We start from the raw sequence: 213,291 nt of genomic DNA on the forward strand, positions 1-213,291 counted from the left end.
TGTTCCCGGGGAGTTAACCTGAAAAAAGAGACTGCCTGCCGCTTGGGGGAGATGGCCCGGGAGAACGGAATAGCTCTAAGTATCCACGGCCCTTATTATATAAATCTTGCTACACCGGACCCGGAAAAGCGGGAAAGGACAAAAGGGCACCTGATGAAATCTTTATGGGCTGCCAAGTGGATGGGGGCCACGAAGGTAGTGTTTCACCCGGGAAGTACTTCGGGCATGGACAGAAAGGAGGCCATGAAGCGGGCAAAGGAGTTGCTGTTCGAAGTAGTTAGCGAGGCAAAAAAGGAGGGCCTGGGGGAAATAAAGCTGGCGCCTGAGACCATGGGGAAGGCGACCCAGCTGGGAAGTCTGGAGGAAGTCATCGAGTTGTGTGAAGTAGGCCCGCCTGTTGTTCCTACAATTGATTTCGCACACCTGCATGCCGTTAGGGGTGGGGGGCTGGTGACCAAAGAAGATTTTGCTAAAATATTAGACATTATAGCAGAGGGAATTTCAAAAGAGGCTGTTCGTAACCTGCACATTCATTTTAGTCCCGTTGAATTTACTGGGGCAGGGGAGAAAAAGCACCGTACCTTGCTTGATGAGGGGTTCGGCCCGTTATTTGAGCCGCTGGCGGAATTAATTGTGGAAAGGGGCTTAAGCCCTACCATAATTTGTGAATCCGATGGCAGGCAGGCTGAGGATGCCCTGGCTTATAAAAATATATATTTGCAAGTTAAAAATAGGTAAATAAGGACGCCCCGCAAGGCGTCCTTATACTAATTAATGTACTTCTACGTCTTGGGCCCCTTCGCGGCGTAAAATTTCCGCCGCATTATTAACCCTTTGTTCATCTGCTCTTACTGAAACCAGTACGTTACCCTGCTTTACCTTTTCCTCGTAATATTCGCCGCGCTCTCTGGGAATTCCCCAGTCGATGAGGCCCCCTGCTATTCCGCCGGCAGCAGCCCCGGAGAGAAGTCCTGCTATTGGCCCGGCAGCAATAATGGGACCCAAGCCGGGAATGGCCAGTGCCCCGGCGCCTATGGCCAATCCTGCCAGGCCGCCCAGAACACCGCCGGTGGATGTGCCGTCAGTGAGTGTATCGGGCTGTGCGTCACCGGTGCCCCGGTTTTGCTGTTCATTATCCCGGGCTATGATGGAAATTTCGTTGTTATATCCTTGCCTGCGCAACTCATTTACAGCCTTTTCTGCAGCTTCACGGGAAGGAAAAGTACTTAATACGGTTTTGGACATGGCTTGTACCTCCTCAGACTTATTTGTCGTACATTTTGTATAATGTCTTAGGTGGAGGGTAATTATTCATATTTGATTAAATTTTTACTTGTGAAGTAAGCCAATCCTATTTATTTTTGTTTTAGGTTTGATATAATATTGTTTGTTGTGTGGCTAAAATAGATTAAAGGGGGAATTCATATGTTGCCTACCCCAAAGAAGTTTTTTCTTACGGCTGCCGCAGCTGAGGGACGTAACCATTTAACAGCCTTCGATAATGCCCTTTTAAAAGGCGGAATTGGAAACATTAATCTTATTCGGGTTAGCAGTATATTGCCGCCCAGTGCAGAATATGACCCGAATCTTATTATTCCCCCGGGTTCGTTGGTTCCCACCGCATACGGCTACATTATAAGTGATAAGCCGGGCGACTTGATTGCGGCGGCTGTGGGAGTTGGATTTTCTCCGGATTCTTTTGGTGTTATTATGGAATATTCCGGCCGGTGCAGTAAAAAAGAGGCCGAGAAAAAAGTGGAAGCCATGATTAAGGAAGCCTTCGCTTCCCGAAAAATGGAATTGGTGGAAATTAAGCTGGAAGCCGCTGAGCACGTAGTGGAGCGTATTGGATGTGCCTTAGCTGCTGTGCCTTTATGGTATTAATATTTAGGAGGGAAGTTGGGTGGAAGTTTGGTTCTCAGAAGATCAAACCAAGGATTTGCGGATTAGTTTGAGGGTTAAAGAGATTTTATACAATGAGACATCAGGTTTTCAAAGGATAATGGTTTTGGATACCTTTGAATACGGGCGTGTTCTTACCTTGGACAATGTCATTCAAGCCAGTGAACGAGATGAGTTTATTTATCACGAGATGATTACCCATGTGGGACTGGTGACCCACCCCAATCCCCGCCGGGTTTTGGTAATCGGCGGAGGCGATGGCGGATCTATACGGGAAATAATGAAGCACAAAAAAGTTGAAAAGGCGGTACACGTAGAGATAGATGAAAAGGTCATCGAGGCGTCTAAGAAATGTTTACCCACCTTTTCCAGCGGTTTTAAAGATCCGAGGGTGGAAATTCGTGTAGGAGACGGCATAAAACATGTGGCAGAACATAAAAATACATATGATGTGATTATAATTGACTCTACAGACCCGGTTGGGCCAGCTGTGGGGTTATTTAATGAAGATTTTTACCGTAATGTTTATGATGCCCTAAAAGAGGACGGGCTTTTAATTGCCCAAACCGAATCTCCGTTTTTTAATCAAGATCTGGTTAAAAAAGTACAAACGGCGCTGGCAGGCATATTCCCCATTGCCCGTCTTTATACCTGTACAATTCCCTCTTATCCGGGTGGATTCTGGTGTTTTTCACTGGGTTCAAAAAAATATGATCCTTTGAAAGTTAAGCCGGAGAATATACCGGATCTGGATACCAAATGGTATAACCCTGCTATTCACCATAGTTCATTTATATTACCTCCCTTTATAAAAGAATATCTCGAAAAATAATTTAAAAACCCCTGCCTGAGGACGGCAGGGGTTTTTAATTACTTAGTTTTGAAAGGGAAAATCACGGCGGCGGAGAATAATATGCAGGTTAATATCACGGTCTATTTCGTCGTTTTCTTCTTCTAAAAAGTGTTGTTCTATAACAACACCGTTTTCAGTGTCGAAGAAGCGAACGGTAGTTTTTCCTGAAAAAGTTTTAGCTACTTCGATATCAAAATTACAAACATCAGTTCCCTGGTTTTCCAAATGGGTGCGTAAATGTTCCAATACCTCAAGCGAAATTGGAATCCTATTTAGGTTCATAGAGTTCCCCTCCTTAAGGAAATAAATTTGGGGGTGCCGAGGCCAATATTAAACTCTTCTACGCAATGAACTACTTTTCCTTGTGTTTTTGTATTCCATTTTAGGACTTATTATACTTGAAGTGTTCAGGAGGGATTATAAATGTTGCAAGATTTAACAGAAAGGTTAGGCCGCTTTATGGGATCTTCTGAGAATTATAAGAATTGTTCCCTTGTAATTATTGGTGCACCCATGGATTTTACCGTTAGTTTTCGCCCCGGCACAAGGAATGGCCCGGCGGAAATCAGGAATGTATCAGAGGGGTTAGAGGAATTTAGCTTTGATTTGGGGCTGGACCTGTCGAACCGGTATTTTTTTGATGCAGGGGATATCTTGTTACCTTTAGGCAGCGTGGAAAAGAGCTTGGATTGTATAAAAAATGCGGTGAATATCATTTTAAAAGACGGAAAAAAGCCTTTGGTTTTGGGTGGGGAACATTTGGTAAGTTTGCCGGTGGTGGAGCAAGTTGCCAGGGTATATCCGGAGGTAATAGTGCTTCATTTTGACGCCCATGCCGACCTGCGGGATGAGTATCTTGGAGAAAAACTTTCCCACGCCACCGTAATGAGGCGGATTGCCGAGGTGTTGGGGAGAGAGAGGATTTTTCAATTGGGTATTAGGTCCGGTACCCGTGAGGAATTTCAATGGGGAAGTGAAAACACCCGTATGTACCCGGGCAAGATTTTGGAGCCGTTACGCGATATAATTAACGAAATAAAAAAAGTGCCGGTTTACATTACTTTGGATATCGATGTGGTGGACCCGGCCTTTGCTCCCGGCACAGGTACTCCGGAACCCGGTGGCTGTAGTTCATCGGAGATATTAAGAGCCCTTCATTTGCTTAAGGGTTTAAATGTGGTAGGCATGGACCTGGTTGAAGTGTGTCCGGTGCTAGATAAATCCCAGATAACCGCTTTGCTGGCCGCAAAACTGGTAAGAGATGCCATTTTATTGTTTGGATAAAATGAAAAAAGTTATACTTTGTTGTAAAATACCAATTGACATTTCCCTATAGATTTTGTATACTTAAGATTGTCAGCGATGAGGCTAACGCTGCTGGCGCTGGAAAGCTAGGTCTGGAGCTGTGGTGTAGTCGGTTAACATACCGGCCTGTCAAGCCGGAGATCGCGGGTTCAAGTCCCGTCAGCTCCGCCAATTTGCCACGGTAGCTCAGTTGGTAGAGCAGAGGACTGAAAATCCTCGTGTCGGCGGTTCGATTCCGTCCCGTGGCACCATCTAAAATAAAATATTATAAATTAAGAAATTTGCGGAAGTAGCTCAGTGGTAGAGCATCGCCTTGCCAAGGCGAGGGCCGCGGGTTCGAATCCCGTCTTCCGCTCCATTTTATCTATGGCGACTTAGCCAAGTGGTAAGGCAGAGGACTGCAAATCCTCCATTCGCCGGTTCAAATCCGGCAGTCGCCTCCAGTTTTTTAAATTAAGGGCCTGCAGCTCTTTTAAGGGTTGGAGACCCTTAATTTTTATTTTGTGATAATTTTGCAGTTGCAAACACAAAAGGTTGAATTACTTGCCTGAAGCCAATAAATCCCATACTCTTTGATCTTCCAGGCCCAGTCGCCAGACCCCAATTCCGGGTATCCCATACCTGCGGGTAAGGTTAAGTTTAGCTGCAAAACTGCGGGCATTTTCAAACCAAACAATATGCTGAACGCCATTGACTTGATAGGTGTATGTCGGTTCCTCGGCCGCCTCATCATACCGGATGACGGCCCCGTAACGCTGGGCCCGGGCGATGGCCTGTTCATATGATAGTGTTTCCGGTCTCGTTGCGCCTTCGGCCCAATCGTAACCATATACCGGTACTCCCAGGCGGATTTTTTTTCGCGGGATAACGGAAAGGGCATAAGCCATAACTCTTTGGACAAAACCGATAGAAGCTATGGGGCCGGGCATTGAAAAATGTTCGTCATATGCTAATACATACAATTGATCACTTACCCGGGCCAGGTCCGGGTAACTAAAGGCGCCTGAAAACGGGTGGCGCGGGTTATCTTCGAGCTGGGCCGGTACGGAGATGGTAGTCAAAAACCCATAAGGCTTCAGGGCTTGGTAAAGTTCAGTTATAAACCGGGTCAGGAACGGGCGGTCTTCAGGCGGAATAAACTCGAAGTCAATATTTACCCCGATAAATCTTTTTTGTAAGAGCAAGTTCAGGATACTCTTCACTAAGGTGGAGCGCAATTGATCATTGGTTAATAATCTATGAATTAGGGGACCATATTGAGGGCTGGCGAAATTGTGTACAATGGCTATCATAGGTAAGTTGAATTGTCGTACCACAGCAAAGGTTTCGGGATCGGATTGATCTTCTAATGTGCCTTTGCTGGTTACTCCGAACCAAAAGGGAATTAAGTACGTTATTTGCCCGCCGTGAACCCGCAAGGTATCAAAACCGAGCGGGTCTGTAACATAATACCAGTTATTTTCAAACTGTGTCATAAGTTAAATCCTCCCGTTAAAATTTAATACAGCAAAAAAGTTATTATATATTATGGTATATTTAACCTTTAAGTGACTATTTGCCGGGAAAAGATTAAAAAGGTAACAAGCTTATTCGATTTGGGTAATTGTATAATAAAAAAGTCCAGGACTATAAAAAAGTCCTGGACTTTTTATTACCTGCTCGTGGACTGTGTTAGCTCCTGCACGGTTTTACAACACATTCCATAACCGAGTTCAATAACTCTTGGAACTTTTTTTGCGCCTCAAAGAACTCCTTTATTTTGGGGTGTTCTGACATCTTTAGTTCAGCCTGTTCCATGGCTTTAACATCTTCCGGGCTTAGTTTCTCGCCTTTTTCCTGCTTTTCCTTATACTCCTTTTTCAGGGTGTCATATCGTTTTAATAGTTCCAATGCGGTGGGGTCTCTAAACATTGCTGTCTGTTTCTCTTTGACTTCATTAAATTCTTTTGTTTGCGTTATTAAATTTCCCAATTCGGTGGCCTTTTCCATTACAGCTTGAGACAACGGTTTTTACCTCCCGGAACAAAAAAATTGGCTATATTTGCTAAAAATTTTAATTATGTTAAAAATATTATAACATGTGGAGTCAAATAATAATATGCTTTATTAAAATAAAACTTATTTATTTTATATAAACACTTAGGGGGGGTAGAAATTCCCCCCCTAAATGTTTTAGTGCCCGCCGGAACCCAGTATACCTGAAGCAGCTAGAACGAGAACTATAATTTCAGTGATAACGATGGCAGTATAGGCGTAATCTTTTTTCCTAATGTAGGCCGGTAGTAAAAGTGCCAAATAGCCGATAACGGTTAGAGCTGCTAAAAGGGCAATCCCTATGTAATTAATAAAGTCGCCCTTTTCCAGCATTCCAAGCCATTCCCAGCCTCCTTGCAGGCCGGCTGCGTGTAAAAAGTCCGATGATCTCATACCCCAATACTGCGGCATTTGTGCAGGTTCAATATAAGGGACTAAAATGCCCGTTATATACAAGAAGAAAGTTATTATTAGGATAGCAATGCCTAGCCACGAGCCATAAAGGAGTAGATTTGCGTATTTAATTTGCTCCTGGGGAACTTCCACTTTCCCAATTGTACTTTTGGCATTCTTATCTTTACCCATTGTTTTACCCCCATCCAAACCTTCTAAAATCCGAGGCCCTCTAAAAGGGACCTGATGCCGGCAAATAGCAGCATGGCGATTACCAAGTACCTGACGGCCTTGGGTTTTGCAATGGCTAGAAGTTTTACACCCACCAGGGAACCCAGCATAATCCCCAGAACGGAAGGAACTGCAATAATGGGTAGTACTGCCCCTTGATTAAGGTAAATCCAGGCGGCTGATGTATCGGTAATTGAAAGCAAGAACTTACTGGAGCCCACAGCAACCTTGAGGGGTGCTCCCATAAGAAGGTTTAATACCGGCACGTTTGCCCAGCCGGCACCAAGGCCGAACATCCCTGCTATCAAACCGATGAAGATAAATATTAAAAAGCCTTGGGGTGCTCTCCAAACGGTCCAATCAATCTTTTTATTCAAGGAAGGCTCCCAGTAGGAGCCGGAAATGTCCAGCTTCCTGGTTAAAGCATCCCTTTCCCCTATTTGCGGATATTCACTGTTTTTAGAAAAGATAAACAGTATGGCGATTAAAGTGATAGTAAGACCCAGGCAAATTTTTAATATATTGGTGGGCAGTGCTAAACCTAAAAAGGCACCTATTATACTAAAAGTCGATGCTATAAGGGCCACCGGTAGTGCCAGCCGCAGGTTTGCCAGGTTGGCCTTTAATAAACCGGGCCCCGCGGCAAGGGCACCGGAAAGGGCGACAATTAGGCCCGCGCCCCTTACAAAGTCCAGGTGGAACGGGAAAAAGCTGCCTACAATGGGAACAAATAAAACCCCGCCGCCTACTCCGGCCAATACAGCTGCTATGCCCAAAACAAAGGTGGTTACAAAGAGAAGCAACGGCCATATCCACCAATCAAGGCCTGAATTGCCCGCAGCCGCACTTACGGCTGCACCTGCATCGCCGGCACTTGATGAGACCGTTATGCTTAACTTGGTAAAAAGCTGGCTTACGTTTTGTATTAATTCTAGTATCATTCCTTCCCCTCCCTTAAGAACAAAGCAACAAACCAAAATTCTATTGCCCGGCCCTAATTGCCGTTTGCGAAGCGCCTTTAAATTTTTTTAGACGGCCTCCCCCTCTCCTGTGATTGTTTTTTATATATTTGTGAAAACGAGTATTATCTCTACCTCCGTACAATGCATTTTACATGCCAAAGATGAGTTTAAAACTGGAGATGCTTCTTTTAAGCAAGTAATACCAATGACCATTTTAAAATTTTAAAAGCATCTTTGAGCAGTATGATATGTGAAAAATGGTTCTTTTATTGTAGAATTTCAAACAGTAGTGTTTGGAAATAAACAGTTTTAGTAAGGGCGAGTTGAACCACTTTGAAAGAGCCCGCCCTAAAAGATGAAATAGGGCGGGCTCTTTGGGTTAAAGCTGAATAGCTTACTGCGGCTTGGGCGGATAAGGTGAGATGTAGGGGGCTGACTTTTAAGGTAAATACTGTATACAATTTAAGGATCTAAAAAAGTATTATGTATACTTATCGTAAAAGCATTGACGTGCAGATGGTTAGGCGAATATCCTAGTAAAAAAAGAAATATCTATTTAAAAAAATTATGGTTGGTGGGCTTATTTTTTTTGTAGGAGTGTATTAAGCCAATAGATTTCCCTTTTTAGGGCTATTTATTGGATTTTTATTGTGTTGGAGCTCTTTTCAGGAGGTGAAACTTTTTATGAAATCACTGGTAGGAATTTTAGTGGGAGATAGCTCAGACCGGGAAACTTTGAAGCCGGCTCAAGAAGTTTTAAATGAATTAAATATACCAACTGATATAACTGTTCTATCTGATTACCCGGATCCTCTGGAAAAATTATACCTTTATATGCTTACTGCTGGACTGAAGGGCCTTGAAGTTATTATTGTGGGAGGCGGCAACATACCCTGTCCTGTTTCAGCTTTAAGTTCTATAACCCCGGTACTCATCATTTACGTTCCTAAATCAGTTTCAGACAATGAAGAAACTACTTTCTTGCCAAATATTGCAGATCGCGGAAAAATCCATTCCATTTTGATTACCGACCCGGGAGATGCTTACTCGGCGGGGCTATGGGCGGCCCAAACATTGGCAGCCAAGCACGAGTCAATTTATCACTCTCTTCAAAGTGTAAAGGTAATTTAGTCGAGATAAACATTACTGGAAACTATACCACCAGAAAAGGGCTTTAATATTTGGAGGTGATGAGGGTTAAAAATGTCATTCCCAAAAGTGCTTATAGCTAACCGAGGTGAAATCGCCGTAAGAATTATCCGGGCATGCAAGGAATTAGGGATTAAAGCAGTAACTGTTTTTTCTGAGGCCGATTTTTACTCCCGGCATGTGAGTGAGGCCGATGAAGCTTATTGTATAGGAGCAGCACCGCCTGCCGATAGCTACCTGAGTATTAATAATATTTTAGCCGTAGCTAAAGAAGCTCAAGTGGATGCTGTTCATCCTGGATATGGTTTTTTAGCGGAAAATCCCGAGTTTGCGACAGCTTGTGAGGAAAATGGGTTTGTATTTATCGGGCCCCGGCCCTCTGCCATGGAAATGATGAGTAATAAGGTGGATGCCAGGGAAACTGCCACCCGATTGGGCGTTCCGGTAGTACCGGGAAATTCTAAGCCTATTCGTACCAGGAAGGAGGCACTTCGTATAGCCCGGAAAGTAGGCTACCCGGTGCTGGTTAAACCTTCGGCCGGCGGAGGGGGTCGGGGTTTACGGGTGGCCCAAAATGAACATGAATTGATAGAGTGTTTGGCGTTATCTGAGAGAGAAGCCAGTTTGTCTTTTGCAAATGCCGGGATTTTTATAGAAAAGTATGTGGAAGGGGCACGCCACGTCGAGGTTCAGATTCTGGCGGACAATTACGGAAACATGGTTCACCTGGGAGAGCGGGACTGTACCATTCAACGCCGGCATCAAAAACTAATTGAAGAAAGTCCTTCCCCCGTAGTAAACCAGGAACTGCGGCAAAAGATAGTAGCAGCGGCCCTTAAGTTGGCTGCGGGAATTAATTATAATAATGCCGGCACAGTAGAGTTTATTTTAGACCGGGATGGCAATTTTTACTTTATTGAGATGAATACCCGCATTCAGGTGGAGCATCCTGTTACGGAAATGGTTACCGGGATTGACCTGGTTAAAGAACAAATCCGAATTGCCGCAGGAGAAAAGTTGAATATTTGCCAGGACGATATTACTATAAAGGGTTGGGCACTGGAATGTCGCATTAATGCAGAAGATCCTGAACGAAATTTCTTTCCCAGTCCCGGTTTGATCACCATTTATGAAAAACCAACAGGAGAAGGAATTCGCGTTGACGATTACGTTTATAGCGGGTATACCCTTCCTTACTTTTATGACTCATTAATGGGAAAAGTTATTACCTGGGGTGAAACCCGTGACGAAGCTATCAATCGTATGAAAAAGGCCCTTAGTGAGTTTCGTATCGGGGGAATTAAGACCACCCTACCTTTCCATCAATGGATATTAAATCACCCTTCCTTTATCCGCGGGGAAGTGTATACCACCTTCGTCCAAGAGTTGTTAAATAACTGTGAACCCTTTAAGGACTTGGCAGCAAGATAAGGGAGAGGTTTAATAAATATATAGAGAGAGGCCTTGAAGGAAAATTTTGGGACAAAAAAGTAAAAGGCCTCTCTCAAAAATAGAACTTAAAAACAAAACCTTTTTATTGCAATTAAATGAGATTTTTGTTATACTTTATACGTGTCAACACGACATGTGATGGTTGTTGCCATTAGGTATAAGTTGAAATGTAGATGGTTTTAGAAGTTGTTAAATATAATATTAGAACAAGCCGGAGTGGCGGAACTGGCAGACGCACGGGACTTAAAATCCCGGGGGCCGCGAGGCCCGTACCGGTTCGATTCCGGTCTCCGGCACCAGTAAAATCAAGGGTTTCAGGGTTTTGGGTCACCAGCACAAAGGTGGCCAATTTACTTTTTGGGTGCCCATTTGGTGCCCAAATTTTTTTATGACTGTATCGTGCTGTATGGTCCTGTTTTGAATCTTGGTCGAGCGGTGCGGGTTTATTTATAACAGTTACTTGTATAACCAAGGCAGCTTTTCTGGGCCAGCAGTTTTGCATATGTTTGGCTATCTTTAACAATATGTAAAATCCAGCTTTTCCATTATTTTTTATTTCATAGGATAAAAGTCCTATATAATTAGGCAAAAAGTAATAAAACTATGAAGGATATTTCAGATAGTTGTCGAACGAATCAAAAAAATATAAAAAATAACAATGAAATATGTAAAAATTTGGAAGTTTGTTTCAGGTTGTTAAGAATATATTACATGATCCGTACCTGCAGCAGTACTACCAAAATAACAATAAAGATTAAATAAATGCACTTCCTGCCAAGTGGAAGGTTCAAGATGAAAAAATTGGAGAAGTAGTCAGGCTCCATAAAACAATTGAAGAACTGGAACTTTACACTGTCCTGGGGGGAGGAGGTTATTATCATTTTTAAGGTAGTATTTGCAAATAAAGCGGTTAAGGGCATGGAGCATTTGGTCAATAAATACCTTTTAAATATTGAGGAAAGATTTGAAAACAATCAATACTTGGATATGTTAGTTGTGATAGCTGGATTATTATTATGGGCGGGGGTTTGCTTTTACGCCGGGCTGCAGTATTAATGGTGAAATTCCTGTCCACAAAATTATTCACAACTTATCAACAACCTGGTGATAAGTGTCGTATATTTAAGGCTTTTGTTTTTCAGGTAGGTCGTATTAGGAAAACATTTTGACGTGAGGGTTTAAAGTTTCCCGTTTGTTCCAGGGCAGGTAACAAAAAACGCCCCATGCGGGGCGTTATCCAAAATAAATGCACAGGTCAAGAACCATAACCAGGGGTTGAGCTTGCAGCTGCTTGGCGTCACATTTTTGTTGTGTGTGGCTTTTTTCGTTTTATGTAAAACAAAACGCCCCATTACGGGGCGTTTTGTCTGAAGGAAATAGGAGTGTATATTGGGGCATTGCCGGGATAACAACGGCAAGTTTGCACATGCTTTATTTATTCGACACTGCAATATCCGAAGAAGGGGAACATACCAAACACCAGCAGGATCAGAATCAGAAATAGAATGAAGCTTCCTTTAGATCCACTACCAACGCCTCCGCCATAACCCATTTACACATTCCTCCTTAGTTAAAGTTTTTTGTCTGGCTAATTTATAGTATTCGGCTGAAGAGGAAAGTGTTACTAATTGTTGAATTTTTGCCCAAGGGTTGCTTAAAATCCCGGGGGCTGCGAGGCCCGTACCGGTTCGATTCCGGTCCCCGGTATCAGTCATCCGACTACTACGAATTCCCGTGGCTGGCGATTGGCCGTAAAATTATAAAAGTTGTCACTTTTATTGTGCAAAAGTGCCGGGTAGAAAAGTGGCAATTTGCGGGAAAGCTATCAGTATTACCAAACAGACTATCAGTGCTGCCAGGAAAGGCCATATGCCCTTGAAAATTACTTCCAGGGGTATATCCGGGGCCACCCCCTTGATGATATATACGTTCATACCTACCGGCGGCGTAATTACGCCCATGGCCACTACCATAACAATTATTACCCCGAACCATATGGGGTCGTAGCCGAGGGCTGTGACCACTACGGGGAAAAAGATGGGTATGGTAAGTAGAATCAGTGCCAGTGCATCAATAAAACAGCCAAGTATTAAATATATAAGCAACACAATTCCTACTACAGCAAAGGGCGGCAGGGACAGGGCCCCGGCCCAATTGGCGAATGCAAAGGGGACCTTGCTCACGGCCATAAAGCGGCCGAAGATAATTGCCCCGGCAACCATAAGCATAATCATTGCCGTGGTCCGGGTAGCATCTAAAAGGGAGTTTTTAAACCCCTCCCAATTAAGGCGCCTTCCCAGAAGGGCCACTCCTAAAACGCCGGCCGCACCTACGGCACCAGCTTCCGTAGGGGTAAACCATCCAGCAAAAAGGCCGCCTATGGATATGGAGAATACAACCAACACTTCTCCCAGCCCTCCACGGAGCGCACTGATCCTCTCTTTCCAGCCGGCCCTGGGCCCGGCAGGGGCCAGGGCGGGATTACGGGAAGCAAGGATAAAAATGGCCCCCATATAAAGCAACATAAGAAGAATTCCCGGCACAATGCCGGCCATAAAGAGCTTACCCACCGATTGCTCCGTAGTCATGCCGTAAACGATCATAATTACGCTGGGCGGAATTAAGACACCTAGCACTCCACCAGCGGCAATACTGGCCGTGGCCAGGGAGGCATCATATTTGTATTTTTTCATTTCCGGCAGGGCAATAGCGCCCATAGTTGCTGCCGTAGCCGTGTTGGAGCCACAAATAGCCCCAAAGATGGCGCACGCTGCCTGCGTCGCTATGGCCAGTCCTCCGGGTAAATGTCCAATTAGCTTATAAGCAAAAACATATAGTTTGGAGCCAATTCCGGAATAAAAGGCAAGAAACCCCATCCAAACAAACATGGCGATAACGCTCAGCGAGTGAGAAGAAAATGTAGAAAAGATTTCTTTGGCCACCATGCTAAAGGCCGCGGACGGTGAAACCAGGTAGCTGAACCCCGCAAAGCCTACCAAAGCCATAGCGTAGGCAATGGGCATCCGTAAAATCAAAAGGGCAAAAAAAGCTGCTATGCCAATTATGCCAACAACGAACTCGCTCATCTATTGACTGCCGTCCTTTTTATGGATTCTATCAATCTGACGAACAATACCAGGCTGAGTACGAACAGGCCGAAGGAAACGAGATATACAAAGGGATAGAACGGTATCTGGGTCGTCGGCGCCACCACGCCACTGTCCGTCATGCTGCGGCCGTACTTCCAAATATGCCAGGCAGACAGGCCCCAGAAGCACAGAGCGGCGGCGTTCATAATCACATCAACAGCCGCCTGTATTCTGGGCGGAAAACGGTCTGCCACAAAACTTATGGCAATATGGCCGTTTTGAACGGCGCAGTAAGCTAAAGCCAGGCCAATTACCACTGCCGTTAAAAAGCCCACGTATTCGTAGGTACCCAAAATAGGGCGGTTTAGAAAAGCACGTAATATAATATTGGATATAACCAGTAACATTATGGCCACCATGCATAACCCGGCTATTTTATCCAGTACCCGGCTTAGTCCTGTAACTAAGCCCGCCAATTGTTCCGTGCCGGCCCGCGCCCGCGGCACATATGAGATTTCATAACCGGCCTGCTTTTCTGCGAATTGTTTCATGCCAGTTCATTACCCCCAGCAAGCTTATTTATATTCTTTATTGTATTTGTCGGCCAGTTCCTTAACTGTGTCCAAAATTTCTTGTCCCGGGAGTCCTTTTTCACTCATTTTGGCCACGAACTCGTCCTGAATAGGACTGACGAGGCTAATCCACTTTTTCGCTTCTTCCTCCGGGAGGGTAATGACTTCCATGCCGGCTTCTTCAACTGCCCACTTCAATGCAGCCTCGTTCTGTTTGTCCCACAAGCCCATTGCCACTTCTTTAAAATACTTCTCGTTGACCTCTTCGATAGCCTTTTGAACACCGGGCGGTAAAGAATTCCACTTATCAAGATTCATGGTAATAAAGAACAGAGTGTTATAGAGAAATGGTGTTTTAGTCAAGTAATCGGTAACTTCAGCATGCTTCCAGCCTTTTAAGACTTCAACAGGAGAAAGGTTCCCTTTAACAACTCCTTTGGACAAAGCTTCATAGGCCTCGGACTGGGGCATTGCCACTGGAGTGGCTCCCAGTGTCTCCAGGGTTTTAGCGCTGAGCCCGGTAGCCCTTATCGACAGTCCTTGCAGGTCGCTGAGACTCCGGACTGGAACTTTTGTAAACAAATCTCCTGGCCCGGTGGCGAATACCATCATAAGCTTGGTATCTTGTACTTCTTCTGGGTTAAGGCGTTTGATTCCCTCCCAGGCAACTTTGCTGGCTACCTTGGAGTTAATATAAGTGATACCCGGCAGCTCGAAGGCCTCCATTACCGGGAAACGGCCCCGGGTATAAGCAAAACAAGAAAGACCGATATCAGTAATGCCGTTAACAACCCCGTCATAAATGGTGTCCGCCTTAAGCAAAGTTTGACCGGGATAACTGGTGATTTTTACCTGCCCGTTGGTAGCTTCCTCAATAGCTTTTGCCCAGGGCTGAAGTAAATCTGTCTCAACCGGGTGGGTAGCGGGAAAGAAATGCGCCAGTTTAAGTTCAATTGTTCCCTGTTTACCTTGTTCCTCCGGTGAAGTTTTCGATGAACAGCCGGTTAAAGCAGCCAGCACCATCACCACCAGCAATAACAGGACTTTCCTACTTTTCAACGTTTTTCCCTCCTTAAATTGTTTTTAGCAATAAAAAAAACTCCCGTAGGAGTTTAGAGAGCAGCGGTTAAGCCCCTTTATTCATGAGGGAATAATATATGCAGGCTCATTACCCGTAACATTCATTCCCAAAGTCCATTTTAATTATTATCGTGGTTAAATGGACTCGAGAATTCCATGGGGCAGATTTCCGGTTCCCAGGAAAATACCGCATTCCCTTTTCCTACCGTCTTACCGTCCTACCCTTTTTAAAATTTTACCAGCCGTACTTCAATTTTGAAAGTCTCAGCCATACTGTATAATATTACAATCTATTCGGTGTCATTAAAAGAATTCCTGCATGTCGATAATTTTTTTACTCGATTTTAGAGCTTCCCATTACACTGTATTTTCTTTATTTTTTCTTATTAGGAAGGATGTTTTCAAGATATGGCGAATTACGTTGGTGGGAAGGCTTTACGAAAAACTTTTGGGGATTATGAAAAAGTCCTCAGCCTTGGGGTTGAGGACTATTTTTTTAAAAGGTAGGGTTAAGCAGGAGGTGTTTTTTTGAAGTTATTTTTACTGGCACTTCAATTTCTTACCAGGGTACCTGTTAAAGTGCGCGGAACAGTTGAAGTGGAAGATATGGCCCGGTCTATGGCCTTTTTCCCGCTGATTGGATTATTTCTCGGAGGGGCAGCGGCAGCCCTATATACTTTAATGTCGCATTTTCTGGCTTTTCATGTATGCGACCTTTTAGTCCTGGCATTTTTAATAATAATTACCGGAAACATGCATCTTGATGGATTAATGGATACTGCTGACGGGCTATTCAGCGGAAAATCGCGGGAACGGATATTGGAAATTATGAAAGATAGCCGGGTTGGCTCGCATGGTGTTATCGCAGGAAGCATGATTTTACTTTTAAAATTTGTACTCTTGGGACAGATTCCCCCGGGGATGAGGGCTATTTCCCTGGTGGTTATGCCGGTTTTAGGACGGTGGTCACAAGTATATGGAGCAAAAGTATACCCTTATGCCAGGGTTGGTGGGGGAACGGGAGTTTTTACTGATTATGTGGGGAATTTACAGTTATTATGGGCAACGTTAAGTACCATATTAACAGTTTTACTAATTGTTGGTTATAAAGGCATCTTTTTATTGGGAGTGGTTTTATTAGGGACGGCTTTGTTAGGGTGGTACATATATAAGAAAATTGGCGGGATGACCGGGGATACCTTAGGTGCTGTTACCGAATGTGTTGAGGTTTTGGTTTTATTTACATTACAGTTTTTGTTCTAAGATGTAAATACAGAGTGGAGCGGGTCAGCAAAAATTATCAAATATGGGGACTGGTTCCCCTTCGAGAATGAAGCTTGAAAATTTAAAACATTCAGGAGGGTTCCGGGGCGTTTATATCGAATACCGTCTTGAATTTTGCCACATTCCAGAGCAAAATGTTTCCTGAATTAATTAAGGAATTATTAAGGGAGAGTGGATTTTAGATGAATAACGTGGCGGCCCTTTCGGAGATCAGGGTTCTTGATTTATCCAGGTTGCTGCCCGGGCCCTATTGTTCCATGATGTTAGCGGATTTAGGGGCGGAGGTTATAAAAATTGAAGAGCCCGGCCGGGGCGATTATTTAAGGGAATTTCCTCCTAGAGTTAATAAGGAAAGTGCCATGTATCTGGCCGTAAACCGAAATAAAAAAAGTATGACTTTAAATCTTAAGAGTGAACGGGGCAAGGAAATTTTTTTGAAACTTGTTAAAAGCGCTGACGTTATTTTGGAGGGCTTTCGCCCGGGAGTTATGGACAGGTTGGGCCTGGGTTATCGGGATTTGGAAAAGATAAATCCCGGTATTATTTACTGTTCCATATCGGGTTACGGGCAGGAAGGGCCCTTTGCAAACAAGGCGGGTCATGACATAAATTATTTAGCTCTTGCAGGTATTTTAAGCATCACCGGAACCAGAGAAGAGGTTCCGGCTATACCCGGTGTGCAGATTGCCGATATTGGTGGCGGGGCCATGCTGGCGGCTTTCTGCATCCTTGCGGCGCTTTTTGCCCGAGAAAGGAGCGGGGAAGGCCAGTATATTGATGTTGCCATGATGGACGGGGCGTTATCCTGGCTAAGCATGTATGCCGGCAAATACTTTGCCGACGGGATAGACCCCGGTATGGGTAAGACCATGTTAAACGGCGGTATTCCCTGCTATAACTTATACCGTACAAAAGACGGGCGTTATATGGCCCTCGGTGCGCTGGAACCCCGGTTTTGGGCCGCCTTTTGCAATGCTATTGGACGGGAAGACCTGCTCAATGAGCAGTTTGCTTCCGGTGAGAAGGGCAGGGAAGTAATAGGGGAGTTGGAAAGGATTTTTGCAGAAAAAACTAAGGACGAATGGCTGGAGTTTTTAAAAGGTGTGGACTGTTGCTGCGAACCGGTGAATAATTTTAAAGAGGCCTTTGGGCATCCCCAGGTTAAGTATCGTAATATGGTTAAGGAAATGGAGCATCCCACCGAAGGTAAAATTCAGCTGCTCAATTTTCCGGCCAAACTTTCCAAAACACCGGCGGACATTCGAATGCCGCCTCCTTCGCTGGGTGAGCATACCTTTGAAATTCTTACCGAGCTTGGTTTTAATGAAAATGAAATAAAAAAGCTGGCAGAAGATAAGGTGATTTAAATGGCTGCGCAATAATTACAAGGAAACGAGACTTGACTTTTAACTTTAAAATGCTATAATATATTTTGCTACAACTGAAAAGTGCGGGTGTAGCTCAATGGTAGAGCATCAGCTTCCCAAGCTGAGGGCTGAGGGTTCGATCCCCTTCACCCGCTCCAGTAAAATCAAGGGTTCCGGGGTATTGCAGTAAAGTGTAATACCCCAATTTACTGCAATCTTACTGCAATAAAAAAGCAACTAGTAAAAACTAGTTGCCGTTAAAAACAGTTTCCAATTTGCTTATGGCTTGCTTCTTCATTTCAATACTATCATGTACGTATAGGTCCAGAGTGGTGCTGACTTTGGCGTGGCCCAGTATCTCCTGGACCGTTTTTATGTTTTCTCCCGCCTCTATTAACATGGTAGCCACTGTATGCCTTAAATCATGGACACGCACGTGCCGCAGGCCGGCCTTTTTCAGTATCTCCGTGTGCTTTCTGTGGAAGTTCCGGGGTTCCATCGGGGTTCCGGTGGGAGTGCAGAATACCAGGTTATTATCCTGGTAAGCCTGGCCTAACAGCAGTTTTTCTTCCGCCTGCCGGGCCCGGTGATTTTTAAGTTCCTTTACCACCCAGGGGAGTAAGGGAATAGTCCGTTTACCCTTCTCGGTTTTGGGCTCCGAGAATACCAGAGCGGTTCCGCCTTCCACCGGGGCCCGGGCCAGTGTCCGTTTAACCGTTAGCAATCCGTTTTTCAAATCTATGTCCTCCCATGTAAGGGCCAGCAGCTCCCCCCTCCGCAAACCCGTGGTTAACTCCACCAGGAAAGCTGCATATAGCCTGTCGTCTTTGGCGGCATCCAGGTATTGTTTTACTTCATTTGGCTTTAAAGGAGACATTTCCTTATATTTGAGCTTAGGCAGGGTTGTTGCCTCTGCCGGGTTATAGGCAATTAGCCTCTGTTTTTGAGCTTGTTTAAGGGCCCCATTTACGACCTGGTGAATCATGTGCACTATTCTGGATGAAAGCCCGCCTTTGCCATCCAACCTACCGTTTGTGTATTTTTGATTATAAAATTCCTGTATTATGTCCGTGGTTAATTGTTGCAAAGGGATATTCCCAATACAGGGGATTATGTGTGTCCGGGCCAGGTGTTCATAGTTGGCATAAGACGTGGGTTTAATATTAGGTTTTTTGTAAACTTCCAGCCACCGGGTAAGCCATTCACCAAAGAGGGTTTTTGACGGCTCCGTATACGTCCCGCTTTGTAGTTCCGCCTTAAATTTATCTATCTTTTCCTGCACTTCTTTGCGGGTTTTCCCATAAAAAGTTTTACGCTTCAGTTTGCCGGTAACGGGGTCCCGGCCAATGGGTACCTGAGCTGTCCACCTGCCGTCCTTTCTTTTATAAATTGTCCCCTCACCATGCCCGCGTTTACCCATGCCTTACTCCTCCTTTAATTCCTCCATTAGCTTTTTAAGTTCCGCCGCACTTTCGCTGCCGTCATCCTTCCAGGAAATGCTTAAAATTTGCTCTTTGGTATATTTCCCCTCTTTCAGCAGTTTCCTCAACTTCGCCGCCGGGTTCTTGCCCAGGTAGGCCACATCCCGGGGGGTGGGCTTACCGTTCTTCCGCTGTGTGGTCCGCAGCACCGCGTAGCGGTTCTTTTTGCCCTTCATGGGCCGCCAGTAGATATACATTTTATTGCCCCCGCTGTATGCTTTAAGTTTATTTTATTGTAGAGTGATACTAATGTCAAGAATAATTACCAGGTAAGCCTATTTTCTTCCTTAACCTTTCAACATTCAACGAAATTGCTTCAGCCTTACGGTCACAAGGGTTATAACCGTTGAAAGCCAACTCAACACATTTCAACGAAATTCAACGAAAAAAAAGGAGTGCGTTCTACACACCCCCTCTTTTATTCCACTGTACCGGCCAGCATCCGGGCTTCCCTTTCATGCCGGGCCAGGGCCCGCTCAGCCGCTTCAATCGCCTCCTGCAGTGACTTCTCATCTTCTCCCACCTTCCGAGGGACGTGCAGCGTGACCTTCCCGGTTTCCAAGTCCAGGGAAAGCCTTCGTTCCGGGAAATCTTCTCCCATTACCACAATTGCATGTATGCGCCCCTTCTTCGTGCGCCAGACAAATGCGTCAGCCATGCTATTACCTCCTTGTTGGTTACTCTATCGGGTTTAGAAAGGGGAGGGGCCGGGGCCCCGTCCCCTTGTTAGGCCACCAGGTTAAAACTTATATTTGCTCCGTAGTACCTGTACCGCTTGCCGGCCTTCAGCAACTTGTGAAAATTCACAAGTTCGTTTTATGTCGTGTAGTACCTGTACCGCATGTATTAATCCCTCCCCTTCTCTTTATTTTGCAGAGTAGTCTATGCAAAGTATAGCATGTATTCTACATCATATCAATACCTCTTTGCATAACCTATCCGACATATTGTAGGAATCTTTTTGTATAATGCAGGAAATATGCTATAATTAAGCTGGAGGTGGGTTAATAATGCCAGAGATACGTTGTCGTTTAAGCACTCTTATGGGTGCAAAACGGTTAAAAATATCAGATATACACAACCAGACAGGTATAGCCAGGGATACTATTAGTACTCTTTACCATGAAAAGGCGAAGGGGATAACTTTTGCCGTGTTAGCACGGCTATGCCAGGCTTTGGATTGCCAGCCTGGTGACATCCTTGAATATGTCCCGAACACGGGGGAGGAGGAATCCACCAATGGCTAATAATAAGGATCTGGTTAACATGCTCCGCTCCGTTATCCAGGAAGAGTTACAACCTGTACGGCAGGAGTTTCGGGAGTTTCGGAAGGAAGTACGGCAGGAGTTTCGGGAGTTTCGGAAGAAAGTACGGCAGGAGTTTCAGGAAATGAGGCAGGACATAAGAAGGCTGCAACAAGACGTTGCCACCATCAAGCGGGATGTTAAGGCCATTTGGGAGGACATACTCAAGCTGGATAACCGCTTAACTGAACAGGAGAGAAGGACTGCCGCAAAATAGCCCGGCTTATTGCCGGGCTTTATTATGCCCGGGCCGGGCAATCTCCCGTTACCGTGTTACCGTTACGGTCGCTACCGTTACGGTTGTTACGTCCGCCCGGTCTATGTCCACGGGCTGGTAAGGATTTGCCCGCCCCTTCCAGTGCGCGCATCTTTGCGCACCTGCGCAGTTTTGCACAGTTCGCGTTCGTTATTCTTCATGGGGTGATTTTGATAAATAGACCCCTGCAAAACGAACAGCCGGGGCCCTTATAGCTTACCCCTTAAATTACCTTTAAACCCAGTAATCACAAGGCTTTCAGCCATTCCGGTACTCGTTGCGGTACCGGCTTTTTATTACGTTTCGCTCCACTTATTCCGGAACATAGCGCAAATTGCGACGCATTTTCCGAAACGAAGCGAAACATTTTTGCCCCTTTTCGCTCTTTTTAGTGCGTAAAAATGCGTGTTTTTCGCTACCGCTTCTTTTTCCAGGGCGGCATTACCGCACCCCGGGAAACTTCCACTGCCGCGTCAAAGGGCACGGTAATTGGCCCCACGGTTAGCCCCTGAATGGTAAATTCTCGCGGGCACCACGGGCAAACAATAATGGCTGTACCATCCTCCAGCCAGCCATCGAAATACAACTCCAGTTCCCCGCAATACGGACAAACCAGGGCCAGGGCTTCGATATCATAATCATGCTCAACGGCCTTTCCAGGAGTAGGTACCGGTTCCAGCTTCTTTGGGGCCCCGTCCCTTGTTTCCATGTGCCGCCTGTGGCGGCTCAGGGCCGCCTTTGATACACCGTAGCGGTCGGCTATACTTTGCAGTGTCTCCCCGGCTACCAGGGCCTGGTCAATGGCTTCTGCATCCTTATGAGCACATACACTGCAGCGCCTTGGCATATTCTCACCACCCTTCAAACTTAAAACAGCCGCCACCTTTCGCTTGGCAGCGGGGCCCGCGGCTTTTTGTTCCGCCTTCTGCGGTTTTTATTCCCACCACCCCGGGTAATGGCCCCGGGCCTTGGTATCACGGGTTCCTTTTCCCGGAAATCGGGGGGGTTGGTTTGCCCACCACTGCCAGAATTTCTCGTCTGTAGGCCACAAGCAAACCAAACCCCTTTCATTTTGCTTTCCCGTGCCGCCGGGACCTAGCCCTCTGGATGTACTTGCCCCTTTTAATTGCTTCCCGCCAAAGTTCTGGATCCCGGGCCAGAAGGCTCTGCAGCTCCTGTTCAGTTAAAAACAGCCTGTACTTGGTAAGTTTTATTTCCACAAGTTTTGCCTTGGTAGGGCCCCCCGCCCTGTATGGTGCCCGTTCTTCCGAAGAAATCACTCCCCAACGCGGCCGTTTCCCCTGTTTTTTGGGAAGGAAATCAGAAAAATTTTTTCCCGTACCTGGCCGAATTTCGGGGCTCGCAGCACCCGCAACTCCCCCGTTTTTCGGAAGGACCCGCACCGGTAAAAACATGTTCGGTTGTGCCGACGAATTTCGTCGGCTTCAGCCGTCCGGCCGTTCCGGTAAACTCTTTCGGGCATACCGCGGGCACTGGAGCACAACTCCCACCGGCTGTTTGCACCTATTCTCGTTTTTACAGCTATCGCAAAGGCTTTTCTCTTTCCGCTTACCCATGCCTTTACTCATTGATACCACTCCCGCTTTTAATGCAACATAATGCTACATTACCCCCATTTACCATAAAAAGGGAATTTTGCGTGCAAAAGGGTGGGCGCTCGGTCTATAGGTCGCGCTTTCCAAAAAAAGGAGCCCCCCTACCCCTTTACATTTTTAGGATATCGCATCCGGTTCGCAATATAGCGCATTCGGTCCCGCTCCGCGGGCCGCTTTGCCTGCAATAGCCTGGCGCATGCAGAGAAATAGCACGCATCCGCAAATAGCTTGTTGCGTTCCCACCCAGGGGTTGCCTTGGGCCATGCTCTATTTGCCGTCCGGAACAACTTCTGCCACTTCCGCTGGTCCCGGCTTTCCGGGGGCCCGTATATGTCTTTAAGATATACCCCCGGGGCAGGTACAGAAGGGCGGGGCTTGTCCCAAAAGGCAGGCTTAGGGGGTGGGAGTGTTTTTACAGGTTGGTCATCTTTGGAAAGGATGTAATCCAGTTTTTTGCTTAGACTGTTTTTCATATTCACATACCTACTCAGCACTCAGCAGGTTTGCTTCATCCCTTGTGGTCCAAGGGTTATACCCGCTTTTTTCTTAGTCAGCAGGTTTTCAGCAGGTTTTTTTATTAATCTCTGCAAGCCTTGCGGCTCAAGGGTTTTACCTGCTGGGACTTACTCAGCAAGTTTCTGCATTTACTCAGCAGGTTTTTTAGATAGCCAACCAGTGATTTAAAACCTGCTGAGTTAATATGTAAAAGTTACTCAGCAGGTATAACCCGCGCCATATCTGGGCTGAGCTTAATTTTTCAAAAAACGTGCTGAGTGCTTTTTCTGCGGGTATAACCCGCATCACGCCTGGGCTGAGCTCAATTTGCTGAGTGCTGAGTAACTGCAAGAATGAAAACTTGTTTTTTAGGTCCGCGGGTACCGGATTTTTCTTTGAAGTATCCCATGCCGCGCTTGGCCATAACTTTTAAAAGCTCTTTAGCCTTTTCAGCGTTCTTGCAAACCTGGGCAGTATATAGCTCCCTGGCAGTAATGCTTTGCTTCTTATGCTTCTTGGCCCACTCCAATACCCGTCTAATTTGCCTGTCTTCCGGGTCCTCCTGTAATTGGGCATACACCTTACGTGTATGGCTCTTAAAATATTCCACCAAACGCCAGGCCATTGCCATGCTTATTTTATCCACCGGGCCGCTGGTAGTTTCGTTATTTACCCGGCGGGTTAAGTGGATTATAAGGGCCAGTCTTGCGGCCTGGGAAGGGAATTTACTCCAGGGGCCCCGTAAGTTATCAGGCACCTTGGTATTCCTTTCTAGCATGGTTTCATTATAGGCTTCCACCCACAAAGCTTTAGCTTCCGGGGTAAGGGTTATCAAGGTAGGGCTCCCATCGCGGTTGGGTTCCAATGCCCATAATTTTTGAAAAGTTTGTTCGTATGCTTCCAGGGTTGCCTCGCTAATTTCGTCTTCTGTCCACCTTTGAAGGACGGGCTCCGGATATGCAAACAGTATCCGGTGTATAAACCCGTCTTCTCCTTGGCTCCGCTCATCTACCAGGGTTTTAAGCACTCCCGGGGGCATTGCCCCGGTAACAGATACAAACGGGTTCTCTAATATCGTTGGGAGTTTTCTAACCCGGTTTATTTTCGCCAGGGCCCCGCTCCAAAAGGAAAGATACGCTTCCCGGTCCGCTCCTTTCCCGCCTTTGTACTGATTAAGGCCGTTAATCCAGGCGGTAAGTTCGTCCAGGGCCAGCAACACACCCCTGGGGTTGTTTCTCAAGGTTTCCGCCAGGGCCTCCGTTGTGGTGTCCGTGGTATAAACCTCACCCATGACAGGAGGTTCTGGCTTCTTACCCCTGGCCTCCTTATTCCTTTTGGCATCCTCCCACTGCTGCAGTTCTTCCTCGTAAATTTCCTTTTCGCGCTCGTATTTTGCGGCCAGTTCCTTTTGCAGTTTCTTAACCGGCCTTAAAGCCACTTGCTGGGAGGGGCTTTTGGCGCTGCCCGGCTCTGCAATAACGCAAGTGTAAATATTTGCCTTAAAGTTCCAACCTTTTTTAACTTGCAAAACGTGGCTATTGCCGATTGCAGTTCCTAAGACAGTTATTGCGGGTATAGCTATAAACTCTGCAGGGCATTGGTTTGCCCGCATCCCTTTTTCCACCAGCTTGCGCAATACCTTGGGGAGGGCCTCCAAAGGGAATGGTTCTGCCTGTAATGCTTCCATCCCGAAGGCCGGGGGTAACCCCAGCACCAGAGGGGCGGTCACATTTTCCTTACAATCCTGGCACCAGGTCCCGAAATTTTCGCGAATGTATTCGCAAGTATGCGGGCCCGTGTCTGCCAGCGCGTGGTTTATTTTTTTATCGGTTTCCTCTGGGCTATAGCGGGGATAAGGTTCACTCAATTTATGGCATATTTCCCGCCCATTCTCTGCCCGGGCCAGGTTGGTAATCATGGCATACCATTCGGGTTCTGAAAGGTCTTTTGCATCGTCCCTGCAGTGCCGGATAAAGGCGCAGCGCGTCAGGATAGCCTCAGCATCCGGGGCCGGGCCCTCATCTTCCGGGGGTTTCTCCCGGCCTTTTTCCCGGGGCCCACTCGGGGCAGGGACTTTAGCTTCAAGTTCGGCAATTGCCTCTTCCAGGTCGGTTATGCTATATCGCCGGTTTGGTCGGGCATGTACCACCTTTACGGGCACCGGCTTGGAGTTTTTTCGGTTTAATGTGCCCGGCACTCGCAACACCCGGGCCAGATCGGAAGTATTGTCCACCCGCCACCCCTGGGGCCGGGCCAAACTAATGAATGCCCGCTGGAATCTTTTAACCAGGGCGGCTGCCTTCTGCTGCTCTTCTTTGCTTTGAAATACCCATAACTGGTCAAACAGCCAGTAAACATGGTACCCACCGCCGGAGTGTACCAGGACAGAGGGAGGGCAGGCAAATTCAGCTATCAACTTCCGGGCTTCTTCCTCTGTCGGGAGACTTTGGTTTTTGTGTGCCCCGCCCTGGCAGTCTATGTCCAGCCAAAGGCCAGGAATAGCCAGGACCCCCTCGGCTGTACCCCGGCCAGTGGTTTTCTCCCGCTGAAGGGCTAGGCCGAAATAGACATTTTGAGACTTACTTAATTCCAGCGCCTTTCTCGCGGCTTCCTCCGGATTGGCCGGGTTCTGCCAACAAGTTTGCTTCCCCGGGGATGTCCACAAGACAAGCACTCCCGGGGGATTCTTTCCATAGGCCGTGTAAAATTTCAGTAGGCACCAGAAGGAAATCAACCTCCTAGAAATAGAAATGAGACCTCACCCCAAAAACACTCCAACGGAAATTAAAGGAGGGCGAGGTCTCATGTTAAATATTCGCCACATAGTGGGGGCAGTCCTTCTATTCGGTTCTGGCCTAACTAAATTAATTGGCGAGTGCAAAGACTTTTATGAGCTTGAAAAAGGCATCCATGAGCTGTGCCAGGCAGTCTGCAACCAAATTTTCACCTGGGCCCTGGAACAGATCGATACCCGCCTGATGAATGAACGTGACCGGAGCACCTGGGAAGTGGTCGGCTTTCGGGCTAAAACAGCAGTAAGCACCTTTGGGGAATTTCTCTTCAAAAGGCGCCTGTACAGGAACAAAAAAACCGGGGAAACCAAATTCTTTTTAGACGAGCTGCTGGGCTGGCCAGCCCGGGCCAAGATCACCCCCCGTTTAAAAGAACTGGCCGTCAAACTAAGCACCGAACTTTCCTTTGCCCGTGCCGCCGAGATCTTAAACCACCTTGTTTCCGGCCTAAGTCCCATGACCGTCTGGCAGGCTACCCAAGAAGTGGGAGAAGTCTTGCAGCAAGAAGGAGAAGAAAAAAGGGCAGCGGTTTTTGAAAAGGGCGAAGCTCCCGGCGGGAAAGAGGTAACCCCGGAGCTGTGTATCGAAGCCGACGGAGTGATAATCCGCCTGCAGAAGACAAAAGAGAAAAGAGGAGAAATTAAGCATATGGTCGTCTACGAAGGGAAGGAACAAATTGGCCAAGGTCGCTTCGCCCTGAAAAACAAGCTTGTTTTAAGCAGCCTAAATGACGGTAAGGCAGCCTGGGAAGAAAACTATGCCGTAGCCGGGGGAAAATGGGACCTGAGCCAAACCGAAAGGATCTTCATCGGCGGCGACGGGGCAGACTGGTCCAAGCAGGGAATTGATTACTTTCCCGGCGCTGTGTATCGCTTAGACCCATACCACCTGAGCAGGCATTTAACCGAGGCCCTCTGGTACGACGAAGAAACCTACCGGAAGGTGGCCCTGGCCATTTCCCAGGGTAACTGGGAGGAGACCCAAAGAGTTCTTACGGAAGCAGCAAAAAACACCAGGGGCAACCGGAAGAAGAGGATCACCAAACTTCTGCATTATCTTGAGGAAAACTGGGCGGGGATCGCTGCCTCGCCGGGAGCAAAACGTTTGGGCACCATTGAAGGGCAGATTCAACACAACGTGGCCCGGCGGATGAAACGCCTGGGAGCCAGGTGGACAATCCCTGGAGGAGACCGGATGGCCCGTGTTTTGGCCGCTAAGGCAAACGGGGAGCTTGGCAATTATACTTTGCGCTGGCCGGTGAAACACCGGAAATTGAGAGAAATTGCGCAGTTAAAGCCAGTCGAAAAACAAAAAACAGAGGATGTGGAAAAATGGCTGCAGGCGTCTGTTCCGGCTTTAAAGGGTCCTTTTGCTGACCGGCTGTGGATTAAGTATGTTTTACGTGAACTTAGCCGTCCCAGCTTTTCTGCTCTTTTGTAAAAGCATGTTCCTTGGAGAGCCTTTGAGGTTTTCAGGCGGCGCCGGAGGGTAGCCTTGACAGCCGGGGTCCCCGCATGTGATAAAATGTACAAGCCGGCGGGGTATGCTAAAGTATGCAGCATGTTCCCCGGAGCCGCCCCGTCGGTACTGAAACTATATCACATGCGGGGTGGCTGTCAAGGCCGCCGCCGTAAAACTAATGTTTTAAGCGGTGAGGTCTCATGTTAAAAGATACCTACTGAATCTTGACACGGACTAGTAAGTTACCCCTCCCTTGTGTGATACTCAGGTTTCTGCTACAATAACAGTAAACCTATTTGCATGGTATGTATATCTAACCAGAGATAAAAAGGACTATCAGTTAATTATGCAATTTCCCAAAAAGATTTCAGTTTGCTCCAGCTCGCATTTTCCCGGGCATCAGCTAGTCATGTAATTTACCAAAAGCAAAGCAAAGGCATAGTCATGCACCGTATGGCAAAGGTTGTGCACTGCATGTAATTTACCCAAAGCCTAACTAAGGGGTATGGGCCGCAAGGCCCCGGGAATAAGCCCCGTATGCGAGCCAACGGAGGGGGAATGGCCCTCGGGCCGGAAGTTAATGCCCCCTGTGCGAGCCAACGAGAGGGAATGGCCTTCGGGTCGGAAACTAATGCCCTCTATGCGAGCCGTGATAGTCATGAGGCCCGATAAAAAGTGCGAGCTTTGATAGTATGAGGCCCAAGAAAAAATGCGAGCCTTGATAGTCATGTGGCCCGGCAAAAAGTGCGAGCCAATTAATAAATCCACAGCCGCCAAGTATGGCGGCTTTCTTTACTGCAATAAACCCCGCAAAGCCCTGGTATGTCTGGCCTGCGGGGTTTTGATTTTGACTGCAATCTTGACTGCAATCAGGATAAAAAAACATAAAAATAACGGGTATTGGATAAGAATACCAATACCCGCGAACCCGCATAGATAGTGCGTTTTGGGATTAGGTAAAAATGACTGGAATATATCTCCTGAAATTCCCAAGCTGAGGGCTGAGGGTTCGATCCCCTTCACCCGCTCCATTAAAGCAGCTGGCTTCCCCAGTTGCTTTTTTATTTGAAAAGTCCTGGCAAAAACTTATTTAATCGTTTTTTTTTGTATTAATTTAGCCTGATTAAGGAAAGCTATATGTCAAAATAAGTTTTTTTAGCAAATTTTAAAGGGGAAAGGTGGAGGTAATGGCTCCGCCGGTATTCAGCAGGCTTCCGAAACATATAGGGGTTATACCCGACGGAAATAGAAGATGGGCTGTACGGCAAGGGTTACCTAAAGAAAAGGGTTACTCATACGGGTTAAGGCCCGGGATAAGGTTATATGAGCTTTGCCTGGAGTTCGGCATTAAGGAACTGACATTTTACGGTTTTACCCAGGATAACACTAAGCGCCCGACGGCTCAAACCATGGCCTTTCGGAAGGCGTGTGTTGACGCGGTTAAAATGCTTTCCAGCAGGGATGCTTCTTTACTTGTCATAGGGGATACTTCTTCGCCTCAATTTCCCCCGGAACTTCTGCCGTATACAAAAAGGCAAACTTTTGGGCGCGGCACTATCCGCATAAACTTCCTGGTCAATTACGGGTGGAAATGGGATTTAAGTAATTTGCAAAAATATGCGGGTACTAAGGGCAAGATTTCTCAAAAAAATTTTTTGAACGCCATAGCCTCGGCAGAGCTTTCCCGTATAGACCTCGTTATCAGGTGGGGTGGACGCATGAGGCTCAGCGGGTTTTTGCCCGTTCAAACCATCTATTCGGATTTTTATGTCATAGATGATTTATGGCCAGATTTCAGGGATGAGCATTTTTATAACGCTTTATATTGGTATCAGGAACAGGATATTACTTTAGGGGGATAAACCGACCCCCGTTTTTATTTTCCTTAAACATCTTTGTTTTAAAGAAAATTCCGGTAAATCAGCGCTGTGTTAAGAATTTGTAAAGAATGCGTAAATATATTAATGCTTTCTAGATTATTTGTTAAAATGTCGCTTGGGAATTATCAATCTTGGAGGTAGGTCCATGGAATTCTCTGTTAAGGATATCCTTTTTCACTTTTTAGGTGGACTGGCATTATTTTTATTCGGTATAAAGTATATGTCCGAGGGTTTACAATCTGCCGCTGGAAAACGCCTGCGAAATTTCCTTGAGAAGGGTACCAAGACCCCGATCCGGGGTGTTATAACCGGGGCGACGGTGACTGCCTTGATACAAAGCAGCAGCGGTACTACCGTCTTAACAGTGGGATTGGTTAATGCCGGCTTGTTAAACTTGAAACAGGCTATAGGAATAATAATGGGAGCCAATATTGGAACTACTTTAACTGCTTATTTGATTGGTTTTGAATTAAAACAGTATGCTTTGCCAATTATGACCTTGGGAGCATTGCTTTTGTTTTTCATAAAGCATGAAAAGGTTAAGTTAATAGGCCAGGTTCTTTTTGGTTTCGGCATGCTTTTTTACGGCATGGAAGTAATGGGTGCCGGTTTGAAGCCGCTGAGGGAATGGGACTTTTTCATTGATTTGATGGTTGACGTTCAGGAGAATCCACTTCTGGGTGTAGCTATAGGTACTATATTTACGATGCTGGTTCAAAGCAGCAGTGCAACCATAGGCGTTTTGCAGGAATTGGCAAGCCAGGGGGCAGTAACTTACTTGCAAGCTGTTCCCATATTATTCGGTGACAACATCGGTACTACCATTACGGCGCTTTTGGCCGCTATAGGTGCATCGGTGGCCGCCCGTAGAGCTGCCCTGACTCATTTGCTTTTCAACCTTAGCGGTACAGCCATATTCTTACCTTTAACCATTACTGGGGTGTTTCCGGAAATAGTCGGGTTATTTACTGATTATATCTATGTTCTTCTGCCCGGCTTTGAAGGTTCCTGGGAAACTTTAAATATTCGAATGCAAATTGCCCAGACCCATGGAGTTTTTAATATAACCAATACTTTGATACAACTGCCCTTTGTTACGTACCTGGCATGGGCCGTTACCCGCTTGATTCCCGAGAGGGCGGAAGAGGAGTTTAAGCATTCAAAGTTTTTGGAGCCGCGTGTTCTTAGCAACCCGGATGTGGCCCTTGGACAGGCAATGCGCGAAACGTTACGTATGGGCCGCCTGGCCAGGGAACTTTTTCACGGTGCCATGGATTACTTTTTTGGCATTAAGCCTGTGGATAAAGGAGCTGCCCTCAAAGCTATCGAAAGCCAGTTAAACCAGCTGGATAGGGAAATTACCGATTACCTTGTAAAATTATCATACAACCGCATGACGGAGGAACAATCCAATAAAGTTTCATTACTACAACAGGTCGTAACAGACCTGGAGAGAATAGGGGACCATGCTGAAAATATCCTTGAGTTGGCCTGGTATGCAGAAGAACACCAAGTGGAGTTTTCGGAGGAAGCTTCAAATGAGCTGGAATCTATGGTTGACCTTACTGACTTAACCTTACAACAGGCCATGAATGCTTTGGAAACCAACGATCATGGTTTGGCCAGACAGGTGCTGCAAAATGAAATTGTTATAGATAAAATGGAAAGGGATTATAGAAAGTCGCACCTTAAGCGGTTGAATGAACGTATTTGTAGTGCGGAGGCGGGAGCAGTTTTTCTGGATATTCTGAGTAATCTTGAGAGAATAGGGGATCATTCTGTAAATATTGCTGAATATGTTCTTGGTGAATCCGGAATCGAGCAAAGGTATATAGTACGTTATGAAGTGAGTAACAAGTAGGGGTGTAATAAAAAATATAATATATACTTAAAATTGATAGACAAAGTTTTTGGCAGGCTGCTTTAATTAGAGAAGATTGGATGCATGGTTAACTTGACTAATCCCGTAGCTCCATATACAATTAATTACTGACATTAGGTTTTTATGTTGGTATGGTGGTACTTTTTAGAAATGTTTATTTGTTGTGGTATGGGGGTTTAATTTGGCAATAGGCGCAAAAAGGACGGGGATTAAGGTAAAGCATGGTTAAAACTGGTGGAGGTGAGTATTAAATGCCGTTTGTGGAGGTTAATGGCCAGCAGATCGAAGTGGATGAGGACGGTTTCATCGTAAATCCCGAGCTTTGGGATGAAGAAGTGGCCAAGGCATTTGCTAAAGATGAGGGCATTGAAGAGCTTACTGAAGAACACTGGAAGGTAATTAACTATCTGCGTGATTATTATCAGCAGTTCCAGGTTGCTCCCATGATTAGGAAGCTTTGCAAGGAAACTGGCTTTAATCTTAAGAAAATTTATGAACTGTTTCCCAGTGGCCCGGCAAAGGGTGCTTGTAAGTTAGCTGGTTTACCGAAGCCAACCGGCTGCGTATAATTTCGTATAATTTAGATATCACAAAAAAGATAATTTTAAATTAACCTGCCGAACGACCCTGCTCGTTAAGGGCGGGGGTAGGCGGCCAGGTTGGGAACTGTTCGAGTTTTACCTGTGGAGGCAGGTCCGTTAAGGGCCGCCAATGAAGCAGGAAGCCTATTACCATTCGTAAAATGAAGGAATGGGTAGTTCAATAAGGCGGGGTTTAACTTTGTGCCTGTTGCCTTATGATTGGTTTTACAGAAAAAGTAGTTTATTTTTAATATGCCCCCCCTTTGAAACCCGCCAGTGGCGGGTTTCTTTGTGAAATTAATAAAAAGTAAAATCAAGAAGTCCTGCTGGACTTCTTTTTTTATAAAGTTTTAGTTGACATATGTTCTTTTAATAAATACACTGTTAATTGGATGTTAAAATGAGAGATAATTTAAAAGAGGAGGCTCAAATGGGGAATGAGAGTTGCTTTGCCAGTAGATAATGGAAATGTAAATCAACATTTTGGCAGAAGTAATGAATTTGCTGTTATAGAAATAGAAGGTACCGATATAAAAGATAGCAAAATTATTTCTGCAGCTAATTTAGCCCATAATCATGAAGGATTGGCTGGTTTGCTCAAAAATGAAAAAGTGGAAGTAGTGATCGTAGGGGGCATCGGGCCCAGAGCCCAAACAGCGTTAGAGGAGTGCGGCATAAAAGTAATAACGGGGGCTGAAGGGCCTGTAAACGATGTTGTTAAGTTATATGCCCGTGGACAACTTGTTTCGCGCCCTGTAAGTTGTGGACATGGGCATGGTCATGGATGCAGTCATCATTTCCACGGCTGCAGACATTGAGTTAATCAGCCCGTTGCCAGTTTAAGAAGTCAGGCTCCACAAGGCGGTAAGCATTCCTAAAAGTACCAGGAGGAGCCCTGCCAACGTAAATTTGATACACTTGCTAAACCAGGCCGTTTTTAACAATTGCAGGTTAAGTGGCTTTTCTTGATTGTTAAGGAATTTAATGGTAAAAGTGATTAAAGAGATGCATAAAACTATAATACCTGAAATCATTAAGAGGAGGCTTAAAGTTAACACCTAAGTCACCGGCTTTACATTAAAAAATAAGTTTAAACAAGGTCTTGGCTTTTGTCCAGGGCCTTATTTTTATTCGGTTTAAAAAAGCGTACGTTTTTTAGCAGGATTTTAAAGGGTTTATGTATAATTATCAAAGTTGAGCATGTCAAGAAGAGTGAGCAGCAATATATGTTGGAAGGGAATGATGCATCAATGCTAGCAGTATCTAAGTTGTACCCTACCTTAAGTTACGCGGAGAATCAAGGACTTTTTAAGGAGCTTGAAAAGATTTACAAGAAATTGCCCGAGACAACTTGTAACAGGTGTACAACTTGTTGTACGGTGCCGCCTCCAGGCTATTTAATCGAATTTTTGAATCTCTATAAATTTGTACGGGATAACTTGCAACATTTGCACAAAGAAATATTAAAAAAAGTTATATCCTACTTTTTCCTTGAGTTGGTAGATATAAACATTAAATGCCCTTTTTTGGATTCCAATGATTGTTTAGTTTACCCTGTACGGCCTTTAAGTTGCCGCGTGTTTGGTCTTTTAAGTGAAAAAGATTTCAATGTGGGCTCAAAGCGGCAGTTAAATGAAGTGGCCAAAAAATACCGGGAAAAATATGGCATTGAACTTCCCCGGGAAGTTATAGATTTTAATCTGCCTTACTGTGACCAGGTCCGCCTTCCCAATGGAAAAAGGAAAGAGGTTTCGATAGATTTAATTCAGGATATGGCTTCGAATATTGAAAGCTTAGAGGCCAAGATAATGCCGCAACAAGTGATCGAGGAGCAATATACCTTTGTGCCTATGGCTACTCACCTTGCTCTGTCTGTTCTGCCCGAAGGAGTTAGGATAAGGCGTCCCAAGGTCATGAAGGAGTATCTGGATAATGGGAACAGTGAAATGCTTAATAAGTATTTAAATAAGTTCAGTGACTTTGAATTTTAATAAAAAAGGTCCTTTCTCGCTTTTGTACGAGAGAAAGGACCTAAAAGTAATAATTTACTTTGTACATAATGGTGCTTGTCAGAACGGAAATTTCATGCTATATTTGTATTAGTTAGCTAAGCAGTAGATAATTGCCGGTGAATGGTAAAAATTAAGGTTTGAAGTGTCAAACTTTGCAGGGCATTTTAATTTTATTTCTCAAGTTCTTATCTTCACAAAATAAATAAAAAATACTTTTACATTTCAGAAGGTGTTTTTGGAATAACGTAGAATAATTATTTAAAGCATCTCTGATTAAGCTTAAACTAGTGCCAGGCTTCACAATTGATAAGTGGCAAATAGTGTAATGAGGAATTGAGAGGCCCGGAGTTATGCTTGGAGCTGCTCGTTCCTCAAGACACAATTTAGATTTAGGAGGGGAAACTTTTATGGCACTACCAAAACCGCATGGTCCCGAAGGGAAACTAAAGCCACTGCTGCTCTACGGTGAGGAAAGGGAAGCTGAAATCAAAAAAGCTGAAGGGCTGCCGAAAGTGTACATGACCTCCCGTGAAACATCTGACGTTCTCATGCTGGGTATCGGGGCTTTTACACCTCTGGACGGCTTTATGAAGAAAGATGACTATAATGGGTGTGTCCATGACCTTAAACTTACCGACGGTACGATGTGGCCCATGCCTGTTACCCTGTCCATCACCAAAGAAGAAAAAGAAGCTATTGGCCTTAAAGAAGGCATGGAAGTTGCTCTTTATGACAGGGATTCCAACGAGCTTTATGCTACCATGAAGGTAGAAGAAATCTACACTTATGATAAAGAAACTGAGTGCCGTGAAGTTTTTAAAACATTAGATGCCGAGGGGCACCCTGGTGTAGCCAAGGTAATGCAGCAAGGCGAATTTAACTTGGGCGGCCCCATCAAAGTTGTAAATGAAGGTATATACCCGAAAAAATATCCCGATCGCTATCTTTACCCCGATCAGGCACGCAAGCTTTTTGAAGAAAAAGGTTGGTCTAATGTAGTTGCCTTCCAAACCCGTAACCCAATGCACCGTTCCCACGAGTATCTTTGCAAGTTCGCGCTGGAAAGCGGCCTGGTAGACGGTTGCTTTATCCATGCCATTGTGGGTGCGTTGAAGCCTGGCGACATTCCGGGCGAGGTAAGGGTTAAGTGCTATGACGTGCTGGTTAAGAATTATTTCCCGCAAGATAAGATTGCCGTAGGCGTATATCCCATGGAAATGCGTTATGGCGGTCCCAGGGAAGCCTTGTTGCACGCCGTTTTCCGTCAAAACTGGGGTTGCAGCTACTTGATTGTCGGTAGGGACCATGCCGGTGTGGGTGATTATTACGGTCCTTTCGATGCCCAGAAGATTTTTGACGAGCTCTGGGAAGGCGCCATTGAACTGAAGCCCATGAAAATTGCCTGGACATTCTACTGCCATAAGTGCGAAAGTATGGCCAGCCTGCGTACCTGCCCGCACCCTGCTGAGGATCGTGTTGTGGTAAGTGGTACTAAGTTCCGCCGCATCATGCAGGAGGGCGGAGAGATCGATCCGAAGTTTAGTCGCCCCGAGGTTCTTGAAATTCTCCGCGAGTATTACAAGACTGCAGAGAAGGTGGAGATTAAGAAAGGCGCTTATGAGGATATTCCTGATAGCTTAAAGTAAAGTAAGTAAAAGTAAATAATTAAAAGTTAATTGCTGGTTGTAATACTGGATGCCCCTTATACGGGGTGCATCCAGTAATAATAAAATTTTTTTAACCAAGAAGGATTCGGCTTAGTTATGTCGAAGGTATATTTCAGAGATTGTGACAGTCAATACAAGTTACTTGTAGCTTGTTGGGCTTAATGACAGTAATTTTACCTCCCTGATAAGTCCTCTGGCCTTTATGCTACTTGACTTTTTGAAATTGTTTAATTGCAGTTCGAATGAAATATTAACAAACACAGCGAGCTAAAAAATATCAGCTAGACGACAATTAAGGAAGTAAATATAAAGAAAAATAATTCCAAAAATTTCGGCTCTAATCTTCCGGAATGTTAGCCTAGGGCCACTGGGGGAGGTGGTTACCAGGATTGGTGAGGGCTTGATTCACCAATGTGATTACTGATTGACCATTTAAAATTTTATTAAAAAATAAGGAATAGGAGGTTAGTAATTTATGCCAACTTTTGTAATGGCTGAAAAGTGCGATGGCTGCAAGGGTCAGGACAAGACTGCTTGCATGTATGCATGCCCCAACGATTTGATGGTGTTGGACAAAGAAAAAATGAAGGCTTACAACCGTGACCCTCAAATGTGCTGGGAGTGCCTCTGCTGTGCCAAGGCTTGCCCGCAGCAGGCAATGGATGTCCGCGGTTATGCTGACTTTGTTCCCATGGGTGCCCAGGTAGTGCCTATGAGGGGTTCCGACAGCATTATGTGGACGATCAGGTTCAGGAACGGAATGGTTAAGCGGTTCAAGTTCCCCATCCGGACCACTGAAGAAGGTTCCGCTGACCCGTCTGGTGGCTTCCCCACTGATCAAACTGACATCAACAGCCCGGCATTATTCACTGAACCTCATTCTCTCGGCCTGGATGCTGTTCCTACCGTTAAGAAGTAGTTGTTTGAAAGGTTAGCGTAAAAAAAGATTACGGAGGAGGTTAAATAAATGCCAGTACCTAATTTTGAGACTGTAGAAGTCACTACTGACCTTTTGATTTTGGGCGGCGGTATGTCTGCTTGTGGTGCTGCTGTTGAAGCATCTCACTGGGCTAAGCAACATGGCTTGAAGGTAACCCTGGTTGACAAGGCTTCCATGGACCGCAGTGGTGCGGTGGCAATGGGACTGTCCGCTATCAACCAGTACATCGGCATTGCCAAAGGCGATAACACCCCCGAGCAATACGTTGAGTATGTTAAGAATGACCTGATGGGTATTGCCCGGGACGACCTGGTTTACAACATCGCCCGTCACGTTGACAGTACCGTTCACCTGTTTGAGAAGTGGGGCCTTCCCATCTGGAAAGATAAAGAAGGCAACTACGTACATGAAGGCCGCTGGCAAATAATGATTCACGGTGAATCCTATAAGGTCATCGTAGCTGAAGCAGCTAAGAATGCACTTGGAATGGACAACATTTACGAGCGGGTATTCATTATCGAACCTTTGTTGGACGGCGACAGAATTGCCGGTGCCGTAGGTTTCAGCGTGCGGGAAGAGAAGTTCTATGTATTTAAGGCCAAGGCTATTCTCACCTGCATGGGCGGTGCAGTCGGCGTATTCAAGCCTCGCTCCACCGGTGAAGGTCTCGGCCGTTCCTGGTATCCTCCCTTCAGCACCGGTTCCAGCGCCTACTTCACCATGAAGGCTGGTGCCGAGATGACCTGCCAGGAAGTAAGGTTCATCCCGGTACGCTTCAAGGATGCATATGGTCCTGTCGGTGCCTGGTTCCTGCTCTTCAAGTCCAGGGCAACCAACGCATTTGGCGGCGAGTACATGGTGGAGCGCAGGGACGAGCTTGAAAAGTGGGGCCCCTACGGCAAAGTTAAGCCCATTCCCGCTAACCTGCGTAACTGGCTCGGAATGCTGGACGAGTTCGAGGGTAAAGGACCTCTGTACATGAGAACGGAGGAAGCTATCGCCAAGCTGGCCGAAGCGTACAAGGATGATCCCAAGGCCTTCAAGAAGAAGATGAAGGAACTGGAAAGCGAAGCTTGGGAAGACTTCCTCGACATGACCATTGCCCAGGCTCTGTTGTGGGCTGCCACCAACGTTGAGCCTGAAAAGACCCCGTCTGAAATCGCAGCTGCTGAGCCGTACTTCATCGGTTCGCACTCCGGTGCTTCCGGTGCTTGGGTAAGCGGTCCCGAAGATATCGCTCCGGAAGAGTATCAGTGGGGTTACTGCAACATGACCACCGTTAAAGGCCTGTTTGCAGCTGGTGACGCTTCCGGTGCATCTCCGCATAAGTTCTCTTCCGGTTCCTGCACCGAGGGCAGGATTGCAGCTAAGTCTGCTATCCGGTTCATTCTGGAAAACAACGAGCAGCCCAATGTAGACATGGCCGAGGTGGAGAAGCTCAAGGAGCTTACCTACAAGCCATTGAAGACCTTTGAAGAGCACAAGGACTTCACCACCGATCCTGAAGTCAACCCGAACTACATCTTCCCGAAACAATTCATGTTCAGGATCCAGAAGTGCATGGACGAGTATGTGGGTGGCGTGTCCTCCAACTTCACTACCAATAAGGCCAAGCTGGAAAGGGCACTGCAGCTGCTCCAGTGGCTTAAGGAAGACTCCGAGAAACTGGCTGCCAGGAACCTGCACGAGCTTATGAGGTGCTGGGAGAACATCCACAGGCTGTGGCAGGCTGAAGCTCATACTCGTGCTGTTTTGGCCCGTGAAGAAACCAGGTGGCCTGGTTATTACTTCAGGGCTGACTTCCCCAGCATTGATGAAGAAAACTGGAAGAAGTTCATCAACCTCAAGTGGCACCGCGACACTGGCGAGTGGGAAATCATCGAGCGGCCCGTCATTGACCTGCTGAAGTAGTATTGGTTTGGTGATACAGCGAAATAGGGGCCCGTGGCCGTCAAGGCCACGGGTCCGTGTTTACCCTGGGTGTGTTGAACCTTAAGGAATTGTTTGGTAATAGTAATAACTATACTAAAAGAGCTGGAAATGTGGGTGATAGAATTGGCAAATAAAAGCATATTGGTTGTCGGTGGGGGAATTAGTGGGCTTACTGCTGCCGTAGAAGCTGCTGAAGCTGGCTGTGAAGTTTTTCTCGTTGAGAAGAACCCCTATTTAGGCGGTAGGGTTACCCAGTTAAATGAATATTTCCCCAAGCTGTGTCCTCCAAATTGTGGCTTGGAAATCAACTTCCAAAGGATCAAGAAAAATCCAAAAATTAGGGTTATTACTGATTCCACAGTTGAAAGTATTTCCGGTGCGGAGGGAAACTTTGAAGTTACTGTAAAAACTAATCCGCGATATGTAAATGATAATTGTACCGGCTGTAATAAATGTGTGGAAGCATGCCCCGCCGAAAGGGAAAATTCCTTTAATTATGGCATGAATAAAACCAAGGCCATTTATTTGCCGCATATATTTGCCTTCCCCATGAAATATGTAATTGATGCCAATGCCTGCCAGGGAAGTGAGTGCGGAAAGTGCGCGGAAGTCTGCCCGTACGATGCCATTGACCTTAATATGGAAGCAAAAACTACAAAATTAAACGTTGGTGCTATCATCTGGGCTACTGGCTGGGAACCTTATGATGCTAAGAAAATTAACTATTATGGTTTTGGCCGGTATGAAAATGTAATCACCAACGTAATGATGGAGAGAATGGCATCCTTTAATGGTCCCACTCAGGGCAAGATTATACGTCCCTCAGACGGAAAAGAAATTAAAAGCATCGCTTTTATCCAGTGTGCCGGCTCAAGGGATGAAAACCACTTGCATTGCTGTTCCTCTGTATGCTGCCTTGCCACGTTAAAACAGGCAACCTATGTTCGGGAGCAGTATCCCGATGCCAAGATTGCCATTTATTATATTGACATAAGGGCTCGTGGTAAGTTTGAAGATTTCTTTACCCGGGTGGAGAAGGAAGTTGGCTTAAACCTGATTAAAGGTAAGGCCGGTGAAATTAAAGAAGACCCGGAAACCAAACAATTGATAGTGCATGCAGAAGATCAAATTGCCCAGAAAATTACCGATCAAAAATACGACTTGGTTGTTTTGGCTACCGGTATGGCTCCGTCAACCAGGGATGATAAAGTTCCCGCTGCGGTGTCATATGATGAAGATGGATTTATTGCCTCTGACCCTCAAGTGCCCGGAATATATGCTGCCGGTTGCGTAAAGCGTCCCATGGACGTTGCCGCCTGCGTGCAAGATGCAACGGCAGCTGTGCTTAAAGCAATTCAATCTACGGTGAGGGGGCAGAATAATGGATAAGAAGATTGGACTTTATATCTGCACCGGTTGCGGAATTGGTGAAGCTCTGGACATTGATGCCCTTGCCGGCGCAGACGAGGATAAATTGGCTGCGGTCTGCAAGAATCATGCTTTTTTGTGCGGCAAAGAGGGCACCGAGTTGATTAAAAAGGATATTGAATCCGGTGAAGTTAATGCAGTGGCCATTGCCGGCTGTTCTTCCCGGGTAAATTACGATGTTTTTGACTTTGGTCCAGAGATTCTCGTAGAAAGGATAAATTTGAGGGAGCAAGTTATCTGGACGCAGCCGCCCAATAATGAAGATACTCAAATGATGGCCGAAGACTATATACGTATGGGCCTTGCTAAGCTGTACAGGATGGAACTGCCTGTGCCTTATTCACCTGAAGGTGAAGAACTGGTTAAAACCGTTATGGTGGTAGGCGGCGGCCTCACCGGCTTAACGGCTGCTCTGGAATCCGCCAGGGCCGGTTATAAAACCTTATTGATTGAAAAAGAAAAGTCTTTGGGTGGCTGGGCAGCTAAATTGTATAAAATGGCTCCTACCAAGGAACCGTTTACGGAGCTTGTGGATAATTGCGTTCCTGAACTGATTAAAGAGGTGGAAAATAATCCCAACATTACCGTATATACGGCTGCCAGGATTGAAAAAACGGCGGGCGGCCCGGGTATGTTTGACGTTACTATTAAACAAGATGGTAATGAAATTAAGGAAAGAGTGGGTGCCATTGTTTTGGCCACCGGTGCCAAGCCTTATGACCCGAAAAACCTTGAACACCTCGGTTTTGGCAAATCTGATAAAGTTATTACCCATGCGATATTTGAAGAGATGGCTGCCGGCGGGCAACTCAGTGGTATAAATAAAATTGGATTCATTCAATGTGCCGGTTCCAGGGATGAGAACCACCTGCCCTATTGTTCGGCAGCATGTTGTGTTGAATCCATAAAGCAGGCTATCGCCTTTAAGGAAATAAATCCTGACGGTATTGTATATATCTTTTATAAAGATATCCGTTCCACCGGCCAGTACGAGCACCTTTATAAAACTGCGCAAATGAAAGGAGTAATATTTGTAAAATACGCAGAAATTCATGAGGTAGCAGAAAAGGATGGAAAGCTGGCCATTACTTTAGATGACGTGTTAATTGGTGAAAAGACCGAGGCAGATGAATTTGACCTGGTGGTTCTGGCCAATGGAATGGTATCCACTGCCTCCATGGGAGAAGAACTGGAAGAAGAGTCTTCCGAAGAAAGTGAAGCTGCTGCGGTATCCGATGAGGAGGAAAAGGTTGAACAGGCGCCGATTATTAAGGCGAACTTGTTAAACCTGGAGTACCGGCAGGGTCCCGAAATTCCCATATTGAAACACGGATTCCCCGATTCGAACTATATCTGTTTCCCGTACGAAACGCGCAGGACGGGGATCTATGCCGCGGGAAGCGTAAGGGCCCCCATGGATCTTGTTACTACCATAGAGGACGCCACTGGAGCAGCCTTGAAAGCTATTCAGTGCGTTGAATCCACTGCTGAAGGAAAGGCTGTTCACCCAAGGGCAGGGGATATGTCCTACCCGGAATTTTACATGAACCGTTGCACCCAGTGTAAGCGTTGCACGGAGGAATGTCCCTTCGGGGCAATTAATGAGGATGAAAAGGCCAACCCGCTGCCCAATCCCACCAGGTGCAGAAGGTGCGGAACATGCATGGGAGCCTGTCCGGAAAGGATTATCTCCTTCAAGAATTATTCGGTACCTATGATTGGCAATATGATTAAAGCCATTGAAGTACCTGAGGAAGATGAGGAGAAACCGAGAATCTTAGTATTCGCATGTGAAAACGATGCCATCCCGGCACTGGATATGGTGGGTATCAACCGCCTTAACTATAATGCCTGGGTAAGGATTATTCCCCTGAGGTGCCTTGGATCCATGAACCTTATATGGATTAACGATGCCATGTCCAAGGGCTTTGACGGGGTATTCCTGCTGGGATGCAAGCACGGAGAAGATTACCAGTGCCACTTCATGAAGGGTAGTGAGCTGGCTGAGTATCGTTTGAGCAAGGTCTCCGAAACCCTTGACAGGCTGGGCCTGGAGTCCGAGCGGGTGCGTATGGCCCAGGTAACCATTATGGATTACGATAAGATTCCAAAGATGTTGGATGAATTTGCCGAGGAACTTGATGAACTGGGTCCGAACCCAATGAAAGATTTCCAATAATTTATTAAGATTTGTCTGGAGCTTTTTGAGAGATGATGGGCTTGTTTTAAACATCGCCCATCACCTCTCAATTATTGATTTTATAAAAAAGGGACGGCAGGCAGCCGTCCTGAGTTTCAAGTGTATTTATTTGTAAAAGCCTCCCATAAATAGTTATTTCTGTGAGTTCATTTTTAAAAGTGATTTTTATTTATTTTGAAATTGAAAGGAGGCAAAAGATGGCTATACGATTGGACCCCAATCTTAAAAATGAAGTAAAAAAATACGGCATTAAAGATGCTGACAGGTGTTACCAGTGCGGACTTTGTACGGGAGTTTGTCCCCTGTCCACAGATGGCGAGTCTTTCCCCCGAAAAATGGTAAGATATGTCCAGTTGGGCCTGAAGGATAAACTACTTGCAAGTCCGGAACCCTGGTTATGTTATTACTGTGGTGAGTGCTCCGATTTCTGCCCCAGGGGGGCTAATCCGGGAGAAACCATGATGGGACTTCGCCGGTATCTTACGGCCCAGTATGACTGGACTGGTTTTTCCAAGAGGTTTTATACCTCCAAGACCTTTGAAATCGCTTCCATTGTAGGTTTTGCGCTTTTAATTGGATTGGGATTCCTGCTTTTCGCCAATACGAATCCTGACCTGGAGAAAGCCAGATTAAGCAGTTTTGTTAGTACTCATGTTATTGAATTCCTTGACCTGGCAATGGCCGCCATACTGGCAAGTCTCCTCTTAAGTAATGTTTACAGGATGGCCAAGTTCCAAATGGGGGACCTGTTGCAAAAAATACCGCTGAGTATGTACCTTTCTGAAATAAAGGAACTGATCGTTCATTTTATTACCCAGAAAAGATTTTCCAAGTGTCATGACCAAAGGCAATGGTTTATCCACCTTTTAATCATGACTTCCTACTGTTCCATATTCTTCCTGGTAGTAGTACTCCTCAGCGGAATAGGTGGCCTGCTGCCTGCTTTCCAGACCGATGAAGTCCGGCCGATTTACCATCCCTATAACCTGATAGGTTATTATGCAACCTTTGGTCTCCTTTACGGAACAACTTACGCCATAATTGGGCGGCTACGGAAAGACAGGGCGCCATACAAGCACACCCATTCAACGGACTGGGTCTTCCTGATTCTGTTATGGCTGACGGCCTTTACAGGTATTCTTATTCATCTTTTCAGGTCTATCGGAGCTACTGGTCTCCCTACATTAACATATGTAGTGTACGCACTTCATATAATGGTTGCCGTTCCCATGTTAGTTTTCGAAGTTCCCTTTGCCAAGTGGTCCCACCTGGCTTACAGGCCTGTTACTATTGTGCTGGCTAATGTAAAGAAGAAGTATGAAGAAAGCCTGAGACTGGGCATGCCGGTAGCGAGAAGAGCGGAAAGCAAATCCGTTCAGAGCGGAAGTTAAGTAAACTGAATATATTGGTGTTCGGCTTTGCGAGCGGCCAGCAATTTAAATGCTGGCCGCTATTTTTTACCTGGGGAACTTTAAGTAAAAACAAACTATTCCGAAAAAACTTCCTTAATACTATACCAAGCAATTATAATGCCATAAATAAAAAATTAAGTTAATTTTTATTAGCTTTTATTTTCATGGATTAGCAATAAATCTGAAAAATAATTGAAAGTTATTGCGTGTATAAAGTTGACAAATAATATATATAGTGTATCGTAAGTAAGCACATTATCCATTTTCTTCAAAAATATTCAACTTATTAAAAGAAAACCCTGGGAGCAATATTTTAATTCGTAAGTCCGGTGCTCATGAGAAATGCAAGGAGTTATTTGGATGCTGCTTTTAAAGCAAGAAATACCGATAATTGTTGCATATCATACAATAAGTTCTGCAATTTAAAAGTAAAAATCCAGGCATTACGCCCTTTCTGGCATTGGCACGAAATTTGCTGCATTTTATTATATAGTTGAAGGCTGTAATTGATGAATTGATGGATATCAATAATTTATATATAAAGCAGGCTTTAAAAGTTTGAAAACAAAAGGTGAGTGATAATGGAAAAAAAGCACGGGATATAATGAGACCGTTGGAACAATTTCCACGAGTTGCCCTTCAGTACGATATGCTTAAGGTAGTCCGGCTAATGTTTGCTTTCAATAAAGAAGGGAAGCAGTACAATGTTGCCGTTGTGGAGGATCATGAAAAGCCAGTTGGCCTGATCACCATGCGTAATATATTTGAGGTCTTGGAACCAGAATCCTTTCATATTAGTTCATGGTCAGTGCCGGTGTTTTGGGAGGGTCTATGGACACAACAAGTTCGCAATTTAAAAGAAAAAAGGGTATATAACGTTTTTACTCCTAGTGAGATGATTAATGTGCAGGTAGATTACAATTTAATGCGAGTAATGCATTTTTTAAACAGAAGTAAGATGCCCGCAGTGGCGGTGCTGGATGGTCAAACTATGGTTGGTGTAATTGAAGCCGTACAAGTATTCAGGGAAGTTTTGCAGGAAGCTGAGGAAATAGATTAGAGGAAATTCACTTTAAAAAATTAAAAATATTTTAACTATTGCTGAAATCAGACAAGGTAATAAAAACCAGGGGGGATATTATGTTCCGTGAAAAACGGGTGCGGGACATTATGAAAGATCCATCGTTGATGGAGTTGAGTCCGGATAATACCATAAAGGAACTGGTAGCTGCCTTTGTGCAGGCTTCAAAGGATGGGAAGGCAGATACCATGCTACTGGTTAAAGAGAGGGATACCATAATAGGAATTGTAAGCTGGACCGACCTGCTAGATCTTCTCGAACCACCGTACACCAAAGGCGACATAAAAATGGAAATTTTCTGGGAAGGGCTTTTTACTGACCGGTGGCGTGGTATAGCCAGGCGTAAGATTAAGGAACTGATGCGGCCGCCGGTGGTGGTGGGCCCGGATGATACTTTAATGAAGGTCTCCCATACTCTCAATGAACGTGAGGTGGAGACGGCACTGGTGGTGGAACAAGGGCAGCTGTTGGGAATAGTATCTATTGGTGATTTATTTAGCGAACTGCTTCGACAGCCGGCATAGGCTTAACTTTATAAAAAGTTAATTTTAATTAAAAAAAATTAAAAAAATTTTATTTAATTTCTATTTTTTAGCAAGATACCCTTAATTTTATTAACGGGGGTATGCTTTTTATTTTTAAGCAGGAATATAAAAATTTCAACGCGAATTAAGTAAACAATTTTTTAAAATACTTGAATGCTGCGTTTGACACCGGTTACCCAGGAACCGTCCTAATATTACATAATAAGGAAGGGATTAAATGATATTTATGGGAAAAAGAAGCCTGCGGTTTCAACTTTTAGCCATTTTATTAGTGGTTCTCGTGGTGCCGGTACTTGTAATGCTTTACGACCTTTTATATGCAAGTAAAAGCGATGAAGTTGTTTTGGAAAGTAAGGAGGAACATTTAACTGAAATTGTAGTCGAACTATCATCTAAATTGAAAAAATATGCCGTGCCGGCGGATGAAGAAAAATTGATAGCTACTTTTACTGAGACAGCAAAACCACTGGCTGCTGAAAATAAAGGTGTGCGTCTTGGTTTGTACCTGGTGGAAAGCGATAAAATGTTTATTGAAGGATTTTTACACCAGTATCGTGAACTTTCACCGGAAGAACAGGCGCGGCGGGAACGGCGTGTGGCCAGGGAGGTTTCCGCCGGGATACGGTCTGCCCTTGCCACACAGGACCTTATAGTCAGGGTTGGGCGAACGTGGGACGATGAATTTTTAGAATGTTTACTTCCGGTAATGGTTAACGGGAAACCAGTTGCCGTGGTATGGGCAGAGGAAAGATTACATCCCATATTTGCGAAAAGTTATCATTTTCGTCTTATAACACGTTATGCCACCCTAATTATATTCTGTCTCAGCGCAGCCGGGCTTTCCCTGGTAATACTTAACCTGACCCATAACATAGAAAAGATAAAAAAAGGTTTGGAAACTTTGGAGCATGATATCAATTTTCGCCTGGCGCCCATGCCAGGGGAAATGGGACAGATTACAAAGGCCATCAATAAAATGGCTGAGGGTTTGGCGGAACGGCAGCAGTTAAAAGAACAGTTGCGGCGGGCTGATTTCCTGGCTGCATTGGGCCGGTTGGTGACAGGAATTGCCCATGAATTACGCAACCCGCTCGGAGTGTTAAAGGCTACCGTGGAAGTAATGGAAGATGATTTGAAGGAATGCCCGGGAATCACCAATTATATAGATAGAATTAAAAAACAAATAGACCGCCAAATCAAAACCGTTAATGAACTGCTCGATTTTGGGCGCCCCGATGATGGAGTATTAGAGACTTTAAATATTAATGACCTGGTACTCAATGTGGTGGATTTTTCACATCCTTTACTGCGCCAGCGAAATGTGGAGGTGGATGTTCAGCTGGCAGACAATTTGCCCCTGGTGGTCGGGAGCTCTGAGAAGCTGAAGCAGGTTTTCCTGAATCTCATAGTTAACGCCGTGCAGGCCATGCCGCAGGGCGGGCCTTTAACGATTGTCACCCGGCATGCCGGGGAATGGATTTTAATAAGCATTAAAGATGCCGGTAGTGGTATCGCCGAAGAGGACCTGCCCCATATTTTTGAACCTTTTTACACTACCAAGGACGGCGGTAGCGGCCTGGGGCTGGCGATTTGCCAGCAGGTAGTGGGAGTGCACGGGGGGAAAATTACTGCCAGCAGTACACCCGGTAAAGGAACGGAAATGACGGTATCCTTACCGGTGAAAGGAGGAAATCAGCAAAATGATGAAACCCAAAATTTTAATTATTGATGATGAACCAGACATGTGCTGGGCTATTGAAAAGGCTATGCAAAGGGAGGGCTTTGCAACAATTTCGGCCGGCGGGGGGATAGAGGGATTGGAATTGTTTTTCAGCGAAAAGCCGGCGGCGGTGTTGGTGGACTGGAAAATGCCGGATATGGATGGGATGGAGGTGATCAAAAAGATAAGGGAGGTTGACCCGGATGTGCCGGTTATCCTGATTACAGGTCACGGAAGCATGGATGTGGCTTATGAAGCTTTATCCAAAGATGCAACAGGATATATTATCAAGCCCTTCAGCATGTCTGATTTGCGGGCAACGGTTAGAAGAATGGTATGTGAAGAAGAAGATAATTAGAGGTTGACCTTGATACAGTGCAAAAGAAAATTTCAAAAATTATGAATTTAATCCGGAGCCAAAAATAGCCTTGACATTATTAAGGGGTTTTGCTAGCTTGAAGTAAATAAAAAAGGGAAAGGGGAGGGAAAACCTTCTTGTGAATGTAAGCACTATCACAGAAAATTGGTAAGAGGTAAAATTAAGAAGGTGTCAGGAGCAAGCAGCCTTTTGAAGAGGGGTGGCATTGTGAATGAAAAGGGGGTCTATAGTTTAACGAACCGGGAGAAGAAACTGATATTATTTCTACGCGAAATGGGTTGGGGTGAAGTAAAATTAAGAGTGGAAAATGGCCAGCCGGTGATGATTTACGAGGCCATCCGTACCGTTCGATTGGAAGAAAAGCTCAATGGTAGTGGTAAGAGAAGCGGCAGGAAGGATGGCGGGGGAAACATAAAGTCATTGGCTGAAGTGGTGGAAATTTGCTTGGGCTAAAAATTAAATAAGTTTGGCCGAATCGAACTACGATAGGCTGTTATTCCTTATTGTTATAAGGGAGTAACGGCCTTTTTTATAGAGCGCCGGAGTATGGTTATAAATGGAGCCAGTACATAAAGAAATCGGTAAGGGGGGTTTTAAAAATTTTTAATAAAGTTTTAGTTGCCGTTGATGGTTCGGAATGTTCCATGCGGGCTGCAGAAGTCGCCGCCGAACTGGCTGAAATTAATCCGAAGGCCAGGGTTGTTGTTTTTACTGTAGACCGCGTACCTTTGAGATTTTTAGAGAGAGACCTGCAGTGGATGGCTTCCAACGCCAGCGAACAAGTTAAACATATCAAAGAGGTTTTTGCCGAAGTACGGGAACAGATATTAAAAGAAGCGACATCCGTATTCAGGAAAAAAGGTTTGGATGTTTACTACGATCATAGTTTTGGGAATCCCGCTGAAGAAATTGTTGCCTACGCTCGCAAAAATAGTGTTGACCTGATTGTAATGGGAACCCGCGGTTTGAGTGTCATGCAGGAAATATTCCTGGGCAGTGTCAGCCACAAGGTGCTGCAGTTGTCCCCATGCCCGGTGCTTCTGGTTAAATAAAAAGAAAAGATGGTAATTCTCAAATTTGGAATAAGCGGTAATTCAATCAATGGTAGAGATAACTGATCCACGGGGCGGCTTCAAGGTTTTCACAGGCTTATCCTGCCAGGCAGAAAGGTGGTGAACAGGGCAGAAAACGGCTGTATGCCCGAATTAACATGAAGATGAAAATAAGAACCAAGCTTGTGCTGGGTATTATAGTATTAGTAGCTTTGACGGCAATGATAATAGGTTACCAGTCATACAACAAGTCCCGCTCCATGCTGGTGGCCTATACCCGGGAAAGACTTTTGACCGACGCCAAAATCTACTCCGACATGATTGACAAGTATATTTACGAGCGCAGCAGGGATGTTGTAATTATGGCCAAGCACCCCAAATTGACCAGTATGGACGTGCCTGCCGCGGAAAAATCAGCCGTTCTCAAAAGCTTCAAGCAGGACTACGGCTGTTACGATTCCATCTCCCTTACGGATGCCAGGGGTCTGCAAATAGCCGACAGCGACGGTCACGTGGGGGTGATGAAAGACGACAAAGAATGGTTTAAAGTAGCTATTGCAGGGGACCTGTACATTTCCGACGTGCGCATGAGCGTCGACCTGCAAAAGCCCGTTCTGAGCTTTGCCTGCCCGGTACGGGACAGCAGCGGAAACATTATCGGGGTTATTACCAGCCGCCTGCTTCTGGAAGACACCATCTGGGCCATGGTGGACGAATTTGCCGCCTTCCAGCAGGAGGCCGGCAAGAGCGGGTATGCCTACCTGGTTAACGAAAAGGGAGTACTTATGGCCCATCCCGACCGGGAAATGGTGCTGCGGGACAACATACTGGAAATGGGCATTGACGCCCTTAAGGCCGCCGGGGAGAAAATGATACGCGGTGAAAGCGGTTTTGCCCGCTACACCTTTGAAGGGGAGGATAAATACGTTGCCTATGTGCCGCTGGACGGCTGGGGCAAGTACGGAGGGAAGGGCTGGTCCATTGCCCTCACTTCACCGGTAGACGACTTTCTCGCCCCTGTGGAGGCCCTGCGCAAATTCACCCTGATGTGGGGAATGGTGGCGGTACTGATCGGGCTCGCCCTCTCCCTGCTCCTGGCCCGGCAGCTGGCCGGGCCCCTGGGGGAAGTTCTGGCGAACGTGAGGGAGGTAGCCGGGGGAGACCTGACCAAAAGCGTAAAAATACGCACTTCCGATGAGATTGGCGAGCTGGCTGCTGCCTTTAACCAGATGGTGGCCAGCCTGCGGGATATTGTAACCAGGGTGAAGGACAGTTCCGAGAAAGTATCGTCCCACAGCCAGGCGCTGGCCGCTTCCGGTCAAGAAGTAAGCGCCACGGTGGAAGAAATGGCCGGCACCGCCGGGGAAGTGGCCGCCACCTCCTCCCGGAGCGCTGAAAGCGCCCGCTCGGCGGAAGGGGACTCGGCCCGCATGCAGGAAGTGGCGGAAGAGGGCAGCCGTGCCGTGCAGCAGGCCCTGGAAAAAATCAACGCCATAGCGGAAAACAGCCGGGCAATTTCCCGGGCGGTGCACCAGCTGGGTGAGCAATCGGGCCGGATAGGGCAAATCATCAGTAGCATAACCGATATTGCCGACCAGACCAACCTTCTGGCCCTCAACGCGGCCATAGAGGCGGCCAGGGCCGGGGAACACGGTCGGGGATTTGCCGTGGTGGCCGAGGAGGTGCGCAAGCTGGCCGAGCAGTCCGGGCAGGCGGCCAGCGAAATTACCGGATTAATCCAAAAAATTCAATCGGGTGTAAGCGAGGCGGTAGCGGCCGTGGAAAGGGGCCTGTCCGAAGTGGATGAAGGGGTCCGGCTGGCCGGCGGTGCGGGAGGCGCCCTGGGAGAAATAATAGAGGCGGTGCGGAATAACACTGAAACAATTAAGGGCTTGGCGGCCGGGGCCGAACAGGTAAACGAAGGTACGCAGCAGCTGTCGGCGGCCAGCCAGCAGATTTCCTCCACTGTTCAGGAAGTGGCCGGCGCCGCCCAGCAGCTGGCCGGCATTGCGGAAGAGCTGCAGCAGGCGGCGGCAAGGTTTAAAGTGGAATCGTAAAGTGGTTTTCAGTGGCCCTGCTGGCGGGCAGCCCGGCATAAAAAGTTCCAGGTTTGTGAAAAAAATTATAAAAAAGTCCTTGACATCATTACAGGGTTTTGTTACATTCAAAGCGACAGAAGAATAAAACCAGCGGGCTGAATCGAACAGCGATAGGCCGTTATTCCTCCGGTTTAGTACTGGCGGAGGAGTAACGGCCTTTTCATTTAAGGGAGTGTGAAAAGGGCAATGCTGGATATTGAGTTAACTAACAGGGAAAAACAGCTTCTGGAGTTTCTCCGGCGGGTAAAATCGGGAGAGATAAAAATCAGGATAGAAAGCGGTCAACCGGTGGTTATTTATGAAGTTATCAATTCCAAGAAACTGGAGGATGTTGAGGTTTCACAAAGCCGTGCCGCCGGCAGCAACCGTTGAGATGTATCCGGTTCTGGTTTGGCGGGATTAGGAATTGGCCGGCATACCTTCCCGGTAGTACTTTTTGCGCGGGGAAGGTTCCGGGCTGGGGTATGCCGGTCTTATTTTAAAAAGCTGGCGAGCAAAATTTACCGGGAGATTTGGGAAAAATCAACTTTAAAGTTGATTTACGGGAATGGGGCTCGGTTATATGAAACTAAAAAAGATATTGATCTCCCTGCTGGTATTAACCATAACCGGTTTTGCCGCCTACAAGGCGAAAGTAGAATGGGTGGACCTGTATAAGCACCGGCAAACAGTTAACTTGTGGTTGCTATGTCTCCAGCTGGAGGATTGGGATAAGGCAAACAAGCTGGTTAGTGAAGATTTGTTTAAGGGTGAAGGTTTTCACAGCTATGATATCCTTAAGTTGTATTACAGCCGGGGGTATTTTGACAATGCTTTCATTACCGGGATGTATTTCGATGCTAATGGTTTTCCCACGGCCAGGGTTAGACTTCCTGGGGACCCCGGGTCACGGGACATGCTGGTTCAAGTCAGGCAGGAAAAGGGGAAGTTTCGTATCGAGGACGTAAGATTTGTAGCTGCGAAAGAAGGCAGTATGTTCAGCAACATTCTTAATAGTATTTCTTTACTGCACTGCCTTGGCGCAAAGGAAGGGGGATAACGTGAAAAAAAAGAGGGGTAATTCCAGGCAGGTTAGTTCCAAAAAGCACGAGGGCAGTCCTCTGGTAAAAAAGATTAAAAAGGTGGTTGTATTTATAACACTGGTTCTGGCATCCATATTCTTTTATCAGGCTTATTTCGGATCTTAGAGGGCTATTGGTAAAAATTAAGATTTTCAAGGCCGAATCGATAAACCGATAGGCCGGTGCCGCTTAAAAAAGCTGGTACCGGCTTTTTATATCTGAGTTTATACGGGGGAAAGGGGATGCTAAAGGATGGAATTTAAGGAAATAACACCTCAAGAGAAAAAATTGGTGGAATTTATACGTCACGTGGGATGGGGAGAAGTTAAGCTCCGGGTGTACGAGGGGCAGCCGGTGCTTATTTACGAGGCCATAAGAACCCACAAGCTGGTGCAGCCGAAGATCAAAAAGAAAGTTCAACGCCAGTTCCAGAAAACAAGGGTTTGGAGGGCGCAGTAGATACCCCGGGCAACGACAGGGCCGGTTTCTTAATAACTGGGAGACCTGTCTTGCATAATCAAAAAATGGTTTGGGGGTGATACCAGCCAGCGATGACAGCAATAAGAGGGCAAATGGACTTATAGTTTAAAGTTCATTTTATTGAGTTGGGGGTGTCCAAATGACAAATCCGCAAACCACTGCCACTGTTCCGGAATCTACAGCGAGATCCTGGCTAGATGAAGTGACGAAGTGGTCCTGGTGGGTTGGTGTGCCCGGACAGCGGCCCATCATCATTCTGGCGCTGGCAATTTTCTTCATAGCCATGGTATTGGCGCCCGTGCCGGACAGCATGCTGAGCTTGATGACGGAAAAGGACCCTCTGGGAGCTTCCCTTAAAGCGGGGACACATACTTTTGTGGATTCGTATAATAAGTTAATGGGTTCCAGCCTTACACCAATGGAAGTTGCCAGGCAGGCCAAAGTGTGCGTGGCGCTACTTTTTACGGCGGCACTCTGCTGGGGTACCGAGTGTATCCCGCTGGGAGCTACCAACGTTTTGGTTGGTGTTATTCTTTACCTTTTTCATATTTTGCCCATTAATGAAATCGGTAAAGCATACCTGAAAGACGCTGTATGGTTTATCGCCGGCGTGCTGGCAGTGGCTGCCGGGGTTTCCGTCACCGGGCTGGACCGCCGGATTGGTTACCTGCTTTTAGGGCGCATTAAGGGCTTGGGCGGGTTTGTAACCATATTCTTCGTGCTGCTGGCGGTGGTAGCCGGGTTTTTCTCGGAACATGCCCTGGTGGCCCTGTTGTGCCCGGTGCTGCTGCTGGTTTACAAAGCCGGCTGTGAAAAAATGGGAGTCAAGCACAGCAAGCACCTGGCCGTGCTGCTTTTCATCGGTATCTGCTTCGCCGCCAACGTGGGGGGCTCGGGTTCCCCGGCTGTGGGCGGCCGCGCTGCCATCATGGTTGGTTACTTCAGCGGTTATAACATGCCCATCAGTTTCGGGCAGTGGATGATGTACGGCTTGCCCGTGGTTCCCGTGCTGGCGCTGGCCATGGGCGGTTACCTCTACTTTGTTGTGCGGCGCAAGATTCCTGTCAACATCAATATCGCCGAGATCATGAAAAAGAACGTGGAAGACATCGGTCCCCTGCGGGGCAGGGAGCTGCGCATGGCCATACTGTTCGGCTTGCTGGTGATACTGTGGATTTTCTTCAGCGACGATTACGGCCTGGGCGGCACCACGGCCATGGTTGCGCTGCTTATGTTACTCACCCGGGTGATGACGTGGAAGGAAATGCAGGACCGCGTGCCCATTGACGTGGTATTGCTTTACGCGGCGGCCTGCGCCATGGGGGTGGCCCTGAAAAGCACGGGCGGCGCCCTTTGGCTGGCCCGGTCCTTCCTGGACCTGATGCCCGAGGCCATAACCCATGGAAGCGGCATTGTTATCGCCGTCAGCATTCTCACCACCATCATCACTAACTTCATGAGCGACGGCGCTACGGTAGGGGCGATTGGTCCCGTAATTCTTCCCATGGCTGCTATTGCGGGAGTTCACCTCTGGAAGGTGGGGCTGGCGTGCTCCTTTAGTTCCTCTTTTGCCCACGCCATGATCGTCGGTACCGTGAACAACGCCATTGCTTACAGCATGGCCCGCGATCCCGAAACGGGCGAACCCTTATTATCGGTGACCGATTTCATTGTGCACGGTATACCGGCCGTAATAATATCACTGCTGCTGATGTGGGCCGTTGCTTTCTTCGGTTACTGGAACTTCCTTCCCTGGCCCTCTTAAAATTATTTTCCTCTCTCCCTCCCCGGGGTCCCTTTTATAAAAAGGGGCCCTTAATCTTTTTTGACGGCAGTATTAAAGAGCCGCGACTTATTGATGGGTGTTGCAAATGGATTTTGGCAGGGTCCAAAAATATAATAATTGGAACAGGTAAAAGAAGTTATGGACAGCGTTTGTGAAAAAAATTATAAAAAAGTCCTTGACATCATTATAGGGTTTTGTTACATTCAAAGCGACAGAAGAATAAAACCAGCGGGCTGAATCGAACAACGATAGGCCGTTATTCCTCCGGTTTATACCGGTGGAGGGGTAACGGCCTTTTCATTTAAGGGAGTGTGAAAAGGGCAATGCTGGATATTGAGTTAACTAACAGGGAAAAACAGCTTCTGGAGTTTCTCCGGCGGGTAAAATCGGGAGAGATAAAAATCAGGATAGAAAACGGTCAACCGGTGGTCATTTATGAAGTTATCAATTCCAAGAAACTGGAGGATGTTGAGGTTTCACAAAGCCGTGCCGCCGGCAGCAGCCGTTGAGGTGTATCCGGTTCCGGCTTGGTCGGGATTGGGAATTGGCCGGCATACCTTCCCGGTAGTACTTTTTGCGCGGGGAAGGTTCCGGGCTGGGGTATGCCGGTCTTATTTTTTTAAAGTGCGGAGGATTGTGAATGTTAATTTAGTCACTAAGTGAAAAGACTTATAAATCCTGGTTTCAGCCGAATCGAACAACAATAGGCTGGTGTGCATAAATAGGCCGGTTTGCATTCCTGCAGGGCAATACTTTCACTTAAGTACCGGATTCGGCTGCGGGAGGTGCTGCCGGCCTTTTAAATTTTGGGGAGGGATTTTAACCGTGCGAACAGGTGGTGCGCGGGGTTTTAAAAATATTATACCTGTTGATATGAAAATGAAAATAAGAACCAAGCTTGTGCTGGGTATTATAGTATTAATAGCTTTGACGGCAATAATAATAGGTTACCAGTCATACAACAAGTCCCGCTCCATGCTGGTGGCCTATACCCGGGAAAGACTTTTGACCGACGCCAAAATCTACTCCGACATGATTGACAAGTATATTTACGAGCGCAGCAGGGATGTTGTAATTATGGCCAAGCACCCCAAATTGACCAGTATGGACGTGCCTGCCGCGGAAAAATCAGCCGTTCTCAAAAGCTTCAAGCAGGACTACGGCTGTTACGATTCCATCTCCCTTACGGATGCCAGGGGTCTGCAAATAGCCGACAGCGACGGTCACGTGGGGGTGATGAAAGACGACAAAGAATGGTTTAAAGTAGCTGTTGCAGGGGACCTGTACATTTCCGACGTGCGCATGAGCGTCGACCTGCAAAAGCCCGTTCTGGGCTTTGCCTGCCCGGTACGGGACAGCAGCGGAAACATTATCGGGGTTATTACCAGCCGCCTGCTTCTGGAAGACACCATCTGGGCCATGGTGGACGAATTTGCCGCCTTCCAGCAGGAGGCCGGCAAGAGCGGGTATGCCTACCTGGTTAACGAAAAGGGAGTACTTATGGCCCATCCCGACCGGGAAATGGTGCTGCGGGACAACATACTGGAAATGGGCATTGACGCCCTTAAGGCCGCCGGGGAGAAAATGATACGCGGTGAAAGCGGTTTTGCCCGCTACACCTTTGAAGGGGAGGATAAATACGTTGCCTATGTGCCGCTGGACGGCTGGGGCAAGTACGGAGGGAAGGGCTGGTCCATTGCCCTCACTTCACCGGTAGACGACTTTCTCGCCCCTGTGGAGGCCCTGCGCAAATTCACCCTGATGTGGGGAATGGTGGCGGTACTGATCGGGCTCGCCCTCTCCCTGCTCCTGGCCCGGCAGCTGGCCGGGCCCCTGGGGGAAGTTCTGGCGAACGTGAGGGAGGTAGCCGGGGGAGACCTGACCAAAAGCGTAAAAATACGCACTTCCGATGAGATTGGCGAGCTGGCTGCTGCCTTTAACCAGATGGTGGCCAGCCTGCGGGATATTGTAACCAGGGTGAAGGACAGTTCCGAGAAAGTATCGTCCCACAGCCAGGCGCTGGCCGCTTCCGGTCAAGAAGTAAGCGCCACGGTGGAAGAAATGGCCGGCACCGCCGGGGAAGTGGCCGCCACCTCCTCCCGGAGCGCTGAAAGCGCCCGCTCGGCGGAAGGGGACTCGGCCCGCATGCAGGAAGTGGCGGAAGAGGGCAGCCGTGCCGTGCAGCAGGCCCTGGAAAAAATCAACGCCATAGCGGAAAACAGCCGGGCAATTTCCCGGGCGGTGCACCAGCTGGGTGAGCAATCGGGCCGGATAGGGCAAATCATCAGTAGCATAACCGATATTGCCGACCAGACCAACCTTCTGGCCCTCAACGCGGCCATAGAGGCGGCCAGGGCCGGGGAACACGGCCGGGGATTTGCCGTGGTGGCCGAGGAGGTGCGCAAGCTGGCCGAGCAGTCCGGGCAGGCGGCCAGCGAAATTACCGGATTAATCCAAAAAATTCAATCGGGTGTAAGCGAGGCGGTAGCGGCCGTGGAAAGGGGCCTGTCCGAAGTGGATGAAGGGGTCCGGCTGGCCGGCGGTGCGGGAGGCGCCCTGGGAGAAATAATAGAGGCGGTGCGGAATAACACTGAAACAATTAAGGGCTTGGCGGCCGGGGCCGAACAGGTAAACGAAGGTACGCAGCAGCTGTCGGCGGCCAGCCAGCAGATTTCCTCCACTGTTCAGGAAGTGGCCGGTGCCGCCCAGCAGCTGGCCGGCATTGCGGAAGAGCTGCAGCAGGCGGCGGCAAAGTTTAAAGTGGAATCGTAAAGTGGTTTTCAGTACAACAATAAAACCAGCGAGCCAAATCGAACAGCGATAGGCCGTTATTCCTCCGGTTTAGTACTGGCGGAGGAGTAACGGCTTTTTATTAAGCGTGAAATATTAAACCATTTGGGGCTGGAAATGCGGGGGTGGTATTTTTGCCTGCGCGCTGGGACAGGAAACTGTTTTTAATCTTTGCGGCCGTTCTGACAGGCACCCTGGGCATGGCCGGGCTCGTTGCCTACTGGTTGTGGCAGTTGAGCGGCAATGCAGTACTGGTTTCAAGGCAAATAAAAAAGGTTTCCCACATAGGGCAAGTTAAAGAGAATATCCTGCAGCAGTCTCACTTAATGAACAGTTATATCATTACCGGAGACCCCGGGTACCTGGAACGCTTCAGGCAGGTGGCCCGGAACAGCCGGCAGCTGGAAGACCGGCTCATTGACGTTGTGAAGGAATCCAGGAAACCGCTGGCCGTAAGAATCAGGGATTTAAACCAGAGGTATGATGAATTTTGTGAAAGGGAAATTATTCCCCGGGTACAAGATGGGCAGTCCTTGCCGGTGCATTTGAGGGATAACCTTTTCTGGCTGGGCGAGGAACTGCTGCAATCAGCGGCAGTAATTCAGAATATGCGCCTGGAGGATACCCTGGCTGTAACAGGGGCTGTTGTTAAGGCCAGCAGGAATATTTTCCGGCTGGGCATTACCTTTACCATATTGGGGCTCGTTACCGGCATCTCGGCCAGTTTGTTCACCCTGCGCAAATTTGCCGGTGAACATGCTTTGTACCGGGAAATTGTTAGAACTACCAGAAACGCCGTAATCACCATGGACAGCCGCGGCAAAATTAATTCCTTTAACAGGGTCGCCGAGGAAATCTTTGAAATTGACCGGGAAAAAGTACTGGGCCGGCATTTTGAAAATGTTTTTACCGGTAAAAGAACGGAAACAACGGTGAATTTCACTTATCCCTTTTTCGAAGAAGTACTTGCTGGCGGCAGGGGCAGGTGCAACCAGGAAATTTTCCTCACTGCTTCCGACGGGTGGGAAATGGTGCTAAACGTGGATTGCCTGCCCCTTGGCGCCACGAAACCGGCCGGCGTATTATTTATTGCCAGGGAGATTACGGCCCGCAAGGCAATGGAACAAAGACTTTACCAGCTGACGATGCGGGACGGGCTGACTAAATTGTATAACCACGGGTACCTGTTTAAAGCCCTTAAAGCGGAACTGAAGAAAAGCAGCGAGCAAGACAAGCCCCTGGCTTTTATCCTCCTGGACATAGATAATTTTAAATACTATAACGACAGGTTCGGCCACCCTGCTGGTGATAAATTATTAAAAGAATTTGCCCGGGTGCTGCTTAAAAATACCCGGGCCGGGGACACAGTGGGGCGGTACGGGGGAGATGAATTCGGTATAATTCTCCCGGACACCGGCCCGGAGGTGGCTGAAGAAATCGGGGAGAGATTGCGCCGTCAAATTGCGGAGCACCCGTTTCCCAAGAGGGAAGAGTTGCCCGGGGGGTGCCTGACTGCCAGCATTGGCATTGCCGCTTTCCCGTCTCACGGTTCCAACGTCAACGACCTTATCAGGATGGCGGATGAGGCCATGTATCATGCCAAGCGCAATGCCAAAAACCAGGTGCAGCTGTATTTTTCCATGATAAGGGAATTTCAAAAGGAATTGTGTAATTCTGATAGCGAATTGAAGACGTTTTTAAACACCCTTTTGACCGTGATTAATGAAAAGGACCGGTATACCTATGTCCATTCGGAAAAGGTGGCGGAATATGCCGTCATTATTGCCGGTGAACTGCAACTTCAGCCGGAACAGGTAAAGGAAATAAAAATGGCTGCCTTTCTGCACGATATCGGCAAGCTGGAAATTCCCAAACAGATACTTGCAAAACCCGGGCTGTTGAGTGACGAGGAATGGCAATTAGTCAGGCAGCACCCTGTTCTGGGGGTACAAATCCTCAAGTCATTCCCGCAGTTGAGGGGGATTATACCCTGCATTCTGTACCACCATGAAAGGTACGACGGCAGGGGATACCCGTACGGCCTGGCGGGGGAGGAAATTCCCCTGTGCGCGCGCATTATTGCCGTAGCTGATAGTTTTGACGCCATGATATCGGAAAGACCTTACAAAAAAAGTCTTACGCTGGAAGAAGCAGTGCTGGAACTGGAAAAAAATATGGGCAAGCAGTTTGATCCTGTTCTGGCAAAAATATTTGTTTATAAACTTAAAGAGCGAGGGGAAAAATTTTTGAACGCACATGCCGGTTATTAAAAAATAAAAAAAGTTCTTGACATCATTGCGGGGTTTTGGTAGCTTTAACTTAAGTCAGGGGGAGTTTTAATATTCAGGCATTTACTTGGCATAATAGAGAGGATGGGCCGAATCGAACAACGATAGGCCGCTGTTCTCAACCGGTGATCGGTGGGGGAATGGTGGTCTTTTTTAATTTCATGGCACTGTGATAATTCGTACAACAACATAGAATTTAAGAAGCTGCGGCTGAATCAAACAATGATAGGCCGGCATCCTTCATCCGGGGAGGGTGCCGGTTTTTGCCTTATAGCTGGTACTGTTCGGGTGTTTGAATAATTCGGGTAAGGGAGGATGAGGGATGATGGGTGCTTAGTATGGTTCCAAGAAGCTCTGTTTGGCAAAAGGGGGAATACTGGCAAGGAGGTATGAAATAATGAATGAAAAGCGGGTGCGGGATATTATAAGTTTTTCTTCGCTGGTTGAAGTAAAACCGGAAAGCAGCATCAAAGAAGTGGTAGCTGCTTCCCTGCCGGCCTTAAAGGCGGGGTATAGCCCTACCATAGTTGTGAAAGACGGAGATAATATAATAGGAATGGCATGCTGGAACGATGTACTGGGTGCACTGGTTCCGGCATACGCTAAGGGTAAAATCAAAATGGAAATTTTCTGGGAAGGACTTTTTACTGAACAATGGCGCGCCATTGCCGGTGAGAAGATCAAGAAGTTAATGCGCCCGCCAATATTTGTGGATCTTGACGACACGCTGATGAAAGTCGCCTACAAACTTGTCAATGATAAAATAAATTCCGTGCTGGTAAAGGATCAGGGAAAATTGGTAGGGGTAATCAGTACCGGTGACTTATTTAACGAGTTGCTTCAGTGTTCAGCTTAAATCCCCGGCTGTAATTAACTTTATTTTCCGTGTTGCCAGAGTTAGATATTTTTTCGATAAAAGTATTGACAATATTGAATTGCTCTGGTAGTGTGAAGTTAGTAATAGATATCACATATTGTAAAATATAAAATGGTCCGGGCTGAATCGAACAACGATAGGCCGGCATTCTCCCTTTAAAGGGGAGGTGTCGGCCTTTTTCTTTGAAATGTTTTTTGATCACAAATACATAATTTGTCTCTTGAGCCGAATTGAACAACGATAGGCTGGTGTACATCGATAGGCCGGTGTGCATCCCTGTAAGTGTGCTTTGGGGATAGAAAAAGCCAATTTGGCTCAGGGGATGCTACCGGCCTTAAATTTTAAAGGGGGGGGTGGGGCACTGACAAAATGTTTGTTACTTAACTAACAAGCCAGGGGTTAATTTTAGTTGGGAGGTATGTTCCGTGCGCAAGCTATATGACATGTTTATGGCGGCTTCTGTTGCACATGCCCGTTGGGATTACGAAACTTCACTCAACATCCTCAGGAACCGCAAAAAGCTTTTGTTATTACTGATTTTGGCACTTCCTGTAATTGCCGTACCCATTTACGGGTATGCAGCCGACCTGCCGGCAATTTTGGGCGGGAAAAGTGCTTATGCTCCGGCCTTTTATGATCCTAAAATTTTTCTGGTATCAATTGTAGTTGGGCTGTGTGCCGGCTTGATTACCGGTTGTATTGGGGCCGGAGGGGGCTTTATCATTACCCCGGCTTTGATGAGTGCGGGAGTTCGAGGTATACTGGCCGTAGGCACCGACTTGTTTCATATTTTTGCTAAAGCCATCATGGGTACAACGGTTCATAAAAAGCTGGGAAACGTTTCGGTGGGACTAGCGGTTGCCTTTGTTCTCGGGTCTTTTATCGGGGTTTCGGGCGGCGGTATTTTAAACCGGGCGTTATACGAAAGTAACCCTGTGCTCAGTGATCTCTTTATCAGTGTTGTTTACGTTGTTCTGCTTGGATTCCTCGGCTTTTACGCGCTATTTGATTTTCTCCGGCAGCGCAGGCAGAGTGGCATGGTCGATCCCGTTGCTGAGGCTGAAACCGCTGCAACAGCTGTTACTGCCGGTTCTCTTCCCGGTCTTCCCGGCAAGTTGCAGGCAGTTAATATCCCGCCTACCATTAGTTTTGACCATGATATCGTACCGGGCGGCCGTAAAATTCCCGCTGTGTTTGTTATGGGCTGCGGCGGCATTGTGGGGTTTGTGGCTGCAATTATGGGTGTTGGCGGCGGGTTCCTGACTTTTCCCATGTTTGTTTACGGGCTCGGAGTGTCTTCTTTCACTACGGTAGGTACCGATATTTTTCAAATTATCTTGACTGCCGGTTACGCCTCCATTTCGCAATATGCTATATACGGGTATATCTTTTATACTCTGGCCATAGGCATGCTATTGGGTTCATTGCTGGGCGTCCAGGTGGGCGCCCTCACCACCAAGGTTGTGAAAGGTATTTACATCCGCGGGTTTTACGCCACAGCCATTATTGCCGGTTTCCTGAATCGCGCGTTTGTGCTGCCGTCTAAGCTTTCCAAGCTGGGAGTAATACACGTTAACCCGGCACTGGGGAAAGCCCTGTCTGTAGTGGGAAATTGGCTCTTCTTTATTGTTATCGGTATTTTCGCAGTTTGGGTAATAGGTACTTTCATGAGAAATCTACCCGCGCTAAGGGAGGATATTAGTACATGATCCAAAACGGCAGAAGTTTTGCGGTTGGAATAATTTTAACCCTCTCGTTTTTCGCGGTCCTGGTGCTGATATGTTCACCGCTTTTCAACGGAAAAAACGGTTTGGAATTTGCAGACGATCTTTTTAATTCCATAGCCAAGGGGTCAACTTACTTCATTCCCGAGGTTAAAGAAGAGGTAGGGAAATTTAAAGGTCAGAACATAAACGCTACTATTGAGCTTGAAAGCGCCAGTGAGGCGGAAAAGGTGGCTGTTCTTTATGAAAAAGCGGGTGCCCAAGTGAAAACCGATGGCGCCCGGGTGAGTATTAACGGGGACCTGGGTGCCATTGTGGCGGCTGTTATTAGTGATGCCGACGCAATGTTTAATAATGAGGGGGATATACTTACGGAAAAATACGGATATCACAAAAAGAATGCCATGTATCACTGGTGGCTGAGTTTACAAGAGCTTGATAAAGCATTAAAAAAGCAAGGGGCATTTAAACAGGCTGCATTTGTGGATAAAGCAGTAAAGAAAGCGGTTGAACCGGCCTATAACTTTTACGGTATAAAACCCAAAAGTGCTGCAGACTATGCCGGAACGGTTACAGGAATGCTGGTGTTCTACATCATTTACACTTTGTGGTGGGGCTTTGCCATTTATTTCCTTTTTGAGGGGCTGGGTTTCTCCATGAGCAAGGGAGCCAAGAAGGCAGAGGTATAACCAGACGGCATTCACTTTCTTTTATTGCCGGGGGGCGGGAGCAAAATCCGCTCCCCCGGTCCAAAAGGGTTTGGTTGTATCGGCAATTGAATAGCGAATCTAATAATGAAGGTGGGGAGCCGGGCCCCCGGGTGAATCAAAAAGTTAAGAGGAGATGGTGATTATGGTGGAAGAACTGCGGGTCAGAGATGTTATGGAAAAGCCGGAAATTCTATTTTGTACTCTCACCAGCAGCCTGGGAGATATCGTCAAAAGATTGGTCAAGATGGAAGATATGGGAATTAACGTTGATGTTATAGTCGTTAAGAGCGATACAGGGACTGCAGGTATTATGATGCCTATAGATATATTTAACGCCTTACAACCTCCTTACCTCAGGATTAACAAGGGATACGGAACTTACGAAGTTTTCTGGAGCGGCCTGTTTACCCAGCGGTGCAAGTCCCTGGCTGCCCAGCAGGTGGATGAATTTATGAAAGCTCCGGAAGGGCTAAAACCCGAGGACACCTTAATGAAGGCGGCGAACTTTTTTGTTAAAAAGCAAACTTCTATAGCTCCGGTATTTAGCGAGGGGGAGCTTATAGGGCTGGTTCGCAGTAAAACTTTGTTCAGGTTAATGCCGCCTTCGGTTGCCTGATTTTTAGCAGTGGATTTATTGGCAGCTTAACTGGTGTACTTTTTCCTGTATTTTTTCACTTTTGTTGCAAAATACACGCTGTAAACCCCGGGCAATAAAGTTAGCAATATTTGCAACTCTATAAAGCCGGGTGGAATAAAGTTTTTGGAAATCATTCACAATACCGGTTATACAAATGTCACCTGTGGGTGGAAGCGTTTTATTGACGCCATTGCCCGGCTTTAGTGCCCCTGGGGAAATTATTACCGTTCCTACGTCTTCAGAATAACCCAGGGCGGCATCAATGGCGATAATAAGCGGGCGGCTGTACCTGGTTTGGATTTCTTTTAAATAGTATTTGAGATTAAGGGCATGTACAGGTTCCCTGAGGGTGCCGTAAACTTTACAATTTCTTAATTTTCCTTCTTCTTCCAAAAGGCTTCCGGTTAAAGGTCCCAGGCAGTCACCTGTACACCGGTCGCTGCCGATGCAAAGAAGTATTATGGGACGGTCCTGGCCGTTAAGTTTTTGTTGCAAACAATGCTGGAGTGCATTTACGAATCTGTAGGCGGCAAGAGGGTCATCAATATTAATATGTGTGCCGTTGTCATTTTTATAACGCTTTCCGGCAGCGGTATCGATATCGGGAAACCGGCGCTGCCACAGTGAAAGCTTACGACAAAATTCATTTAGCACCAGGAAAGCAAGAAAGGTGATTCCCCCGGTATCCGCCGCGCCTATATCCATTTTATATCCCTCCTGTTTCAATGCCTTTGTTTGATTATAACATTTTTTACAGGAGAAATTACTTGCTGGCTTAAAATTGAGCAGAATTGTGCAAATTTTCAAACTGGTTTTGCTTGTTCTCTAAAGATACCATATGAAAAGGCCGGATTATCCTCCCGGCTTCAGAGGAAATCCGACCTATCAATGTTAGATTCGGCTGTTAAACTTTACTCCAAGGTTATAAGCGTAACTTGTTCAGTTTTTATTTTTATTAACATAATGAAGAATTGTAATTTTGTCAAGCATTCTCCTTTATTTTGTTATGTTCAACATATTTAACACTTTGCTCGGCTAAGCGCCTGTTAAAGATGCTTAGAATGCCGGCCACAATCAGCGCTACAATCAGAGTGCTGACAAGAGCTACCGTAGTATGCAGGTAGAACCATAGCCACAGGTACAGGTTGGAAATAACGATGGACATAATCATTAATGGAAATGCTATTTTAAAGAAATTCATAAAGGTAATCTTGGCCCCGCGCTTTTCCGCCATTCCGATAACCACCACGTTTGCGGAGGCCCCGATTATGGTACCGTTGCCGCCCAGGCATGCCCCCAGGGAGAGGGACCACCAGAGGAAGTTTTGCAGGGCATTAATGTCGGCGTTGCTTGCGGCCATGCTTTTGATGAGGGGAATCATGGTGGCAACGAAGGGTATGTTATCGACAAAGGCTGATGCCAGTGCCGATACCCACAGAATCAAAATACCCGTTGGAAAGACCACGCCGCCGGTGATTTCCAGTGCATAGTGGGCCAGCGCTTCAATAATTCCCACCTCTTCCAGGGCGCCGACGATTACAAAGAGACCGATGAAGAAAAAGATAACGGGCCATTCAACGGTGTGCAGCGGGTGTTCCGGGTCTGAATTGGTAATTAATAATAGTAAGGATGCTCCCGTAAGGGCTATTACGCTGGACTCCAGGTGTAAAAATTGGTGCAGGAAAAAGCCCGTTATAGTCAAACCAAGAACGAAAAGGCACTTTTTCATTAACGGGATGTCTTTCAGTTCCTGGTTTTCGTCTATTTCGTAAATCCGCTGCTGTATTTCCGGGGTAACGATCATTTTACGCTTGTAAATCAACTGGCAAAGGAAGACTGTTACCACATGGATTAAAATAACTATGGGAGTAAGATTGATTACGAAATCCAGAAAGCCCAGGTGGGTGGCGCTACCGATCATGATGTTGGGCGGGTCTCCTATAAGGGTGGCTGTTCCGCCGATATTGGACGAGAGAATTTCTACGATTAAAAATGGAATTGGGCTCAATTCCAGCTTGCGGGCGATAGCGAAGGTAACCGGCACAATTAAAAGTACGGTGGTAACATTGTCCAGCAGTGCCGACAACACTGCCGTAACTGCCGCCAGGGAGGCCATTATGGCCAGAGGGCGCCCGTGGGCCATTTTGGCAGCCTTGATGGCCAGGAATTCAAAAATGCCGGTTTCGCGGGTTATACCCACTATAATCATCATTCCCACCAGCAGCCCGATGGTGTTCCAATCCACGTAGTGAACGGCCAGCTCCGGTGTCAGGATGCCTGTTACGAGCAGGACGGCGGCTCCTACAAAAGCAATCACGGCACGGTGGATTTTCTCGGATACGATTATGGCGTAAGTAATTAGAAATACTGCTGCGGCAAAAGCTACCTGCATGTGTTCCGGGACGGTTAGAATTGAGTGGTGTTCCATTATTCTTTCTATCCCTCCTCAAAAAAAAATTTATATTTTTAATAAGATCATTAGCAATTTGCAAAACATCACATAAAATTCGACATTAAATTTATTAATTCCTTCTTACTTGTTTATTTGGTGTTTAAATTAATCTGAATCAGCAACCAGACCGGCAATTTCCAGGAAAACTTCATGGAGGCGCAAAACTCCTGTTACTTTATTATCCTTTAATACCGGGAGAAGGCCTGCATGGTAGCGAACCATAAGGTGTACCGCTTTGATAATTGGATCATCTGCTTCCACGGTCAACGAGTTAATGGGCCGCATAATTTCTTTTACTTTCTTTTTAGCTTCTTCCTTGCATTTATTAGTAAAGAAGCCGTTCCAAAAAACCGGCAGGGCCCACCGGTCGGTAATTACGAATTTTGGTTCCAGGGTTCCAAGTAACACTCGCCTGCTGAGAAGACCAACTGGCTGCCCACTGTCATTTATAACCAGAACAGATTGATGTCCTGATACTGCTCCTTTTTTCAGCAGCGTGACGGCATGCTGCACCGTATCGTCGGGGGATACCGTAGGGCAGTCGTTCAGCGGCAGCATAAGGTCTTTTACGGATTTATCGTGGGGCATGGGAGAAAGTTCACCTTCCGATAAATCTGCTGAAAAATCACTATTTTAATAGTGGCGGGAGGGAACACCCCTCCCGCCAGCCAGGGTGCTGCTACCAGATGCCCAGTATTTTCCACCAGGCCCCTACAATTAAAAGCAGCAGGAAGGCCAGGGAAATTAAAAACAATACCGAACCTGCTTTAAGGTAATCACTGGCCTTAAGATATCCCGGCCCGTAAACGATGGCATTGGCAGGTGTACCGATAATCAGCAGGTAAGCGTAGGCCGATGCCAGAGAGGTTGCGATACCGAGAGCTGCAAGCGAAGTGCCGGAAAGTTCGGCAGCCTTCAGGAAAATAGGTCCCAGTACGGCTACGGTGGGGCCATCGGCCATCATATTAGTGGTAATAGATGTGATAGTGCTGGTAATGGCAATAAGCGGCAGCCCCTTGGTAATTCCAAAGTAACCGGCGCCGGCCAGGAGTTTTTGTGCCAGCCATAGTGCAGCTCCCGTTTTTTCGAGCATGGCGCCCATGGAAATGGCCCCGGCGTATAGTATCACTACGCCCCATTGAGTCTGTTTTTCGATAAATTTCCAGTCCACGAGCCCGAGAATTAAGGCTGCGATGGCACCCATAACCGCAATGTTGCCAAGTCCGATATGATGGCTTTGCGTAATCCACAGGAAAAGCACGGCTATGAAAAGAGCCAGGGCCATTTTCCCTTGCGTGGTCAGGCCGCCCTCTTTGGCCATGTCGGCCTTGATTTTTTCCACAGCTTCTTTCAGGTCTTTAATCTCCGGCTTAAACAATTTATTAAGCCAAAAGACAACAATGGGGATCATAATCAAGGTGAAAGGAAAAGCCATTATAATCCATTCCCCGTACGAAATGGTAATACCGTACTGCTGAAGAAAGCCAATCATTAGGGCGTTGCGGGCGCCGCCGGAGGGAGAGGCCAAACCGCCGATTACGCAGCCATAAGCGATACTCAACATTAACATTTTGCCCAGGCGCGGCACCTTTTCGATACCGCCGCTAAGGGCTACAATGCCCATACCTACCGGCAACATGATTGTTGCGGTAGCGTGTTCTGAAACAAAGCCCGCGCAGAGAGCACAGAAAGTAACAATGCCGAAGGTGACCCGCGTTACGTTGGTGCCCGATAGACGCAGGATAAAAAGGGCAATACGATTATGAATGCCGTGTTTTACCAGTACGGCACCGATCATCAAGGCCCCCATGATAAAAGCTACGGCATCTGCCATGAAGGTCTTGGGTACTTCCCGAAACCCGGTGATACCCATAAGCACCTGGTACGATCCGATGACGAGGGCCACAGCCGGCAGCGGGATAGCTTCGGTAAAGAAGCAAATAACTACAAAACTTAACAGGGCCAGGGCGTATTTACCTTCTACTGAAAGACCTTCGGGCGTAGGTAGTAAACAGATAATCGTGGCGGCGGCTGCCGCCAGCAAAAACCACTTGCGTTCCTTGATAAAAGTCCCGAAACTGAAGCGCGGGGAAGGTTCCGGGCTGACCGAAGGTTGCATGCCGGTAGCACTCCTTTCGTGTGAAAACAATCAGGAATACACGTAGTGACAGGTTAACTAAAAAATCCATTGTAATAATTATGCAATGGTGATATAATAAGTCTGATTATATGTCTGTCTTAACTTAGTAACGTGATGACAAAACTTAACCATTGAGATTTTTGGAGACCAGCTTTTTAATTATAAGGCCAAGTAGATGGATTAAAGCTTGACCGGTAATATAGTCTTTAGAGTATTGAAATTTGTTATAGGGATAAATAACGGGAACCTTTATAAGGTCATTTATAAACTGCAAAGACTTTTTAAGTGCTTCGTATTGGTGAAATGTAGTGACAATGTCCAGGGCCGGTAAGCCCCGGAGGGTGGTCTCCAACACTTGTGTGCGCTGTATAGTTTTTACTTTATTGATCACCTCCTCTTTGCGAGAATATTGAATTTCCTGCTTTTCAAGGTTTAAGCGGAAGTCAAAATAATCTTGACATCCGTACCTTTCCAGTATTTTTGCAATCTTATTTAAAATAGTTTTTTCACGGCGTAACCTTCGTTGTTTAACTAATGATTGAATTTTGCCTAATTCATTGGCTGCCTGGCTTAAATTTTGCTCGAGGGCCTGGTCGGAAGCAGCATTCGGACGCAGGTCGTGGCAGATAATATACCGTTTTGAGGGTTTAGTTATATTCTTCACCCACAGGGTGCTGTTGACGGTAAAAGCGTCCTTGTCTTGCCAGAGGTCCTTGGTGGATACCGGAATAGACGCGAATTCCCTGGGTGAAAGGGATTTTATGAAGAAAACGTCCGGCTTCGATAATGTCGAATCTAAGCCGCTTTTTTTATCAATGACCAGGCATGTTCTGGTGTTCATGCTTTTTTCAATATCCTGTTGAAATGCTATGATTTCGCCTGCTGATACATTTTTGTCATATACACTGCAGCCAAGCGGGATGCCTGGCGGGAAAATTGCGATTAGTAAGTTCAAGGGCAAGCGGTATGAGTGAATTTGGTAGGCCGTACCGGCAGCGTTGGTATCGCATTTATTTCCCGCGTATTCACTATGCAGTTGAGAAATATACAGCAAGGAAGGTTTTTCCAGGAGGCGGGTTAATATATTAAACAAATGGGCCTCCAATTGTTTCTTGATACCTGCCAGAGCAGCAGCGGCCCGGTAAAAGTCAGTGCCCGGAATTTCACAGCCTTCAAGTTCAGGTAATTTTAAAGCAGGGTAACTTACAGCAATGGGGCGGTGCTCGGAAGGGAAGAGCAACCTTTGAAAAACCATTGCTTTTATTAACCAGGGAAATTTGCCCGCACATTTCGGGGGCTGTGCCCGGCACAGAAAGTCGGACAGGTTGAGTTTATTCCAGGTATGATGCAGTTCATCGATTTGGAAATATGGCTCACCATGTTCCTGTGGAGGTAATTCTCCCATAATAATGCTGGGATCAGTAAGTTTATTCAAGCTGGAAATCAAGGCATTTACCTTTTCCGGATTAAGATTATTAATGTTTCCCAGGTTGGCAATGACCCGTTGTTTGATCTTGCCGTTTTCGCGATAGGTTTCAATTAGTTTGAGGTAAACGTATTTTTTACCATTGCGTTTGGTGACAACCCGGCGAAAGAACATGTGATTCACCGCTTAACTAAAAATTAACAGTAAAAAGGATATAAAAACCCCCACAACAATACCGGTAACAGTGACAACCTTTCGTATCGACACCCGGAAGTGCCCCCATATCTTAACGGGTGTCGATAGAGATTTTTTATACCTGGGACCTCATCTTGCCAGTCGGGCATAATAAATAATTAAGATTAAAACATGACAATGTAATGACAAACTACTTAATCTTTAAAGTTACTGCTAGCTGCATTGCCCACTTTGGCTCAAAAATCTTATAAGTATTGTGTAAGTATTGTGGCGAGAGTGTTGTAGTGACAACATTTGTGAACTCTATCACTTTCCACCAGCATACTATCACACTGTTTTAATAACGTCAATAGATTTTGTCAAAGTTTTTTAATTGTTACCGGGTGAAGCCGAGTCTTTTGGCGGCTTCACTGAGCCCGTAGCGGTAATCGGGGTGAGCGATGGAGATTAAAGCCTCGGCCCGCTCCCGTACAGTTTTACCCTTGAGCCTGGCGACACCGTATTCGGTGGCGATATAATCCACGTCATTACGACTTATTGTTACTACAGCTCCTTTTTCCAGTTGGGGGACGATGTTGGATTGTTTTTTGTCGTTTACAGAACGCAGTGCCATAAAGAATTTGCCGTTCCGGGCCAGTGCCGTACCGCGGGCAAAGTCGACTTGCCCTCCGGTGCCGCAAAGTTGTTTGGGCCCGATGGGTTCTGCTGTACATTGTCCCAGTAGATCAACCTTGCTGGCACTGCTAACCGCCACCATATTTTCATTTTTGGCGATAATATAAGGATTGTTGGTGTAGGAGACAGGGCGCATTTCAATCATTGGATTGTCGTCCATGAAACTGTAAAGTTTTTTTGTTCCAAGGGCGGAGGTACATACAATTTTACCCGGGTGCAGCGTTTTATTCTGATTGGTAACTACCCCCATCTCAACTAACTTAACGACGGCATCGGTAAGGATTTCAGTATGAATTCCCAAGCCTTTTTTGCACTTTAGGGCGTAGGGGAGAGTTTGGGGGATAGTACCGATGCCCAGGGCAAGGGTGGACCCGTCATCAATGTAAGCGGCGATATTTTCAGCAATTTTGAGGTCGATTTCACTGGGCGGTTCAAGGGTTACTTCAGGTAAAGGAGAATTGTCTTCGACAATTAAGTCGGCCTGGCAGATATGGATGTGACCATTACCATGAATGCGCGGCATATTGGGGTTAACTGCCAGTATAACGGTCTGGGCTTTTTGGGCTGCGGCCATGGTGTAGTTTACGGAGACGCCGAAGCTAAAAAAACCGTGCTGGTCCATGGGAGATACCGTACCCATAAATACATTAACCGTTAAGTTTTCGGTGAAAAAGCGCGGGTACTCGTACAGGTATCCCATCATGATACCGGCCTGGCCGGTCTTCACGCCCGGCCGGGTAAGGGCACTGTTGAACCAGGAAACATGGCGAAAATGACGTTCCATGCCTTTTTTCATGTATTGAGGCGTAGTGAGCGGCAGCATTTGGTGAATACGCACATCACGCAGTTCGCTTTTGCGCTCTACCATGGCATCGAGAAGTACCGTGGGTTCTCCGGCTCCCATGGATAAGACTACATTATCCCCCGAGCAAATGCATCCTACGGCCTCTTGAGGGGTAACCAGCTTTTCCCGGTATAAATTCTGCAATCTTTCTTTATTGCCGAAAAATGGTCCGGTTTGAAGCCAAACCATCCAAACAACTCCTTTTTATTTTCTATTTATTTTCCTTTCATAATGACAAAAGTATTTATCATGTACTGAACGAATTAAGGAATGTGATATAACTCGCAATTAGCATAGTATACTTCTTTGGCAGAAGTCAATAAGATAATTTGGCAGATCAAAGTTTTATTTACAACGTAATCGTTATTAAACGGCAAAGACAGATAATTTTTTTAAAAGTAAAAATATGTTGACCCAATTAACTAAGTATGGTAGTATGCTGATGAAAGTGATATAGTTCACAAGCGTTGCCACTACAAAATTAGTAAGACTTTGGTTAATGCAGTTACCGATAACTTTGCTGGAGATGCATTAATGCATTTATAATTGTCACTACGTTATTTCGTTAACTTACCAATAATAATATATATATTGTCGGTTAAAGTGAAGTTATAAAGATAAAAAAATCCCCTCACTGCCGGCACCTTTGTTTGACATTCGTCCTGGTGTAGGGGCACTTCTGGGTGTCAACAAAGGGAAGGTCGTCACTGTTACCGACATTGTTGTGAGGGGTTATTATATCCTTTTGCTGTTAGCTTTTGGTAAGCGGTGAATAAAAAATATGCTCGCTTAGTCAGTACAAAGGAAAAGAAAGGAGGGATTTATAAAGTGACTGTAGCATCTCCCCTTAAAAGCAAACTGGAAAATATGCTGGAGAAGCCGTTTTTTGAGGCGGAAATGGCACGGGCAGAGATGATGAAAGCTCACCCGGGTAAGGCTAGCATGGTTCCCGTAGCTTTATTAGCGATTTACGGCACTGTTTTTACGGTCTCTTGCGGCTACTGGGCTGTAAAATATATTTTTTAAAAGATTTTATAGTTTATTTTTTATGGGGTGCTGTGCCGGCAGCACCCAAATTTTTTACTTGTTTTAAATTACGCCCAGTTCTGCAAGGTACGGTCTCGTGGTTGTAATAAAATTAGCCAGCTGTCTTGCTACATAACGAACATTACCTTTGTAATAAAGGTCACTGGGCATCATTAATTTTAACCGGTACTGGCCCATAGCTTCTACCTTCGGTGATTCCCTTACCAGTGTGATTCCCAGTTTTTTCTCAATGTTTTCTCTTCTTTTTAGCAGTGGTACGAAAACTTGTCTTTTGCAGCCATCCATCACCAGGTCCACTACCAGAAATTCCTGTCCTTTAAGCGGTCCCTTGCGCGGCTTTGTTTTACCAATACGATAGTAAACGGACTTGTTATTAGAAATTTGTATACATTTCCACGATTCAGTAATACCAAGTTTTTTACCGAGGGAAACGCAGGTTACTTTAATGCCCTCTTCCTGCAAGATTTTGGTAGCTCTATCTAAAACCTCCTCTAAAAAATCGTTGAAGGATTGTTCCAAGTTAATCCCTCCACCAAACTACAATAAGTGTCAGTTTTAAAACATATAGTTTAAAGATAGTTTTTTTTATGATATAATTTTGTCGGGTTGTGAAATCAGTAACTACGCTTAACTGCACTATATCATACATTCACTCAAAGTACTTGTTGCTTTCATTATTATTATATTATACCTTATCTTAAAAAGTCCAGTATGATCTACTCTTCACCAAAGCAATTTCTATGCCAGTCAATCAATTGGTCAAGTAATGAGGCATAAAGCATATTTTATCAGGGGTTGTGGAATGCATCCCTGGTTATTTTAACTTAATGAGGTGTATGATAACGAACATTTTTCGAAGCAAATAGTTTGATATTAGACAGGAGAGAAATATTTATGCACGGATTTTTTGCAAAGTTAGATACCCAGCGCATAAGTTCACAATTTTTAATAATGGTTATTTTTCTTTTGTTTATTCCGTTGTTGGTAATGCTTTATGACCTTTATTTTGCCAGTAGAAGTGAGGAAGCTATTTTAAAGGACTATGAAGAAAAATTACAATCCACCGTCGATTCCGTCATTATTCCCCAGATGAAGGATTACCTCGCTAATCGTCTGCCGGTAAAAAATATAAACAGCCTTCCAGTTAGCCTGAAAACCATATATCTTGAAAAAGCATTTAATAATACTGTTTCCCCCTCGATTCTTAGCAGCAATCCCGGGGTGAGATTGGGGCTTTATATTCCGGAAAATGAAAAAATTTTTATTAAGGGGTTTCTGCACCAATATAGAGACTTAACTTCTGAAGAGCAAAAAAAACGGGAAAAGAGGGTTTTGAACGAGGCCAAAATCGGTTTGACGGCCGTGGCTGCAAGTGGTAAACCTTTATCCAAATTAACCCGTAGTCTTGACGATGAAACTTACGAGTATCTAGCTCCCCTTTATTACGACGGTGAACTGGTAGCGGTTGTTTGGGCAGACAAGCGGCTGAATCCCATTTTGGCCCAGAGCCGGAATTTTCTCACCCTGATAAAGTATGTGGCAGTTTTCGGCTTGTTTTTGGGGACTTTAGGTTCTCTGTTTATTATCCGCAACCTGACTGGAAATGTGGAGATTATCAAATACGGACTCAAAAGCATGCAAAAGGATATTCACCAGCAAATCCCTGAAATGAATGGAGAAATTGGGGAAATTGCCAAAGCTATTAATCAGATGGCCCGGTCACTGGCTGAAAAGGAAAAATTAGAAGAGGAACTACGGCGTTCGGAACGTCTTGCTGCGCTGGGGCGTCTGGTTGCCGGTGTGGCCCATGAATTGCGCAATCCTATTGGAATAGTTAAAACCACCACCCAATTAATGGAACAGGAACTGCGTGATGAAGCTCCTTCTGTTCTTGAGTTTACAAAGGTAATTAAGGAACAGGTGGAACGTCAGAACCGGATTATCAAGGAACTTCTCGACTTTGGAAGACCAAATAAGCCCGTGATAGAAACGGTTTCAGTCAATTCTCTTATACAAAAAGTGTTAACATTTACTGCTGCAATGATTCGACAACATAAGATAACCTTGAAGTTATCCCTTATGGATGAACTCCCGACAGTTCGAGCAGATGGCGAACAAATAAAACAAGTTTTTGTAAATCTTATCCTTAATGCCGTTCAGGCCATGCCCGGGGGAGGAGAGCTCACCATCAGCACTTTTGTTGAGGGTGGTTATGTTTGTATAGCCTTTGCAGATAACGGCGAGGGGATTCCGCCCAGGGAGCTTAATAACATTTTCGATCCCTTTTACACTACTAAAGACACCGGTACAGGTTTGGGCCTGTCTATCAGCCACAGGATAGTTAGCTTAAACAATGGCAGCATAGATGTGAAAAGTAGTAGTGAAGGAACCACTTTTATTGTTAAATTACCAGTACCCGATGAGGAGCGGGGTGAATTAACTTGATTCCCACAATCCTAATTATCGATGATGAGGAACATATGTGCTGGGCCCTGGAACGGGCCATGCGCCAGGAAGGATACCAGACACGGGTGGCTTATAGAGGGCCGGAGGGGCTAAAAATTATTCAAGAGGAAGACCCGTCTTTGGTTATACTTGACCTGAAAATGCCCGAAATGGACGGGTTGGAGGTATTAAAGCATGCCCGGGAGATCAATCCCAGGCTTCCGGTTGTAATACTTACTGCTCACGGTACAATTGAAACCGCCATTGAAGCCATGAAAATGGGCGCAGTTGACTACATTACAAAGCCTTTTGACCTGGACGAATTGAAGCTGGTAATCAAACAAAATCTCGTAGTGTGCCAATTGGAGACTGAGGTATCTTTTCTCCGCTCACAATTGACCAAAGAATACAGTAATATGGTTGGTAAAAGCCAGGCTTTCCAGGAAGTTCTTCACTTAATCGAGCGGGTATCCCAGACAAATGCTAATGTTTTGATAACCGGAGAAAGCGGTACAGGCAAGGAAGTGGTGGCAGTGGCCATTCACCGGAACAGTCCCCGCAAAAACGGCCCTTTTGTGCCGGTTAATTGTGCTGCCCTGCCGGAACAACTCCTGGAGAGCGAACTTTTCGGCCATGAAAAAGGAGCTTTTACCGGTGCCTATTCCAGGAAAATAGGGCGTTTTGAATTGGCCGATAAAGGAACTATTTTCCTTGATGAAATCGGGGAATTACCCCTTAACATGCAGGCTAAGCTCTTAAGAGTGCTTCAGGAAAAGTCCTTTGAGCGGGTAGGGGGAACGAAAACCCTGATGGTGGACGTGCGGGTAATCGCCGCTACCAATCGCCAGCTGGAAAAGGCCATACGGGATGGTCAATTTCGCGAAGATCTTTATTACAGGTTGAATGTTATGCCCATAAACATACCCCCTTTACGGGAGCGACGTGAGGATATTCCCCTACTGGTAGATCATATTTTAAAAAAGCTCAAACCCACTTACGGTACGAAACGTATTTCGCCCGCAGTGCTTGAATTGTTTCAACGTTATGACTGGCCGGGAAACATTCGTGAGTTGCAAAATGTCATTGAACGTGCTGCCATAATAAGTCGAGGGAACGAAATATTGCCGGAACATCTCCCTGAAGAGATACGTGGCTCCCGGGCAAAATCCGACAAAGGATTAATTATTCATTTTCCTGATGAGGGAATTTCCTTAGAGGAGGTAGAAAAACAATTACTTATAAAAGCTTTGGAAAAAAGCAAAGGTAACCAGAGCAAAGCAGCGGAACTTCTGGGAATTACAAGATCCACATTTATTTACCGCTGTCAGAAGTATGGCATCCAAAAAAATAATAGTGGCAAATAAGGTATACAGATAAGTGTGGACATGTCTTGCATCTTGGTTTAGGATATTAAGAAAGAATATAAATTTTTGTGGGAAAGTTATTGGTTTATGTGAAGGAAAGGATTGGAAAATAACTTTTGGGGAGGGCAATAAGTTGGTTTTGGAAAAAATTCTGGTTCCCACCGACGGTTCTGATTATTCCATGCGCGCAGCCAAATTTGCCGCGGAACTGGTTAAGCTTAACCCTAAAGCCAAAGTAACGGTGTTCACTGTTAATTCTGTTCCCCGCAGGTTCGTGGAGAGACACCTGTATTGGGTGGCTGCCGACATGGGCAAACAGGCTGAGAACATTATGGATTTATTTGCCGAGGAGCGCGATCATATTTTGGAGAAAACGGCGGAGGTTTTTAAAGAGAAAGGTATTGAGGTTCATACGGATTACAGCGCCGGCAATCCTGCGGAGGAAATCTGTGAATATGCCCGCAAGCACGATATCGACCTTATTATAATGGGTACCCGGGGCAAGAGCGGATGGCAGGAGGTAGTAATGGGCAGTGTCAGTCATAAAGTACTGCATCTTTCCCGGTGCCCGGTGCTTCTGGTCAAGTAAAGGAGAAATCTTCCTAGCAATGATTTTTAGAAGGGAGCGGGCAAAATGGAAAGCAAAAGGAAATCTATTATATTTATCGGCTTAATAGCTTTTCTTGCCGGCATAATGTTTATGGGCGGCTGTTTGCTGGTTGGTGATTTAACCGGCAAACAGGTACCCGGTGTACCGGGTGGAAATGCCAGTGCCGAGCAAGTGAGGCCCGGTTTGGGGCCCGACTCAATAGCTAATGTAGTTGATTCTGCCGGCCCGGCGGTTGTTAAAATAAGCACTACCAAAATTAGCAGGGCCCCTGATCCATTTTTTGATGATCCCTTTTTCAGGTACTTTTTCGGTGACCAGCTTTTGCCCAGGACGCAAAAAGAAACAGGACTTGGTTCCGGTTTTATAATTTCCGAGGACGGCCTGGTTATTACTAATGAACATGTTATTTCCGGGGCTACGGATATCAAAGTTACCATAGGCGGCAAGGGAAAAGAATATCCAGCTAAGGTAGTGGGTGCCGATTATGACCTGGACTTGGCCGTGCTTAAAATACAAGGCGCCAAGAATCTGTCCTGCTTGAAAATGGGTGATTCCGATAAAGTTAAGGTAGGTAATTGGGTTATAGCCATTGGAAACCCCTTTGGGTTTGACCACACTGTTACAGTGGGGGTTATCAGTGCCAAGGGGCGCCCTGTAACGGTTGAAAACCGGCACTATAAAAACTTATTACAAACCGATGCTGCTATTAATCCTGGAAACAGTGGCGGTCCCTTGTTAAACTTGAAAGGTGAAGTGATAGGAATTAACACTGCCGTGGCACAGGCACAGGGCATTGGTTTTGCCATACCTGCCAATACCGTTAAGGAGGTATTGGACGAACTACTGACCCAGGGGAAGGTATCTCACCCGTGGCTGGGAATACAAATGAGCGATTTAAGTTCCGATTTAGCCCGCTATTTTGGGCTGCAAAGCACTGACGGCGTAGTAGTTGTCGGTGTAATTCCGGGAAGTCCGGCGGAAAAGGCCGGATTACAGCAGATGGATGTCATTTTGGAGTTGGACGGAAAGAACATTAAAAATTCCGAAGAAATGGCCAGGGCCATAAAAGATATGAAAATTGGCCAAAGGGCAAATTTACTGGTATATAGAAAGGGCCGCCTTATGAATATAAGTTTTACCGTTGGTGAAAAACCAGCACAATTAAGATAAACAAAGAAAGATAAAGAACCCAGGGTTTTTTATAAGGCCCTGGGTTCTTTATCAATAAGAAGGGCTTGCGGTATATACAGTTTTTATTTCCCGCGTGTGGCCCATTTCTGTATTTCCTTGCGCATAAGCTTTCCTGATGTAGTTTTCGGTAAGCTATCTACAAAGCGAATGTAACGGGGAATTTTGTATTTAGCCAGCTTATTTTGGCAATATTCCTGAAGTTCGGATATTTTCAATTTTTCGTTTTTCCGCAGCATTACAAAGGCCATGATTTCCTCGCCCATTACGGCATCAGGAACCCCCACCACAGCTGCGTCAAATACAGCCGGGTGGGTGGAAAGAACTTCTTCAACTTCCCGGGGATTTACATTTACTCCACCGCGAATGATTAGATCCTTTTTCCTGTCGACGATAAATAAATATCCGTCCTGGTCCATGTAAGCCAGGTCGCCGGTGTGAAACCAGCCGTCGCGCATGGCCCAACGGGTTTCATCTTTTCTGTTGAAGTATCCTGCCATTACATTGGGGCCCCGCACCACTATTTCTCCAACTTGTCCTAAAGGAACTTCCCGGCCCTCGTAATCAAAAATTTTTACTTCCACTCCGGGAATAGGCTTCCCTATGGAACCTACTTTTTTAGGACCGTCGATGGGGTTGGAGGTTACCAGCGGAGATGTTTCGGACAGACCGTAGCCCTCAGTAATTTCAATGCCGTATTTTTCAGCAAAGCCTTTGAATATTTCTTGAGATAGCGGGGACCCTCCGGAGTAGGCAATGCGTAAAGAACTGGTATCATACTTATCGGCATCGGGGTAGCCAACTAAAAAATGATACATTGTGGGAGGGCCGAAAAAGAAAGAAATTCTTTCTTTGTCAATGGAATCCAGTATGGGTTCAGGTCCTGCCCACCCGTCATGAATTACTATGGTTGAGCCGGAAACAATAGCGTTGTTCATAACACAGGTTTGAGCTGCCATATGATAGACCGGAGCTACCAAAAGGGCCCTGTCCTGCGGGGTCATTTTACACATCTGGGCAAAGGTAATTGCGTTGCTATAAAGATTATGGTGAGTAAGTACGGCTCCCCTGGGATGTCCGGCAGCGTCGGATGTATAAATAATTACAGCCGGTTCATCTCTACCATAGGAACTGGATGGAAAAGTAACTTTTTTATTTGATTTTAATTCATTATAAGAAACTGCTTCACCTGATGGGGATTCCCCGCGGGTGACAACAATACCCTTGGTGATTTTAACGTCTTGTTCTAACTGCCGGAAAACTGGAACCATATCACTGGTGGTGATTACTGCCGCGGGAAGGCAATCTTTAATTATGGTACCTATTTCATTTCTGGTAAATGCAGGGTTAATAGGAACCACAATACCCTTTAAGCGAAGTATTGCGTAGTAGGAAACAATAAATTCCGGACAGTTACTTAAAGCGATAAGTATCCGATCTTTTGGCTTTATACCCAGTTGCTGCAATCCGTTAGCCAGTTGATTAACCTCGGCTTTGAGCTGGCCGTAGGTTATCCTCTGCCGGTGGTAAATTATTGCCTCATGGGATGGATTTGCCCGACCGATTTCAGCAAGCCTTGACGGCAAATTCATAAAAGGGACCTCCTTATATCTGAACCGCAAAAAATGAGAGGAAATCGTTTATTAAGTAATTCTATCTACCAGATAGAAATCCTTCTTTGGTCTAAGGCAGGAAAACTTTTTACTAAAATCCCTGCCAGAATGCCCCCGATTTTAACCGGGGGATGAATGGCAGTTTGGTTTTCCTTTCCTAATGATATAATAGCAAAAAATAAAGTTAAGGGGGAGTAAATTTATGCAATTTGAGCAGGGGCCCATAAGACCTCCCAGTGAGGCTACCAGCCTTCTGATAAGGGCGACAAGAAACTGTCCCTGGAATAAATGTGGTTTTTGTAAAACCTATAAGGGTAAGAAATTCAGCCGCCGGTCGGTGGAGGAAATTAAAGAAGATGTATTGACAATTAAAAATATGTGCGAAGAAATAAAGGAATTATCCTGGCGTTGGGGAAGTGGGGGGCGTATAACTTCCAGGGTTATTGAACGGCTGCGTGAAAGCTACGGAAGCCAGTACTTGCACGTGGCTGTCTGGATGTATTACGGGGGAAAAACTGTATTTTTACAGGACGCCAATTCATTGATTATGAAGACAGGTGAATTGTTGGAAGTTTTAAAGGTTATTAAAGAAGTATTTCCCGGGGTGGAAAGGATAACCACTTATGCCCGGGCCAAAACCGCCCGGCGTAAAACTCTTGCTGAATTAAAGGAATTATACAGGGCAGGCCTTACCAGGATCCATATGGGGTTAGAATCCGGCAGTGATAAAGTGCTCCAGTTGATTAATAAGGGGGCAAATGCTGTGGACATGATAGAAGGAGGGAGGAAAGTCAAGGAGGCTGGTATTTCCCTTTGTTACTATGTAATCTTGGGATTGGGGGGGAAAGAATATTCCCGTGAACATGCCTTGGAAACTGCCCGGGTATTAAATGCCGTAAATCCCAACCATATTCGTTTTCGAACCCTTTCGGTGATACCGGGTACCCCGTTGGCTGAAAAGGTAAGTAACGGAATTTTTACGCCCCTTTCGGAAGATAGTATAGTTCAGGAGGAAAGATTATTAATTGAAAACCTGGAAGGTATCGATAGCATGGTAGTGAGTGATCACGTTTTGAATTTGCTGGAAGAAGTACGGGGAAAATTACCCCAGGAAAAGGATTACTTGCTGGGGGTAATAGACCGTTATCTACAGATGCCCGAGAGGGAGAGAGTGAACTTCCGGCTGGGCAGGCGGGCCGGTGTTTACCGTTTCTTAGATGATATGAATGACCGGTACAGATACGAGTATGTTGCCAGGGGAGTACGTTACCTGGAAAGGGAGGGCACCCTGGAGGAAACCATAAATTATTTAAAGCAGAGGTTCATATAGGTTGCGGTGGGTACTTGCAGAGTCAGGTATTCAGCAAAATTGGTATAAATCTTTTAGACAGGCGGGTGAATATATGAAAGATAAAAACCAACGCCATGAGGGGCCGAAAAAGATTCAGCTGGGAAGATTGCACATAGATCCTATATTTTTCCTGTTATTGCTGTTTTCTGTTTTTTCCGTATTTTTATTAGGCCTGTTTTTATGGCTGGCCAGTTAAAAGGGAAGATATTATTTCCACCGGGTGTATTACCTTTATTCCGGTGCCCCAAAGTCCTCGCTGCAATTGCAGTATGCACGCCGGGCAGTTGGTGACAATGTTTTTTGCGCCGGTCTTTTTTAAGGCAGTTGTTTTGGGTTGCAGGATGAGGGAACTGATACCGGGCTTCAGAAACATAAAAATCCCGCCGCCACCACAGCAGGTTGCTTCCATTTCCCAGGGGATAATTTCCACCCGGGGTAGTTTTTCCAGTAGATATTTCAGGGCTGCAGGGGATGAATGACAGGGCTGGTGATATGTCACCTGCCGGTAAGGCCCTTTGGCTGCATTAATTTTTATATCCCTTTCAGCCAAAAATTCTGTAATTTCCTTAACGGGGGTAGAACGATTTTGGGCCCCCGGCGAATTTTTTATAGCCAAAGCGCAGGAAGGGCAGGAAGTTATAATTATATCCGGATTCGTTTTCTGCAATACGGTATAGTTTTCCTCTTGCAGTTTTACTGCCTTTTTACTTCCCGCCGCCTCGTGAGGAAACCCGCAGCAAGTAAGGTTTTGCGGTACAATTACATTCCAGCCCAGGTGGGAAAGCACTGTTATGCAGGCTTTTGCTATCCCAGGAAATATGTGGGCGGCAACACAGCCGGGGTAGTATGTAATGGTGCCTTTGGAGGTCCCCCGGGAAGGGGTAAATTCAGGCAGGTCCTTTTGTACTACCGATATATTTTTTACCCAGGGTGGTAACATTCCTAAATTTATGGCCAGTTTTTTCAAGCCGCAATGTTCCGCCAGCTGAAATAAACGAGCTGCCTGTGTTCTTGCCGGTGCAGACGCCAGGAGATGGTCATAAAGCAAGTGCTGCCAGGGCCTTGACAGCAACTTCCTGGCCTCGCTAATTATATGGTGCACCGGAACACCTGATGGGCATTGGGCTGAACAGCGGCGGCACTGAAGGCACAGGGAAAAATAATGATTGGCCTCGCCGGGGCGGGCCAGTTCGCCAGAAAAAAGGAGGGATGCAATAAATACTTTCCCCCGAGGGGCGGCACCTTCTTCTCCGAGAACTTCGAAAACAGGACAGACGGAGCGGCATTGGCCGCAGCGAACGCACTTGTTAAGATAAGTTTTTAGTTGAGCGTCATTCATTACAAAAACTCTCCCTGTACATCTGACTATTGCAAAGGGAGCCAGCTTCGTTTATTTGACGGGTACAATTTGTAAAACTTATGGCCAAATTTTCCCCGGGTTCATTATGTTTCCGGGGTCCAGCGCTTTTTTAACTTTTTTCATGGCATCCAGGGCCTTCCCGTGTTCCAATTCTGCATAATCGGCGCGGACCAACCCAACGCCATGCTCCCCCGTGGTGGACCCCTTAAGCTTTACGGCCAAGCGGTGAATGGCATCCACAAGGGCGTCTGCCCGCTCAATTTCTTCCTGGGAATCAATATTAATGACGGGGGCGGTATGAATATTTCCGTCCCCTATATGCCCGAAGGTTATAACGGTTATGCCGAATTCCCTTCCCAGTTTGTGAATTTCCCGCAGGGCTTTCGCCACTTTATTTAAGGGAACGCTGATATCTTCCCCGGCAAAAATCCTGGTACCGTCCGGGCGGATGCGTGCCGCTGCCGCGGCAACCAGGCTCCGTCCTTGCCACAATTCGGCCATTCGCTTTGGGTGCGTGGACCATTCGGCATTTCCCCCCGCCTGCCTGACAATGCGGGTGATTTTTTCTCCTTCCCATTCCACCCCCGGCGGAGAGCCGTCAACTTCAAATAATAAAATGGCTTCTACTTCGGACAAATTGGTTTCCGGCCTGTACATGTTTACGGTCCGTATGGCCGGGCCATCTAAAATCTCCACTCCCGAAGGCATAATTCCCGCCCGGTAAACTTCTTCTACAACCGGGGGCGCGTCTTCAAGCCGCGGGAATGTGGCCATGACCAGGCCTCTTGCGGCCGGCTTGGGCCAGAGCTTTAAGCGGGCCCGGGTAATAACGCCGAGAGTTCCTTCCGAGCCCACAAAAAGCTTGGTGAGATTGAGCCCGGAAACATTTTTTACAGCCCGGGATTCTTTACCTCCCGTTATGATTATCTCTCCGTCCGGCAACACCACTTCCAGGCCCAGGACATAATTTTCGGTGGTGCCGTACTTTACCGCCCTAAGGCCACTGGAATTATTGGCAATCATGCCCCCCAGGGTGCACATCTGGCTGCTGCCCGGGTCCGGCGGAAAGAAAAGGCCGTAAGTGGATAAATGTTTATTAAAACGGGCATGTACCACTCCCGGCCGGACCAGGGACTGCATATTGGATGCGTCTACTTCATCCACCGTATTCCACGGTGAAAGGTCCAGCACCAGGCCGCCCCTGGTAGCCAGGCAGCCGCAGGTTTCTCCGGTGCCCGCCCCCCGGGGGATCACCGGTATTCCACGGCTGGATGCGTATTTCAATATTGCAGATACTTGTTCCGTTGACCTGGGGAAAAGCACTGCATCAGGAATAAATGAGCTCCTCCGGGCAAGAAAAGAACTGTCATAGGAGTAAAGGCGGCGGTCCAGTTCCCCCGTGCGCACCTGGCTCCGGTCCAGTATTTTTAAAAGGTCCTTTTCAAGGGAATTGGTAGCCAATTCAGGTCCTCGCTTGTCATTTATTTAATTAAATTATATCACGGGAAGCGTTGCCTGGCATTTGCCCGGCAACATTTTTTAATGGATTTTTAACTTGATCTTTGTACAGCCAATAAATATACTTCTTTATCGGCACCGTTATTTATTTCTTTTTCGGCTTGTTTTAGCTTTTCCAATTGTGCTTCGTTTAGTTCGGCTGCTTGCATGCCCTTTGTATCGATTTGGGTCATAAATCAAGACCTCCCGGTATAAAATTTAATTTTTTATATCTTCCCCCTGTAATTAAATTTTGATACATAATTAGATTTTTATTGACCAAAGGCATAGACTTATCTATAATCATAAATGAGAACGGTTATCTTTTTCAGGTTACTGATAATGATTATCATTAATTAAGAAGCAAATTTTTCAGGAGGTAGTCATGACGCTGGATAAGGCTAAAAAGGGACAGGTTATAAGAATTACATCCATAGAAAACCAAAATATTAAAGCCCAGGCCATTCGCCTGGGGATTAGCGAAGGAGAGGTTGTTACCTGCGGGGAAGTAATTCCTGCCGGCCCGGTGGTTATATGCAAGTGTAAGCAGGAGGTGGCCATTGGGCGTCAACTTGCCCGGAAAATAGGTGTAGAGCCGGTTACTTTCCCCTTGGAGACGTACCGGCTGTGATTTGTAAAAAATGAAGCGAGCGGAGTCGGTAAATAAACATTAAAGGAAACATGCGGTGGTGGACCGGTTATAACATAAATGCGACCCGGCCAAAGCAGCCGGGCCAATTTTTTGTTTTTACGCGGGAATTATTTTCCCAGTACAATGTCATCATTTTTAATTTTGCCTGTAGTGTGATAAGATAGTCAGTGTTTCTGTACCGTACTTTAAACATCTATCAGGTGGGAATTATGGGAGCTGCCAGGACATTGTCAATCATTCCGTTTTTCCTGCTCATTTTAGCTTTTAACAATATTGCCCTGGCCGCACCTCCTTATTTGGAGGGAAGGGCCGGGCTTGTAATGGATGCTAAAAACGGCCAGGTTTTATACCAGAAAAACGGTGATTTAAGATTATATCCCGCCAGTACAACCAAGATTTTAACAGGCATCATCGCCCTGGAAAGAGCGGAGCCGGATGACGTGGTTACTGTTTCCAAAAATGCAGTGGGTGTGGACGGTACGGCTATAGGTTTGCAGGCCGGCGAAAAAATAAAAATGGAAAGCCTTTTGCATGCCCTTTTGTTAAATTCTGCCAATGATGCCGCAGTGGCCGTGGCGGAGCACGTGGGAGGATCGGTTGCAAATTTTGCCCGGCTAATGAACGAAAAAGCCGAAGAGCTGGGGGCTGCAAATTCAAATTTCGTTAACCCCCATGGCTTACCCGACCCGCGACATAAAACCACTGCCCGGGATTTGGCCATTATTGCCCGTTACGCCATGGAAAATGAGCGGTTCAGAGAAATTGTAGCTACTGTAAATAAAAAAATTGAGCGGGGTGTTCCGGAGGAAAAAAAACCTCAAACCTGGCTGTATAACCACAATAAGCTTCTCTGGAAATATGAGGGCGCCGTTGGCATAAAGACCGGTTATACCAACGCGGCCAAGTACTGTATAGTCGGTGCTGCCAGGCGAGGTGACAGGGAACTTATAGCCGTGGTTTTAGGTAGCCCTACACAAAATGCCCTGTATTCCGATGTAATGTCCCTTTTGGATTACGGGTTTGAACAATTTAAGCCGAAATTAGTGGTTGAGGAGGGTAAAATAATTACCCGGCTTAAGGTACCCCACGGTACAAAGGGAGTACTGGTGGAAGCGCGGGATTCTTTTACATTTAATCTTCCAGTAGAGGCTTATGACGAAGCGGAGCAAAAAATTGAACTAAGGGTTGAGCCCCTTTCCGGTTTGGAGGCGCCTGTAAAAAAGGGGGATGTAGTGGGTAAGCTGGTAGTGAAATACAGGGGCAAACAAGTGGGTCAGGTTGACCTGCTGGCACTGGAAGACGTCCCCCGAAAGTTTACCCATTCCTGGTGGTTTTGGCCGCTGGTGGCAGCAGTTATCCTTTTAGCTTTTCGTAGTTGGATAAGTATTCGCCGGCGGAGAAGAAGATTCGTGTTTGCCAAAAGGCGCCGGTGGTAGGGCTGACGGCGTTATCCCAGCCTTCGTTTCGCGGGGTTAGCGGAATGCGTCATAAAATCCTGCTTCAATCATGGGATGCTCAACGTTTAAACTTTTTTTCACCGGGTACAAGAATTTCCATCAGGCTTGCGAAAGGGCCAATAAACGGAAAGGCAATTGCACTGCTTATAATGTTAAAGAGGGTATGAGCGTTTGCTATTTGTCGGGGCAAGCTGTCGGCCGTCATAGTAACCAGGGATGCGAAGGCAGGCAGTAAAGGAAGGAATATCACCACCCCGGCCACATTAAGCACCACGTGAGCCAGGGCCACCCTTTTCCCTGCCGCTGAACTGCTTAGGCTGGCCAGTACCGCCGTAAAACAGGTGCCTATATTATTACCCATTACTATTGCTATGGCAGTGGTCAGGGGTAGTAATTTTTGACCCGATAACAACATTACAATTCCCGTTGCGGCGGCGCTGCTATGAAGTAACGCCGATGCTATTGTACCTGCTGCCACGGCGAGAACGGGACTACTACTTAAAGAACATAGAAAATCTAAAAACCAGCGGGCGTGCTGCAGGGGGGTAAAGGAGAGGGACATCAGTTTTAATCCTGTAAAAATAATTCCAAAGCCAGTTAATGCCCGGCCCATATTTATGATGGTGGCATTTTTGCCGAACAGAAGAATAATTAACCCGAGGAATCCGGTAAATATGGCAAAGCGGGTTAGATTAAAAGAAATAATTTGTACCGTGGCACAGGTGCCCACGTTTGCACCGAGTAATATGCCGATGGCCTGGGTAAGTTTCATTACCCCGGCGTTTACCAATCCCACTGACAATACCGATGTGGCCGTACTGCTTTGGACAAGCATAGTGGAAATCAGCCCTGTGAGACATGCTTTCAGCGGGGTGCCTGCAAGTCTCTCAAGCGTCCTTTGTAACTTATCCCGGGCCGCATTTTCCAGGCCTTCTTTCATTAAATTCATACCAAAGAGTAACATCCAAAGTCCAGCAGCACCTAAAAGAATTAGCAAAGAACGGATCACCTGTCCCCTTCGAGCTTGTTAAACAATTCACATTGACATGGTGCTTTTTGTTATTTATACTACCAATAAAGACTTATGCCCGGTGGTGTTTAAAATGAAAAAAATTATTGGTGATGTGGAAGAAAAGTTGCGGGCCAAGGAATACAAGCTTACTCCCAAAAGGGAACATATATTGCGCGTATTATTGGAACATAAGGATGAACATTTAAGTGCGGAAGAGGTTTATAATTTGGTTAAAGAAAGGGTACCGGATGTCGGGCTGGCAACTGTTTACCGTACCCTGGAGCTTTTTTCGAATTTTGATATAATCCACAGCATGGATTTCGGGGATGGCCGCAAGCGTTTTGAATTTGGCTCTGCCTCGGAAGGACACCGTCACCATCACCTTATTTGCACTCAGTGCGGTAAAATCATAGAAGTTGCCGAAGATTTATTGGAGGAATTAGAAGATAGGGTCAGTAAAAAATATAAGTTTGAAATTTTTGACCATGAACTCAAAATTTTTGGAAGATGTGAGGAATGTATAAAAGATAAAAAGAATGATGATTGATTTTTGTTATCACCCTTTTGAAAGCCCGCCCATATAATAGCTTAAATAAAGGTGTTAAGGCGGGTGTTTTGTTTTGGCAAGGGGACCCAGTGTAGGCCTGGCCCTGGGAGGGGGTTTTCTCCGGGGCGTGGCCCATGTAGGGGTACTGAAGGTGCTGGTAGAGGAAGGAATCCCCATACATGTTGTAGCCGGGAGTAGTGCCGGCAGCCTGGTGGCAGCACTTTTTGCAGCCGGACTTACTCCTGCTCAGATGAAGGAAAAGGCCCTTGCTTTAAAGCCATCCGACCTTTTCGATGGTACCGGGGCCGTGCTAAGACTGCTCTTATTGGCCGGCAAGAAAATAGCTGGTATGTTGAATATTCCTTTTCCTTTTAGAGAACCCATGGGGTTAATGAAGGGTAAAAGGCTGGAGCGCACGGTGGAGCGGCTGGTAGGGAAACAATTGAAATTTTATGAGCTGAAAAATACCTGCCTGGTTGTAACCGCCGTAGATGTGACGAATGGTGCCATGGTTTTATTTATGCCCAGAAAATATGAAATGCGTTACGTTGCCAAGACCACAACCATTATTCCCCCCGAGGATATGGTGGTAATGCATAATGTGACGGTGGCGGCAGCTGTGCGGGCCAGCAGTTCCGTACCCGGCCTTTATGATCCCAAGTTAATTGGGGGCCGTCTTTTAGTGGACGGGGGAGTGCGTGAAAATATCCCGGCAGAGATTCTAAAAAAATTGGGGTTGGACGTTGTGCTGGCAGTGGATGTAGGGTATGATGGCCAGAGTTCTTATAAAGTAAATTCCATAATTCAGGTATTGTCCCAGAGCCTGGATATACTGGGTTCGGAAAGTATATTAATGAAGTTGGAGAGGTATGCCGATGTTGTCATCAGGCCGGAAATAAGGAATATGTCTGCATGGGATTTTGATAGGATGGAGTACTGTATTAAGCAGGGAGAGATAAAAGCCCGGGAAATGCTTCCTGAAATACGGAGAGCTATAGGCCATAATTAGGCCGTCAATTGAAGCCGGTGGGACCTTTAATCGTAATAAAATTGCGGGATTAAGGGAAAGCCTGAATCATCCCCCGTGCACGCTTTTGACATGCGGGGCCGGGCGGGGTATAATTACCGTGTTGCACGCCGTATGTGCCGCAGAATGGACGGCGTGTTATTATTTTTATATTATAAAGGGGGTTCGGTAATGACTTTTAAACCAGGGGGTATGGCTACCGGCATAGGCAGTATGCCGTTTATCAAGCCTGAGGATGCACTTCCTCTCATATTTGAGAACTTATCCCGGGCACCTCACTGGCCGCAGCTTCCCAGGCGGGGAGGAGCCGAGGGTTTTGTATACCAGTTTTTAAGTCCGCTGGAGGAAATGGGTTTGCTGGTTCAAGAAGGGGATAAGGTATATTTTAATACCCTGGATGATGGCTGGGCCGACAGTATGACGGAGTTTTACAGTACATATTTGGCGGCCGAGGAGGGAGACCCGGGCGCTTTGGCCCGGTTTGCATTCCCACCCAGTTCGGCAGTGGGATATTATGCATTTGTTAATGAGTTGAAAGAAAAAGGTACAGGCCCGGCACGATATCTCAAAGGACACGAGGCAGGCCCCCTTACCATAGGTTTTCAATTAAAGGATGCGCAGGGGCGGCTGGCTTACTATGAGCCCCAATTGAGGGATATTATTGTCAAAACACTGGCCATGCACGCCCGCTGGCAGACCAAAACCCTGGCTGAGTTCGGCCTGCCGGTTATATTTTTCGTGGACGAGCCCGGTATCAGCGTGTACGGTAAAAGTACCCATATAACCATTACCCGGGAAATGATTATAGAAGATTTGAACACCATTGCCGCTGCGGTGCATGCCGCCGGAGGCATTCCGGGGGTGCATTCCTGCGATGCCATTGACTGGTCCTTACTTTATGAATCAAAAATGGAAATTGTAAATTTAGACGTATATAATTTCGGTAATTCTTTAATACCCACCGCCAGAGAATTAAAGCAATTTCTGGAGCGGGGCGGGGTCATGGCCTGGGGCATGGCGCCTACTACGGAAAAATCCTTTGAAGAAACCGCCGATTCATTGCTGGCCCGCCTCGATGAATTGTGGCATGAACTGGAGCAGCGGGGTATAAACAGGGAACTTTTAAAACAGCAGAGCCTCATAACCCCGGCGTGCGGCACCGGGCTGTTGGAGCCGGAACTGGCGAAGCGGATTTACAGGCTAACCAGAGAAATATCAGAAAAATTGATGGGCCATGGTTGTTGATTTCCACTTGCACACCAGCCGCTGCGGCCACGCCCGGGGAACAACGGAAGAATACATCCGGGCCGCCAGGGCACGGGGTTTAAAAGTAATCGGCTTTGCCGATCACATACCCATGTACTGGTTGCCTGAAAAACAAAGAGATCCGCAACTGGCCATGGGCCTTGATGAGTTAACTGGTTATATTGAGGAAATTCGTTTTTTTCAGAAAAAGTATCCGGATATGACCATCCGCTTGGGGATTGAGGCCGACTATATACCGGGACATGAGGAAAAATTAAAAGAATTGATTTCCCGCTATCCCTTTGATTACGTTCTGGGTTCCGTTCATTATGTAGACGGGTGGGGATTTGATAACCCGGCTTATATATCAAGGTACCAGGAGTGGGACATCGATGAACTTTACCGCCGTTATTTCAAGCTGCTGCAGCGGGCGGCCCTGTCCGGGTTATTCGACGTTATCGCCCACCCGGACCTGATAAAGAAATTTGGTTATCGCCCCAAAAATGATTTATTGCCCCTTTACCAGGAGACCGCGAAAATTTTCAAAGATGCGGGAATATATGTGGAAATCAATACTGCCGGCCTCAGAGCGCCCGCAGGCGAAATTTATCCCCACCCCGACTTTCTCAAGGAGTGCTTGAGGCAGGGGCTGAAGTTCACCCTGGGTTCCGACGCTCACGCCCCGGAGCAGGTGGGGGAAGGGTTAGAGCAGGCCCGGTTAATGGTGGGTTCCGGTCAAATTGTGCAGTTTTAGAAAAAGAGGTTACTAAATGGTTTTAAAATTGCCATTTCGGCCAATAAAGGCCGGGTGTACCAGAAAAGTACATCCGGCCTTTATTTTGTTTTGTTTTCATTCCAGTTATTTTTTTGCAATGGATAAAGGAGGATTTTAAAAATCACCATAGAATACTAAGTGGTACAAAGTGGGGTAATGTGGTGTAAAAGGGAATAACAGTGGGGTGCCGGTGATGTTTCTTGGAGAGCACCATCATACCATAGATGCCAAGGGAAGGATTATCATCCCGTCCCGCTTCCGCGAGGGCCTGGGCGAAAAGTTTGTTCTTACCAAGGGCTTGGACACTTGCCTGTTTGCCTATCCTTTACAGGAATGGTCAATTTTGGAGCAAAAAATGCGATCCCTTCCCATGACCAGGTCTGATGCCCGGGCCTTCGTCAGGTTTTTCTTTTCCGGTGCCTCCGAGTGTGAGACAGATAAACAAGGCAGGATACTCATTCCTGCCAATTTGAGGGAGTATGCCGGCTTGAAAAAGGAAGTTGTGGTAATTGGCGTTTCCTCCCGGGTGGAAATATGGGCCAGGGACCGCTGGGAGGCCTACAGCGCCGAATCTGCTTCATCGGTGGAGGAAATTGCGGAAAAAATGGAAGACCTGGATTTGGGAATATAAAAGAATGGCAGTGTGGTAAAATGCTTTGCCGGTTAAACTAAGGAAGAAAATAATCGCGGGAGGATTTTTGTTTGGAAAGTGATTTTTTATCCCCGAAATCAGGAGCAGAAAATTCAGACAATTTAATGCAATTTTTACATATACCAGTTATGCTGGAAGAAGTGATGGACGGCTTGAAACTTCGTCCCGGCGGGATTTATGTGGATTGTACCGCCGGCGGAGGGGGACATAGTGAGGAAATACTTAAACGGACTTCTCCGGACGGAAAACTTTTGGCCCTGGACAGGGACCCCGATGCCCTGGAGGCGGTATTCCGGCGGCTGAGCAGCTACGGGGACAGGTTTTGGCTGGAAAGGGCCAATTTTATCCATTTGCCCCGGGTGCTTGACCGGCTGGGCATAGACCGGGTGGACGGAATATTGTTTGATTTGGGGGTAAGCTCCTATCAATTGGATAATCCCCGGAGGGGATTTTCCTACCTTCAGGACGCACCCCTGGATATGCGCATGGACCCGGATCAGCCGGAAACCGCGGCCCGTTTGGTGCAGAAGGCGTCAAAAGAAGAGCTCGCTGAAATTATCAAAAAGTACGGTGAGGAAAAGTGGGCCTCCCGCATAGCGGATTTTATAGTGAGGGCGAGGCGGAACCGGCCTATCGAAACCACGGGACAATTGGTGGAGATTATTAAGGCTGCGATTCCCGCCGGTGCCCGGCGAAAAGGCCCTCACCCGGCAAAGCGAACATTTCAGGCACTACGAATTGCAGTAAACAGGGAGTTGGAGGTTTTGGAAGATGCCCTGCGGGGGGCAGTGGAAGTTTTGTGTCCCGGCGGGCGCATTTGCGTTATAAGTTTCCATTCATTGGAGGATAGGGTGGTAAAGGATACCTTTCGGGAGCTGTCCAGCCCCTGCGCGTGCCCGCCCGATTTTCCCCAGTGTGTTTGCGGCCGGAAACCTGTTCTAAAGCTGATAACCCGGCGCCCCTTGACACCTGCAAAAAAAGAATTGGAAACAAACCCGCGCTCCCGCAGCGCCAAACTGCGGGTTGCTGAGAAATTACAAACAGGGTAACTTCTAAAATGCCAGGCAGGTGAATAAGCTTTGATAGTAGCTAGGGAGCAAGCCCATCATGATTACGGAATTTACCGGAAAGGAAAACAAAAAAGGCAAGTCCCCAGGCGAGGCCGGCACCTTTCAAGGCATCACCGCCTGTTATTTACAGGTATGGTAGCGCTGGCTTTTTTTACCGGGGTGGTCATAAGTTTTTACTATGCACAGGTATTTGTCACCAGTTACCGGATTTACAACCTGCAGAATCAGCTGATCGAATTGCAAAAGGAAACTGATGACCTGTATGGCGAAATTGCCAGGCTTACATCCCTGGAAAGGATAGAAAAAGTAGCCACAAGCAAGTTAGGTATGGTGAAACCCGGTGATACTGATGTGATAAAGGTTACAGCCAGCAAGGATGCAAATAATTCCGCTGCTGTGCGGAATAGCCTGGAACGACAAGCCAGGCCTTCGGGAAATGAAAGCGGACAGGGAGTCAAGAAAAATTGGATTATAGAGGCGTTTGCTGACCTGGTGGAACAAGTAAAGGGCGGGGTTCCCTTACGCTAGCGTTCAAACCGTGGGAGGTTAGGCATGCGCGGGATAAATATAGTAATTCGCAAAAGGCTGACCTTGATATTTTTTTTGGCCGGCCTGGTTTTTATTATGCTGGCCGGACGCCTGGCCTGGATTCAATTTGTACAGGGTGAAGAGCTAAAAAATAAGGCCGATGAAGTCCGTATGCGAGATATCCCGGTGGAAGCCCGCCGCGGCTCTATTTTGGACCGCAACGGTAATGAACTGGTTGTCAGTATCAGTGTAGATTCTATTTATGCCATTCCCAAACACGTGGAAAGTCCCCGGAAAGTTGCCAGAGAATTAAGTGCTATACTGGATATGGATGAGAATAAATTATATAAGAAGTTAACTAAAAACACTTCCTTTGTATGGATTAAGCGTAAGGTTGATTTTGATGTTTCCCAAAAGGTTAAAAACTTAAAGATAAAAGGAATCAAAACCGTCGAGGAGAACAAGCGCTTTTACCCGAACGGAACCTTCGCCTCCCATGTGCTGGGATTTGCGGGGATTGATAACCAGGGGCTGCTGGGATTGGAAAAAAGTTATGACGAATGGCTGCGCGGGAAACCCGGGCGGATAGTGGTGGAACACGATGCCATGGGACGGGAAATACCCGAGGCCCTGCATGATTACATGGATCCCTTGCCCGGGCATAATTTGGTTCTTACCCTGGATGAAACCATACAATATTTCGTGGAGCGGGAACTGGATAAAGCGGTTTCCACCTATGACCCCAAGCTGGCGGTGGCAATAGTAATGGATCCCAGGTCCGGGGAAATACTGGCCATGGGAAGCCGTCCCACCTTTGATCCCAACAACTGGACCGAGGCCCCGAAAGAAGTTTGGGATCGTAACCCGGCTATATGGTATAACTACGAGCCGGGTTCAACATTTAAAATTATTACAGCAGCAGCAGCGCTGGAAGTGGGGGCCGTGCGGCCGGAAGATGAATTTTTTGATCCCGGCTATATAAAGGTGGCTGACCGTACCATTCGTTGTTGGAAAGCCGGCGGCCACGGCAGCCAAACCTTTGAAGAAGTTGTGCAAAATTCTTGCAACCCGGGATTTGTCGAAGTGGGGCTGAATCTCGGCAAGGATCGCTTTTATAAATATATTAAAGCTTTCGGCTTCGGTGAGCCAACGGGTATAGACCTGCCCGGAGAGGCCCGGGGAATAATTATTCCGGAAAAGCAGGCTACCAGTTTAAATATTGCCACCATGGCCATCGGCCAATCCATCGCCGTTACCCCCATTCAGTTAATTACTGCGGTTTCGGCGGCGGCAAACGGGGGCAAATTAATAAAGCCTTACCTGGTAAAGGAAATTACCGGTGCAGACGGAAAAATGGTCAAAAGATTTGAGCCTGAGATAGAGCGCCAGGTTATTTCTGAAAAGACATCCCGGGAGTTAAAACAACTGCTGGAAAAAGTAGTATCAAAAGGCACCGGAAGAAACGCCTTTGTGGAAGGCTACCGGGTGGCCGGTAAAACCGGGACGGCCCAGGTGGTGGGAAAAGGGGGATACGTAAAGGGGAAATATGTAGCTTCTTTTGCAGGGTTTGCCCCTGCCAATGACCCGCAGGTAGCCATATTGGTTATGATTGCCGAGCCAAAGGGAGGTATGTATTACGGTGGATTGGTTGCAGCACCGGTATTCCAGGCCATAGCCAGGGATACCCTCAGATACCTGCGTATACCTGAGACTCCCGGGCTGGAAAAACCAAGAGAGCCTTGGGAGGTGGAACAGCCCAAGGTTGAGGTCGAGGTTCCCAATGTTATAAATTATCCCGTAGAAGAAGCAGAAAGGGTGTTAAAGTCTGCCGGGTTAAAGGTTCAGACTTCCGGTGAAGGCAATATTGTTTACGGCCAGACTCCCCGGGCTGGGGCCAGGGTAAAAAGCGGAACTACCGTAATTCTGGAGCTCCAGCAGGCATTCCACACCGATAGTGCTAAGAAAGTCACCGTTCCTGATTTAACCGGGCTTACAATAAAGGAAGCAGCAAATCTATTGGAAGACCTGGGTTTGTACCTGGTTCCAACGGGCACCGGGCTGGCTGCGAGTCAAAGTGTCAAGCCCGGGGCAAAAGTAGTTAAGGGAACCAGGGTAAAAGTTGAATTCCGGCCGCCGGAGTTCCGCCCCAATAAACCCCGGGTGCCGGAGGATAATGATACTCATTTGGAGAATCCTTATTCCCATTAGATTTCTTTATGCAGGCCGGTGGTTATTTAGCCGGCCTGCTAAAGTGTTTAAAGAGTGCTTTTAGTTTAAAATGGATAAGTTGTGTAATAATGGTTTAAAGGGTGATTTGTGAAGGGGGGGAACTTCTTGTTTTTTAACGAATTGCTCGCTGGACAGCAAATAAAAGCGGGTGAGGGAAACCGCTCAATACCTCTTAAGGGAATTACTTATGATTCTAGGCAGGTGGAGCCTGGTTTTTTGTTTGTGGCCATTGAGGGATTTAAGACAGACGGGCATAATTTTATTGAAGATGCCGTAGCAAAGGGGGCAGCTGCGGTAGTCGTACAAAAACAGGTACCTATCCCCAATAGGGTACCCTGGGTCCAAATTTCTGATACCCGCAGGGGCCTGGCATTGATGGCTGCCCGGTTTTACGGTTTTCCTTGCAAGAAAATAAAGGTGATTGGGGTTACGGGTACCAATGGTAAAACAACTACTACTCACATGGTCCGGATGATCTATGAGGCTGCTGGAAAGAAGACGGGATTAATCGGAACCATACATAATATGATAGGAAAGCGGGTTTTGCCTGTAAAGCACACCACTCCGGAATCGGTGGATCTGCAAAAAATTATGGCCGAAATGGTTGAAGAAAGGGTAGAGGTAGTGGCGATGGAGGTTAGTTCCCATGCCCTGGCCCTTCATAGAGTGGAAGGTTGTCAATTTGATATAGCCGTCTTTACCAATATAACTCAGGATCACCTGGATTTTCACCGGAATATGAATGATTACCTGGCGGCCAAGAAGAAATTATTTGCCGGGGCTGAAATATCGGTTGTAAATGCTGATGACCGGTATGCCCAGCAGATTATAGAAGGAAGCGGCGGAAGAGTAATAACTTACGGGGTTGAAAAAAATGCAGACATTATCGCCCGGGATATAAACGTAGTTCCTACGGGAGCTTCCTTCACGGCAATAGGGCCCCGGGGGAGTGCCCGTATTAATTTGCAGTTAACCGGCTTGTTTAACGTATACAATGCTCTGGCTGCCTTTGCCGTGGGTACCGCGGCAGGGCTGAAGCCCGGAGGAATAAAAGGCGCCCTGGAAAAGCTGGAAGGTGTTCCGGGCCGGTTTGAATTAATAAATAAAGGGCAGGACTTTGCGGTAATTGTGGATTATGCCCATACTCCCGACGGCCTTAAAAATATACTTTCCACTGCCAGGGAATTTACCGGCGGGCGGCTCATTACGGTATTTGGGTGCGGGGGCGACCGCGACCGCAGTAAACGTCCCCTTATGGGCAAAATTGGCGTTGAAATGAGTGACGTGGCGGTGATTACCTCCGATAATCCAAGAACTGAAGATCCCGAAAAAATAATAGAAGACATTTTAGAAGGGGTAAAAGAAGTAGAAGATGCAGAATATACCGTCATTCCTGACCGCCGTTCGGCCATCCGCTACGCCATAGAGTTGGCCCGGGCCGGAGATGTGGTGATCATTGCCGGTAAAGGGCATGAAACCTACCAGGAGATTAACGGGGAACGTTTCCACTTTGATGACCGGGAGGAAGCAGGTATAATATTAAAGAAATTGGGCGGTGCAAAGTCGTGAAAACAATGACCCTGGCTGAAATATCCAGGGCGGTCAACGGTATTCTTATCCAGGGAGATAGCGAAAAGAAAATAAATTCTATTTCCACCGATACACGTACCTTAAAGCGCGGCGATCTTTTTATTGCCCTTCGCGGTGAACGCCATGATGCCCATAATTACCTGGAGCGGGCAATTGAGGCCGGGGCCAGTGCCTTAATCGTTGAAAGATATGAAGGCAGCAGGCAGGTTCCCGTAATTAAGGTAGCAGATACATTGAAGGCATTGCAGGAATTGGCCCGCTATAACCGCCTGCAGTTTGAGGTGCCGGTGATAGGAATTACGGGGAGCAGCGGCAAGACCACAACCAAGGATATGGTCGCCTCGGTGCTGGCACAAAAATATAATGTCCTGAAGACGGCAGGTAACTTTAATAATGAAGTGGGGCTTCCCTTAACATTATTGCGCATGGACGAAACGCACCAGGCGGTGGTGGTGGAAATGGCCATGCGCGGGCCCGGGGAAATTGACTTTTTGTGCCGCATTTCATCACCTACGGGGGCGGTGATCACCAGCGTGGGTGAGGCCCATTTGGAAAGGTTGGGTTCCATCAGGAACATTGCCCGGGCCAAGGCGGAAATTCTGGACCATATACCCGGAAACGGCTTCGCAGCACTGCACGGGGAAAGCCCTTACCTTCCCGGGGAAGCGTCCCGCTGTCGGGGAAAGGTTATATTTTTCGGCGGGCCCGGTTCAGAAGTACAGGCCCGGAATGTTCGTAGGGATGGTTCCGGCAATAGATTTAACGTGGTTTATAATGGGGAAGAGGCTGAAATGTTTGTTCCCCTTGCCGGGCTGCACAATGTGCAAAACGCTCTGGCCGCTGTAATAGTGGGGAGACAACTGGGACTGACTTACCCGGAGATTGCCCGCGGGCTGACCGGGGCCAGCTTTTCTGCCATGCGTATGGAAATAAAAGAGGTGGGCGGTATTACTATCATAAACGATGCTTACAATGCCAACCCCAGTTCCACCAAAGCCGCCCTGCAGGCCCTTGAGGAGATGGCCGGAAGCCGAAGGCCGGTGGCGGTATTGGGCAACATGTTAGAACTGGGCCCCGGAAGCAAGGACGGGCATATTGCAGTGGGTAAGGCGGCTGTTTCCCGCGGTGTGCAATACCTGGTTACCGTTGGTGACCTGGCAAAAGACATTGCCCGGGGGGCAGAGGAAGCAGGCATGTCCAAGGAAAGCATCAGCTGTTGTGCAAATAACCGGGCGGCCCTGGCAGTGTTACGCGAAGTGTTGCAAATGGGGGATGTCGTCCTGGTCAAGGGGTCCCGGGGCATGCACATGGAGGAAATAGTTGAAGGATTAATTGAAGCATCTGAGCGCAGCGGAAAGCACCGGCCTGTTATTGATTGAAGGAGCGGTTCCAGTGGAACAGCAGGCAATAGACTTGATATGGAAATCATTTATAATTTCATTAATTATCACTTTAATACTGGGCCCGTTTACCATACCCCTTTTACGACGACTAAAATTTGGGCAAAATATACGTGATGACGGTCCTGCCCGCCACATGCAAAAGGCCGGAACACCCACCATGGGCGGCATTATGTTTTTGGCGGGGATAATTACGGCTACCCTGTGGCTGACCAGGCAAGTTGAAGCATTATTGGTATTAGCTGCTATCGCAGGCTTCGGATTAATTGGCTTGTTGGATGATTTTCTTAAGGTGGCTTTTAAAAGGTCCCTGGGATTACGGGCCCGGGAAAAACTGTTCGGACAAATTGCCCTGTCGGGGCTGGTGGCATCTGTGGCTGTAACTTACCTGGGACGGGGTACTGCCGTCAGCGTTCCTTTTTCCGGCCTGTTTAGTGCCGGTGGATTGTACCTGGAATTAGGCCTGTGGCTTTACCTGGCCTTTAGCATCCTGGTCATAGTCGGAACGGCCAATGCCATAAATCTTACTGACGGCTTGGACGGGTTGGCCGCAGGGGTAACCACGGCTGTGGCTGCCGCCTTTGTGGTTATAGGGCTTTTAGCGGGAAAAGCCGGTGTATCCGCGGTTATGGCTGCCATGGTAGGGGGGTGCCTGGGATTTCTGGCTTATAACCGTCACCCGGCCAGGGTTTTTATGGGAGATACCGGTTCCCTGGCCCTGGGTGGAGGTTTGGGAGCAGCGGCGGTTGTTACCGGCAGTGAGCTTTTTTTACTCATAATTGGTGGTATTTATGTTATAGAGGCCTTGTCGGTAATAATCCAGGTGTTTAGTTTCCAGGTATTTGGCAGGCGCGTCTTTCGCATGAGCCCCTTGCACCATCATTTCGAATTGGGGGGCTGGAGCGAAAATAAGGTTGTAATTACCTTCTGGGCCGTCTCGGTGTTCCTGGTTCTTATAGGACTTGCAGGCTTACAAGGAATTACCTGGGGATGAGCCGGTTAATCAATAAAGAAGGTTAGCGGGAAGGAATGAATTTAATTGAATCTGAAAGGCATGTCAGTATTGGTGGTAGGTGCCGGAAAAAGCGGTACTGCTGCGGCACGCTTTCTGGCGGGCAAAGGTGCCCGCCCCGTACTTACTGATAATAAGCCGGCGGGGAATTTTAACGGCTCGCTGGATTACCTGCGGGAACAAGGGGTAAAAATGGTTCTCGGGTCTTATCCCGAAGTTACACCCGGGCGCTACGATATAGTGGTGGTAAGTCCGGGGGTGCCCCTTACGGTACCGCCTGTGGTCCAGGCCAAAGAGGCGGGGATTCCCGTCATTGGCGAATTGGAACTGGCCTGGCGATTTACCAGGTCTCCGGTGGTAGCTGTCACCGGCACTAACGGTAAAACCACCACCACTGCCCTTGTGGGGGAAATATTCCAAAAGGCCGGCTACCGAACACTGGTTGCAGGTAATATCGGTGTTCCGCTGGCGGACATGGTGGAGAACTACGGCCCGGGGGATATGATTGTGGCTGAAGTTTCCAGTTTTCAACTGGAAACTACAACGTCTTTTCGCCCCCGGGTGGGCGCAATATTAAATTTAGCCCCCGACCATCTGGACAGGCACGGCTCCATGGAAGAGTATGCCCGGGCCAAGACAAAAATATTTGCCTATCAAGGGCCTGAAGACAGGGCCGTACTTAACTATGACGACCCCTCAGTAAAGAAGTTATCGCCCCTGGTCCCGGGGCAGGTCATATTTTTCAGCCGCAGGCATAGTTTAGAGAAGGGAGTTTTTGTCCATAAAGGAAGAATTGTTTTTAAGTTGGCTAATGAAGGTCCCGTAGATATTCTGCCTGCGTCGGAAGTGGCCATCCCGGGGGCACATAACCTGGAAAATGCTCTTGCTGCCGCCGCCTGCGGGCTGGCGATGGGTGTCAGTCCCGAAACAATTGCCCTCGCGCTGCGGACCTTCCAGGGAGTGCCGCACCGCTTGGAATTTGTAGGGGAAATAAACGGTGTACGTTACATAAACGATTCCAAGGGTACCAACCCCGAGGCCAGTATTAAGGCCCTGGAGGCTTATAACGATCCCATAATTTTGATAGCCGGCGGTCGTAACAAGGGAAGTAATTTTTCCCGTTTAGCTCAAAAAATGAAAGAGAAGGCAAGAGTAGTAATTGTTTTAGGTGAATGTGCCGAAGAATTGGCTGCTAAAGCCAGGGAAGCCGGCTGCACCCGGGTTTTAAAGGCTGAAGGTTTTCGTGACGCGGTGTTGATGGCCCATAAAGAAGCAAGGCCCGGAGAGATTGTTTTATTGTCCCCTGCCTGTGCCAGTTGGGATATGTTTAAAAATTACGAGGAGCGCGGTGATTGTTTCAAGAAGATAGTGCACGATTTGGGGGGGTAAAACTTTATGCGTGTCAGGAAGAGGGCTCCCGATTTTGTTCTTTTTTTAGCTGTTTTAATGCTCTTAGGGCTGGGACTGGTTATGGTTTTCAGCTCCAGTGTCTATTATGCCGGAGATCCCGAGGGCCCCTTCCGCGATCCCTTCCATTTTTTTAAACGTCAATTTATTTGGGCTATTTTGGGCCTGAGTTTTATGTTTATAATGATGAATTATGATTACTGGCGGCTTAAGAGATACGTAGGAATGCTGCTAATTGGCGCATTTATACTTTTAATTTTGGTTTTAATCCCCGGGGTGGGTGCTTCTTACCTGGGGGCCAGAAGATGGCTCAACCTCGGCCCCTTGAGCTTTCAGCCTTCCGAATTTGTAAAGCTTTGTATAACTATCTTTACCGCTTACGGCCTGGCTCTAAATAGGGAGCATATTCACCGGTTTAAAAAAGGAGTTTTGCCCTTTGTAGCGGTGGGTGGCCTTGCTGCAGCCCTTATATTGGCGCAGCCCGACCTGGGGACGGCTGCCACCCTCATGGGAACCATAGTAATCATGTGTTTTATTGCCGGTGCCCGCCCTGCACAGCTGGGATGGCTTTGCGGCTCGGGGCTGGTACTGGTGGCAGCTGCCATATGGCTTGAGCCGTACAGGCTGCGAAGGTTTTTAGCTTTCCTTGACCCGGAGGCCGATGTCACCGGGGCGGGATGGCACATTATAAATTCTTTGATGTCGCTGGGTTCCGGGGGTTTAATGGGAACAGGCCTGGGACAGGGGCGGCATTCCAAGTTTCTTTTTTTACCGGAAAGGCATACGGATTTTATTTTTGCTGCCATAGGAGAGGAACTGGGCTTTATAGGTGGTTCACTGGTAATATTGCTTTTTTTACTTCTGTTGTGGCGCGGGTTTAAAATTGCCGTTACTTGTCCGGATACTTTTGGAAGTCTTTTGGCTGCCGGTATTGTGTCAGGGATTACTCTTCAGGCTATAGTGAACATCGGGGTGGTAACCGGTTCACTGCCCATAACGGGCATCACTCTTCCTTTTGTAAGTTTTGGCGGTACATCCCTGGTATTTACGCTAATGGCAGTGGGGATACTGTTAAATATATCCAGGCATACTTTATCCAGATGACTTGGGTCAAAGTGCGGTGGGGAGTGGAATGATGCGTTTCGTGGTAGCCGGCGGGGGTACCGGGGGGCATATCTATCCGGCGCTGGCCATAGCCCGGGGTTTGCAAGAAAAGTATCCCGGTGCCGAAATCCTCTATATAGGAACTGAAAATGGCCTGGAAGCTGAAATTGTTCCCCGGGCTGGTTTTCCGTTCCGGTCTATTCGCCTGTCAGGGCTACGTCGCAGCTTGACTGTAAAAAATTTATTTATTCTTTGGCGGGCCGGGGCGGGTATTATAGAAGCCCAAAGGATTATCAGGAATTTTAAGCCTTCGGCAGTGATTGGAACCGGGGGATATGTTTGTGGGCCGGTGGTTATGGCTGCCAGTTCCCTTCGTATTCCTACGTTAATCCATGAACAAAATGCCTTGCCCGGCATTACTAACCGGCTGTTGTCTTTTTTTGCTACCCGGGTGGCAGTAACCTTTGAGGATTCAATCATGCGGTTTCCCCGCCGGGCAAAGGTAAAACTTACGGGGCTTCCGGTCCGGCCGGAAGTGGTAGACGCTGATAGGTGCCAGGCCAGGCAAAATTTCGGCGTACAGCCGGATCAGATGCTGGTACTTTCCTTTGGGGGAAGCCAGGGGGCCCGGAGTATAAACAGGGCCATGGCAAAGGTTTTAAAAGAATTCCAAAAGGAAAGGCAGGTTAGTTTTTTACACGTAACCGGCCAGGCACAGTACCAGGAGTTTTTAACTTACTGCCGCCGGGAAAGTCTTTCTGATTTAAGCGGGGATAACATGCGGATAGTTCCTTACCTGCATGAAATGCCCGAGGCCCTGGCAGCGGCAGATTTAGTGATTTGCCGGGCAGGTGCGGCCACTTTGGCCGAGATAACGGTGCGAGGTATTCCTTCCATACTAATTCCCTATCCTTACGCTACGGGCAATCACCAACAGTACAACGCCCGGGCCCTTGTTGATAGGGGTGCTGCTGAAATGATTTTGGACAAAGAGCTTACCGGCTCCCTCCTGGCCGGCAAGATAAGGACTATGTTTCAAAACCGCGAAAAGTTAAAAGATATGGCCGAAGCCAGCCTTTCCCTGGGACGTCCGGAAGCTTTAAAGGATATTTTGGATTGTATTGAGGAATTTATTACCTGATGCCGGGCTTTCCTCCAAATAGACAAGCCCCCTGGAATGTTCGATTACTGGTGATAAAAGCACCAGGCAATAAATTAAAAAATCCAACCACCAATCACCAACCACTGTTGCGGTAACACCTTTGTGCGGGATAACATAATATAATTATATCTTTTTTTGGGGGCATTTTTCCACGGAAGCATTATTTTGAATAAGTAAAACTTAACCTGGAAAATTTCTCCCCAAATATTTGGGAATTTTTCCACGAAAATATTACTTTGAATAAGTGAAATTAAACTTGGAAAATTTCCCCCAAATTCGCACCCGGCAGTTCCGTTTAGTGAAGGAGTTGATGATTAGCCGTGCAAGCAATACCGGATAATATTCATTTTATAGGAATAGGGGGCACCGGCATGAGCGGCCTGGCCCGGATACTACTGGAACTGGGCCATAAGGTGAGCGGCTCAGACTTATGCCGCACTCCTGTAACGGAAAGATTGGAGTCCCTGGGGGCCGTTTGCTATAAAGGACACCGTGCGGAAAATATAAGAGAACCGGGCCTGGTTGTAATTTCTTCTGCCATTCCGGATGATAATCCGGAACTGCTGGAAGCGGTGAAAAGAGGTATTCCAGTTATCCACCGCGGAAACCTGCTGGCTCTGCTGATGAAAAGCCGGAAGGGAATTGCCATTTGCGGGGCCCACGGTAAGACTACCACCACCTCCATGATTGCCACCATACTGGAAAAAAACGGCCTGGATCCCACTATAGTAATCGGAGGTGAGTTGACTGAAATCGGCGGGAATGCCAAATTGGGCCGCGGTGAATATATGGTGGCTGAAGCCGATGAAAGTGACGGGTCCTTTTTGAAATTATCCCCTGAAGTGGTAGTAGTGACAAATATCGAGGATGATCACCTGGATTATTACGGAAGCATATCGGAAATTAAGGCCGCCTTTAAGCGGTTTTTAAATAAAGTTCCTGAAAAGGGGCTGGCTGTAGTTTGTACTGATGATCCGAATGTTTGCCAGGTAATTAATGGTTATGATAAGCCAATGATTACTTATGGCGTAATGCGCCGGGATGCTGATTATACGGTACGGGATATAAGCCTGAACGGTGCAGGTGCGTTCGGGGATGTTTATTTCCGGGGAAGACGTCTGGGACATTTAAAATTGGCCGTTCCCGGAAGGCATAACCTGGCCAATTCCCTTGCCGCAGTGGCTGTGGGCCGTTACCTGGGGCTTTCCTTTTCCCAAATAGCTGCTGTGTTGCAGTCTTTTAGGGGTGCCGGCCGTAGATTTCAGCTTTTGGGCGAGGTGGGAGGAGTTAAAGTTATTGATGATTATGCCCACCATCCCAGCGAAATCCGTGCCACCCTGCAGGCTGCCAAACAACTTAAGCCCGGCAGGCTAATAGGAGTTTTTCAGCCCCACCGGTATACCAGGACCTTCTTCTTATACGAGCGCTTCGGTGAGGTTTTCGGTGATGTTGATGAAGTTATAGTTAATGAAATTTACAGTGCCGGGGAAAAGCCCATAAAAGGGGTTGATGCCGGTTTGATAGTCAATTCCATAAAGAAAAACGGTGTAAAAAATGTAAAATATTTTAGTACCTGTGGCGAAATAGTGGATTATCTCGCCCGTTCTGTTAAGCCCGGTGATACTGTATTAACCATGGGGGCGGGTAATATTTGGACTGTTGGAGTGGAACTGGTTAAAAGACTAAGGGAGAATAACAAATGAATTGTTACCGAGCGAGTGAGGAATTACGCCGGATCCTCGCCGGGACGGTTAAAGTTTTGGAGCCTATGAAAAATCATACCACGTGGCGAATAGGCGGGCCCGCGGAAATCTTTGTCAGGCCTGCCGGCCTTAAAGATTTGCAAAAAGTGCTGGCCTATGCACGAGAAAAAGGTTTGGATATAACTGTAATCGGAAACGGAAGCAATTTGCTGGTTTCCGACAAGGGTATAAGAGGAATTGTCGTGCAAATCGGGCGGGGAATGGACCATATCAAAGTAAATCACAATCTTATCACCGCTGGAGCAGGGGTAAAGCTGGCCCGGCTGGCTGCAATTGCCCGGGAGCATGAACTGGGCGGGCTGGAATTCGCTGCGGGAATACCGGGAACCGTGGGAGGGGCCCTGGTGATGAATGCCGGAGCAAACGGTTCTTGTACGGCGGACCTGGTGCGGGAAGTTGTTACCGTTGATTATCACGGAAATATGAAGAGCTTTCCCGCTGAAAAATTGGATTTTGGCTATCGGAGAAGCTGCCTGCGCGGGATGCCGGTAATAGTGGTGGAAGCCGCCTTTGAAGGGTTCAAAAGCAAAAGGGGGCTTATAGATAAGATAACCCAAGATTACCTGGCCAAAAGAAAAAAGAGTCAACCCCTTAATTATCCCAGCGCCGGGAGCGTATTTAAAAACCCGCCGGGGGATTCGGCAGGACGTCTTATAGAGATGGCCGGCGGTAAGGGCTTAAGGGTTGGAGATGCCCAGGTTTCACACAAACACGCCAATTTTTTTATCAACCGGGGCGGGGCCACCGCCAAGGATATGTTAACGTTAATAGGTATAGTAAGGAGCCTGGTTTTTGAAAAATACGGTATAGAACTTTCCCTGGAGGTGCAATTGGTGGGTGAGCTGTGAAATGGAGGTGACAGCAATTGTACAGGTTTATGGTGGTGGGGGGGAACCCCCTTAAAGGGACCATTAGGGTGAGCGGTTCCAAGAATGCCACCTTACCCATTCTGGCTGCCTGTCTGCTGGTGGAGGATGAATGTTGTATCAAGGAAGTGCCCAGGTTGAGGGACGTGGAGGTGATGAAAGAGGTTTTAACTTACTTGGGCGCTAAAGTCAGCTGGGAAAAGAATGAAATAAAAGTAAATGCGAAAAGTGTTCAGGATTATGAAGTTACCGAAGAATTGATGAGAAAAATGCGGGCATCCAACCTGGTTTTAGGTCCCCTTGTAGGCCGTTTCCGGCAGGCCAAAATCAGTTACCCGGGGGGGTGTAATATTGGTTCTCGCCCCATGAATTTGCATGTAAAGGGTTTACGCGCCATGGGAGTGGAGATAAGCGAAAAGTACGGCTATATAACCGCTAAGGCCAGGGAACTGCACGGGGCGGATATTCACCTGGACCTTCCCAGCGTAGGGGCCACAGAAAATATAATGATGGCGGCCGTACTGGCAAAGGGCACCACCTTTATTCGCAATGCCGCCAAGGAACCGGAAATCGTGGACCTGCAAAATTTTCTCAACCGTATGGGAGCCAAAATAAAGGGTGCCGGAACGGATACTGTAAAAGTTGAAGGGGTGAAAAAACTTTACGGTAACGAGTATACCGTTATCCCCGACCGGATTGAGGCTGGAACGCATATGGTGGCCGGGGCCATTACCCAGGGAGATGTCACGGTAACGAACGTAATTCCGGAGCACCTGGAACCCCTGACAGCTAAGTTAAAAGAGGCAGGAATCGGCCTGGAAGTTGGGGATGATTGGGTGAGGGTGATTGGCTGCGGCAGGCCAAAGGCGGTGGATGTGAAAACCATGCCTTATCCCGGTTTTCCCACCGACATGCAGCCACAGTTGATGGCCTTGCTTACCCTTGCGGAAGGTACCAGTGTAATAACGGAAACAGTATTTGAAAACCGGTATAAACATGTGATGGAACTAAGACGTATGGGTGCCGATATAAGGGTAGAGGGGCAAACGGCCATAATAAGGGGAGTACCCCGCTTAAGCGGTGCTTGTGTTGAAGTTACCGATCTGCGGGCCGGGGCAGCCCTTGTACTGGCGGCCATGGCAGCGGAAGACGGCTCCGTTGTGGAAAGGGTTGAACATATTGACCGCGGGTACGAGAGGCTGGAAAATAAATATAATGCCCTGGGGGCGCGGATTATCAGAGTGCACAATTAGTTTGTGGACTCTTTTTTAGTTTTATAGGGGACAAGATATAATGGATGTTAAGCCAGTCATATGTTCAACAAATATTTTATAATGGTATTAATGACAAAGAGCAGGGATTTATTGATATAATATTCCAGGATCGGCCTAATTTCATTATGTCAAGGTCGGTTCTTTTCTTTAGACGGGCAAAAAATTTTTATTTATCCGGAGGCATGTCATGGTTAAACCTACTGTGCCCGGTGGCAAAAGAGCGGGGCTATGGCAAAGTATATTACTGGTATTTTTATTTGCCCTGGCTATATTCGTTCTTTTTAAGTCCCCTGTATTTGATGTGAAAAAGATTGAGGTTCGGGGGAACTGGCAACTGAGTGAAGAGAAAATTATCAACACATCGGGGCTCCATACCGGGGTCAATATTTTTAAAATTAATTTAAAGGAGGCACGTTTCAATCTTAGTACCTTGCCCATTTTAAAGAATATTCGTCTCGAGAGGGATCTTCCTGATAAAATAATTATTACCGTTGAGGAAAGAAATCCAGTGGCCCTTTTGCCCACGGAGAACGGTTTTATTGAGGTCGACAGGGAACAGGTGTATATACGAAAAAGCCAGGCGGTAAAGGAAGATTTGCCTGTTATTACCGGTGTTAATATTGCTCCTGCCGGGCCCGGTGAGGTGGTTAAAGGAAAAGGTCTTAAAATTGCACTTCAGGTAATTGAGGGACTTCCGGAGGAGCTGGTTTCCCGCTTATCGGAAGTGCATTATCAGGATGACGGCTCTCTTGTTCTTTATACGTTGGAGGGTGTACAGTGCCGGATGGGGAGCCCAAAAGAGGTGGCTTCCAAGGGTAACGTATTTTTTCAGATATTGCGAGAACTTGAAGAAAAAAACAAAGAAATTGAGTATATTGACCTATCTTTTATTGGTTCACCGGTGGTAAAATATAAAGAATAGGGATTCATAAAGGCGCTTTCCGGAGGGTAACTATGCGTTTAAAATCAGCCTACCTGGCGGTGTCAGCGGTATGCGTTGTTCTAGGCTTTATCCTTGTCATGCAGTTTAAAGTGAATCAGAACATTGAGCAAAGCCAGAGGCTGCTTAATTTGGACAGGCCCCGAATGTTGGCGGCAAAAATTGAAGCGGCCAAGGAGAAGAACGAAGAGTTGCAGAGGGAGGTTGAAAGGCTGCGCAAAGAATTGGATGAAGCAGCCGCAGATCCCCAGCTTGCCGATTTGAAAAACAAATTGGATAGAATTCGCTCCTTTGCCGGTTTGACGGAACTGGAAGGCCCGGGGGTTAAAGTTACCTTAAATGATAGCCAGGAAGTTATAAAGCCGGGAGATAATCCCAATTTATATGTTTTACACGATGAGGATTTAATACGGGTATTAAATGAACTTAAAGCTGCCGGGGCAGAGGCCTTGTCCATGAACGGCCATAGAATTATAGCTACCACTGAAATACGCTGTATCGGTCCCACAGTCCTAATAAACAAAAGTGTTCGTCTCAGTCCTCCCTTTGAAATAAAAGCCATCGGAAATCCGGACACCCTCTTCAGTGCCCTCAAAATGAAGGGCGGAGTGGTTGATTCCTTAAAATTTTGGGGGATTGAAATTAAAGTTGAAAAAGTTCCTAATATGGTAATCCCCCCTTACGAAGGAGGCATTAGCTTTAATTTTGCCAGGCCTGAACAATAAGGAATTTTTCTTTTTTCAGGTAATATTTTGGGGGAAGTTTTCCAGGTAAAGTTCTACTTTATAAAAGATAATGTTTCCGTGGGAGAATTCCCCTAAAACGGGGTGATATTCCTTGTCCAGGCTGACGGTTCATATTTCCATATTTCTGGTCGCTGTTGTGCTGGGGCTTTTGTTAGCTGTCCAGTTTAGGGTAACCAATCCCTACGGTATCCCGCTGGAAAGAACTCAGGAATTGGCCAGTGAACTACGGCAGTTAACAAATGAAAGTGAAAGATTGCAAAAGGAAATATTGGACCTAAACATTAAATTGAAACAAGTCAATACCGGTCAAAGACAAGCTATAGAGGCCTTAAAGAGTGAGCTCGATAAGGCGCGTATGGCTGCGGGCCAGATAACGGTTACCGGCCCGGGCATTGAAGTGATTCTGGATAATCCCGAGGGCCTTGGGGAGGAAGTGCCGGCCGAACTCTTTATTATTCGAGATGAAGATCTTCTAAAGGTAGTTAATGAACTTCGCAGTGCCGGGGCGGAAGCTATTTCCTTGAACGGCAATCGAATTATAGCCACTAGTGAAATAAGATTTGCCGGGTCGTTTATTAATGTAAACACGAACCGGATAGTGCCTCCATACCAAATTTTAGCGATCGGTGACCCTGATATACTGGAAAAAGCACTGGCTTTACCCGGGGGGCTTTCCGATTACCTGGGTGACCTGGGCATAAAAGTAAAAATAGTAAAGCATGACCAGTTAACGGTGCCGGCTTACTCCGGAGAGATGAAGTTTGAATATGCAAAGCAACCGCAAGGAGGGTAATAATTATGTGGGTCGGCGTTATTCTTGCCCTGTTGGGAATAGCAACGGGAGTTTTTATTGGTTTAAAAATGCCCCTTATTCTGCCCCAGAGCTATGCTACATATACTTCCGTGGCGGCACTGGCTGCACTGGATTCTGTTTTGGGAGGTATTCGTACTGCCATGGAAGATAAATTCGATCACGTTATCTTTACCACCGGTTTTTTTAGCAATGCCCTCTTAGCTGCCGGCCTTGTTTTTGTAGGTGAAAGGTTAGGAATTGATTTATACCTGGCTGCAGTGGTGGCTTTTGGTGTGCGGTTATTTCAAAATGTATCCTTAATTAGGCGCCACCTGTTAAAAAAATAAATTTTTACCTTTGTACAAAAGGGAAAATGCCCCTTACGTTGAATTTTACAATTTAAGTAAATTCTCGAGAGGGGTAATATCTTGGCCCGGAAAGGAAAGAATGTCGCTGTGCTATTGGATATTGGTACTGCACGGGTTTCCCTTGTTATGGCCGTATTTGGCCCCGGAAGATCCTTTGAGGTAGTGGCCCAGGATGAATCCCCTTCTGTAGGTGTTCGTAAGGGAGTTATTACAGATATTCAATCTGTTGCCGGAATTATTGGCAACTTGCTCAAGAATGTCCGGGAACGAGTGAAAATAAATCCTTTCTTTGTTTGTGCCGGCTTTTCAGGGATCAGTGTTAAGGTATTAGATTTTTATTCTCGTATATCCCTCGGCTCTCGCCGCCGGGTAAAATCCGGGGATTTGTCGGCATTGATGGAAAATGCCAGGATAAACGGTGTTCCGGAGGGATATGTGGATTTACATATACTACCGGTTCAATATCGCTTGGACGGGCAGGCTGTATTCTCCCCGGTTAACAGTAGCGGTATGGAGTTGGAGGCGGACATGCGCCTGATTGTGGCCGAGAAAAAGTTTATACAGGCCATTTATGATGTTGTCCGGCTTGCCGGAATACAGCTAAATAAAGTAATATTTACTCCCTTGGCCGAAGCACCCTTGTTGATGAATGGGGCTGAAATGGAATTGGGCTGTGTTTTGGTAGATTTGGGTGCGGGAACTACTACGGTAGCTGCTTTTAAATACGGAATGTTAATGGATGCTGTGGTTCTACCTGTAGGAGTGGAGCATGTGGTAGGGGATTTAGCGGTGGGACTGCGCACCACCATAGCTTCTGCCGGGAAATTACTTCGCTCGATTTCCCTAGTAGGCAGGGAGGATTTTCCTGAGACAGTTGAAGTTACGGGAACTAACGGGAAGACCCATGGATACGATAAGGCGCAGGCTTTATCCATTATTGATGCCCGTTTGCAAGAGATTTGTGAATTGGTTAAACAATCAATCCATTCCATGAGTTTGACGGGGTTTATTCCCGGTGGAATAAAATTGACGGGAGGGGGTTCACTGCTTCCCGGACTGGCGGAGCTCTTCTCCCGTTATGTGGAAATGGATGTCAAGAAGCCCCTTGCTGTTGTTTCTGTCCCTGGCGGAAATGAATGTCGTGTGTCCCTTGCCGGGTTGCTAAATTTTTGCTCCGTAAACGAAATTACCCCGGTGTTTGAGTCAAGCGGGGGGCTCGATAACATTTTTAACAGGTTACAAAGTTTTATTTCTACAGGCAATAATTTCCTTCGCCGTCGGGGCGGCTGGGGATAAACTACGAAGGAGGATTGGCATACATGCTTGATTTTGAACTGGAGCTGGACCAATTTGCCAATATAAAGGTTATTGGGGTCGGGGGCGGCGGAAATAATGCCGTAAATCGCATGATAAATGCAGGCCTTAAAGGTGTTGAATTTATTGCGGTAAATACCGATGCCCAAGCATTACAAATGGCTCTTGCCAATAATAAAATACAAATTGGAGCAAAACTTACAAAAGGATTGGGAGCGGGCGCCAACCCGGAAATCGGGCAAAAGGCGGCGGAGGAAAGTCGTGACGAGATTGAGCAGGTGTTAAGGGGAGCGGATATGGTATTTGTTACTGCCGGTATGGGCGGTGGTACCGGTACGGGGGCTGCCCCTGTGGTAGCTGAGGTGGCCAAAGAACTGGGAGCCCTTACCGTAGGGGTGGTGACAAAGCCCTTTACCTTTGAAGGACGCAAGCGGATGAACCAGGCGGAAAAGGGTATAGAAGAATTAAAGAGCAAGGTGGATACCTTAATAACCATTCCCAACGACCGGCTGCTGCAAGTTGTGGAAAAACACACTTCCATTGTTGAGGCCTTCAGAATTGCCGATGATGTTCTGCGTCAGGGAGTGCAGGGCATATCCGACCTTATTGCCGTTCCCGGCCTTATAAACCTCGATTTTGCCGATGTTAAGACCATAATGAAGGAAACCGGGTCCGCCCTTATGGGCATTGGGTCTGCCAGCGGTGATAACCGGGCAGTGGAGGCGGCCAGGCTGGCTATTTCCAGCCCCTTGCTGGAAACGTCTATAGAAGGGGCCCGGGGTGTTTTGCTAAATATTACCGGAGGAAGTTCCCTGAGCTTGTTTGAGGTGAATGAAGCCGCGGAGATTATATCCCAGGCTGCAGATCCCGAAGCCAATATTATCTTTGGTGCTGTAATTGATGAACAAATGGAGGAAGAAGTAAGGGTAACGGTTATTGCTACCGGATTTGAGCAAAAATCCAGGGAAAAAAGAGCCAGGGAAAAAGGTGATTTGGAAATTAAGCCCTTTGCCAACAACGATGACTTGGATATACCGGCCTTCTTGCGCCGGCGAAATTAAAACAAAAACCCCTCCCGTACAAGGCGTATCCGGGAGGGGTTTTTATTTTATAAACGGGAAGGTTAAGGGGAAGATAATAACCGGGAGGTGTAAGATTAATGAAAAACGAAGAAGGTAAACCTGGTTTGAAGAAAAACCGCAAAGAGAACCTTAACAGGGTTAGAGGTACACAGGAGATTGTGGATCCGGAACGGGGCCCTGCAAATAAAGAGTAAGGGTATCCGGGAATTCTGTAATGTGTTCCATTAATCTGTCGAGGAAAAGTGCTCCTCTAGATCCAATTAATGACACTTTTTCCAGTCTTGGTGTTATATAATAAAGTCCAGACTGGATTTATTTTTTCATAATCATAAAAACCCAGCCATACAATGGTAACAAGGTTTCCTTGTTTTGTTATAACGGGGGTGCCGGGAATTGTCCACCCACGTGGTTTATGCTGACCAGGTAATTCTAGGAAGTATAATAATGAATTATGTCATCCTCTGGGCAGTAGGAAAAATAAGTGGGGTGGATAAGGGCAGGTGGCGCTTGGTAATGGCGGCGGTACTGGGTGGAGTTTACTCCATAACGGCCTTTATCCCCGCCTTTTCTCTATTTCTGACAATTTGGTTTAAAGTTTTAGTTTCCGTAGTTATGGTTATCATTGCCTTTGCGCCACAATCTCCGCTTCGACTGGCGGCCAGCCTGGCATTTTTTTATCTTACTTCCTTTGCCCTTGGGGGAAGTGTACTGGGCATTATGTATTTTTTAGAGTCCAGGGGGGGGGCTCATTCGGTTCCCGAAGGTTTTCCATGGGTTGTAGACCGTTATTTTGGGCAGGCAGTAATCCTTGCTCTGGCCAGTTTTTGGGTAGCAGGGCGGGGTATGTCGTTATTGCTTAAAAGGCGTTACAGCCAAAATTTATTTAAAATACCGCTGGCTATAAAAGTGCACGGTAAGGAAATTTGGACGGAGGGATTTTTAGATTCAGGAAATCAATTAACGGATCCCCTCACTGGCAATCCCGTTATTGTTGCCGAGTATGAAGTTATTAAAGAGTTTCTTCCCGGGGAATTAATTAAATACTTTGAAAAGGGTGAAAAATTCGATCCAGCAGAAGCTTTGGTTCTTTTTAAAGACAGCCCCTTAAGTTCCAGGTTCAGGCTTATACCTTTTCAGTCCCTGGGTGCGGATTCCGGAATGCTGTTGGGGTTTAAACCTGATAAGGTGGTTTTCTGGCAGGGAGATAAGGTGATACGCTCTGAAGATGTCACAATAGCAATTTCCCATAAAAGGTTAAGTCCTGATTCGGCTTATCACGTGCTTGTGCATCCCGCTTTATTGATACAGCCATTTGGGGGAAATTTTCCAAGTTAAGTTCTACTTATTAAAGATAATGTTTCCGTGGAAAAATTTCTCAAATCTATGATTGGCCAGTTAGATAGTAAAGGTATGGGGTTAAGTATTTTTAAGGGGAGGGAATATTTTTGCTAAAGCTGTGGAAATTAAGGCTTTTTATTCGCATTTATTTGGTGCGAATAATGCAGCGGCTTGGCAGTGAAAGGGAAGTTCATTATGTGGGTAGTACCGAGGCCCTGCCCCCTCCCCTCAGCACGGACGAAGAATCTTATCTTATCAGCCGCTTAAAATCCGGGGATGGGGAGGTTAAAAGTGAACTTATTGAGCGAAATTTGCGCCTGGTAGTTTACATTGCCCGTAAGTTTGAGAATACCGGGGTAGGAATTGAAGACCTGGTTTCCATTGGAACAATTGGCTTAATTAAAGCAGTAAACACCTTTGATCCCTGCAAAAAGATAAAATTGGCCACTTATGCTTCACGGTGCATAGAAAACGAGATATTAATGTACCTGCGTCGAAATAATAAGACCAAATCCGAAGTGTCCTTTGATGAGCCTTTAAATATTGACTGGGACGGTAATGAGTTGTTATTGTCCGATGTCTTGGGAACTGATAATGATATAATTTACAAGTATATTGAGGAAGAAGTGGAAAAAAAGTTGTTGTACTTGGCATTGCAGCGTTTAAGCGGCAGGGAGAGAAAGATTATGGAATTGAGGTTCGGCTTGAACAGCAGCGAAGAAAAAACACAGAAAGAAGTGGCGGATATGCTGGGAATATCCCAATCATATATTTCCAGACTGGAGAAGCGAATAATAAAAAGGTTAAAGAGGGAAATAAGCAAGATGGAGTAGTACAAATGTATATTTAGGTTTTAGCAAGGTAATAATGAGAAAAGCCATGAAAATATGCCGGAAAAAGGGGTGGCAGCACCTTGCTGGTTAACAAGGTGGAAATATGCGGTGTTAATACATCAAAATTACCTGTATTGACCGGAGCTCAGATGCGGGAACTGTTTGAGGCAATGCAGAATGGGGACCGCTCCGCCCGCAACCGGCTCATAAGCGGTAATCTCAGGCTTGTTCTGAGCGTGATCCAGCGCTTTACAAATCGTGGTGAGTACGTGGACGACCTGTTCCAGGTAGGATGCATCGGCTTGATGAAAGCCATAGATAACTTTGACCTGTCCCAAAACGTAAAATTCTCGACGTATGCCGTTCCCATGATTATAGGCGAAATTAAAAGGTATTTAAGGGATAATAATCCCATCAGGGTTAGCAGGTCCCTGCGGGATGTAGCTTATAAGGCTTTACAGGTAAGGGATTCTCTTGTTAACAAGTATTCCCGGGAGCCATCGGTCAACGAAATTGCCGGAGAGTTAAAAATACCCAGAGAAGAAGTCGTTTTTGCCCTGGATGCCATCCAGGAGCCCATTTCCCTTTTCGAGCCCATCTATCATGATGGCGGAGATCCTATTTTTGTCATGGATCAAATTAGTGATGAAAAAAATCAGGATGCCAATTGGCTGGAGGGCATAGTCCTGCGTGATGCCCTGAGCAAACTTTCAGAGCGCGAGAAACATATTCTTACTCTGAGATTTTATGAAGGAAAGACACAGATGGAGGTCGCTGAAGAAATAGGTATATCCCAGGCGCAAGTATCGCGCTTGGAAAAAGCTGCCCTGGGGCACATGCGAAAATTTATACAATTTTAAAGGCCTTCCCTCAGCAAGTGGTTTAACAAACCGGCATTTAGGGAATACTGGTACCAGAGGTGGCAATGAGGTGAAGGTCTTGAATAAGAAACTTAAATATACCGTAGTACTGACAGGTATTACGGTTGTAGGCCTGTGGGCCGGCCTGCAGATGGAGAGGGACCGGGCCGTATTAGCCTATAACCAGCATAACTTAATTAGGTTTCATGTTATAGCAAACAGCAACAGCGTGGAAGACCAGGTTTTAAAATATCATGTCCGGGATGCTATTATTAAGACAATGGCCCGCCGGTTTAAAGGTGTGCAAAATATTTCCGAAGCCAGATATATTGTAAAAAACAGCCTGGATGATATTGGGGAATTGGCCTTGTCCGAAATCAAAGCCAGGGGCTTTAATTACCCGGTAAGGGTATCTTGGGGGGATTACTCTTTCCCAACCAAAACATATGATCTTGGCCGGACTGAAGGGAAAACAGATGCCTTGACTCTGCCCGCAGGTACATATGAAGCTGTGCGGGTGGTTATTGGTGAGGGAAATGGAGCCAACTGGTGGTGTATACTCTTCCCTCCCCTTTGTTTTATAGATATGAGTGAATCTAATGAATCTAAGGTTTCCGAATCCCTTCCAGTTGCTTCCATGGCCAAGAATAGTGATGATTCAGTCCGGCCAGGGTTTTCAATAACGGAGTCCCAAAGGGATAATAATGGCGGAAGCGTGGATGCAGAAGAAAGGGCTATTCATACCTTTAAGTTGGCTGCACCCCAATTAGCCAATACTAAAAGTAAACATATTGAAATCAGGCTTAAATTTTTAGAGTTATATAATGATACCGTAACGTGGTTTTCAAAGACACTGGGTAATGGTAAAGTGAAGGAAAAAGCTTTATCTTGCACAAAAACGGCTGTATTTTGACAGCCGTTTTTATTTTAAATATTTTTGCCAGTTAAGATTAATGATATATGCTCATATAAATAAAGAAAAGGAGGTACAAAAAATGGTTAAAATCTCCGATTTGCGGATGAGAGAGGTAATTAACGTTGTTGACGGGAGGCGTTTGGGCCCAATAAAAGATATAGATATTAACGTGCAAGAAGGGAAAATAAGTTCAATCATCTTACCGGGACAACAACAAAGATTTATGGGGTTTTTGGGCAGAGAAGAAGAAATAATTATACCCTGGGAAAAAATAGTCAAAATAGGTATTGATGTTATATTAGTTAATTTGTCGTTTAATGAATCACCTTCCCGGGAATTGTGTGAGGAAACTTCCGGGAATCGGGGAGAGCGCTTCTGGTAGTTTATTTCCGGTGTCTTTTTCAGACATCAATTCCTTGACTGTTATTTCCACTGCCTGTCCCAAATATTAATATGCCTGTCCGTTATAGATCTTTTATTTTGGACAAGCCCGGGTTAGCCGGCTTTTTTTGTGAAAAACTAAAATAACGTGAGCAGTTTTTTAAAAATAAAAAGTTTCTAAGTCCGCGGTACAGTTTTCCGATTTGGCAGGTAACATCAGGATTTAGTATAATGAATCTACCCCTAACACAATATATGCTACGTGGGGCGGTGAGGGGCGTGAAGTGCCCTTATTGTGGTTTTGGGGAAAGCAGGGTGTTGGATTCCCGCTCAGCGGAGAACGGGGAGGCCATCAGGCGGCGCCGGGAGTGCGGTAGATGTGAGCGGCGTTTTACCACTTATGAAAGGGTGGACGAGCCTCCCTTGATGGTTATTAAAAAAGATGGAACCAGAGAGCCCTTTAACCGGGTTAAGTTACTTTCCGGCTTAACCAAGGCCTGTGAAAAGCGCAAGATCCCTATTTCCCGGCTGGAAGAAGTGGTAACTGAAATTGAGCGGGAATTGAGAAGTTCTCCTGACCTTGAAGCCACCAGCAAGGATGTGGGGGAAATGGTATTAAAGCGCCTCAGGGAAATAGATGAGGTGGCCTATGTCCGTTTTGCTTCGGTATACCGCGAATTTCATGATGTTCGCAGCTTTATGGAAGAGATAAAGAAATTAATTAACAGACATCAATCTTAGAGGAGGCATATATCGGTGTTTAAGGTAATTAAAAAGCGGGACGGGCGAGAAGTTCCCTTTGACGAGAGTAAAATTACCGATGCCATATTTAAGGCTGCCCGGGCTGTGGGCGGTGAAGACCGCCAGCTGGCCATGGAACTTACTATCCAGGTTCTTAAAATGTTAAAGCAGAAATATAACGGCCAGATATTTGGTGTCGAAGACGTGCAGGACGTGGTGGAAAAGGTACTAATAGAAAACGGTCACGCCCGCACGGCCAAGGCTTACATACTTTACAGGGACAAGCGCACGCGCATGAGGGAAGCAAAGAGCGAACTCATGGATGCGGTGGAAGAGATCCTTGAAGAAACCAGCCGGGAAAATGCAAACATAAGCAATTCCCCCTCTGCAAAAATGCTGCAGATAGCCAGCGCTTCCAGTAAAAAGTATTATCTCAGCAGGTTAATCCCCGAGGAAATGTCTTTAGCCCACCAGCGGGGTGACATTCACATTCACGATCTGGAGTTCTACGGAAAAACCTTAACTTGTATACAAATTCCTTTAGGAAGGCTTTTAGCAGAAGGTTTTGATACCGGCCACGGCTACATAAGGCCTCCGCGGCGGCCTGCCTCGGCTACGGCCTTGGCGGCCATTATCCTGCAGAGTTCCCAGAATGATATGCACGGGGGCCAGTCCTTTGCCTTTTTCGACCGGGATATTGCCCCTTACGTGGAGGGTGCTGACGAAAATGAGACTTACCAGGCCATGGAGGCGCTGGTTTACAACCTCAATTCAATGCACAGCCGCGCCGGGGCCCAAGTTCCGTTTTCTTCCATAAATGTGGGCACCGAAACTTCGGAGGCAGGCCGTAAGGTGGTACGCAATTTGCTCCTGGCTTATGAGGCCGGGCTGGGACGGGGAGAGAACCCCATATTTCCTAATATCATTTTCCGGCTGAAAAAGGGGGTTAATATGGACCCCGGCGACCCCAATTACGACCTTTTCCAACTAGCCATACGAGTAGCCAGCAAGCGTCTCAACCCAACCTTTAGCTTTATGGATTCCAGCTTTAACCGCCAGTGGGGCGACCAGGTTAGTTACATGGGCTGCCGCACCAGGGTAATGGCTAACCGCCGGGGCCCGGAAGTGACTGACGGTCGGGGTAATCTTTCCTTTACTACCATAAACCTGCCCCGGATAGCCATAATGGCCGAAAGAGACATGAAAAAATTTTATCACCTCCTGGACGAAGTAATGGACCTGGCCATAAGGCAGTTATACCACCGGTTTACAGTGCAGGCCAAGCTCAAGGTCAAGGATATGCCCTTTATTATGGGGCAGGGACTGTATTTGAATTCACAGGACCTGCAGGAATGCGATCCCATTGAAAGTGCCATAGTTAACGGGACCCTGTCGGTAGGTTTTATTGGCCTGGCTGAAACGCTTACCGCCCTTACCGGAAAACATCACGGGCAAGACAAAGAGGCGCAGGAACTGGGCTTGCAAATCGTTTCCTACATGCGCCGCAGGATTGACGAGGCCTGTGAAGAATATAACTTAAATTACACTTTACTGGCCACACCTGCAGAGGGGCTGTCCGGCAGGTTTGTGGCGCTGGACCGCAAGGAATACGGCATCATACCGGGAGTGACCAACAAAGAATATTATACTAATTCGTTCCATATACCGGTAAGTTTCCCCATAAGCGCTTTTGAAAAAATTGCCCTGGAAGGGCCTTATCATAAATATTGTAATGCCGGCCATATCAGTTACGTGGAACTGGAATCTCCGCCCGTACACAACCCGGAAGCCGTGGAAGCCGTTATCAGGCACATGGCGGAAAGTGATATGGGATATGCCGGCATAAACTTCCCGGTAGACTTTTGTAACGGATGCAGCCTCCTGGGCGTAATTAATGAAGATAGTTGCCCCCGGTGCGGCTCTACTTCTATCCGCAGGGTGCGGCGGATAACCGGCTACCTGAGTACTGTTGACCGGTTTAACGACAGCAAGGTGGCGGAACTAAATGACCGGGTTGTTCACGGTTTAAAGTGAAACGGTTTTTAAACCGCCCCTGTTTATAAATATAAAGGGGAGAACGTGAAGAGATTGAAAGGCGAGAAGCATGAAGCATTGCCGTATAAAAGAAACGGTAATACAGGAGCAGCTGGTGACATTTGCGAGAGTATTGCGGGGCCTCGGGGTCAGGGTCAGTACCGCTGAGGTTCTGGATGCTGCTACGGCCCTGACCTTTGTGGATATAACCCGGCGGGAGCAGTTTAAAACCGCCCTGGGGTCTGTGTTGGTTAAAAGTAAGGCTGACAGGAAGCTGTTTGAGCTGGCCTTTGAACACTTTTTTGTTCCCCCGGAAAAAAAGGAAGAGTTGCGCCGGCAGGAAAAAGAGCGGCGGGAAGAACAGGCCAGGGCCAGGGAAGATGCTGAAAGGGAATTTACCGAGAGTGTGAAGGAAAGCGGCGGCCGTTGGGCCGGAGGGGCACACCGGCACCTGCAGCTGACCCCGGAGCAAAAAGAAACCCTGGCCAGTATGCCGGCCAGGGAAAGGAGAAGACTACAGCAAATAATTGAGAGTTTCGAAGGGAATCCGGTTAACGATCCTTCCCACTTAATAATGGATGTGGTGGAAGCTTCCCTTAATTACTGGCGTTATTATATGATGAAAAAAGAGGGAGAACACCGCGGGAAGCGGGGAAGGGCTTTAAAGGTGGAGTACACCGGTGAACAAGAGATTGATGAAGTCCTTCGTTCTGTAGCCGAAGAATATGGTAAGGGTGCCGGGGAGTCGGTACTATACAGGGATATGCAAAGTATTGCCGAGGAGGATCTTCCCCGTATCACTGCTTTAATAGCCCGTTTATCCCGTAACTTGGCAAACCGCATTTCCCGCCGCTACCGGCGGAGTAACCTCAAAAATAAATTGGATATTCGCAGAACGATACGTAATAACATAGCTTACGGGGGTGTACCTTTAAGGTTGGCCTACCGGAGCAGGAGGGTAAGCAGGCCCAGGCTGGTTGTCCTTTGTGATGTTTCGGCCTCTATGGTACGCTACGCGCGGTTTATTATTCAGTTTATTTACGGGCTGGCCCATGTGGTTAAGGACGTAGAAACTTTTGTTTTTTCGGAAGACCTGGAACGAATCACTCCCTTTTTTAAGGGGGGAGGCGGATTTGCACAGACCATGTCGGCGGTTATGGAGCAAAGCATTCAGTGGGGGAAAACTACCAATTTAAACAGGGCCCTGATCAGCCTGGAGAATAAATACAAGCATATTTTATTGCCGGATACCTGTGTTTTTATTGTAAGTGATACCAAAACCCAGCAAGCCAATGAGGCTGCCAGGCGGGTGGGTAAAACAAGGGAGAAGGTAAAAGATTTAATTTGGCTTAATACATTGCCCCGCGAGGAATGGGAAAAAACCTTCACGGTGGCAATTTTCCGGGAGCAGTCCAGAATGTTTGAGTGCGGTACGATAGCTCAGCTGGACGAAGTGCTGCGCAAATATTTAATATAGGTGATATTAATGTCCAAAATACGGGTTGCTAAAATAATAAAAGAAAGTGTGGTGGACGGGCCCGGTTTTCGCGTGGTGGTTTTTACCCAGGGCTGTCCGAGGCATTGTAAGGGCTGTCACAATCCGGAGCTTTTGACCGCAGAAGGCGGAACAGAGATGACTGCGGGTGAGCTGGTTAATGAAATAGAGGCAGGGCTTACCAAGCTCACCCGCGGGGTGACCTTTAGCGGAGGAGACCCCCTTATGCAGCCGGATTCATTGTATGAGGTTATAAAACTTTTAAAGTCCCGCAACCCGCAATTAGATATTTGGGTTTATACCGGGTATCTTTATGAGGAAGTTAAAGATTTGCCGGTAATGGAATTAATAGACGTACTGGTGGACGGCCCCTTCGTGGAGGAGTTACGGGATATTTCCCTACCTTTTAAAGGCTCCAGTAATCAGCGTCTCATTGATATTCCGGCCACCAGGAAGGCCGGAGAAGTGGTAGAGTGGAAGCGCATAAAATAAACCCCGCATCAGCGGGGTTTGTTTTTGAGCACTGCTTTTTAAGGCCGGTGCTCCCCAGCAAGCTTTAGTCCTGTCGGCGCGCAGCACCTGAGCGCCGCGGGGAGCACCGGCCGACATTTTTACTAAAACTCCGCCAACTATTCAAGACCTGTCTGAAGTATGGGAATGTTTCCCGCTACAACCGCAAAGTCCAGGGCTGGTTTAAATGCATCAGGTGCAGCTACCAGTCCGATGCGGACAGGGTTGGAGCTTTGAACATCGCCGCCGGAGCGCTTGATGCTCTCGGGGCATGACCCTGGGAGAGAGGGGAGTGTGAGGCTCTTTAAGGCCAAGGTGATGATTCGGGCCATCCGGGATGCTCCTGAATTTATTCGGGGGAGGATGTCACCGCCAGAATCTTATGCTGAGCACCACCAAAACCGTATAAAGTTCGAGGCGGCCGAGAAGCATTAAAAAGGACAACAGCAGCTTTCCGGCAATGGGAAGGGACGTGTAAGTGGAAGTGGGCCCCACTATACCCAATCCCGGGCCCACATTTCCCAGGGTAGCAATTACGGCCGAAAAGGCGCTCACCAGGTCTATCCCCATGGAAGTCAGTATTATTACAGAAACGGCATGTATTCCTAAAAAAATAAAAAAGAAAGTTTGTACGCTTTCTACTATGGAATCGTTTATAATGTGTTTGCCGACGCGGACTGGAACTACGGCCTGGGGATGTATGAGCTTGATTATCTGCCGGGATACGCTTTTGCTTAATATATAAAGCCGGGCTTGTTTCATGCCGCCCGCGGTGGATCCCGCACACCCGCCGATAAACATCAGGCCCACCAAAACGGCCTTGCTGAAAGCCGGCCACTGGTCAAAATCTGCGGTGGCAAAACCGGTGGTGGTCATAATGGAAACCACCTGGAAAGCTGACTGCCGGAGAGCGGTGCCGGCGCTATAATCCATACTGGCAATCAAATTTAAACTTATTAATGTAATAGCAATTATTGCCGTTCCAGCATAGAGCCTGGTTTCCCTGTCTTGGCGGAGGGGCTGGAAATTCCTCCTGAATGAATGGTAATGTAGTGCAAAGTTAATACCTGCAATAAACATAAAAAATATGATTATTACTTCCACCAACGGGCTGTCATAACTTCCGATGCTTGCATTTTGATTGGAAAACCCACCGGTGGCAACGGTAGCAAAGGTATGGATAAAGGAATCAAACCACGAAAGCCCCGCTGCCTTTAAAAGCAATACTTCCGCAACGGAAATGAGCAAGTAAAGCTTGTATAATTGCCGGGATGTTTGAATTACCCCTGGCAACACTTTATCCTTGGTAGGACCGGGAACTTCTGCCTTAAACAATTTCATGCCTGCAATTTTCAGAGAGGGAATCAGAGCCAGGGTAAGGACGATGATGCCCATGCCGCCCAGCCACTGGGTCAGGTTGCGCCAAAAAAGAATGCCGTGGGAAAGGCTTTCCACGTCCGCAATGACCGAGGCCCCTGTAGTGGTAAATCCAGACATGGTTTCGAAAAAGGCATCAACATAATTGGGCACCGCCCCCGAAAGAATAAAGGGGACGGCGCCAAACAACGCTAAAAGCAGCCAGCTGAAGGTGGCTATGGCAAATCCTTCCCTGTAACCCACGTCCTTGCTTTCCATGGGTCTTCTTACCAGTATTAATCCCAGGGAGGTTATTAAGACGATACTGGTTAAAAATGCAATATAATCTTGCTCACCAAAATACAGGGATATAAGAAGTGAAGGGACCATGGCTCCGGCTTCACAGAGAAGTACCAGCCCCAAAGTTTTCAGAATTAAATCTTTGTTCAAGGGGCAATCCCTCCAGGCCACAAAGGTTTTCAATCGCCTTTAAATTTTGGTCCATAGTAAATATTACCAGGCGGTCTCCTTCTAAAATTATATCATCACCCTGAGGAATAATAGTTTTGCCATTTCGAATAATGGCTCCAACCAGGGTTCTCCTGGGCAGGTTGGATTTTTTAAGATACCTGCCGGCAATTTTACTCCCCGGCTGAACCATCAGTTCTACTACCTCGGCCTGTTCATTGAGAAGGAGAACCAGGGAGAGTAATCTGCCTCCCCGAATAAACCGTAAGATTTCTCCAACGGTAATTAATCTTGGGCTGATGGCAGAGTCAACGCCCAGGCGCTCAACCAGCGGGGCATAGCCGGGACGGCTTACCTTGGCGATTACCCGCTTTGCACCCATTTGCTTTGCCAGCAGGGATAATAGTAGATTTTCTTCATCCAGGCCGGTTACGGTTACAAAGGCATCGGTTTCCTTGATTCCTTCTTTTTTCAACAGTTCCAGGTCAGAACCGTCTCCCTGGATGACAAGCGCGGCGGGCAGGCGCTCAGCCAGTTCCCGGCACTTATCAGCGTCCTGCTCAATTATTTTGACCTTCATACTCCTGGAACATAGCCTGTCGGCAAGGTAATAACCTATACGCCCGCCCCCTAAAATTATTACTTTGTGTATTCTTTGTCTTTTCTTTTTACCTTTTTTACATATGTTATTTATGCTTTCGGGGAGTCCCAGGAAATAAAGGGTATCACCGGGATATATAATGTCCTGGCCCCCGGGAATGATCATGTTGCCGTTGCGGGATATGGCTATTACCAGGCAAGACGGGGGTAATTCCAGTTTGCTCAATTGTTTATTGGCAAAATCCTTTAAGTTTTCATCTATTGTGAAGTCCACCAGTTGTACTTTACCCCGGGCAAGGGGCTCCACGTGTACCGGGAGGGCGATGCTCAAAAGCCTGTCAATTTCTTCTGCAGCCGCCCGTTCAGGATTAATAACCAGGTCTATTCCAAGATCTTCTTGTGATATTACCAGCTCCCGGTGATATTCCGGGTCCCTGATACGGGCAATGGTACGGGGAATACCAATACGCTTGGCCGTCATGCAAGCTATCATGTTGACTTCATCACTATCGGTAACGGCTACCAGTAATTGGCTATCAGAGACAGCAGGTGATTTAAGAACTAAGGAAGATGGGCCGTTTCCTTTTATGGTTAAACAGTCGTATTTTTCCTCTATTTTGATTAAGCGTGATTCATTACGGTCGATGATTACTATTTCGTGGCCTTCTTCACTTAGCCGACCGGCAATTTCTGATCCCACTTTTCCGGCTCCTATTATTGTTACCTTCATGAAATCACCCCCTAGGGTGTTGCAACTATTGGTTAATTCCCAAAAAGTATACGCTACTTACATGTCGATTGCAATACAATAAACCATAAATTTTTCGGGGAGGAAATGCTTTCCTCCCCGATTATTTTGCTAGTGTCCGCAACTGCTGCAGCTTGACGATGTACAGGTACCACATCCAGAGCCGGTTTTACCCTCTGTACCTTTGGCACTGAAGGCAGACATTATCCGGTTGGGATTAGCGGTGTGGCATTTCGGGCAGTTTAGGTTTTTTCCATCTTCACCCATGACGCATAGCTTTTCAAAACGATGCCCGCATTTGGGGCAGCGGAATTCATATATAGGCACGGGGAATCACTCCTTCGGTTTTGGGGGAAATTTTCCAAGTTAAGTCTTACTTATTAAAGATAGTGTTTTGGGGGAATTTTCCCTAGCCAAGTTCTACTTATTAAAAGATAATGTTTTCGTGGGAAAATTCCCCCCAAATTTCGTGGGAAAATTCCCCCAAATTTTGGGGGGAAATTTTCCAAGTTAAGTTTTACTTGTTTAAAGATAGTGTTCCCGTGGAAAAGCTCCCCCAAATTTTTGGGGGAAATTTTCCAAGTTAAGTCTTACTTATTAAAGATAGTGTTTTCGTGGAAAAATTCCCCCAAACTATAGATTATTGGCTGGGGTGTATTGCTGTCAAGGGATAAAACTTACTTTTTAGTTATTTCAGAAGGGAAATGCACTAAAGGGAGGGAATTATGGGTGCAAGGGATTTAAAATAAATGCTTTTGGGAGGACATAATTATGAAGTTAATGTTTTTAGGGGCGGCCCAGACCGTTACCGGCTCCTGTCATCTTCTGGAGGTAGGCGGTACGCGAATTATGATTGACTGTGGCATGTTTCAGGGGCCACGGGCAATAAGGGAGCGCAACTATCATAACTTTCCCGTTGAGCCCGCCAGCGTTGACTTCTTGCTTTTGACCCATGCCCATATTGATCATAGCGGTCTCATCCCTAAATTTTTTAAGCACGGTTTCCGCGGCCGGGTACTGGCAACGGCGGCTACTGTTGATTTGTGTGAAGTTATGCTGCCGGATAGCGGGCACATACAGGAAATGGAAGTTGAGCGAAAAAACCGTAAGGCCAGGAGGGCCGGCCGAAAAACCATAGAGCCCATTTATACTGCGGAAGATGCCCACCGCTGTGTGAAAGAGTTCCAGCGGGTTTCTTATAATGAAACGATAGAAATAAATTCCCGGGTTAGTGCGCGCTTTTTAGACGCCGGACACATATTGGGCTCTTCCATGATAGAATTGATAATAAATGAAAATGGTAAAGAAACTAAGATAATTTTTACGGGCGACCTTGGCGGGGCCGGCAAACCATATGTTAACGACCCCACTATAATAACAGAAGCGGATTATGTGGTTATGGAATGTACTTACGGTAACAGGTTGCACCGGGATAAGGAAGATAGGATAAGCAAGTTAAAGGCGGTTATTGAAGAGACCTATGACAAGGGAGGTAATCTTATCATACCGGCTTTTGCCGTCGAACGCACTCAGGACTTACTTTATGATATTAACGCCCTTTATATCGCAGGGGAAATTCCGCCCATGGACGTTTATATTGACAGCCCCATGGCGGTAGCTGCCACAGAGGTATTCAAGCGTCACCCGGAGTGTTTCGACAAAGAAACTACGGAACTGGTTGCAGCAGGGAAAGATCCTCTCACCATGCCGGCCCTGCGCTTCTCCCGCACTACCGAAGAATCCATGGCCCTAAATAACATTAAAGGCGGGGCGATAATTTTATCTGCCAGCGGCATGTGTGATGCGGGGAGAATAAAGCATCACTTAAAGCATAATTTGTGGAGGCCCGAGTGTACCATTCTTTTTGTCGGGTACCAGGCGCCGGGGACAAAGGGGCAGCGCCTTTTGGACGGTGTTTCTTCCATTCGCATTCACGGGGAAGAGATTGCCGTAAGGGCGGATATCAGGAATATAGACGGGTATTCTTCCCATGCCGACCGGGAAGCCCTTTTGCAGTGGCTGGGCCAATTTGAGAAAGGACCCCAAAAGGTTTTTCTGGTTCACGGGGCCCCGGAAGCGCTGGCCGAAATGGAAAAGCAAATTTCTGTGCGCCTGGGTTACGAGGCATATGCTCCCGGCTGGCAGGAGACAGTAGCTTTGACTCCCGAAGTGGAAGTGGGAGCGGGAGAGATTATGGAATCCTATGCGGCATTGTCCGCCAAGCTGCAGAAGTTTTTCCACATTACTCCTGACAGAAATCTGCGGGCAAAGGTGTTGCAGCACTTAAAAGGGCTGGAATCAGTGCTGGATGAGGCCTTAAGCAGCAGCATGGCATCCCGGGGGTAAAGATTAAAAGAAGGTTTTATGATATTATAAAAGTAAAGGGGCCGTTTGTTTGATGCCTGCATATGAGCTTGTGAAGAGCGGCGACTTGCTGTTTTTAACCTTTCCAATTTTTACGGATACAAACCTGGTGGTTCATGGTTTCAGTACCCGGTGGGGTGGGGTGAGTCCCGAGCCCTATGACAGCCTGAACCTGGGCCTGCACGTGGGAGACAGGCCGGAATATGTATTGGAAAACAGGGCCCGGATATCCCGGGCCCTGGGAATAGATCCCGGCTACCTGGTTTCCGGGGCCCAGGTCCACGGCAGCCGGGTGAAGGTGATCAGGGAGGAACACCTGGGCCGCGGGGCTAAATCCCAAAAGGATACCCTGCCCGGAGTAGATGCCCTGGTAACTGACCAGCCCGGCGTTCCCCTGGCCAGTTATTACGCAGACTGTGTTCCGGTATTTTTAATGGACCCGGTGAGAAAGGTAGTTGCCCTGGCCCATGCAGGGTGGAAGGGCACAGTTCTACACATTGCCCGGAAAACAGTGGAAAAAATGGCTTCCACTTTTAATTGCCATCCTGGAGATTGCCTGGCGGTTATTGGACCTTCCATCGGGCAGTGCTGTTATGAGGTGGATATTAAGGTTGTTGATAAATTGCAATCGGGCTTTGATAACTGGCAACAATTTGTGGAGCCTTTGGGAAAAGGACGCTGGAAGTTAAACCTGGCTGCCGTTAACAGGGATGAACTGTTGAATTCAGGGCTCAGGCCGCAAAACGTGATGACGGTGGATTTATGTACTGCCTGCCACAATCACCTGTTTTTTTCCCATCGTTTCTCGGGGGGCAAAACGGGAAGAATGGGAGCGATAATGATGTTAAAATAGAATAAAAAGGACATTTGCTTTGGAAGAAAGGGGGAAGCCCCATGGTTAAGATATTGGTGGTAGACGATGAGAAATCCATTGTAGAATTAATAAAATTTAATCTCGAGCGGGAAGGCTTTAAAGTGATTACGGCCTTTAACGGCTATGAAGCGCTGGAAAAAGCCCGAAATGAAAAGCCGGAGTTAATTATACTGGATGTTATGCTGCCGGGAATTGACGGAATTGAAGTTTGCCGCTCTTTGTCCAGTGATTCCAATACCCGCCAAATTCCCATTATTATGCTCAGTGCGAGAACCGAAGAGGTTGATAAAGTTTTGGGCCTGGAGATGGGGGCCGATGATTATATAACCAAGCCTTTCAGCCCCCGGGAATTGATAGCACGGGTGAAGGCCAGGATACGCCGTACGCAGTCCATGCAAAGTGATATTGCTTCAAGGGATGCGAAACTTGTTATCGGTGAGCTGGTTATTGATTGTGACCGCTTTGAAGTTACGGTGAACGGCAAAAAGGTTGATTTAACCCCCAAGGAATTTGAATTGCTGCGTTTTTTGGCCGAAGAGCCCGGAAAGGTATTGTCCAGGGAATACTTGCTGGAGAAGATATGGGGCTATGATTTTATAGGAGATTCCCGTACCGTTGATGTTCACATCCGACACATAAGACAAAAATTGGAAAAGGTGCCGGGTTCACCAAATTTTATTGAAACCGTTCGAGGAGTGGGGTATCGCTTAAAGGAGGCTCCTCAATGAAGTGGCGTAATATATTTATGAGTATTAGCTGGCGCCCGGTGGCCAGTTATTTCTTTTTGCTCATCTTGTTTTTAGTTATTTTAGAGCTTTATGCGGTAAATAAAATTACCGTTGCCGGAGCCGCGGCCCTGGCGGTTCCCTTTGCCGTAGGGCTGGCCTGGGTGCTGTATAAGCGGGTGATAAGCCCGCTGAACGAGATTACGAAAGCTGCGGAAGACATTGCCCGGGGTAATCTGGAAAGGGAGCTTAAGATAGATTCTCATGATGAAATAGGCAACCTGGCCCGAAGTATAAATCACATGGCTAAAAGGCTGAAAGGAACTATTGCTGAAATTTCCAGGGAAAGAAACCGGGTCAGGGCTATTTTAGACAGCATGGCCGATGGTGTGATTGCAGTTGATAAAACAGGCAGGGTTTTACTGGTGAACCCGGTTGTGGAGGAAATTTTGCAAACCAATAAGGAATCCATCCAGGGCAAAGGAATATTGGAAGTAATTCGTAATTATGATCTGGTAAATGTTTTTACTACCGCCCTTGAAACCCGGCGGCCCATTTCCAAGGAGGTGCAGTTGTTATACCCCGAGGCGCGCACTCTCAAGGTTTATGCCACTGCCCTGGAAGGAGCGGGCCGGGAAGAGGACGGTGCTGTGGCCATATTACGGGATATTACTGAGCGCAAAAAGTTGGAACAAATGCGCAGTGACTTTGTAGCCAATGTTTCCCACGAATTACGCACCCCCTTAACTTCCATTCACGGTTTTCTGGAAACATTGTTGGATGGGGCCATGGAGGACAAGGAAACAACAAAATACTTTCTGGAAATAATGAGCATGGAAACCAAGCGGCTTACAAAATTAATAAACGATTTGATGGACCTTTCCAAAATAGAGGGGCAGAAGGGGGTGCATCACTGGCAAAAGGTATCCGTGCCCGGTGTTATAGAGAGGGTTATCACTATTTTCCGTAACCAGGCGGAAGAAAAAAACCTGGTTTTATTTGATGATATTGTGGATGATTTACCTATGATTCAAGGTGATGCGGATATGCTTGCCCAGGTGTTAATGAACCTGGTGGACAACGCCATAAAATTTACTCCCCCCGGGGGAAGGGTTACCGTGCGCGCCAGCTCCGCAGGGGACAAGGTTAGAATTGATGTCATGGATACCGGTCCGGGAATTCCCAAGGAGAGCCTGGGTCGCATTTTCGAGCGCTTTTACCGGGTGGATAAGTCCCGTTCCCGGGAGTTGGGGGGAATGGGATTGGGCCTGGCCATAGTGAAGCATTTGGTTAAGTCCTTGGGCGGGAGTATTGAGGTTAAAAGTGAAGTGGGTAAGGGAAGTGTTTTTAGCTTATATTTTCCCATAGGCCGCTCGTAAGTGATATTATTTTTAACATAAACCACCAAAATTATCCTGCAGGGAAGGAATTCCGTTATTTTGGAGGTAATTAAATTAATGAAAAACTTAAAAAGTCCCTGGATGGTGAAATAAATTTGGGTGAACTGGCCGGAAATAAGCAAGAGGTGCCGCTTAGAAAAAAGAAACATTCGGTTCCTGTGATTTTGGGAACAGTATTTTTGACCGGCGTTCTTTGGTTTTTCGGAAATAATATATGGCAGATGGTTTCCATCCGGCTGGTGGATATCAGGTCATTTGAGGAAGATGTACTGGTTAAAAAAATACCTGCCGTGGCTGTTTTGTTAAAAAATGAAATTCCCGTGAGGGCTCCGCTCACCGGAAATATAGAGATGCTGGCCAGAGACGGTGAGCGGGTTAGGCCGGGGTCTCCCATTGCCCGAATAAAAGGGATAAATAACAGTATTACCGTATATAGCCCCCGGGCAGGATTGCTTTGCACTCACGTGGATGGACTGGAGGGGGTTCTTAAACCAGAAAACACCGGCATGCTGGACATGAAAACAATTGAAAAAATAGAAACATCGAGCAAGCAACAGGTAGAGATGACGAAGAAAGCAGAAAAGGGCGTTCCTTTTTGTAAATTGGTGGACAACCTGGAGCCTTTGACAATGTACCTGAGATTAGAAGGGGAAAAAAACACTGATGTTGAACGGTTAGGGCGGCGGGAAAAGTTAAACCTGTTGTGGGAAGGAGAAAGGATTTCCGGCAGATTGATAGAACCACGTAATGGAGAATTGCTGCTGGAAGTTTCTCGCTATCCGGATAAAATTTTGCATTTCAGGCAGGTAAATATCCACGTCATTATTGAAGAAATAAAAGGGTATCCCGTACCCCAGGAAGCCCTGGTATTTAAAGAAAATCAAGCAGGCATGTATGTTGTGAAAAAACAGTTTGTAGATTGGGTCCCTGTAACCATACGGGGATATATAGGAGGGAAAATAGTCATACAGGGAGACGGGATAATAACCCAGAATATGCGTTACATAGCAAATCCCGGTCGGGTAAAACAAGGCGACAGGGTGGAGTGGTAGAAAATGGATGGAGAGCTAATAGCTAATTTGGCGGAAGTACGACGCCGTATCCAGGAAGCTGCCAAAAGGGCCGGGCGCAGTGCGGGGGAAATACAATTGGTAGCTGTCACCAAGACCGTTGAGGTGGATAAAATTAGACAGATAATAGGCCAGGGAGTAAAGGTTTTGGGTGAAAACAGAGTTCAGGAAATGCTCCCCAAAATGTCCCAATTACCGGGGGACATTCAGTGGCATATGATAGGCCACTTGCAAAGGAATAAGGTTAAATATATTGTAGGGAGAGTCAGTATGATTCAATCCCTGGACCGGTGGTCTCTGGCTGAAGAAATTCAAAAGCGGGCGGAGAAAAAGGATGTGGCTGTTCCCGTTTTGGTTCAGGTTAACCTGGCCGGTGAGGATACTAAATTCGGGCTGGCAGGCAATGAAGTTTTAGATTTTTTAACGGATGTAGCCCGGCTGGGTAAAATCCGGGTAAAGGGTTTGATGACCATAGCGCCCTATGTGCAGGATCCTGAAGAAGTTCGCCCGGTATTCAGGGAAATGCGGCATCTGGCCGATAATTTAAGGGGTAAAATTCCGGGCGTATCAATGGATTATCTTTCCATGGGAATGACTAATGATTTCGAGGTGGCCATAGAAGAGGGCGCCAATATGGTACGCATAGGTTCTGCATTATTCGGGCCTCGTATATATTGAGGGGGGTTGGCCGTGGCGAAGAAATTGATGGATAAGGTAATGGGCTTTATAGGTTTTGATGAAGTTGCCGACGATGAAGAAATGGTCCAGAATAACGCTTTGCGGGAAGAGGAAGAATCGCGCTATAGTTCCTTCCATAGAAAAGGACAGGTAGTTAAATTACATTCTCAGCGGCAGGTCAAAGTAGTGGTGGCGGAGCCAAAAGTTTTTGAAGAAGTTCAGGGTATTGCGGATAATTTGAAAAACAGGTGTCCTGTAATAATTAACCTGGAGCAGGCTGATGCCGAATTGGCCAGGCGAGTGGTGGATTTTGTCAGCGGCGCGGCGTACGCGCTGAACGGGAGTATGCAAAAAGTGGGGAGCGGCATATTTCTTTTTGTCCCCAGCAATATGGATATATCAAATGAATTGAGAGACCAGTTGAGGGAAAAGGGCATGTTTTCCTGGATGAAGCAATAGCCGGGAGGGAAATTTATGTCTTTAACTGAAAAAATGGGCTTTGTGGGCGGCGGGGCTATGGCCGAGGCCCTGTTGACCGGGGTTATTAAGAACCGGCTTATACCGGCGGACAAGCTTTATGTAAGTGACGTGCAACCGGAAAGATTGGCACACCTGCGGGATAAGCTGGGTATTAATACCGTAACGGATAATGTTGAGCTGGTGCAGCGGGCAGACATTGTGATACTGGCTGTTAAGCCTTTTATTTTACCTGAAGTTTTAGGGGAAGTAGGGAAAGAAATACGTTCCGAGCAGCTGGTAATCTCCATTGCCGCGGGAATTACCACTCAATTTATTGAGGGGTTTTTGGCGGATAACGTACCGGTTGTGCGGGTGATGCCCAATACTCCTTGCTTGCTCGGGGAAGGAGCTATTGCCGTGGCGGGGGGTAAAAATGCCTCGCCCGGGCATATAAAAAAAGTAGAGGAAATCTGTGCCTCAGTGGGGTTGGTTGTTTCCGTTGCAGAGCACCTTATGGATGTGGTTACCGGCCTTAGCGGCAGCGGTCCGGCGTATATGTACCTGATTGCCGAGGCTCTGGCCGATGCGGGTGTAAGGATGGGCTTGCCCAGGGATATTGCCTTGAAGCTCAGCGCCAAGACCATGCTGGGTGCCGCCCGGATGATTTTAGAAACCGGAGAACACCCGGCACGGCTCAAGGACATGGTTACTACTCCCGGAGGAACAACCGTAGAAGGTCTTTTTGCCCTTGAAGATGCAGGGATAAGGGCGGCTTTTATGGAGGCGGTGGAGGCAGCCTGCTTGCGTTCCAAGGAGCTTTCCGGCGGGCTTAAATAAAGTGTGGGGTGACTTATGGAAATTAGCACGGGAATTAACATAATTGATTTTGTTAAAGTAGCTTTTAGAGTATATTGGTTTTTAATAATTATACGTATTATTCTTTCTTGGGTTCAACTTCCTTATAATCCTGCCGTAAGGTTTATTTACGAAGTTACGGAACCCTTTTTAAAGGTATTTCGGCAGCTAATTCCGCCTATCGGAATGATGGACATATCGCCTATTCTTGCTTTATTTGCTTTACGTTTTCTGGAGATGCTGGTAGTGGAGTTATTGCGTTATATAATTTAATGTGCTGGGTGGTGTGCCATTGTTAGACCGGGACAAACTTTTGGCCCAAGTCAATGATCCCAGGGACAAAGAAGTGGTGGCCAGGGGCCTGGACCTGGCAGAAGGGGTGCTTCGCTTTTACAAACCACAGTTAAGCGATTTTTATGATCCTTTTCATACTGCCCTTTTAATTTCTGTTTTAAAGATGATTCCGGACATAGCAGTAGCGTCTGACGGCGGCTATGCCGGTGCGGAAAGAAAGAGATTAATTGTTTGCCCCGATTACCTGGACCCGCTGGATGAAGATCCTGGTTTGGCTTTCCTGGCCATCGAGGGTAATTTTAATTTTTCCCGGGCGAGCCACCGTGATTTTTTGGGCTCTCTCCTGGGATTGGGTTTGCGCCGGGAAAAGATAGGCGATATCATAGTGGACGACTCCCAGGCCCGGCTGGTGGTGGCCCGGGAAGTGACTGATTTCATCCGTATGAATCTTAGCAGGGTAGGCCGGACCAGGGTTAAGGTAAGGGAGATAACAAGGGAAGGGTTGTCTCCCCCGCCACCAAAGTTTAAGGAGATAAGGTCTACGGTGCCTTCTCTGCGGCTGGACGTGGTGGCTGCCAGCGCTTTTAATATATCCCGCAGCAAAATGGCCAGAGAGGTTAATGTTCAAAGGGTGGCCCTGAATTGGAGGCTTTGCACCAATCAATCGGCCCCTGTTAAGGAGGGGGATGTAATTTCAGTGCGGGGAAGAGGCAGGGCGGAAGTGGTTGAGGTGATGGGGCGTACTAAGAAAGGAAGAATAGCGGTATTACTGAAAAGATATGTGTAAATAGGAGAATTTTGGCGTGATGGAAGGAGTAGGGCGTATGCGGGTAGAAAATTTCAAAAAAGTGAATTAAAGAGGTGACTCCCGTGTTAACGCCTTTAGATATTCAAAATAAGGAATTCCGCCGTTCTTTTCGGGGATATAACGAGGAGGAAGTGGATGAGTTTTTGGACCAGTTGGCCCAGGATTACGAGTGGCTATACCTGGAAAACCAGCGATTAAAAGAAAAACTTGAGGATATCAAAGCGGGGGTGGCCCGTTACCAGGAGATGGAGCAAACCATTAAAGATACCCTGGTGATGGCCCAGAAGAATGCTGAAGAACTGCGGGAAAATACTAAGCGAGAAGCGGAAATACTGCTCAATGAAGCCAGACAAAAGGCGAAGGAAGTGGTAAAACAGGCCGAAGAAGAGGCCGACAGGCTTGTAAGCATGGCGGAAGAAAGGGCCCAAGAAATTACCGCCCAGGCCGAGGAAAGGGTTCGGGCTATTCTCCAAGAGTACCAGTGGCTGGAAAAGCAATCCAGGTTATTTCGCGTAAAATTCCGCTCCTTTTTACAGGCCCAGCTTGACCTTCTGGATAAACAGGAAAAGGAAACAATAGCGCCGCTGGAAGAGGTCGCCGCTGCCTGTTTGGAGGAGGCTTCGGTTGAAGGGAAAATAAACGAGGCCGGTGCGGCTGAAACAATAGAAGTGGACAAGCAAGATCCGGCAGGAGCTGCCGATCAGAATAAGGGGGAAAATGCGAAACAGGGAGAAGAACAGGAAGGTTTCGGTACATAGTGGGAGTGAAAACAATGTGGGACATCAGGGAAGATGAAAAGGGGGTCATTTTCAAGATTAGGGTCCAGCCCCGGGCGGCTAAAAACCAGGTGGCCGGACTTTTCGGGGATGCACTTAAGTTACGGCTTACCGCGCCCCCGGTGGAGGGAGAGGCCAATGAGGCCTGCAGGGTCTTTTTGGCAAAAATTTTTAAAGTGCCCAAAAGACAGGTTGAATTGGTATCCGGACAAGCAAGCCGCAACAAGTTTGTTCGGGTATACGGAATAGATAAGAAGCTGGTTCTTAGGGCTTTGAAGTTATAAATCTTTTCGTTGTTGACGTGGATAGGGCTTTTGAATATAATTATTGATGTTAAAAATAGAAAAAGGTTGAAAATTGCCGGTGAACGGGGCGAGTACATTGGTTAACCTTCACAGAGAGCCCGGGGAAGGTGGGAACCGGGTAAGGGAGCCATTGGAAAATCACCCGGGAGGTGTCGGCTGAAAAAAGGAGTAGGTCGACCGGTGGCCGCCGTTAAAGGCAAAGAGGGGGTAGAATGATTTACATTCTACCTACGAGGGTGGTACCGCGGGAAAATTGGCCCGTCCCTTGTGGGGCGGGCTTTTAATATTTTTAATATTTCATTCTTTAAAAAATTGTAATAAGAGGTGTGGGAAATATGGATTACGCAAAAACGCTTAATCTACCTCGAACAGATTTTCCCATGAGAGCAAACTTATCTAAAAGGGAGCCCGAAATCATTAAATTTTGGGATGAATTGGATATTTACCGGAAGGTGCAGGAGAAAAATTCCGGGAAGCCCAAGTTTATCCTGCATGACGGGCCCCCCTATGCCAACGGCCACATACACCTCGGTCATACTTTAAACAAAGTGCTTAAGGATATTGTTGTTAAATTTCATTCCATGACCGGTTATGATGCTCCGTATGTTCCGGGGTGGGATACCCACGGCCTGCCTATCGAGCAGCAGGCAATTAAAGAATTAGGTATTAACCGGCATGAAATAGATGCTGTTGAGTTTCGCCGCCGCTGCAAGGAATATGCTCTCAAATTTGTTAATATTCAACGGGAAGAGTTTAAGCGCCTTGGGGTGAGGGGTGATTGGGATAATCCTTATTTAACCTTGATGCCGCATTATGAGGCAAGGCAAATAGGCGTTTTCGGGGAAATGGCCAAGCGAGGTTATATCTATAAGGGCCTTAAACCGGTTTACTGGTGCACCACTTGTGAAACGGCCCTGGCCGATGCAGAAGTGGAATACGGAGAGAAAAAGTCCCCGTCCATATATGTGAAATTTGCGGTTAAAAACGGTAAAGGACTTTTACCAGAGGATAGTACCTTTGTCATTATTTGGACCACCACGCCCTGGACCCTGGTGGCCAACCTGGCTATTACCGTGCACCCCGAATTTGTATACGTGCTGGCGGAGGTTGACGGGGAAAAATATGTGGTGGCCAAGGAACTCCTGGAAAATTTCATTAAGGATGCCGAAATTTCCGAGTCCAGGATAATTAAGGAGTTCAGGGGCCAGGAAATGGAAGGTATCATATGCCGGCATCCCTTTGTAGAGCGGGATTCTATATTGATATTGGGTGACCACGTTACTTTAGAGGCCGGTACCGGTTGTGTTCATACTGCGCCGGGTCATGGTCATGAAGACTATTTGGTGGGCTTAAAGTATAACCTGGATGTTTATTCGCCGGTGAACGGTAAGGGTAAATTTACCGAAGAAGCCGGGGAGTTTGCCGGACAGTTCTATTCTGACGCCAACGAAGGTATTGTTAAAACCTTGAGGGAACAAAATTCTCTGGTCAAAAAGGGCGTTATCAGCCACCAATATCCCCATTGCTGGCGCTGCAAGAACCCTGTCTTATTCCGGGCCACAGAACAGTGGTTTGCTTCTATAGAAGGATTTCGGAAGCAGGCACTGGAAGCCATTCGGGGTGTTCGCTGGATACCGGCATGGGGTGAAGAAAGAATTCATAACATGGTTGCCAGCCGGGGTGACTGGTGCATTTCCAGGCAGCGTACCTGGGGCGTGCCCATACCCATTTTCTACTGTGCCCAGTGCGGCAAGGAGATCATCAACGATACCACCATCAAGCACTTACAAAACATATTCAGGAAACACGGTTCCGATGCCTGGTTTGCATGGAAGGTAGAAGACCTGGTTCCGGCGGATTTATCCTGCCCGGAATGCGGGTTCAGGAAATTTACCAAGGAAACGGATATTATGGATGTTTGGTTCGACAGTGGCACCAGTCACATGGGGGTTCTGGATGAAAAAGAAAAATGGCCCGATTTACGCTGGCCGGCAGATTTATACCTGGAAGGGAGCGACCAGCACCGCGGGTGGTTTAACTCTTCGTTAAGTACTTCGGTAGCAGTAACAGGTAAGGCCCCTTACAGGGCCGTTCTAACCCATGGATTTGTTGTAGATGAAAAAGGCCGTAAAATGAGTAAATCCCTGGGAAACGTAGTTGATCCCCTCAAGGTAATCAAGCAAATGGGGGCGGATATACTCCGCTTGTGGGTAACTTCAGCCGATTACAGGGGAGATTTGGCAGTATCACAAAATATATTAAAGCAGATTACTGAATCCTACCGGAAAATAAGAAATACCGCCCGGTTTATACTGGGGAACTTAAGCGACTTTGATCCTGCCAAGGATCAAGTTTCCCGGGAGGAGCTCAGGGAAATAGACCGGTGGGCCCTTCTGGAATTAAATAAGCTTATCAAACGGGTAATAAAGGCCTACAGGGAGTATGAGTTCCATACCGTTTACCATGCCATCCATAATTTTTGCACTGTAGAAATGAGTGCCCGGTACCTGGACATTGTCAAGGATACCCTTTACTGCCAACCTGCGGCTTCACTGGAGAGGCGGGCTGTGCAGACCGTATTATATAAGACTTTGCATGTACTGGTGCGCCTGCTTGCTCCGGTACTGGCCTTTACCAGCGAGGAAATTTGGCAGCACATGCCTAAAGTAGAAGGAGAACCAGTAAGTGTCCAGCTGACCGATATGCCTGAAATTGATGAAAGTTACCTGGATCCGGAATTGGAGAGCAAGTGGGAACGCTTGCTGCGGGTACGGTCGGCAGTGAACAGGGCCCTGGAAACAGCCCGCAAGGAAAAAATGATTGGCAATTCCCTGGAAGCAGCTGTAACTCTTTACGTGAATGATGATTTTTATGAGTTCCTCAGCCCCGTGAAAAATGACCTGCCCGGTTTGTTTATAGTATCGACGGTACATCTTCTAAAGGACGGTGTGCCTGAAAATGCTTTAACCTTTGAAGAACTACCCGAAGCGGGGGTAGTCGTCCGTAAGGCTGAAGGAAGAAAGTGCGAGCGCTGCTGGAATTATCACGTAGATGTAGGTAAGGACGAGGACTATCCGGAAGTTTGCCCGCGCTGTGCCACGGTACTTAAAGAAATGAGTTTTGAAAGAGAATTGAAAGAATAAAAAAAAATGCAGTTTCCGTTAATTATGGAAACTGCATTTTTTTATACCATGCCTTCCTTTTTCAGCCGCCCGGCTACTTTACCGCCTATACGGCCTGCTTCCGTTGCATTCAAAGCTCCCCAACCTTCGCTGAGGATTTTATCCAGAAGACCTAATTCTTCGGCAACTTCCAGTTTTATTTTTTCTATATATAAATCTTTTTTATTTTTTCTGTTAGCCAATTTTTTTCTCCTTTACAAATATAAGTAATAGGAAACCCTTCTCTAAGGAAAGAGAAGGGTTTCTTAGAGCCCGTAATGACCTGCGCTACGACCATTACGAATCCCTGCTTGATTCCCGACAGCCTTTCGACTATCGAGGATCATTACGAAACCCGTAATGATCTTCGCTCGACTAATACAGATACCTTAAGAGCCAATAGCAGTTTCTCGACTGCTAAAGACCTTATTCTTGGGGGAACCCAGGAAAGACGGAACCTGTATTAATCTTAGCTCGATTGGTAAATATCCCTTACGACCCTGCAAATGATCCTTCAGACCATTGCAAGGGCTCCAGGAACAGTTACCAATCTTCCCGCCGACTAATACCGAGCCCTTATGACCCGGTATTAATCTTTGGCCGACTGTCACAGAGCCTTTTTTAGACCCTGTGACAATCTGGGCTCGGCCATTACGGACCCTTGTTAATTACTATTCTATACAGAGGGGTTAAAAATATTCAGGAACATTTTACTAAAAACCTTGCTTTGAGCATGGAGGGGCCTGGAGCGGCCTTAAGTCAATTTCCTGGTTTAAACAGTTGGATGGGCCCGCCAGCGGTCTGTATTTCGGAAGCCGCTTATCCCACTTAGGCAAAAAATTTGCGCGTTGGCCCCTTTTTACTGGCCTATTCCATTATTTATTCATACACTTAGAACACTAAATCTTTATAAATAAGGGGTGTGGCTTGTGGAGAACTTCCAGGCCGGCAAGGTGGCAATCAGTAATTTTTTATCCCAGGTGGAGACAGAATGCAAATCCAGGGATTCAAGAGTTTTCCGCCTGCGCGGGGTACCTGCTGCAAGGGAAAACGGGCCGATTTACATCGAGGTGGGAGTTAAGCTGCGGGAGGGAGCAGAGGTTAAATTACCCTTGGCGGTGTCTTACAGCCGTGTGCTGGAAGGGGATGTGCCAACAATAGTGAGCAGCATCCTCATGACGGTTGACCGTTATAGCTGGGGGCTGACGTAAAAAGGGAGGCATTTTGTGTATGCCTCCTTAATTCTGTAGCCCGTTACCTGCAATCCTTTAAAAAATCGCAAGTTTGTTCACCCCATTCATTTGTCCTCTGTTGCTTGCTAATAAACTGATCGCAGGGACGGGCAGACGGTTCAATTTGCTTGTGAAACTTTTCGCACATCGCTACAGAAAGGGGCCGCCACTGTTTGAAAAAACAGCAATCCTTGCACCACATAAAGTAGTCACCCCTCGGGGAGATATTTTTTTATCCATTATATATAAAAATAGCTTATTTCTAAAGTATATTAACTATAAATAAATAAAAAATAGGGCTTTATTTCTAGCCCCATTATAAGGAGAATACAACTGAAAAATAACATATCAATTTTGAGGAGGCATATGGTAACTGTCCTAAACTCATGTTACAGTATAGGTTTAGGTTTTTCAATAGTTTAATACGGGAAATCACCCGTTGTATAATTCTGGATTCAACAGGATAAACAGGATATAGAAATATTGAATTGCAATAGCTGACAAAATATGAAACAACGAAATCCAGGGTAGCGGGGAAATTAATCCAACCGGCTGGAGGCATCTGCCAGCATCCGGCGTATGGGCAGATTATAGGGGCACTTATCTTCACACTCGCCGCATTCGACACACGAGTCCGCTTTTGAGGGTAAAGCCCGGTAGCGTTCCCTGGCCCACTTTTTTAAATCATACCTGGTAAAGTAGCCGTCCAGCAAGAATACCATGGGTATATCAATTCCTTGCGGGCAAGGCTGGCAATACTCGCAGCGCCTGCAAAAAACATTGCCAAGCCTTTCGGCCTTTTCTTCCAGCTTTTTTCGTTCTTCCGGGGTCAAAGGAGCCGGGTTTTTTCCCACCAAAGTATTCTCATCCACCTGTCCCGGCGTATCCATTCCGGGGATTACAGTGGAGACGGGGTATTCCAGGATAAAACGCAGGGCTAGATTTGCATCCTTTAAGGCTCCCCCGGCCAGGGGTTTCATTATTATAATACCGGCATTCATTTCCCCGGCCAGGGAGAATAATTCCCGGGAACCTTCCAATTCCACTGCGTTAAAGGGAAACTGAACGGTTTCTATCTCTCCTGTTTTAAGGGCCTCACAAAGAATATTCTTTATATGGCCTGTAATGCCAATATGTTTAATCAAGCCATTCTTTTTTGCTTCCTTTAAGGCGGAAAGGGCGCCCTGGGGGCTTAAAATTTGTTCCAGGGTATCTTTATCCTTAACATTGTGGAGCTGGTAAAGGTCAATATAGTCCACCCCAAGGGCGGCTAAACTTTTTTCAATATCCCGGGCCATGTCTCTCTTGGTTCTGGCCATGGATTTGGTTGCAATTACCGCTTCTTTTCTCCTGTTTTTCAAAACCGCCCCCAGTTTTGCCTCGCTGTCGGTATATCCCCGGGCTGTATCAAAAAAATTTATTCCTTGGTCCAGGGCTCTGTTTATTGTTGCGGAGGCTTCTGCAGTAGAAACCCGTTGAATGGGAATGCCCCCGAAACCTATAACGGATACCTTAAGGCCAGTTTTGCCGAGAATTCTGTACTCCATGAATGCTTCCTCCACTTTTTTATTGAGCATGATTTATCGGTGCCGGGCTGGTTACCTCGGCTTGGCTTAAGCTGTTAAGTGCACTGCGCAAGTTACTTGTCAGGGGGAACCCGGACACATTTTTTTCAAACTCTACTCCTGCTTCTGCAAGAAAATACCTGCCAGCACCAGGGCCCCGCCTATTCCCTGCCAGGCGGAAATACTTTCCTGTAAAAACCACATGCCTAAAATAGCCGTTGATACCGGCTCAAAGGTGCTTATAATGGCTGCCCGGGATGCTCCTATCCTTTTGACTCCTTGAAAGAGGGCAGCCAGGGCCACCACCGTACATACAATTCCCAGAACAAGCAGAGCTCCCCAGGCTTTGGGGGAAAAGTCAAATTTCAGTTGCCCCGTTGTTATTCCCAGTGCGGAAAAAAATATGGCAATTATACCCGTCATGTACGTGTTATATACCGGCACTTCAATGTGACTTATTAACTTAGTGCTGCCAACCAGGAAAATGGCATTCATTACCGCTGCTCCGGTGGATAATCCCACACCCCGCATGTCCAGCCCGTTAAGAGGTTGGCCCAGTATTATGGCGCACCCGCTTAAAGTTAGAAAAAGGGCCGTTATCTTACGCCAGTTCAAAGACTCCTTTAAAAATGTATAGGCTAAAAAAGTTACAATGGTAGGATAAAGATAAAGAAAAAGAATGGCCAGGGCCGCTGGTATGTAGCGGAAGGAATTAAATAGCAACAGCACGGTGGTGGATTGCGCGCCAATGGCCAGGACCGCTATTCGGGCAATGTCTGCGTTAGGAAGCATGAAGGATTTTTTCCACAATAAAAGGCCGGCGCCAAAAAAGACGGCAGCAATTATATAGCGCACGGCCAGGGCGGAAATTACATTTACCCCGCCGGAATAAGCTATTTTTGCGGCCACCGCTTCGGTGCTAAGGCTTATGGTGGCGATAAGCACCAGTATTATTCCTATAGTTTGTTCTTTTTTACTCTGTTTCGCCGGCATTTTGTTTCAACTTTTCCCTTCGCTGGGCTAAGTTTAAATTTATACCATTAATATTATAAGTCTAATCCTTTAATCATGAAAGTGTATAAAAGTACATAGCCGGCACCGGCTCATATCAAATTCCCGGCGGGCTTATTACCCAAAGGCCCTCTGCCTCTTCTGTACCCGTATTAATAATACTTGTAGGATTTTTAAAAATAAAATAAGCGGCATCTCCTTCTTCAAGTACATATCTATTGTTTCCGGAAATTATTTCCACTCTGCCTTTTAACAGGAAAATAAAATCTTCCCGTTCCTGGTGGAAAAAATCCATTTCAGTATTTTTACCGCCGGGCTTTATTTTAAAAACGATTGGCTGCATTTTTTTATCCCTGGAACCCAGAAAAGTGAGCAATTCTAAAGAAAGTTGGGGATTATCCGTTACCAGGCGGCGACGGCGGTTCTTTCGAATAATGATCCATTCTTCCGGCAATTCTTCTTCCACCAGCAAACTGAGACTGGTATTAAGGTGGGTGGCAATACTTTTTAAGGTGGAAAAGGACGGCGATACTTTATTTTGCTCCAGCTGATAAATATAGCTGGCTGTAACGCCTACCTTTTCCGCCAGCTCTCGGACACTGAGATTATTGTTTAAGCGCAACTTTTTTATTCTGGCTCCAAGATCCACGTTATCCTCTCCGAATAATCACTGGTGGTAATAATTTTAAACTGCAGTATTTATTATACCAGCTAAACCATGCCAGGGTAGCATTCTGTTGCACATTTATTAAAAATATGCCCGGCTATGCAAATATAACCGTAAGTACAAGGCCGGCCACAGCTAAAAAAGTCCCCATTGCCCACGAGACTGTGCGATCAATTCTTTGGGCAAGGTTGTCAAGGCGCTTATTTACCGCCAGATAGTCTTCGTGTCGGCTTTTAGTTATACCCATAATATTAGTTACTGCCTGGTCTATTTTCCCTTCCATCGTTTTTTCCAATTGTTGCAATTTTTCCCTGATTTCTACCATATCCCGCTTTAACTTCTCTTCGAATCTGCCTTCCATCCCTTGTATTTGTTCCCGCAATTCCCTAATATCCATTTCTAATTTCTCAAAATATTTTTCTTTCCAGTCCATTGTACCACCTTTTCTTTCTAGAGGTAAAAATTTGCCAAAATTGACCTGTTATATAATATGTAAGATGTTTACAAAAGGACCAAAGGGACAGTAACAATTTTATTTATTGCCCGTATTTTTATTTATTGCCGTATAAAGTATTTGGATGATACAATTCCGGAAGGGAGGGAAAAAATGTGAAGAAGTTTCTTATTATTTTTATATTAGCGGGAGGGCTGCTAACGGGTTCGGGCTGTACCGGCCTGGAAACGGTACAATTTTGGAAACAAGATGAAAAAGAATCCCGGCAGGCTCTAACAGAAAATACGAAGTCTAAAATGAAAAAGAATTTTAATATCATAACAGCGGACCAAATTAACGGGCAGGAAAAATTAAGCTTCTATAATTCGCAGGATTACGTGGAAATTGCCAGCTTTATACAGAAGAGTACCCTTGATAATTTTATTTCCGGGATATTGCAAGGGGAGAAGACCAAGACCGGTGATAATCCGTATCTTGTGGGTGAAAATACCAAAGAAGAATTGGAGCAGCTTGAAGAAAAAATAATTCAGGTTAATCCTGTAGATTGGAAGATTATAAAAATTATCCCGGTAAAAGATGAAGTGATGCTGGTGGCGGTGGAATACCGTTTGCCCGACGGCAGGACAGTAATTTCAGACAAATTTATGGTTAAATTTAAGGCTGAAAACTGGTTTATAGATTTTAAGTCTTTTGACCATTCATTTACCAAGGTGGCCCAATTTGCTGCTGCCGGGCGGGGCCCTTCTTAACAGTTTTCTATGGTACGGCAGAGAATGCACAGGGGCGAAAGGATGGAGAAATCCCCCGTGAAAACAGTTTATTTTCAAGGCATAGAAAAGGATTTTAACTTTTCAAGGTTGAACAATTAAATTAAGGGGGTTAGGAGATGGGGTTTCGAGATTTGCCCGGTCCGGCCAGGGTTTTCCTGGCCATGTTCGCATGGGGAGTAATATTGTGGCTATTTACTTTGGGTAATCCTTCCTTTGTTCCTGTGGCAAAATTTCTGTTTATTGTACTGGTTATACCTAATGGAATGGTAGAATGGTTAAGGGATAAGAATATTATAAAAGACTCCTTTAGCTTGTATGTACGGATAGCTTTTATAATCGCGGGAGGAATCATATGGTACTTCTATTACAGATAAACAGGAAGGTGGTAAATAATGGTAGAGAAAAATATTGTACCGGACGGGAAACATACGGAAAAATTGATATCCACCGTGAAAAAGGATTTGTTGTGGCTGCTGGTTAGCCTGGCGGTGGCAGTGGGTGCAGCGTTTGTAGCAAATATGTTTATAACCATATAAAAAGGGGGTGCGAGAGCGCAGCCCCTTTTTACGGCCATTTAACGGGTACCGTTACTTTTATCAATTCAGAACCGTTATCAGGGTCCCTTCCATATACCTCCACTCGTCCTTTATCTCCCTTCGGAGGGTCAAATTTGATACTCATTTCGAAGTCTCCGCGTTCAGGAGCACTTTTAGTGGCTGTGATGTGTTTTTGAGCCAGAATTTTGTTATTGCTGTCTACCAGTTGAACACTGATCTTACCTTCCCATACCCGGGCACTACCTTTTACCAGCATGGGTACTCCCACCACTTGATCCTGTTGCGGGTGTATTACCCAGATAGCCGGTTCATATACTTTAGATATATCCCGCTTAAACGGTTGATCATAAAGGCCAACATGCCCCCACCAGTCCCGGGCCCTACCGTCAACCTTTCCTTCCACCTGAAAGGAAACTTTTTCCACATCCGGAAATTCCGTAAGAGTATTAACAATGCTTTGGATACCGAGAATTTCTCCTTCGGAGCCGGCGTTGGTATTTAGAACTTCCTCGGAAAAGTTCACAATTGCCGTTGCATTTTCCACCTTTACGTCCAGCACCCGGGTATCGTGAGGTATGATGTTAATAGCCCCTTCTGTTTCAGGTTTGGCCTTTATCAGTTCCTCCACTGCTGCCCGAAGCGGTTCGTCCGTGTAGGGAATAGTGTGAACTTCTCTCACCAGGTAAGCGTCATCCGGTGTGTATTTTACATAATATACGGCAATGTTCATATTTTCTTTTTTTATTTCATCTTTGACTTGTACGTTTTGGCTATTTTTACTTTGCCGCTTTTCATTAAGACAACCGGAAATTAATGTAACGCCTGTAATAAGAATTAAGATAACCAATACTAATTTGGTGTTTAAGAGTCTCGTAGGTGAGTGCATGAATATCTTTACTCCTCTCAGTTATTTAAAAACCTTATTTTGTGATATTATACTGGTAAAGCAAAAAAGTTCTTCTGAAAAAAAATTTCCCAAAAAGGGAAAATTTTAATCAAAAGGATCATATTTATGATGTTCCGTTACATGCCCGCTGGCATAATGCTCCACTTTTTCCAGGGCCTGGTTTATTTTCTTAGAAAATACGGCCGATATAACTCCTATTGCTGCAACGATAGCTAATCCATCCCAGAAAATATTCCAGTTCCCCAAATTTCATTACCCCCTTGTGGTTCTCGGGTCTCGCCCCGCACCTGTATCTATACCTTATAGACTGAAAAAATCAAATAAGGCTTAAGAATTTTAATATTTTTCCCATTAGTATATCATATAACTACATGCAAAACAATAAAGTTAAAACCCAAAGTCCGTGTCAAGATTCAGTAGGTATCTTTTAACATGAGACCTCACCGCTTAAAACATTAGTTTTACGGCGGCGGCCTTGACAGCCACCCCGCATGTGATATAGTTTCAGTACCGACGGGGCGGCTCCGGGGAACATGCTGCATACTTTAGCATACCCCGCCGGCTTGTACATTTTATCACATGCGGGGACCCCGGCTGTCAAGGCTACCCTCCGGCGCCGCCTGAAAACCTCAAAGGCTCTCCAAGGAACATGCTTTTACAAAAGAGCAGAAAAGCTGGGACGGCTAAGTTCACGTAAAACATACTTAATCCACAGCCGGTCAGCAAAAGGACCCTTTAAAGCCGGAACAGACGCCTGCAGCCATTTTTCCACATCCTCTGTTTTTTGTTTTTCGACTGGCTTTAACTGCGCAATTTCTCTCAATTTCCGGTGTTTCACCGGCCAGCGCAAAGTATAATTGCCAAGCTCCCCGTTTGCCTTAGCGGCCAAAACACGGGCCATCCGGTCTCCTCCAGGGATTGTCCACCTGGCTCCCAGGCGTTTCATCCGCCGGGCCACGTTGTGTTGAATCTGCCCTTCAATGGTGCCCAAACGTTTTGCTCCCGGCGAGGCAGCGATCCCCGCCCAGTTTTCCTCAAGATAATGCAGAAGTTTGGTGATCCTCTTCTTCCGGTTGCCCCTGGTGTTTTTTGCTGCTTCCGTAAGAACTCTTTGGGTCTCCTCCCAGTTACCCTGGGAAATGGCCAGGGCCACCTTCCGGTAGGTTTCTTCGTCGTACCAGAGGGCCTCGGTTAAATGCCTGCTCAGGTGGTATGGGTCTAAGCGATACACAGCGCCGGGAAAGTAATCAATTCCCTGCTTGGACCAGTCTGCCCCGTCGCCGCCGATGAAGATCCTTTCGGTTTGGCTCAGGTCCCATTTTCCCCCGGCTACGGCATAGTTTTCTTCCCAGGCTGCCTTACCGTCATTTAGGCTGCTTAAAACAAGCTTGTTTTTCAGGGCGAAGCGACCTTGGCCAATTTGTTCCTTCCCTTCGTAGACGACCATATGCTTAATTTCTCCTCTTTTCTCTTTTGTCTTCTGCAGGCGGATTATCACTCCGTCGGCTTCGATACACAGCTCCGGGGTTACCTCTTTCCCGCCGGGAGCTTCGCCCTTTTCAAAAACCGCTGCCCTTTTTTCTTCTCCTTCTTGCTGCAAGACTTCTCCCACTTCTTGGGTAGCCTGCCAGACGGTCATGGGACTTAGGCCGGAAACAAGGTGGTTTAAGATCTCGGCGGCACGGGCAAAGGAAAGTTCGGTGCTTAGTTTGACGGCCAGTTCTTTTAAACGGGGGGTGATCTTGGCCCGGGCTGGCCAGCCCAGCAGCTCGTCTAAAAAGAATTTGGTTTCCCCGGTTTTTTTGTTCCTGTACAGGCGCCTTTTGAAGAGAAATTCCCCAAAGGTGCTTACTGCTGTTTTAGCCCGAAAGCCGACCACTTCCCAGGTGCTCCGGTCACGTTCATTCATCAGGCGGGTATCGATCTGTTCCAGGGCCCAGGTGAAAATTTGGTTGCAGACTGCCTGGCACAGCTCATGGATGCCTTTTTCAAGCTCATAAAAGTCTTTGCACTCGCCAATTAATTTAGTTAGGCCAGAACCGAATAGAAGGACTGCCCCCACTATGTGGCGAATATTTAACATGAGACCTCGCCCTCCTTTAATTTCCGTTGGAGTGTTTTTGGGGTGAGGTCTCATTTCTATTTCTAGGAGGTTGATTTCCTTCTGGTGCCTACTGAAATTTTACACGGCCAAACCCAAAACTACTGGACTTTGGGCCTTTTTCTTTAATAACGGGTTACCTTTTATTGCTTTAATTATAAGATTTTGGAAGGAAAATATATTTACTTGACAGAGCCGGCTTTTTAAGGTTACAATTTTTACGTAAAGTTACCAATAAGTGACGGTTGATTAATCTTTATGAATACTGTATAATGTAACCTTGCCACCGGCAAGTTCAAAAGTACGGTGGGTAGTCGCTGCTTGCCTTATCAGGGCAGGTAGAGGAAAGTCGAGACACGCACACTGTTCGGGCCCTTGGTTCCGGGCAGTGTTAAAACGGTGCCCGGCGCAAGCCGGGGCAGGGCGACCTGACGACGGCGAAAGAAACCCTCCGGGTTTCAAGTAGCCATAAAGTGCCACAGAAACTAGGTCTCCTGGCAACAGGGGAGTGGAACTGGTAAACTCCACCGGCGTGCAACCCAAATAGGCGGCCTTTGAGCCGCGGGTAGGGGCACCCCCGAGAGGGGGAGGGGAAACCGGCTTAACGGCTTCCCCTAGATAGATGACTACCCTCGACAGAATCTCGCTTATAGCCGTGCTTTTGAACGGGTGGCAGCGGAAAATTTGTCCTGCCGTGTGCGATAACTTGCCTGTTTTTCAACCACATGTGAAAGCAGGGAGCTTAGGTTCGCTGGCAGATGGCAAGCCGCCTGAGAGCGGAAGTCAGAAGCCAGTGACCGGGCACCCACCTGGAAGAGGTGGGTTTGAGAAAACGGCAAGTAACGGCACAGCGGGGAAACAGTGAGACAGCAGGAAAGTCTCCGGTCAGCCGGACCGGAGGCTTTTTATTTTTTTGCCCGGTAGGGCAAAATGCCCGTGCCGCTTTGGCGGTACTGGTAGGGAGCGGAGGTTAACTTGTCCCAGAGCTAAAGTTATTTTTCAGAGCAGGAAATCAAAGGAGTTTGTTGAAGAATGTAAAAAACAACGGGGTAAAATATACAAAGTCTATTTAACCAGGAGGGTTAGGGTATGAAGACCTATTATTACGATCCAGAAGAAGGCAAGCTTGTCAGTGACACTGAAAAATTAGCCAAAGAATTAATTATGTTGATACCTAATTTTTTAAAGTTAGTTTATCGTTTAATGCGTGATTCCCGTGTACCTGTGCAGAATAAAGTTCTCTTAGGGGCTGCTGTGGCTTATATTTTATCACCCATAGATATTGTGCCCGACTTTATTCCACTGCTGGGCCAGGTGGATGATATATTGGCCGTGGCTCTTGTTTTAAAGGGACTGTTTGAAGCTGCCGGCGAAGAAGTTGTTTTGGAGCACTGGGACGGGCCGGAAGGATTGCTTGATATAATTAATTCCATTTTAAATGTGGCAGTTCAGATTTTACCCAAAAAGGCCTATGAGCGGGTAAATAAAAAGTTTTAGCCGTTTTTTTAAGGGTGAGTATTTTGCTTTTAGATAGTAACCTTTATGAATTATTGCAAAAAGCTAACGGGAGGCTTAAAGGGCGCACTTATAAAAATACAGCCAAGGAGATTCGCCGACAATTGGAACAATTTGTCGGGTTTTTTTTAACGCTTAAGCCATTAGCACCTGAAGAGATAAATTCCCTTTCCGGAAAAAGGCCTGTTGTTGCTGTAGATGGCTCGGTGAATTCCGCCGGCGCGTCTTTCCCTCATGTTCTCTACCTGTTCCAGGCTTACGCCAAATCTTCTTCGGGTGGCGGTACGGTACTTTCCGATATATTGTGCCCCCTTTTACCTGAACATTACAAGCGGCTGTCAAAGTTTACCAAAGGTGAAAATCTGTCCGAGGAATATATGTTGGTCCAGGCCAAGAACCATATTTTAACTGCCCTGGAACTGCAGGCGGCCGTGGAAGCGGTAAAAAAGTACCGCCCGTGGTTGGTACTCTTTGACGGGGGTTTTATGCGTTTTACCCGCCATGCTCCGGCGGAATGGGAAAATTATTGCCTCCTTGCCCGGTCATCGGGGATACTTTCAGTAGGTATTATAGAAGAGGCCGAGTCCTTCGGTCTTTCCCGGGCTCTGGGAATAACAGGGGGTGAAGAAACGCCGGTTTATGACCGGGAGTTGCTTTTCGGCATCATGGAGCCCGGTGAATGTTTTCTGGCCGACCCGGAGCTGGAAATCAAGTCTGAATTTTACACGGTATTTGCCCGCCTGTCCCGGAGCCCGCAGGCGACGGCCTATGACTTTATTCCGGAAAATGCGGATGATGTGGTTAATGTTATGCGCTACCTTTATACCATAACCCCTTCTGGTTCCAGGGGGGTTCCGCTGTTTCTCGATATGGTTGATGCAGAGGTGCGCATTACCCGGCGGGACATGGAGTTACTTTTGTCGGCTTACCTGGATGCCGGGGTTAGGGAAAAATTTTTCGTTCCTCACCGGCAGAGGAGGGATTATTGATTCAAATGCAAGTGGTTGGGGCTACTACCCAACAAGAGGTTTGGGTGGCTTCCCGGGAGCGAAAGTTTATCATAAATGAAATACTCTTAATTGAAGATCCGGCAAGAGGCAATCCCCGGGGCGAGGTGGTTGAGACCCAGAGTTTCAACCGCTATATACCCCTGGCGACGGAGGCCAACGGCCTGATCGATGAGCGGGTGCTGGCCGGCTTAAAGGCGGTAGGTTATAGTGTGGAGGACGAAGAGATTAATATTGCCAGGCTGCGCATTATAGGTGAAATTTCCACGCCCGTGGCGGTAGGGTGCCGGGTACGCCTGCCAAGATTTTATGAAGTTGAGGATTTATTGGTGCGCAAGCGCCCGGATGCCGGCTTAACCCTGGGAACCATAAGGGGAACCGGCAATCTCCTGCCGGATCTCCCCCATAATCTTTCCGATATTTTATCTTTATACGAGCGAGATGCCGGAATACGGGCCCAAGACGGGGTGCCCTTTATTTTTGACTATAAGTCAATGAACGAGTATCCCCATATAGGTATTTTCGGAGGGTCGGGTTCCGGAAAGTCCTTTGGCCTGCGGGTGCTGTTGGAAGAATTCATGCTTAAAAGGGTTCCGGCAGTGGTGCTCGACCCTCACTGGGAAATGGATTTTTCCACTCCCTTTGCAGGGCTTCCGGACAAGCACAGGCTGGATTTTACCGGGCGTTACCAGTTATTTGTGGTCGGGGTGGATGTGGGGGTGGATTTTACCGATTTGAAGGCCTCGGAATTGGTAAGCCTGTTGGGCTCCGGTGAACCCCTCAGTGAGGCCATGGCCAACGCGGTATATACCCTGCACGACTCCAGGGACTCTTATGCCTCTTTTTCCGCCAAGCTCCACGGCTTGATTGCCGTAATGGAAGACGAATCCCTTGCCAGGCAGGACCCAACTACTATAGATGATCCCGCTGAAGGGGAAAGGCTGGAGCACTTGCAGCAGCTGTACAGAAAGTATAAGGACCGGGTTGGACACTTATCTTCTTTGAAAGGGATTGCCTGGAGGCTTAACGGGCTCGAGCGAGAAGGAATTTTTACCGCGGGCACGGCTCCTGTGGAGGAGGCGGTGTTAAGGGGCAAGCTGGCGGTGGTAAGGGGGCCGGTTAAACTGTTGCAGGTCTACGGGGCCTACCTTTTTGAGCGCCTTTACCGCAAGCGGAGGGATTACCAGGACGCGCGCCAGAAGGGCGAGCAGGCTGAATGGTTCCCGCCGTTTTTGCTGGTTACCGATGAAGCCCATAATTTTGCCATGAAAGGTGACCGTGATTCGTACAGCAAGAGGGTGATGCGGGGTATCGCCCAGGAAGGACGCAAATACGGGGTTAATCTATGTGTGGCCACTCAGCGGCCGGCCCTTTTGGATGATACTGTAACGGCACAATTAAACACAAAAATTATCTTTCGTACCGTCAGGGCTACTGATATCAACGTCATAAAGGAGGAAACGGATATCGGGGCGGAAGAGGCCCGGCGCCTTCCTTATCTTAATTCCGGGAATGCATTTATTTCTTCCGCCATAACCGGGAGGACGGTTCCTGTTCGCTTTCGCTGTGCTGCCACGGCGAGTCCCCATACCAAAAATCCCTTTGACGAGCTAGAAGAAAAATATAATACTGATGAAGATAATTTCTGGAAAGTAATTAAGGATAAATTACCCTTTGCTACCCATGAGGTGCACTTGTTGCTGGATACCATTTCCAAGGAGCTGGGCAGGCCGCTGGAAGCCAATCAATTGGTGGAACGAATGCGGGAACTGGTGGCGGCAGGCAAAGTGGTGGCAGAAGAAACACCCTTTGGGACCAAATTTTATGCCAGGTAGGTACTGGTGCCAGTTAAGGGGGAACCAAAATTGAAGTTACTCTTTTTTACCGATACTCACATTAGGGGTAACAGCCCCCGGGGGCGCAAGGACAATTTCCCGGAAACAGTGGCCGAAAAACTAAAAGAAGTGGCAGCCTTGGCCGAAGAGTACGGGGTTCATGCCGTGCTTCACGGCGGGGACCTTTTTGATACTCCGGGGCCTTCCCTGGCCGTATCCCGGGAATTTTTGGGTGTTTTCAGGCAAATGCCGGCCCCGGTTTACATAATTGCCGGGAACCATGATCTGTTCGGGCAGAATCCTGCCACAATGCACCGTACCATATTGGGCCTTGCCGCCGAATTGGGCCTGTTCCGGGTATTGCAGCCGGGGGTGCCGGAATATCTCAGTGACGGGAATGTTACCGTGCAACTTACCGGCCAACATTTTCACTATGAAATAGACAGGCGGGACCCTGTTTTGGACTACACGGTGAAGGCAGTTAATTGCGATGCGGCGGTGCACATGGTGCACGGAATGCTTCTCAAGCGCCCTGCTTACCCGGGTGCGGCCTATACTTTAATAGAAAAAATAGCTGATAAAACCGAGGCCCTGTTTACTCTTGCCGGCCATGCCCACCTGGGTTTTCAGGATACGGAATGGAAAGGTAAGTTTTTTCTGAACCCGGGGGCACTGGTGCGCATTTCGGCGCTGGAACGGGAAATTAAAAGGAGACCATCGGTATTATTGCTGGATTTTTCCGCCTGCCCGCCGAAATACAAAAAAATTCCCTTGCGGTCCGCGTTGCCGGGGGAAGAAGTACTTGACCGCAGTCACATCGAGCGGGAGGAATTTCAAAAGGAAAGACTATCCATGTTTGTCCAGGGAATACGGGCCGCTGGAGACTACCGCATGACCCGCCTGGAAGAAATAATTGAAACCATTGCAGTCCGGGACGGTCTTTCCGGAGAAGTTAAGGAAGAAGCCCTGAAAAGGCTGGCCAAAGTACAGGAGGAATTGGGGGACTAGATCCCCACAGCTCGGCTTGGGCGTTACGGCGTGGGATGTCTAAGCGCAGCGGGGGCGCACCGGCCCCAAGGAAAGTACTACTTTTAGGGCGGGTCTTTTAAAGTATTAACTACCAGCTGGTACTCGTATCTACCCTGCTGCTCGAACCGGTCTGCGGGCAACTGGTAGACGATAAAGAAATAATTTTCCCCTCTTGGCACTACTTTACACAGCATGGTCAAGTTACCCTTGGAAATCCACAATTCGTATTCCGATTCTAATAAAATTTTAGCTTGGGGAAATTCTTCCTTGATTTTTTCAAAATTTGATTTAGCGGCCTTTGGGGCCTCGCCGGTATCAAGCCCGCTAATTTTTTCAACAACCAGGGCCCTGTCCCCGGGCCCGGAAAAGCTGGTCGTATATTCATCCTCTCTGTATACGGTTAAACTACCCGGCAGTATAAAGCTAAAGCCGGCTTTATCGTGTTTGTATGAGTTCATGGTGATATTTATGGTGCGATTTGCGCCATTCCACTGGATTTGGGCGCCCATTGTATCACTGACAAATCTAAGGGGGATAAAAATCGTTTCTGCTTTAATTAGAGCAGGGGCCTCTAGTTTTACCTGGTAGTTATTTACTGTGGCATGTGACATGCCGGGCGAAATTTTGATATGCTGGTCTTCCAGGCGTATGTGGGCGGTTTTTGTGGCTTGGTTCCATTCAACACCGGCTGAAAATGCGGTACTGATAAAGCGAAGTGGCACCAGGGTTCTGCCGCCAGCGATAAAGGGAGGGGTTTTAAGAAACCGTACTTCCCCGTTGACAGTGGCCAGCTTACTATCTACGGCCAGCATAACCCGCCGCTGCTCGGTGGTTGCGCCCACAGGTTGAACCGAGAGCAATAAAATTATAACTGTCAGGGGAAATATATAAATTCTTTTCACCGGCTGCACTCTCCTTACAAGGGCTATCCCTACTATATATTACAGCCTGGTTTTTGATATTCCTTCCCCAGTGGGAATTTAAAGTGTGGGGGCGATAACTTGTATATATCCAAGGTTATCATTGAAAATTTCCAATCCCACGAATTAACGGAATTTGAGCTTTCCCGGGGACTAACCGTTTTGGTTGGGGAGTCAGACCGAGGTAAATCTGCAGTAATAAGAGCGCTGAGATGGCTTTTTGAGAATGAGCCCCGGGGCACCGGGTTCATTCGCAGTGGTGCCAGCACTGCCAGGGTTACTGTGATTATGGAAGATGGAACCAGGATTACCAGAGAACGTACTTCCAGTAAAAACAGGTACGTCATCCAAAGGCCGGGCGGGAGAGAGGAAGTATTTGAAAAATTCGGTACCGAAGTGCCGGCTGAAATAAGTGCTTTGCATGGAGTTGCCAAGGTAAAATTGGACGAAGATTTACATGTATCTCTCAACCTTTCCCTGCAGCTTGACGGTCCTTTTTTATTATCCAGCCCCGGCTCTTTGAAGGCCAAGGCCATTGGGCGCCTGCACTCGGTACATCTTATTGATGCCGCCGCCCGGGATGTGCAGCAGGAAATGCTATCCTTACGGAAGAAAGACGATGAGCTGGCGGGATATATAGCCGAACTGGATGAATCACTTAAAGAATATGCCGATCTGCCCGAAATGGAGCGGTGTTTGGAAAAATGCCGGCAACTGGTAGAACGCCTGGAAGTAAAAAATGAAAATTTGTCCCGACTGTTCACCTTGAGGGCTGAACTTTCCAGCGTGAGGGTAAATTTAAATAGCGTAAAGACAGCATTGAAAAAACTTTCAAAGTTGGATAATCTACGTGGGGAGTTAACCTCGGCGGAAAACAAAATTCATTGCTGGAAAAACTCCCTTGAGCTCCGGCGGCGTCTACATACGGTGCGGGAAAATTTAAACAGGGCAGTCCGGATATCTAAAAAGACCCGTGGAATTCCCGGCGGGCTTGGCCTGATGAGGAAATTGGAAGGTTTTAGTGGGCAGTACCGGGAGCTTTCCGGGGTTAATCAAAAACTCAGGGCGATCAGGCGGGAGAAATATTTCCTGGAAAATGTACTGCAAAGGGTGAGCGGGGCGCCCAGGGGGATGTACCATTGGCAAAGAGCCAAAGACCTTTCTGAGAAGCGGGATACCATGGTGAAACTGGCTGCTTCCCTGAAAGGTATCAGGGAAAGTTTAAATTTATGCCGGCAAATGTTACAGGCTGTGGGCAATGTGGAAGAGGGGGCCGGCCGGTTATCTTCTTTAAACGAAAAGATGGCTCTTGTAAGTCAGCTCCTCCCCTTAAGACGACGCTTATGCCGGCTGCTTGAGGATATGGCAAGAATAGGGGAATTGCTGAAGAGGACGGATAAAGTTCCCGGGGCGGTGGAGGAAGTGGAAACGTTAACCCGGATGTCCCAGACACTAGCCCTTCTAAAGGATTACCGGGTACGGCTTATGGATACCAGGCAGCGAATAAGAATGGGGCGAGAGTATCTAGGTGAAAAGGAAAAGGAACTGGAGGAACTGGTTTTTCGGTACGGCAGCTTGTTAAAATCCCTGGGCCGGTGCCCCACCTGTTTTAATGTGGTGGACCGGGAGACCCTGGAAAAAATAGTGTTGCAATTGAAGAAAAGGAGTGGTTAAGGGCAATGGATAAAAAAGGCTTTGTACAGGAAGGGGATTATATCGCGAAGCTTCAAAAATTAAAAGAGGGCTTGGACCGTGCCAATAATTTGCGCATTCAGGCAGAGACAAGACTTGAAGAATTATCGAAACAAGAGAAGGATTTGGTGGAGCAGATTAGGGCCTACGGGGTGGAGCCCGACCAGTTGGATGAATATATAGAAAAATTACAGCGGGAAATTGAGTTATTAATTGATAAAATAGAACAATTGATTCCGTGGGATTTAATAAAATCTTCGGCCCCCCTGCCGGAGGGGGAGGAATAGAACGTGCAAGAGCGGAGAAAGGGCAGGGCGGAAGAAGTTGTCAGGTTGCGCTCGGTTTTGAGTGCCTTTGAATCTTATTATTACAGGCGCAAGGGCCGGGCCGAGGAATTGCGCCGGCAAAAAAAGGAAGCACTGAAGCGGAGGGAGGAAGTTCGCCGGCGGCTTGAACTGTTGCAGCAAGTAAAAATATTGTTTCAGGAATCTTCAGCCTACGCGCGGGAACAGGCCCGCCAGCAAATACAACACATGGTTACCCAGGCCCTGCAGTACACCTTCGGGTCCGATATTGCCTTTGAAGTAGAGTTGCTTGAGCGGCGGGGACAGCCGGAGGCAGAGTTTTATGTTGTTTCTACCTACGGCGGAGTGAAAGTGAGAACCAGGCCGGAGGATGCCCGGGGCGGGGGAGTGGTAGATGTAATTTCCTTGGCCCTGCGTATGGCCCTGCTGGAAACCTCGGTACCTTCCCTTCCCGGGCCGCTGCTGTTGGATGAGCCTGGCAAACATGTTTCCCAGGAATTTGCTCCAAATCTTGCCCGGTTTATAAAAAGCCTTTCCGATGCCTTTGGAAGACAGGTGCTGATGGTTACCCATAACAGGCACTTTGCCGAGACTGCGGACCGGGTTTACGTTGTTGACCTGGTTGAGGGAAAAAGTCAACTGCGTCCGGGGGACTAACCGGGTGGCTTGGAGGTACATATGGGGATAAAAGGATTTTTAAATGATGTGATATTAAGGGGCGGGGCTAAAAATGTATTTCTGGAAGTACTGGAATATCTGGATGACCTGCCGGCCCTGCAAAAAAAAATGGAATCATTTTTCCGTGGCACTGAACTGCTGCTGCACCTGCAAAGGGATAATGATGTGGTTGATTTGTTCGCCAGCAGGATTACCATATCACAATTCACAATTACCCGTTTTTTGGAGCGTATTTTAGAGGGGAATAAACAGATAAAATGTATCGCGGTTATGGTGAAGGATGGTTATATTATTTGCACCCTGGACATTGATAAGGGGCCGGTTAGATTTCAAGTATCAGTAAAATTAGGAAATATAAGAGTAATACTTCAGCGGGGAAAGCGGGAGGTTACAGGGGATATTTTGGAGTTTCCGCGGGTGACTCCCCAAAATCCCCTGCTAGGTATTATTTGTTCAGCCGGTATAAGTATTTTAAGAAAAATTGCCGGTGAAGAACATATTTACCGCCGGGTGGTAAAGAAAATACCGGGGCTTGCTGTAAAAGGTAATACTTTGCGGCTGGATTTGATGCAGGTTCCTGCCCTTGAGGACGTGCTTTCCCGCAAGATGCTGGGCATACCGGTAGTGGAAGTTTTTCATATAGACCGGGTGGAATTGAAAAATGGTAAAGTTCGAATATACGGGGGCCCCCGCATTCCGGAAAGGCTGATCCATTAATAAATCATTTCTCCGTTAATAAACTGGCGGGTGCGCCTGTCTTCCGGTGCGGAAAAAATTTTTTCCGTGGAGGCTTTTTCCACCAGCTGCCCGCCATGAAGAAAAATTACCTCATCGGCAATGCGTTGGGCCTGGAAAATATTGTGGGTGACCATAATTACAGTAAGTTTTCGCTCCCTGTTAAGCTGCTTTATCAGCTGCTCAATTATGGCTATATTTCCGGGATCAAGGTTGGCCGTAGGTTCGTCCAATAAAAGCACTTCGATATCAAGGACTATTGCCCTGGCCAGGGCTACCCGCTGGCTTTCACCGCCGGAAAGGGAAAGGGCGCTGCGTCCTGCCATGTGTTCAAGGCCGACACGCTTCAGTGCTGCATTAACCTTTTTAGCTATATCTCCGCGTCCTGTCCCTCTAATTTTCAAGCCGTAGGCCACATTTTCCCTTACCGTGGCATTAAAAAGAACGGGTTTTTGGAAAACCATGGTCATTTTGCGTTGAATGTCAAGCCTGTCTTTGGACTTAAGCGCATAAATGTCCTGCCCGCGGTAATATATCTTTCCCCGGGTGGGGGGGGTCAGAAGGTTTAAAATACGCAACAACGTGCTTTTACCTGCCCCGCTGGGCCCCATAATGCCATAAATTTTTCCGGCCTCCAGGGAAAGCCTGTCTATGTTTAAAACTTCTTTATTTGCGTATTGCTGGGATAAGGATATTATTTCAAATAATGTTTCATTACCGCTCATAAGCATTTCCCCTGTTTTGTATCCAGTATAGGAGCGAATTAATCAAAAAAGCAAGGGTTAAGAGCACCAGCCCGAGGCCGATGGCCAATTCAAAATTTCCCTTGCGGGTTTCTAGAACAATGGCCGTTGTCATCACCCTTGTATGTCCTTCAATGTTTCCCCCTACCATCATAACCGCTCCCACCTCGGCGATTACCCGGCCGAAGCCCGCCACTACCGCTCCCATAATGGAAAACCGGGCCTCTCTTACCACCGCGGCAGCCACTTGCAGTGGGGTTGCACCCAGGGATACCGCGGTATCCCTGAGCTCCATGTTCCTTTCCCTGATTCCCACCATGGAAAGGCCGGTAATGATGGGGAATGCCAAAAGGGCCTGTACGAAAATCATGGCTGCCGGGGAGAAAAGCAGGTCCAGGGCCCCAAAGGGACCGCTGGAAGAAAGCAGCAAATAAACCACCAGGCCGGCCACGACGGGCGGAAAGCCCATGAAGGTATATATTATTCTAATTTGCCACTTTGCCCCGGCGGCCTGCCGGAGTCCCAGGTAGGCTCCGTATGGTATGCCCAGTGCCGCGGCAATTATTACCGCCGAGCCCGATACCTTAAGGGAAAGAAATATTATTTCCATCATTGTGGGGTCGAGACTGACAACCAGTTTTGCGGCCTGTATAATACCTGCCAGGAGTGTCATTTCTACTCTCCCGCTGAATTAAAAAATTGTCTTTTGGCCGTCACTTCCTGCTTTTTATGTGCGGGAAGTGACGGCCCTCTGGTTTTACTTGGCATTGGGCACAAAAAGTTGTTCCCCGTACTTGGTAAAATTGCCAATCATCTGCTGGCCCTTCTCTGATACCATGAAGTTTATGAGGGCCATGGCCCCCTCGTAATTAACGCCGGGGTGCTTTTCCGGGTTGGTGGCCATAATGCCGTACTGGTTAAACAGTATGGGGTCGCCTTCCACCAGAATTTTCAGGTCCAGCTTGTCCTTCACGGAAAGGTAAGTACCCCTGTCGGTGAAGGTATAGGCCTTTTTTTCGCTGGCTATACGCAGGGTATCTCCCATTCCCTGGCCAACGGCCAGGTACCATTCCCCGGAAGGTTCAATTCCCGCCTGGGACCAAATACTTTTTTCTTTAATGTTTGTACCCGATTCATCTCCCCGGGAAATAAAGGTGGATTTTGTTTCTGCAATCCTGGAAAAGGCATCCTCAGCTTTTTCCATGCCTTTAATACCGGCGGGATCATTTGGGGGACCTACGATAACAAAGTCATTATACATTACATCCTTGCGGTTAACAAAATATCCTTCCTTAACCAACTGCAGCTCCCGGTTCTTGGCGTGCACCAGGAGCACGTCGGCATCGCCCCGCTTGCCCAGTTCCAGGGCAGCTCCGGTTCCTTTGGAAAGTATGTGTACTTCATAGCCGGTTTCCCTTTCAAAAGCCGGAATAATTTCATCTAACAGGCCGGAGTCGTAGGTACTGGTTGTTGTGGCCAGGGTGACTTTGGGGTTGTCCGGTGCCGCCTTGTTTTCTGCCTTTTGGTCGTTGGTTCCTTGGCCCGCACACCCCGTTGCGATAATTGTAAGGAATAATACTAATAAAAAGCTTAGCATTAACGGAAAAGCCTTTTTAGGTCTGTGCATGCTGTTTTCTCCTTTCTTAAATGATTTAAGATAACGTGTTAGATTTTTCTTTATGCTGTTCTCTGGCCTCCCCCCCTTTCCGCTTAGTCGTTTCAAATATGGAAGAAAGGGGCGGGGATTAAATAAAAGAAAAGGGCCCAAAAAGAAAACCGGGCCCATGGCACGGAAAACAGGACCCGGTTATCGTTTAACCGACCGATTAATCCCGCTCCTTTCCACCATGGGGGGCGAACCGGTTTCCCGGCTGCCGTTTGCCAGGTGCAAGGGCACCCGGCGCGGCTGAGCACCATAGAATAATCTTCCGTAGGTGGCATCAGCTCGGAGCTTATAAAACTTTCATTTTATGTATTTCTACATAATTTAAAAAGATCCTTCTTCATTATAAAAACCGGGCATATCACCCGGCGGTAAAAAGTTAATATACTCTTCTTCTTGACTTGGATGCGCGGCCGGCCCAAAAGATCAGCGGTATGGCCATCAAATGCCAGCCTATCCAGCCCGGTTGTAAAAAGCTAAAGGTTCCGGCATCTACTTTAGGTGAAGTTTCCCATACACTGCGCCGAAATATCCCCATTTAAAAACCTCCTTTTGCTTGATAGTATGTACTAATTTTTTACCTGCATTGCAGCAAATTTAATGAAATTTAACTTTATTGCGGCAATATTTGAATTAAGTATCATTTCCGGTGTCAAACTAAAACGGAGGTGATGCCAATGGAAATAGATATGGATTGGCACCAGTGGAAGAAAACCTTGGGCAGGGCCGTTCACGCCGCGGAATGGGTAGGTATGTCGGGGGAGCGAATAAATGATATTGCCTATCGCCTGGGTGAATTTTTTGCCAATAACTTTGACCCGGGTAACCGGGAACAACGCCTGTTAAAGGAACTATGGGATGTGGGCAGCGAGGAAGAGCGTAAAACCCTCGCTTCCATGGTGGCGAGGGTGGTTGCAAAAGCATAAAATCAATCAGGTTTTTAATTAAGATGGCTTGGCAAAGCTGTCTTTTTTTATCCCGGCTGCCATATTACTTCTATTTTTTGGTTGTTTTCTTCCCTTTCCCGGGAATCTTCTTCCACCAATTCCTTTATCCTGTAATCACTGAGTAATATCTTCCAACTCCTGGCCACGGCATCAATAAAATCCTGTCTCAAAGGTATTTTGTTGGTAATCAGTGGGCAGCTGTATGGCAGCGGAATGGTTTCATATATTAGAAGCAGCTTATTTTCCCGGGCAAGATGGGGGGCTAAGGGGAAAAAGCGACACGCCAGGGGCCTTGAATGCCTGGGGCAACGCTTTATACACTTTACAAAATATACTGTTTGCGGCCATGATAAAGGGAAAAATTGCTCATCGCGGTCATGTTTCTCCCAAACCAGCCAGTTTTCTTTTTCCAACATACTTTCCTCTCCGGGGAAAAGGTAAATTCCCAAAGAGTTTTTATCATCCGGGCAGCAGCAAATGCTGTTGCACAAAAGGCCGCAATCGCTTTCCAAAGGGGTAATTTCTGCGGTAATCTTATAAAGGTAAGAGTAATCTTCCGCTGTAATCATAATTAAACCTCCACGTGGAACATCCTATCATGTAGGAGTTGAGCTGGTGCTTCCCCTGCCAGCTCTGAGGGATTATTACCTTTCCCAGTGGTCATGGCGGCACAAAATGATTAGAATAAGCCCCTCTTGATAACAAGTTTTCCATATATAACTTTCTATTCCATTCGTTAATTTGGGATCCCTTCAAATTCATATAGTATTACCTTATATAAAAGAGGAAAAACACTCTTGCCCATAGTATTTTATAATAAAATTCTTTAATTAAGGGGCGATAAAGTGCTTCGTCTGGTAAACGTTACGGAACATCTTCTTTTCGATATGCTGGATGATATTTTAAAAGGAATTAAAGGTTTTTGCGGGTGTAAGCGGTGCAGGATGGATGTGGTTGCTATTGCCCTGAATAATTTACCCACTAATTACGTCGTCACCGATGAGGGCGAGGTTAAAAAAAGAGCGGCCATCTTGGAAATGCAAATGCGCATAGATATTACCCAGGCTGTTATCAAAGCCGCGGAAATAGTATCTATGCGCCCGCATCATTCCCGGGTAGATTAAAGAAAAAGGTTGGCTGAAGAATAAGTTCTAATATGGTGCACCGGATTCGGAGCCACCAATTGTGCCCCCTTTATTCAGAAATAATTTTTCAGGCTACTTTAAAAAGGTGTTTTCATTTTTTTCTTATTATAGTAAAATAGGCATAAGCAATTTAATATTACCGGGGAGCTCATGTTATGGGCTGAGAAAGGGCTAGTGAGCACCTGACCCGTTGAACCTGATCGGGGTAATGCCCGCGCAGGGAGCATTTGAGTCAAAAGCACACCTGTCCTGCGGGTGTGCTTTAAATTTTAAATGAAAGGGATGAAGGCAAAATGTATTTGGAAGACATCAAAATTTCCAAGGCCATCATTGACACCTACAGGAATGAGCTGGTGGATGCTTTACAGTCGGACGTGGTCATTGTGGGCGGGGGCCCGTCGGGCCTGGTGGCGGCCAGTTACCTGGCCAGGGCCGGCGTCAAGGCCACCGTTTTAGAGCGTAAGCTCAGTGTGGGCGGAGGTATGTGGGGCGGCGGCATGATGATGAATCAAGTGGTTTTCCAGGAAGATGCCAGGGAAATATTTGATGAATTTAACATCCACTATACGGAATACGAAAAAGGGTATTATACTGCCAATTCTGTAGAGTGTGTAGCCGCCCTTACTCTGGGGGCCGTACGGTCCGGGGCCAGGGTATTAAACTTAATATCCGTGGAAGATGTTATGGTGAAAGAGGACCGCCTGGCAGGGCTGGTAATTAACTGGACGGCTGTGGAAATGACAGGCTTGCACGTGGACCCTATGATGATGGAAGCCAAATATGTATTAGATGCCACGGGCCACGATGCAGCGGTAGTCAATAAATTAGTAAACCGAATGGGAAATGTATTATTTACTCCCAGCGGCGCATTGGAAGGAGAAAAACCCATGTGGGCCCACCGGGGGGAAGAGCAAGTAGTCGCCAATACCCGTGAGGCTTATCCCGGCCTTTATGTTTGCGGCATGGCGGCCAATGCCACCTTCGGCGGGCAGCGTATGGGCCCGATTTTTGGCGGCATGCTTCTTTCCGGGCGCAAGGCAGCCAATCAGCTGTTGGAAAAATTGAAATAAAACAGGAGGGAATTTATATTGACCCAACTGGAAGCGGCGCGGCAGGGGAAGATAACGGAAGCCATGCAAAGAGTGGCGGAAGAGGAAAAGCAGGATCCCGTATTTATCAGGCGGGGGGTAGAGGAAGGGACCATTGTCATACCGTACAATAAAAATCACGCCGGGCGGAAGCCCTTGGGAGTGGGGGCAGGCCTGCGAACCAAGGTAAATGCCAATATCGGCACTTCCACTGCCTATCCTCACCTTGACGATGAATTGGTAAAACTTAAGGCCGCCCTTGAGGCCGGTGCCGACAGCATCATGGATTTAAGTACAGGGGGCAATTTGGATGAAAATCGCCGGGCCATAGTGGATAATTGCCCGGTAATGGTAGGCACCGTGCCCCTTTACCAGGCCATGGTTGAAGCTCAGGAAAAATATGGTGCCATGGTGCACATGACCGCGGATGACCTTTTTAAAGTTATAGAAAAGCACGTCAAGGACGGCGTGGATTTTTTAACCGTGCACTGTGGTGTAACCTGGGAAGTTATACAAACCCTCAAGCGGCAGGGGCGGGTGACAGATATAGTAAGCCGGGGAGGGTCTTTTCTGACCGGCTGGATGCTTCATCACCAGAAGGAAAATCCCCTCTACCAGGAATATGACCGCTTGCTGGAAATTTGCCGGGAATATGATGTAACATTGAGCCTGGGAGATGGCTTGCGCCCGGGCTGTCTAAGTGATGCCACCGACCGGGCCCAAATTGCCGAGCTGATAGTACTGGGTGAATTGGTGGAGAGGGCCCGCAGAGCCGGGGTGCAGGTGATGGTGGAGGGGCCCGGCCACGTACCCCTGGACCAGGTGGCGGCAAACGTGCAGTTACAAAAAAGTCTCTGCAAGGGGGCGCCCTTCTATGTCCTCGGGCCCCTGGTAACCGACATCGCTCCGGGCTACGACCATATAACTGCGGCCATCGGCGGTGCGGTGGCTGCCATGGCAGGGGCTGACTTTTTATGTTACGTTACCCCCGCCGAACACCTGGGCCTGCCCACGGAAAATGATGTGCGGGAAGGCGTTATGGCCTGCCGCCTGGCCGGGCATGCTGCAGATATTGTAAAAGGAGTGCCTGGGGCCAAAGAGTGGGATTATGCCATGTCCGTGGCCCGGAAGGCCCTGGACTGGAACCGCCAGAAGGAACTGGCGCTGGACCCGGAGAAATTCAGCCGCTACCGCCGGACCCGGAACCCGGAGGATACTGAAGCCTGTACAATGTGCGGCGATTACTGCGCCATGCAAATTGTTGAGCGCCATCTTGGTAAGACAGGTTCTTGCTAAAGGAGAAGTCAAATATGGTTTATCGAATTTTGGACGCCAACTTTAACCGCTTGCGCGAGGGCCTGAGGGTTATCGAGGATGCCGCCAGGTTTCTGCTGGATGACGGGAAGACCTTTGCTGTAATCAAAGAAATGCGCCACCGTTTACTTGTAATGGTGGAGAATGTTCCCGGGGGGCTCAATGCCCTGGTGGATGCGCGGGACAGCGCCGGTGATGTGGGGGCCCGGTCCCAATTACCTTCTGAGATGACCCGGAAAGACTGCTCGCAGGTAGTCATAGCCAACATAAAGCGGGTGCAGGAAGCTGCCAGGGTTTTGGAAGAGTATGGAAAACTCGTTAACCAGGAACTGGGAGCCGGGGCCAAGGCGTTGCGCTTTCAGGCTTATGAGCTGGAAAGGATACTTTTGCCCCGGCTAAATCCGGCTTCCGCGGGGCATAAGAAGAAATTGGATGTCAGTTTATATGTTATTACCGGTGATAAGTTTTCCCGGGGTAGGCCGGTAACCCAGGTGGTGCGCGGGGCCATCAAAGGCGGGGCAACGGTAATTCAATTGCGGGAAAAGGAATTTACCGCCCGCCGCCTGGTTGAGGTTGGGCGCGAAATCCGGAAGATAACCCTGGAACATAATGTTACTTTTATTGTAAATGACCGGGTAGACGTGGCGGCTGCAGTGGATGCAGACGGCGTACACCTGGGCCAGGATGACTTGCCGGTTAGCGTTGCCAGAAAGATATTAGGGCCCGGAAAGCTGGTAGGTATTTCCACGCATAGTGTAGAGCAGGCGTTGCAGGCGGAAAAGGACGGCGCGGACTATATTGGAGTGGGCCCGGTATTTGAAACCAATACCAAGGAAGATGTTTGCGCCCCGGTGGGACTGGAGCTGGTCAGGAAGGTTTCCCGGCTGGTGAGGATTCCCAAGGTGGCCATAGGGGGAATTAAAGCATACAATGCCGCGGATGCCATGGCTGCCGGGGCCGACGGAATAGCGGTAATTACCGCGGTGGTGGCTGCCCCGGACGTAGAGAAGGCGGCCAGGGAACTCAGAGAAGTAATTCAAAGCAAGAATGGCTCTTGATTTAAAGTTTGCACCCTTTTAAGGGCCCGTGCATATTTATTTAATACCACGTAAATATCTTCCTTCCCCATAATACGGCGCCCGCAGGTTGTTTTGCCGCCTGCGGGCCATATCTTTTTCCGGTATTATTTAGCGGTTTGAAATATGAAAGGAAGTCTCTTAGCTGCCACTTACTGGTTTTTGGCTTTTGCACCGGCAACTTCTACTTTTGCCTCGCTGGCCAGCTTTTTTATCTTTTCAATGGTACCGGTTTCAGCAGAAAATTCATATTTCTCCTTGATTTCACCGGCAAGTTTGTCAATTTCATAAAGGTAATTTTCAACATTATTTAGTTTCTCCTCAACCTCCTGATTTTTCAATAAACCACCTCCGAAGGGAAAAATATGCTTTGCTCATTTATAATCATTTCGCAGAAAAGACTTGGATATACAATATCATGCAAAATATTATTAGGCTTTGCTTTTTCTGCCCGATATCAGATAAATTGACAGGGCGAGTATACCTGAAACAGAGGCTATGGCGTACATATGGGCGTAACCGACGGCCTGGGATAATAAGCCCCAAAGCACTGATCCTGCTCCTATTCCCAGGTCAAAGGAGGAGAAAAAGGTACCGTTTGCAGCACCCCTGCGGCTTGGTTCAATGTTCCTCACCGTGAGGGCCTGCATACTGGGTTGAACCGAGCCAAAGCCTAAACCATAAACAACTGCGGCGGCGAGAAACATCCATAAGGTATCGGCAGCTGCCAGAATGAGCATGGCTGCCGCCAGTAGCATAAGCCCGGGCATTACCACTATGTCATAGTCCTTTTTGTCAACCAGAATTCCTGAAACGGGGCGGGATATGAACATTATTACGGCAAAAGCGGTAAAAAAGGGGCTAATGTTAGTTATACCCCTTTCCATGGCGTACAAAACTAAAAAGGAGACGATGGATCCAAAGGTAGTGGTAACAAAAAAAATTACCAGGGAAGGCCGGATGGCACTTTTTTCATAAAGGACCGGCTTGGGGGCATTGGGATCCTGTTCCACTTTTCGGTAATGAATTCCCGAGGAGAACATGAAGGCTAAAAAGGCTAGAAATGCGGATATGAAAAAAAGATGGGTAAAGGAAAAGTTATTTATCACATAAATACCTGCTGCAGGAGCCACCGCCATGGACAGGGCGGTGGCAAGGCCAAAATATCCCATGCCTTCACCCATTCGCGGGCCGGGAATAATATCCGCGGCAACCGTGCCTGCGGCGGTGGTACATGCCCCCCATCCCAGGCCGTGTAAAAATCGTGTTAATAGCAAAAGGGTAATTCCTGTGCTCCAATTGTACGCCATGGCGGAGGCAATAAAAATGACCAATCCCCCCAATAAAATTCCCCGCCTGCCCTTGGTATCCAGAAAAAATCCCGCCCACGGCCTTACCAGCATGGCGGAAACGGTGAAAATACCTATTACCAGCCCTACGTGGAAGTCTTCGCCGCCCAAGTAATCCACGAAAACAGGCAGGGCTGGCAGTAAGATTTGCAATCCCAGAAACATGGCCAGGTTAGCGAGGCTGATTAAGATAAAGTCCTTTGTCCAAAGCGGTTGGGATTGAGAACCGGCCTGTAACGTTGCTGGTTTTTGCAATTTGGTCCTTCCCTTCGTTGCATTTTCATAATATTAAGCGCCCGTCCGGGCGCTTTTTAGTTGGCCTGGGCCTGTCTTTCACCGAATACCTGAAGATATTGTTCCCAGGTCATGAGCACCTGCCGGGGCTTGCTTCCCTCGTACCTGCCTACAATGCCCCGGCGTTCCATAATATCCATCAAACGGGCCGCCCGGGTATAACCAATGTGCAGGCGGCGCTGGAGCATGGATATGGATGCGGTGCCGCTTTCAATGAAAATTTGCGCGGCCTGGGGTAATAAATCGTCCCAGTCTTCATTGTTTTCACGGGCTGTTTCCTCAGGTTGTTCCGCCAGTACTTCCTCGTTATAAGTGGGACGGGCCTGTTCTTTCAGAAATTCTACCACCGATTCCACTTCATCATCGGTAAGAAAAGCTCCTTGAATCCGTAAGGGCTTGGGTGCTCCCACAGGATAAAAAAGCATGTCTCCTTTGCCCAGAAGTTTTTCAGCCCCGGCCATATCCAATATAGTACGGGAGTCGGTTTGACTGGAAACGGCAAAGGAAATGCGGGAGGGAATATTTGCCTTTATCAGTCCAGTTATAACATCTACAGATGGCCTTTGGGTGGCAATAACAAGATGTATGCCGCAAGCCCGGGCCATCTGAGCCAAACGGCAAATAGCGTCTTCCACGTCGCCAGGTGCAACCATCATTAAATCAGCCAGCTCGTCAATAACAATTACAATATAGGGAAGGGGCGTAAGGGAATGGTTATTGTTTTCCTGCTGTTTGTCCGGTTTGGTATTTGTAGTATCCGTCTCACTTTTTTCTCCGGCCTTAACGCCGATTTTGGTATGTGCCAATTTGTCAGTGCCGGTAGTTTCATTATCCCGTGTAACATTTTTGTTGTCGGGCGTTAGGATACTTTTCAATCTTTGTAGCCCGAGACTTTGTTTTTCCTCCAGGCAAATTTGGTTATATCGTTTAATATCCCGGACCCCTGCAGCGGCAAAAAGTTCGTACCGCTGTTCCATTTCCCTTACGGCCCATCGCAAGGCCCCGGCAGCTTTTTTGGGGTCCGTAACCACCGGGCTGACCAGATGTGGAATCCCGTTATAATTAGCCAGTTCAACCATTTTAGGATCCACCATGAGGAATTTAACTTCTTCTGGGGTGGCCTTGAAAAGTATGCTGCAGATGATCGTATTTACGCATACACTTTTACCTGCCCCCGTTGCCCCTGCAATAAGCAGGTGGGGCATACGGCCCAGGTCGGCCACCACCGGATTGCCGGCAATATCTTTGCCCAGGGCTACCGACAGCTTAGAGGTACTGCTGATAAATTCCTTGCTTTCCAATAATTCCCTTAATTGTACGGTATCTATTTGCGGGTTGGGAACTTCTATTCCCACTGCGGCTTTTCCGGGGATCGGCGCTTCTATTCTCACTCCTGAAGTGGCCATTCCCAGGGCAATATCGTCCGCCAGGCCTGCAATGCGGCTTACTTTAATTCCCGGCGGAGGCTGTATTTCGTACCGCGTTATTGCGGGGCCCACGGAAACATTTATTACTTTGGCCCTTATTCCAAAGTTTGCCAAAATCTGCTCAAGCAGCTGGCTGTGCTCCTGAATGTCATACTTGGCTTTTTTACCCTTTTTGTTTAAGGGCCTTAGCATAGCCGGCGAAGGTAAACAAAAGGAATTTTGGCGGCCTGAAGATGAAATTCCAGCGGAAAATTCCCCGTTAGCTGTTTCCTTTTCTGCTGGGCTTTCTTCATTTACTTGGGCTTCACTTACTTTAACTGGCAAAGTATTATTCGGGTAAAAGGATTCCGGTTGGTTGTAACTTATTTCATTTGTTTCATTTTCGGATTTACGTTTTTTTACCCTTTTTTTGCGGGATTTTTTCTTTTTCTCATTGAGGGAATTGCTTGCCTGCGGGGCGATTTCTTCTTCAGGGAACACATAGTTGATAAGCTGCTGCCAACAAAATGCTGCTCCGGAAGATAGCTTTGAAATAACGGCCCGGGTAAGGTCGACAATGGATGAGCCGGTAACCAGAGTTATCCCGATCAATAAAAGAGTTGCCAAGATTATGTATGTGCCTGTGGTGCCGAAAAACGGCAATAGAATATAGGCCGGCAGCGCTCCCAAAAATCCGCCCCCCATACCTTGCCTTGCCGCGCTAAATAACTGTTCCGGGGCGAAACCGGTATGCAGGTATATTAAAACGGTTAAAAGAAGAATAATTAAGCCCGCACCCCGAAGGGACGGCTTAAAGCTGCGCCTTACCAGAAGGTGCAGTCCCCCAAAGGCAAAATAAACCGGTATAAGGAACCGGCCCTGTCCGGCGGCAATTTTCGCTGCCGTTGAAATGAAATGGCCAATTTTGCCTACCCCCGGGGTAATAAAACTTGCCAGCGTCAAAAAGGACAGGGCAAGCAGTGCCAGCCCCGATATTTCATATTTTACCTTCTCTTTTATCTTCTCGTTTTTTACGGCTTTAGCCATAAAATAAGTCATCCTTCCGGAAAATTTCATATTTCTGCATATTTTTCAGCTTACCATAAAATGGACATGGAAGCAAGTTGGGCCGGAAACGCAAGGTAGTGCATGTTGAAACTGTGGATAAATGTGTATAACTTGTGAAAAAAAATACCCCATGGAGGGGAAAGTTAGGAGGCAAACAGGAATCTAATGGTGATTATTGCCATTATTATAACAGAAATGACAGAGATTGTCAGCTATTTTTCCCCAATTTGTGTATAACTTTTCACATTATCTGTTTATTACTGTGAATATATCCTATATTTAAACTCTTACGCCTTGCTGTTATTAGTTTTTTTGTGGTGTTATTTTGTGGATTTTTTTTCCACAGCAAAGGAATTTATTCAGTTTTAAATAAATATGTCGGCTTTAGCTGGTGGTTATTGGTAAACATGGATGAATAAGTAAAAAGAGCCAGAATAATACCGGAAAGGGTAACTGCGGCAGTAAGGACAAATAGGATGAGCAATTGATAGCGTACTGCCTGTACCGGGCTGGTTCCTCCTATGATTAGCCCCGTCATCATTCCCGGCAGTTGTACCAATCCCACTGTTTTAAGGCTGTCTATTACGGGTATGGTACTGGCCCTGATCGCGCTGCGCAAAGCGACATCCGCAGCTTGTCTTGATGTTGCGCCCAGTGACAGGGCTACCTGGATTTCATCCCGGTGGTTATGTATTTCACTCCGCAACCTGTTTAGCAGTAGCCCGCAGGCTACCATGGAGTTGCCTACGACCATGCCGCTTAAGGGGATTATAAAGCGCGGGGTGGCTTCAACTACGTGCAATCCCAATAAAATCACCATGGCTACAACTTCAGCCGCGCCGATGGAAATCAGTATTTTAAAAAATATTCCGTCCAGACCCGGGCCGCGCTTAGCGGCGTTTTGTGAGGCAACTATCATCATTAAAAGAATCATTAAAAAGAGATATGGCCAGTCTTCCAGATTAAAAACAACTTGTAGAATATATCCTACCGCCGTCAATTGAACTGTTGCCCTTATTGTTCCCACCAAAAGGTCTTTTTCCAGGCCGAGACGCTGCCAAAGGGACAAGAACGTGGCCAGGGCCACGAAAATGAGGGTGATGAGTAGGGCCGAAACAGACATTTTAGGCCTCCTTGAAAAAATTTTGAAACTAGCGGTTAAATATTACCTCAATTTTACCGTTTTGCAGCAGCCAGGTATAATTGCTTACCCGCCGGGCCTGTTCCCTGTCGTGGGTTACCCAGAGGCAAGTGTATCCCCGCTCCCTGTTAAGGCGGATAATTAATTTTTCCACGGCTGCGGTGGATTTCGGGTCCAGGGATGCGGTTATCTCATCAAGTAACAGTATGCGTGGGCCGTTGGCCAGGGTTCGGGCCAGGGCAACCCTTTGTTGCTGCCCCCCGGAAAGATTTTGGGCGTTCCGATTTAAAAGTTCCGTATCCAGGCCAACCATTTCCATTAATTCGGCAGGGGTCATTTCCGGTTGTTTACCACGGATGCTTGGGCCGTATAACAGGTTATCCAGTACAGTTCCCGGGAGCATTACCGGGCGCTGAAATACCAATCCCACCTGGCGGCGTAACTCCAGCACGTCCCATTCCCTTAATTCCTTTCCCCGGTAAAATATTTTGCCGTCGTCCACATCTTCCAGGCGGTTAAATAAAGAAAGCAGGGTGCTTTTCCCCGCGCCGGACGGTCCTATAATAGTTATTAAGCTTCCTTTATCAACTTGGGCGAACACGTTTTGTAAAACTGCCACTCTGCTGGCGGCCGAAACTTGGCGGTATTTTGTTACCCTTTCTAATTTAAAGAGGGTCGTGGTGCTACCCCTCTTCCCGTGCATTTTTTGCGAAGTTATCATAAATAACCCCTTCCATTAAGGGCTCTCGTTTAGCAAAAGTCAATATTATTATACTAAAGCAATTAATAAATTAAAAAATAATATACGGAAAAAATAGGGAAGGGTTAATATAAGGTTTGCTTCAGGCGAGGGTATTAAAGGGGTTGATTTGCTTAAGGTTATTAGAATTTTATATCTTGAGGGATGCAAAGCTTGGAGAGTTCAATGAAAGTTTACCCTTATTATTAAAAATTATTAAAAAAAACTCCCGCCTTAGCGGGGAGTTTTTAGGCTTAAGCTTTTGGTTTAAAGGTATGGCAGCAAGTGTTTTCGGACATGCCTACGGTTTTGTCAGCGGTGCTGGAACGTATTTCAATGCTGTCAGCAAAGCATTGTTGGTTTTGATTGTGTACACATTCTTCAATAATACACTTCCCTACTTTGGACATTTGCTCACCTCCTTATCTTTAATTATTATCAGCCGGTAGAATTTTATACAAAATTAATAACCCGCTCCTTAAAGGCGCGGGTTTCCTTTTGAGGTTTCCAAAAAATCCAGAAGTTGCTGCCAGTTATCGATTATGGCATTGGGTTCTTCCCTTTCCAGTTGTTTCCGGGAAGAAATGCCCCAGGTTACTCCCACCGTTTGGACACCGGCTTTTTTTCCGCAGCGAATGTCGAAGGGGCTGTCCCCGACATATACTGCGTGCGGTGGTTCAACTTCCAGCGCTTCAAGGGCCTTTAATACCGGCTCGGCCTCGGGTTTGGCCCGGGGGGCGTCTTCCAGGGCCACCAGCACTTCAATGATTTTATCCAGGCCGGTCAGCTTAATCCCCCTTTCCGCCATTACCCGGCGCTTGGAAGTAACTATTCCCAGGCGGAAACTGCGGTTTTTTATATTAACAAGCGCCTCCATTGTTCCCGGGTATTCTTTTAAGTACGAATCATGAATTTTATCTTGGTATTCCAGGTAACAGTTAAGTAATTCTTGCCCCCTGTCACCGGCGAAGCGAACGCAAATATCCCGTAAGGGTAAGCCCACGGTTTTTAATATTTCTTCATCACTAAAGGATAAATTCACCTGTTTTAATGCAGCCCGGAAAGATTTCAGAATTAGCGGCAGGGAGTCCACCAGGGTACCGTCCAGGTCAAATAATACCGCTTTAAAATTCAATATTCATCAGCTCCTTTTATTACTTCCCGGAATATTGTACCATTAATTGCTGAGTAAAAATACCCATCAATCCCAGCTCTGGGCAAATTACTGCTCCTTGCCGAGAACATTTAGTGCCGAAGGATGGAGTGATAATGAATGATACTGAAGGAGCAGATTCCGGCCTGATGATTTTTCCGATTAGGGGGTACGCGGCGAGGGCGCTGGCAGCCGCGGGTTTTGCTAAGGATAAATTGAAATTTTTAAAGAAAGATAAAGCCCGGCTGCAGGTATATGAGAATGGGGAATTGCATTACCGGACGGTAGCGGAGTTGGCCGGGTATGGTTCTTAAACTACAATTGGTTGCTTACAAGACTATAAATGTGAATAAGATAGTCATATTTTTTGGCACAATAAAGTAGAATTTGAAGTCATGGAGGTTAATCATATGTTTTTTTTCCGCACTGTTTCCGTAATCCCCCCTATCCCGGAGCGAATCAAACGGCTAAGGGAAATTGCCAAAAATCTCTGGTTTAGCTGGAACCCGCGGGCCCAGGATTTGTTTTGCTATATTAATGGGAATTTATGGCGGGAGGTGCATCACAATCCGGTAAAATTTCTCATATACATAGGTTCCGATGAATTAGAGCGTGTTGCCCGGGATCCTCACTTTCTGGCTGAATATGACCGGGCAGTGGCCGAATTCGATAATTATATGGCGGAACAAAAGTGGTTTGAACAGATTTATCCCCAGCATAAAGACCGGGTAATTGCTTATTTTTCTGCCGAGTTTGGGTTTCACGAATCCTTACCCATTTATTCCGGCGGGCTAGGGGTGCTTGCCGGGGATCATGCCAAGGCGGCCAGCGATCTAGGCCTCCCCTTTGTAGGTGTGGGGCTGCTGTATAAACATGGATATTTTACCCAGCGAATTAATCGAGAGGGCTGGCAAGAAGCCTATTATCCATACCTTAATTTCCGTGAAATGCCCTTATCTCCGGTAACCCGTGACGATGGCAGCGACTTGGTGATAGAGGTGGGTTTTCGCCATAAGACGATTTTTGCTAAGGTCTGGAAAGTGCAGGTAGGCCGAGTAAAGGTGTATTTGCTTGATACCGATATTACCAGAAATAGTGAAGAAGACCGCAAGCTGACGGCGCAACTTTACGGAGGTGATGAGGAAAATCGCATAAAACAGGAAATTATTTTAGGGATAGGTGGGGTAAAGGCCCTCCGGGCCATGGACATAAAACCTTTTGCCTGGCATATGAATGAAGGTCATGCCGCCTTTTCCGTGGTAGAAAGATTACGGGAGTTGGTTCAGCTTGGAATTCCGGTTGCCACTGCAAAGGAAGCTGTAAAATCGAATACTTTATTTACAACCCATACACCGGTACCGGCCGGGCATGACGTTTTCCCTTTTGAACTGGTGGATACCTACTTAGGACATATTTACGGCCAGTTGGGAATGAGCCGTGAGGCCTTTCTGGACCTGGGCCGGGATAAGGAAAACGATGAGTTTAATATGACTTTGCTGGCGCTTCGCCTTTCCGGGTACTGCAACGGGGTAAGTAAAATTCACGGGGAGGTTAGCCGAAAAATGTTCCACCGGATTTATCCCCATCTTTCGGTGGACGAGGTGCCCATAACTTCGCTAACAAACGGTATCCACCTGGAAACCTGGTTATCCCGTGAAATGAGGGACCTTCTTACCATGTATTTAGGACCGGATTGGGTTAAGAATATATGCGACAGTAAAATGTGGGAAAATGTCCGCTCAATTCCTGATAACCAGCTTTGGGATGTACACCAATCCCAAAAAATGCGTACAATACGGTTTATAAGAGATACTTTGCGGAAAAAATACCGCCGCAACGGGGAAGAGGAGTATCGCATTCGAGAGGTGGAAAACCTTTTAGACCCGGACATTCTAACCATTGGGTTTGCCCGCAGGTCTACCTCCTATAAACGTTTTACCCTTATATTCCGGGATAAGGAACGGCTGGCCAGGTTGGTAAATGATCCGGAAAAACCGGTGCAGATTGTATTTGCGGGAAAGGCACACCCCCGGGATAATGAGGGTAAACGTCTAATAAAGGAGATTTACGATATTTCAAAGGAGGAACCTTTTCGGGGCAAAATTGTATTTCTCGAGGATTACGATATGAATACGGCCCGCCATTTGGTGCAGGGGGTTGATGTATGGCTTAATACCCCCCGCCGGCCCTTGGAGGCCAGTGGAACCAGCGGTATGAAAGCTGCCGCCAACGGGGTATTGCACTGCAGTGTCCTCGACGGGTGGTGGCCCGAAGCCTATAACGGCAAAAACGGTTTTGCCATTGGTGGGATTGAATCCGGCATTATTGATGATTATGAAAAGCAGGATTTAAGCGATGCCGGGCACCTTTATGATTTGCTGGAGAACGTAATTATCCCGGCTTATTATAAGCGGGATAACGGTATTCCCCGGGAATGGATAAAACTGATGAAGAATTCATTGAGTACCATTCCGGTACAATTTAACACCACTCGCATGGTACGGGAATATACTGACCGCTTTTATAGTAACCTTATAGACCGGGGTATTAAATTCTCTGAAAATAATTTCGAAGTAGCAGGCAAGGTTAAAAATTACAAGCAATATATAGAAGAGAACTGGCACCAGGTATCAATTAACGCCGTTCGTTGCAACGGATGTGCCGATATGCAGCGGGGTGACCATTTGGATATAGAAGCTAAGGTAAAGTTGGGTCCCATAAATTATAATGATATTACGGCTGAAATTGCTTACGGTGTTGAGGGCAGGGAAGGACTCAGAAATGTAGTTACGGTGCCTTTGCAAATAGACGGGCAAACAGGAGAAGGTGAGTATCTTTTTATAGGCAGATTACCCCTTGAGCACCAGGGTACCATTGGATATACGGTTCGGGTACGCCCGTCCAATACATATTTTGCCCATCAGCATGAGTTGCCTCTGGTTACCTGGGCACGGGATTTCTAATGATAAAGGTCCTCCTTTTCACGAGGAGGGCTTTTTTCATGCAGAAAGGCAGGAATATGTAGAGTTTTGACGAATATTTCCAAAAGACACGGCTTAACCTGTGGTTCTGTGGGAGGAATATATTAATCCATAATATGGTTTTGACAGGGGGGGGGGACGTATTGTCGGCATTTTTATTGTTAGCCTTAGGCGTGCTGGTGGGAATTTTAGCCAGTTTTACCGGCTTGGGCGGGGGTTTTATAGTGGTTCCCCTTTTAATTATGCTTGGTTACGAATCATATAAGGCTGTAGGCACCTCATTTTTAACAATATTTGTCATTTCCGTGTCGGCCCTGGTTGCCCATTTAAGCTTGCAACACGTGGATGTGCGTTTGGGAATTTTGCTGGGAATAGGGGGAGTTCTCGGGGCCCAGTTGGGTTCACGATTGGTGGAATATGTGCCAACTCATATTTTTAATAAGATTTTTGCATTAATTTTAATTGGCCTCGCCATTCGTATGTTTTTGTCCAAGGGATAATTAATTTGAGGAGATGCCAGAAACTTTCCCAAATATCCAGTGACCTTTCCCGATTATATTAATATTAGACTTACCCTTTTATATTCTTTGCGGGAGAGTGTCCTTTTATGTTAAATTCCTTGATTTTATTAAATGTGCCTCCCCGTCTTTAATATATACTTCGTGCATGCACAATAAGTGTTTTACTTTACCTTCTCCGGGCTCGGCTTCAAAAAATTTTCCACAGTGCGGGCAGCGGTATCTTTTCCAGGGAATCTTTTTTTCCTTGTATTTAAATATGAAAAATAAAATCGTGAGAATTACGGGCCCTCCGTAAAACAGTGCCGGAGCTAAAACGGCCAGCGGCTTTATATAAAAGGCCGCAAGTCCAATGAAGGGTAAAATTAAGGTTGCCAGGGCAATTTTAATTCCCCTAAGCCTGAATTCTTCCCGGGTCATGAGGAAACCACCTTTATTATTCCCCTTTTAGCAGGGTGTTTTTAACCTTGTCCATTACCTTAAGGTCGTCCTTTTGTTTTTTCCCGGCCTTCGGCCCGTATCCCAATGCGGCGGCCATATCGGTCAAAATCAGCCGCAGTGCCTTCATGCGCCTCTTGTAAAATTCTTCATGCCCCACATCGTCCGGAGGTATGTCCAGTTTTGAGCGAAGAATGTCGGGAGCGTAGAGGAAAGGTATCACCATCTTTACGGCGGGCCCGGAAAGCCACTTCCGGGTATTTAGGGTATTGGCTGCATAGTCGATGAGTTCCAGGTGAATATCTGAAAGCTCGTAGTATTTGTAGGCGTTGGAGTCCTCCAACCATTCCCGAACTGTCCACGTTTTGTCAGAATTATATCCCAGGCAGGAATCCACTGGGGTAATCATAAAAATTTTTTCCTGGCATTCCTTTTTATTACCTTTAATGTGAAAGCGAACAGCCCGGGCAATAGGTGCAGTCCGGCAATTCCTCGGCCGCACGGGGTAAACGGAACATTTTCCGTCTGCCAATCTAAAAGCGCAAGGGCCTTCAGCCACGTGTTTTAATTGAATACAAGGCCATCCCAATTCTTCATCCATGTCGAGGATGCAATAGGTTTTAACAAACTCCTGGCCGGATAGGTTAAGGTGCCTGGCCATGGTTTCCACGTCCCACGGGTCCAGGAAAATATCTATGTCGCTACAACAGTTTCCCATGCATTCATCGGTACATTCAAAATTGAAGGTGTCTTCAGGGCTCAATTCTTTTAAGGTACCGTTTTTTAGCCGTTGGATTATTTCCTGGCACAGGTCACTTGTCATTTTTATTTTTCCTCCCGGTTTTTTTCTTTAACATAGAATTTCGTCAAATGTGGTTTTTTACCTTCTGAATTTGTTTACTAAATCTATGCCGAGAGGAAATAAAAAAGCGCCCTTTAATAAGGGCTTTTGGCGGGGATTAAGGCAAGCAATTTTTATAGGATGTAATTATTTTAACATAAAACTATACGTAACATTGTCAACCAATTGACATGCCGGTCAAACAGTTCGTGTTGTCGGGGGGTAAATATTACTGTATAATCATGGTAAAATTAGTTTTAGAAAGGGTTTAATCATGGAATTATTTCCGGACAATGATATTATATTTGCTCTGGATATAGGCACCCGCACTGTAATCGGTCTTGTGGCCTCGGTAAAGGAAAACAAACTTGTTATTCTTGCCGAAGAAGTGCGGGAACACCCCGGCCGGGCAATGTTTGACGGTCAGATTCACGATATCCCGCAGGTGGCCTCCGTGGTATCCGAGATAAAGAATGCATTGGAAAAAAAAGTGGCTCGTCCTTTGGATAAGGTGGCCGTTGCCGCGGCGGGGCGTTCCCTGTATACGGTTAAGGTGTCGGTGGAGCATGAAGTTGATGAAAATATGGAAATAGACAGCGCCATGGTGCGGGGGCTGGAAATGGATGCCCTCCGGGAAGCCCACCGCAGGCTGGATGAACAGTCGGAAGTGCGTAACCGCTATTATTGCGTAGGGCATACCGCCCTGGGTTACAGTCTTGACGGCTATCCCCTGGCCAATCTTATAGGTCACCGGGGACGCGTTATCGGGTGTGAGGTAATAGCCACTTTTTTACCGGTATCGGTAGTGAACGGGCTTTATGCGGTACTGGAAAGATCCGGTATGGAACCGGTAAATCTTACTTTGGAGCCTATAGCAGCAATTGATGTTGCCATTCCCGAAAATTTTCGTCTTTTAAATTTGGCCCTGGTGGACATGGGTGCCGGTACTTCCGACCTGGCAATATCCAGGGACGGTACCATAGTGGCATACGGCATGGTTCCGGTGGCAGGTGACGAGATAACCGAGGCTCTGGTCAACGGATGTTTGGTGGACTTCGATACTGCCGAGGGCATAAAGAGACAAATTAAAGAAGGTGCAGATATAAATTTTACCGATGTAGTAGGGATTGAACATGCCCTTAATTATGAAGAAATAATGGAAATAATTAACCCGGTTTTGGACAAGGTGGCAGGAGAAATAGCTGATAATCTTCTGAAACTAAATGGCGGCCAGCCTCCGCGTTCAGTCTTTTGTGTGGGAGGAGGTTCGAGGATACCCACTTTTACAGAAAGATTGGCCCGGCGACTAGGCCTGCCGCCCCAGCGGGTGGTCTTGCGGGACCGCAGCAATCTGAAAAATGTAATTTTCAACCAGGGGGAAAGTTCGCCTGTTACCGGTCCCGAAGGTGTTACTGTAGTTGGCATTGCTTCAGTGGCAATGAAGCGAATGGGCTTTGATTTTATGTCCATTGTTATAAACGGCAGGGAATATCGTCTTTTCAATACCAGGGAGTTAACTGTTTCTGACGCCCTGGGCTTGGTACATTTTAACCCCCGGGATCTCATAGGTAAAAATGGCAGGGACCTGTATTTTTATCTTAACGGAAAGCGGCAGGTAGTATTTGGCGGGCTGGCCCGGCCGGCGCAAATTCAGGTTAACGGGCATCCGGCCACCCTTCAAACTGCCGTTAAGGATGGAGATGAGATTTTTGTGATAAAGGCTGAAAACGGCCGGGATGCCAAAGCAAAGGTTGCCGATTATCTTCCCGGAAAAGGGGAATTGAGGATCGTATTAAACGGTGAAAAAGAAGTTTTGCATCCCATCTGCCTGGTAAATGGAAAACGTGTCCGGCCTGAAAAGGAAATATTCCCGGGCGACAACGTCGTGATAAAACCCATTGGTACCGTAGCTGATCTTATCGAAGCCAGGGGGCTGGATCCCCGTAATGTTTCTGTGCGGGTCAACGGAAGCCCGGCCGGGGCTACGTATCCTTTATCTGACGGTGACCGGGTGGAATTGCTGATTCCTGAAAATGGTAGCAAAGGGGACGGCGCCAGTTCGGAGTGCATAAAAAGCGGGGCGAAAAAAGTGCCTTCTGAAGAGGGAGTTCCGGTAACAGGCATACGGGTACGGGTTAACGGGGAAGAAATTTTATTAACAAAGCCAGAGCCCATTTTTACAGATATTTTTGAGCACGTGGAAATTGATTGCAGCCAGGCCAGGGGAATCCTGGTTCTCAAGTTGAACGGTAACAGGGCAAAATATACGGATCCCCTTTCCGAAGGAGATGAGATCGAAATTTACTGGGAAGGGGAAAAGGGCTAAACAAAGGTCGGGCTTTTAGCCCGACCTTTGTAATTTGGGTTTAGTCGAAGCGTTTTTTCAAGGCTATATTAATACAAATGAATGCACCGCCCCACGTTACGAGCAAACCGAATACCATCATGGCGATTGCGCCACCTGTCATTTTAAGCTACCTCCTAATCATATTAGCGGTAAGAAGAATCCCTCAGCAGTTCGCCTTTACCCCTGCTGGCGGCAAGAATAAAGGAAATTATCACAATGCCAACTACCACGAGCCAGCCGAGACCTGCCAGTTCAGCAACGGAATAGCCCCCATAAGGCTCCTTAATATCACCAATCAGGTTACTTATGGCCATGTAGCCCAGTACTATGGGGGTAATTACTTGCAGGCAGAATTTCCACCAGCCCCCCACGGCAAAATCGGAAATAGAATTAATATGTTCCTTAATGCTATTAATGTTAAACAACCAGCTGAGGAAAATAACCTCTACCAGCCCGGCGAATACAATTCCGAAGTTGTTGATAAAGTGATCCACAATATCCAGGGCTGCCAGCCCGCTTCCGGGCCTGACGAAGATAAGGCTGACCAAAAGGCCCACCAGGCAGAATACGGTGGTCACTTGTTTACGGCTCCAGCCGTATTTGTCAATTAAGGCTGATACACAGGCCTCGTTAATTGAAATTTCCGATGAAAGCCCCGCAAAGGTGAGGGAAAGGAAGAACAGTATTCCGAAAAATGTTGCCGCAGGTAACAGGTTTATTGCCTGTGGGAAGGTAATGAATGCCAGCCCCACGCCGGCACCGGCAACTTCCTGAACAGAGGTTCCCTGCTGGGCGGCCATGTATCCGAGAATACCGAAAACTGCAATACCGGCCAGCATACTGAAACCACAGTTAATAAAAGCTGTCATAAAACCGTTGTTGGCGATATCGGATTTTTTGGGCAGGTAACTGGCATAAGTAATCATGATTGCAAAGGCAATACTAAGACTGAAAAATATTTGCCCGTAGGCATCTGCCCAAGCCCTGTAATCCCAGATTGCGCTGAAATCGGGCCGGAACAGCCACTGGAGGCCATTGGCAGCACCAGGTAGTGTTACGGCACGAGCTACCATAATGATAACCATGATAAATAGAATAGGCATCAAGATTTTGTTGGCAATTTCGATGCCCCGCTTTATTCCGCTGTAAAGTACCAGCCAGTTGATAAACCAGACAATAATTACACCGATAAAAATAGGCCACTGTAATCCTACGGTGGTGTAAGCAGTGGCTCCTTCTCCCGCAGAACCTATAAATTGGCCGAAGAAACTGCCGGGATCGGAGCCCCAGGCCAGGGAAAATGAATAATACAGGTAGTTAAGCGCCCAGCTGATGACTACAATGTAATATACTGAAATTACAAATGAAACCAGAACCTGCCACCACCCCAGCCATTCCCACCTTTTGGAAATCCTCGCAAAGGTTGCCGGAGCCGCACCAGCATATTTGTGTCCTACGGCAAATTCCAGCACGATAATAGGGATGCCGGCGGTCAGCAGTGCAAAGAAATACGGGATTAAAAATGCACCGCCGCCGTTTTCGTAGGCCATATAAGGAAAGCGCCAGATGTTACCAAGACCAATGGCAGATCCTACTGCGGCCAGAATAAAACCGGCTCTCGTACCCCACTGTTCCCTTTCTGCAGACACTTCTTCAACCTCCTTTAAAAAATTTTTGAAAAATTAAATTAAAAAAGGACACACTAGGATTCTTCAATTAAGGACAAAATCCTTTTATTTATTGCGAAAAGTTTTATTAACTTTTTACCCGGCTATATCTTTGGGCGAGGGCTATAGTTCCGATTATAATTAGAATAATACTTACCAATTGGGCTACCCGGAAAGGTCCCAGCATAAGACTGTCCGTGCGTATGGCTTCAATGAAGAAGCGGCCAATTGAGTACAAGACCAAGTATAAAAATGCTATTTCTCCCTGGAATTTTTTGCGGGGCCAGCGAATAATAAGTACCAAAAAGACAAGAAAATCCCAAAGGGATTCGTAAAGAAAAGCGGGGTGGTAATACTGGCCGTTTATATACATCTGTTTTTGAATGAAAGTGGGGAAGTGACTTATAAAACTTTCTGAAACGGGCCCCCCGTGGGCTTCCTGGTTAATAAAATTACCCCACCGCCCTATGGCTTGCCCCAGGATCAGGCTGGGAGCCATGATATCCGCCATTTTCCACAATGGCAGCCGGTATATTTTTACATAGGCCAGTCCGGCAAGAATTCCCCCTATAATTCCCCCGTGGATAGCCAGCCCACCATGCCAGATTGCTATCATTTTATAAAAGTTTCCTGCATAATTTTCCCATTCAAAAATTATGTAGTAAATTCTGGCCCCGATAATGGCCGAGGGAATAATTAAGGTTACCATATTTAAAACATGATTGGGGTCTATACCATTGGCTGCCGCCCGGTAATAAGCCAGGATAATACCTATTAAAAAGGCTGCAGCCATGATAATACCGTACCAGCGTACCGTTAATGGGCCAATTTCGAATGCTACGGGGTCAATCATTTTAAAATCCTCCCTAAAATGGAAATTTGTCTTTATATTTTATCATACTCTTTCCTGCCGGCGGCTATTTTAAACCGTAAAAAGGTGATAAAACTTTGGGCATAAAAAACCGGGGCAGCTTGCCCCGACTTTAAATGTAAAATAATAGTTATTTTTCCCCGAATATTACCTGGCGCCCGCCGATTTCTTCCCAGCGCAGGTTGATAAATCCCGCTTCCTTTAACCAGGAGCTGTACTGTTCCCATGTCCAGGTTCCCCCGTTTTCGGTGTTAACCAGCATATTGACTGCGAATACATCGGCAAACTCTCCGGTTCCCCTGATAAAGTCACATATTGCTATTCTTCCTCCGGGGCTTAATACTTTATTCACCCGTTTAAAAAGCAGGCGGTTTGCGGCCTTACCGTATATGTGGGTGATATTGCCCAGGTAGGCCAGGTCAAAAGGGCCTTCCGGGAGTCCTTCATTAAAGTCCCCTTTTACCATTGTTATCCTTTCATCCTTCTTTACTTCAGGTTCCATAATTTCTACCACATCCGGAAGGTCCAGTACCGTTACCTTTGCACCCTTATCGGCAAAGGCCCGAGCGTGGCTAAGGGGGCCGCCTCCAATGTCAAGTACCGTTGAGCCCTTTGGCAGGCCTTCCAGGCAGCGGGCGGCTATGGTAGAAGCACTTTTAAGGGCATTATATTTCATTGCTTCCAGAAAGTGTTTCAATTGTTTAGTGTTCCGCGAACGGGGTACCGGTTTTCCGCTTTTAATAACTTCCGGCAACCGGATCCATCTTTCCATGAGGTTATAGCCATGCATAAAGGAAAACCCGGTATAATTTACGCTATCAGATTCATAAAACATGGAGTTTGCCGTTTTTGAAATTTTATAAGTTTTTTCTTGCCGGTCAATGTAGCCCAGGGCCACCAGTGCTTCCATAACGGTCCATACGGCCCGGGTATCTGCCTCTGTTTTGCGGGCAATTTGTTCGGCAGTAAGTGCTCCTTCTTTGTGCAGGATGTCGAAAAGACCCGTGCGGGCTGCTGCACCGACTATTAGAAATTCCCTGGGAAGTTGAAGTTTGTTTAAATCAGGCATGAAAATCCCCCTTTAAAATCCGCCCCCGAAAATATATTGAGCTGCAATTCCGGCTATTGGCGGTACGGTAAAAACCGTAATAAGCCGTACGGCCATGAATCGCGGCCCAATGAGGGCTAATTCAAACGGCAGCTGTCCCACTCCCAACAATGCCCACCCGGTAATGATTGATACTGCCGTTCCGATACTGGCACCGGCATGATAAATTGCGGCAATGATAGGGAGGGAAACGTAAGGGCCCCCGGGTATAAGGGCACCTGCCACAGTACCAATTAAAATCCCTCGCAGCCCCGCTTCTTCACCCAACCAGGAACGAATAATTTCCGGGGGTATTGCTACCTGGATAAGGCCGGCGATCATAAAGGCCATAAGAAGAAGGGGAATTAAGCTGGTGAACATTTTTTTGCCGGCTTTTAGCCCGCGAATGTGGGAGCCGTCCTTCCGCCGGTAAGCAACGGTAAAAAGGGTAGCGGCCATAACTAATAATACAATAAGGGGAATAATCAAAAAATATCACCTCAGGCTTTAAATCAGTTGTTTAATTTATTAAGTATCTTCCGTTTTTTGCAGTTCTTTTATTCCAATACGAATTTTTTCTGTAAATTTTGAGAAGAAAATGTTTGCAACCAACCCAAGGACAATAGGAAATATAAAGGTTATAGTATAACGAATAAAAGTTATTTGGGGCCCCATAAGGGCTACTTCTATGGGTAGACGGCTCAGCGTCCATAAATTTTTGGCGGTAACAAAGGTGACAGCTGTGCCGATTTCCGCACCGGAAACCAGAAAGGTGGCGGTCAGGGGAAAGAAAACATAAGGTCCTCCCGGTACGAGGGCTCCGGCCAGGCCCCCCAGCAGCAGACCTTTGAATCCCGCTTCCCGTCCCAGCCAGCGGGAAACCGTTTCCTTGGAAACCAGTACGGAAATTAGTCCTGCAGTTGCAAAAGCCAGCAATAACAATGGCGCTACCTGAATAAGCATTTTCCCACTGAGCAGTAGACCGCCGGCCAGATCTTCCCATCCTCCCTGTATCAGGGCCATTATGCCCAGTACCAATGCTGCTACCCCCATACCAATGGTGGTCTTTTGCAAATAGAATTCCTCCAATCGCGGTAAATAAATGTATGAATAGTTTATATTTTTAACATTGTAGCCGAGAAGGAATTTTGGTGTCCAGTTTGCTAGAATAACATTTATTTAAGTAATTTTATTTAAAATTGATAATAGATCTTTATAATTTTAAAGAAAGAAGGGAGGTGTAGCTCCATTGACCAAGAACCTGATAGAAGAGATTCTGCAAAGCATAGGCCTGGAAAAAATTGATTGTAATGCTGGAGAAAGTGAAAAACATCGGAATGAAAACGGAGAACCGAAAAGTAAAAAATAAAAAGGAGGTATTTCTTTTGACCGGCGTACCAGGGAAAGCGAGGGTAGGTATTGCAAGGCAACCTACCCTCGCTTTTATTTAATATGTACTTTAGCTACGGTTACATCATTATCCAACCAGAGTTTCTGGATTACTTTTTTAACTTTTTCAGGTTGTCCGCTGGTATAAAAGATTTCTATGCCGGGTTTTTGGTCAGGTGTATTAAGATCATTCTCTTTTAGTACCTGAATTACCCGCCGGGCCACTGCTTCGCCTGTATCAATTACCTGTATTCTGTTCCCCAGCATAGACTCTATTATAGGACGAAGAAAAGGATAATGGGTACAGCCGAGTACAACGGTATCCACTCCTTCTTTAATTAAGGGGTCTAGATAGAGTTTTAACATTTCCTCTGTCCTGGCACCGTTTATTTCCCCGGCTTCAACCAATTCCACGAGGCCGGGACAAGGCTGAGATATTATGTCAATACCGTTTCCGTATCGTTTTACCAGGGAACCGAACCGCTCTCCTGAAATGGTTGCCCCGGTGGCCAGTATTCCTATTTTCTTATTCCGGGTAATTGCAGCTGCCGGCTTTAAGGCGGGTTCCATGCCAACAATAGGTATTGGGTATAATTTTCTTAATTCGTTCAAACTGGCGCTGGAGGCGGTATTACATGCCACCACTACCAGTTTAACTCCCCGGGATATCAGGAATTGACAAAGGGCTATGGCTCTTTTGCGGGTTATTTCCGGGGGGCGGGTACCGTACGGGCAATAGGCGGAATCAGCAAAATAAATCATGTCTTCGTATGGCAGCACGGCACGCATTATACGCATTACGGACAGTCCCCCGACTCCGGAGTCAAATACGCCAATGGGGGCCGGGTCAGGCATTATCTCCACCTCTTTTATATATAAAAACCTTTTTATATTTGTATCGCTTATATATTACTTCATTACTCAACTTTACAATACATGAGGGGTAGGAGAAGCTTTTGGAACATCCTACCCCTGACTTCCGTCTGCGGCGGGGGTGCAGCGGAAGCAATTTTTAAAATTCTACACCGGCAAAAAAATGTCCTGCCTTCCTAAAATGGTTTTATGCTTGGCTGATATTATTTAAAACCGTTATTGCTTTATCATGGTTAAGGCCTATATACTTTTGATGGTAGCTAAAAAGGGCGGCAGGGGTGTTGGTATTGTTTCCGGTAAAGTCCTTTATAGTCGCTTTTATAGCTTTGGTGATTATAATATCCGGCAGTATATTGGCTTATATGACAATAGAGGGCTGGTCTTTTTTGGAATCACTGTGGGTGGCGGTGGTAAGTATTACTACCGTGGGTTATGGTGATATGGTCCCCGCCACTCATAAGGGCAGAATTATTACATTACTTTTGATCATAAGCGGGGTCGGTCTTTATACATATGTACTTAGCAATATATTACTGGCACTGGTGGAAGGGCAGTTTTTTAACGTTTGGGGGAAAAAGAAAATGATGAATAAGATAGAAAAACTTCACAACCATATAATCGTTTGTGGCGTAGGCCGTGTAGGAAGCGAAGTAATTAACCAGTTGAAGCATGAAAAATTTGATTTTGTGGTTATAGAAAAAAATCCCGAGCGGGAAGAGTACTTGCATAATGAAGGTGCATTATATATTATTGGCGATGCCACCGAAGATAAGGTATTGGTCAGTGCCGGTATATACAGGGCCCGCAGCGTTATTACCACATTGCCGGATGATGCCGGGAACCTTTTTATAACCATTACCAGCAAGGATTTGAATCCCAAGGTAAGGGTTGTGGCCCGGGTAAACCGTCCGGAGGGCATACAGCGCATGCGCAGGGGTGGAGCGGACAGTGTGGTAGCCCCCTCCTTAATTGCAGGGAACCGCATGGCCCTTTCAGCTATAAAGCCTGCCAGTGTGAATTTTGTACAAACGCTTATAGAAAAGCATGATCTTAACTTTGAATTGGAAGAACTGCAGATAGGGAAGGTATCGCTCCTGGCTGAGCAGAAATTAAAAGATTCCGGATTGCGGGAGAATTTTAATACCCAGGTGTTGGCCATTCAGCGGAATGGGGAGGTAATTGTAAATCCGTCCCCCTCGGAGGTTCTACTCCCGGGAGATGTACTGATTTTATTCGGGCCGGAGGACCAGCTCGGGCGATTGGAAAAAATATTATCCGGAGAATAAAATAACCGGGGAATATCCCCCGGCTGTTTTATTCTCCGGCAGGTAATTTAGCTAAAGGTGTTATAGATACTTTAAGGGATTTCGGGGTACCCCGTTGATGAGCACCTCAAAATGGAGGTGGGGGCCCGTAGCATTACCCGACGCACCTACCCGGCCAATAAATTGGCCGCGGTTAACTGTTTGACCCTTCTGTACGCTAATGGAGGAAAGATGGGCGTAACGGGTAATTACTCCGCTGCCGTGGCTAATTTCTACTTCACGGCCGTAGCCGCCGTTCCACCCGGCACGTATGACCCTCCCCGGGCCTGCCGCCCAAACCGGGTTGCCGTACCCTGATGCGATGTCAATACCGCTGTGCATTTTCCCCCAACGCATTCCAAACGGCGAGGATAATCTCCCTGTAGTGGGCCAGATTAGCCCTCCGCCCCTGGAAGAAAGTACAAACTTTGTTCCTTTTTTAATTATCCTTGGTTCAGGCTCCCTAACAATTTCTTCATTTATAACGGTTTTTTCTGTTACCTTTCCGTTTTTAGCTAAAATACGGTAAGTTACTTTTTTTAAACCTTCCTGACCTTGCTGAACGGTTTTTATAGTACCCATAGGGAGGGAAGAATCATTTCTGTATTCTGTCTTAAAGGGTATTGTTTTTTCTTCCGTTATTTTGTAATTGGCTATTACCGTCAGTAAAGGTGCAGAGCCGGATACTTTAATTTTTTGTCCTATTTGCAAATTCTCGGTTATTCCCGGGTTTAATTTTTCTAGCTGTTCAACGGTGGTGTTATTGGCCAGGGCCAGGTCCCAAAGGGTATCATTTTTTTGTACAACATGTATGCGCGCTTCGCTCCTTCCCTTTTCTGCGAGCTGCAAGGCACTTTCAATACTATCTAGTTTATTAATATTTACTTCTTGGTCAACAATTTCCACTTTTTCGGCAAAACTTATCTTACAGTCGTAACCGGTGCGATATTTATCTTTTAACTGGTTAAAAAATTCCTCTGCCGTATTACGATTTTTAAATCGCAACTGGGGTTTGCCGTCAATCTTAACAAGAACACCGCTGGTTACAAAATTTATTTTTTCATCCAAAACTTTAACTAATTCCTGATTTTCTAAAGGAGTTTTGGAACTTTTTACTGTCCTTAGCTCCAGGTCTGAACCAACGGTTACTTTTTGGCCCAATTCTTTTGATTTTTTTGCAGTAAGTCTTTGGATGGTATTTTGAACGGCTTTTTCGCTTTCTGCATAAGCTATTACTTTTCCGTCAACTATTATAGTACACACCTTGCCCCAGTGAAGCCCGACGACAAGGGCGAGCCCTGCTATAATGGGAACAACAGCCCCCAGCACCTTAAAGCGATGTATCCGGGCCCTGTTTAAGTGATGTGTCATTTTCAACCTCCCTTGTTGCTAGTTGTCTTGTCCATGTGAATATGGGAATACATTAACTGACAAAAGTCTAGCACGATTGAGTAACTTAAGCAAACCAGGAATTGTAAATAGCATATTTCCAAAAAATTCTGCGGCGCGAAATACTGAATAATTTGCCGCAGGAAGTTACAAATTAATTAAAAAATCCTTGTGAGGTGATTTAAATGGCATTAATTCCCTATGAGCCTTTCAGGCAAATTGACTATTGGCGAAATGAAATGAACAGATTTTTTAATGAAATGTTTCCTGCTACCTTTACCCAGGGGTTTGTCGGTCCCAGAATCGATGTATACGAAACGGAGGACGAAGTTATAGCCAGCTGTGAAGTACCGGGCTTGGAAAGCAAAGATGACATTAAAATTGATGTGAATGAGAATATGCTTACCATAAGCGGGAGAATAAACAGGGCCAATGAAATCAGAGAGGAACAAATACACAGAAGGGAAAGATATATGGGTGTTTTTCAGCGCTCGGTTGCCCTGCCCAGTAAAGTTCAGGCAGAGGGAACCAGGGCTACCTATAGAAACGGCATTCTGGAAGTACACATGCCCAAGGCAAAAACCGATGCAAAAAGGCGGATTGAGGTGGAGTTTCACTAGTAACATTGGGGGTATTTACTTTGATAGGTAAATATCCCCAGTGCTAAATATCCATTGAAAACAGCTGCTTGATACTTATTTTTTTTTGTTATAATACAATTAGTTTGTCTATTGGTTGTAATCTGACCTACAGGGAGTGAAGGCTTGATGGACAGGGAGTTAGCCTTGGAGTTTGTTCGCGTTACGGAAGCAGCCGCGCTGGCATCAGCCCGCTGGATGGGCAGGGGGCGAAAACACGAGGCAGATGAAGCGGCAACCAATGGAATGCGGGCCATGTTCGATACCGTTGCCATAAACGGAACGGTGGTTATTGGCGAGGGAGAGATGGATGAGGCTCCCATGCTTTATATTGGAGAAAAGGTGGGCTGTGCCCAAAGTCCTGAAGTGGATGTGGCCGTAGATCCCCTGGAGGGTACCAATATTTTAGCCAAGGGGCTTCCAAATGCTATGTCGGTGGTGGCTGTTGCCGACAGGGGCAATCTTTTACATGCTCCGGATATGTATATGGAGAAATTGGCTGTTGGCCCCTGGGCAGCCGGAAAGATCAGTCTGGATGAGCCCATTGAAAAAACCCTGGAAATTGTAGCCAGGGCAAAAAATAAAAAAGTCGAAGATTGCACTGTAATGATTTTAGACCGGCCCAGGCATGAAAATTTGATAAAAGCTGTTCGCCGTGCCGGGGCCAGAGTGCGCCTGATTGGGGACGGCGATGTTGGGGCTGCTATTGCAACTGCTTTTGAACACACGGGCATTGATATTTACGCTGGGATTGGTGGCGCTCCGGAAGGTGTAATTGCCGCTGCAGCACTCAAGTGCATGGGGGGCGAAATGCAGGCACGACTTTGGCCTGAAGATGATGAGGACCGACAACGATGCAAAGAAATGGGAATAAGCGATATTAACCGTATTCTTACCATGGATGACATGGTAAAGGGTGGTGATGCCATATTTGCCGCCACAGGTGTCACTGACGGTGAATTGTTAAAAGGGGTTCGGATGTTTGGCGGTAATTTAGCTGAAACCTATTCCCTGGTAATGCGTGCGAAAACCGGTACCATTCGCTATATAAGAACGATGCATAACCTTTCCCGCAAACCGGCTCTGATATTTGACAGCGGAAAGTAGGGAACTTCCGGCGGGTTAATCAAAATTCTTCGGGGGTGGGGGGTATTCAAGGCATACTGCAGAGAATACCAGGCACCTGGTTAAAGAGATTCGCCGGCTGGGCTATTCCGGTAAGGTTGTGCAAGGAGTTTCAAATCCCGCAGCGGTATCATTTTATTCCTGTAATACTGAATGCCGGGCATTATAAATGGATAACAGGTTTAATTGAAACTTGAGACAGGCAAAATAAAAACCGCCAGGGGCGGTTCTTATTTTGCCCGCTCTTCGTTTACCTGCATAGCCGGCCGGAACATGTCCAAAATACCCAGCAGTATCCAGGCAAGTCCGAAACCCAGGATGCCTGCACCCCATAAACCGGTCATATACCACCCTATCAACGATAGTACAACGCCGATTCCTACTACAACCCAGCTTGCTGTTGTTGCGTTCATAATACACCTCCATTAAGGATGATTCTTAAAAATAATTTTTTCTTTTCATGTTTTATTTTAGAATACCCAAAAAAATAAAAATTTAACCTGTTTATCTAAAGAGTTGTGGTTACTGGCTAATGGAATATCTTGATTAAAATAAAGAAATATTGTAGAAAAATTTATAATATGTTACCATTGGTAAAAACATTTGATTAAACTTACCCCGGGGGAATTTTTTGTTATGTAACATGCGTAATGACCCTAGCATATACTTAAAAACAATTAAGCTGGATAATAACCAAGGGCTTAAAGAAGCGGGGCGGCCCGCGGGATTTCATCTAAAACTGAAGATGAGCCCGCGGGCTTTATCTTATTAGCTGGCCGGGTCCCGCGGGAGGATGGAAATGGATAAGAAGACCAGGGTAGCAAAATTATCAGTTATATCCAACTCTATACTTACAGCAGGAAAATTAGTTATTGGCTTCAGTATGGGCTCCGTGGGGGTAATTTCCGAAGGATTCCATTCCGGTATAGATCTCTTGGCTGCAATTATTGCTTTTTTTTCAATAAATAAGGCGGCAAAGCCTGCTGATGCCAGTTATCAGTTCGGTTACGGTAAGTATGAAAATGTAGCCAGTATAATAGAGGCTTTACTTATCGTAGCGGCTGCCGGCCTTATTATTAGGGAGGCTTTTCCCAGGTTATTCAATCCTACTCCTGTCAACTCGCTGGGGCTGGGTATAATGGTAATGACTATAAGTGCCGGGGTTAATTTGTTTATTTCCCGAATACTCCTTAAAACCGCCCGGGAAACCGATTCCCCTGCCCTTGCCGCGGACGGCTGGCACCTGTTAACCGACGTATATACTTCCGTGGGAGTATTGATTGGAGTGGTAATAATAAAGATTACGGGCTGGTATATTGTGGACCCCCTTATCGCCCTGGCCGTATCTTTGCTCATTATAAAGGCTGCCTATGATTTAATAAAGGATTCAATGAAAAGCATATTGGATGTAAGCTTGCCGGAAGAAGAAAAAAAACTGATAAAAGAAATTTTAAAAGAATATGCCCATAAATATGTTGAATTTCATGCCCTGAGAACGCGCAAGGCTGGGTCTGAAAGGCATATTGACCTGCATCTCGTTACTGCTCACCATCTTTCCGTGGGCCAGGTCCACCAGGTTTGTGACGAAATTGAAAACCGAATTAAGCAGGTTTTCCCCGGGTGTAAGGTGTTAATTCATACCGAGCCCTGTGACGGGAGCTGTGAAAACTGTATCAGGGAAAGGGAGCATTCCACTTGTGCTTACGGTGAAAAAAATTCCGGCTGAAAGATATGGATATGAATAAAGCTTGAAGCTTAACAGTAAGGTTTTAATGTTTTCCGGGCCAGACGTAAGCCTTGCCAAAAACATTTCAGGTTAGTTTTAGCTGCTGTGGGTGTAAAGTTATCCCGAATGGCTTCCTCGAAGTGGTGTATTTCAACTATGCCGGTGAGTCCTACCAGAGTTCCAAGGGCTACCAGGGTGATGCCCTTAGGGTTTTCCAGGCGCCGGGTCTCCTTATCGAAGGGAAATCCGAAGGCACCCGAAATGCACTCGTGTTGTTTTTCCGTGCTTATTAAAAAAGGAGCATTAATAAGTCTATTTTTTTCGGCCGTTTGCGCAGCCTCGGTATCGTAAAGGAGCAGCCCTCCCCTGCGGTACAAATCTTTGTGCCGGCTATATGCTTCGGGAGTCAGTGCTACTACGGTATCGGGTGTTTCTACAAGGGGATAGACTATTTCTTCGGGGCTGATAATTATTTCTGTGCTGCTAAAGCCACCCCGGGCCTGTGCTCCATAACTCTGGCTTTGGGCTGCATTTAGCCCGCCGGCCACGGCAGCTTCTGCCAGTATTTTTCCCCCCAGCCCCAGGCCCTGGCCGCCCGAGCCTTCCAGAATAATTTGACGGGTATCAGGCACGGTGGTCCATCCCCCTTTCTTGTTTCCAGTAACGGGTATAAAGGTCTGGCTTGTTCCTTTCCACCAACTTGCCCCTCCAAAAGTATTTTTCTTGTTCCTCCGGGGGCATTTCCCTATATTTCTTTAAGCTAACGGTTTTGTTTTTAATCCATTCCAGCATTTCAGGGGCACTTCCGAGACGATTATAGCGACCGTAATAGGTGGGGCACGGAGTAATTATTTCCACCAGGGAAAATCCTTTTTTTTCAATTGCTTCTTTAATTAATTTAAGCATTTCAGTTGCGTGGTAAGTGGTTGTTCGGGCCACGTAATTAGCTCCTGAAACGGCTGCTAAATGACAAAGGTCCATATCGGGCTCGGCCTTGCCCGAGCGGGAAGTGCTGGTAAGACTTTCTCCGGGTGTAAGGGGAGAAAACTGGCCGCCGGTCATACCGTAATTTAGGTTATTGGGGACAATTGCTGTCAGGTCCACGTTGCGCCGGGCGGCATGGATAAGGTGTCCGATGCCGATGGCACTGCAATCGCCGTCTCCCATAAAGCATATGACCTTTACTTCGGGACGGGCCATTTTGATACCGGTGGCAAAGGCCAGCGTGCGGCCGTGGGTGCCCTGGAAACGGTGGAAGTTAACGTAGTCGCCTGCCCTGCCCGAGCAGCCAATACCACAGGCCAAAAGAGCCTTTTCCCTTGGAATTTTCAGCTCGGCCATGGATATTAAAATTCCTTTTAGAATAATCCCGTGACCACATCCCGGGCACCAGAGGTGGGGAAGTCTATTTTGAGCCAAGTATTTTTTGTAATCCGTATTCAACGGGTCAACACTCCCTTAATTGCGTCCAGTATTTCACCGGGTGTAATAACTGCCGTGTCGGCCCGGTTGATACCGAAAACTTTTTCCCGCGGGACGCCGCAAGCTCTGACTTCCCTGCATAATTGCCCGCTGTTCATTTCTACAACCAGAGCGGCCCGGGCTTTGGAGCAGGCTTCCCGAACTGTTTCTTCCGGGAAGGGCCATATGGTGGCAAGTTGTATAAGACATGCCTTTATACCTTGCCTGTTGGCCCGGTTAACGGCTTCCCGGGCGGAGCGGGCGGAAATTCCAAAGGAAATAACCATTATTTCCGGGTTATCGGTGCCGAAAAACCGGGGCTGCGGCATTAAGCCGGCAGCGTTTTCTATTTTTTCCTGGAGCCTGCGTACCAATTTTCCCGCAATAGAGGGATTGGCTGTTGAATAGCCGTTTTCATCGTGTACCAGGCCGGTTACCCGCAAGATATTGTTATCGCCAAAATCGGGCATTACCGGGACACCGTCAGGCCCGGGAGCATAGGGATGGTATTTCTCAGATACCTCAGGGGGCTTTTTTCTGGATTTAATATTTAATTCTTTTTCTTTCCGGGTAATAACTTTTTCCCTTAAATGGGCCAGGATGGCATCGGTCAGTAATATTACCGGTGTCCGCAATGTTTCGGCCAGGTTGAAGGCCTCCACCGTTAGATCATAACATTCCTGAACCGAGGTGGGGGCCAGTACAACAATGCTGTGGTCCCCGTGAGTACCCCAGCGGGCGGCCATCACGTCTGCCTGGCCTGGCTGGGTGGCCACCCCGGTGCTGGGTCCGAATCGTTGAACATTAATAATCACACAGGGCACTTCTGCCATCGCGGCAAAACCTATGTTTTCTTGCATTAAGGAAAGACCCGGGCCGCTGGTGGCGGTAAATGCTTTCATGCCGCCCAGGGAAGCACCGATTACGGCGGCTATACTGGCTATTTCATCTTCCATTTGCAAGTAAATTCCTCCCTGTTGCGGAAGAAGTAAGGAACATAGTTCAGCTATTTCAGAGGCAGGGCTGATAGGATAACCGGCAAAAAACCGGGCCCCCGCAGTTATACCGGCCAGGGTACAGGCCTCATTTCCCTGAAGGAAGCGGATATTATTATTGTTTTTCATTTTGGATCACCTCCAGGGCGAAATCAGGACAGCGAAGGAAGCACATAAGACATCCTTTGCATTTTTCCGGCTGGTTGACTGCCGGATAACCCTTGAAATCTAACTCCAAAACTCCGTTAGGGCAAAAGTAAATACAGATACCACACTTTTTACACAAATCCTTACGGACGTAAGGTTGGAATTTTACTTTGGCGGCAGTTGCCACGATGGAAACTCCTTTCTTATTTGAAGATTGGTACTTTAAACAATTTGTCTGTATATTTTGATTTTCTAGATATATCAAGGTAGTCCTGCGAAAATGGTTAAGAAACTTTTACAACCGGAGAAATAAATAAACCCGAATTTCTCGGGTTTTATAGCCCGGATTTCGGGTTTAAATGATTACCACAGTTTCCACCAGGGGCGTTTTGGGGGTTGGCTTTCCAACCATTGACGGCGGCGTTCTTCCATTCTTTTTGCTACTATGGCAAATCGCTCTTCTATTGTCCTATCCCTTTCCCGGAGATCACGAGAATTACAGGGATTTGAGATATTAAGAGCACCCGGGTGGGTTGCGGTTTCAGGGAGCGAGGGTACAAGGGTACCGTTCGCTTTTACTTTTTCTGATGGTATTAAGGCTCCATTGGAGGATTCTTTGTCGTTACCGGCCGCAACCTCATCTTTAGCGTTAAGATATTCATTCAGGTCCAGGTCAGGTGGAATAACTTCGGGGGTAATGGGCTTATTATTCTTTTTTTGTTTTTTTATTTTACCGCGTTTGCTGGCGCGCCTGCCGGGACGGGTAGCCCGGGCCAGGTCAAAATAAAGTTTTTGAATTTCGGCTCGCAGGCGTTCACATTCTTCCACAGTTTCACGGTTTGAGGATTTAATTTTAAAGCGAAGGGTTTGAATTTCCCTGTCCAGGGGTAATACGTTACCTTTTTTTTTCATTGTCTAACCCCCTTTCACTGTTATAATACTTCTTTTTTTATGGCGTTTCTCCCTTCGGGAAATAGGTCAAATAAAGCGGATTTTCAAAGAATGTGAAGACAAAATTCTCCACGGATTCAAGAATTTTAGAAATACCGTCGTATAATGCTCGAAGCGCGGGGAAATCTAGAAATATCCTGAATTACAATAAGGGTGATACCTGTGCCGGGTTTTTTAATGGTATTGATAGTGGCGATTTTTTGTACTTGCTTTCCTTCTTGGGCCCTACCGGCCATTAACTGGAAGGGTAACGAAGCGGAGCACGTAGTAGGGTGTACCTTCAAAATTACCGACGAAAAGGGTAATTTAATAACCATGACTGCCCGCAAGGTGGAAATAGGGGATGAAATTATAACTTCCACCGGTAAACATTACCAGGTGATTTTTATTGCGGGGAACAAGGCGGAGGCAAGGCTTCTGGGAAAGGATGAAGATTATCTGGCCTGGGTGGATTATTTTGAAAACTTCTCTGCCGTTCCTGTTGTCACAATGGAATGGCGCAACAGGCCTGTGGGAATCTATCACACCCATTCGGATGAATCATATGTTCCCACGGACGGTAAGTCCTCCATACCCTTTCGGGGTGGAATTTATCAGGTGGGGAGCTGCTTTGCAAAAGTATTAAGGGATAATAAAGTGAAGGTTATTTATTATAAAACCCCTCACGACCCCCATGATGCCAACGCTTATGTCCGTTCCCGGCGCACGGCTATGGGACTTTTGAAAAATAATCCCATTGCCCTGTTCGATATTCACCGGGACGGAATTCCAGATGCGGAATTTTTTGAAAAAAAAATAGGTGGAAAAAATATTGCCCAGCTAAGAATAGTGGTGGGCCGGCAAAACCCTAAGATGAAGGCCAATATGGACTTTGCGCGGCGTATTATGTCTTATGCCAATAAAAAGTACCCTGGAATTGTAAAGGAGATATACAAGGCCTACGGTAACTACAACCAGGATCTTTTATCAACCTCCCTTTTATTGGAGGCAGGTACTTATACGAACAGCAAGGAATGGGCGGAAAGGGGGATAGAGCTCCTGGCCCATTCCGTGCCCGTGGTGCTGGGAGTAGATAATCCCGGTGGAGGTGTTACAAGCAAGGAAGCCGGGAGGATGGGCTGGAATGTTGCCCTTTGGCTCATATTAATTACCCTGGGAGCAGGAGTGGCTTTTATTTTAATCAATTTCGGGTGGCAAGGGACCGTTGAGCGAATAAGGGAGTGGGGCCAGCGCTTGGCTGATTATTTACGCTTAAGCTGGCAGAGAATAAAGGAAATATCGAGGAGTAAAACAAAAATATAAAATATAAATATAGAAACAGGTAATATCACCGGGTGTAAGCACAATCTGCCCGGTGAAATTTTTTTAATCTGTTCGATTATGCCCCGGTTGGTACTAGTCCCAAGTGCCGTAATATTTTTCAGGTTCGGAAGGAAATCTTGAGTCCTTGGGGTATTGGTTAACGTAAAAATTAATATGTAAAAATACTGGTTGGGAGGAATTACAGTGCAATTCGACGGAAAAGTGGTTGTGGTTACCGGAGCAGCTGCAGGTATTGGGCGGGCTACGGCCCTGGCTTTTGCCAAATTGGGTGCCGCCGTTGCTGTTGTGGATGTTGATTCGGGTGGAAAAGATGTGGCAGAAACTATTCGACAAAAAGGGAGGCAAGCAATTTTTTCCAAAACAGATGTATCCCGCGATGGTGCGGTAAGACAAATGGTAGAAAAGGTTAATCAGCAACTGGGTGGTGTTGACGTACTGGTAAATAATGCAGCTATAGTAAGGGAAGGAAGTATCCTGGATGTTTCTGTGGATGATTGGTGCCAAGTATTAAATGTAAATTTAACTGGTGCCTTTTTATGTGCTAAATACTGTGTACCGGAAATGAGCAAAAGGGGAGGCGGTGCTATTATAAATGTTGCTTCGGTTCAGGGCCTGGCAGCCGGGCAAGGAAATGCTGCTTATTCAGCTTCAAAAGGTGGCTTGATTGCCCTGACGAAGAGTATGGCCTTGGATTTAGCTCCTATGAATATAAGGGTCAATTGTGTTTGTCCCGGGGCAATTGAAACCGAAAAGGTGAAGCAGGCTATATCGGAATACCCTGATTCCGATGCGGCCTACCGGGAATGGAGTGAGCTGCATGCCTTGAAAAGAATGGGGAAACCTGAAGAGGTAGCTAATGTTATAACCTTTTTAGCATCTGAGTTGTCGTCCTTTATTACAGGGACCTCCATTTTGGTAGATGGGGGAATGCTGGCCTCCTTTGGTACTGCCGGCAAGCAGGTATAGTTTTTATTTGTCAAACTTTGCCATGGTGGGCCAGGTATTTTTCTACCGCGTTTGATATTGAACCGTGGTAACCTTCAATAACTTTTATCTTATTTTGTGAAAATTTTTCATAAGCACGCCGCCCAATCCTGTTAACCAGGGCCACTTTAACTCCTTGTTTGCGCAGGGCAAGGGCTGTATCTTGATAGTTTTTGCCCGCGCTTATATCAAGGATGTGAGTAAAACGTAAAGAACCTTCTTGTACCTTGAAAATGCTATATTTGGTAAACTGGTTAAGTTGAGGGCTTATAAAGCCTTTTTTATTGGGAACGGCGATTTTCATGGTGCCTTCCCCTTTCAATTTTGCCCAATTTATTATCAACTTAACTGTATCAAAATAATGAACATATGTCAACAATATTGCTTATTGCGTATTGTTTTTTTCTTGTTTTAATTTATTATTTTCCGGTCCCAACTGTTCCCCTGACGAATTTAGGTTGACTAAATTTTTTTGCCTTAATTGTTGACACTCTTCTCTTAAACGGGCATTTTGTTGGGTAAGTTGGCGTATCTGCCATATCAACTGGATTTGTTTGCCGGTGCCCATAAAAAGCACTGCTAAGGCCCCTACGGCGGCGGCCCCGAGAATAACAAGAACTTGCGATATTCTTTTTATTTCCCAAAAAAGAAACTTGATATGTACCGGGGTTGAATTTTGAATGGCAAAAATGGCCACCAGTACGGCAAAAACAAGTGCCACTACGAAGTAAATTTGCATAACAGATCCTCTCCTAGAAATAAATGTACTTATAATAACTTCTTTTTATTTTATTGGAATTCCTTTTACTGATATCTTTTAAGGATTAAAAAATATGCAAAAAATAAATGAACTTTGATGAAGTATAATAAATAAAAATTAATTGACTGGGTAAATTGCTGCATGGTAAATTAAGGTAGGCATATATCTAATACGTTACGGAGACAATACGTTCCTTGCGTTGCCGGGTAGGAATGGCCGAATTGGAGGGATTCCCGGTGATACTGGTTACTGGAGGGACCGGTTTTGTGGGGCATCACCTGGTACGAGAATTGGTCATGCAAGGATATCCTGTGCGTGTCCTGGTACGGAATTTTTCGGTGGCAAGGAGCATTTTTCCAAAGGAAGTAGAGCTGGTTAAAGGCGATGTTACTGACCGCTCTTCTATCTTAAAAGCCTGTGCTGGTATTAATAGTATAATTCACCTGGTTGCCATAATCCGGGAAACAAAAAATAATACATTTGAAAAAGTAAACGTTGAAGGTACTTTGAATACGGTTATTGCCGCTGAACACCAGAGGGTTAAGCGTTTTATTCATTTAAGTGCGCTAGGCGCGCATAACAATCCCCTTTACAGGTATACATATTCCAAGTGGCTGGGTGAGGAGGCAGTACGCCAAAGTGGCTTAAATTGGACAATATTACGGCCGTCAATTATTTACGGTGAGGGGTTTAACTTTTTTGACCGCCTGCTCCAGGCGATAAAAATGTTCCCTGCTCCTTTTGTTCCGGTACCCGGCAGGGGTAAGACCCTGTTCCAGCCCATAGCAGTGGAGGATGTTGTGAGGTGTATTATGATCGCTTTAAAGGCCCCTGCAATGTCCGGCCGGGTGTACGAGATTGGAGGACCGGAACATTTAAGCTATTGTCAAATGCTGGATGCGCTTTTAACTGTTAAAAATATTAAGCGGATCAAAATAAATATTCCCATGTTTTTAATGAATATGGTAGTTCCTTTGTTGGCAAAAGTATTGAGAGATCCTCCGGTTACCCGGGAGGAACTAAAGCAACTGAATAATGACAATATTACGGAACTTGAGTCGGTACAAAAGCATTTTGGGTTTAAGCCCAGGCCCCTTCTTCAGGGCTTGAAGTATCTGGCCCCGGTTAAAAGTTAGTGTCGGGGTTTTTTTAATCAAAGGTAAGTAAGGAAGGGAGATTATCTGTGATACTGGTGAGCGCATGCCTTTTGGGATATAATTGCAAGTATACGGGTGGAAACAATTTAAGGGCCGAGGTTGCCAGAATGAAAAAGTCTGACCTTCTAATTCCGATTTGCCCCGAGGAACTGGGAGGGTTACCTACCCCCAGGCCGCCGGCCCAGTTTGACAAGGCCGGCGGCTATGCAGTATTGAAAGGTCTTGCTAAGGTTATTGATTCTAACGGCAGGGATGTAACTAAAAACTTTTTATTGGGGGCTTATAAAACGCTGGAAATTGCAAAAAAGAACGGGGTTTATATGGCAATTTTAAAGGAATGCAGCCCTTCTTGCGGGACTTTCAGGGTATATGTAACAGAAAAGGGAAGCCACCCGGTGGCAGGTATGGGAGTTACTGCTGCTCTATTACAAGAGCACGGCATCAAGGTGTATTCTGATGAACAGATCAGGAAGTTTTCGGAAAGTAGAAGATAAAGAGCTTATATTGCTTTTCGGGATTGTTCTTCCCACCTATATCCCTGCTGTTCCCAGCTTTGAAAGTTATTAAAATAATCTTTTGCGGTACAAATACCGTAAGTGGGATCTACCAAGATAACTTTACCGTTTACGGTTAACTCTATCCACGCGTGGGGCCCCGAGTCCGTGGGATTCTTGGCTTTACCTGTTACCACTGTAGCCTTGATACCGGCGTATTTTGCCAGAACAGCATACAGGTTTACAAAATTGGTACAGGTTCCGGTACCTGTAGCAAGGGTATATTCCAGGCTGGTAGGGGGGAAGCCGGAAAGTCCTTCCCGGTAGTCCCAGTCATATACGAAGTTAAAGACCAGGAAGTTATAAATGGCCTTCGCCCTTTCTTCCAGACTTGAATATTTTTCTTTATACCATTGTCCCAGATTGATCATCTTAGCGTGTGCCGAATTGTTATCACACGTAATAATATTGGGAGTGGCTACCAGTGCCGGCGGCTCGGCAATGAAATTTTCCCGCTGGGACAAATCTAAATCTAGAAGCCGCCTTGCCAGGGTACAGGCTTCTGCGCGGGTAACCGGATTCTTTAGGCGCAAACTCCCGTCGCTGTATCCTCTAATTATATTTTCTTCGACCAGTAAAGCTATATTATTTAGATTACTAAAGAATTGGGCCGCGTATTTTAAGAACTGCTTTTTATCCGGGTCGTCTTCAAAATACCGGGGAGACTTGCGGTATATTTTTTCCAAATTCGCATATTCTTTAAACTCGCTCATTTTATTCCAAGTCTCCGGTTGAGGAGCCGGAAGAAGGATGTTGAATTGGCCGTCAATCAGTTGATAATTGTCATCCTGTATTAGCCTGGCGTACAGCAAGAGTATTGCCACATCGCGGCGGGTGGCCGGCTTTAAGGGCTTAAATAAACCGTCGGTGTATCCGGGCAGGAGACGGGTGGCAGCTTTCAAATACGGGCTGCTCCAGCGTTCATAAATGTCCGGATAATCCGGTTTATTTATATTTTCTTGAAGTAGTTTATCCATGGTACCGGGAAATAAAGTGAAAGTTATCTTGGCCAGTTCTTCGCGGGTCACGTAGTTGTTGGGGCGAACTGTACCATCTCCGTATCCCCCAATGACACCTTTTTCAGCCAGGGTAATTATATCGTTGTAAGCCCAGTGGTTTGCGGGGAGATCTTTGAATGCAGGTTCGGCGTGTGCGTGGGAAGAACCAAAGGTTAAGTAAAATAGGATAATAATCAGCAAAACAATCTTTTTATACATTTCAAGTCCTCCGGATTATGTTTGAGATTAGTGTTTTTAACCAACTAAGGCAAATGTCCCAAACTTGGCGGTGGTGGGTTTCAAACTGGTGGTCGTCCCCGTCTATGTAAATCAATTCCTTTGGCTCTCCAGCAGCTGTATAAATAAGCCTGGCATCTTCGGGGGAAACCACGTCGTCCTTTGTTCCGTGGATTATTAAAAGGGAACGCGGGGTTATTTGGGAGGCCAATTGGGGAACGTCATATTTTTCAATATCGTTCAAGAAGGTTTTTTTCATGTGCAGGATTCCCTCTTCCCCGGCCAGAATGACTTTATTCGGGTCATCCGGGTCTTCATCCATGAAGCCGGTAAAAAGTTCAACCAGGCGGGCCGGTGCAGCCCATGTACATACCCCGGCCACCCTTTCGTCTTTGGCGGCGTGACAAATTACCGTGGTACCGCCGAAACTCCGGCCCAGGGTTATTATGGTGCCTGCTCCCTGCTTTTTACACCAGTCCACGGCACATTTGAGGTCATCAATTTGGCCGGACAGGGTTAGATCTTCAAAGTTACCTTCACTTTCACCGTTCCCGGCAAAATCAAATAGCAGTGTATCGAAACCGGCCCCGGCAAAATATTCAGCCATGCGGCGGGCCTTACCCCCGCCTTCTTTACTGCCGGTAAAGCCATGGCAAACAATCAAGGCCGGTGCTCCTTTCAGGCCGGCGGTATGAAAGAGGCCGGCCAGCTGTTGATTCCTGGAATTCTTTAGAAATACTTTTTTCCACCGGTAATTTTTCATCTGTTAAACACCTTCCTTGTCTATTTGGTTTATACAATAATTTATGGTCATTGTACCAATTCAGCCAAGATTTTTGTAGTATGGAGGGTAATTTTGGTTTTAAAGTCTGGCGGCGGGAATTAAGTAATGTTAAAAAAAGTTAAAAGGTATTATGTAAAAGCTAATTCGAGGAACAGATTTATAATTTGGAGGTGAATTTTTTGGTTACTACCGATACCTTTAAAAGGGGTTTATATAAAGGAATAACTACCCTCTGGGAATTGACCAAAGTGGTGGTGCCGGTATATACTGTTATCACATTTTTAAGATATACTCCCGTACTTGACTGGATTGCTGGAATTAGCGCGCCGCTCATGAAGTATTTAGGCCTTCCCGGTGAGGCTTCGCTGGTGCTGGTTTTGGGGAAGTTAATTAACCTTTATGCTGCCGTGGGAGCCATATCTTCCCTGGAATTGGGTTCCCGGGAGATAACCATTATTGCAGTAATGCTTCTCTTATCCCACAGCCTTCCCGTAGAATCGGCAGTTTCCCAAAGGGCCGGTGGTTCCGGGATATTTATGACTGGCTTGCGCCTGGGGCTTGCCATAGTTGCCGGCCTGTTAATGAATTTAATTATTTAAATACGGGCAGAGATTAATTAATTTGGTATATGTCTGGGGGTAAAATATAAATTGGACTGGCATGGATTTATAAATGAAGTTTTAAAAGGTTGTTGGAATAATGTATCTTTGATGGCCATGATTATTATCCCGATGATGGTTGTACTGGAAATTGCGCGGGACTTAAAGATTCTGGAGCGCATAGGGGAATGGCTTGCGCCGGCCTTAAAGGTTTTGGGCCTGTCAAGGGAAGCGGCTTCCCCCTTGATGGCGGGATTGGGGTTTGGAATTGCTTACGGGGCCGGTGTGATTATTGAAGCTGCCCGCAGTGGACGGCTTGCCTGGAAGGATTTATTCCTGTTAAATTTATTTTTATCCATCTGTCATTCGGTGTTTGAAGACACTGCCATTTTTATGGCTGTGGGGGCGAACGGGCTGGCCATACTCGGCGGGCGGTTTATCTTGGCGGTAATTGTTACTTATTTTATAGCCCGCTCGGGGTGGCTGGCCCGGCAGGTCGAACTACATTCAGTTCAAGAAACGGCCTGTAACATGGGACATGGACACAGGCACAAGTGCTATTAATAAAAGCCCTGCTTACAAAAACAAGCAGGGCTTTAATGTTTCTTTCCGCAGGAAGGTAAGGACATTATTAATCCTATATTGTACTCAGGTTGAGGTCTTTAAGCATTTGCAGGTCGTCTTGTAATGTTTCACCGGTTGTGGTCAAATAATTGCCCACCATGAGCCCGTTTGCCCCGGCCAGGAAGGCCAGGGGCTGCAGGCGGCGCAGGCCTTCTTTCCTTCCGCCGCACAAGCGCAGTATCGCCCGGGGTAACACCAGGCGGAAGACAGCTATGGCCCGGAATAATTGCAAGGGGGGCAAGCCGGGCTGGTTTTCTAAGCGGGTACCGGCAATGGGATTTAAAAAGTTTAAGGGCACGGAATCTATATCCAGCCTTCTTAATTCCAGGGCAAGTTCCACCTGCTGCTCCGGGGATTCACCCAGGCCCAGGATTCCCCCGGCGCATACTCGTAAACCGGCCTTTTGGGCGACCTTAATGGTTTCCACCCTCTCCCGGTAAGTATGGGTGGTACAAATGTTTTCAAAATAACCGGGGGCTGTTTCCAGGTTGTGGTGATAGGTTGTTAGTCCTGCTTCCGCGAGCATAGCGGCCTGTTTTTCGTTGATAATACCAAGGGAGGCGCATAGCTGGAGGTTTGTTTCCCGGCGCAAGAGGTGGAGGGTTTCCAGTACTGTTTCCAGGTCGCGGCCTGTAATACCCCTGCCGCTGGTGACAATGGCAAATCGCTTTACGCCGGATTCTTCTGTTTTAATGGCCTGGCGGAGGATTTCCTTCGGCTGTAACATGGGGTAGGTATTTATGTTAGTATTGTAATGGGCTGATTGGGCGCAAAAGGCGCAGTCTTCACTGCAGTGGCCCGACCGGGCGTTAATTATGGCGCACAGTTCTACCTTGTCTCCGGCAAAGAGGCGGGTAACCCGGTTGGCGAGGGCCAACAGCTCATATATTTCCGTGCCTTTCATTTCTATAAGGCTTAATGCTTCTTCCCTGGTAACAGGCCGGCCTTCGGTAATTTTTCTTTCGAGATTACTCAGCATAGGTATTTCTCCTCGGTTACCTTTTTGATAGCCGCGTAAGTGATATCGAGAACTACTTGTAATTCGGGCAGGCTCATGGAAAGAATGGGCATGAGTACGATAACATTGCCCAGGGGCCGGATAATCAGGCCGTTTTTTTTGGCCTCCAGTATAACCCGGTGGGGGATATTGGCCTCCACGGGGAAGGGTTCTTTGGTTTCTTTATTTTCCACTAGTTCAATTCCCACCATCATGCCTTTCTGTCTTACGTCACCCACGTGGTTAAGTGTTTTAAATTTCTTCAGGCCTTCACTCAAGAAAGAAATCTTTTCTTGCAGGGCATCAAGCAAATTTTCTTTTTCAAAGAGCTCCAGGTTGGCCAGGGCAGCGGCACAGCCCAGGGGATTGCCTGTATAGGTGTGACCGTGGAAGAAAGTCTTAAATTCCTCAATTCTTCCCAAAAAAGCATTATAAATTTCGTCTGTGGTTAAAGTCGCTGCTAGCGGTAAATAGCCACCGGTTATACCCTTGGCCAGGCACATTATATCCGGTTTTACATCCTCGTGTTCACAGGCAAACATTTTTCCCGTGCGGCCAAAGCCTACGGCTACTTCATCTGCAATCAACAAAACATTATACCTGGTACAAAGTTTCCGCACCCTTGTCAGGTAGCCTTCCGGCGCCACAATCATGCCTGCCGCGCCCTGTACCAAAGGTTCAATAACTACTCCCGCTATTTCCTCCTGGTGAGCAGCCAGGATGGATTCCAGGTGACCGGCACACTGCATGGAACAGTTTTCAGCGGTTAAATTCAGCGGGCAGCGATAGCAGTGGGGGGCAGGGGCGCTTATGGTTTCAAAAAGCAGGGGGGCGAATATTTTATGGAACAGGTCTATGCCGCCCACGCTAACCGAGCCGATGGTATCCCCGTGGTAGGCATTTGCCAGAGATATGAATTTGCGCTTGGATTTATATTTCCCCCCGTCTTTTTGCTGCCAGTACTGGTAAGCTATTTTCAGGGCGATTTCCACCGCGGTGGAGCCACTTTCAGAGTAGAAAACCTTATTCAGGCCTTCGGGAGTTATTTCTACCAATTTTTGGGCCAGGAATATTGAGGGGATATTGGCCAGGCCCAGCAGAGTGCTGTGAGCTACTTTATCCAGTTGTTTTTTAATGGCCCGGTTTATCTCTTCTTTTCCGTGACCGTGCACCGTTACCCATAGGGAGGAGATGCCGTCCAGGTATTTATTGCCCTCCACGTCAAAAAGATAGCTTCCTTCCCCCCGCTCAATAATTAAAGGCTTTTCCTTCCGGTATTCGCTCATTTGCGTAAAGGGGTGCCATATATATTCCTTATCCCATAGTTCCAGTCGTCCCGGTTTTATGTTTTCCACTTGTATTTCCTCCTTTGATTAATCAATAAATCTTTTTAATTAATAAGCTAGCATTATGCCCGCCAAAACCAAGGGAGTTGGACATAACCAAGTTTAACCTGCTTTTTCTGGCCCGGTTGGGCACAAAATCTAAGTCGCAATCCGGGTCCGGGGTTTCATAATTTACGGTAGGAGGGATCAAGTTGTTTTGCATGGCCAGAAGGCAGGCTATAAATTCCACGGCCCCGGCTGCACCCAAAAGATGTCCGGTCATGGATTTGGTTGAGCTCACCGGAAGGGAATAGGCATGAGTTCCGAAAACCTGCTTAATGCTCAAAGTTTCACACCGGTCATTCAAGACGGTGGAAGTACCGTGGGCATTTAAGTAATCGACTTCTGCCGGTGAGACTTTGCCTTCGGACAGGGCAAGATTCATAGCCCTGGCCATTCCCCCGCCGCTCGGGTCGGGGGCGGTAATATGATAGGCATCACAGGTTAGCCCGTACCCGATAATTTCACCGTATATTTTTGCATTACGGTTTAAAGCGTGGTCCAGCGTTTCCAGTATCACTGCCCCCGCCCCTTCCCCCATCACATAACCGTCCCGGTTTTTGTCAAAAGGACGGCAGGCTTTTTGCGGTTTTTCGTTGAGAGTTGACATAGCCCTGGAAGCGCAGGCGCCGGCAAAAGCTAACGGGGAAAGGGGGGCTTCGGTTCCGCCGGCAATAATAACGTCGGCGTCTCCTTTCTGCAGGGTGCGAAAGGCATTACCGATGGCTATGCTGCTGGAGGTACAGGCGGCCATAACGGTGCCGGCCGGTCCCTGGGCGCCTGCCATGCCGGCTACAAGGGAGGTTGCGGCGTTGGGAAAACAATATGGGAAAAAAAGTCCGTTCGGAGAATTAGAACCGTTGTTTTGTAATGGTTCAAGTTGTTCCAGGACCGGTATACCGCCCCTGCTGGTCCCCATGAACACGCCTACCCTCTTACGGCTTTCCTCTTCCATTTTTAATCCAGCATCGGAAATGGCCTGAGCTGCAGCAATCAGGGCAAATTGGCAGAACCTTGGTATTTGTTTTGCCAGTTCCGGTTCCATAAAGTTCTGGGGCTTAAAATTTTTAACTTCAGCTGCTATCCTGGTGGGGTATTCCGAGGCATCAAACAGGGTAATTCTGTCAATTCCCACCGCCCCGCTTTTAAGGGCTGCCCAGAAATCATCTTTTCCGATGCCTACGGGGGATATCACACCTACTCCGGTTACTACTACCCGGTTTTGCATAATTAATTTTACACCACCCGGCAATCCACGTGGAAGACTTGGCCAGTAATATAATTCGCTTCATCGGAGGCAAGATAAGTTACCATACCGGCCACATCTTCCGGGCTGCAGGGGCGGCATAAGGGTATTTGCTCCATAATTTTATTCCTGGCCCTGGCAGGTATTTGCATGGTCATGTCCGTTTCAGTAAAACCGGGAATTATAACGTTAACGTTTATATTCCAGCGTGCCAGTTCGAGGGCCAGGGATTTGCTAAAAGCAATGACACCGGCCTTGGCCGCGGCATAATTGGACTGCCCTACCTGTCCCCTCAGCCCCACTACGGAAGATATATTGATTATGCGCCCCCGGCGCTGTTTCTGCATTATTTTCAGAACAGCCTTGCTGCAATTAAAAACTCCTTTTAAATTGGTATTTATAACCTGGTCCCAGTCTTCCTCGGTCATCCTGGCAAGCAGGGCGTCCCGGGTAATACCCGCGTTATTTACGAGGACCTCTATACGCCTAAATTTTTCCTGAACTTGGCGTACCATTTCAGTAACTTGACTAAAAAGGGAAACGTCGGCCTGAACGGGTAAAGCTTCTACTTTAAATTGGGAACTGACTGCTTGGGCCAAGTCGGCGGCGACCTGGCCGCTGTTTTTGTAATTTATAGCCACATTAAACCCGCCGGCAGCCAATTTTCGAACAATGGCAGCCCCTATACCCCGGGAGCCGCCGGTTACCAGTGCTACTTTAGAGGGATTTTCCACGAAGTGTCACCTCATATTTTTTAAGTTAGGGCAAATAAAATTTCAGCCTTTGCCACTACTGTATCTCCCACCAGTGCCCGGCATTTTCTCCGGCCTATTTCCCCTTTAAGCTGCGTGATTTCGGCCTCCAGGCGGAGTACATCCCCGAGCATTACATCTTTCAAAAAACAAGCTTTATCTATTCCGGCCAGCAGGGTGCTTTTATTGCAGTATTGGGGACAGCTTAAAACGGCCACTGCCCCTACCTGGCCCATGGCTTCCAGAATAAGTACCGGAGGCATTAAATGTTTGCCATCAGGTCCGGTCTGTAAAAAAAAATCATTAATAGAAACTTTTTTTTGGCCGACGGCCCGCTTGCCCGGGACCAGTTCCGTTATTTTGTCTATGAAGAGAAAAGGGTAACGATGGGGGATGATGGCCTCAATTTCCTTGATATTCACCGGCCGCCCCCCTTATGTTGGGCAGGGAAATCATCTCCCACTTGATTCCAGTTTTAACCAATTGGGTAATCCGGCCCGGTTTACCCGTATCCGTATCTATACCGGCATCGTAAGGTATAATCCCAATCACAGGAACTCCTGATAATTCGGCAATCAGCCCGGGATTTGTTTTCTCCGCTGTGCCGGCTTCTTTTTCATTTAGCCCGTTAATAATTATGCCGGCAACGTGGATCCCGCTGGATTTTGCGTATTCAACGGTTAACAAGGTGTGATTTACTGTACCCAGGCCGGGCCTTGCCACGATGAGGGCGGGGAGATCAAAGGCTTTAATCAGGTCGGCCATTAAAAACCGGCCTGTTATAGGTACCATGATTCCGCCGGCCCCTTCCACCAGCATAAAATCATGCCGCTTGCATAATTCCCGGTAGGCTCGGTTTATTTTTACCAGGTCAATGGTGGTACCGGTAAGTTCGGCGGCTATTCGTGGAGCCAGGGGTGGTTTAAGGCGGTACGGGCTTACCAGTTCCATTTCGTCCACAATTCCCGCCACCCTTAAAGAAAACAGGGCGTCCGGTGATACCAGGCCCTGGCTGGTTGTTATGCTTCCCGTCTGAACGGGTTTCATTATCCCTACGTTTATTCCCCTTTGTTTCAGGTTTGCTGCCAGACCGGCTGTGACAACTGTTTTTCCCACACCGGTGTCGGTGCCGGTGATAAAGTAACCTTGCATTTTATTTCGCTCCTTGTTTCAGATAATTCCCAATTCTCTGCCGGCCTGCATAAAGGCCGCAAGTGCCCCGTCCAGGTCTTCCCGGGTATGAGTGGCCATCACCGTGACCCTGATCCTGCTGGTGCCGGGCGGTACCGTAGGCGGTCTGATACCTGGGGCAAACACCCCCAAGATAAATAATTTTTCGGCCATTTTCATGGTTTTATGGGCATTACCGATAAATATAGGAATAATAGGAGATTCCTCGGTCATGATGGAAAAACCCATTTGCTTAAGCCCGGATCTTAGGTAACGGGCGTTGGCCCAAAGATTTTTCCGTATTTGCGGGTTCTTTTCAATAACCGTGAAAGCTGCCGTGGCAGAGGTAATTACAGCCGGGGGGAGGGCAGTGGAGAAAATAAAACTGCGGGCCTTGTTTCTCAGGTAATCAATCAGCTTTCGGGAGCCGGCAATGTAGCCCCCGGCACTGCCCACCGCCTTACTCAAAGTCCCCATTTGAATATGGACTTTACCTTCGAGGTTGAAATGATCTGCCGTACCTGCTCCCCGGCGGCCCAGTACTCCGGTAGCGTGGGCATCGTCCACCATTAACAGGGCATGGTATTTTTCGGCAAGCTCCACCAGCCGGGGTAGCGGGGCCAGGTCACCGTCCATACTGAAAACCCCGTCGGTTACAATGAGGCGCCGGCGATACCCTTGAGCTTGTTGTAATAGCTTTTCCAGGGTCCGGGTATCTTTGTGGGGGAAAATTTTAATTTTTGCCCGGCTCAGCCGGCACCCGTCGATTATACTGGCGTGATTCAGCTCGTCACTCAAGATTAAATCGTCTTTTCCTGCCAGGGCGGTTATTGCCCCCAAGTTGGCCATGTAACCGGTATTGAAAACAATGGCCGCCTCAGTTTTTTTAAAGCGGGCAATGGTATTTTCCAGTTCTTCGTGAAGCCTTAAGTTGCCGGTAGTTAAACGTGAACCTCCTGCACCGGTGCCCCACCGGGTTACGGCTTCCCGGGCCGCTGCTTTCACCTCGGGGTGCTCGGTAAGTCCCAGGTAGTTATTGGAAGAAAGCAAAAGGCATTGTTTCCCGTTAACTACCGTCCTGGTAGCCTGGGAATCGTCTATCCTGTTAAACCGGCGGTAAAGGTGATGCTCCTGTAGATAAGCCAATTCCTCTTCTAAAAATTTCATTGGCTAATGCTCCTTTAATCTCTTTCTGAATTCATCAAAGGTCATTTCACTGTAAATGGGACCCAGCTTTGAAATAATGTAAGGTTTTTGTTCCAATATTTTAATAGTTTCTTCCGGGTTTCCCACGGTGGGATCAATGAAAAATATCCTGCCGCCACGGTGGCTGTCCTTTTCTTTTAAGTGGTTAAAGCGAATATAGCCGAGGTTTTTCGATGCAACATAACCGGCTGTGTAGCCGGGGTCGTCGGACCAGCATAATTCTGCGACTATTCCCGGCACATGGGCCACCTTGGTGGCCAGGCACAAAGCTTCCCGGACGTGGACGTTGTTTAAGCCAAATTTCTGAAGCTTTTGGGATAAAATTTTTTCCAGGCTGGGGTCATAGTCCATGCGCGATGCCCTTATGCCGCGGTTCGGGTCGGGTTCCAGCCGGCATCCCGTTTTAACATCCATCAGGATGGCCCCTCGCATATTGGTATCACGGCCGGAACACCCCTCAAGAAGATAATTAAACCCCCTTTCAATCAGCCGGCGTTCGATTCCCGCCAGTTCCAGAACCTTCCGGGCCAGTTTCCTGCCTTCCAGGTAATCTCGACACCGTATGGTATAAACGGGGAGGGAAGTTACTTTTTGAATGTTTTTGAGAGAAATAAGTTCAATACTTATATTGATAAAATCGGGACGGCCCAGTCTGTGTTTCCAGGCCCGGAAGAAGAGCTTTTCCAAAGTGCCCGGAATTTTTTCCTCTGGGATAATTCTTTCCGCCCCTGAAATATGCCGGCCGCCGTTTTCATGGGGGCCGCCCTGGGCTGCACGCATTCTAATGCTGTATAAATCTTGCTGCATAGGTACTCTCTCCGGTTATTGTTAACTATATTTAAAATTATAGTTAACTATAGGTGAAAAAATTTACTCTTGATTAATGATTTTAACAGAATCATGATGAATTGTAAACCTAAAAAACTAAGCCAGTTAACAATTAAGAATCTTAAATGCACCTGAATTGCCAGGTGCATTTGGGGGATTTTCCCTGAGCGGTTATCTGGGTTTCAACATTATTCTTCCATCGAGGGCCATTGCCCCGTCTTCGTTAACCAACATGGGATTGATGTCCATTTCCATTATTTCAGGATGGTTGTTCATCAGGGTGCCCAACCTTACCAGGCTGTCCACAAGGGAGTCGATATTTGCAGCTTTTTTCCCGCGAATACCCTGCAAAATCTTATAAGAACGGGTTTCTTCAATCATACTGCGGGCTTCTTCTGCTGAAATGGGGGCTACTCGGAAAGAGACATCCCGCCATAGTTCGGTATAAATACCACCTGCGCCGTAAACCAGTACCGGCCCGAACTGCGGATCCCGTTTAGCTCCTAGAATTACTTCCGTACCCTTTGTACGGTATTGTTGAATAAGCACTCCCAGCATTTTGGCACCAGGAACCTTTGAAACCGCTTCCTTTATTTCATCCCAAGCCTTGTATGCTTCTTTTTCATTTACAATGTTCAATTTTACCCCGCCGATATCGGATTTATGGGTAATTTGGGGGCTGATTACTTTCATAACCACCGGATAACCCAATTTTTTGGCTTTTTGGGCCGCTTCCTCTTTGGTAGTGGCTACCCCCGATTTTATTACGGGTATTCCATAAGCATGTAGAATATCCAGGGTTTGTTCGTTTAGAGTAGTCGCCCCGGCTTTCAAATTTGATTCGATGATTCCTGCCACCAAGTTACTTTGAATATTCTCCGGTACTGAAATTAGATGTCTTTCCGCTAGGCGCGGGCCATTGAGATAATCATGTAAACGGGAAAGGGCTTTTATTGCCCTGTGGGCGGTGGGATAAGTAACGACGTGGCCTTTATCTCTGAATATGGCAGCGTAACTTTTGCGGTGTGGGCCGAAAACCCAGGCGGCTGTAGGTTTTTCCGGGTGGCCGGCTGCAACTTCGTCTACCAGGTCTATTATATTTAGCGGGTCCTTCTCCGGGGCGGTGTATGCCGGAGTGATTAAAAGCAAAGCGTCTACTCCGGGGTCCGACAAAATGGTTTCCATGGATAATTTTAAGACTTTATGATAGCCCCTGGACATTCCGGCCGGCCAGATGTCGGCAGGATTTCCCGGGTGCATCCAATCAGGAAAAATCTTTTTTAAGGTGGCCATGGTTTTATCACTAAAACGAGCTACTTCCAGGCCGTTATCGCTTACGGCGTCCACCGCAATAATGCCTGCCCCGCCGCTGATGGTTATTATAGCTATCCGGTTACCCGGCATTGATTTGTAAGTAAGAAAGGTTTCGGTAAGGTCATTCATCTCGTCAACGTCTGAGACGCGGATTGCTCCTGACTGGCGGAAGGCGGCACTATAAATATGATCTTCCCCCGCAAGGGATCCACTATGAGAACTGGCCGCCTTTGCTCCGGCCTCGCTGGTACCGGTTTTTAGGACCAGGACGGGTTTTTTGGCGCTTACCTTGCGGGTAACATTTAAAAAGCGCCTGCCGTCACGTAGGCCTTCGATGTGGAGGTTAATTACTTTAATGCGGTCATCTTCTCCCATATATTCCAATATATCATTACAATCCAGATCAGCAGTGTTGCCGGTGTCAATACCTATTCCTATCCCTCCGCTAAAGTCCCCTGATGCTGCCATGAAAATTCCTGATTGGCATATAACTCCTACATTTCGGCAGGGTGAGTCAAAGGGAACAAAAGAAGTATTAAAGCGGTTAAAATTGTTTATTATGCCAAGGGTATTGGGGCCTATAATTCTTGTTGGCGAGCCGGAAATTGCATCTAAAATTTCCCGGTGCATGCGCTGCCCGTCTTCATCATCGGCGTCCGTAAAGCCCTGGGTGATTATAACTACACCCTTTATCCCCCGGGATGCGCACTGGCGCACGATGTCCGGTACTGCCGTGCGGGGGGTGGTAATTACGGCTAAATCCGGTGTCTCGGGTATTTCCATAACAGAAGTATAGGTTTTAATGCCCAGAATTTTCCCGCCCTTGGGGTTCACCGGGTAAATATGGCCCTGGTAACCATAATTAAGCAATTCTTCCAGGACATTAAATGTACCCGGGCCGGTGCGGGTGGATACTCCTATAAGAGCCACGGATTTAGGCTCTATAAATGGCTTAACTGCTTCAATTACTTGATTAGACAAGATAAAAACCTCCCGCATCCAAATGTTAAAATTCCAAATATTTAGAAAGCCATATTCATATTAACATATTTTTCAACTGTTTTAACTGATTAATTTTTTGTTAAAAATTAAAAGTATCAATATATAACAATCAGGGCGTTCCCGCGTCCTGATTATTTACTTACTGCTGCATTTTATATACGCTATCTGCGGTTGTTCTGTTTGAATCTTTAGGAACGAATGTCTTATAACAGGTTTTCCATACAGGTTTGGATCAGGAGTGGGAGCGATTTATTTTGCCTGTGCTGCATCAGGTTGTTCGGCTCTGAAGGTATCGGTTTAAAATTTTGGGAGCAAAATTAAAAAATGCAAAAAAAATAGATAATTGAGCAAAAAAGTAGTTGATTTAGTTTGTAAAGCATGTTATAATTAAGCTCGCCTCAACTGGAATTAACATAAAACGTAAAAATTATGTAATATTGCTGTGGGAACAAAAGAAACAAAAATTACCACTTGATTAAAGAAGAAGATTTTGATAAATTATATTACTGCCGGCGGCAAGCCGGCAGGGGAGGGAAAAGGTCTTTGAAAACTGAACAGTGACCCTGGTTTTGATAGAGCCCTTGGAGGTAAGAGATTAAACTTTCCGGATAAATAAATGGAGAGTTTGATCCTGGCTCAGGACGAACGCTGGCGGCATGCCTAACACATGCAAGTCGAACGGGGCAGCCTTTGGAAGTCCTTCGGGACGGACGGGGGAGTGCCTAGTGGCGGACGGGTGAGTAACGCGTGGATAACCTACCCGGAAGACCGGGATAACACCGGGAAACCGGTGCTAATACCGGATGAGCTTTTACTGTTGCATGGCAGTAGAAGGAAAGGTGCGGGAGCGCCGCTTCTGGATGGGTCCGCGTCCCATTAGCTAGTTGGTGTGGTAAAGGCGCACCAAGGCGACGATGGGTAGCCGGCCTGAGAGGGTGACCGGCCACACTGGGACTGAGACACGGCCCAGACTCCTACGGGAGGCAGCAGTGGGGGATTTTCCGCAATGGGCGAAAGCCTGACGGAGCGATGCCGCGTGAGCGAAGAAGGCCTTCGGGTCGTAAAGCTCTGTCCAGGGGGAAGAAGAGGTGACGGTACCCCTGGAGGAAGCCCCGGCTAACTACGTGCCAGCAGCCGCGGTAACACGTAGGGGGCGAGCGTTGTCCGGAATTACTGGGCGTAAAGCGCGCGTAGGCGGCCGAGCAAGTCAGGGGTGAAAGCCGGCGGCTCAACCGCAGGAGTGTTCTTGAAACTGCTCGGCTTGAGGGCAGGAGAGGGGAGTGGAATTCCCAGTGTAGCGGTGAAATGCGTAGATATTGGGAGGAACACCAGTGGCGAAGGCGGCTCTCTGGCCTGGACCTGACGCTGAGGCGCGAAAGCGTGGGGAGCGAACAGGATTAGATACCCTGGTAGTCCACGCTGTAAACGATGGGTGCTAGGTGTTGGTGTCGCTGAGGCATCAGTGCCGTAGTTAACGCGATAAGCACCCCGCCTGGGGAGTACGGTCGCAAGACTGAAACTCAAAGGAATTGACGGGGGCCCGCACAAGCGGTGGAGCATGTGGTTTAATTCGACGCAACCCGAAGAACCTTACCAGGGCTTGACATCCCGCGACAGCCGTAGAGATACGGTTTTCCATAGTGATACTATGGGCGCGGAGACAGGTGGTGCATGGTTGTCGTCAGCTCGTGTCGTGAGATGTTGGGTTAAGTCCCGCAACGAGCGCAACCCCTACCTCTAGTTGCCAGCACGGGAGGGTGGGCACTCTAGAGGGACTGCCGTTGACAAGACGGAGGAAGGTGGGGATGACGTCAAATCATCATGCCCCTTATGTCCTGGGCTACACACGTGCTACAATGGCCGGTACAGAGGGCAGCGAAGCCGCGAGGCGGAGCGAATCCCAAAAAGCCGGTCTCAGTTCGGATTGCAGGCTGCAACTCGCCTGCATGAAGGCGGAATCGCTAGTAATCGCAGGTCAGCAAACTGCGGTGAATACGTTCCCGGG

General features: G+C 46.9%; 210 protein-coding genes, 6 tRNA genes, 1 rRNA gene, 2 other RNA genes, 2 riboswitches and 1 other annotated feature (2 of these 222 running past the window's edge). Of the genes, 138 read left to right on the plus strand and 81 right to left on the minus strand.

What is annotated here, in order from left to right:
- Window positions 1-738 carry the 3' portion of a TIM barrel protein gene (locus ACX4JR_RS04960; protein WP_476059925.1) on the plus strand. Its footprint begins 120 nt before the window's first position, so only the last 738 of its 858 coding nucleotides appear in the window; the start codon falls outside the window, past its left edge; the stop codon is at window positions 736-738.
- A 33-nt stretch (window positions 739-771) separates the two neighbouring features.
- Here ACX4JR_RS04960 and ACX4JR_RS04965 read toward each other — a convergent pair whose 3' ends face one another.
- Complete coding sequence (locus ACX4JR_RS04965) at window positions 772-1,245, minus strand: general stress protein (RefSeq protein ID WP_476059926.1); 474 nt, start codon at window positions 1,243-1,245, stop codon at window positions 772-774.
- 180 nt (window positions 1,246-1,425) lie between these two features.
- On the opposite strand from ACX4JR_RS04965, the gene ACX4JR_RS04970 reads away from it, so the two are divergent.
- Both ACX4JR_RS04970 and speE read left to right on the plus strand, forming a co-directional pair.
- Window positions 1,426-1,884 carry a pyruvoyl-dependent arginine decarboxylase gene (locus ACX4JR_RS04970; protein WP_476059927.1) on the plus strand — a complete coding sequence of 153 codons (459 nt, stop codon included), beginning with the start codon at window positions 1,426-1,428 and terminating at the stop codon, window positions 1,882-1,884.
- A gap of 19 nt (window positions 1,885-1,903) precedes the next feature.
- Window positions 1,904-2,734, plus strand: a complete 831-nt coding sequence (speE, locus tag ACX4JR_RS04975) for a polyamine aminopropyltransferase (protein ID WP_476059928.1) — start codon at window positions 1,904-1,906, stop codon at window positions 2,732-2,734.
- A gap of 42 nt (window positions 2,735-2,776) precedes the next feature.
- Here the strand turns inward: speE and ACX4JR_RS04980 are convergent, their stop codons facing one another.
- Entirely contained in the window at window positions 2,777-3,037 is a 261-nt protein-coding gene (locus tag ACX4JR_RS04980) for a hypothetical protein (protein ID WP_476059929.1), read from the minus strand.
- 144 nt (window positions 3,038-3,181) lie between these two features.
- Between ACX4JR_RS04980 and speB the strand changes: the two genes are divergently transcribed.
- The 5 genes from speB (at window position 3,182) to ACX4JR_RS05005 (ending at window position 4,503) form a co-directional block, all read left to right on the plus strand.
- Entirely contained in the window at window positions 3,182-4,039 is an 858-nt protein-coding gene (gene speB / locus ACX4JR_RS04985; RefSeq protein WP_476060475.1) for an agmatinase, read from the plus strand.
- A 115-nt stretch (window positions 4,040-4,154) separates the two neighbouring features.
- Window positions 4,155-4,231: transfer RNA gene (locus ACX4JR_RS04990), tRNA-Asp, on the plus strand.
- Between the two features lie 4 nt (window positions 4,232-4,235).
- Window positions 4,236-4,311: transfer RNA gene (locus ACX4JR_RS04995), tRNA-Phe, on the plus strand.
- A 32-nt stretch (window positions 4,312-4,343) separates the two neighbouring features.
- Window positions 4,344-4,418, plus strand: a tRNA-Gly gene (locus ACX4JR_RS05000).
- Window positions 4,419-4,428: 10 nt separating this feature from the next.
- Window positions 4,429-4,503 (plus strand) — tRNA-Cys (locus ACX4JR_RS05005).
- 96 nt (window positions 4,504-4,599) lie between these two features.
- Here the strand turns inward: ACX4JR_RS05005 and ACX4JR_RS05010 are convergent.
- The 4 genes from ACX4JR_RS05010 to ACX4JR_RS05025 form a co-directional block, all read right to left on the minus strand.
- The gene (locus ACX4JR_RS05010; RefSeq protein WP_476059930.1) at window positions 4,600-5,535 is read right to left on the minus strand and encodes a glycosyl hydrolase family 18 protein; all 936 of its coding nucleotides are present in this window, start codon (window positions 5,533-5,535) and stop codon (window positions 4,600-4,602) included.
- Window positions 5,536-5,731: 196 nt separating this feature from the next.
- The gene (locus ACX4JR_RS05015) at window positions 5,732-6,064 is read right to left on the minus strand and encodes a YlbF/YmcA family competence regulator (protein WP_476059931.1); all 333 of its coding nucleotides are present in this window, start codon (window positions 6,062-6,064) and stop codon (window positions 5,732-5,734) included.
- A gap of 168 nt (window positions 6,065-6,232) precedes the next feature.
- Window positions 6,233-6,679, minus strand: coding sequence for a DUF1634 domain-containing protein (locus ACX4JR_RS05020; RefSeq protein WP_476059932.1), 447 nt, complete (start codon window positions 6,677-6,679; stop codon window positions 6,233-6,235).
- 23 nt (window positions 6,680-6,702) lie between these two features.
- Window positions 6,703-7,659 (minus strand): sulfite exporter TauE/SafE family protein, encoded by a 957-nt coding sequence (locus ACX4JR_RS05025; protein ID WP_476059933.1) that lies wholly within the window; start codon window positions 7,657-7,659, stop codon window positions 6,703-6,705.
- Between the two features lie 705 nt (window positions 7,660-8,364).
- On the opposite strand from ACX4JR_RS05025, the gene ACX4JR_RS05030 reads away from it, so the two are divergent.
- The 4 genes from ACX4JR_RS05030 (at window position 8,365) to ACX4JR_RS05045 (ending at window position 11,337) form a co-directional block, all read left to right on the plus strand.
- The gene (locus ACX4JR_RS05030) at window positions 8,365-8,811 is read left to right on the plus strand and encodes an AIR carboxylase family protein (RefSeq protein WP_476059934.1); all 447 of its coding nucleotides are present in this window, start codon (window positions 8,365-8,367) and stop codon (window positions 8,809-8,811) included.
- A 72-nt stretch (window positions 8,812-8,883) separates the two neighbouring features.
- Window positions 8,884-10,260 carry an acetyl-CoA carboxylase biotin carboxylase subunit gene (gene accC / locus ACX4JR_RS05035; protein WP_476059935.1) on the plus strand — a complete coding sequence of 459 codons (1,377 nt, stop codon included), beginning with the start codon at window positions 8,884-8,886 and terminating at the stop codon, window positions 10,258-10,260.
- Between the two features lie 231 nt (window positions 10,261-10,491).
- Window positions 10,492-10,580: transfer RNA gene (locus ACX4JR_RS05040), tRNA-Leu, on the plus strand.
- A 532-nt stretch (window positions 10,581-11,112) separates the two neighbouring features.
- Entirely contained in the window at window positions 11,113-11,337 is a 225-nt protein-coding gene (locus tag ACX4JR_RS05045; protein WP_476059936.1) for a hypothetical protein, read from the plus strand.
- A gap of 719 nt (window positions 11,338-12,056) precedes the next feature.
- Here ACX4JR_RS05045 and ACX4JR_RS05050 read toward each other — a convergent pair.
- Genes ACX4JR_RS05050 through ACX4JR_RS05060 form a run of 3 tightly spaced genes read right to left on the minus strand, consistent with a single transcriptional unit; the run spans window position 12,057 to window position 15,001 of the window.
- Entirely contained in the window at window positions 12,057-13,367 is a 1,311-nt protein-coding gene (locus ACX4JR_RS05050; RefSeq protein WP_476059937.1) for a TRAP transporter large permease, read from the minus strand.
- The gene (locus ACX4JR_RS05055; RefSeq protein ID WP_476059938.1) at window positions 13,364-13,921 is read right to left on the minus strand and encodes a TRAP transporter small permease; all 558 of its coding nucleotides are present in this window, start codon (window positions 13,919-13,921) and stop codon (window positions 13,364-13,366) included. The genes ACX4JR_RS05050 and ACX4JR_RS05055 overlap by 4 nt, the downstream gene beginning before the upstream one ends.
- A gap of 24 nt (window positions 13,922-13,945) precedes the next feature.
- Window positions 13,946-15,001: a TRAP transporter substrate-binding protein gene (locus tag ACX4JR_RS05060; protein WP_476059939.1), complete on the minus strand. Its 1,056-nt coding sequence runs from the start codon at window positions 14,999-15,001 to the stop codon at window positions 13,946-13,948.
- A gap of 549 nt (window positions 15,002-15,550) precedes the next feature.
- Between ACX4JR_RS05060 and cobS the strand changes: the two genes are divergently transcribed.
- The 3 genes from cobS to ACX4JR_RS05075 all read left to right on the plus strand — a co-directional run bounded on the left by cobS (window position 15,551) and on the right by ACX4JR_RS05075 (window position 17,831).
- Window positions 15,551-16,285, plus strand: coding sequence for an adenosylcobinamide-GDP ribazoletransferase (cobS, locus tag ACX4JR_RS05065; RefSeq protein ID WP_476059940.1), 735 nt, complete (start codon window positions 15,551-15,553; stop codon window positions 16,283-16,285).
- Between the two features lie 203 nt (window positions 16,286-16,488).
- Entirely contained in the window at window positions 16,489-17,673 is a 1,185-nt protein-coding gene (locus ACX4JR_RS05070) for a CaiB/BaiF CoA transferase family protein (RefSeq protein WP_476059941.1), read from the plus strand.
- Between the two features lie 83 nt (window positions 17,674-17,756).
- A tRNA-Gly gene (locus ACX4JR_RS05075) sits at window positions 17,757-17,831 on the plus strand.
- An 89-nt stretch (window positions 17,832-17,920) separates the two neighbouring features.
- Here the strand turns inward: ACX4JR_RS05075 and ACX4JR_RS05080 are convergent.
- From ACX4JR_RS05080 to ACX4JR_RS05090, 3 genes are all read right to left on the minus strand, one after another.
- Entirely contained in the window at window positions 17,921-19,093 is a 1,173-nt protein-coding gene (locus ACX4JR_RS05080; RefSeq protein ID WP_476059942.1) for a tyrosine-type recombinase/integrase, read from the minus strand.
- A gap of 3 nt (window positions 19,094-19,096) precedes the next feature.
- Complete coding sequence (locus ACX4JR_RS05085) at window positions 19,097-19,351, minus strand: hypothetical protein (protein ID WP_476059943.1); 255 nt, start codon at window positions 19,349-19,351, stop codon at window positions 19,097-19,099.
- Between the two features lie 221 nt (window positions 19,352-19,572).
- The gene (locus ACX4JR_RS05090) at window positions 19,573-19,812 is read right to left on the minus strand and encodes a hypothetical protein (RefSeq protein WP_476059944.1); all 240 of its coding nucleotides are present in this window, start codon (window positions 19,810-19,812) and stop codon (window positions 19,573-19,575) included.
- 352 nt (window positions 19,813-20,164) lie between these two features.
- Between ACX4JR_RS05090 and ACX4JR_RS05095 the strand changes: the two genes are divergently transcribed.
- Window positions 20,165-20,401, plus strand: coding sequence for a helix-turn-helix domain-containing protein (locus tag ACX4JR_RS05095; protein WP_476059945.1), 237 nt, complete (start codon window positions 20,165-20,167; stop codon window positions 20,399-20,401).
- Window positions 20,394-20,675: a DUF713 domain-containing protein gene (locus ACX4JR_RS05100; RefSeq protein ID WP_476059946.1), complete on the plus strand. Its 282-nt coding sequence runs from the start codon at window positions 20,394-20,396 to the stop codon at window positions 20,673-20,675. The genes ACX4JR_RS05095 and ACX4JR_RS05100 overlap by 8 nt, the downstream gene beginning before the upstream one ends.
- Before the next feature lie 454 nt (window positions 20,676-21,129).
- Here the strand turns inward: ACX4JR_RS05100 and ACX4JR_RS05105 are convergent, their stop codons facing one another.
- The 4 genes from ACX4JR_RS05105 to ACX4JR_RS05120 all read right to left on the minus strand — a co-directional run bounded on the left by ACX4JR_RS05105 (window position 21,130) and on the right by ACX4JR_RS05120 (window position 25,490).
- Window positions 21,130-21,561 (minus strand): hypothetical protein, encoded by a 432-nt coding sequence (locus ACX4JR_RS05105; RefSeq protein WP_476059947.1) that lies wholly within the window; start codon window positions 21,559-21,561, stop codon window positions 21,130-21,132.
- A gap of 220 nt (window positions 21,562-21,781) precedes the next feature.
- Window positions 21,782-22,129: a hypothetical protein gene (locus ACX4JR_RS05110; protein ID WP_476059948.1), complete on the minus strand. Its 348-nt coding sequence runs from the start codon at window positions 22,127-22,129 to the stop codon at window positions 21,782-21,784.
- Window positions 22,130-22,159: 30 nt separating this feature from the next.
- On the minus strand, window positions 22,160-22,303 hold the full coding sequence (locus ACX4JR_RS05115; protein WP_476059949.1) for a hypothetical protein: 144 nt from the start codon (window positions 22,301-22,303) through the stop codon (window positions 22,160-22,162).
- Window positions 22,304-23,147: 844 nt separating this feature from the next.
- Window positions 23,148-25,490: a DUF3987 domain-containing protein gene (locus ACX4JR_RS05120; protein ID WP_476059950.1), complete on the minus strand. Its 2,343-nt coding sequence runs from the start codon at window positions 25,488-25,490 to the stop codon at window positions 23,148-23,150.
- A 139-nt stretch (window positions 25,491-25,629) separates the two neighbouring features.
- On the opposite strand from ACX4JR_RS05120, the gene ACX4JR_RS05125 reads away from it, so the two are divergent.
- From ACX4JR_RS05125 to ACX4JR_RS05280, 32 genes are all read left to right on the plus strand, one after another.
- Window positions 25,630-27,057 (plus strand): ISLre2 family transposase, encoded by a 1,428-nt coding sequence (locus ACX4JR_RS05125; protein WP_476057840.1) that lies wholly within the window; start codon window positions 25,630-25,632, stop codon window positions 27,055-27,057.
- A 54-nt stretch (window positions 27,058-27,111) separates the two neighbouring features.
- Window positions 27,112-27,285, plus strand: coding sequence for a hypothetical protein (locus ACX4JR_RS05130; protein WP_476057841.1), 174 nt, complete (start codon window positions 27,112-27,114; stop codon window positions 27,283-27,285).
- Between the two features lie 980 nt (window positions 27,286-28,265).
- Complete coding sequence (gene uppS / locus ACX4JR_RS05135) at window positions 28,266-28,940, plus strand: polyprenyl diphosphate synthase (protein ID WP_476059951.1); 675 nt, start codon at window positions 28,266-28,268, stop codon at window positions 28,938-28,940.
- A 163-nt stretch (window positions 28,941-29,103) separates the two neighbouring features.
- Entirely contained in the window at window positions 29,104-30,819 is a 1,716-nt protein-coding gene (locus ACX4JR_RS05140; protein WP_476059952.1) for a Na/Pi cotransporter family protein, read from the plus strand.
- Between the two features lie 272 nt (window positions 30,820-31,091).
- Window positions 31,092-31,409, plus strand: a complete 318-nt coding sequence (locus ACX4JR_RS05145) for a TusE/DsrC/DsvC family sulfur relay protein (protein WP_476059953.1) — start codon at window positions 31,092-31,094, stop codon at window positions 31,407-31,409.
- 449 nt (window positions 31,410-31,858) lie between these two features.
- A complete protein-coding gene (locus ACX4JR_RS05150) occupies window positions 31,859-32,239 on the plus strand; it encodes a NifB/NifX family molybdenum-iron cluster-binding protein (RefSeq protein WP_476059954.1) in 381 nt (126 codons plus the stop codon).
- Between the two features lie 432 nt (window positions 32,240-32,671).
- Window positions 32,672-33,412 (plus strand): YkgJ family cysteine cluster protein, encoded by a 741-nt coding sequence (locus ACX4JR_RS05155; RefSeq protein WP_476059955.1) that lies wholly within the window; start codon window positions 32,672-32,674, stop codon window positions 33,410-33,412.
- Window positions 33,413-33,840: 428 nt separating this feature from the next.
- Window positions 33,841-35,079 (plus strand): sulfate adenylyltransferase, encoded by a 1,239-nt coding sequence (gene sat, locus ACX4JR_RS05160; RefSeq protein ID WP_476059956.1) that lies wholly within the window; start codon window positions 33,841-33,843, stop codon window positions 35,077-35,079.
- Between the two features lie 496 nt (window positions 35,080-35,575).
- A complete protein-coding gene (gene aprB / locus ACX4JR_RS05165) occupies window positions 35,576-36,019 on the plus strand; it encodes an adenylyl-sulfate reductase subunit beta (protein ID WP_476059957.1) in 444 nt (147 codons plus the stop codon).
- Window positions 36,020-36,067: 48 nt separating this feature from the next.
- Window positions 36,068-37,951 carry an adenylyl-sulfate reductase subunit alpha gene (gene aprA, locus ACX4JR_RS05170; RefSeq protein ID WP_476059958.1) on the plus strand — a complete coding sequence of 628 codons (1,884 nt, stop codon included), beginning with the start codon at window positions 36,068-36,070 and terminating at the stop codon, window positions 37,949-37,951.
- Between the two features lie 129 nt (window positions 37,952-38,080).
- A complete protein-coding gene (locus ACX4JR_RS05175; protein WP_476060476.1) occupies window positions 38,081-39,361 on the plus strand; it encodes an FAD-dependent oxidoreductase in 1,281 nt (426 codons plus the stop codon).
- Complete coding sequence (locus ACX4JR_RS05180; protein WP_476059959.1) at window positions 39,354-41,579, plus strand: hydrogenase iron-sulfur subunit; 2,226 nt, start codon at window positions 39,354-39,356, stop codon at window positions 41,577-41,579. The genes ACX4JR_RS05175 and ACX4JR_RS05180 overlap by 8 nt, the downstream gene beginning before the upstream one ends.
- Before the next feature lie 218 nt (window positions 41,580-41,797).
- Window positions 41,798-42,991 carry a 4Fe-4S dicluster domain-containing protein gene (locus ACX4JR_RS05185; RefSeq protein ID WP_476059960.1) on the plus strand — a complete coding sequence of 398 codons (1,194 nt, stop codon included), beginning with the start codon at window positions 41,798-41,800 and terminating at the stop codon, window positions 42,989-42,991.
- A gap of 592 nt (window positions 42,992-43,583) precedes the next feature.
- Window positions 43,584-44,072 (plus strand): CBS domain-containing protein, encoded by a 489-nt coding sequence (locus tag ACX4JR_RS05190; protein ID WP_476059961.1) that lies wholly within the window; start codon window positions 43,584-43,586, stop codon window positions 44,070-44,072.
- Window positions 44,073-44,152: 80 nt separating this feature from the next.
- Window positions 44,153-44,617: a CBS domain-containing protein gene (locus ACX4JR_RS05195; RefSeq protein WP_476059962.1), complete on the plus strand. Its 465-nt coding sequence runs from the start codon at window positions 44,153-44,155 to the stop codon at window positions 44,615-44,617.
- 238 nt (window positions 44,618-44,855) lie between these two features.
- Window positions 44,856-46,367: a sensor histidine kinase gene (locus ACX4JR_RS05200; RefSeq protein WP_476059963.1), complete on the plus strand. Its 1,512-nt coding sequence runs from the start codon at window positions 44,856-44,858 to the stop codon at window positions 46,365-46,367.
- A complete protein-coding gene (locus ACX4JR_RS05205; RefSeq protein ID WP_476059964.1) occupies window positions 46,339-46,716 on the plus strand; it encodes a response regulator in 378 nt (125 codons plus the stop codon). Before ACX4JR_RS05200 ends, ACX4JR_RS05205 begins: the two co-directional genes overlap by 29 nt.
- A gap of 228 nt (window positions 46,717-46,944) precedes the next feature.
- Window positions 46,945-47,190 (plus strand): hypothetical protein, encoded by a 246-nt coding sequence (locus ACX4JR_RS05210; protein ID WP_476059965.1) that lies wholly within the window; start codon window positions 46,945-46,947, stop codon window positions 47,188-47,190.
- 146 nt (window positions 47,191-47,336) lie between these two features.
- Window positions 47,337-47,789: a universal stress protein gene (locus ACX4JR_RS05215; RefSeq protein ID WP_476060477.1), complete on the plus strand. Its 453-nt coding sequence runs from the start codon at window positions 47,337-47,339 to the stop codon at window positions 47,787-47,789.
- A 158-nt stretch (window positions 47,790-47,947) separates the two neighbouring features.
- Complete coding sequence (locus ACX4JR_RS05220) at window positions 47,948-49,846, plus strand: methyl-accepting chemotaxis protein (protein ID WP_476059966.1); 1,899 nt, start codon at window positions 47,948-47,950, stop codon at window positions 49,844-49,846.
- A 228-nt stretch (window positions 49,847-50,074) separates the two neighbouring features.
- Window positions 50,075-50,260 carry a transketolase gene (locus tag ACX4JR_RS05225; RefSeq protein WP_476059967.1) on the plus strand — a complete coding sequence of 62 codons (186 nt, stop codon included), beginning with the start codon at window positions 50,075-50,077 and terminating at the stop codon, window positions 50,258-50,260.
- A gap of 190 nt (window positions 50,261-50,450) precedes the next feature.
- On the plus strand, window positions 50,451-50,927 hold the full coding sequence (locus tag ACX4JR_RS05230; RefSeq protein ID WP_476059968.1) for a hypothetical protein: 477 nt from the start codon (window positions 50,451-50,453) through the stop codon (window positions 50,925-50,927).
- Window position 50,928: 1 nt separating this feature from the next.
- The gene (locus tag ACX4JR_RS05235) at window positions 50,929-51,075 is read left to right on the plus strand and encodes a hypothetical protein (RefSeq protein WP_476059969.1); all 147 of its coding nucleotides are present in this window, start codon (window positions 50,929-50,931) and stop codon (window positions 51,073-51,075) included.
- Window positions 51,076-51,201: 126 nt separating this feature from the next.
- Complete coding sequence (locus ACX4JR_RS05240) at window positions 51,202-51,408, plus strand: hypothetical protein (RefSeq protein WP_476059970.1); 207 nt, start codon at window positions 51,202-51,204, stop codon at window positions 51,406-51,408.
- Window positions 51,409-51,568: 160 nt separating this feature from the next.
- Window positions 51,569-53,194: an SLC13 family permease gene (locus ACX4JR_RS05245; RefSeq protein WP_476059971.1), complete on the plus strand. Its 1,626-nt coding sequence runs from the start codon at window positions 51,569-51,571 to the stop codon at window positions 53,192-53,194.
- 344 nt (window positions 53,195-53,538) lie between these two features.
- A complete protein-coding gene (locus ACX4JR_RS05250) occupies window positions 53,539-53,724 on the plus strand; it encodes a transketolase (RefSeq protein ID WP_476059972.1) in 186 nt (61 codons plus the stop codon).
- Window positions 53,725-54,040: 316 nt separating this feature from the next.
- Entirely contained in the window at window positions 54,041-55,987 is a 1,947-nt protein-coding gene (locus ACX4JR_RS05255; RefSeq protein WP_476059973.1) for a methyl-accepting chemotaxis protein, read from the plus strand.
- Window positions 55,988-56,139: 152 nt separating this feature from the next.
- Complete coding sequence (locus ACX4JR_RS05260; RefSeq protein WP_476059974.1) at window positions 56,140-58,275, plus strand: diguanylate cyclase domain-containing protein; 2,136 nt, start codon at window positions 56,140-56,142, stop codon at window positions 58,273-58,275.
- A gap of 415 nt (window positions 58,276-58,690) precedes the next feature.
- Complete coding sequence (locus ACX4JR_RS05265; protein ID WP_476059975.1) at window positions 58,691-59,149, plus strand: CBS domain-containing protein; 459 nt, start codon at window positions 58,691-58,693, stop codon at window positions 59,147-59,149.
- Between the two features lie 446 nt (window positions 59,150-59,595).
- Window positions 59,596-60,879, plus strand: a complete 1,284-nt coding sequence (locus ACX4JR_RS05270; protein WP_476059976.1) for a sulfite exporter TauE/SafE family protein — start codon at window positions 59,596-59,598, stop codon at window positions 60,877-60,879.
- The gene (locus tag ACX4JR_RS05275) at window positions 60,876-61,583 is read left to right on the plus strand and encodes a hypothetical protein (protein ID WP_476059977.1); all 708 of its coding nucleotides are present in this window, start codon (window positions 60,876-60,878) and stop codon (window positions 61,581-61,583) included. Before ACX4JR_RS05270 ends, ACX4JR_RS05275 begins: the two co-directional genes overlap by 4 nt.
- Before the next feature lie 163 nt (window positions 61,584-61,746).
- Window positions 61,747-62,220, plus strand: coding sequence for a CBS domain-containing protein (locus tag ACX4JR_RS05280; protein WP_476059978.1), 474 nt, complete (start codon window positions 61,747-61,749; stop codon window positions 62,218-62,220).
- A 15-nt stretch (window positions 62,221-62,235) separates the two neighbouring features.
- Here the strand turns inward: ACX4JR_RS05280 and yyaC are convergent, their stop codons facing one another.
- The 6 genes from yyaC to ACX4JR_RS05310 all read right to left on the minus strand — a co-directional run bounded on the left by yyaC (window position 62,236) and on the right by ACX4JR_RS05310 (window position 70,162).
- Window positions 62,236-62,946, minus strand: coding sequence for a spore protease YyaC (yyaC, locus tag ACX4JR_RS05285; protein WP_476059979.1), 711 nt, complete (start codon window positions 62,944-62,946; stop codon window positions 62,236-62,238).
- A gap of 277 nt (window positions 62,947-63,223) precedes the next feature.
- Window positions 63,224-64,669, minus strand: coding sequence for an ArsB/NhaD family transporter (locus ACX4JR_RS05290; RefSeq protein ID WP_476059980.1), 1,446 nt, complete (start codon window positions 64,667-64,669; stop codon window positions 63,224-63,226).
- A gap of 129 nt (window positions 64,670-64,798) precedes the next feature.
- Window positions 64,799-65,281 (minus strand): CBS domain-containing protein, encoded by a 483-nt coding sequence (locus ACX4JR_RS05295; protein ID WP_476059981.1) that lies wholly within the window; start codon window positions 65,279-65,281, stop codon window positions 64,799-64,801.
- A 91-nt stretch (window positions 65,282-65,372) separates the two neighbouring features.
- Window positions 65,373-66,812 carry an SLC13 family permease gene (locus ACX4JR_RS05300; protein WP_476059982.1) on the minus strand — a complete coding sequence of 480 codons (1,440 nt, stop codon included), beginning with the start codon at window positions 66,810-66,812 and terminating at the stop codon, window positions 65,373-65,375.
- A 145-nt stretch (window positions 66,813-66,957) separates the two neighbouring features.
- Window positions 66,958-68,433 carry a transposase gene (locus ACX4JR_RS05305; RefSeq protein WP_476059983.1) on the minus strand — a complete coding sequence of 492 codons (1,476 nt, stop codon included), beginning with the start codon at window positions 68,431-68,433 and terminating at the stop codon, window positions 66,958-66,960.
- 397 nt (window positions 68,434-68,830) lie between these two features.
- Window positions 68,831-70,162 (minus strand): acetyl-CoA hydrolase/transferase family protein, encoded by a 1,332-nt coding sequence (locus tag ACX4JR_RS05310; RefSeq protein WP_476059984.1) that lies wholly within the window; start codon window positions 70,160-70,162, stop codon window positions 68,831-68,833.
- 639 nt (window positions 70,163-70,801) lie between these two features.
- Between ACX4JR_RS05310 and ACX4JR_RS05315 the strand changes: the two genes are divergently transcribed.
- Window positions 70,802-70,999 (plus strand): hypothetical protein, encoded by a 198-nt coding sequence (locus ACX4JR_RS05315; RefSeq protein WP_476059985.1) that lies wholly within the window; start codon window positions 70,802-70,804, stop codon window positions 70,997-70,999.
- Window positions 71,000-71,062: 63 nt separating this feature from the next.
- Here the strand turns inward: ACX4JR_RS05315 and ACX4JR_RS05320 are convergent, their stop codons facing one another.
- Window positions 71,063-71,539 (minus strand): hypothetical protein, encoded by a 477-nt coding sequence (locus tag ACX4JR_RS05320; protein ID WP_476059986.1) that lies wholly within the window; start codon window positions 71,537-71,539, stop codon window positions 71,063-71,065.
- 375 nt (window positions 71,540-71,914) lie between these two features.
- Here ACX4JR_RS05320 and ACX4JR_RS05325 point away from each other — a divergent pair, with 375 nt between their 5' ends.
- The 4 genes from ACX4JR_RS05325 (at window position 71,915) to ACX4JR_RS05340 (ending at window position 76,609) form a co-directional block, all read left to right on the plus strand.
- The gene (locus ACX4JR_RS05325; protein ID WP_476059987.1) at window positions 71,915-73,465 is read left to right on the plus strand and encodes an ATP-binding protein; all 1,551 of its coding nucleotides are present in this window, start codon (window positions 71,915-71,917) and stop codon (window positions 73,463-73,465) included.
- Window positions 73,462-74,829, plus strand: a complete 1,368-nt coding sequence (locus ACX4JR_RS05330) for a sigma-54-dependent transcriptional regulator (RefSeq protein ID WP_476059988.1) — start codon at window positions 73,462-73,464, stop codon at window positions 74,827-74,829. The genes ACX4JR_RS05325 and ACX4JR_RS05330 overlap by 4 nt, the downstream gene beginning before the upstream one ends.
- 133 nt (window positions 74,830-74,962) lie before the next feature.
- Window positions 74,963-75,418: a universal stress protein gene (locus tag ACX4JR_RS05335; protein ID WP_476059989.1), complete on the plus strand. Its 456-nt coding sequence runs from the start codon at window positions 74,963-74,965 to the stop codon at window positions 75,416-75,418.
- Window positions 75,419-75,463: 45 nt separating this feature from the next.
- On the plus strand, window positions 75,464-76,609 hold the full coding sequence (locus tag ACX4JR_RS05340; protein WP_476059990.1) for a trypsin-like peptidase domain-containing protein: 1,146 nt from the start codon (window positions 75,464-75,466) through the stop codon (window positions 76,607-76,609).
- An 83-nt stretch (window positions 76,610-76,692) separates the two neighbouring features.
- Here ACX4JR_RS05340 and ACX4JR_RS05345 read toward each other — a convergent pair whose 3' ends face one another.
- Window positions 76,693-78,219 carry a class I adenylate-forming enzyme family protein gene (locus ACX4JR_RS05345; RefSeq protein WP_476059991.1) on the minus strand — a complete coding sequence of 509 codons (1,527 nt, stop codon included), beginning with the start codon at window positions 78,217-78,219 and terminating at the stop codon, window positions 76,693-76,695.
- A 223-nt stretch (window positions 78,220-78,442) separates the two neighbouring features.
- Between ACX4JR_RS05345 and ACX4JR_RS05350 the strand changes: the two genes are divergently transcribed.
- Entirely contained in the window at window positions 78,443-79,570 is a 1,128-nt protein-coding gene (locus ACX4JR_RS05350; RefSeq protein ID WP_476059992.1) for a radical SAM protein, read from the plus strand.
- Between the two features lies 1 nt (window position 79,571).
- Complete coding sequence (locus tag ACX4JR_RS05355; protein WP_476059993.1) at window positions 79,572-79,787, plus strand: hypothetical protein; 216 nt, start codon at window positions 79,572-79,574, stop codon at window positions 79,785-79,787.
- Here ACX4JR_RS05355 and ACX4JR_RS05360 read toward each other — a convergent pair.
- The 3 genes from ACX4JR_RS05360 to ACX4JR_RS05370 form a co-directional block, all read right to left on the minus strand.
- Window positions 79,770-80,930: a (Fe-S)-binding protein gene (locus ACX4JR_RS05360; RefSeq protein ID WP_476059994.1), complete on the minus strand. Its 1,161-nt coding sequence runs from the start codon at window positions 80,928-80,930 to the stop codon at window positions 79,770-79,772. The two genes, ACX4JR_RS05355 and ACX4JR_RS05360, sit on opposite strands and share 18 nt — an antisense overlap.
- 78 nt (window positions 80,931-81,008) lie before the next feature.
- The gene (locus ACX4JR_RS05365; protein ID WP_476059995.1) at window positions 81,009-82,412 is read right to left on the minus strand and encodes an FAD-binding oxidoreductase; all 1,404 of its coding nucleotides are present in this window, start codon (window positions 82,410-82,412) and stop codon (window positions 81,009-81,011) included.
- A gap of 89 nt (window positions 82,413-82,501) precedes the next feature.
- Window positions 82,502-82,642, minus strand: a complete 141-nt coding sequence (locus ACX4JR_RS05370) for a hypothetical protein (protein WP_476059996.1) — start codon at window positions 82,640-82,642, stop codon at window positions 82,502-82,504.
- A gap of 191 nt (window positions 82,643-82,833) precedes the next feature.
- Between ACX4JR_RS05370 and ACX4JR_RS05375 the strand changes: the two genes are divergently transcribed.
- Window positions 82,834-83,079 carry a ferrous iron transport protein A gene (locus tag ACX4JR_RS05375; RefSeq protein ID WP_476059997.1) on the plus strand — a complete coding sequence of 82 codons (246 nt, stop codon included), beginning with the start codon at window positions 82,834-82,836 and terminating at the stop codon, window positions 83,077-83,079.
- Window positions 83,080-83,327: 248 nt separating this feature from the next.
- Window positions 83,328-84,536: a D-alanyl-D-alanine carboxypeptidase family protein gene (locus ACX4JR_RS05380; protein ID WP_476059998.1), complete on the plus strand. Its 1,209-nt coding sequence runs from the start codon at window positions 83,328-83,330 to the stop codon at window positions 84,534-84,536.
- Between the two features lie 79 nt (window positions 84,537-84,615).
- Here ACX4JR_RS05380 and ACX4JR_RS05385 read toward each other — a convergent pair whose 3' ends face one another.
- Window positions 84,616-85,566, minus strand: a complete 951-nt coding sequence (locus ACX4JR_RS05385) for a Na/Pi cotransporter family protein (protein WP_476059999.1) — start codon at window positions 85,564-85,566, stop codon at window positions 84,616-84,618.
- Between the two features lie 94 nt (window positions 85,567-85,660).
- On the opposite strand from ACX4JR_RS05385, the gene ACX4JR_RS05390 reads away from it, so the two are divergent.
- From ACX4JR_RS05390 to nrdG, 32 genes are all read left to right on the plus strand, one after another.
- Window positions 85,661-86,116 carry a Fur family transcriptional regulator gene (locus ACX4JR_RS05390; RefSeq protein WP_476060000.1) on the plus strand — a complete coding sequence of 152 codons (456 nt, stop codon included), beginning with the start codon at window positions 85,661-85,663 and terminating at the stop codon, window positions 86,114-86,116.
- A gap of 73 nt (window positions 86,117-86,189) precedes the next feature.
- The gene (locus tag ACX4JR_RS05395; protein WP_476060001.1) at window positions 86,190-87,125 is read left to right on the plus strand and encodes a patatin-like phospholipase family protein; all 936 of its coding nucleotides are present in this window, start codon (window positions 86,190-86,192) and stop codon (window positions 87,123-87,125) included.
- A 189-nt stretch (window positions 87,126-87,314) separates the two neighbouring features.
- Entirely contained in the window at window positions 87,315-88,388 is a 1,074-nt protein-coding gene (locus tag ACX4JR_RS05400) for a uroporphyrinogen decarboxylase/cobalamine-independent methonine synthase family protein (protein ID WP_476060002.1), read from the plus strand.
- Window positions 88,378-89,142, plus strand: coding sequence for a histidinol-phosphatase HisJ family protein (locus tag ACX4JR_RS05405; protein WP_476060003.1), 765 nt, complete (start codon window positions 88,378-88,380; stop codon window positions 89,140-89,142). Before ACX4JR_RS05400 ends, ACX4JR_RS05405 begins: the two co-directional genes overlap by 11 nt.
- 214 nt (window positions 89,143-89,356) lie before the next feature.
- On the plus strand, window positions 89,357-89,794 hold the full coding sequence (mraZ, locus tag ACX4JR_RS05410) for a division/cell wall cluster transcriptional repressor MraZ (protein WP_476060004.1): 438 nt from the start codon (window positions 89,357-89,359) through the stop codon (window positions 89,792-89,794).
- A 125-nt stretch (window positions 89,795-89,919) separates the two neighbouring features.
- Window positions 89,920-90,864, plus strand: a complete 945-nt coding sequence (rsmH, locus tag ACX4JR_RS05415) for a 16S rRNA (cytosine(1402)-N(4))-methyltransferase RsmH (RefSeq protein ID WP_476060005.1) — start codon at window positions 89,920-89,922, stop codon at window positions 90,862-90,864.
- A gap of 30 nt (window positions 90,865-90,894) precedes the next feature.
- The gene (locus ACX4JR_RS05420) at window positions 90,895-91,413 is read left to right on the plus strand and encodes a septum formation initiator family protein (protein WP_476060006.1); all 519 of its coding nucleotides are present in this window, start codon (window positions 90,895-90,897) and stop codon (window positions 91,411-91,413) included.
- 24 nt (window positions 91,414-91,437) lie between these two features.
- Entirely contained in the window at window positions 91,438-93,621 is a 2,184-nt protein-coding gene (locus tag ACX4JR_RS05425) for a stage V sporulation protein D (RefSeq protein WP_476060007.1), read from the plus strand.
- Window positions 93,622-93,747: 126 nt separating this feature from the next.
- A complete protein-coding gene (locus ACX4JR_RS05430; RefSeq protein ID WP_476060008.1) occupies window positions 93,748-95,211 on the plus strand; it encodes a UDP-N-acetylmuramoyl-L-alanyl-D-glutamate--2,6-diaminopimelate ligase in 1,464 nt (487 codons plus the stop codon).
- Window positions 95,212-95,216: 5 nt separating this feature from the next.
- A complete protein-coding gene (locus ACX4JR_RS05435; protein ID WP_476060478.1) occupies window positions 95,217-96,611 on the plus strand; it encodes a UDP-N-acetylmuramoyl-tripeptide--D-alanyl-D-alanine ligase in 1,395 nt (464 codons plus the stop codon).
- 28 nt (window positions 96,612-96,639) lie between these two features.
- Entirely contained in the window at window positions 96,640-97,626 is a 987-nt protein-coding gene (gene mraY / locus ACX4JR_RS05440; RefSeq protein WP_476060479.1) for a phospho-N-acetylmuramoyl-pentapeptide-transferase, read from the plus strand.
- 45 nt (window positions 97,627-97,671) lie between these two features.
- Complete coding sequence (murD, locus tag ACX4JR_RS05445; protein WP_476060009.1) at window positions 97,672-99,033, plus strand: UDP-N-acetylmuramoyl-L-alanine--D-glutamate ligase; 1,362 nt, start codon at window positions 97,672-97,674, stop codon at window positions 99,031-99,033.
- 6 nt (window positions 99,034-99,039) lie between these two features.
- A complete protein-coding gene (ftsW, locus tag ACX4JR_RS05450) occupies window positions 99,040-100,155 on the plus strand; it encodes a putative lipid II flippase FtsW (protein WP_476060010.1) in 1,116 nt (371 codons plus the stop codon).
- A 31-nt stretch (window positions 100,156-100,186) separates the two neighbouring features.
- Complete coding sequence (gene murG, locus ACX4JR_RS05455) at window positions 100,187-101,296, plus strand: undecaprenyldiphospho-muramoylpentapeptide beta-N-acetylglucosaminyltransferase (RefSeq protein WP_476060480.1); 1,110 nt, start codon at window positions 100,187-100,189, stop codon at window positions 101,294-101,296.
- A gap of 341 nt (window positions 101,297-101,637) precedes the next feature.
- Entirely contained in the window at window positions 101,638-103,020 is a 1,383-nt protein-coding gene (gene murC / locus ACX4JR_RS05460; RefSeq protein WP_476060011.1) for a UDP-N-acetylmuramate--L-alanine ligase, read from the plus strand.
- Complete coding sequence (murB, locus tag ACX4JR_RS05465; protein ID WP_476060012.1) at window positions 103,017-103,928, plus strand: UDP-N-acetylmuramate dehydrogenase; 912 nt, start codon at window positions 103,017-103,019, stop codon at window positions 103,926-103,928. The genes murC and murB overlap by 4 nt, the downstream gene beginning before the upstream one ends.
- Before the next feature lie 17 nt (window positions 103,929-103,945).
- Entirely contained in the window at window positions 103,946-105,199 is a 1,254-nt protein-coding gene (murA, locus tag ACX4JR_RS05470) for a UDP-N-acetylglucosamine 1-carboxyvinyltransferase (protein ID WP_476060013.1), read from the plus strand.
- Between the two features lie 208 nt (window positions 105,200-105,407).
- Window positions 105,408-106,142, plus strand: coding sequence for a cell division protein FtsQ/DivIB (locus tag ACX4JR_RS05475; protein WP_476060014.1), 735 nt, complete (start codon window positions 105,408-105,410; stop codon window positions 106,140-106,142).
- Window positions 106,143-106,174: 32 nt separating this feature from the next.
- On the plus strand, window positions 106,175-106,885 hold the full coding sequence (locus ACX4JR_RS05480; RefSeq protein WP_476060015.1) for a DUF881 domain-containing protein: 711 nt from the start codon (window positions 106,175-106,177) through the stop codon (window positions 106,883-106,885).
- 112 nt (window positions 106,886-106,997) lie between these two features.
- Window positions 106,998-107,699, plus strand: coding sequence for a DUF881 domain-containing protein (locus tag ACX4JR_RS05485; protein ID WP_476060016.1), 702 nt, complete (start codon window positions 106,998-107,000; stop codon window positions 107,697-107,699).
- Window positions 107,700-107,704: 5 nt separating this feature from the next.
- Window positions 107,705-108,046, plus strand: coding sequence for a small basic family protein (locus tag ACX4JR_RS05490; protein WP_476060017.1), 342 nt, complete (start codon window positions 107,705-107,707; stop codon window positions 108,044-108,046).
- Window positions 108,047-108,127: 81 nt separating this feature from the next.
- On the plus strand, window positions 108,128-109,363 hold the full coding sequence (ftsA, locus tag ACX4JR_RS05495; protein WP_476060018.1) for a cell division protein FtsA: 1,236 nt from the start codon (window positions 108,128-108,130) through the stop codon (window positions 109,361-109,363).
- A gap of 23 nt (window positions 109,364-109,386) precedes the next feature.
- A complete protein-coding gene (gene ftsZ / locus ACX4JR_RS05500; RefSeq protein ID WP_476060019.1) occupies window positions 109,387-110,442 on the plus strand; it encodes a cell division protein FtsZ in 1,056 nt (351 codons plus the stop codon).
- Window positions 110,443-110,856: 414 nt separating this feature from the next.
- The gene (gene spoIIGA, locus ACX4JR_RS05505) at window positions 110,857-111,798 is read left to right on the plus strand and encodes a sigma-E processing peptidase SpoIIGA (RefSeq protein WP_476060020.1); all 942 of its coding nucleotides are present in this window, start codon (window positions 110,857-110,859) and stop codon (window positions 111,796-111,798) included.
- Between the two features lie 119 nt (window positions 111,799-111,917).
- Window positions 111,918-112,634, plus strand: coding sequence for an RNA polymerase sporulation sigma factor SigE (gene sigE / locus ACX4JR_RS05510; RefSeq protein ID WP_476060481.1), 717 nt, complete (start codon window positions 111,918-111,920; stop codon window positions 112,632-112,634).
- Between the two features lie 80 nt (window positions 112,635-112,714).
- Entirely contained in the window at window positions 112,715-113,494 is a 780-nt protein-coding gene (gene sigG / locus ACX4JR_RS05515; RefSeq protein WP_476060021.1) for an RNA polymerase sporulation sigma factor SigG, read from the plus strand.
- A gap of 79 nt (window positions 113,495-113,573) precedes the next feature.
- The gene (spoIIR, locus tag ACX4JR_RS05520) at window positions 113,574-114,407 is read left to right on the plus strand and encodes a stage II sporulation protein R (RefSeq protein WP_476060022.1); all 834 of its coding nucleotides are present in this window, start codon (window positions 113,574-113,576) and stop codon (window positions 114,405-114,407) included.
- A gap of 82 nt (window positions 114,408-114,489) precedes the next feature.
- Window positions 114,490-114,792 (plus strand): YlmC/YmxH family sporulation protein, encoded by a 303-nt coding sequence (locus tag ACX4JR_RS05525; protein ID WP_476060023.1) that lies wholly within the window; start codon window positions 114,490-114,492, stop codon window positions 114,790-114,792.
- 278 nt (window positions 114,793-115,070) lie between these two features.
- Window positions 115,071-115,532, plus strand: a complete 462-nt coding sequence (gene nrdR / locus ACX4JR_RS05530) for a transcriptional regulator NrdR (protein ID WP_476060024.1) — start codon at window positions 115,071-115,073, stop codon at window positions 115,530-115,532.
- Between the two features lie 15 nt (window positions 115,533-115,547).
- The gene (gene nrdD / locus ACX4JR_RS05535) at window positions 115,548-117,566 is read left to right on the plus strand and encodes an anaerobic ribonucleoside-triphosphate reductase (protein WP_476060025.1); all 2,019 of its coding nucleotides are present in this window, start codon (window positions 115,548-115,550) and stop codon (window positions 117,564-117,566) included.
- A gap of 70 nt (window positions 117,567-117,636) precedes the next feature.
- Complete coding sequence (locus ACX4JR_RS05540; protein ID WP_476060026.1) at window positions 117,637-119,043, plus strand: VWA domain-containing protein; 1,407 nt, start codon at window positions 117,637-117,639, stop codon at window positions 119,041-119,043.
- Window positions 119,044-119,052: 9 nt separating this feature from the next.
- On the plus strand, window positions 119,053-119,553 hold the full coding sequence (gene nrdG, locus ACX4JR_RS05545) for an anaerobic ribonucleoside-triphosphate reductase activating protein (RefSeq protein ID WP_476060027.1): 501 nt from the start codon (window positions 119,053-119,055) through the stop codon (window positions 119,551-119,553).
- 384 nt (window positions 119,554-119,937) lie between these two features.
- Here the strand turns inward: nrdG and ACX4JR_RS05550 are convergent, their stop codons facing one another.
- The 3 genes from ACX4JR_RS05550 to ACX4JR_RS05560 form a co-directional block, all read right to left on the minus strand.
- Entirely contained in the window at window positions 119,938-121,377 is a 1,440-nt protein-coding gene (locus ACX4JR_RS05550) for a TrkH family potassium uptake protein (protein WP_476060028.1), read from the minus strand.
- Entirely contained in the window at window positions 121,328-122,725 is a 1,398-nt protein-coding gene (gene trkA / locus ACX4JR_RS05555) for a Trk system potassium transporter TrkA (RefSeq protein ID WP_476060029.1), read from the minus strand. The genes ACX4JR_RS05550 and trkA overlap by 50 nt, the downstream gene beginning before the upstream one ends.
- A gap of 129 nt (window positions 122,726-122,854) precedes the next feature.
- Window positions 122,855-123,070, minus strand: coding sequence for an FmdB family zinc ribbon protein (locus ACX4JR_RS05560; protein WP_476060030.1), 216 nt, complete (start codon window positions 123,068-123,070; stop codon window positions 122,855-122,857).
- Window positions 123,071-123,514: 444 nt separating this feature from the next.
- On the opposite strand from ACX4JR_RS05560, the gene ACX4JR_RS05565 reads away from it, so the two are divergent.
- The 13 genes from ACX4JR_RS05565 to ileS all read left to right on the plus strand — a co-directional run bounded on the left by ACX4JR_RS05565 (window position 123,515) and on the right by ileS (window position 136,494).
- The gene (locus tag ACX4JR_RS05565; RefSeq protein ID WP_476060031.1) at window positions 123,515-125,089 is read left to right on the plus strand and encodes an MBL fold metallo-hydrolase RNA specificity domain-containing protein; all 1,575 of its coding nucleotides are present in this window, start codon (window positions 123,515-123,517) and stop codon (window positions 125,087-125,089) included.
- A 52-nt stretch (window positions 125,090-125,141) separates the two neighbouring features.
- On the plus strand, window positions 125,142-125,960 hold the full coding sequence (pgeF, locus tag ACX4JR_RS05570) for a peptidoglycan editing factor PgeF (RefSeq protein ID WP_476060032.1): 819 nt from the start codon (window positions 125,142-125,144) through the stop codon (window positions 125,958-125,960).
- Between the two features lie 41 nt (window positions 125,961-126,001).
- Entirely contained in the window at window positions 126,002-126,709 is a 708-nt protein-coding gene (locus tag ACX4JR_RS05575) for a winged helix-turn-helix domain-containing protein (protein WP_476060033.1), read from the plus strand.
- Window positions 126,706-128,085, plus strand: a complete 1,380-nt coding sequence (gene pnpS, locus ACX4JR_RS05580; protein WP_476060034.1) for a two-component system histidine kinase PnpS — start codon at window positions 126,706-126,708, stop codon at window positions 128,083-128,085. The genes ACX4JR_RS05575 and pnpS overlap by 4 nt, the downstream gene beginning before the upstream one ends.
- Window positions 128,086-128,264: 179 nt before the next feature.
- The gene (locus tag ACX4JR_RS05585; protein ID WP_476060035.1) at window positions 128,265-129,158 is read left to right on the plus strand and encodes a biotin/lipoyl attachment domain-containing protein; all 894 of its coding nucleotides are present in this window, start codon (window positions 128,265-128,267) and stop codon (window positions 129,156-129,158) included.
- Window positions 129,159-129,161: 3 nt separating this feature from the next.
- Window positions 129,162-129,854, plus strand: coding sequence for a YggS family pyridoxal phosphate-dependent enzyme (locus ACX4JR_RS05590; protein ID WP_476060036.1), 693 nt, complete (start codon window positions 129,162-129,164; stop codon window positions 129,852-129,854).
- A 27-nt stretch (window positions 129,855-129,881) separates the two neighbouring features.
- On the plus strand, window positions 129,882-130,313 hold the full coding sequence (locus ACX4JR_RS05595; protein ID WP_476060482.1) for a cell division protein SepF: 432 nt from the start codon (window positions 129,882-129,884) through the stop codon (window positions 130,311-130,313).
- 15 nt (window positions 130,314-130,328) lie between these two features.
- Window positions 130,329-131,150: a pyrroline-5-carboxylate reductase gene (proC, locus tag ACX4JR_RS05600; RefSeq protein ID WP_476060037.1), complete on the plus strand. Its 822-nt coding sequence runs from the start codon at window positions 130,329-130,331 to the stop codon at window positions 131,148-131,150.
- Window positions 131,151-131,165: 15 nt separating this feature from the next.
- Window positions 131,166-131,441 (plus strand): YggT family protein, encoded by a 276-nt coding sequence (locus ACX4JR_RS05605; RefSeq protein WP_476060038.1) that lies wholly within the window; start codon window positions 131,166-131,168, stop codon window positions 131,439-131,441.
- Window positions 131,442-131,454: 13 nt separating this feature from the next.
- Window positions 131,455-132,249: a YlmH family RNA-binding protein gene (locus ACX4JR_RS05610; RefSeq protein ID WP_476060039.1), complete on the plus strand. Its 795-nt coding sequence runs from the start codon at window positions 131,455-131,457 to the stop codon at window positions 132,247-132,249.
- 83 nt (window positions 132,250-132,332) lie between these two features.
- Window positions 132,333-133,028 carry a DivIVA domain-containing protein gene (locus tag ACX4JR_RS05615; RefSeq protein WP_476060040.1) on the plus strand — a complete coding sequence of 232 codons (696 nt, stop codon included), beginning with the start codon at window positions 132,333-132,335 and terminating at the stop codon, window positions 133,026-133,028.
- Between the two features lie 14 nt (window positions 133,029-133,042).
- On the plus strand, window positions 133,043-133,330 hold the full coding sequence (locus ACX4JR_RS05620; RefSeq protein WP_476060041.1) for a DUF167 domain-containing protein: 288 nt from the start codon (window positions 133,043-133,045) through the stop codon (window positions 133,328-133,330).
- Window positions 133,331-133,400: 70 nt separating this feature from the next.
- Window positions 133,401-133,620, plus strand: a binding site (T-box leader).
- 66 nt (window positions 133,621-133,686) lie between these two features.
- The gene (gene ileS, locus ACX4JR_RS05625; RefSeq protein ID WP_476060042.1) at window positions 133,687-136,494 is read left to right on the plus strand and encodes an isoleucine--tRNA ligase; all 2,808 of its coding nucleotides are present in this window, start codon (window positions 133,687-133,689) and stop codon (window positions 136,492-136,494) included.
- A gap of 41 nt (window positions 136,495-136,535) precedes the next feature.
- On the opposite strand, the gene ACX4JR_RS05630 is transcribed toward ileS, so the two are convergent.
- Window positions 136,536-136,715, minus strand: a complete 180-nt coding sequence (locus ACX4JR_RS05630) for a small, acid-soluble spore protein, alpha/beta type (RefSeq protein ID WP_476060043.1) — start codon at window positions 136,713-136,715, stop codon at window positions 136,536-136,538.
- A gap of 726 nt (window positions 136,716-137,441) precedes the next feature.
- Between ACX4JR_RS05630 and ACX4JR_RS05635 the strand changes: the two genes are divergently transcribed.
- Window positions 137,442-137,723: a hypothetical protein gene (locus ACX4JR_RS05635; protein WP_476060044.1), complete on the plus strand. Its 282-nt coding sequence runs from the start codon at window positions 137,442-137,444 to the stop codon at window positions 137,721-137,723.
- 560 nt (window positions 137,724-138,283) lie between these two features.
- Here ACX4JR_RS05635 and ACX4JR_RS05640 read toward each other — a convergent pair.
- The 4 genes from ACX4JR_RS05640 to ACX4JR_RS05655 all read right to left on the minus strand — a co-directional run bounded on the left by ACX4JR_RS05640 (window position 138,284) and on the right by ACX4JR_RS05655 (window position 141,420).
- A complete protein-coding gene (locus ACX4JR_RS05640; RefSeq protein WP_476060045.1) occupies window positions 138,284-139,321 on the minus strand; it encodes an aldo/keto reductase in 1,038 nt (345 codons plus the stop codon).
- Between the two features lie 102 nt (window positions 139,322-139,423).
- Window positions 139,424-140,302: a DMT family transporter gene (locus ACX4JR_RS05645; RefSeq protein ID WP_476060046.1), complete on the minus strand. Its 879-nt coding sequence runs from the start codon at window positions 140,300-140,302 to the stop codon at window positions 139,424-139,426.
- A gap of 115 nt (window positions 140,303-140,417) precedes the next feature.
- Window positions 140,418-140,969, minus strand: a complete 552-nt coding sequence (locus ACX4JR_RS05650) for a helix-turn-helix domain-containing protein (protein WP_476060047.1) — start codon at window positions 140,967-140,969, stop codon at window positions 140,418-140,420.
- A gap of 115 nt (window positions 140,970-141,084) precedes the next feature.
- Window positions 141,085-141,420 carry a hypothetical protein gene (locus tag ACX4JR_RS05655; RefSeq protein WP_476060048.1) on the minus strand — a complete coding sequence of 112 codons (336 nt, stop codon included), beginning with the start codon at window positions 141,418-141,420 and terminating at the stop codon, window positions 141,085-141,087.
- Between the two features lie 176 nt (window positions 141,421-141,596).
- On the opposite strand from ACX4JR_RS05655, the gene ACX4JR_RS05660 reads away from it, so the two are divergent.
- The 3 genes from ACX4JR_RS05660 to ACX4JR_RS05670 all read left to right on the plus strand — a co-directional run bounded on the left by ACX4JR_RS05660 (window position 141,597) and on the right by ACX4JR_RS05670 (window position 142,747).
- A complete protein-coding gene (locus ACX4JR_RS05660; protein ID WP_476060049.1) occupies window positions 141,597-142,190 on the plus strand; it encodes a hypothetical protein in 594 nt (197 codons plus the stop codon).
- Between the two features lie 137 nt (window positions 142,191-142,327).
- Window positions 142,328-142,585: a hypothetical protein gene (locus ACX4JR_RS05665; RefSeq protein WP_476060050.1), complete on the plus strand. Its 258-nt coding sequence runs from the start codon at window positions 142,328-142,330 to the stop codon at window positions 142,583-142,585.
- 18 nt (window positions 142,586-142,603) lie between these two features.
- A complete protein-coding gene (locus ACX4JR_RS05670) occupies window positions 142,604-142,747 on the plus strand; it encodes a hypothetical protein (protein ID WP_476060051.1) in 144 nt (47 codons plus the stop codon).
- Between the two features lie 28 nt (window positions 142,748-142,775).
- On the opposite strand, the gene ACX4JR_RS05675 is transcribed toward ACX4JR_RS05670, so the two are convergent.
- From ACX4JR_RS05675 to ACX4JR_RS05690, 4 genes are all read right to left on the minus strand, one after another.
- Window positions 142,776-143,654 carry a GerMN domain-containing protein gene (locus ACX4JR_RS05675; RefSeq protein WP_476060052.1) on the minus strand — a complete coding sequence of 293 codons (879 nt, stop codon included), beginning with the start codon at window positions 143,652-143,654 and terminating at the stop codon, window positions 142,776-142,778.
- 105 nt (window positions 143,655-143,759) lie between these two features.
- Complete coding sequence (locus tag ACX4JR_RS05680; protein WP_476060053.1) at window positions 143,760-143,921, minus strand: hypothetical protein; 162 nt, start codon at window positions 143,919-143,921, stop codon at window positions 143,760-143,762.
- A 181-nt stretch (window positions 143,922-144,102) separates the two neighbouring features.
- Window positions 144,103-144,276 (minus strand): hypothetical protein, encoded by a 174-nt coding sequence (locus tag ACX4JR_RS05685; protein WP_476057841.1) that lies wholly within the window; start codon window positions 144,274-144,276, stop codon window positions 144,103-144,105.
- Between the two features lie 54 nt (window positions 144,277-144,330).
- Window positions 144,331-145,758, minus strand: coding sequence for an ISLre2 family transposase (locus ACX4JR_RS05690; RefSeq protein ID WP_476057840.1), 1,428 nt, complete (start codon window positions 145,756-145,758; stop codon window positions 144,331-144,333).
- Between the two features lie 320 nt (window positions 145,759-146,078).
- On the opposite strand from ACX4JR_RS05690, the gene rnpB reads away from it, so the two are divergent.
- The 6 genes from rnpB (at window position 146,079) to ACX4JR_RS05720 (ending at window position 151,141) form a co-directional block, all read left to right on the plus strand.
- Window positions 146,079-146,431: RNase P RNA component class B (gene rnpB, locus ACX4JR_RS05695), an RNA gene on the plus strand.
- A 28-nt stretch (window positions 146,432-146,459) separates the two neighbouring features.
- A non-coding RNA gene (gene ssrS, locus ACX4JR_RS05700) (6S RNA) lies at window positions 146,460-146,637 on the plus strand.
- 228 nt (window positions 146,638-146,865) lie between these two features.
- Window positions 146,866-147,273, plus strand: coding sequence for a YkvA family protein (locus ACX4JR_RS05705; protein WP_476060054.1), 408 nt, complete (start codon window positions 146,866-146,868; stop codon window positions 147,271-147,273).
- Between the two features lie 53 nt (window positions 147,274-147,326).
- Window positions 147,327-148,280: a DNA double-strand break repair nuclease NurA gene (locus ACX4JR_RS05710; protein WP_476060055.1), complete on the plus strand. Its 954-nt coding sequence runs from the start codon at window positions 147,327-147,329 to the stop codon at window positions 148,278-148,280.
- Window positions 148,281-148,285: 5 nt separating this feature from the next.
- On the plus strand, window positions 148,286-150,133 hold the full coding sequence (locus ACX4JR_RS05715; RefSeq protein ID WP_476060483.1) for an ATP-binding protein: 1,848 nt from the start codon (window positions 148,286-148,288) through the stop codon (window positions 150,131-150,133).
- Window positions 150,134-150,163: 30 nt separating this feature from the next.
- The gene (locus tag ACX4JR_RS05720; RefSeq protein WP_476060056.1) at window positions 150,164-151,141 is read left to right on the plus strand and encodes a metallophosphoesterase family protein; all 978 of its coding nucleotides are present in this window, start codon (window positions 150,164-150,166) and stop codon (window positions 151,139-151,141) included.
- 83 nt (window positions 151,142-151,224) lie between these two features.
- Here ACX4JR_RS05720 and ACX4JR_RS05725 read toward each other — a convergent pair whose 3' ends face one another.
- A complete protein-coding gene (locus ACX4JR_RS05725) occupies window positions 151,225-152,064 on the minus strand; it encodes a copper amine oxidase N-terminal domain-containing protein (protein WP_476060057.1) in 840 nt (279 codons plus the stop codon).
- A 99-nt stretch (window positions 152,065-152,163) separates the two neighbouring features.
- On the opposite strand from ACX4JR_RS05725, the gene ACX4JR_RS05730 reads away from it, so the two are divergent.
- The 4 genes from ACX4JR_RS05730 to ACX4JR_RS05745 are packed head-to-tail and all read left to right on the plus strand — an operon-like array spanning window position 152,164 to window position 155,474.
- Window positions 152,164-153,756 carry an AAA family ATPase gene (locus tag ACX4JR_RS05730; RefSeq protein WP_476060058.1) on the plus strand — a complete coding sequence of 531 codons (1,593 nt, stop codon included), beginning with the start codon at window positions 152,164-152,166 and terminating at the stop codon, window positions 153,754-153,756.
- Window positions 153,757-153,761: 5 nt separating this feature from the next.
- Window positions 153,762-154,061 (plus strand): hypothetical protein, encoded by a 300-nt coding sequence (locus ACX4JR_RS05735; RefSeq protein WP_476060059.1) that lies wholly within the window; start codon window positions 153,762-153,764, stop codon window positions 154,059-154,061.
- Between the two features lie 3 nt (window positions 154,062-154,064).
- On the plus strand, window positions 154,065-154,736 hold the full coding sequence (locus tag ACX4JR_RS05740) for a P-loop NTPase family protein (RefSeq protein WP_476060060.1): 672 nt from the start codon (window positions 154,065-154,067) through the stop codon (window positions 154,734-154,736).
- A 21-nt stretch (window positions 154,737-154,757) separates the two neighbouring features.
- Window positions 154,758-155,474: a hypothetical protein gene (locus ACX4JR_RS05745; protein WP_476060061.1), complete on the plus strand. Its 717-nt coding sequence runs from the start codon at window positions 154,758-154,760 to the stop codon at window positions 155,472-155,474.
- Here ACX4JR_RS05745 and ACX4JR_RS05750 read toward each other — a convergent pair.
- The 4 genes from ACX4JR_RS05750 to ACX4JR_RS05765 all read right to left on the minus strand — a co-directional run bounded on the left by ACX4JR_RS05750 (window position 155,471) and on the right by ACX4JR_RS05765 (window position 158,436).
- A complete protein-coding gene (locus ACX4JR_RS05750; RefSeq protein ID WP_476060062.1) occupies window positions 155,471-156,217 on the minus strand; it encodes a phosphate ABC transporter ATP-binding protein in 747 nt (248 codons plus the stop codon). The two genes, ACX4JR_RS05745 and ACX4JR_RS05750, sit on opposite strands and share 4 nt — an antisense overlap.
- Entirely contained in the window at window positions 156,207-156,908 is a 702-nt protein-coding gene (locus tag ACX4JR_RS05755) for an ABC transporter permease (RefSeq protein WP_476060063.1), read from the minus strand. The genes ACX4JR_RS05750 and ACX4JR_RS05755 overlap by 11 nt, the downstream gene beginning before the upstream one ends.
- 84 nt (window positions 156,909-156,992) lie before the next feature.
- On the minus strand, window positions 156,993-157,862 hold the full coding sequence (locus tag ACX4JR_RS05760; RefSeq protein ID WP_476060064.1) for an ABC transporter substrate-binding protein: 870 nt from the start codon (window positions 157,860-157,862) through the stop codon (window positions 156,993-156,995).
- 192 nt (window positions 157,863-158,054) lie between these two features.
- Window positions 158,055-158,198: riboswitch (molybdenum cofactor riboswitch) on the minus strand.
- A gap of 79 nt (window positions 158,199-158,277) precedes the next feature.
- Entirely contained in the window at window positions 158,278-158,436 is a 159-nt protein-coding gene (locus tag ACX4JR_RS05765) for a hypothetical protein (protein WP_476060065.1), read from the minus strand.
- Between the two features lie 139 nt (window positions 158,437-158,575).
- On the opposite strand from ACX4JR_RS05765, the gene ACX4JR_RS05770 reads away from it, so the two are divergent.
- On the plus strand, window positions 158,576-158,824 hold the full coding sequence (locus ACX4JR_RS05770) for a DUF3243 domain-containing protein (protein ID WP_476060066.1): 249 nt from the start codon (window positions 158,576-158,578) through the stop codon (window positions 158,822-158,824).
- A 47-nt stretch (window positions 158,825-158,871) separates the two neighbouring features.
- Here the strand turns inward: ACX4JR_RS05770 and ACX4JR_RS05775 are convergent, their stop codons facing one another.
- A complete protein-coding gene (locus ACX4JR_RS05775) occupies window positions 158,872-159,414 on the minus strand; it encodes a hypothetical protein (RefSeq protein ID WP_476060067.1) in 543 nt (180 codons plus the stop codon).
- A gap of 276 nt (window positions 159,415-159,690) precedes the next feature.
- Between ACX4JR_RS05775 and ACX4JR_RS05780 the strand changes: the two genes are divergently transcribed.
- From ACX4JR_RS05780 to ACX4JR_RS05795, 4 genes are all read left to right on the plus strand, one after another.
- Window positions 159,691-159,969, plus strand: a complete 279-nt coding sequence (locus ACX4JR_RS05780; RefSeq protein WP_476060068.1) for a late competence development ComFB family protein — start codon at window positions 159,691-159,693, stop codon at window positions 159,967-159,969.
- Between the two features lie 151 nt (window positions 159,970-160,120).
- Window positions 160,121-160,230: riboswitch (TPP riboswitch) on the plus strand.
- Between the two features lie 53 nt (window positions 160,231-160,283).
- On the plus strand, window positions 160,284-161,060 hold the full coding sequence (locus tag ACX4JR_RS05785) for a sulfide-dependent adenosine diphosphate thiazole synthase (RefSeq protein ID WP_476060069.1): 777 nt from the start codon (window positions 160,284-160,286) through the stop codon (window positions 161,058-161,060).
- 18 nt (window positions 161,061-161,078) lie between these two features.
- Window positions 161,079-162,374, plus strand: a complete 1,296-nt coding sequence (gene thiC / locus ACX4JR_RS05790; protein ID WP_476060070.1) for a phosphomethylpyrimidine synthase ThiC — start codon at window positions 161,079-161,081, stop codon at window positions 162,372-162,374.
- Entirely contained in the window at window positions 162,368-163,450 is a 1,083-nt protein-coding gene (locus ACX4JR_RS05795; protein ID WP_476060071.1) for a thiamine phosphate synthase, read from the plus strand. The genes thiC and ACX4JR_RS05795 overlap by 7 nt, the downstream gene beginning before the upstream one ends.
- Window positions 163,451-163,620: 170 nt before the next feature.
- Here ACX4JR_RS05795 and ACX4JR_RS05800 read toward each other — a convergent pair whose 3' ends face one another.
- The 5 genes from ACX4JR_RS05800 to ACX4JR_RS05820 all read right to left on the minus strand — a co-directional run bounded on the left by ACX4JR_RS05800 (window position 163,621) and on the right by ACX4JR_RS05820 (window position 169,447).
- The gene (locus tag ACX4JR_RS05800) at window positions 163,621-163,809 is read right to left on the minus strand and encodes a hypothetical protein (protein ID WP_476060072.1); all 189 of its coding nucleotides are present in this window, start codon (window positions 163,807-163,809) and stop codon (window positions 163,621-163,623) included.
- 90 nt (window positions 163,810-163,899) lie between these two features.
- Window positions 163,900-165,072 (minus strand): MFS transporter, encoded by a 1,173-nt coding sequence (locus ACX4JR_RS05805; protein ID WP_476060073.1) that lies wholly within the window; start codon window positions 165,070-165,072, stop codon window positions 163,900-163,902.
- Window positions 165,073-165,128: 56 nt separating this feature from the next.
- Complete coding sequence (locus ACX4JR_RS05810) at window positions 165,129-167,564, minus strand: FtsK/SpoIIIE family DNA translocase (RefSeq protein ID WP_476060074.1); 2,436 nt, start codon at window positions 167,562-167,564, stop codon at window positions 165,129-165,131.
- A gap of 376 nt (window positions 167,565-167,940) precedes the next feature.
- Window positions 167,941-168,708 (minus strand): ABC transporter permease, encoded by a 768-nt coding sequence (locus ACX4JR_RS05815; protein ID WP_476060075.1) that lies wholly within the window; start codon window positions 168,706-168,708, stop codon window positions 167,941-167,943.
- Window positions 168,709-168,736: 28 nt separating this feature from the next.
- Window positions 168,737-169,447: an ABC transporter ATP-binding protein gene (locus ACX4JR_RS05820; RefSeq protein WP_476060076.1), complete on the minus strand. Its 711-nt coding sequence runs from the start codon at window positions 169,445-169,447 to the stop codon at window positions 168,737-168,739.
- A gap of 176 nt (window positions 169,448-169,623) precedes the next feature.
- Here ACX4JR_RS05820 and ACX4JR_RS05825 point away from each other — a divergent pair, with 176 nt between their 5' ends.
- Complete coding sequence (locus ACX4JR_RS05825; protein ID WP_476060077.1) at window positions 169,624-169,914, plus strand: hypothetical protein; 291 nt, start codon at window positions 169,624-169,626, stop codon at window positions 169,912-169,914.
- A 29-nt stretch (window positions 169,915-169,943) separates the two neighbouring features.
- On the opposite strand, the gene ACX4JR_RS05830 is transcribed toward ACX4JR_RS05825, so the two are convergent.
- The gene (locus ACX4JR_RS05830; RefSeq protein WP_476060078.1) at window positions 169,944-170,600 is read right to left on the minus strand and encodes an HAD-IA family hydrolase; all 657 of its coding nucleotides are present in this window, start codon (window positions 170,598-170,600) and stop codon (window positions 169,944-169,946) included.
- A 134-nt stretch (window positions 170,601-170,734) separates the two neighbouring features.
- Between ACX4JR_RS05830 and ACX4JR_RS05835 the strand changes: the two genes are divergently transcribed.
- From ACX4JR_RS05835 to ACX4JR_RS05845, 3 genes are all read left to right on the plus strand, one after another.
- Complete coding sequence (locus ACX4JR_RS05835) at window positions 170,735-170,932, plus strand: hypothetical protein (protein WP_476060079.1); 198 nt, start codon at window positions 170,735-170,737, stop codon at window positions 170,930-170,932.
- Between the two features lie 96 nt (window positions 170,933-171,028).
- Window positions 171,029-173,581 carry an alpha-glucan family phosphorylase gene (glgP, locus tag ACX4JR_RS05840; RefSeq protein ID WP_476060080.1) on the plus strand — a complete coding sequence of 851 codons (2,553 nt, stop codon included), beginning with the start codon at window positions 171,029-171,031 and terminating at the stop codon, window positions 173,579-173,581.
- 161 nt (window positions 173,582-173,742) lie between these two features.
- On the plus strand, window positions 173,743-174,099 hold the full coding sequence (locus ACX4JR_RS05845) for a sulfite exporter TauE/SafE family protein (protein WP_476060081.1): 357 nt from the start codon (window positions 173,743-173,745) through the stop codon (window positions 174,097-174,099).
- Window positions 174,100-174,204: 105 nt separating this feature from the next.
- Here the strand turns inward: ACX4JR_RS05845 and ACX4JR_RS05850 are convergent, their stop codons facing one another.
- Window positions 174,205-174,537 carry a hypothetical protein gene (locus tag ACX4JR_RS05850; RefSeq protein ID WP_476060082.1) on the minus strand — a complete coding sequence of 111 codons (333 nt, stop codon included), beginning with the start codon at window positions 174,535-174,537 and terminating at the stop codon, window positions 174,205-174,207.
- 16 nt (window positions 174,538-174,553) lie between these two features.
- On the minus strand, window positions 174,554-175,378 hold the full coding sequence (locus ACX4JR_RS05855; protein ID WP_476060083.1) for a YkgJ family cysteine cluster protein: 825 nt from the start codon (window positions 175,376-175,378) through the stop codon (window positions 174,554-174,556).
- A gap of 292 nt (window positions 175,379-175,670) precedes the next feature.
- Here ACX4JR_RS05855 and ACX4JR_RS05860 point away from each other — a divergent pair, with 292 nt between their 5' ends.
- Complete coding sequence (locus ACX4JR_RS05860; protein ID WP_476060084.1) at window positions 175,671-177,722, plus strand: cell division FtsA domain-containing protein; 2,052 nt, start codon at window positions 175,671-175,673, stop codon at window positions 177,720-177,722.
- Window positions 177,723-177,762: 40 nt separating this feature from the next.
- On the opposite strand, the gene ACX4JR_RS05865 is transcribed toward ACX4JR_RS05860, so the two are convergent.
- The 7 genes from ACX4JR_RS05865 to murI all read right to left on the minus strand — a co-directional run bounded on the left by ACX4JR_RS05865 (window position 177,763) and on the right by murI (window position 183,612).
- On the minus strand, window positions 177,763-177,864 hold the full coding sequence (locus ACX4JR_RS05865; RefSeq protein WP_476060085.1) for a MetS family NSS transporter small subunit: 102 nt from the start codon (window positions 177,862-177,864) through the stop codon (window positions 177,763-177,765).
- Between the two features lie 22 nt (window positions 177,865-177,886).
- Window positions 177,887-179,392 (minus strand): sodium-dependent transporter, encoded by a 1,506-nt coding sequence (locus ACX4JR_RS05870; protein ID WP_476060086.1) that lies wholly within the window; start codon window positions 179,390-179,392, stop codon window positions 177,887-177,889.
- 106 nt (window positions 179,393-179,498) lie between these two features.
- Window positions 179,499-180,263 (minus strand): prolipoprotein diacylglyceryl transferase, encoded by a 765-nt coding sequence (gene lgt / locus ACX4JR_RS05875; protein ID WP_476060087.1) that lies wholly within the window; start codon window positions 180,261-180,263, stop codon window positions 179,499-179,501.
- A 148-nt stretch (window positions 180,264-180,411) separates the two neighbouring features.
- Window positions 180,412-181,350 carry a methyltransferase gene (locus ACX4JR_RS05880; protein WP_476060088.1) on the minus strand — a complete coding sequence of 313 codons (939 nt, stop codon included), beginning with the start codon at window positions 181,348-181,350 and terminating at the stop codon, window positions 180,412-180,414.
- Window positions 181,351-181,362: 12 nt separating this feature from the next.
- Window positions 181,363-181,857, minus strand: a complete 495-nt coding sequence (locus ACX4JR_RS05885; protein ID WP_476060089.1) for a permease — start codon at window positions 181,855-181,857, stop codon at window positions 181,363-181,365.
- 39 nt (window positions 181,858-181,896) lie between these two features.
- Window positions 181,897-182,442 carry a permease gene (locus tag ACX4JR_RS05890; RefSeq protein WP_476060090.1) on the minus strand — a complete coding sequence of 182 codons (546 nt, stop codon included), beginning with the start codon at window positions 182,440-182,442 and terminating at the stop codon, window positions 181,897-181,899.
- Window positions 182,443-182,811: 369 nt separating this feature from the next.
- Complete coding sequence (gene murI, locus ACX4JR_RS05895) at window positions 182,812-183,612, minus strand: glutamate racemase (RefSeq protein ID WP_476060091.1); 801 nt, start codon at window positions 183,610-183,612, stop codon at window positions 182,812-182,814.
- A gap of 305 nt (window positions 183,613-183,917) precedes the next feature.
- On the opposite strand from murI, the gene ACX4JR_RS05900 reads away from it, so the two are divergent.
- A complete protein-coding gene (locus ACX4JR_RS05900; RefSeq protein ID WP_476060092.1) occupies window positions 183,918-184,916 on the plus strand; it encodes a potassium channel family protein in 999 nt (332 codons plus the stop codon).
- Window positions 184,917-184,976: 60 nt separating this feature from the next.
- On the opposite strand, the gene ACX4JR_RS05905 is transcribed toward ACX4JR_RS05900, so the two are convergent.
- Window positions 184,977-186,305 carry a peptidoglycan DD-metalloendopeptidase family protein gene (locus ACX4JR_RS05905; protein ID WP_476060093.1) on the minus strand — a complete coding sequence of 443 codons (1,329 nt, stop codon included), beginning with the start codon at window positions 186,303-186,305 and terminating at the stop codon, window positions 184,977-184,979.
- Between the two features lie 203 nt (window positions 186,306-186,508).
- Here ACX4JR_RS05905 and ACX4JR_RS05910 point away from each other — a divergent pair, with 203 nt between their 5' ends.
- Together ACX4JR_RS05910 and glpX are read left to right on the plus strand one after the other, a co-directional pair.
- Window positions 186,509-186,943, plus strand: coding sequence for an Hsp20/alpha crystallin family protein (locus ACX4JR_RS05910; RefSeq protein ID WP_476060094.1), 435 nt, complete (start codon window positions 186,509-186,511; stop codon window positions 186,941-186,943).
- A 147-nt stretch (window positions 186,944-187,090) separates the two neighbouring features.
- Window positions 187,091-188,068, plus strand: a complete 978-nt coding sequence (gene glpX / locus ACX4JR_RS05915) for a class II fructose-bisphosphatase (protein WP_476060095.1) — start codon at window positions 187,091-187,093, stop codon at window positions 188,066-188,068.
- A gap of 248 nt (window positions 188,069-188,316) precedes the next feature.
- Here the strand turns inward: glpX and ACX4JR_RS05920 are convergent, their stop codons facing one another.
- A complete protein-coding gene (locus ACX4JR_RS05920) occupies window positions 188,317-188,499 on the minus strand; it encodes a hypothetical protein (RefSeq protein ID WP_476060096.1) in 183 nt (60 codons plus the stop codon).
- Window positions 188,500-188,885: 386 nt separating this feature from the next.
- On the opposite strand from ACX4JR_RS05920, the gene ACX4JR_RS05925 reads away from it, so the two are divergent.
- Window positions 188,886-189,812, plus strand: a complete 927-nt coding sequence (locus ACX4JR_RS05925; RefSeq protein ID WP_476060097.1) for a cation diffusion facilitator family transporter — start codon at window positions 188,886-188,888, stop codon at window positions 189,810-189,812.
- 29 nt (window positions 189,813-189,841) lie between these two features.
- Here the strand turns inward: ACX4JR_RS05925 and ACX4JR_RS05930 are convergent, their stop codons facing one another.
- The 5 genes from ACX4JR_RS05930 to ACX4JR_RS05950 form a co-directional block, all read right to left on the minus strand.
- Complete coding sequence (locus tag ACX4JR_RS05930; RefSeq protein ID WP_476060098.1) at window positions 189,842-190,444, minus strand: 2-oxoacid:acceptor oxidoreductase family protein; 603 nt, start codon at window positions 190,442-190,444, stop codon at window positions 189,842-189,844.
- On the minus strand, window positions 190,437-191,255 hold the full coding sequence (locus tag ACX4JR_RS05935) for a thiamine pyrophosphate-dependent enzyme (protein WP_476060099.1): 819 nt from the start codon (window positions 191,253-191,255) through the stop codon (window positions 190,437-190,439). The genes ACX4JR_RS05930 and ACX4JR_RS05935 overlap by 8 nt, the downstream gene beginning before the upstream one ends.
- A complete protein-coding gene (locus ACX4JR_RS05940) occupies window positions 191,252-192,397 on the minus strand; it encodes a 2-oxoacid:acceptor oxidoreductase subunit alpha (RefSeq protein ID WP_476060100.1) in 1,146 nt (381 codons plus the stop codon). The genes ACX4JR_RS05935 and ACX4JR_RS05940 overlap by 4 nt, the downstream gene beginning before the upstream one ends.
- The gene (locus ACX4JR_RS05945; RefSeq protein WP_476060101.1) at window positions 192,384-192,602 is read right to left on the minus strand and encodes a 4Fe-4S dicluster domain-containing protein; all 219 of its coding nucleotides are present in this window, start codon (window positions 192,600-192,602) and stop codon (window positions 192,384-192,386) included. Before ACX4JR_RS05945 ends, ACX4JR_RS05940 begins: the two co-directional genes overlap by 14 nt.
- Before the next feature lie 176 nt (window positions 192,603-192,778).
- On the minus strand, window positions 192,779-193,327 hold the full coding sequence (locus ACX4JR_RS05950; protein ID WP_476060102.1) for a hypothetical protein: 549 nt from the start codon (window positions 193,325-193,327) through the stop codon (window positions 192,779-192,781).
- A gap of 216 nt (window positions 193,328-193,543) precedes the next feature.
- On the opposite strand from ACX4JR_RS05950, the gene spoIIP reads away from it, so the two are divergent.
- Together spoIIP and ACX4JR_RS05960 are read left to right on the plus strand one after the other, a co-directional pair.
- Window positions 193,544-194,668, plus strand: a complete 1,125-nt coding sequence (gene spoIIP / locus ACX4JR_RS05955; protein WP_476060103.1) for a stage II sporulation protein P — start codon at window positions 193,544-193,546, stop codon at window positions 194,666-194,668.
- Between the two features lie 204 nt (window positions 194,669-194,872).
- On the plus strand, window positions 194,873-195,655 hold the full coding sequence (locus tag ACX4JR_RS05960) for an SDR family NAD(P)-dependent oxidoreductase (RefSeq protein WP_476060104.1): 783 nt from the start codon (window positions 194,873-194,875) through the stop codon (window positions 195,653-195,655).
- Window positions 195,656-195,665: 10 nt separating this feature from the next.
- Here the strand turns inward: ACX4JR_RS05960 and ACX4JR_RS05965 are convergent, their stop codons facing one another.
- Entirely contained in the window at window positions 195,666-195,977 is a 312-nt protein-coding gene (locus ACX4JR_RS05965; protein WP_476060105.1) for a NifB/NifX family molybdenum-iron cluster-binding protein, read from the minus strand.
- 81 nt (window positions 195,978-196,058) lie between these two features.
- A complete protein-coding gene (locus ACX4JR_RS05970) occupies window positions 196,059-196,412 on the minus strand; it encodes a lipopolysaccharide assembly protein LapA domain-containing protein (protein WP_476060106.1) in 354 nt (117 codons plus the stop codon).
- Between the two features lie 257 nt (window positions 196,413-196,669).
- Here ACX4JR_RS05970 and ACX4JR_RS05975 point away from each other — a divergent pair, with 257 nt between their 5' ends.
- The gene (locus ACX4JR_RS05975) at window positions 196,670-197,569 is read left to right on the plus strand and encodes an SDR family oxidoreductase (protein WP_476060107.1); all 900 of its coding nucleotides are present in this window, start codon (window positions 196,670-196,672) and stop codon (window positions 197,567-197,569) included.
- A gap of 47 nt (window positions 197,570-197,616) precedes the next feature.
- Window positions 197,617-198,084, plus strand: a complete 468-nt coding sequence (locus ACX4JR_RS05980) for a 2-thiouracil desulfurase family protein (protein WP_476060108.1) — start codon at window positions 197,617-197,619, stop codon at window positions 198,082-198,084.
- 5 nt (window positions 198,085-198,089) lie between these two features.
- Here the strand turns inward: ACX4JR_RS05980 and ACX4JR_RS05985 are convergent, their stop codons facing one another.
- Window positions 198,090-199,361: an S-layer homology domain-containing protein gene (locus tag ACX4JR_RS05985; RefSeq protein ID WP_476060109.1), complete on the minus strand. Its 1,272-nt coding sequence runs from the start codon at window positions 199,359-199,361 to the stop codon at window positions 198,090-198,092.
- Window position 199,362: 1 nt separating this feature from the next.
- On the minus strand, window positions 199,363-200,142 hold the full coding sequence (locus tag ACX4JR_RS05990; RefSeq protein ID WP_476060110.1) for an alpha/beta hydrolase: 780 nt from the start codon (window positions 200,140-200,142) through the stop codon (window positions 199,363-199,365).
- 191 nt (window positions 200,143-200,333) lie between these two features.
- On the opposite strand from ACX4JR_RS05990, the gene ACX4JR_RS05995 reads away from it, so the two are divergent.
- Both ACX4JR_RS05995 and ACX4JR_RS06000 read left to right on the plus strand, forming a co-directional pair.
- A complete protein-coding gene (locus ACX4JR_RS05995; RefSeq protein WP_476060111.1) occupies window positions 200,334-200,762 on the plus strand; it encodes a nucleoside recognition domain-containing protein in 429 nt (142 codons plus the stop codon).
- 51 nt (window positions 200,763-200,813) lie between these two features.
- Window positions 200,814-201,326, plus strand: a complete 513-nt coding sequence (locus tag ACX4JR_RS06000) for a nucleoside recognition domain-containing protein (protein WP_476060112.1) — start codon at window positions 200,814-200,816, stop codon at window positions 201,324-201,326.
- 73 nt (window positions 201,327-201,399) lie between these two features.
- Here ACX4JR_RS06000 and bioB read toward each other — a convergent pair whose 3' ends face one another.
- From bioB to ACX4JR_RS06045, 9 genes are all read right to left on the minus strand, one after another.
- Window positions 201,400-202,365: a biotin synthase BioB gene (gene bioB / locus ACX4JR_RS06005; RefSeq protein ID WP_476060113.1), complete on the minus strand. Its 966-nt coding sequence runs from the start codon at window positions 202,363-202,365 to the stop codon at window positions 201,400-201,402.
- On the minus strand, window positions 202,359-203,738 hold the full coding sequence (bioA, locus tag ACX4JR_RS06010) for an adenosylmethionine--8-amino-7-oxononanoate transaminase (RefSeq protein WP_476060114.1): 1,380 nt from the start codon (window positions 203,736-203,738) through the stop codon (window positions 202,359-202,361). Before bioA ends, bioB begins: the two co-directional genes overlap by 7 nt.
- A 22-nt stretch (window positions 203,739-203,760) precedes the next feature.
- Complete coding sequence (gene fabF, locus ACX4JR_RS06015; RefSeq protein ID WP_476060115.1) at window positions 203,761-204,996, minus strand: beta-ketoacyl-ACP synthase II; 1,236 nt, start codon at window positions 204,994-204,996, stop codon at window positions 203,761-203,763.
- An 8-nt stretch (window positions 204,997-205,004) separates the two neighbouring features.
- Window positions 205,005-205,748 (minus strand): 3-oxoacyl-[acyl-carrier-protein] reductase, encoded by a 744-nt coding sequence (gene fabG / locus ACX4JR_RS06020; protein WP_476060116.1) that lies wholly within the window; start codon window positions 205,746-205,748, stop codon window positions 205,005-205,007.
- A 20-nt stretch (window positions 205,749-205,768) separates the two neighbouring features.
- Window positions 205,769-206,188: a 3-hydroxyacyl-ACP dehydratase FabZ gene (gene fabZ / locus ACX4JR_RS06025; RefSeq protein WP_476060117.1), complete on the minus strand. Its 420-nt coding sequence runs from the start codon at window positions 206,186-206,188 to the stop codon at window positions 205,769-205,771.
- Complete coding sequence (gene bioD / locus ACX4JR_RS06030) at window positions 206,169-206,918, minus strand: dethiobiotin synthase (protein WP_476060118.1); 750 nt, start codon at window positions 206,916-206,918, stop codon at window positions 206,169-206,171. The genes fabZ and bioD overlap by 20 nt, the downstream gene beginning before the upstream one ends.
- Window positions 206,919-206,936: 18 nt before the next feature.
- Window positions 206,937-208,103 carry an 8-amino-7-oxononanoate synthase gene (bioF, locus tag ACX4JR_RS06035; protein WP_476060119.1) on the minus strand — a complete coding sequence of 389 codons (1,167 nt, stop codon included), beginning with the start codon at window positions 208,101-208,103 and terminating at the stop codon, window positions 206,937-206,939.
- 3 nt (window positions 208,104-208,106) lie between these two features.
- Window positions 208,107-208,949 carry a 6-carboxyhexanoate--CoA ligase gene (locus ACX4JR_RS06040; protein WP_476060120.1) on the minus strand — a complete coding sequence of 281 codons (843 nt, stop codon included), beginning with the start codon at window positions 208,947-208,949 and terminating at the stop codon, window positions 208,107-208,109.
- Window positions 208,950-209,141: 192 nt separating this feature from the next.
- The gene (locus tag ACX4JR_RS06045; RefSeq protein ID WP_476060121.1) at window positions 209,142-211,265 is read right to left on the minus strand and encodes an acetate--CoA ligase family protein; all 2,124 of its coding nucleotides are present in this window, start codon (window positions 211,263-211,265) and stop codon (window positions 209,142-209,144) included.
- A 634-nt stretch (window positions 211,266-211,899) separates the two neighbouring features.
- Between ACX4JR_RS06045 and ACX4JR_RS06050 the strand changes: the two genes are divergently transcribed.
- Window positions 211,900-213,291 (plus strand): 16S ribosomal RNA (locus ACX4JR_RS06050) (it continues 159 nt past the right edge of the window).

This window comes from Desulfofundulus sp. JL263-se (genome assembly GCF_056316025.1).

Bases quoted from the DNA above. Each gene is read 5' to 3' on its own strand.
- ACX4JR_RS04965 (WP_476059926.1), bottom strand. From the start codon at position 1,245: ATGTCCAAAACCGTATTAAGTACTTTTCCTTCCCGTGAAGCTGCAGAA.
- ACX4JR_RS04970 (WP_476059927.1), top strand. From the start codon at position 1,426: ATGTTGCCTACCCCAAAGAAGTTTTTTCTTACGGCTGCCGCAGCTGAG.
- ACX4JR_RS04980 (WP_476059929.1), bottom strand. From the start codon at position 3,037: ATGAACCTAAATAGGATTCCAATTTCGCTTGAGGTATTGGAACATTTA.
- ACX4JR_RS05010 (WP_476059930.1), bottom strand. From the start codon at position 5,535: ATGACACAGTTTGAAAATAACTGGTATTATGTTACAGACCCGCTCGGT.
- ACX4JR_RS05020 (WP_476059932.1), bottom strand. From the start codon at position 6,679: ATGGGTAAAGATAAGAATGCCAAAAGTACAATTGGGAAAGTGGAAGTT.
- ACX4JR_RS05025 (WP_476059933.1), bottom strand. From the start codon at position 7,659: ATGATACTAGAATTAATACAAAACGTAAGCCAGCTTTTTACCAAGTTA.
- ACX4JR_RS05030 (WP_476059934.1), top strand. From the start codon at position 8,365: ATGAAATCACTGGTAGGAATTTTAGTGGGAGATAGCTCAGACCGGGAA.
- accC (WP_476059935.1), top strand. From the start codon at position 8,884: ATGTCATTCCCAAAAGTGCTTATAGCTAACCGAGGTGAAATCGCCGTA.
- ACX4JR_RS05050 (WP_476059937.1), bottom strand. From the start codon at position 13,367: ATGAGCGAGTTCGTTGTTGGCATAATTGGCATAGCAGCTTTTTTTGCC.
- ACX4JR_RS05055 (WP_476059938.1), bottom strand. From the start codon at position 13,921: ATGAAACAATTCGCAGAAAAGCAGGCCGGTTATGAAATCTCATATGTG.
- ACX4JR_RS05070 (WP_476059941.1), top strand. From the start codon at position 16,489: ATGAATAACGTGGCGGCCCTTTCGGAGATCAGGGTTCTTGATTTATCC.
- ACX4JR_RS05080 (WP_476059942.1), bottom strand. From the start codon at position 19,093: ATGGGTAAACGCGGGCATGGTGAGGGGACAATTTATAAAAGAAAGGAC.
- ACX4JR_RS05085 (WP_476059943.1), bottom strand. From the start codon at position 19,351: ATGTATATCTACTGGCGGCCCATGAAGGGCAAAAAGAACCGCTACGCG.
- ACX4JR_RS05090 (WP_476059944.1), bottom strand. From the start codon at position 19,812: ATGGCTGACGCATTTGTCTGGCGCACGAAGAAGGGGCGCATACATGCA.
- ACX4JR_RS05095 (WP_476059945.1), top strand. From the start codon at position 20,165: ATGCCAGAGATACGTTGTCGTTTAAGCACTCTTATGGGTGCAAAACGG.
- ACX4JR_RS05100 (WP_476059946.1), top strand. From the start codon at position 20,394: ATGGCTAATAATAAGGATCTGGTTAACATGCTCCGCTCCGTTATCCAG.
- ACX4JR_RS05105 (WP_476059947.1), bottom strand. From the start codon at position 21,561: ATGCCAAGGCGCTGCAGTGTATGTGCTCATAAGGATGCAGAAGCCATT.
- ACX4JR_RS05110 (WP_476059948.1), bottom strand. From the start codon at position 22,129: ATGTTTTTACCGGTGCGGGTCCTTCCGAAAAACGGGGGAGTTGCGGGT.
- ACX4JR_RS05115 (WP_476059949.1), bottom strand. From the start codon at position 22,303: ATGAGTAAAGGCATGGGTAAGCGGAAAGAGAAAAGCCTTTGCGATAGC.
- ACX4JR_RS05125 (WP_476057840.1), top strand. From the start codon at position 25,630: ATGTTAAATATTCGCCACATAGTGGGGGCAGTCCTTCTATTCGGTTCT.
- uppS (WP_476059951.1), top strand. From the start codon at position 28,266: ATGGCTCCGCCGGTATTCAGCAGGCTTCCGAAACATATAGGGGTTATA.
- ACX4JR_RS05140 (WP_476059952.1), top strand. From the start codon at position 29,104: ATGGAATTCTCTGTTAAGGATATCCTTTTTCACTTTTTAGGTGGACTG.
- ACX4JR_RS05145 (WP_476059953.1), top strand. From the start codon at position 31,092: ATGCCGTTTGTGGAGGTTAATGGCCAGCAGATCGAAGTGGATGAGGAC.
- ACX4JR_RS05150 (WP_476059954.1), top strand. From the start codon at position 31,859: ATGAGAGTTGCTTTGCCAGTAGATAATGGAAATGTAAATCAACATTTT.
- ACX4JR_RS05155 (WP_476059955.1), top strand. From the start codon at position 32,672: ATGCTAGCAGTATCTAAGTTGTACCCTACCTTAAGTTACGCGGAGAAT.
- sat (WP_476059956.1), top strand. From the start codon at position 33,841: ATGGCACTACCAAAACCGCATGGTCCCGAAGGGAAACTAAAGCCACTG.
- aprB (WP_476059957.1), top strand. From the start codon at position 35,576: ATGCCAACTTTTGTAATGGCTGAAAAGTGCGATGGCTGCAAGGGTCAG.
- aprA (WP_476059958.1), top strand. From the start codon at position 36,068: ATGCCAGTACCTAATTTTGAGACTGTAGAAGTCACTACTGACCTTTTG.
- ACX4JR_RS05175 (WP_476060476.1), top strand. From the start codon at position 38,081: ATGTGGGTGATAGAATTGGCAAATAAAAGCATATTGGTTGTCGGTGGG.
- ACX4JR_RS05180 (WP_476059959.1), top strand. From the start codon at position 39,354: ATGGATAAGAAGATTGGACTTTATATCTGCACCGGTTGCGGAATTGGT.
- ACX4JR_RS05185 (WP_476059960.1), top strand. From the start codon at position 41,798: ATGGCTATACGATTGGACCCCAATCTTAAAAATGAAGTAAAAAAATAC.
- ACX4JR_RS05195 (WP_476059962.1), top strand. From the start codon at position 44,153: ATGTTCCGTGAAAAACGGGTGCGGGACATTATGAAAGATCCATCGTTG.
- ACX4JR_RS05200 (WP_476059963.1), top strand. From the start codon at position 44,856: ATGATATTTATGGGAAAAAGAAGCCTGCGGTTTCAACTTTTAGCCATT.
- ACX4JR_RS05205 (WP_476059964.1), top strand. From the start codon at position 46,339: ATGATGAAACCCAAAATTTTAATTATTGATGATGAACCAGACATGTGC.
- ACX4JR_RS05220 (WP_476059966.1), top strand. From the start codon at position 47,948: ATGAAGATGAAAATAAGAACCAAGCTTGTGCTGGGTATTATAGTATTA.
- ACX4JR_RS05225 (WP_476059967.1), top strand. From the start codon at position 50,075: ATGCTGGATATTGAGTTAACTAACAGGGAAAAACAGCTTCTGGAGTTT.
- ACX4JR_RS05230 (WP_476059968.1), top strand. From the start codon at position 50,451: ATGAAACTAAAAAAGATATTGATCTCCCTGCTGGTATTAACCATAACC.
- ACX4JR_RS05240 (WP_476059970.1), top strand. From the start codon at position 51,202: ATGGAATTTAAGGAAATAACACCTCAAGAGAAAAAATTGGTGGAATTT.
- ACX4JR_RS05245 (WP_476059971.1), top strand. From the start codon at position 51,569: ATGACAAATCCGCAAACCACTGCCACTGTTCCGGAATCTACAGCGAGA.
- ACX4JR_RS05250 (WP_476059972.1), top strand. From the start codon at position 53,539: ATGCTGGATATTGAGTTAACTAACAGGGAAAAACAGCTTCTGGAGTTT.
- ACX4JR_RS05265 (WP_476059975.1), top strand. From the start codon at position 58,691: ATGAATGAAAAGCGGGTGCGGGATATTATAAGTTTTTCTTCGCTGGTT.
- ACX4JR_RS05275 (WP_476059977.1), top strand. From the start codon at position 60,876: ATGATCCAAAACGGCAGAAGTTTTGCGGTTGGAATAATTTTAACCCTC.
- ACX4JR_RS05280 (WP_476059978.1), top strand. From the start codon at position 61,747: ATGGTGGAAGAACTGCGGGTCAGAGATGTTATGGAAAAGCCGGAAATT.
- yyaC (WP_476059979.1), bottom strand. From the start codon at position 62,946: ATGGATATAGGCGCGGCGGATACCGGGGGAATCACCTTTCTTGCTTTC.
- ACX4JR_RS05290 (WP_476059980.1), bottom strand. From the start codon at position 64,669: ATGGAACACCACTCAATTCTAACCGTCCCGGAACACATGCAGGTAGCT.
- ACX4JR_RS05295 (WP_476059981.1), bottom strand. From the start codon at position 65,281: ATGCCCCACGATAAATCCGTAAAAGACCTTATGCTGCCGCTGAACGAC.
- ACX4JR_RS05300 (WP_476059982.1), bottom strand. From the start codon at position 66,812: ATGCAACCTTCGGTCAGCCCGGAACCTTCCCCGCGCTTCAGTTTCGGG.
- ACX4JR_RS05305 (WP_476059983.1), bottom strand. From the start codon at position 68,433: ATGTTCTTTCGCCGGGTTGTCACCAAACGCAATGGTAAAAAATACGTT.
- ACX4JR_RS05310 (WP_476059984.1), bottom strand. From the start codon at position 70,162: ATGGTTTGGCTTCAAACCGGACCATTTTTCGGCAATAAAGAAAGATTG.
- ACX4JR_RS05325 (WP_476059987.1), top strand. From the start codon at position 71,915: ATGCACGGATTTTTTGCAAAGTTAGATACCCAGCGCATAAGTTCACAA.
- ACX4JR_RS05340 (WP_476059990.1), top strand. From the start codon at position 75,464: ATGGAAAGCAAAAGGAAATCTATTATATTTATCGGCTTAATAGCTTTT.
- ACX4JR_RS05345 (WP_476059991.1), bottom strand. From the start codon at position 78,219: ATGAATTTGCCGTCAAGGCTTGCTGAAATCGGTCGGGCAAATCCATCC.
- ACX4JR_RS05350 (WP_476059992.1), top strand. From the start codon at position 78,443: ATGCAATTTGAGCAGGGGCCCATAAGACCTCCCAGTGAGGCTACCAGC.
- ACX4JR_RS05360 (WP_476059994.1), bottom strand. From the start codon at position 80,930: ATGAATGACGCTCAACTAAAAACTTATCTTAACAAGTGCGTTCGCTGC.
- ACX4JR_RS05370 (WP_476059996.1), bottom strand. From the start codon at position 82,642: ATGACCCAAATCGATACAAAGGGCATGCAAGCAGCCGAACTAAACGAA.
- ACX4JR_RS05375 (WP_476059997.1), top strand. From the start codon at position 82,834: ATGACGCTGGATAAGGCTAAAAAGGGACAGGTTATAAGAATTACATCC.
- ACX4JR_RS05390 (WP_476060000.1), top strand. From the start codon at position 85,661: ATGAAAAAAATTATTGGTGATGTGGAAGAAAAGTTGCGGGCCAAGGAA.
- ACX4JR_RS05400 (WP_476060002.1), top strand. From the start codon at position 87,315: ATGACTTTTAAACCAGGGGGTATGGCTACCGGCATAGGCAGTATGCCG.
- ACX4JR_RS05405 (WP_476060003.1), top strand. From the start codon at position 88,378: ATGGTTGTTGATTTCCACTTGCACACCAGCCGCTGCGGCCACGCCCGG.
- mraZ (WP_476060004.1), top strand. From the start codon at position 89,357: ATGTTTCTTGGAGAGCACCATCATACCATAGATGCCAAGGGAAGGATT.
- rsmH (WP_476060005.1), top strand. From the start codon at position 89,920: ATGCAATTTTTACATATACCAGTTATGCTGGAAGAAGTGATGGACGGC.
- ACX4JR_RS05425 (WP_476060007.1), top strand. From the start codon at position 91,438: ATGCGCGGGATAAATATAGTAATTCGCAAAAGGCTGACCTTGATATTT.
- ACX4JR_RS05435 (WP_476060478.1), top strand. From the start codon at position 95,217: ATGACCCTGGCTGAAATATCCAGGGCGGTCAACGGTATTCTTATCCAG.
- ftsW (WP_476060010.1), top strand. From the start codon at position 99,040: ATGCGTGTCAGGAAGAGGGCTCCCGATTTTGTTCTTTTTTTAGCTGTT.
- murG (WP_476060480.1), top strand. From the start codon at position 100,187: ATGCGTTTCGTGGTAGCCGGCGGGGGTACCGGGGGGCATATCTATCCG.
- murB (WP_476060012.1), top strand. From the start codon at position 103,017: ATGAATTGTTACCGAGCGAGTGAGGAATTACGCCGGATCCTCGCCGGG.
- ACX4JR_RS05475 (WP_476060014.1), top strand. From the start codon at position 105,408: ATGGTTAAACCTACTGTGCCCGGTGGCAAAAGAGCGGGGCTATGGCAA.
- ACX4JR_RS05480 (WP_476060015.1), top strand. From the start codon at position 106,175: ATGCGTTTAAAATCAGCCTACCTGGCGGTGTCAGCGGTATGCGTTGTT.
- ACX4JR_RS05490 (WP_476060017.1), top strand. From the start codon at position 107,705: ATGTGGGTCGGCGTTATTCTTGCCCTGTTGGGAATAGCAACGGGAGTT.
- ftsZ (WP_476060019.1), top strand. From the start codon at position 109,387: ATGCTTGATTTTGAACTGGAGCTGGACCAATTTGCCAATATAAAGGTT.
- ACX4JR_RS05525 (WP_476060023.1), top strand. From the start codon at position 114,490: ATGGTTAAAATCTCCGATTTGCGGATGAGAGAGGTAATTAACGTTGTT.
- ACX4JR_RS05540 (WP_476060026.1), top strand. From the start codon at position 117,637: ATGAAGCATTGCCGTATAAAAGAAACGGTAATACAGGAGCAGCTGGTG.
- nrdG (WP_476060027.1), top strand. From the start codon at position 119,053: ATGTCCAAAATACGGGTTGCTAAAATAATAAAAGAAAGTGTGGTGGAC.
- trkA (WP_476060029.1), bottom strand. From the start codon at position 122,725: ATGAAGGTAACAATAATAGGAGCCGGAAAAGTGGGATCAGAAATTGCC.
- ACX4JR_RS05565 (WP_476060031.1), top strand. From the start codon at position 123,515: ATGAAGTTAATGTTTTTAGGGGCGGCCCAGACCGTTACCGGCTCCTGT.
- pgeF (WP_476060032.1), top strand. From the start codon at position 125,142: ATGCCTGCATATGAGCTTGTGAAGAGCGGCGACTTGCTGTTTTTAACC.
- ACX4JR_RS05575 (WP_476060033.1), top strand. From the start codon at position 126,002: ATGGTTAAGATATTGGTGGTAGACGATGAGAAATCCATTGTAGAATTA.
- pnpS (WP_476060034.1), top strand. From the start codon at position 126,706: ATGAAGTGGCGTAATATATTTATGAGTATTAGCTGGCGCCCGGTGGCC.
- ACX4JR_RS05590 (WP_476060036.1), top strand. From the start codon at position 129,162: ATGGATGGAGAGCTAATAGCTAATTTGGCGGAAGTACGACGCCGTATC.
- ACX4JR_RS05595 (WP_476060482.1), top strand. From the start codon at position 129,882: ATGGATAAGGTAATGGGCTTTATAGGTTTTGATGAAGTTGCCGACGAT.
- proC (WP_476060037.1), top strand. From the start codon at position 130,329: ATGTCTTTAACTGAAAAAATGGGCTTTGTGGGCGGCGGGGCTATGGCC.
- ACX4JR_RS05605 (WP_476060038.1), top strand. From the start codon at position 131,166: ATGGAAATTAGCACGGGAATTAACATAATTGATTTTGTTAAAGTAGCT.
- ACX4JR_RS05620 (WP_476060041.1), top strand. From the start codon at position 133,043: ATGTGGGACATCAGGGAAGATGAAAAGGGGGTCATTTTCAAGATTAGG.
- ileS (WP_476060042.1), top strand. From the start codon at position 133,687: ATGGATTACGCAAAAACGCTTAATCTACCTCGAACAGATTTTCCCATG.
- ACX4JR_RS05640 (WP_476060045.1), bottom strand. From the start codon at position 139,321: ATGCTCAATAAAAAAGTGGAGGAAGCATTCATGGAGTACAGAATTCTC.
- ACX4JR_RS05645 (WP_476060046.1), bottom strand. From the start codon at position 140,302: ATGCCGGCGAAACAGAGTAAAAAAGAACAAACTATAGGAATAATACTG.
- ACX4JR_RS05655 (WP_476060048.1), bottom strand. From the start codon at position 141,420: ATGGACTGGAAAGAAAAATATTTTGAGAAATTAGAAATGGATATTAGG.
- ACX4JR_RS05665 (WP_476060050.1), top strand. From the start codon at position 142,328: ATGGGGTTTCGAGATTTGCCCGGTCCGGCCAGGGTTTTCCTGGCCATG.
- ACX4JR_RS05670 (WP_476060051.1), top strand. From the start codon at position 142,604: ATGGTAGAGAAAAATATTGTACCGGACGGGAAACATACGGAAAAATTG.
- ACX4JR_RS05675 (WP_476060052.1), bottom strand. From the start codon at position 143,654: ATGCACTCACCTACGAGACTCTTAAACACCAAATTAGTATTGGTTATC.
- ACX4JR_RS05690 (WP_476057840.1), bottom strand. From the start codon at position 145,758: ATGTTAAATATTCGCCACATAGTGGGGGCAGTCCTTCTATTCGGTTCT.
- ACX4JR_RS05705 (WP_476060054.1), top strand. From the start codon at position 146,866: ATGAAGACCTATTATTACGATCCAGAAGAAGGCAAGCTTGTCAGTGAC.
- ACX4JR_RS05715 (WP_476060483.1), top strand. From the start codon at position 148,286: ATGCAAGTGGTTGGGGCTACTACCCAACAAGAGGTTTGGGTGGCTTCC.
- ACX4JR_RS05735 (WP_476060059.1), top strand. From the start codon at position 153,762: ATGGATAAAAAAGGCTTTGTACAGGAAGGGGATTATATCGCGAAGCTT.
- ACX4JR_RS05745 (WP_476060061.1), top strand. From the start codon at position 154,758: ATGGGGATAAAAGGATTTTTAAATGATGTGATATTAAGGGGCGGGGCT.
- ACX4JR_RS05750 (WP_476060062.1), bottom strand. From the start codon at position 156,217: ATGAGCGGTAATGAAACATTATTTGAAATAATATCCTTATCCCAGCAA.
- ACX4JR_RS05755 (WP_476060063.1), bottom strand. From the start codon at position 156,908: ATGACACTCCTGGCAGGTATTATACAGGCCGCAAAACTGGTTGTCAGT.
- ACX4JR_RS05760 (WP_476060064.1), bottom strand. From the start codon at position 157,862: ATGCACAGACCTAAAAAGGCTTTTCCGTTAATGCTAAGCTTTTTATTA.
- ACX4JR_RS05765 (WP_476060065.1), bottom strand. From the start codon at position 158,436: ATGGGGATATTTCGGCGCAGTGTATGGGAAACTTCACCTAAAGTAGAT.
- ACX4JR_RS05770 (WP_476060066.1), top strand. From the start codon at position 158,576: ATGGAAATAGATATGGATTGGCACCAGTGGAAGAAAACCTTGGGCAGG.
- ACX4JR_RS05775 (WP_476060067.1), bottom strand. From the start codon at position 159,414: ATGATTACAGCGGAAGATTACTCTTACCTTTATAAGATTACCGCAGAA.
- ACX4JR_RS05785 (WP_476060069.1), top strand. From the start codon at position 160,284: ATGTATTTGGAAGACATCAAAATTTCCAAGGCCATCATTGACACCTAC.
- ACX4JR_RS05810 (WP_476060074.1), bottom strand. From the start codon at position 167,564: ATGGCTAAAGCCGTAAAAAACGAGAAGATAAAAGAGAAGGTAAAATAT.
- ACX4JR_RS05815 (WP_476060075.1), bottom strand. From the start codon at position 168,708: ATGTCTGTTTCGGCCCTACTCATCACCCTCATTTTCGTGGCCCTGGCC.
- ACX4JR_RS05820 (WP_476060076.1), bottom strand. From the start codon at position 169,447: ATGATAACTTCGCAAAAAATGCACGGGAAGAGGGGTAGCACCACGACC.
- ACX4JR_RS05835 (WP_476060079.1), top strand. From the start codon at position 170,735: ATGAATGATACTGAAGGAGCAGATTCCGGCCTGATGATTTTTCCGATT.
- glgP (WP_476060080.1), top strand. From the start codon at position 171,029: ATGTTTTTTTTCCGCACTGTTTCCGTAATCCCCCCTATCCCGGAGCGA.
- ACX4JR_RS05850 (WP_476060082.1), bottom strand. From the start codon at position 174,537: ATGACCCGGGAAGAATTCAGGCTTAGGGGAATTAAAATTGCCCTGGCA.
- ACX4JR_RS05855 (WP_476060083.1), bottom strand. From the start codon at position 175,378: ATGACAAGTGACCTGTGCCAGGAAATAATCCAACGGCTAAAAAACGGT.
- ACX4JR_RS05860 (WP_476060084.1), top strand. From the start codon at position 175,671: ATGGAATTATTTCCGGACAATGATATTATATTTGCTCTGGATATAGGC.
- ACX4JR_RS05865 (WP_476060085.1), bottom strand. From the start codon at position 177,864: ATGACAGGTGGCGCAATCGCCATGATGGTATTCGGTTTGCTCGTAACG.
- lgt (WP_476060087.1), bottom strand. From the start codon at position 180,263: ATGATTGACCCCGTAGCATTCGAAATTGGCCCATTAACGGTACGCTGG.
- ACX4JR_RS05880 (WP_476060088.1), bottom strand. From the start codon at position 181,350: ATGCCTGATTTAAACAAACTTCAACTTCCCAGGGAATTTCTAATAGTC.
- murI (WP_476060091.1), bottom strand. From the start codon at position 183,612: ATGCCTGACCCGGCCCCCATTGGCGTATTTGACTCCGGAGTCGGGGGA.
- ACX4JR_RS05905 (WP_476060093.1), bottom strand. From the start codon at position 186,305: ATGACACATCACTTAAACAGGGCCCGGATACATCGCTTTAAGGTGCTG.
- ACX4JR_RS05910 (WP_476060094.1), top strand. From the start codon at position 186,509: ATGGCATTAATTCCCTATGAGCCTTTCAGGCAAATTGACTATTGGCGA.
- glpX (WP_476060095.1), top strand. From the start codon at position 187,091: ATGGACAGGGAGTTAGCCTTGGAGTTTGTTCGCGTTACGGAAGCAGCC.
- ACX4JR_RS05920 (WP_476060096.1), bottom strand. From the start codon at position 188,499: ATGAACGCAACAACAGCAAGCTGGGTTGTAGTAGGAATCGGCGTTGTA.
- ACX4JR_RS05925 (WP_476060097.1), top strand. From the start codon at position 188,886: ATGGATAAGAAGACCAGGGTAGCAAAATTATCAGTTATATCCAACTCT.
- ACX4JR_RS05940 (WP_476060100.1), bottom strand. From the start codon at position 192,397: ATGAAAAACAATAATAATATCCGCTTCCTTCAGGGAAATGAGGCCTGT.
- ACX4JR_RS05950 (WP_476060102.1), bottom strand. From the start codon at position 193,327: ATGAAAAAAAAAGGTAACGTATTACCCCTGGACAGGGAAATTCAAACC.
- spoIIP (WP_476060103.1), top strand. From the start codon at position 193,544: ATGGTATTGATAGTGGCGATTTTTTGTACTTGCTTTCCTTCTTGGGCC.
- ACX4JR_RS05965 (WP_476060105.1), bottom strand. From the start codon at position 195,977: ATGAAAATCGCCGTTCCCAATAAAAAAGGCTTTATAAGCCCTCAACTT.
- ACX4JR_RS05970 (WP_476060106.1), bottom strand. From the start codon at position 196,412: ATGCAAATTTACTTCGTAGTGGCACTTGTTTTTGCCGTACTGGTGGCC.
- ACX4JR_RS05985 (WP_476060109.1), bottom strand. From the start codon at position 199,361: ATGTATAAAAAGATTGTTTTGCTGATTATTATCCTATTTTACTTAACC.
- ACX4JR_RS05990 (WP_476060110.1), bottom strand. From the start codon at position 200,142: ATGAAAAATTACCGGTGGAAAAAAGTATTTCTAAAGAATTCCAGGAAT.
- bioB (WP_476060113.1), bottom strand. From the start codon at position 202,365: ATGCTGAGTAATCTCGAAAGAAAAATTACCGAAGGCCGGCCTGTTACC.
- fabF (WP_476060115.1), bottom strand. From the start codon at position 204,996: ATGCAAAACCGGGTAGTAGTAACCGGAGTAGGTGTGATATCCCCCGTA.
- bioD (WP_476060118.1), bottom strand. From the start codon at position 206,918: ATGCAAGGTTACTTTATCACCGGCACCGACACCGGTGTGGGAAAAACA.
- bioF (WP_476060119.1), bottom strand. From the start codon at position 208,103: ATGAAATTTTTAGAAGAGGAATTGGCTTATCTACAGGAGCATCACCTT.
- ACX4JR_RS06040 (WP_476060120.1), bottom strand. From the start codon at position 208,949: ATGCAGCAAGATTTATACAGCATTAGAATGCGTGCAGCCCAGGGCGGC.